The organism is Gardnerella sp. DNF01195 (assembly GCF_049244175.1).
Classification (GTDB): domain Bacteria; phylum Actinomycetota; class Actinomycetes; order Actinomycetales; family Bifidobacteriaceae; genus Bifidobacterium; species Bifidobacterium leopoldii.
Genome location: NZ_CP058383.1, coordinates 173,015 through 403,700, shown reverse-complemented (window position 1 = coordinate 403,700; position 230,686 = coordinate 173,015). Strand labels below are relative to the sequence as shown.

At 43.7% G+C, this 230,686-nt stretch carries 133 protein-coding genes, 5 tRNA genes, 3 rRNA genes, 1 other RNA gene, 1 pseudogene and 1 riboswitch (2 of these 144 cut by a window edge); of the genes and pseudogenes, 23 read left to right on the top strand and 120 right to left on the bottom strand.

Annotated features, from left to right (window positions below; genetic code table 11):
• Nucleotides 1-7,726, bottom strand: the 5' portion of a protein-coding gene (locus HXT43_RS01395) for an InlB B-repeat-containing protein (protein WP_421781026.1). It extends 1,727 nt beyond the left edge of the window; the window shows 7,726 of its 9,453 coding nt (coding positions 1-7,726); it begins with the start codon at nt 7,724-7,726; the stop codon falls past the left edge of the window.
• Between the two features lie 324 nt (nt 7,727-8,050).
• Here HXT43_RS01395 and ssrA point away from each other — a divergent pair.
• Nucleotides 8,051-8,447, top strand: a transfer-messenger RNA (tmRNA) gene (ssrA, locus tag HXT43_RS01390).
• A gap of 68 nt (nt 8,448-8,515) precedes the next feature.
• Here the strand turns inward: ssrA and miaA are convergent.
• Nucleotides 8,516-9,529: a tRNA (adenosine(37)-N6)-dimethylallyltransferase MiaA gene (gene miaA, locus HXT43_RS01385; RefSeq protein ID WP_032842568.1), complete on the bottom strand. Its 1,014-nt coding sequence runs from the start codon at nt 9,527-9,529 to the stop codon at nt 8,516-8,518.
• A 142-nt stretch (nt 9,530-9,671) separates the two neighbouring features.
• Here miaA and HXT43_RS01380 point away from each other — a divergent pair, with 142 nt between their 5' ends.
• Together HXT43_RS01380 and HXT43_RS01375 are read left to right on the top strand one after the other, a co-directional pair.
• Nucleotides 9,672-10,481: a GTP pyrophosphokinase gene (locus HXT43_RS01380; RefSeq protein ID WP_004107417.1), complete on the top strand. Its 810-nt coding sequence runs from the start codon at nt 9,672-9,674 to the stop codon at nt 10,479-10,481.
• A gap of 162 nt (nt 10,482-10,643) precedes the next feature.
• Nucleotides 10,644-11,390, top strand: a complete 747-nt coding sequence (locus HXT43_RS01375; protein ID WP_415707091.1) for a Bax inhibitor-1/YccA family protein — start codon at nt 10,644-10,646, stop codon at nt 11,388-11,390.
• An 815-nt stretch (nt 11,391-12,205) separates the two neighbouring features.
• Here HXT43_RS01375 and tuf read toward each other — a convergent pair.
• From tuf to HXT43_RS01260, 23 genes are all read right to left on the bottom strand, one after another.
• Nucleotides 12,206-13,405, bottom strand: a complete 1,200-nt coding sequence (gene tuf / locus HXT43_RS01370) for an elongation factor Tu (protein WP_004118785.1) — start codon at nt 13,403-13,405, stop codon at nt 12,206-12,208.
• Nucleotides 13,406-13,573: 168 nt separating this feature from the next.
• A complete protein-coding gene (fusA, locus tag HXT43_RS01365; protein WP_004107409.1) occupies nt 13,574-15,703 on the bottom strand; it encodes an elongation factor G in 2,130 nt (709 codons plus the stop codon).
• Nucleotides 15,704-15,745: 42 nt separating this feature from the next.
• Nucleotides 15,746-16,216: a 30S ribosomal protein S7 gene (gene rpsG, locus HXT43_RS01360; RefSeq protein WP_004107405.1), complete on the bottom strand. Its 471-nt coding sequence runs from the start codon at nt 16,214-16,216 to the stop codon at nt 15,746-15,748.
• 3 nt (nt 16,217-16,219) lie between these two features.
• Nucleotides 16,220-16,591: a 30S ribosomal protein S12 gene (gene rpsL, locus HXT43_RS01355; RefSeq protein ID WP_003813881.1), complete on the bottom strand. Its 372-nt coding sequence runs from the start codon at nt 16,589-16,591 to the stop codon at nt 16,220-16,222.
• Between the two features lie 267 nt (nt 16,592-16,858).
• A complete protein-coding gene (locus tag HXT43_RS01350) occupies nt 16,859-18,109 on the bottom strand; it encodes a cell division protein FtsQ/DivIB (protein WP_004118781.1) in 1,251 nt (416 codons plus the stop codon).
• A 52-nt stretch (nt 18,110-18,161) separates the two neighbouring features.
• Nucleotides 18,162-19,724, bottom strand: a complete 1,563-nt coding sequence (gene murC / locus HXT43_RS01345) for a UDP-N-acetylmuramate--L-alanine ligase (protein WP_415707090.1) — start codon at nt 19,722-19,724, stop codon at nt 18,162-18,164.
• Complete coding sequence (locus tag HXT43_RS01340) at nt 19,724-20,923, bottom strand: UDP-N-acetylglucosamine--N-acetylmuramyl-(pentapeptide) pyrophosphoryl-undecaprenol N-acetylglucosamine transferase (protein ID WP_415707089.1); 1,200 nt, start codon at nt 20,921-20,923, stop codon at nt 19,724-19,726. The genes murC and HXT43_RS01340 overlap by 1 nt, the downstream gene beginning before the upstream one ends.
• 51 nt (nt 20,924-20,974) lie before the next feature.
• Nucleotides 20,975-22,186, bottom strand: a complete 1,212-nt coding sequence (locus HXT43_RS01335; RefSeq protein WP_415707181.1) for a peptidoglycan glycosyltransferase FtsW — start codon at nt 22,184-22,186, stop codon at nt 20,975-20,977.
• A gap of 526 nt (nt 22,187-22,712) precedes the next feature.
• Complete coding sequence (gene murD, locus HXT43_RS01330; RefSeq protein WP_174143294.1) at nt 22,713-24,314, bottom strand: UDP-N-acetylmuramoyl-L-alanine--D-glutamate ligase; 1,602 nt, start codon at nt 24,312-24,314, stop codon at nt 22,713-22,715.
• Between the two features lie 24 nt (nt 24,315-24,338).
• Nucleotides 24,339-25,442 carry a phospho-N-acetylmuramoyl-pentapeptide-transferase gene (gene mraY / locus HXT43_RS01325; protein ID WP_004107386.1) on the bottom strand — a complete coding sequence of 368 codons (1,104 nt, stop codon included), beginning with the start codon at nt 25,440-25,442 and terminating at the stop codon, nt 24,339-24,341.
• A 78-nt stretch (nt 25,443-25,520) separates the two neighbouring features.
• The gene (locus HXT43_RS01320; RefSeq protein WP_004118760.1) at nt 25,521-27,110 is read right to left on the bottom strand and encodes a UDP-N-acetylmuramoyl-tripeptide--D-alanyl-D-alanine ligase; all 1,590 of its coding nucleotides are present in this window, start codon (nt 27,108-27,110) and stop codon (nt 25,521-25,523) included.
• A 99-nt stretch (nt 27,111-27,209) separates the two neighbouring features.
• A complete protein-coding gene (locus HXT43_RS01315) occupies nt 27,210-28,223 on the bottom strand; it encodes a UDP-N-acetylmuramyl peptide synthase (RefSeq protein WP_117008687.1) in 1,014 nt (337 codons plus the stop codon).
• 42 nt (nt 28,224-28,265) lie between these two features.
• A complete protein-coding gene (locus HXT43_RS01310) occupies nt 28,266-30,107 on the bottom strand; it encodes a peptidoglycan D,D-transpeptidase FtsI family protein (protein ID WP_174143293.1) in 1,842 nt (613 codons plus the stop codon).
• Entirely contained in the window at nt 30,107-30,694 is a 588-nt protein-coding gene (locus HXT43_RS01305) for a hypothetical protein (protein WP_004107375.1), read from the bottom strand. Before HXT43_RS01305 ends, HXT43_RS01310 begins: the two co-directional genes overlap by 1 nt.
• Nucleotide 30,695: 1 nt before the next feature.
• The gene (gene rsmH, locus HXT43_RS01300; RefSeq protein WP_174191650.1) at nt 30,696-31,721 is read right to left on the bottom strand and encodes a 16S rRNA (cytosine(1402)-N(4))-methyltransferase RsmH; all 1,026 of its coding nucleotides are present in this window, start codon (nt 31,719-31,721) and stop codon (nt 30,696-30,698) included.
• 11 nt (nt 31,722-31,732) lie between these two features.
• The gene (gene mraZ / locus HXT43_RS01295) at nt 31,733-32,545 is read right to left on the bottom strand and encodes a division/cell wall cluster transcriptional repressor MraZ (protein WP_415707088.1); all 813 of its coding nucleotides are present in this window, start codon (nt 32,543-32,545) and stop codon (nt 31,733-31,735) included.
• A gap of 1,100 nt (nt 32,546-33,645) precedes the next feature.
• A complete protein-coding gene (gene glnA, locus HXT43_RS01290) occupies nt 33,646-34,983 on the bottom strand; it encodes a type I glutamate--ammonia ligase (RefSeq protein WP_004107357.1) in 1,338 nt (445 codons plus the stop codon).
• A gap of 199 nt (nt 34,984-35,182) precedes the next feature.
• Complete coding sequence (locus HXT43_RS01285) at nt 35,183-35,887, bottom strand: hypothetical protein (protein WP_004107354.1); 705 nt, start codon at nt 35,885-35,887, stop codon at nt 35,183-35,185.
• Between the two features lie 81 nt (nt 35,888-35,968).
• Nucleotides 35,969-39,535: a DNA polymerase III subunit alpha gene (gene dnaE, locus HXT43_RS01280; protein ID WP_415707087.1), complete on the bottom strand. Its 3,567-nt coding sequence runs from the start codon at nt 39,533-39,535 to the stop codon at nt 35,969-35,971.
• Nucleotides 39,536-39,581: 46 nt separating this feature from the next.
• On the bottom strand, nt 39,582-40,520 hold the full coding sequence (locus tag HXT43_RS01275; RefSeq protein ID WP_116442807.1) for an RluA family pseudouridine synthase: 939 nt from the start codon (nt 40,518-40,520) through the stop codon (nt 39,582-39,584).
• On the bottom strand, nt 40,513-41,007 hold the full coding sequence (locus tag HXT43_RS01270; RefSeq protein ID WP_004107349.1) for a signal peptidase II: 495 nt from the start codon (nt 41,005-41,007) through the stop codon (nt 40,513-40,515). Before HXT43_RS01270 ends, HXT43_RS01275 begins: the two co-directional genes overlap by 8 nt.
• A gap of 96 nt (nt 41,008-41,103) precedes the next feature.
• On the bottom strand, nt 41,104-42,432 hold the full coding sequence (locus HXT43_RS01265) for a DivIVA domain-containing protein (RefSeq protein ID WP_004107347.1): 1,329 nt from the start codon (nt 42,430-42,432) through the stop codon (nt 41,104-41,106).
• 152 nt (nt 42,433-42,584) lie between these two features.
• Nucleotides 42,585-42,794 carry a YggT family protein gene (locus tag HXT43_RS01260; RefSeq protein WP_254596667.1) on the bottom strand — a complete coding sequence of 70 codons (210 nt, stop codon included), beginning with the start codon at nt 42,792-42,794 and terminating at the stop codon, nt 42,585-42,587.
• Between the two features lie 242 nt (nt 42,795-43,036).
• On the opposite strand from HXT43_RS01260, the gene galE reads away from it, so the two are divergent.
• Nucleotides 43,037-44,047 carry a UDP-glucose 4-epimerase GalE gene (gene galE / locus HXT43_RS01255; RefSeq protein WP_004107342.1) on the top strand — a complete coding sequence of 337 codons (1,011 nt, stop codon included), beginning with the start codon at nt 43,037-43,039 and terminating at the stop codon, nt 44,045-44,047.
• A gap of 49 nt (nt 44,048-44,096) precedes the next feature.
• Here galE and HXT43_RS01250 read toward each other — a convergent pair.
• From HXT43_RS01250 to nrdD, 6 genes are all read right to left on the bottom strand, one after another.
• A tRNA-Phe gene (locus HXT43_RS01250) sits at nt 44,097-44,169 on the bottom strand.
• Nucleotides 44,170-44,212: 43 nt separating this feature from the next.
• A tRNA-Asp gene (locus tag HXT43_RS01245) sits at nt 44,213-44,286 on the bottom strand.
• Nucleotides 44,287-44,388: 102 nt separating this feature from the next.
• Nucleotides 44,389-46,440 (bottom strand): ABC transporter ATP-binding protein, encoded by a 2,052-nt coding sequence (locus HXT43_RS01240; RefSeq protein ID WP_004118732.1) that lies wholly within the window; start codon nt 46,438-46,440, stop codon nt 44,389-44,391.
• Nucleotides 46,441-46,442: 2 nt separating this feature from the next.
• Entirely contained in the window at nt 46,443-48,293 is a 1,851-nt protein-coding gene (locus HXT43_RS01235; RefSeq protein ID WP_101892127.1) for an ABC transporter ATP-binding protein, read from the bottom strand.
• 859 nt (nt 48,294-49,152) lie between these two features.
• Nucleotides 49,153-49,860, bottom strand: coding sequence for an anaerobic ribonucleoside-triphosphate reductase activating protein (gene nrdG, locus HXT43_RS01230; RefSeq protein WP_082851874.1), 708 nt, complete (start codon nt 49,858-49,860; stop codon nt 49,153-49,155).
• Nucleotides 49,861-50,080: 220 nt separating this feature from the next.
• Nucleotides 50,081-52,498 carry an anaerobic ribonucleoside-triphosphate reductase gene (gene nrdD / locus HXT43_RS01225; protein ID WP_004118729.1) on the bottom strand — a complete coding sequence of 806 codons (2,418 nt, stop codon included), beginning with the start codon at nt 52,496-52,498 and terminating at the stop codon, nt 50,081-50,083.
• A 269-nt stretch (nt 52,499-52,767) separates the two neighbouring features.
• Here nrdD and HXT43_RS01220 point away from each other — a divergent pair, with 269 nt between their 5' ends.
• Nucleotides 52,768-53,190: a DUF3052 domain-containing protein gene (locus HXT43_RS01220; protein ID WP_004107331.1), complete on the top strand. Its 423-nt coding sequence runs from the start codon at nt 52,768-52,770 to the stop codon at nt 53,188-53,190.
• Nucleotides 53,191-53,619: 429 nt separating this feature from the next.
• Here the strand turns inward: HXT43_RS01220 and HXT43_RS01215 are convergent, their stop codons facing one another.
• From HXT43_RS01215 to HXT43_RS01160, 12 genes are all read right to left on the bottom strand, one after another.
• A complete protein-coding gene (locus tag HXT43_RS01215) occupies nt 53,620-55,548 on the bottom strand; it encodes a DEAD/DEAH box helicase (RefSeq protein WP_112928787.1) in 1,929 nt (642 codons plus the stop codon).
• Nucleotides 55,549-55,841: 293 nt separating this feature from the next.
• Nucleotides 55,842-57,518 carry an energy-dependent translational throttle protein EttA gene (ettA, locus tag HXT43_RS01210; protein WP_004118724.1) on the bottom strand — a complete coding sequence of 559 codons (1,677 nt, stop codon included), beginning with the start codon at nt 57,516-57,518 and terminating at the stop codon, nt 55,842-55,844.
• A 153-nt stretch (nt 57,519-57,671) separates the two neighbouring features.
• Nucleotides 57,672-58,175, bottom strand: coding sequence for a DUF3180 domain-containing protein (locus HXT43_RS01205; RefSeq protein ID WP_032835493.1), 504 nt, complete (start codon nt 58,173-58,175; stop codon nt 57,672-57,674).
• Nucleotides 58,175-59,410 carry a dihydroneopterin aldolase gene (locus tag HXT43_RS01200; protein ID WP_174143292.1) on the bottom strand — a complete coding sequence of 412 codons (1,236 nt, stop codon included), beginning with the start codon at nt 59,408-59,410 and terminating at the stop codon, nt 58,175-58,177. The genes HXT43_RS01205 and HXT43_RS01200 overlap by 1 nt, the downstream gene beginning before the upstream one ends.
• Before the next feature lie 274 nt (nt 59,411-59,684).
• Nucleotides 59,685-61,994: an ATP-dependent zinc metalloprotease FtsH gene (ftsH, locus tag HXT43_RS01195; protein ID WP_101886118.1), complete on the bottom strand. Its 2,310-nt coding sequence runs from the start codon at nt 61,992-61,994 to the stop codon at nt 59,685-59,687.
• A gap of 61 nt (nt 61,995-62,055) precedes the next feature.
• Nucleotides 62,056-62,610, bottom strand: a complete 555-nt coding sequence (hpt, locus tag HXT43_RS01190; RefSeq protein ID WP_004118717.1) for a hypoxanthine phosphoribosyltransferase — start codon at nt 62,608-62,610, stop codon at nt 62,056-62,058.
• Nucleotides 62,585-63,703: a tRNA lysidine(34) synthetase TilS gene (tilS, locus tag HXT43_RS01185; RefSeq protein WP_004118715.1), complete on the bottom strand. Its 1,119-nt coding sequence runs from the start codon at nt 63,701-63,703 to the stop codon at nt 62,585-62,587. Before tilS ends, hpt begins: the two co-directional genes overlap by 26 nt.
• 46 nt (nt 63,704-63,749) lie before the next feature.
• Nucleotides 63,750-65,540, bottom strand: coding sequence for a D-alanyl-D-alanine carboxypeptidase (locus tag HXT43_RS01180; protein ID WP_116442810.1), 1,791 nt, complete (start codon nt 65,538-65,540; stop codon nt 63,750-63,752).
• A 74-nt stretch (nt 65,541-65,614) separates the two neighbouring features.
• Nucleotides 65,615-67,267: a hypothetical protein gene (locus HXT43_RS01175; protein ID WP_415707086.1), complete on the bottom strand. Its 1,653-nt coding sequence runs from the start codon at nt 67,265-67,267 to the stop codon at nt 65,615-65,617.
• Nucleotides 67,268-67,281: 14 nt separating this feature from the next.
• The gene (locus HXT43_RS01170; RefSeq protein WP_101892126.1) at nt 67,282-68,196 is read right to left on the bottom strand and encodes an ABC transporter ATP-binding protein; all 915 of its coding nucleotides are present in this window, start codon (nt 68,194-68,196) and stop codon (nt 67,282-67,284) included.
• 508 nt (nt 68,197-68,704) lie between these two features.
• Nucleotides 68,705-69,931, bottom strand: coding sequence for a glycosyltransferase family 2 protein (locus tag HXT43_RS01165; protein WP_032835541.1), 1,227 nt, complete (start codon nt 69,929-69,931; stop codon nt 68,705-68,707).
• On the bottom strand, nt 69,928-71,517 hold the full coding sequence (locus HXT43_RS01160; RefSeq protein ID WP_116442811.1) for an AI-2E family transporter: 1,590 nt from the start codon (nt 71,515-71,517) through the stop codon (nt 69,928-69,930). Before HXT43_RS01160 ends, HXT43_RS01165 begins: the two co-directional genes overlap by 4 nt.
• Before the next feature lie 191 nt (nt 71,518-71,708).
• Between HXT43_RS01160 and glnA (HXT43_RS01155) the strand changes: the two genes are divergently transcribed.
• Complete coding sequence (gene glnA, locus HXT43_RS01155) at nt 71,709-73,145, top strand: type I glutamate--ammonia ligase (RefSeq protein ID WP_004107300.1); 1,437 nt, start codon at nt 71,709-71,711, stop codon at nt 73,143-73,145.
• Between the two features lie 325 nt (nt 73,146-73,470).
• On the opposite strand, the gene HXT43_RS01150 is transcribed toward glnA (HXT43_RS01155), so the two are convergent.
• The 14 genes from HXT43_RS01150 to HXT43_RS01085 form a co-directional block, all read right to left on the bottom strand.
• Nucleotides 73,471-74,112, bottom strand: coding sequence for an ABC transporter ATP-binding protein (locus tag HXT43_RS01150; protein WP_004107298.1), 642 nt, complete (start codon nt 74,110-74,112; stop codon nt 73,471-73,473).
• A 105-nt stretch (nt 74,113-74,217) separates the two neighbouring features.
• Nucleotides 74,218-75,540, bottom strand: coding sequence for an ABC transporter permease (locus HXT43_RS01145; protein ID WP_064340204.1), 1,323 nt, complete (start codon nt 75,538-75,540; stop codon nt 74,218-74,220).
• 74 nt (nt 75,541-75,614) lie between these two features.
• Nucleotides 75,615-76,985 carry an ABC transporter permease gene (locus tag HXT43_RS01140; RefSeq protein ID WP_004118695.1) on the bottom strand — a complete coding sequence of 457 codons (1,371 nt, stop codon included), beginning with the start codon at nt 76,983-76,985 and terminating at the stop codon, nt 75,615-75,617.
• 230 nt (nt 76,986-77,215) lie between these two features.
• Entirely contained in the window at nt 77,216-78,610 is a 1,395-nt protein-coding gene (locus HXT43_RS01135; protein WP_116442812.1) for a zinc ribbon domain-containing protein, read from the bottom strand.
• Nucleotides 78,611-78,685: 75 nt separating this feature from the next.
• Nucleotides 78,686-79,927 carry a zinc ribbon domain-containing protein gene (locus tag HXT43_RS01130; protein ID WP_116442813.1) on the bottom strand — a complete coding sequence of 414 codons (1,242 nt, stop codon included), beginning with the start codon at nt 79,925-79,927 and terminating at the stop codon, nt 78,686-78,688.
• Nucleotides 79,928-80,191: 264 nt separating this feature from the next.
• Nucleotides 80,192-80,845: a peptide deformylase gene (locus HXT43_RS01125; protein ID WP_004107289.1), complete on the bottom strand. Its 654-nt coding sequence runs from the start codon at nt 80,843-80,845 to the stop codon at nt 80,192-80,194.
• Between the two features lie 176 nt (nt 80,846-81,021).
• Nucleotides 81,022-82,449 (bottom strand): phosphoglucosamine mutase, encoded by a 1,428-nt coding sequence (gene glmM / locus HXT43_RS01120; RefSeq protein WP_112928885.1) that lies wholly within the window; start codon nt 82,447-82,449, stop codon nt 81,022-81,024.
• 585 nt (nt 82,450-83,034) lie between these two features.
• Nucleotides 83,035-85,650 carry an aminopeptidase N gene (gene pepN / locus HXT43_RS01115; protein ID WP_421781020.1) on the bottom strand — a complete coding sequence of 872 codons (2,616 nt, stop codon included), beginning with the start codon at nt 85,648-85,650 and terminating at the stop codon, nt 83,035-83,037.
• 106 nt (nt 85,651-85,756) lie between these two features.
• The gene (locus HXT43_RS01110) at nt 85,757-87,784 is read right to left on the bottom strand and encodes a ribonuclease J (protein ID WP_004118687.1); all 2,028 of its coding nucleotides are present in this window, start codon (nt 87,782-87,784) and stop codon (nt 85,757-85,759) included.
• A gap of 206 nt (nt 87,785-87,990) precedes the next feature.
• A complete protein-coding gene (locus HXT43_RS01105) occupies nt 87,991-89,385 on the bottom strand; it encodes an MFS transporter (RefSeq protein WP_174143291.1) in 1,395 nt (464 codons plus the stop codon).
• 60 nt (nt 89,386-89,445) lie between these two features.
• Entirely contained in the window at nt 89,446-90,132 is a 687-nt protein-coding gene (locus HXT43_RS01100; protein WP_004107272.1) for a GNAT family N-acetyltransferase, read from the bottom strand.
• Nucleotides 90,133-90,313: 181 nt separating this feature from the next.
• Entirely contained in the window at nt 90,314-94,543 is a 4,230-nt protein-coding gene (locus tag HXT43_RS01095; protein WP_116442817.1) for an ATP-dependent DNA helicase, read from the bottom strand.
• A 2-nt stretch (nt 94,544-94,545) separates the two neighbouring features.
• On the bottom strand, nt 94,546-99,192 hold the full coding sequence (locus tag HXT43_RS01090; RefSeq protein WP_415707085.1) for a PD-(D/E)XK nuclease family protein: 4,647 nt from the start codon (nt 99,190-99,192) through the stop codon (nt 94,546-94,548).
• Nucleotides 99,193-99,235: 43 nt separating this feature from the next.
• Nucleotides 99,236-100,051 carry a hypothetical protein gene (locus tag HXT43_RS01085; RefSeq protein WP_415707084.1) on the bottom strand — a complete coding sequence of 272 codons (816 nt, stop codon included), beginning with the start codon at nt 100,049-100,051 and terminating at the stop codon, nt 99,236-99,238.
• A gap of 195 nt (nt 100,052-100,246) precedes the next feature.
• A riboswitch (TPP riboswitch) is annotated at nt 100,247-100,358 on the top strand.
• Here HXT43_RS01085 and thiM point away from each other — a divergent pair.
• Nucleotides 100,348-101,925, top strand: a complete 1,578-nt coding sequence (thiM, locus tag HXT43_RS01080; RefSeq protein WP_004107252.1) for a hydroxyethylthiazole kinase — start codon at nt 100,348-100,350, stop codon at nt 101,923-101,925. It overlaps the preceding riboswitch by 11 nt.
• Before the next feature lie 156 nt (nt 101,926-102,081).
• Here thiM and thiD read toward each other — a convergent pair whose 3' ends face one another.
• The 3 genes from thiD to rpoB form a co-directional block, all read right to left on the bottom strand.
• Nucleotides 102,082-103,002 (bottom strand): bifunctional hydroxymethylpyrimidine kinase/phosphomethylpyrimidine kinase, encoded by a 921-nt coding sequence (gene thiD, locus HXT43_RS01075; RefSeq protein ID WP_064340227.1) that lies wholly within the window; start codon nt 103,000-103,002, stop codon nt 102,082-102,084.
• A gap of 681 nt (nt 103,003-103,683) precedes the next feature.
• Nucleotides 103,684-107,703, bottom strand: a complete 4,020-nt coding sequence (locus HXT43_RS01070) for a DNA-directed RNA polymerase subunit beta' (RefSeq protein WP_004118670.1) — start codon at nt 107,701-107,703, stop codon at nt 103,684-103,686.
• Nucleotides 107,704-107,772: 69 nt separating this feature from the next.
• Nucleotides 107,773-111,321, bottom strand: a complete 3,549-nt coding sequence (gene rpoB / locus HXT43_RS01065) for a DNA-directed RNA polymerase subunit beta (protein ID WP_032835542.1) — start codon at nt 111,319-111,321, stop codon at nt 107,773-107,775.
• A 311-nt stretch (nt 111,322-111,632) separates the two neighbouring features.
• Here rpoB and HXT43_RS01060 point away from each other — a divergent pair, with 311 nt between their 5' ends.
• The 3 genes from HXT43_RS01060 to HXT43_RS01050 all read left to right on the top strand — a co-directional run bounded on the left by HXT43_RS01060 (nt 111,633) and on the right by HXT43_RS01050 (nt 114,305).
• Nucleotides 111,633-112,334 carry a tRNA (cytidine(34)-2'-O)-methyltransferase gene (locus HXT43_RS01060; RefSeq protein WP_415696124.1) on the top strand — a complete coding sequence of 234 codons (702 nt, stop codon included), beginning with the start codon at nt 111,633-111,635 and terminating at the stop codon, nt 112,332-112,334.
• 33 nt (nt 112,335-112,367) lie between these two features.
• Nucleotides 112,368-113,363 (top strand): A/G-specific adenine glycosylase, encoded by a 996-nt coding sequence (locus HXT43_RS01055; RefSeq protein WP_415696123.1) that lies wholly within the window; start codon nt 112,368-112,370, stop codon nt 113,361-113,363.
• A 129-nt stretch (nt 113,364-113,492) separates the two neighbouring features.
• The gene (locus tag HXT43_RS01050) at nt 113,493-114,305 is read left to right on the top strand and encodes a hypothetical protein (RefSeq protein WP_064340229.1); all 813 of its coding nucleotides are present in this window, start codon (nt 113,493-113,495) and stop codon (nt 114,303-114,305) included.
• A gap of 118 nt (nt 114,306-114,423) precedes the next feature.
• Here HXT43_RS01050 and HXT43_RS01045 read toward each other — a convergent pair whose 3' ends face one another.
• The 4 genes from HXT43_RS01045 to HXT43_RS01030 all read right to left on the bottom strand — a co-directional run bounded on the left by HXT43_RS01045 (nt 114,424) and on the right by HXT43_RS01030 (nt 118,476).
• Complete coding sequence (locus HXT43_RS01045) at nt 114,424-115,788, bottom strand: PFL family protein (protein WP_032842559.1); 1,365 nt, start codon at nt 115,786-115,788, stop codon at nt 114,424-114,426.
• Between the two features lie 38 nt (nt 115,789-115,826).
• Nucleotides 115,827-116,165, bottom strand: coding sequence for an ACT domain-containing protein (locus HXT43_RS01040; RefSeq protein WP_004107532.1), 339 nt, complete (start codon nt 116,163-116,165; stop codon nt 115,827-115,829).
• A gap of 103 nt (nt 116,166-116,268) precedes the next feature.
• Nucleotides 116,269-117,282, bottom strand: a complete 1,014-nt coding sequence (locus HXT43_RS01035; protein ID WP_004107531.1) for a ribose-phosphate diphosphokinase — start codon at nt 117,280-117,282, stop codon at nt 116,269-116,271.
• Nucleotides 117,283-117,396: 114 nt separating this feature from the next.
• Entirely contained in the window at nt 117,397-118,476 is a 1,080-nt protein-coding gene (locus HXT43_RS01030; protein WP_410299557.1) for a DMT family transporter, read from the bottom strand.
• Between the two features lie 204 nt (nt 118,477-118,680).
• On the opposite strand from HXT43_RS01030, the gene rfbB reads away from it, so the two are divergent.
• A complete protein-coding gene (gene rfbB, locus HXT43_RS01025; protein ID WP_116442823.1) occupies nt 118,681-119,772 on the top strand; it encodes a dTDP-glucose 4,6-dehydratase in 1,092 nt (363 codons plus the stop codon).
• A gap of 98 nt (nt 119,773-119,870) precedes the next feature.
• Here the strand turns inward: rfbB and HXT43_RS01020 are convergent.
• Together HXT43_RS01020 and glf are read right to left on the bottom strand one after the other, a co-directional pair.
• Nucleotides 119,871-119,955 (bottom strand) — tRNA-Ser (locus HXT43_RS01020).
• Between the two features lie 360 nt (nt 119,956-120,315).
• Entirely contained in the window at nt 120,316-121,551 is a 1,236-nt protein-coding gene (glf, locus tag HXT43_RS01015) for a UDP-galactopyranose mutase (RefSeq protein WP_421781015.1), read from the bottom strand.
• Between the two features lie 115 nt (nt 121,552-121,666).
• On the opposite strand from glf, the gene HXT43_RS01010 reads away from it, so the two are divergent.
• Nucleotides 121,667-123,811, top strand: a complete 2,145-nt coding sequence (locus HXT43_RS01010) for a glycosyltransferase (protein WP_415707083.1) — start codon at nt 121,667-121,669, stop codon at nt 123,809-123,811.
• A 50-nt stretch (nt 123,812-123,861) separates the two neighbouring features.
• Here HXT43_RS01010 and HXT43_RS01005 read toward each other — a convergent pair whose 3' ends face one another.
• Both HXT43_RS01005 and HXT43_RS01000 read right to left on the bottom strand, forming a co-directional pair.
• Complete coding sequence (locus HXT43_RS01005; protein WP_064340232.1) at nt 123,862-125,169, bottom strand: ABC transporter ATP-binding protein; 1,308 nt, start codon at nt 125,167-125,169, stop codon at nt 123,862-123,864.
• Nucleotides 125,170-125,223: 54 nt separating this feature from the next.
• Complete coding sequence (locus HXT43_RS01000) at nt 125,224-126,060, bottom strand: ABC transporter permease (RefSeq protein WP_004107518.1); 837 nt, start codon at nt 126,058-126,060, stop codon at nt 125,224-125,226.
• A 104-nt stretch (nt 126,061-126,164) separates the two neighbouring features.
• On the opposite strand from HXT43_RS01000, the gene HXT43_RS00995 reads away from it, so the two are divergent.
• The 3 genes from HXT43_RS00995 to HXT43_RS00985 all read left to right on the top strand — a co-directional run bounded on the left by HXT43_RS00995 (nt 126,165) and on the right by HXT43_RS00985 (nt 131,245).
• Entirely contained in the window at nt 126,165-128,480 is a 2,316-nt protein-coding gene (locus HXT43_RS00995; RefSeq protein ID WP_032842560.1) for a glycosyltransferase family 2 protein, read from the top strand.
• 63 nt (nt 128,481-128,543) lie between these two features.
• Nucleotides 128,544-129,524, top strand: a complete 981-nt coding sequence (locus HXT43_RS00990; protein ID WP_032842561.1) for a glycosyltransferase — start codon at nt 128,544-128,546, stop codon at nt 129,522-129,524.
• Nucleotides 129,525-129,820: 296 nt separating this feature from the next.
• The gene (locus HXT43_RS00985) at nt 129,821-131,245 is read left to right on the top strand and encodes a glycosyltransferase family 39 protein (RefSeq protein WP_410295790.1); all 1,425 of its coding nucleotides are present in this window, start codon (nt 129,821-129,823) and stop codon (nt 131,243-131,245) included.
• On the opposite strand, the gene HXT43_RS00980 is transcribed toward HXT43_RS00985, so the two are convergent.
• Nucleotides 131,180-132,145, bottom strand: a complete 966-nt coding sequence (locus HXT43_RS00980) for a DMT family transporter (protein WP_032842562.1) — start codon at nt 132,143-132,145, stop codon at nt 131,180-131,182. The genes HXT43_RS00985 and HXT43_RS00980 overlap by 66 nt on opposite strands.
• Before the next feature lie 98 nt (nt 132,146-132,243).
• The gene (locus tag HXT43_RS00975) at nt 132,244-134,040 is read right to left on the bottom strand and encodes a phosphotransferase (RefSeq protein WP_004107503.1); all 1,797 of its coding nucleotides are present in this window, start codon (nt 134,038-134,040) and stop codon (nt 132,244-132,246) included.
• A gap of 316 nt (nt 134,041-134,356) precedes the next feature.
• Between HXT43_RS00975 and HXT43_RS00970 the strand changes: the two genes are divergently transcribed.
• Nucleotides 134,357-135,487, top strand: coding sequence for a LicD family protein (locus HXT43_RS00970; RefSeq protein WP_410295789.1), 1,131 nt, complete (start codon nt 134,357-134,359; stop codon nt 135,485-135,487).
• Nucleotides 135,488-135,764: 277 nt separating this feature from the next.
• The gene (locus tag HXT43_RS00965) at nt 135,765-137,948 is read left to right on the top strand and encodes a hypothetical protein (protein WP_421781012.1); all 2,184 of its coding nucleotides are present in this window, start codon (nt 135,765-135,767) and stop codon (nt 137,946-137,948) included.
• Between the two features lie 325 nt (nt 137,949-138,273).
• On the opposite strand, the gene HXT43_RS00960 is transcribed toward HXT43_RS00965, so the two are convergent.
• The 4 genes from HXT43_RS00960 to HXT43_RS00945 all read right to left on the bottom strand — a co-directional run bounded on the left by HXT43_RS00960 (nt 138,274) and on the right by HXT43_RS00945 (nt 141,724).
• Nucleotides 138,274-140,118, bottom strand: a complete 1,845-nt coding sequence (locus HXT43_RS00960) for a GH25 family lysozyme (RefSeq protein WP_421781010.1) — start codon at nt 140,116-140,118, stop codon at nt 138,274-138,276.
• Nucleotides 140,119-140,254: 136 nt separating this feature from the next.
• Nucleotides 140,255-140,328 (bottom strand) — tRNA-Gly (locus HXT43_RS00955).
• 120 nt (nt 140,329-140,448) lie between these two features.
• Complete coding sequence (locus HXT43_RS00950; protein WP_174191618.1) at nt 140,449-140,931, bottom strand: 4'-phosphopantetheinyl transferase superfamily protein; 483 nt, start codon at nt 140,929-140,931, stop codon at nt 140,449-140,451.
• Nucleotides 140,932-141,151: 220 nt separating this feature from the next.
• The gene (locus HXT43_RS00945; RefSeq protein ID WP_254597015.1) at nt 141,152-141,724 is read right to left on the bottom strand and encodes a DUF4190 domain-containing protein; all 573 of its coding nucleotides are present in this window, start codon (nt 141,722-141,724) and stop codon (nt 141,152-141,154) included.
• Between the two features lie 715 nt (nt 141,725-142,439).
• Between HXT43_RS00945 and HXT43_RS00940 the strand changes: the two genes are divergently transcribed.
• A complete protein-coding gene (locus tag HXT43_RS00940; RefSeq protein WP_415707079.1) occupies nt 142,440-151,832 on the top strand; it encodes a Rib/alpha-like domain-containing protein in 9,393 nt (3,130 codons plus the stop codon).
• Nucleotides 151,833-152,154: 322 nt separating this feature from the next.
• Here HXT43_RS00940 and HXT43_RS00935 read toward each other — a convergent pair whose 3' ends face one another.
• The 3 genes from HXT43_RS00935 to HXT43_RS00925 all read right to left on the bottom strand — a co-directional run bounded on the left by HXT43_RS00935 (nt 152,155) and on the right by HXT43_RS00925 (nt 165,403).
• Nucleotides 152,155-161,727 (bottom strand): fatty acid synthase subunit beta domain-containing protein, encoded by a 9,573-nt coding sequence (locus HXT43_RS00935; protein ID WP_421781007.1) that lies wholly within the window; start codon nt 161,725-161,727, stop codon nt 152,155-152,157.
• A gap of 128 nt (nt 161,728-161,855) precedes the next feature.
• Nucleotides 161,856-163,502, bottom strand: a complete 1,647-nt coding sequence (locus HXT43_RS00930; protein ID WP_112928804.1) for an acyl-CoA carboxylase subunit beta — start codon at nt 163,500-163,502, stop codon at nt 161,856-161,858.
• The gene (locus HXT43_RS00925) at nt 163,499-165,403 is read right to left on the bottom strand and encodes a biotin carboxylase N-terminal domain-containing protein (protein ID WP_410297525.1); all 1,905 of its coding nucleotides are present in this window, start codon (nt 165,401-165,403) and stop codon (nt 163,499-163,501) included. Before HXT43_RS00925 ends, HXT43_RS00930 begins: the two co-directional genes overlap by 4 nt.
• A gap of 205 nt (nt 165,404-165,608) precedes the next feature.
• On the opposite strand from HXT43_RS00925, the gene HXT43_RS00920 reads away from it, so the two are divergent.
• Nucleotides 165,609-166,259: a biotin transporter BioY gene (locus tag HXT43_RS00920; protein ID WP_004106293.1), complete on the top strand. Its 651-nt coding sequence runs from the start codon at nt 165,609-165,611 to the stop codon at nt 166,257-166,259.
• 408 nt (nt 166,260-166,667) lie between these two features.
• Here HXT43_RS00920 and HXT43_RS00915 read toward each other — a convergent pair whose 3' ends face one another.
• Entirely contained in the window at nt 166,668-167,570 is a 903-nt protein-coding gene (locus HXT43_RS00915) for a biotin--[acetyl-CoA-carboxylase] ligase (protein ID WP_004106289.1), read from the bottom strand.
• 102 nt (nt 167,571-167,672) lie between these two features.
• On the opposite strand from HXT43_RS00915, the gene HXT43_RS00910 reads away from it, so the two are divergent.
• Nucleotides 167,673-169,703, top strand: a complete 2,031-nt coding sequence (locus HXT43_RS00910; RefSeq protein ID WP_421781005.1) for a DUF6020 family protein — start codon at nt 167,673-167,675, stop codon at nt 169,701-169,703.
• A 15-nt stretch (nt 169,704-169,718) separates the two neighbouring features.
• A complete protein-coding gene (locus tag HXT43_RS00905) occupies nt 169,719-171,065 on the top strand; it encodes a PucR family transcriptional regulator (RefSeq protein ID WP_064340528.1) in 1,347 nt (448 codons plus the stop codon).
• Nucleotides 171,066-171,186: 121 nt separating this feature from the next.
• On the opposite strand, the gene HXT43_RS00900 is transcribed toward HXT43_RS00905, so the two are convergent.
• The 19 genes and pseudogenes from HXT43_RS00900 to HXT43_RS00810 all read right to left on the bottom strand — a co-directional run bounded on the left by HXT43_RS00900 (nt 171,187) and on the right by HXT43_RS00810 (nt 196,087).
• Nucleotides 171,187-171,648, bottom strand: a complete 462-nt coding sequence (locus tag HXT43_RS00900; RefSeq protein ID WP_064340610.1) for a hypothetical protein — start codon at nt 171,646-171,648, stop codon at nt 171,187-171,189.
• Between the two features lie 403 nt (nt 171,649-172,051).
• A complete protein-coding gene (locus HXT43_RS00895; protein ID WP_410297524.1) occupies nt 172,052-173,680 on the bottom strand; it encodes a hypothetical protein in 1,629 nt (542 codons plus the stop codon).
• A 452-nt stretch (nt 173,681-174,132) separates the two neighbouring features.
• A complete protein-coding gene (locus HXT43_RS00890) occupies nt 174,133-174,993 on the bottom strand; it encodes a hypothetical protein (RefSeq protein WP_004118590.1) in 861 nt (286 codons plus the stop codon).
• Nucleotides 174,994-175,602: 609 nt separating this feature from the next.
• Nucleotides 175,603-176,298: a 50S ribosomal protein L1 gene (rplA, locus tag HXT43_RS00885; RefSeq protein ID WP_004106273.1), complete on the bottom strand. Its 696-nt coding sequence runs from the start codon at nt 176,296-176,298 to the stop codon at nt 175,603-175,605.
• Nucleotides 176,299-176,312: 14 nt separating this feature from the next.
• Nucleotides 176,313-176,744: a 50S ribosomal protein L11 gene (gene rplK / locus HXT43_RS00880; protein ID WP_004118588.1), complete on the bottom strand. Its 432-nt coding sequence runs from the start codon at nt 176,742-176,744 to the stop codon at nt 176,313-176,315.
• 663 nt (nt 176,745-177,407) lie between these two features.
• A pseudogene (locus HXT43_RS00875) lies at nt 177,408-177,755 on the bottom strand (ORF6N domain-containing protein); the annotation flags it as partial.
• A 344-nt stretch (nt 177,756-178,099) separates the two neighbouring features.
• Complete coding sequence (locus tag HXT43_RS00870) at nt 178,100-179,467, bottom strand: ATP-binding protein (RefSeq protein WP_410299542.1); 1,368 nt, start codon at nt 179,465-179,467, stop codon at nt 178,100-178,102.
• A gap of 186 nt (nt 179,468-179,653) precedes the next feature.
• Nucleotides 179,654-180,652 (bottom strand): class C sortase, encoded by a 999-nt coding sequence (locus tag HXT43_RS00865; protein WP_415707077.1) that lies wholly within the window; start codon nt 180,650-180,652, stop codon nt 179,654-179,656.
• A gap of 750 nt (nt 180,653-181,402) precedes the next feature.
• On the bottom strand, nt 181,403-183,334 hold the full coding sequence (locus tag HXT43_RS00860) for a SpaH/EbpB family LPXTG-anchored major pilin (protein ID WP_174143542.1): 1,932 nt from the start codon (nt 183,332-183,334) through the stop codon (nt 181,403-181,405).
• Between the two features lie 242 nt (nt 183,335-183,576).
• A complete protein-coding gene (locus HXT43_RS00855; protein WP_174143541.1) occupies nt 183,577-185,919 on the bottom strand; it encodes a hypothetical protein in 2,343 nt (780 codons plus the stop codon).
• Between the two features lie 326 nt (nt 185,920-186,245).
• On the bottom strand, nt 186,246-187,133 hold the full coding sequence (gene nusG / locus HXT43_RS00850) for a transcription termination/antitermination protein NusG (protein WP_112928809.1): 888 nt from the start codon (nt 187,131-187,133) through the stop codon (nt 186,246-186,248).
• A gap of 41 nt (nt 187,134-187,174) precedes the next feature.
• On the bottom strand, nt 187,175-187,402 hold the full coding sequence (secE, locus tag HXT43_RS00845; RefSeq protein ID WP_004106254.1) for a preprotein translocase subunit SecE: 228 nt from the start codon (nt 187,400-187,402) through the stop codon (nt 187,175-187,177).
• Nucleotides 187,403-187,438: 36 nt separating this feature from the next.
• Nucleotides 187,439-187,514 (bottom strand) — tRNA-Trp (locus HXT43_RS00840).
• Nucleotides 187,515-187,671: 157 nt separating this feature from the next.
• On the bottom strand, nt 187,672-188,910 hold the full coding sequence (locus HXT43_RS00835) for a pyridoxal phosphate-dependent aminotransferase (protein ID WP_112928810.1): 1,239 nt from the start codon (nt 188,908-188,910) through the stop codon (nt 187,672-187,674).
• Between the two features lie 102 nt (nt 188,911-189,012).
• Entirely contained in the window at nt 189,013-190,158 is a 1,146-nt protein-coding gene (gene proB / locus HXT43_RS00830) for a glutamate 5-kinase (protein ID WP_004106251.1), read from the bottom strand.
• Between the two features lie 25 nt (nt 190,159-190,183).
• The gene (obgE, locus tag HXT43_RS00825) at nt 190,184-191,866 is read right to left on the bottom strand and encodes a GTPase ObgE (protein ID WP_004118573.1); all 1,683 of its coding nucleotides are present in this window, start codon (nt 191,864-191,866) and stop codon (nt 190,184-190,186) included.
• Nucleotides 191,867-192,013: 147 nt separating this feature from the next.
• Entirely contained in the window at nt 192,014-192,265 is a 252-nt protein-coding gene (rpmA, locus tag HXT43_RS00820) for a 50S ribosomal protein L27 (protein ID WP_004106248.1), read from the bottom strand.
• Nucleotides 192,266-192,298: 33 nt separating this feature from the next.
• Nucleotides 192,299-192,607: a 50S ribosomal protein L21 gene (gene rplU, locus HXT43_RS00815; RefSeq protein WP_004111933.1), complete on the bottom strand. Its 309-nt coding sequence runs from the start codon at nt 192,605-192,607 to the stop codon at nt 192,299-192,301.
• Between the two features lie 174 nt (nt 192,608-192,781).
• Nucleotides 192,782-196,087, bottom strand: coding sequence for an Rne/Rng family ribonuclease (locus tag HXT43_RS00810; RefSeq protein WP_174143540.1), 3,306 nt, complete (start codon nt 196,085-196,087; stop codon nt 192,782-192,784).
• A gap of 394 nt (nt 196,088-196,481) precedes the next feature.
• On the opposite strand from HXT43_RS00810, the gene HXT43_RS00805 reads away from it, so the two are divergent.
• The gene (locus HXT43_RS00805; protein ID WP_004106240.1) at nt 196,482-197,423 is read left to right on the top strand and encodes an AEC family transporter; all 942 of its coding nucleotides are present in this window, start codon (nt 196,482-196,484) and stop codon (nt 197,421-197,423) included.
• A 221-nt stretch (nt 197,424-197,644) separates the two neighbouring features.
• On the opposite strand, the gene HXT43_RS00800 is transcribed toward HXT43_RS00805, so the two are convergent.
• From HXT43_RS00800 to HXT43_RS00735, 14 genes are all read right to left on the bottom strand, one after another.
• Complete coding sequence (locus HXT43_RS00800) at nt 197,645-199,084, bottom strand: Maf family nucleotide pyrophosphatase (RefSeq protein WP_116442847.1); 1,440 nt, start codon at nt 199,082-199,084, stop codon at nt 197,645-197,647.
• Nucleotides 199,085-199,117: 33 nt separating this feature from the next.
• A complete protein-coding gene (thrB, locus tag HXT43_RS00795) occupies nt 199,118-200,194 on the bottom strand; it encodes a homoserine kinase (protein WP_116442848.1) in 1,077 nt (358 codons plus the stop codon).
• An 18-nt stretch (nt 200,195-200,212) separates the two neighbouring features.
• Nucleotides 200,213-201,586 (bottom strand): homoserine dehydrogenase, encoded by a 1,374-nt coding sequence (locus HXT43_RS00790; RefSeq protein WP_415707076.1) that lies wholly within the window; start codon nt 201,584-201,586, stop codon nt 200,213-200,215.
• Between the two features lie 61 nt (nt 201,587-201,647).
• Nucleotides 201,648-202,640, bottom strand: coding sequence for a CPBP family intramembrane glutamic endopeptidase (locus HXT43_RS00785; RefSeq protein ID WP_004118563.1), 993 nt, complete (start codon nt 202,638-202,640; stop codon nt 201,648-201,650).
• A 92-nt stretch (nt 202,641-202,732) separates the two neighbouring features.
• The gene (locus tag HXT43_RS00780) at nt 202,733-203,875 is read right to left on the bottom strand and encodes a D-alanine--D-alanine ligase family protein (protein ID WP_064340517.1); all 1,143 of its coding nucleotides are present in this window, start codon (nt 203,873-203,875) and stop codon (nt 202,733-202,735) included.
• 72 nt (nt 203,876-203,947) lie between these two features.
• Complete coding sequence (locus tag HXT43_RS00775; RefSeq protein WP_004106227.1) at nt 203,948-204,943, bottom strand: NAD(P)H-dependent glycerol-3-phosphate dehydrogenase; 996 nt, start codon at nt 204,941-204,943, stop codon at nt 203,948-203,950.
• 122 nt (nt 204,944-205,065) lie between these two features.
• Nucleotides 205,066-205,950 (bottom strand): lysophospholipid acyltransferase family protein, encoded by an 885-nt coding sequence (locus HXT43_RS00770; protein ID WP_064340516.1) that lies wholly within the window; start codon nt 205,948-205,950, stop codon nt 205,066-205,068.
• Between the two features lie 20 nt (nt 205,951-205,970).
• The gene (locus HXT43_RS00765; RefSeq protein ID WP_064340515.1) at nt 205,971-206,834 is read right to left on the bottom strand and encodes an anchored repeat-type ABC transporter permease subunit; all 864 of its coding nucleotides are present in this window, start codon (nt 206,832-206,834) and stop codon (nt 205,971-205,973) included.
• Complete coding sequence (locus HXT43_RS00760) at nt 206,834-207,622, bottom strand: anchored repeat-type ABC transporter ATP-binding subunit (RefSeq protein WP_174163559.1); 789 nt, start codon at nt 207,620-207,622, stop codon at nt 206,834-206,836. The genes HXT43_RS00765 and HXT43_RS00760 overlap by 1 nt, the downstream gene beginning before the upstream one ends.
• 20 nt (nt 207,623-207,642) lie before the next feature.
• Nucleotides 207,643-209,358 carry an anchored repeat ABC transporter, substrate-binding protein gene (locus HXT43_RS00755; protein WP_421780997.1) on the bottom strand — a complete coding sequence of 572 codons (1,716 nt, stop codon included), beginning with the start codon at nt 209,356-209,358 and terminating at the stop codon, nt 207,643-207,645.
• A gap of 51 nt (nt 209,359-209,409) precedes the next feature.
• On the bottom strand, nt 209,410-211,605 hold the full coding sequence (locus HXT43_RS00750; protein WP_410299598.1) for a choice-of-anchor M domain-containing protein: 2,196 nt from the start codon (nt 211,603-211,605) through the stop codon (nt 209,410-209,412).
• A gap of 13 nt (nt 211,606-211,618) precedes the next feature.
• Nucleotides 211,619-212,821, bottom strand: coding sequence for a choice-of-anchor M domain-containing protein (locus HXT43_RS00745; protein WP_117009056.1), 1,203 nt, complete (start codon nt 212,819-212,821; stop codon nt 211,619-211,621).
• A 34-nt stretch (nt 212,822-212,855) separates the two neighbouring features.
• Nucleotides 212,856-215,174: a choice-of-anchor M domain-containing protein gene (locus HXT43_RS00740; RefSeq protein ID WP_117009050.1), complete on the bottom strand. Its 2,319-nt coding sequence runs from the start codon at nt 215,172-215,174 to the stop codon at nt 212,856-212,858.
• 226 nt (nt 215,175-215,400) lie between these two features.
• Complete coding sequence (locus tag HXT43_RS00735; protein ID WP_004118531.1) at nt 215,401-215,955, bottom strand: cysteine hydrolase family protein; 555 nt, start codon at nt 215,953-215,955, stop codon at nt 215,401-215,403.
• 346 nt (nt 215,956-216,301) lie between these two features.
• On the opposite strand from HXT43_RS00735, the gene HXT43_RS00730 reads away from it, so the two are divergent.
• On the top strand, nt 216,302-216,862 hold the full coding sequence (locus HXT43_RS00730) for a hypothetical protein (RefSeq protein WP_117009052.1): 561 nt from the start codon (nt 216,302-216,304) through the stop codon (nt 216,860-216,862).
• Nucleotides 216,863-216,975: 113 nt separating this feature from the next.
• Here HXT43_RS00730 and HXT43_RS00725 read toward each other — a convergent pair whose 3' ends face one another.
• The 9 genes from HXT43_RS00725 to HXT43_RS00685 all read right to left on the bottom strand — a co-directional run.
• Entirely contained in the window at nt 216,976-218,226 is a 1,251-nt protein-coding gene (locus tag HXT43_RS00725) for a DUF6591 domain-containing protein (RefSeq protein WP_415707075.1), read from the bottom strand.
• Between the two features lie 435 nt (nt 218,227-218,661).
• Nucleotides 218,662-218,778: ribosomal RNA gene (rrf, locus tag HXT43_RS00720) — 5S ribosomal RNA — on the bottom strand.
• A 179-nt stretch (nt 218,779-218,957) separates the two neighbouring features.
• Nucleotides 218,958-222,018: ribosomal RNA gene (locus HXT43_RS00715) — 23S ribosomal RNA — on the bottom strand.
• A 375-nt stretch (nt 222,019-222,393) separates the two neighbouring features.
• Nucleotides 222,394-223,920, bottom strand: a 16S ribosomal RNA gene (locus HXT43_RS00710).
• Together the 16S, 23S and 5S rRNA genes form the textbook arrangement of a ribosomal RNA operon.
• Before the next feature lie 192 nt (nt 223,921-224,112).
• Nucleotides 224,113-224,259, bottom strand: coding sequence for a hypothetical protein (locus HXT43_RS00705; protein WP_162720529.1), 147 nt, complete (start codon nt 224,257-224,259; stop codon nt 224,113-224,115).
• Nucleotides 224,260-224,403: 144 nt separating this feature from the next.
• Nucleotides 224,404-225,219, bottom strand: a complete 816-nt coding sequence (locus tag HXT43_RS00700; RefSeq protein WP_076003085.1) for an HD domain-containing protein — start codon at nt 225,217-225,219, stop codon at nt 224,404-224,406.
• A 23-nt stretch (nt 225,220-225,242) separates the two neighbouring features.
• Nucleotides 225,243-227,876: a KUP/HAK/KT family potassium transporter gene (locus tag HXT43_RS00695; RefSeq protein WP_116442894.1), complete on the bottom strand. Its 2,634-nt coding sequence runs from the start codon at nt 227,874-227,876 to the stop codon at nt 225,243-225,245.
• Nucleotides 227,877-228,040: 164 nt separating this feature from the next.
• A complete protein-coding gene (locus HXT43_RS00690) occupies nt 228,041-229,021 on the bottom strand; it encodes a TatD family hydrolase (RefSeq protein ID WP_116442891.1) in 981 nt (326 codons plus the stop codon).
• Between the two features lie 54 nt (nt 229,022-229,075).
• Nucleotides 229,076-230,686 carry the 3' portion of an ABC transporter ATP-binding protein gene (locus HXT43_RS00685; RefSeq protein ID WP_116442890.1) on the bottom strand. Its footprint extends 186 nt past the window's final position, so 1,611 of the gene's 1,797 nt are visible here — the last part of the coding sequence; its start codon lies off the right edge, out of view — the gene reads right to left on this strand; the stop codon is at nt 229,076-229,078.

Genomic DNA, 230,686 nt, shown 5'->3' with positions numbered 1-230,686 from the left:
CATCAACCTTAGCATTCTCATCTACAGATACACTCACTTTAGGGTCAGCACTATGTACGAGCTTATTGACGTTTGGAATCTTATCTCCAACGCCAACAACTGTTTCTGGAATCTTCACACCATCAGCGCCATTTTGTTCAGCAACGAAAATGCGCGGCCTGCTGATATCCCAATTGTCGTGTAAGAGTATGTTTGACTTACGGCTCTTTGCATCATACATTTGCCACTTTGTAAAACCGGAAAGTTCTGCAGCAGTATCGTTTGCAACTTTTTGAGCAAACTTAATGTTATCTTCTTTATCTTTTCCGTGACGAATATACAGAAGTTTTGGCTTATACGAACCGTCAGCCCACGTTCTACCAAATCCTGGAAGGAATATGGTTGCAACGTAGCCATCTGGAATATCGTCTTGTTGAGAAGCGTCAATTACGTTTGGCACAAGCTTATAACGTGCTATAAAAGTGGTGTTCCCACTAAACTTCATACCAGCAATTTCAGCACTAGAATATAGCTTAATTTTTGGTGGATTCGACACAGTAGTAGGTGTTGGAGCCGCAGTAGCAACAAGTGTCACAACAGGGACTACTGATGCAGCAGTATTTGTACCATTCGTAATATTTGGCGTGTTGGTCGAATTTGCTACAGGTGCAGTAGCTGCCTGCATCTCCCAGCCTTGGAACTCGTAATGGTATCCTTTTGCATCGTAATCCTTGCCAATAACCTGCGGTGCACGAACGCCACTAGCAGATTGCTTATACGCGTAGTACAACTCGCGCGAACCTTCAGCAAATTCACCCTTGCCATTTGGTGACTTATTATCACTCTGAGCATTTATAAAGTTGACTGAAACATACTTAGTCTTATCAAAAACTAGTTTGCGTTCAGCATTAGCACCAGTTTGCAAACTCGACTGTTGACTATCATTCTTCGGCAAGCTTTCTGGATACATAAGCTGATAAAGCACTTTTAAGCGTCCTACAAGTCTATAAGCCTTGTAATCCACTGCATCCTTATACTTAACTGTAACTTTCAAAGGAACAGTGTACAAAGCAGGCTTCTTAAGCATTTTTTGTTTAAACTTATTTTGTTCAGCTTCAGTTGGTAAATCGTATTCGACTTTTATGTCTTCTATGCCATTATTCACAGCAGCATCTGCTTTGAGTTGAGGCATATTAGTTATAAAATCGGTTAACTTTGGAAGCGTGTTAGGATCATCTTGCACAGCAACCAAGTAATCAGTCTGCACTGTTGGCTCTGTCCAAGGAGTTTGATCTGCCACAAACTCTTGGAATGGTTCATTGACTTTCCAGCCATCTTTCCAATCACCGGTCACGTCAGCAACATCTTTAACTTCAGTAACTTTCTTACCGTCATTAAGCATACTGCTTCGTTTCCAAGTGCCAGTAGCTCCAGTGAGACTGCCTTTCAGCATCTCAAGAACATTCACTTGCTTTCCATTAATGATCTTCGTAATTTGGGAAATGTCAGTGCCCTTCTTTACGTAGAACACTTTAGGGCCGCTTGTACCGTCTTTCCACAATCGACCTGGAGCAGGCTTAAAGATTGCGACTACAGCATCCTTAGGAACTTCACCACCGTCAGACGAACTCGAGAAGTAGTCGATTCGCTTGTAAACAGCGTGGTAAGTTTCTCCAGAATCAACGTTCACCGTAATAACTTTATAACGGCTTTCTGAATCGATAACATATGTCTGCTTTGGATTCGGATTCTCAGCAGTCGGTTCTACAACCTTAGTTGCCCAACCCTTAAACACGTAGTGGTAATGCTGGTCACTGTGATCCTTACCGAATGCTTGCGGCACGCGGATTCTAACATCCTTACCCTTATAAACGTACGCAGTAAGCGTAGTTTCTTCGCCAGCATGAGGATTAGCATTACCGCCATCGCGACCAATAATAGTGCCTTCATCGTTCTTGCCAGTAAAGGTAATCGGAACGTAGTCGTTAGCATTCTTGCTACCGTAGTCAGTAGCCTTAAACTTCTCCCACTCGCTTCCGTACACCAAATCCGGCAGCGTGCGGTACAGCACTTCAGTTTCAGCAATGTTGCCATCAAGATGCACTTGCACTTTAATCTTGTGCAAGCCTGGAGTGTTGTCAAACTTTTCGTCTTTACCGAATGAGAACGTAGCATCACTTGGATACTCATCAGCATTCGTTATAAGAGCTTTAGCTGCAGTTGGATCAGCCGGATTCAAAGTATCTATTGGCTTCAAAACCTTAGTATCAATTGCAACAGGAGCTTTTATCTTGAAGTTAGCAGTGTAAATTACCTCAGGATTGTTCTGCTCTTCGGAGCGAATCGGCAAGCGATTTACACCATCGGAATACTGAAGCGTATGCGAGCCAACTTCAGACGAACCGACTTTCGAAGTCCAGCCTGCAAACTCAAATCCAGGCTTTGCTTTCACTGTTGGAAGTGGCATTTGATAAGCTTTTGTGCCCTTAATTGCGTCGTACACAAGAGCAGAGCCGTCAGCTACATCCTTGTTCTGCCAGTCAACAACGCTGCCCATAGAGTCTTGACCATCAGCCACTTTAAACACGTAACGCGTGTAGTGATCTGGGCGAGCTTGATAATCGTCCTTACGCTTAAGCACGCGTACGTCATCATATCTAAATGTGATAGTACGAATATCGTCAGCTTTTTGCTTGCCGTAAGGATCAGTAACGTATTCAATACGCTGCTGCGTATTTTCTGGCTTAAAGCCTTCAATAGGCTTGTAGAATACTACGTCATACTTTCTATTTACAGAGCTAACTTCGCTTTCTGGAAGAAGCTCCTTTTCTTTACCGTCCTTACCAATAGTTACATAGCGAACTTTGTACTTGCGCATATTATAAGTTTGGTAAATAAACTCGCCAGTATTCTCAGATTCAGTACTCGAAGCTTCAAAGCTCGTGAAATGCTTATCTGGGAAGTGCGTTTCGTCACTATAGACTGCTTCCGCATTGTAGCGCAAATGCTCGCGCAAGCCGGAAACCGTTTGCTCGGCGGTATGGTCTACCATCGCAGCTTTGGCTTCTTTCGTAGCAGCATCCTTATAGTCAGAAATCGTGTATCCAGGCTTTAAGAATATATGCTTAAAAGTGCCCTTGTAGCGAGTATCCTTCACCCACACTGCGTTAAGCGTTATATCTTCTACTACTTTGTTGCCAAAGGCGTACGGCAAAGTTTTGCCATTCTTGTTGATTTCCCAACCGTAGAAGTCGTAGCCTTTGCGAGTTGGAGTGCCTATTTCATCCTTTTCGTCAATAACATGGTAGCGAGCGAACTCCTTTTTCTTAACTACGTTTGTGCCAGCTACCTCATTACCGTTTCCATCGGTATTTGGCATATTGTAGTTAAACGTTACCGTGTGCTTAATATTAGTTGGCTTACCCCACGCAGCATAAAGCTTAATGCCATTAACTGGCATTGTAACATCTTTAGCTTTACTTTTATCTTTGCTTTCACCTTTAGCATCTTCACTCTCGCCATTTATAAGCTGACTACCAGCTTGATCAACAGCCCAGCCTTTAAACACGTAGTCTTTTGGCAAATTGTTAGGACGAGTGATGGAGTAAGTTTTGCCGTTAAGTGTGAATGTGTACTTGCCATCGAACTGAGTTGCGGTGTTATCACCACCCTCTTTAGTTACAGAATCATCGTAAGACGTATCTTTTCCGTATAAATCTTTGTCTTCGCCCGTCAAATCTTTTTTGCCGCGCTTAGTCAAGCTATACTCGTACGGCAATCTCTCTGTAGCAGCGCCATCCTTTGCGTTGCTTATAGCCTTGCCGTCCGCATTATAAAACTGCACGTCGTACGACTGGCGGTCATACTTAAACTCAAGTGGTTTGTTATCATTAAATTCATTTTCATCACCAGAATAATTTTCTTGTTCATCTACTGGAACGCCCCTATACTTTCGAAATGCTAAATGATACTTTTTAGCAAAAGCTTTCTGCTCATCCTCACTTAAATCATCCCAATCCCCATGAGCATGAGATTCGTTATACCACACTTCCAGATTATCTTTAAAGTCGTCTGAATCTAACGCATCACCAACTTTTGTCTTATCATAACCATCAGCAGGATTAAAACCAGCAATAGATGGAGCTGGATAATCATAGCCAGTGTTGGGAGTATCATCTTTGCTATAAGAATCGGTAGAAAGCTCATAATCGTCATCGCTTGCTGTACCACCCTTTTTAGCGGATGCAATACTTTGCTTCCTAATAATCACCTGTATAGGCTGACTTTGATCACTGCTATCAGCAGTAAGCAGACGCTGATTATCTTTTAACTCGTATGTAGTTTGAGGAGTCTTCTCAGGGTCATCGCTAATTCTAGGTGCTACTTTGTCTTTTTGATCTTTTTTAAAAACAGCACGGAATTCAGGGTCAGCAAATTCTTCTTTAGTAAAACGATACGGAGGAGTGTCACGATACTTTATATCCCCCGCAAATCCAAGCTGCCACCCTAAAGAGCCTTTTCCCTCTTCACTAAAATATAATTCATTTACATCAGGCCAAATATCAGTAAGCTTTTGACCGTAACGAACTTTTACGCGGTAGCCTTTATGGTTAATTGCATTGTCATTATCATCTTTGTCTTTTTTATCATACTTATCCGAGCAACCGCCACCGCCAGCATAGCAATAAATAGTTGTTTTGCCGTTTTCATCTTTTCTTTTTATAGCAACATTGTCACCGCTATTGACGCCAGCAGGCTTAGCAAAAATAAGCTCATAAGTATTGCGGTCGTAAACTAAGTTAAGAGTGTTGTTTAAGTCGTTTGCGCAAAGCTTCGCTTTACTGCGTTTGCCTAAATCTGGGCGACCCTGCACAAAATCATGTTCCTCAGTGTTAAGCTTTTTAGTAAGCTCCTTATTCACGTGGAAGTAGCGCGTGAATAAGTCCTTACCCTTGTTGTTAACATCACCAGGATGCTCAGTATCATACCCGTCTAAGCTTGTTACAGGCGTATCGTTCATCCAGTTGAACTTTGAAATTAAGCCATCTTTATGATTATTCGCATCTGTACCTTGCAGCTCTTCTTTTGTTAAGCCAAGCTCCGGGCTCGTTACATAATCAGTTTCGCTTTTGCCATTAAGCTCATCAGTATCTTTAGCAACACCAGCATCATCCATCTTATCGAGCACAACGTCGCTATCAGTTTGCACATTCGTGCGCTCAACAAGACCAACAAAGTCGTAGTTTACAAGCGAATCCGGATGCTCTTTGTCAACTAAATCCGCTTTCTGTACCCATACGTTCACACGGTAGCTGGTAGTATTGTTAGCTTCCCAAACTGCGCGGAATCGCACATTGTGATCCGGCATCTTGTAGTTAGTAGAATTTCCTTTAATTAGTGGACTACCAGAAGTATTTGATTGATTAGTATCCCCTGGTTTTACTACCTGCCACCCAAGGAACTTATGACCACGATATGTAGGTTCTGGAACCGCAGGCACTTCCTGATCATAATACACTTTTTGAGCAGTAACATCCGTGCCGCCAGCAGAATCGTAAGTAACTTCATACGCCTTACGATAGTAACGAAGGTTCAAAACTAGCTTGTCTTTTTCATCTTCAGAATCAGAAAGTGGCGAGCTAATAAGATTATGCTCCGGCTCGTAGCCTGGAATATACAGAGCTACAGCACTCACATCTGAACCAACAGTGCCAGTAACTTCAGTGACGTGGATACGTTCTTTTTTGCCATCTTTGTAAGTTACTTCAATAGTCTTGCCAACGCCAAGATTTGGAGCATCGTGAAACTCATCCTTATTATCGAGATCCTGCACCAAGTGACGCACATAGTACTTAGCTGTTTTAGGAGCGTAGTTGATATTCAACTCGCCGTAATACTGAATGCCGTCTTCTACTGCCGGTTGCGCAGATGATGAAGATTGCGAAGTTGTTTGAGATGACGAGGCTTGCTGGGCTTGAGCGCCGTTGTTAGCTCCAACAGCAGGCCTTTTCTTTACAGCATACTCAGTAATCAGCTTCTTACTCAAACGCAAGTAGCGCTTAGCATCCGCATCCGTACCGTCGTCAATAACAAACTTGCCTTCGTCGTTTTTAATGTAGTACTGATAATCCCCGGAATGGTATACAGATGGACGGTATCCAGCAGCCTGCGGAAGCTCAATGTATTCGTACTTACCATCTTTGTCAAGCTTATCGAAGTCTTCTTGGTCAATTGTAAGCTCATAAGGCTGTACAAGCTGCTTATTCGCAGCACCGCCAATCGTATAGCGAATTTGCAAATTGTACGTAGCTTTTGACTTAGTGTCGGTTTGTACCTGTTCGTTGGCTTGCTCTGTACTCTTCGCCTCTGGATTATCCGTATTCGGCTTAATTACCTGGCTGTCTGGATCAGTTGCTGCGTTATTAGTTGTTGTGCCAGCGTTCGGTGTGCCAGCGTTCTGTGTGCCAGAGGTCGGTGCAGGAGAAGGTGAAGGCGTTGGCTGATTGCTCGAAGTAGGCGTTGAGTGAGTTGTATCATTGTTCGGCGTAGAAGCAGATTGATTCTGGGAAGCAGAGTTTTGTGCAGTAGTTGAAGGCGTAGCGCTTTTATCTTTGCCTGTGGCACCTGTAGTTGCACCTTCTGCACTGCTTTGCGAACCTTGTGCATTGGTTCGTGCAATTGTATCTGTACCTGGGGTCGCTGCAGTTCCAGCACCAGCGTTAGCTTCTGTACCTGTTGAAGTTACAGGAGTAGACGATGCAGTTGTATTACCTGCAGGAGCCGCATCTGCAGCAGCTGGCTCTACGTTTGCAGGCTGCTGATTTTCAGCTGGATCAACGTCACCAGCATTTGCTTCCGGTTGCTTTGTTTCTGCTGGCTTCGCAGTTGGCGTTGATTCTGGCTTTACTTCTGCTGGCTTTGTAGCTGCAGTATTTGTAGTAGCCGGCTTATTATCAACATTCTGAACCGGTTTCGCAGTATCTGGCTTCGTCGTATCTGGATTAGTAGTATTTTGATGAGCTTGCCTATTAGCAGTCGCACTTTTTACAACAGAATTAGACACTGGCGCACTCACCGTAGCAGATTCAGCAGCACTTACTGTATTTTCAGTAACATTTGACTTTGAGCCTAAAGTTGCATTTTTAATCTCAGAAGTATTTGTATGCGTAGCAGACTGAACGTCATGAAGAGCTTTATCAGAATTTACAGACTTCACAGCACCTACAGAAGGCATAATAGGCATGGGAGAAGAAATTGCAACTGGGGTATTTTTCACACTAGTCAGCGGCTCAGAAGGAGACGCAGCCAATGCAGATGGAGATGCATTCGTTTCCAGCACAGATGCACCAGAAGTAGTTTCACTAGGTTTCTTATCTTCTTGCTCTTTGCGAGATCCCTCAGCCTCGCGCAACTGTTGCATTTGTGCATCATGACGCGCAAGCTCTACAAACTTTTGAGTTTGAGCACTCTTATTGAGCACGCCAGCACCCCAACGCTGCATGTTCAATTCGTCTACATCAGGCTTACCTTTGCCCATTTTTTGCGTCATATTAGACGCATCGATAATATCTTTTTGAGTAGGCTGAAGCGCGGAAGCTACAACAGATGGCAGCATCATTGCCAAAGTTGAAGCAACAGCAACTCCAGCAACTCCCTTACGCAAAGCACGAGAACGCTTCACCGCATGAGCCTTACGAAGTGTTCTTCTTGGTACCACATCACCGTGTAAATCTTTACGCTCTGCCATTATTTCTCCTCACTCCAACCAATTTCAAGTAGACCACGCATACTTATAAATCTTCATATGTATCATACATGAATACAATATATGGACATAAAATAAACATTTGTTATAATCTTTTATTCATTACAAATCAACTACAACTCATATTTACGCTTGGCAAATAAAATCACCTAACTAATAGTATACTAATCAATACCCCCCCCCCAAAAAAAAATCATCCGAACGACTATGCCGTGAGGAATAAGTGCTCAAGCAGTTCGTCGCGTTAAAATATGATACAATGTAGAAATGTGTGCTCTAGAGCAACAATTGTTTGAAAAATCAAAAGGGGTCGATCGGTTTCGACGGCGATCTGTTCGCCGCGGGGAAGCGTGCCGAGAATGCGGAAGTCCACTCGTAAACGTCCTTTCGCAAAAGAATAAGTGCTAAATCTAATCGCACTGAGTTCGCTCTCGCTGCCTGAGCTTCGCGCCAGGATTAACCAGTGAGCAGCTGCTCCGTTCACCCACTCACGTCTTCGGAGTGGTGCTGAACGTCATAAGAAGACTTGCTTGAATTGCCGAGCTGCAGGGCAATTCAGGGACTTTGACTGTAGATATGCTCGCCATGAATTGTCTGCGATAACATGGGGGCAGAAAAACTGCCGCACGGCCAGCAGACTACGCACGTAGAAGACCGAGGGTACGGTCACCGGACCGGGGTTCAATTCCCCGCGACTCCACAAACGCAACAACGCCACTGCTCAAACAGTGGCGTTTTTTGTAGCAAAACCCAATGTTTCCAATGCTTAAATTAAACGTTAAAAGCATCTCCGAGATGGTGCTGAGTAGCGTGCTCAGTAGCGTCAGAACTATTGCAATCAAACTCCCCCGCATCCGCAGCATCAACAATCGCGAGCGCAGCTTCCGCAAGATCCGGTCGCAACGCGTCCAACCAGTAAATGCGTGCATCCCTACCAAACCAACCCATTTGTTTGCGTGCAAGTCGTCGAGTTTTTTGCGCAATATCCGCAAAAGCCTCATCCTCACTCCAAACGCCATCCAAATAATCCATAATCTGCTGGTAGCCAAGAGCACGAGCTGCAGTCACACCCAATCGCCCTCGAATTGCGCGCACCTCATCCACAAAACCCTGCTCACGCATAATTTGCGTACGTAAATCCACGCGCTTATCTAAATCTTCACGACGCAAATCTAAGCCAATTTGCACGCAATCAATCACATACTTATACTTCGGAAGCGTTGCGGAATAAGGCTTTCCTGTAAGCTCAATCACTTCAAGCGCGCGAATTGTACGTCGCGGATTGCGCGCATCCATATGAGCCGCAGCAACCGGATCCTTCTGCTTCAACTCATCAAACAGCGCACTCGCTCCCTCTTTGCGCTCGCGCTCCTCCAAAGCTGCACGAATAGACTCATCCGTGCCTGGGAATGTAATATCATCCACAGCAGCACGAGCATACAATCCCGATCCTCCAACTAAAATCGGCCTCACACCACGCGATTGCAACTCACTAATACACTGCCTTGCCAAAGTTTGAAAGCGCGCAACCGTCATCGTTTCTTCAGGATCAATAATGTCAAGCAAATGGTGTGGTACTTCCGCCTGCTCCTGCGCACTCGCCTTAGCCGTGCCAATATCCATGTAACGATACATTTGATACGCGTCTGCGTTGATGATTTCCGCACGAATCCCACGCTCAGCTAATTTTTGCGCAAGCGCAATACCAAGACTAGTTTTGCCTGAAGCTGTAGGACCAACTATTGAAATTACTTTAGGAATATTATCCTGCTTATTTTCAGACAAAATACACTCCCCGTCAAAATACTTTCCTAGATTTTGCTTGCGCGCAATCACCTAAGATATTTATATCACGCTTTGCAAAGAATATTACATTTACATACGCACTCCCAGACGTTTAGCAGTTTTTATAGTATTATTAAAAGACGTGATACTTGATCGTCATAACCGCGTAAACGCAGCAGAACTCTATGCGCGTCTTCATAGCAACGAAGCAGCTAATGAAAGCAACAATTTAAGTAGCAATGTAAGCAATACAAAAAATCAACAAAATTGCTCCCAATGCGACAAAACTAATTCGCTTATGCTTCCTGAAGACCAAATCGACGAATTTGTAAACATGATGCAAATTTACGAAGGAGCAATGTACGAAATAAGTACAAAGCTCGAGATTCTAGATAGCGAATTTCAGGTGCGATTCTCTCACGACCCAATTCACCACATGGAACGCCGTCTTAAATCAGTGCACTCAATTTTTGAGAAGCTGCAAAGGCGTCATCTAGATATTTCCACACGCTCTATACGTGATAATCTTTTCGACGTAGCTGGAATTCGCGTAATTTGCAACTACTGCGACGATGTGTATTCTGTAGCACAATATCTTTCTAAACAAACAGACATTCAAGTATTGCAAGTTAAGGATTATATTAAGAATCCAAAACCTAATGGATACCGCAGTTTGCACGTAATTTATGCAGTTCCTGTGTTCTTGTCTTCTGGAGCACACTACACGCCAGTTGAAGTGCAATTCCGAACTATTGCGATGGATTATTGGGCCAGCTTGGAGCACGCTTTAAGATACAAAGCCGGTTTGCCAGATGCAAAGTTGGCTGAGCACTCTCAAACCTTGCTCGATTGCGCACATAGCTTGCAAAATATTGAAACACAAATGCAAGGTATTCACCGCGATATTAATGGTGCTCCTCAAGTTGAAGAGGCACCTAATAGTAAGGCATAATATCAATGCGAAGCGCAAGATTACGCAATACTAAAATCAGCTTATTGTACGAACGTATAAATTATGCTGTATTTTTTTAGCATTTTCCCAGATGCTTTAATTATAATTATGTGAGAACGTTGTCTTGACAGCGTTTTATTTCATAGCTGTTAAGGAGAAATAATGACAAACTTTACTCAAGATTATTACGGAAGCAGTGCTCCTGAGGTTATTGACACTCAGGCAACATATGCTTTTGAAGAAGCAAAAAGAGTTTCAGTAGGACGCACTTATGGCGAAATGACGCTTGGATTGATTGTTACAACTCTTGTGGCACTGTTCACTCAGAGCGGTAATTTCTGGCTTAGATTTATGTTTGCAACCCGCGGATGGGGTTGGATGATGCTGGCAATTGCTCAGGTTGTGATAGCAGTTGTTCTTGGAACGCGTTTAATGAAGATGAGTGAGACAACAGTACGAGTTTTGTTCTATGCTTATGCTGCTTTAACAGGATTCACTTTAAGCTCAGTCTTTCAAGTATTTAGCCTTGGATCTGTGGCATTAGTGTTTGCTTTAACTGCAGGATTCTTCCTGTGCTTGACAATGCTTGCACTTACTACAAAAAAGGATTTGCTTAAAGCTGGTCCAATTCTAATAGTTGCATTACTTGTATTCGTTGTTGCGCAAATTATTATTTCATTTATTGGGCAAGATACTGGAACAATGCGTCTTATGGCTGGAATTGGCATCGTTATTTTTGCAGGTTTAACAGCTTACGATGCTCAGCAAACTCGCGCATTACTTGCACAATATGAAAATCAGCCTGAAATGGTTAAGAAAGTATCTATTTTCTGCGCATTCCAACTGTTCTTGGACTTCATTAATATGTTCATCTACTTGCTAGAGTTGCTCGGAGATAATAGAGATTAGTAGTTCTGATTTTCTAAACACAAAACCCTGCTGAATTCGTTCGGCAGGGTTTTTATTTATGTGTTCTGTGTTCCAAACATGGGCGCGACGACATGCTTGAGCGCAGCATTGCGCGCACGAAAGCAACTCGGAGCGCCGAGCTTGCTCAGAGTTGAAAGCACAGTGTGCTTTCAACGCAAGCGAGGTCTGTCTTCGTCAATAAAGATGAAGACAGGGCAGGTTAGTGTGGTAGTTCATTTTTTTTGGGGGGGGGTTGTGTTTTGTGAGCGCGACGACATGCTTGAGCGCAGCATTGCGCGCGCGAAAGCAACTCGGAGCGCCGAGCTTGCTCAGGGTTGAAAGCACAGTGTGCTTTCAACGCAAGCGAGGTCTGTCTTCGTCAATAAAGATGAAGACAGGGCAGGTTAGTGTGGTAGTTCATTTTTTTTGGGGGGGGGTTGTGTTTTGTGAGCGCGATGACATGCTTGAGCGCAGCATTGCGCGCACGAAAGCAACTCGGAGCGCCGAGCTTGCTCAGGGTTGAAAGCACAGTGTGCTTTCAACGCAAGCGAGGTCTGCCTTCGTCTCGATTGACGAAGGCAAGGCAGGTTCGTGTGGTTGGATTTTAGAAACTGGGTTGTGTTTTGTGTGCGCTGACGACATGCTTGAGCATTAACCACAACCGTGCTTCGCATGCCAAATCGCGCTTTGAAGGAGCTTGAAATCCCAATGATTTCAAGCTCCTTCAAAGCGCGCACGAACATAATAAAGACCCCGCGAGGAAACTCGTGGGGTCTTTATTAAGCCTTAGCTAATATTTTCAGTTAGAGAAAATACTAGGCAAGAATCTTGGTCACACGACCGGAACCAACGGTACGGCCACCTTCACGAACTGCGAAGGTCAAGCCCTCTTCCATTGCGATAGCCTGGATCAACTCAACAGTGAAGGTTGCGTGATCGCCTGGCTGAACCATCTCAACGCCGTCTGGCAAGGTGATAACACCGGTGACGTCGGTGGTGCGGAAGTAGAACTGTGGACGGTAGTTGGAGAAGAACGGCGAGTGACGACCACCTTCATCCTTGGTCAAGACGTAAACTTCGCCTTCGAACTTGGTGTGTGGGGTCACAGAACCTGGAGCAGCCACAACCTGACCACGCTCAACGTCGGTACGGTTGATACCACGGAGAAGAAGACCAGTGTTATCGCCAGCCTCGGCCTCATCCATCTGCTTGTGGAAGGTCTCGATGGAGGTAACGGTGGTGGTCTGAGTTGGACGCAAACCAACAATCTCAACTGGGGTGTTGATTGGGAGCTTACCACGCTCAACACGACCGGTGACAACGGTACCACGACCGGAGATGGTGAACACATCTTCGATTGGCATCAAGAATGGCTTGTCAAGATCGTGAGTTGGGGTTGGGATGTACTCATCAACAGCCTTCATGAGCTCCTTGACGGTCTCTACCCACTTCTCGTGATCTGGAGCGTCATCGTGCAAAGCACCGTAAGCAGAGGTGCGGATGACTGGGCAGTCGCGATCGAAGCCGTTTTCTTCGAGGAGGTCACGAACCTCTTCTTCGACGAGGTCGATAAGTTCTGGATCATCAACCATATCGCACTTGTTCAAAGCAACGAGGATCTTCGGGACACCGACCTGCTTAGCGAGCAAAACGTGCTCACGGGTCTGAGCCATAGGACCATCGGTAGCAGCAACCACGAGGATTGCGCCATCCATCTGAGCAGCACCGGTGATCATGTTCTTCACGTAATCAGCGTGGCCTGGAGCGTCCACGTGAGCGTAGTGACGCTCAGCGGTCTGATACTCGATGTGTGCGATGTTAATGGTAATGCCGCGTTCCTTCTCTTCTGGAGCGGCATCAATCTGATCGAAGTCATACTGAGGGTTCAGATCTGGATACTCGCCATGCAGCACCTTAGAAATAGCCGCGGTCAAGGTAGTCTTACCGTGATCAACGTGACCAATGGTACCAATGTTAACATGCGGCTTAGTACGCTCGTACTTTTCCTTTGCCATGTGTTTGTCCTCCTGGACGTCTCGTAGTTTGCCTCACACATTTGTGAGAGGTCTTTCGCTACATATTACTGGGTTTCTGGGTTAGGTGCCACTTCGGTGCCAGAACCCAGTCAACGTAGGAAATTCTAGCGTTGACCGGGGACAGAAAACACCGAAGTAGCGTGCGCTTTATTCGCCGCGCTGAGCCTTAATAATCTCGTCCGAAACGGCCTTCGGGACCTCCGCGTAAGAGTCCATCTGCATGGTGAACATTGCGCGGCCCTGAGTCTTAGAACGAAGATCGCCAATGTAGCCGAACATTTCGCTCAGCGGCACCTTGGCATCGATAACTTTCACGCCAGTAGCATCAGTCATAGACTGGATGTTACCGCGACGAGAGTTCAAATCGCCCATGACATCGCCCATGTACTCTTCTGGAGTACGGACTTCGACAGCCATAATTGGTTCGAGAATTACCGGATTAGCCTTAGGAGCAGCTTCCTTGAAGCACATGGAACCTGCAATCTTGAAGGCCATTTCCGAAGAATCGACATCGTGAGTCTGACCGTCGGTGACGGTTGCCTTTACACCCACAACTGGGAAGCCAGCCAAAACGCCGGATTCCATAGCTTCCTGCACGCCTGCATCGATTGAAGGAATGAATTCCTTGGTGATGTGGCCGCCGGTAACTTCGTTGACAAACTGATAGGTTTCGCCAGATTCTGTGTCGAGAGGCTCGAAGTTCATCAAAACCTTTGCGAACTGACCAGAACCACCGGTCTGCTTCTTGTGAGTGTATTCCTGGTTCATAACAGCCTTACGAATCGTCTCACGGTAAGCAACTTGTGGCTTACCAACGTTCGCTTCGACCTTGAACTCACGACGCATACGATCAACGATAATGTCAAGCTGAAGCTCGCCCATACCGGAAATCAAAGTCTGACCAGATTCCTCATCGGTCTTAACCTGGAATGTAGGATCCTCGTCAGAAAGCTTAGCCAAAGCCAAGCTCATCTTTTCCTGATCAGCCTTCGTCTTTGGCTCCACAGCAACCTCGATAACAGGATCTGGGAATGTCATGGATTCCAAAGAAATTGGGTTCTTTTCGTCGCACAAAGTATCACCAGTGCTGACGTTCTTCAAACCAACGAAGGTGTAGATGTTACCAGCTTCAGCTGAATCTACAGGATTTTCCTTATCAGCATGCATCTGGAAGATCTTACCAACGCGTTCCTTCTTGGACTTCGTGGAATCGTACACGGAATCGCCTGGCTTTACTTCGCCAGAGTAAACGCGCACAAACACGAGCTTGCCATAGAATGGATGGGTTGAAATCTTGAATACCAATGCTGCAAATGGATCTGTATTAACTGGCTTACGGTCAATTTCAACAGATTCGTCACCTGGCTTGAAGCCCTTAATAGATGGAACATCTTCTGGGCTTGGGAGGAAGTCGACAACAGCATCCAGCATTGGCTGAACACCCTTATCCTTGAATGCAGAACCGCAAGTTACTGGGAATGCCTTACGCTCAATGGTAAGCTTACGGATACCAGCGCGCATTTCTTCTTCAGTAAGTTCGCCAGTTTCAAGATACTTCTCAACCAGCTCATCGTCAGCTTCAGCAACCTGATCCATAAGCTCAGCACGATACTGTTCTGCACGTTCCTGCAAATCTTCAGGAATGTCAACGGTGTCATAGTGAGCACCCATATCGTCCTTAACGTCATTCCAGACGTAAGCCTTCATACGAATCAAGTCAACAACGCCAACGAAGTCGTTTTCAGCACCGATTGGAAGCTGAATAACGAGTGGAGTTGCACCGAGCTTCTCCTTGATGGTCTTGACGGAATAGTAGAAATCAGCACCAAGCTTATCCATCTTATTGATGAAGCAGATACGTGGAACGCTATACTTATCAGCCTGACGCCACACGGTTTCGGACTGAGGTTCCACACCTTCCTTACCATCGAAGACTGCTACAGCACCATCGAGCACGCGAAGGGAACGTTCCACCTCAGCGGTGAAGTCCACGTGGCCTGGGGTATCGATGATGTTGATCTGATAGCGATCATCAACGTCATGAGTCTGACGCTTCCAGAAGCAGGTAGTTGCAGCAGACTGAATAGTAATACCGCGCTCCTGCTCCTGAGCCATGAAGTCCATGGTAGAAGCACCATCATGAGTTTCACCGATCTTGTAGTTCTTACCAGTGTAGTAAAGAATACGTTCGGTGGTAGTAGTCTTACCAGCATCAATGTGCGCCATGATGCCGATATTACGAACCATATTCAGGTCGTTAAGCACATCTTGTGCCATATTCTTATCCTTAGCTCTTTAAGATACCGATTATCTTGTGGATTACCAGCGATAGTGGGCAAAAGCCTTGTTTGCTTCTGCCATCTTGTGGGTATCCTCGCGGCGCTTCACGGAAGCACCCAAGCCATTGGAGGCATCGAGAATTTCGTTGGCCAAACGCTCAGCCATAGTCTTTTCACGACGAACACGTGAGAAGTCAGTAAGCCAGCGGAGGGAAAGAGTGTTTGCACGAGCAGGCTTAACTTCGACTGGAACCTGGTAAGTTGCGCCACCAACGCGGCGAGAACGAACCTCAAGATTTGGACGAATGTTATCAAGAGCGCGCTTCAATACAGAAACTGGCTCCTGCTCGGTCTTTGCCTTCACCTGCTCAAGAGCGGTGTAGACGATGTTTTCTGCGATGGACTTCTTACCATCGAGAAGGATTTTGTTAATCAACTGAGCCACGACGGTCGAGCCGTAGATTGGATCAGGAAGCAGTTGATGCTTTTTTGCAGGTCCTTTACGTGACATGTTTTACTTCGCCTTCTTTGCTCCATACAGGGAACGACCCTGCTTGCGGTCCTTGACACCCTGGGTATCTAATGCGCCACGCACGATGTGGTAACGCACACCTGGGAGATCCTTCACACGGCCACCACGCACGAGCACGATGGAGTGCTCCTGCAAGTTGTGACCTTCGCCTGGAATATAGGCGGTTACTTCAATACCAGAGCTGAGGCGCACACGAGCAACCTTACGAAGCGCGGAATTTGGCTTCTTAGGAGTGGTGGTGTACACACGGGTGCACACGCCACGACGCAGCGGGCTACCCTTCAAGGCCAAAGTCTTTGACTTTTTCGGCTTGGCCTGACGTCCTTTACGGACAAGTTGTTCAATCGTAGGCAACTTAAGTTCTCCGATTCATTGTTATCTTCTATTTGGTGAAAACCGCCACACTGCAGCACACCATAACCAAAGAATCGGTTAAAGAGTAAAAGCCACAGTCCACCGGCCCGATGGCCCTCGCGCCTCCAGCCACACATTACTGCGCACTATCTTTGGCACTTGGGATATCCCAACACGCACGCCTATAACATAAGGCACGCCGTTGGCACACACGAATTACTATTATACACCTAATCTTGACAATGCAACTAATAAAGTTTTAAAACCCTATTTAAGAATTGGACGCACAGGAGCAGACACATCTAAGCTGCGTTTGTTTCCAATTTTACTAGGATCATCAATAATCTTGGCAACAATAGCTTTCTTTAACTCAATCTGAGACGAATTGCCCCATATAATAGTTTTTTTAACATCCCCTAATTCTGTTTCGACAGAATCTTGAGTTTTTGCACTAACTCTCGTAACTCTAGCTCGCAAAGATTCCGAAAGTGAACTAACAATTTTTACAGCTTCAAGTACCGCTCTATTATTCAAACTTCTTTGCACATTTGAAACTTCAATAACAGGTATTCCTTGTGTTGTAACTTGAGCTACGGCATTTAACACGCGACCTTTAGCGTCAACAGCAGTTAATTTATTGCTATCTCGAGTTTTGAGCATTGCTGCAGGACGTTGCGCATGTACAGAAACATGCAAACCATTAGGAAAATTCTTAGAAACTTTTGCTTCAGTTACGCCAGGAATATCGTTAAGTTGGTTAATTACTTCTTGAGAAGAAACTAAAAATAGTGATTTACCAACCTGAGTTGACGCAATTGAAGCAATTTTTTGCTCACTCACCCACTCGTTAGATCCAGAAATACTTATATCGCTAGACTTAAGAAGAAAAACTGGCGAGAAGAATAAAAACCAAACAATCGCCGAAACAGAGGCAATCACTGCAAGAATTGCAAGAATTCGTTTAACAGTAAATTGCAAATAAGCAGATTTACGTTCTTTCAAACGCTCTCGAAAATTAATTATTCTAGGACGAGTAATCATTCCAAGAGAACCAGAAGTTTGACTTAAAGTTTTTCTTACAAAATCAAGCTTCGGCAAAAGTCTAGCGTCAACAAACTTACCTTGATGATTTTTTTCATTAACATCAGCTACTCGTATTTGCGATGTGTTTTGGCTGATTATATGCCTTTGGAAACGCTGGTCTTTGCGCAACGACGAAGCAGATCTAGGTTTAGAAATATGAATTTTTTCATCACGCGTTTTTTTGATACTAGATTTTTTTATATTAGATCTTCCGATATTAGATTTCGCACCACGCGCTATGCCACGCAATACACCACTACGCAATTCATTATTAAGCAATTCAGCACTACGAGACGCACTACTACGAGACGCACTACTGCTGGATTTATTACTACGAGACTCTTCAGTACGCGCAATATTAAGACTTGAAACGGTACGACGATGCGAATTATTTGCATCAGCATCGTACGATTTGCTTGACCTCACGCGACCCATAATTGCCTCTCGTAATAATTTATTTATATTTTAATCGCTTAATTTCAAAGCACTACAATGCTTCTAGCATAACAGACGTCATAGCAGTAATACTTCCTGCACCAACTGTAAGCAGCACATCACCAGATTTTGCACGCAAAGCCAGTTTCAACGCAGCTGCGCGCATATCGTCAACCGCTTCAATTTTTACATCAAGATTCTGTGATTTTGCAGCTTTAACAATAGTTTCAGCATTAATATTTGGAAAATCTTCCTGCTTTTCGCGAGCTGGGAAAATTCCTGTAACAATTACATCGTCTGCAAGAGCCAAAGATTTTGCAAACTCATTAGCAAAAGCCTGCGTTCTGGAGAACAAATGAGGCTGAAACAGCACGCGAAGAGTAGAAGAAGTGTACTTTCTTCGAGCAGCGCGCAATAATGCAGCTATTTCAGTTGGATGGTGAGCATAATCGTCCACAACTGTTACACCATCAACACATCCACGAATATCAAAACGACGAGACGCACCTCGGAAGCTTTCTGCACCACGAGCCGCATCTTCTGGATTCATACCGAGCAATACTGCAGCAACAATAGCTGCAGAAGCATTAAGAGCATTATGCAAACCTGGTATTAACAAGCTAACTTGCACCTTATTCAAACATTTAGCATGTTCATCCAAAATTTTTTCTGGCAATACAAGCGTAAACATTTCTCGACCACTTACAGCTTGCTCATTTTCATGCTCAATACTTGCGAACATAGCTAATTTTTGTACGCGCGAGCTAACTTTTAGGCTCCAAGTATCCAAATTACCGTAAACAATTGTTTTGTTTAAAATATTATCCGGCATAGCTTCAAGTACTTTTCTAGCACCTTCGTCTTCTGCACAAATTATTACGTTATTAACAGCATGACTTACGTGCTCAACAAATGCTTCTCTGTATCGTTCACTAGAGCCGTAATGATCCAAGTGATCTGCTTCAGCATTTGTTACGATTGCAATACTTGGACTGTATTTTTCAAAACTTCCGTCAGATTCGTCAGCTTCAGCAACCATAACAATTCCATTACCAGCATGACCGCCGTCTAAAACTGTTCCGTCTGCGGCTTGAATAGATCCGCCGATTGCGTAGCTTGGATCAGCCAAATCGCCTACTGCAGCCACAGTTAATATATGAGAAAGAAGTGAGCTAGTAGTTGTTTTACCATGCGCTCCAGCAACAGTCACACCAGTTTTTGCAGATAATAATAACGCAAGAATATCGCTGCGATGAACAAGTTTTATGCCGCGCTCATGTGCTGCCATAATCTCCGGATTGCTCGGTTTAATAGCACTTGAATACACGAGTACATCTGCATGCTCAACATGTGAAACACTTTGTCCAATTTCTACTTCAATACCTAATTCTTCCAAGCGTTGAGTGTGATCATTTGCTTCGCGATCACAACCGCTTACGCTTACGCCCTCTTCATGCAACATTTCTGCCAGAACACTCATTCCAGCTCCGCCAATGCCAATAAAATGCACTCGCCCTAATTTTGAAATTGTTTGCGAATCATCAAACGCTGATTTTACCGGGTTTAAATCAATGTTGTTATGAGATGAAGTTGTATTGTTATTAAAATTGGTCATTACTTTCTGCCTTCTTTTGCGATTTCAAGAATACGCTTCGCCATAACGTCTGCAGCATCACGAATACCATAATTCCAAGATTTAGTGCGCATAGCTTGTAATTGCTTTTTGTTTTGCAATAAAGCTAATCCTTCATCTATAAACCACTTTGCATTGAAATCAGCATCATTTACCATTAACGCTCCCCCTGCATTTACTACAGGCTCAGCATTGAAACGCTGCTCGCCGTTGCCAATAGGCAATGGCACGTATACAGCAGGTAAGCCAAGTGCAGAAATTTCTGCAACCGTTCCAGCTCCTGCACGACATATAACTAAATCTGCACAAGCAAAAGCCCAATCAATACGCTCTAAATATTCTGCAATATGATAATCACCACAACCAGCATGTTCTGGTTTAATATCATTTATTTGCGATTCGCCTACTTGCTTTGCAACTATATCTCGCACTTCTTCCGCTTTTGCGCGACCAGTTAAGTGAATTACTTGCGCATGTTTTAAAATATCTCCTGCCGCTGCAGCAACAGCTTGATTTATGCTTTTTGCACCCAAAGATCCGCCGGTAACAAGAATAATTGGACGTTTAGGGTCAACGCCAAGTTTTTGCGCACCTTCAACGCGAGCGGAATCATAATCTTTTTCTAATCTTTCACACAATTTAGAAATAGCAGGTCTAAGAGGTAAACCAACTCTTTCAACTTTGACACCTTTTCGTGTGCGCAAATCAGTATTCCCATAAACTGTTCCAACAGCATCAGCCCAACTTGCACCCAAGCGATTTGCCATTCCAGATTTAGCATTCTGCTCGTGAATCACAATAGGAATATGCTGCGCATGAGCTTGAGAATATACTGGAGCAGAAGCATAGCCACCGAAGCCCACTACTATATCTGCTTTTCTAGCGGCTAGTATATTTCGCACTTTGCGTTTTTCGCGCATCCATCGAATTGGAAACTTAATTGCATCCAAATTTGGCTTACGTGGGAACGGCACTTTTTCTATAGTGTCAAGTTCGTATCCTGCATTCGGCACAAGACTTTTTTCCAAACCAACTTCTGTGCCAATTACACTAATTAACGCTTCAGGATTGAGCTTTTTAATCGCGTTTGCAACAGAAAGCAAAGGATTGACATGACCTGCAGTACCCCCGCCTGCAAGAACAATATGCACTTCATGCTCAATAGCATTATCAAACTTCATTTCACTACCCTTGTTATAACTTTCATATTATAAAAAAGTTGTAAATACTTACTACTTCGATATAGTAAGTTGCGGATTGGAACGCATAAGACCATCAGCTACGCCAATTGCAACCAAACACATAACAAGCGAAGATCCACCTGCGGACACAAACGGCATAGGCACTCCCATAACCGGAAGTATTTGCACAACAACAAGAATATTAACTAATCCTTGGCCTACAATCCACGTTGCAATACACATTAATACGATTGAAATAAATTGCGATTTCGCTTTTAATGCTGAAGATAGTATGCACCAACCAATAATTACGTATAGCAAAATTACTGCTGCTGCAACCAAAAAGCCCATCTCTTCGCCAATAATAGCGAAAATAAAATCATTGTGAGCGTAAGGCAAATAATTCCATTTTTCACGAGAGTTTCCGATGCCAACGCCTAATAGTCCACCAGAAGCCATTGCATATTGAGCGTGAATTGCTTGGAAGCAAACGCCTTTAGCTGCTTTTGCGTCGCATCCATGCAAAGTAGCAAGAATACGTCGCATACGATTTTGGCTTGTCAAAACAAGCATAGCGACCATAGCAATAGCAATAAAAATACTTCCTATCAGCCAGCGCGTAGGGAATCCACCAAGATAAAAAGCTATAAGTGCAATAAGAATAATAATTAAAGCAGTACCAAGATCCTTACCTGCAATAACAAGCAACAACGATACGCCGAGTCCTGCTGTTACAGGAATATATGCGCGCATTTGCACACGCTCATATGCTTGTTTTGCAGCAATCAAAGCTATTGGAAGCCAAATACATAATGCAAGTTTTGTAATTTCTGCAGGCTGCAAAGTAATAGGGCCGAAAGCAATCCAACCAGCATTACCATTAACTTCACGTCGTAAACCTGGAACAAATGTTAAGAACTGTGCAATAACAGAAATAATGTAAATGACAGCAACGTATCGTCTATAAACTGTAACTGGAAGTCGAGAAGCGAAAATATAGCCAATTAAACCTAAAACGCAATACATTGTTTGGTTTACGCCTTGACCCCAAGGTGCAATTCCGTAGGTAATCATAGTTACTGAAGAACTAGAAAACACCATGAATAAGCCAAAAATCGACAGTATAACCACTGATACTCGCATGCCGTATAAGCACCACAGTGGGTTAGTTAAACTGCGCAAGCCAACATATTTCTTTAATTCTGAATCTTGAGTTTTGCGCTCTAACGAGTTTTTTGAGTAGTCTTTCTTCGAGGAAAATATTCCAGATACAGTATGCGCTAATTTTGCGTATTTAATTGACTTTGTCGGCTTTGCTGTATTTGCTGGTTTCGCTATCTTTGTTAGCTTTGCAGGTTTCGCAGGATTTACAGTATTTACAGGATTTGCTTGCTCTGCAGGCTTTACAAAATTAGCCCGTTTAGTTTGTTTCGCTTGTTTCGCAACTTTCGACTTCTTTACATCTTTTACAAATTTTACAGATTTATTTAAAGAAGAACCTACAGATCTGCCAACTTTAGTAACAGAATTACTTACGGACTTACTTACAGACTTTCCTACAGACTTTCCTACAGATTTGCCTAATTCCTTACCCGCTTTGCTTGCATACGCTCCTACTTTGCTTATGGACTCGCCTACTTTACTTGCTGAAGTCCTAATAGATTTTTTAAAAGATTCAAATTTTTGTTTTTGGGAAGAATGAGAAGAATCTGAATCTGCTTCAATATGATCTTCCATAATAACTTCTGAGACTTTGCGCGCTAATGAACGCAAAAACTTTTTAGGCTTATTACTGTTGAACACCATGATTATGCACCCATCGTTGAGATTCTTTAGCAAAACGATTGCCGCGATCGGCGTACGAAACAAATTGATCCATAGAGGCACAAGCAGGAGCAAGCAGAACAACATCACCAGGCTTAGCATAACGCCCAGCAGCTTCTACAGTTTGACGCATAACAGCCTCACCGAATGAAGAATCAGGATTTACAAGCGAAGTATTCTCAATATTCTCACAAACTAAGTCATCAACGCAATCATATGATTTAGCGCAAGAACCATCCTGTGAAACAATAGTTACTGGAATGTGAGGAGCTGAACTGTGAAGAGCTTCAACAATTGGACGTTGATCTATTCCAATAACAACAACTGCTTTAATCACATGAAGTTGGTTTGCAATTAAATCTTCAAAATGACCACCTTTAGCTAAACCGCCAGCAATCCAAACAACCGAATTATTAGCAAAACTAGCTAAAGATGCACAAGCAGCATGAGCATTAGTTGCTTTAGAATCATCTACAAATCTAATACAATGCGAAGGATTTTCATCTTCAGACATCAAAGTCGCAACTGTTTGAATGCGATGACCTCCAGGAGCAAATTCGCGTAAAGCACGAACTGAAGAATCTACGTCACCAGTTAAACCTAAAGATAAAGCTAACGCAGTAAGAGCATCAGCTAATAAATGCGGATACACACTGCCATCAGGCTCGCACAGATGTTTTAGCTCACGCAATTCGACAATAGGTTTTAGAGTGCCTTTAGTTCCTCCAGCAACACCGCTGTTATCGACAATCCAACCGTCTTTTACGCCAATTTCACCATCTTTAGGCTCTCCTAACGTAAAACCAATCTTTTTACAACCATCAGCAACTTGTGCACAATCTGCCAATTTGCTTACACGCTCATCTTGAGCATTGTAAACCAAAGCTTTTTGCACATTATTAAATACTTTTGACTTGTCACGAGCGTACGCTTCCATGCCACCATGCCAATCTAAATGATCAGCAGCAATATTAGTAATAGCAGCACAATCAAGAGCTAAAGAATCAGTGAAATGCAATTGGAAAGAGCTTAATTCAACGCATAAAGCATCATGCTCACATTCCAAAGCAGCATGTGACACAGACTTTCCAATATTTCCCACGGCTGGAGCATTTAATCCGCAAGCGGTTAGCATTGCAGAAGTCATTTCTGTAGTAGAAGTCTTACCATTTGTGCCAGTAATGCCAATCCAATAAGCAGGTTTATTCGTGCGCTTAGAAGGTACGCGCAAGCGCCACGCTAATTCAACTTCGCTCATTACTGGAATATTGCGCGATGCAGCTTCTTGCAAAAATGGCGTGCGAGGGTTAAATACTGGAGATGTAACAACAGCATCGATTTTAGACCAGTCTATTGCTGAAAAATCATGTATATCGGCATCAGGCTTATTTTCGTCTGCAGTCACAGTCTCAGATCCAACAGCGCGCAAAACCTCAGCTGCGCCACGACCCGAAACTCCAAGACCTGCAACTAATACACGCTTAAAAGCAAATGCTTTATCGCTTGTGCACGACTTACAAGTAGATTCAGACGAAACAGATACTTCATTGCCATCGACAATATTCATATTGAAGCCTTCCAATTTTTGAAATTAAATAAGCAAGCCAGAATGCCCTGCCCAATCGGCGTAGAACATCATAAGTGCAGAAAGCACAAACATAAGCTCAATCATCCAGAATCGCACAACAACCTTAGTTTCCGTCCAGCCGAGCAATTCAAAATGATGATGAATAGGAGCCATTTTGAACACGCGCTTATGCGTAGCTTTAAAGAATCCAACTTGAATAACGTCACTTGCAGCTTCCATTACAAATAATCCACCCAAAATCACAGCCAAAAACTCTGTGTGAGTTGCAATAGAAAGAGCTGCAAATAATCCGCCTAAAGCCAACGAACCAGTATCTCCCATAAATACTTGAGCAGGATTCGAATTAAACCACAAGAATCCAAAGCAAGCAACAGCAGCGCAAACAGCAATAATAGTTAAATCGAGAGGGTCAGAAACAGCGTAAGAGAATCCAAAATGACCGCCTCCACGCACATGGTAGCTTTCCCAAAAAGCAATCAAAGCGTAACCAGCAAAAGCAATCATAGAAGATCCAGAAGCTAAACCATCAAGTCCGTCAGTCAAGTTTACAGCGTTAGACCAAGCAGCAATAAGGAAATTAACCCAAACAATAAATACTACGATTCCTACACCTTTACCGAGTATAGAAAAATCAAAAAATGGTTTTTCAATAAAACTCATTCCAGGTTGAGCGCTAGCAATACCAGATTGAGTTGGCAATAGCAATGACAAAAGCGCGTAAATACTTGCAAAAATAATTTGACCAGTAAACTTCGCATGTACAGAAAGACCAAGATTCTGCTTTTTACGAACCTTAGCAAAATCATCAATAAAGCCAAGCAAACCCATTGAAAGCATTGCAAACAGCACCAAAACAGCAGACCATGAAGGCGAGCGACCAACAGAAACATATCTATAAAGAGCAGAAGCAGCCCAACCTGCTACTACAGCAAAATTAATAACAACACCGCCCATAGTTGGCGTGCCGCGCTTTACTAAATGAGATTGTGGTCCATCTTGGCGAATGTACTGACCGTAGTGCAAACGATGCACTAAACGAATAAGCAAAGGTGTGCCAACAATCGTAACTACGAGCGACACCACAATTCCTACAATAAGCGCAATCACCGCTTAACCTCCGTTTACTGTTCTGTTTGCTATAATACTTAATTTATTAATTTCACACTTATATTGAGCATCGAGCAGTTAAATATTTGCCCAATGTTCAGCAAGCACGCTCAAGCCTGAAGCATGAGAGCCTTTCAATAACACAACACTACTCGGATGCTCGGCCACAATTTTCCAAACAATATCATCAGCCTCATCCGCACTGTGTACAAAATAGACTGCCTCATGAGAAGAAGGTAGTTTATTATTCCAAGAAGAACGCGCACCTTGAGCAATACAGTGAGCTAATTTATCTAAGTCAGAGTCCGTTTTCGAACCAACAGCAACAACCGCATCGACACTCGAATTTGCCACATATTCTCCAATATTTGTGTGCAATTCATCTTCGTTGCTGCCAAGCTCCAACATAGAACCAAGAACCGCTATACGGAAAGGTTTCGAAGATGCACTACAAGAATCATTTTCATAAGCGCACAAACCATCGATTCCTGCTTTCATAGAATCAGGATTTGCATTAAAGGAATCATCAATAAGTGTAAATTTCTCGTCATTCTTAGAAACTGTACTCAATTGCATGCGATGCGGGCTAATATGCGAAACTTTAGACAGCACAGAAGCAATATCATCTAAAGTCATTCCCAAATATCTGGCAACATTTGCTGCTGCAAGCGCATTCATAACATTATGCTCGCCTTGTATAGCAAGATGCACTTCAATATTATTCACTAAATCAGAAGAATTAATGCGTTCAGTGATAGTAAAAACTGCTTTACCAAAAGAATCTAACTTTATATTGCTAGCTGAAAGTTGGTAGTCATCTTTACTAGCTGATTCCAGCAATCCATTTTTAGCATTTCTACCAAACCAGCGCACATGCTTATTTTCTACAAGACAAGACATTGCAGAAACTCGCTTATCGTCGGAATTTAATACTGCTATGCCATGTGGCAAAAGCCCACGCACAATCTCACTTTTTGCTTGCGCAATTCGCTCAACTGAGCCAAATTCACCTAAATGAGCAACACCAACTTTAAGCACTATTGCGAGATCCGGAGGAGCAATATGAGTTAAATTGGCAATTTCGCCAACATGGTTAGCACCCATTTCTGCTATTAGAAACCGAGTATTACTGCCAACTTGCAAAGCAGTAAGAGGCAAACCAATATTATTATTAAAAGATCCAACAGGAGCAACTGTTTCGCCTAGCGTGCTCAACAAAGCCTTCAACATATCTTTCGTTGTTGTTTTGCCAACGGAACCAGTGATACCAATAATAGTGAAAGGTTTGTTAAGATTGCGGCGAAGTTCCAAATTATGTTTAGCTAGCAAACCCAGCGCTTCTACAGAATTATTAACAACTATTTGATTGAGATTAGTGCCTTCGACAACATGTTCAACAATAGCTACAACAGCTCCAGATTTTTCAGCATTCTTTACATAATCATGACCGTCAACATGTTCACCAACTATAGCTACGAACACAGAACCTTTACGGATTTGACGAGAATCACTAAAAACGGAATTTGCAACTAAATCTGTGTCACAACTATTAAACTCGTGCATTTCCCCATGAACAGCGTTAGCAATTTCGCTTATATTCATAGGCATCATATCAGCATAATCTAAACTCTTAGCATTGCTAGCACACGAAGTTTCAACACAACTCATAACATCCTCCAAATTAGCCACATAATTAAAAGCTCTTAAACAAAACTCACGCAATTAATTTATTTGAAAACTCGAATGAAATCAGCGCTTCAGCACAATTCAGTGCAATTCATGCGAAACTCGCAGCGCACTTTTAATAGTCCCACGACGAACACCAGCAGCTAACACCATTGCAATAGATAATGAAAGATGCCGCTGTACATCATTGCCACCAATTTGATCCGCTAATTCAGCTAATTCGTCAGACTCAGCCGATCTGGTAACACAATAAGCGTGCTCTCTTCCAGAAAAACCATAACGTTGACGCAACGCATAAAAACTCATGCCGGTTGCATATGCCGGGTAAAGCGGTGAAGAAGATATCTTTGCGCTAATTTTCACATTTGAGGCTGCATCTTTAAATTCAGTCTCATCTTCAGATTCAGAATTAGATTTAGAATCAGATTCTGCTCCAGAATTGCTTTCATTCTGAGTTTGCTCAACGCCAAGAACATCAATACTAACGGATTGTAACGCGTTCTTAGCTAAAGTTGCAGAATTAAGTGCAATAACAACAGCTGCAGCACCATCTTCTGCACACACAGATAAAGCATGCTGTACATCTGCAATATTTAAAGGATATTGCAAAGACAATTCGCGCTGCAATGAAGTAGATCCAGCATCACTGATAACACCAACAGGATTGCCTAACATATGCAAAAAATCAGCTAATCGCAAAACGTTAGCATGAATCTCATCGTCATCGTCACCAGCAATCGCAAATGTTGCAAGGCACGAAGAAGGATCTGCATTAATATCACAAGCAAGCTTGCCCAAAGCAACTGGATTAGCAGAAGAAACAAGCAAAGGTAGACCTAAATCTGCAGCCTCACCACGAAATTCCGGCGAAACTAATGCAGCATATGCGCCAGCATCACGCGCAGCCTCAAGCTGACGACGATCAATATGACCAATTGGCACAAATAATCCACCAGGACGTACATTACGCACATCATGAGCAATAGAAGTAACAGTTACCTCAGATGCAAACGCTGGAACAACTTCAAAACCATAGTTTTTTGCAGCAAAACCTAAAGTAACTCTTACTCTTGAATATTCATCAACCACATTCATTGCACACCCTACTTAGTATTAAACAACATTGTAATGCGCTCATTACCAATTTACCGCAACAGGGTTCGTGCGTGCAGCAGGAGTTGGAACATCGTACTTTTGCATAAGGAATTCGCCGATTGTCTTGAACAATGGGCCTGCAGTCATACCACCGTAAACGCCTTGCGGATCTTTTAGCACAACGGTTACGATGAATCGAGGATTATCCGCCGGAATAGCACCAGACCAGTCGCTAATTGTGGAGCTAAGACGGCCATCAGGTCCCGCAACTTCTGCAGTACCACTCTTTGCAGCAACACGGTAACCATCAACACCTGCGAAACGGTGATAATGCTCACCTGAGTTTTCAAGAGCGTTCATCATTTGAGCTGCAACATTCTCATCAATAACTCGCGTTCCTTGAGCACGCCCAGCTTTAGTCACATGGCCATTAGAATCAATAACAGACTTAATCAAAGTTTGACGCAACTTCACGCCTTTATTCGCAATAGTTGCCATAGCATTAGTAAGCTGCAAAGCGTTCACAGCATAACCCTGGCCGAAGAGAACAGTATCCTTCTTACGACCATCCCAAGATTGCATGCTAGGAAGCAAGCCGCGAGATTCACCCTGCAAATTCAATCCGGTATACTGACCAAGACCAAACTTATAAAGATATTCGTAGCGCTTATCTAACGGATACCTTTCGCCAGCCATAACCATACCAACGTTTGAAGATTCAGCAAGAATACCAGCCAAAGTCCAATGTTCAACACCATGATCAACAGCATCGTGATATGTTTGACCATTCTTATTAATGCTGTAAGGAACCGCAAACTGATCGCTAAGCTTGTGAGCGCCGGTTTGCAACATACCAGACATTGCAAAAGCCTTACCAATAGAACCTGGTTCAAACGTTTGGCTTACTGCGCGAGACACGTTTACTTTGGATTGTGTACTACCAGCTTTAATATCGTCAGTATCTTCCAAAGCTAGAATTTCGCCAGTTCGAACATCCTGAACTACTGCAACACCCCATGCTGCACGATATTGTTTCTTTCCGTCAAGAAGAACCTTCTTAACATACCAATCAACATCGCTATCAATCGTAAGCTTAATATCGCTGCCGTTTACAGCAGGTTTAGATTCTGTTACAGTTCCTGGAATCTTCTCATTTCCAACATTATTACCTTGGTAACGCTGGTAGCCGTCTACACCGTTTAAGGTGGAGTCATGAGTTAGCTCAAGTCCAGAAACGCCAACTTCTCCCTTGCGATTCTTTAAGTCTTTACGATTAACTTCATCCGCATTTGAAACTGCACCAATTACAGAACCAAGAATTGGGCCGCTAGAATACACTCGCTCACTACTATTTTCTGCATAAATGCATCCGGAAAGATTAAGATTGTCAATAGCGCGCTTAACTGCAGGAGTTACGTTACGCTTCAACAAAACGTAGCGACCAACGCCAGCTAATTTTCCGCCAAGCTCTACAGAACTCATGTGAAGAATCGGAGCGAGCAAACGAGCAACCGCCACAGCGCCCGTGCCCTCTACCGGTTTACCATTTAGCATATGGCAATTATCTTCAGTCTGCTTAGTGCATGGAGTAGGCTTAAAAGCCTGAGCGTTAAGAGGGTCTCCAATAATATTGAATCGCTCAACGCTTTGTGCAAGAACAGCACCATTTGCATCCAAAATTTTGCCACGACGAGCAAGAATTGGGCGCACTCTGCTGCGTTCTGCTTGAGCTGCCTGTGCAGTAGAGCGTGCGTTAATTAGCTGAATATAGCTAAGCTTTGCAATGGCACAAATGCCTATGAAAGCGAAAACTATAGCAATAACAGCGCATTTACGAACAAAGTTTTGTTCTCTGGCGAAACGTTGTTTAAAAATGTGGCGCATCAATGTTTCTCCTGTTTTGCTTTCTGTTGATATTGACGATTTTGTTGTTCTTGTTTTTGAGTTTTATTTGAGTTATTAGTTTGTTTTTCGTGCTTAGTTTTCTCAGAATGACCATGTTTTCGTTTTGCTGCATAATCACTCAAGTCAATAGAAATAGAACCTTGTTGCGGAACCATTCCCATTCGTTGCGCTCTTGCAGGAAGTTCAGATTCCAAAGTATCTAATTTCGCTTGACGAGCTTCCACATCCTGATGCAAACGAGAAATACGCATCTGTACTGCAGTTTGGTCGAAGGAAATCTCTGCCATTTGCGTACGCAAAAGAAGCGAAGTCAACAACGTAACAACCATAAAAATCACAATAATCATGCAATTTACAAGAGGTACTTTGCGCGTATTGCTCCATGTCATAACCTTGCGGAATCGTTCAAGCACAGCAGAAGATTTACGTTGAGATGGGTTAAACGCCGAAGGAGCAGAATTATGTACGTATTCTTTACGAGTCGAATTATCTTTAGTACGACCAGCTGGAGCTGAAGCAGAAGACGCAGAAGAGCGCAAAACACGATTTTGCATGTTCAATACCATGTCAGCGACCTCCTTTTATAGCTTTACGACCAGCCGCCTCATCTTCAAGCCTTGGAATCCAACGCTCAGGAATAGGTCGGCATAATTCGACAGCGCGTAAACGAACTGAAGAAGATCTAGTGTTATGAACAATTTCTTCTTTAGAAGCCTTCATAGCTCCGCGAGTAAGAGCTTTAAAGAACGGCTGAGCATCGTCAGGAATAACAGGCATGTTTGCAGGAACATCGACGGTTAATCCTTGATTCATAAAACGTTTTACAGCTGTATCTTCCAATGAATGATAAGATTCAACAACTAAGCGACCATACTCACGAAGATGCAAAGCAATTTTAGGAAGAGTACGGTTCAATTTATCTAATTCACCGTTCACTTCAATACGCAAAGCTTGGAACACTCGTTTTGCTGGATTTCCAGTAGCGCGATGAGCTTTCGGAATTACAGAGTCAACTAAGCTAACCAACTGACCCGAAGTAGCAATAGGCTCCGTAGCGCGAACTTCAACAATACGACGAGCAATAAGAGACGCAAAACGTTCTTCACCATACTCGCGGAAAATTCTAGTTAATCCTCGAGAATCATAAGTAGCTAAAATCGTTGCGGCAGTAGTTGCTTGCGTTGTATCCATACGCATGTCAAGTGCCGTATCGTGAGAATAAGAAAAACCGCGATCAGTTTCGTCAATTTGCAAACTTGAAAGACCCAAATCCATAAAAGCAGCATCAATACCGTCAATGCGGTTTTCTCGTAGTACTTCATCAATCTCATCGAATGCCGCATGTGCAGGAATAAAACGATTCTCAAGGCCTTCACTACGCATTCTTTGCGTTGCTAACGAAAGTGCTTCAGCATCACGATCAATACCAATAAGTGTTGCAAAAGGCGCAGCTTTAAGAAAAGCAGTTGCATGACCAGCAAGACCTAAAGTGCAATCTACTACTATTGCGCCTTTATGTTGCAAAGAAGGAGTAACTAAATCAACACAATCTTGCAATAATACCGGTGCGTGAATAGCTGTAATGTCTTTCATAACATCAGTCATCACATCACCGCCGGAAGTACATCGTCAGCAATATCCGCATAACCTTGCTCACGATCGGCAAGATACTCTTCCCAAGCAGATTTATTCCAAATCTCTGCACGCGTACCAACACCAATAACAACAATTTGATCGCCCAAATTGGCGTAATCTCTTAACATTGGCGGCACAACAATGCGTCCCTGCTTATCTGGCTCTTCATCAACAGCGCCAGAAAGGAACACGCGAAGATAATCGCGAGCTGACTTGTTGCTCATAGATGTGCGCTGAATTTGCGTTGTCATACGCTGGAACTCAACCATAGGCAGCACGTAAACACAATGCTCTTGACCGCGAGCCATAACAAAACCAGTTCCGAGCTGAGAACGGAATTTTGCAGGAAGAGCAACACGACCTTTATCGTCAATTTTTGGAGTATAAGTGCCTAACAAAATAGGTGTTGCTGGATGAGTTGACACAGCTTCTTGATATTGAGAAGTATAAAAAGGTGCAACTGGCATAGCTGCAGCTTGTGCAGACGAATCAGCAGCGCCGGACGGAGTGGAGGTGAAAACCGGTGCTGGCATATATTGCTGCATTGCTGGCATAACAGTTGGAGGCATACCATAATAACCCTGAATTGACTGCTTAGATTGTATAGGTTGAACAGGCTGAACGTATTGTTGCTGAGGCACTTGTGAATCTTGCATTTGCAGTGGCATCTGCGATTGCTGAGAAACATTTGGATCAGCAGCTGATTGAGCCTGATTTATGGAATGCGCAGAGGAAGAATTGGCGTTATTGCGCGGTTGCTTATTAGCAGCACGACGTGCCATACTCCACCTCCTTAACTCAACATGTACTATGCCATTTACACGTTGCTCACCATTTTACCCCATTCCTCCCCAAAAATCCCCACTTTTTTACAAAATTTTTGATTTTTTTGAAGCAAATCACCAATAAAAACAAAAGACACGCATGCAGCGCTCAAGCAGGTCGTTACGAACGCAGTCGACCATCTGCACCAGTAACAAAAAACGACCAAAACTTTACAGCGGTGTAAAGAAACGGTCGCCTACGCGCGAAAAAACGGCAGAAACTGTACAGCGGTGTAAAGAAAAAGCCGTTTGCGCGCCAGAAAACGACAGAAACTGTACAGCGGTGTAAAGAAACGGTCGGCTACGAGCGAAAATCCGACAGAAACTTTACAATCGCGCTGCTAGCGAATCGATACACGCGTTAAATATTTTTGCAGTCAATAGAAAATGTCGAAAACATCTTGCGATTATGTATTTTCGACAGTTTTGGCTTGCGTTTTGTTTATTTCACCAAACGATTTGGTATTTTCGACATTTTAGTAAGCTGCAAAAATCGTAAAAACGCTTGGAACGCAGCGCGACGTCTGCAGCAGTGTCCCAAAACAAGCTACAAACGCCGGAGAAAAAACTCCAGCAAATGTTCATGAAGCTTTGCAGTAATGCTTCTGCGAACGGTAAGTATTTATTGTCTATAGAACACTAGCATTCGTGCTGCTGCACACACCACACCATACGCACCTACCACATCACAAAACAACGGTGAGTGGATTTACGAGTGGGAGATAGGAATTGCTTGTCGAGCAATATAAAAGCGGAACGATAGTAATAATCTTGTTGATAAATACTATTTCTGCAGAAAAAGTAATTAAAAAACTAAACTTAACTATGCAACCGCTAAGTCCAAATAAGGTATAAGAGCGGAGCGCTGCGAGATAAGTAATTCCTATATCACACAGACACTCCAGAAACCCGCCAGCCAAACGCCAGGCAACGCTCGCGCGGGTAACGCACTCGCTGCTGAGCTTGCACGGAAAGTCCACTGGACTTTCCGTTTGAGCAAGCTCACGCTCCGAGTTGCTTTCGCGCGCTAAATCGCAGCGCTCAAGCAGGTCGTCACGCTACAAACGCGGCAAATACTTCTCAAGTTCAAAAGGCGTAACCTGGCGACGGTACTCTTCCCACTCTTGATGCTTATTGCGCAAGAAGTACTCAAAAGCGTGTTCACCTAATACGCTTGCAACGAAGTCCGAGCGCTCCATAATCTTTAGTGCTTCATCCAAGGATTCTGGCAATGGCTGAATACCCATTGCTTGACGCTCAGCATCAGTAAGCTCCCACACATCGTCGCTAGTTGGATCGCACAAAGTCATTTGCTTTTCAATACCATCCAAACCAGCAGCAAGAAGCACAGAGTAAGCAAGATACGGATTCGCTACAGGATCTAGCGCGCGGAATTCCATTCGGCAAGAATTACCTTTACCAGGCTTGTATTGCGGAACACGCAGAAGTGCAGAACGGTTGCTATGACCCCAGCAAACATAGCTAGGAGCTTCCGCACCACCCCACAAACGCTTGTAAGAGTTCACATACTGATCAGTTACAGCGCAAATTTCTGAAGCATGATGCAAAATACCAGCCGCAAATTGACGCGCAATAAGAGACATATTAAATTCTTGACCAGCCTCATAAAAAGCGTTCGTATCACCTTCGAACAAACTCAAATGCGTATGCATACCAGAACCAGGCTGATCAGTTAAAGGTTTTGGCATAAAGCTTGCGTACATTCCGCGCTCAAGAGAAATTTCCTTAACTACAGTGCGGAAAGTCATAATATTATCCGCGGTAGTAAGAGCATCTGCATAACGCAAGTCAATTTCGTTTTGACCAGGACCACCCTCGTGATGCGAGTATTCTACAGAAATACCCATTTGCTCAAGCATACTGACTGCGCTACGACGGAAATCCATAGCCGAACTTCTAGGAACATGGTCAAAATATCCACCCTCATCAATCGGCACAGGAGCTTTGGACCAATCATCCTGAGCTTCAAACAAATAAAACTCAATCTCCGGATGCACGTAAAAAGTAAATCCTTTTTCTTTCGCTTTTGCGAGCGCAGTCTTTAAAACGTGACGAGGGTCTCCCAGCGAAGGCTCTCCGTCTGGAGTTAGCACATCGCAGAACATGCGCGCTGTGCCTTCCGGACCTCCATGCCATGGAAGAATTTGGAACGTCGACGGATCCGGCTTCACAATCATATCGTCTTCTAGGACGCGAGTCATGCCTTCTATTGCTGAGCCGTCGAACCCTATTCCCTCTTCAAAAGCTGCTTCTAATTCAGCAGGGGCAATAGCAACGGATTTAAGCGTGCCTAAGACGTCCGTAAACCAGAGTCGAATAAAACGCACGTCTCGCTCTTCAACAGTACGTAGAGCAAACTCTTGTTGTCGATCCATAATAAGCCCCTTGGGTATCATCCGGTTGTATGCATAGTCACGCACATATGCATATTCACATGCAATTGTAGTGTATTATTTCGTATTGCGCTTCATATGTTGAGCTTATATGCAATGAATTTACGTAATTGTAATGAAATTTCTACTTTCTAACGCAACTTCTTCAATTTAATATGACAATTAATTGCTCAAATTATTTTTACTTTCTTTTGCCATATTTTTGAAATAGCTCGTACGCATTTGCATCGCTTAAATCGTCACTATTGAACATTTCTATATTTTGTTTTGAAAGAGTTTGAACTGTTTCCATGCCAATAGCTAAATCTTCTACTGCACGCGACCACACAGCTAACGCCATAGGCGCAACTATTTCTTGCGGTTCGCAATTATATTCGTAAACTTTTGCAGTTAATTTATCAGCTCTATTTGTAATGAGCATAACATCCATTCCACGGAAGAAATCAACAAATTTTTGCACTGCTTCTTCCGGCTCATTGCCGTCCAAATTTTTTAATACCGCAACAGCACCTTGCTCTTCATCGAAGCATCGTGCTGAAACACTAGCCATTTTGCAAAAAGCAGCCAACAACTGCGCAGGCTGCACATACGTAATCATTAACGCAACTTTTGCCTTATTTCCAAGCAGGCCTTGCAAATCTTCTTCAAAATTAGCTTCTTCAATATTGCGCATAGCTTGATCAAGAAAATCATTTTCTTGATTATCGTCGCTTTTTTGGTTATTTTCTAAATTTTCGCTATTTAAATTTTCTTGCGACTCTTCTTTAAATTCACGTTCAAATCCCGCGAGCGCATTATCTAATTCCGCATCAGTAAAAGAAGTGCGCACAGAATCGTCATTATTGCGTTCGTCGTCATTGTTGCGTTCGTCACCATTGTTTAACATATTCGTTATTTCCTCCCCTTTCAATGAACTTCTTAAAACATACCTAGTTTTATATTTTATCAAATTAGTAGTGCATATTTTCTACGCACTAGGCAAACAACTAGATCCAAAAACAATTTTCATTTCAGCAAACAAAGAAGTATCTCGCTTTACACGGAAACGATCCCCAAACGTAAGAACTTGCGCCTTGCCAGTATCATCGACAAGAGCCAAGCGCACTTCACAGCAGCCTGGGTGTCGGCTCAAAATGTCACTTAATTGCGCAACATGACCTTTATCTAGAACTTTACGCGGAATAACAACTGTTAAAGGTCTTTCATCCACTGATTCAAGAGTTGGTATTTCAAACTCTGTAGCACGCATTGAAACAGTTTCATCACGCACTTCAACTTGTCCACGAATACGCACAACTTGATCAATTGCAAGTTCTTGCGCTGAAGCTTCGTACACTTTGCCAAAGAACATGCATTGTATTGAACTTTCCATGTCTTCAACTGTGACAATCGCCCAAGCGTTACCTTTTCGAGACACTCGCCTATCTACGCTTGTAACTAGGCCTGCAATAGTTACTTGCTGACCGTCACTCATAGTTCTCGCTCTGTCGATCAGTTGAGCGATTGACATCTCACGTAAATCTGCCAAAACTGCAGACAATCCGCTTAGTGGATGATCAGAAACGTACAATCCAAGCATTTCTCGCTCAAAATTAAGCTTTGTCTTTTTATCCCACTCTTCAACATCCGGTACAGTAATTTGCATATCTCCCATACCGTTGTCGTCATCCGAGTCAGAAGACGAATCAAGATCAGCAAATAAATCAAACTGACCCTCTGCCTGCTTACGCTTAAGCGCAATCACAGAATCAATTGCAGGATCACAAATTTGAAACAGCGCACGACGATTTAAATCAATAGAATCAAAAGCTCCAGCTTTAATAAGTGATTCTACTAAACGCCGATTAAGTGCACTAATAGGAACACGTTGTACGAAATCCATAAAGTTTACGAAACGTCCGCGCTCACCTTCGCGCTCAGTAATAATATCGTTTACTGCTTTGTCTCCAACGTTACGAATAGCACCCAAACCAAAGCGCACAACATCTCCAACCGCGGAATACTCAAGAACAGACTCGTTTACATCAGGTTGCAAAACTTGAATACCCATGCGCCTTGCCTCGCCCAAGTACAGTGCAGTTTTGTCTTTATTCGTACGTTCGTTTTGAAGCAAAGCTGCCATAAATTCCACAGGATAATGCGTTTTTAGGTATGCAGTCCAGTAAGAAATCAAGCCATAAGCTGCAGAATGAGCTTTATTAAACGCGTAACCAGAGAACGGAACCAAAACATCCCACACAGCTTGTGCAGCTTCTTCAGAATATCCGTGAGCTTTCATACCTTCAAAGAACGGCACTTGCTCTTTTGCCAGCACTTCCGGCTTTTTCTTGCCCATTGCTCGACGTAACACATCTGCTTTACCAAGACTGTAGCCTGCTAAAATACGCGCTGCAGACTGCACCTGCTCCTGGTAAACAATCAAACCGTAAGTTTCGTCCAAAACTTCCTTTAACGGCTCAGCAACTTCTGGATGAATAGGGATAATATCTTGCAAACCATTCTTGCGCTTAGCGTAATTCGTATGCGAATCCATATCCATAGGACCAGGCCTGTAAAGTGCAATCAAAGCCGAAATATCGTTGAAATTATCCGGTTTCAAAGTACGTAGAAGCGCACGCATACCGTCGGAATCAAGCTGAAAAACGCCTAAAGTGTCACCCCTAGAAAGCAGTTGATAAGTAGCTTTATCGTCTAACGGAATCTTAGTATAATCAATCGGATCCTTCCCATTATTTTCAATATTTCGCAAAGTATCGCGAATAACCGTTAAGTTAGAAAGCCCCAAAAAGTCCATTTTTACAAGACCGAGCGTTTCACAAGTGTGATACTCAAAAGTTGTAGTAATAGTACCGTCAGTGCGCTCTAAAAGCGGCGAAGTGTTTGTAATTGGCTCCGAACCCATGATTGTTGCACAAGCGTGCACACCAGTTTGACGAATCAAACCTTCAATGCCCTTAGCTTCTTCCGTAATACGATGCGTATCTGGATCCGTGTCGTACATTTCGCGAAACTCGCGCGCTTCAGCATATCGCTTTGATTTTTCGTCGAAAATATCGTGCAAGCTCATATCTTTGCCGTTTTTAGCAGGAGGAAGAACTTTCGTAATTTTTTCGCCCACTGAAAACTCGTAGCCCATAATACGCGCAGAATCTTTAAGAGCTTGCTTCGTTTTAATAGTTCCGTAAATAACGCACTGAGCAACTTTATCTCTACCGTATTTTTCGCCCACGTATTCAAGAACTTTAGCTCGACCATCCGGGTCAAAATCAACGTCAATATCAGGCAAGGATACTCGCTCTGGGTTTAAGAAGCGTTCGAAAATCAGACCATGCTTCATAGGATCAAGCTCTGTGATGCCCATTGCGTACGCAACCATAGCACCTGCAGCAGAACCACGACCAGGACCTACCATTACACCATGCGCTTTAGCCCAATTAATATAATCTGCAACAACTAAAAAGTATCCACAGAATTGCATTTGGCAAATCACACCGCACTCGTAATCGGCCTGCTTTAAAACTTCCATTGGGATGTTGTTATTGTAACGACGCTCCAAACCTTCCTCAACTTTTTTAAGGAATAGCGAAGTCTCATCCCAACCTTCCGGACAGTCAAATTGCGGCATAAAAGCACCATCTTCACCGTCGTCGAACATAACATTGCATCGACGAGCAATCTCAAGCGTGTTATCGCAAGCTTCTGGAAATTCTTTAAAAAGCTCACGCATTTGCTCAGCGGACTTCAAATAGTATCCTGAACCGTCAAACTTAAAACGGTCAGGATCGTCAAGCCTAGAACCAGAATTAATGCATAACATAGCATCTTGCGCTTCACGATCTTCTTCATGAACGTAATGCAAATCGTTCGTTGCAAGAAGAGGTGCATTAAGTTTTTTTGCAATTTCAAGCAAGTCTTTAGTTACGCGCGTTTCAATAGAAAGCCCGTGATTCATAAGCTCAATAAAGAAATTGTCACGCCCGAAAATATCTTGAAACTCGCCAGCTGCTCGTAAAGCCTCTTTGAACTGACCTAAACGAAGACGCGTTTGAATAATTCCAGAAGGGCATCCTGAAGACGCAATTACACCTTTTGAGTAAGTTGAAAGCACGTCTTTATCCATACGCGGGTAGCGCATTACACGGCCTTCAAGATTTGCAACAGACGAAGCTTTAAGAAGATTTGTTAAGCCGGTATCGTTTTCCGCCCACAAAGTCATATGCGTAATTAAACCACCGCCAGAAACGTCATCTGCACGCTGATCTTCCGTGCCCCAATGCACGCGACTTTTGTCTTGTCTTGCTGTTTCCGGAGTAACATACGCTTCTATGCCAATAATTGGCTTAATTCCAGCTTTTACAGCCGTACTCCACATTTCGTACGCGCCGTGCATGTTGCCATGATCCGTAATTGCAACAGCCGGCATGCCTAATTCTTTAGCGCGCGCTACTAAATCAGGTATTTTTGACGCACCATCTAGAAGTGAATAATGCGTGTGATTGTGTAAATGCACAAAATTGGTTTCCGGCTGAGTCATAAAAGATATTCTATAAGCGAAAGTTGACTGAAAAAACGCAAAAACGTTACTTTAATAATGCTCGCATAGCTTCTAACGCGTGTTGCAAATCAAGAGGATAATGCGACTTAACAGTCACTGATTTACCCGTGCGCGGATGCGTAAAAGTAAGTTCCATAGAATGCAACCATTGACGTTGCAACCCAAGTTTTTGAGCCAAAACTGGGTTCGCTCCATACATTGAATCCCCAACCAAAGGATGACCTATAGACGAAAAATGAACGCGTATTTGATGCGTACGACCAGTTTCCAAATTAACACTTGCTAACGTTGCTTGACCAAAACGCTCAAGCACATCCCAGTGCGTAACAGCAGGCTTGCCGTCCGAAGTAATAGTAAAACGAAAATCGGATACTTTTGCGCGACCTATAGGAGCATCAATAGTTGCCTTATCTTGCGCTAAATCTCCTTGAACAAGCGCATGATATGTTTTTTTAACGATATGCTTTGCAAACTGATTTTTCATTGCTTCATAGGCAAAATCTGTTTTGCAAATTATCATTAATCCGCTTGTTCCAACGTCTAATCTGCTTACGATTCCTTTGCGCGATTCGTCGCACAGCGTTGTTTTTATATCTATTCCAGCAGCTTCTAGGCATTCTGGAACTGTCGGTCCGCTCCATCCTTTTGCTGCGTGAGACGCCACTCCAACAGGCTTATCTATTACAACAACATCGTCGTCGTTGTAAATGATTGGAATATTATATACAGAAGATTTATTATTTCGCTCTTCTTTTCGTTCTGCACTTTCTTTTTGATCGACAACAATCGTATCTCCATCTTGTAAAATGGAGGATTTTTGTGATTTTCTACCTAAGATTTTCGCTTGGTTACGCTCAATAAGAGATATCGCATTTGCACGCGAAACTCCCATTAGCTTTGATAAGCAAACGTCAAATCTGCAGCCGGAAAATTGGCTTGTAACTTTAAAGCAAATATCACTCATCGGCATGCTCTAAAAGAGGAATCCCAATCAAAATAAGGCATACAACTGCGATTCCTGCAAACATAAGCTCAATATCCGCAACGTTGCCAACAGACCAACCGTAGTTTATAAAATCTACGACTTTGCCATTCAAAAAACCTTGAGCATATTGCGCTCTATCAATGAGGTTTCCAAAAGCTCCAGCAAACGCTAGAGCAAACGCAATAGTCCAATACAAAGATTTTGTGTGCTTAATAGCCGCTATCATGGCACCACAAGCAGCACAAGCTAATACGCTAATAACCCATGTAAAAGAAGAACCTAAGCCAAATGATGCTCCAGGATTTCGTACAAGAGTTAAAGAAAGCAAGTGCGGCACAAGCTCAATGTTTTTCCCGTCACTAAGCGTCGACAAAGCCCAGAGTTTTGTTATGCGATCTAGCACAACACCAATAAAAACAATCAGTGCAAAAACGGCTACGCGAGTACGTAGCCGTTTCACACGCACATCTCTATGCGTCAATATTTATCCGATCTTTAGTAATTCAAATAGTATCGGTGCAGTGCGCAACATTTTAAAATATCAGTTACGCACTGCTAAAAACTACTCTTGCTTACCAGATTCCTCACCCTGCTTCTGACCTAATCCAGCATAGGTATTTTCATCAGAAACTTGAGCAACCAATTGACCAAGGAAATCAGTCAAGCGAGTACGATATTCAGTTTCAAACTGCTTGAGGCTCTGAATATTCCCTTCAATAACTTGAGTTTGCTTCTCAAGATTCTCACGTACCTGACGAGCATATGCATCAGCAGCTGTACGAGTTGTAGAATCATAGTCTGCAGCACGATGCTGTACTTCAGCCTCATACTGGTCAGCTTGATCATGCGTCTGCTTAGAGTAATCATCAGCAGCTTGACGAACCTTACCAGAGTAAGCATCAGCTTCATTGTGAGCACGAGCAGCATAAGAATCAGCATCGCTGCGAGTACGAGTAGAGTAATCGTCAGCATCAGCATGAGTCTGTTTGCTGTACTCTTCAGCTTCAGAACGAGTACGTGCAGAATATTCATCCGCCTTAGCAACAGTTTCATTATAACGAGCTTGGCTTTCTTCAACAATTTGCTGAGCCTTAGCCTTGCCCTTATCTACATATTGATCATGCAATTGCATAGCAAGAGTCAACATTGCAGTTGCACGTTCTGGTTCAGAACCTTGTGCTTCTGCACCAGCACCAGCAATCTTTTGCAAGCTACCTGTTTCAGTATTTGGCTCCATCTTAGCAACCTGCTTTCGAAGCTGCTCTTCACGCTGACGGGACTCTTCCAATTGCTTGGAAAGTTCCTCAATCTTAGTGTTTTCTTGCTGAGTGACAACAAGCTGCTGACGAACAGTTTCAAGCTCGCGACCCAAGTTTTCGCTGCTTGCACGGAAGTCGTCACGCTCGCGAGTAACAGTTTCAAGCTCTTTTTGAACCTGCTTAGCATTGTCTGCTTGAGCAGTTTGAGCAGTCAACTGATCTACCTGTGCACCCAAACCATCTAACTGTTCCTTCAACTGCTGGTTTTGAGCAGTCAAAGCACGATTACTTTCTTCAGCTTCACGCAACTTAGTTGCAGTAGCTTCAAGTTGAGAAGCAGCTTCATTTGATTCACCCTGCTTCTTAGAAGCATTACGCAATGCCTCATTTTCTTTAGTTAAGGATTCTACCTTAGAAGTTAACTCAGCAATCTTCGTATTCAAACCCGCAACATCACGGCCAAGAGATTGCGTGGAAGCCCCTAGGCCCTGCACTGCCTGCTGACCGAGTGCTTCTATTGTTTCTGTAACCTGATCGAGAAACTCGTCGACCTCGTCAACGTCATAACCTCCCTTAAAACGTACAATTTGGAAGGTATGCTCTCGAATGTCCTTAGGCGTCAACAGAGTCATATGCTTTACACCTCGCTTTTTGGGCACAGCCCTTTGATATATATCTATTCGATGCTATCACGTCCGCAGAAAATTAGTGCGGTTAATACAAAAATTTATGTAACAAAACGCCGCTTTTATAAAAATTACGCGTTGAAAAAACATAAACTCATCTATAACCAAATTTGAAGAACGTACAAAGCAAAATATAAAAGCATATAACTTACGTCAATACTAATTTTTCCACAACGAGTTGGCGGAATAAACTTGCGCAATACGCGTAATGGCGGTTCTGTTGTGAAATAAATAATCCGTATTAGAAAATTAAAAACACCTCTAGGACGCATACGAGGAACAAGCACAAATAACCAATCTGCAACCATTCGAATAATCATTATTATCAAATAAGCGCGTATAATCACACGCAATACAGATAACGCAACAAATATCATTCGAACATCACCTTACAAAATAATACAACTGACACATTCAAGTTAAGCATACGCTGCAGAATCAAAATGCAAGAATAACAGATGCTATGCAACAGATGCATATCATTAAACTTCAGTTTTACGAGATATAATCTCACTGATTGTATTGATATTATTCAAAAGGAAGGTCGACAATGACTGTTCTCGTTACAGGTGGATGCGGATACATTGGAGCACACGTAGTTCACGCCTTACATGAAACAAATCAAAATGTCGTCGTCGTTGACGATTTAAGCTACGGAAAGCCTACAAGAATTGAAGGCGCACGTCTTTATGGTATGGATATCTCTTCTCCTGATGCAGGAAAACGACTTGCGCAAATCATGAAGGACGAGAATGTTGATGCTGTAATTCACTTTGCTGCTAGAAAGCAAGTTGGAGAGTCCGTAGAAAAGCCACTTTGGTATTATCAACAGAATATTAACGGCATGCTTAATGTGCTTGAAGGCATGAAAGATAGCGGAGTTAAGAAGCTCGTATTTTCTTCTTCTGCAGCAACTTATGGCGTACCTCCTGTTGAAGTTGTACCAGAAGATGTTGTGCCAATGTTGCCAATTAACCCTTATGGTCAAACCAAGCTTTTTGGCGAGTGGATGGCACGTGCTTGCGAGCACACATACGGAATTCGCTTCTGCGCACTGCGTTACTTCAACGTAGCTGGATGCGGGCCGGTGGAATTGGAAGATCCTGCGATTTTGAACTTAATTCCTATGCTTCTTGACAGACTACAGCGAGGAAAAGCACCTGCTATTTTTGGCGACGACTACCCTACTGCTGATGGTACTTGCATTCGCGACTATATTCACGTCTCTGATTTAGCAGACGCGCATATTGCGGCACTCACGTATTTGGATCGCGACGAGCGCAAGTACGACGCTTTTAACGTAGGAACTGGTAAGGGTACGTCTGTGCGCGAAATTGTTGACGAAGTGCGCAGAGTGACCGGTTTGCCATTTAAAGAAACTGTTCTTGATCGCAGAGCTGGAGATCCTCCACAGCTTATTGGCAGCACGAAGCGAATTAACGAAGAAATGGGATGGCATGCTCGCTACGACGTTAAGGATATCGTAGAATCTGCTTGGGCAGCTTGGCAGGCAAATCCTGAGCATCATATTGATGTTGATTCGTGGAAGCAGCTTGACTAGCGAATAAAACAAAACGCGCGGCACAAATCATGTCGCGCGTTTTTTGTTGTGGCTCCGAGCGGGATCGATCCGCTGACCTAGCGATTTTCAGTCGCTCGCTCTACCAACTGAGCTACAGAGCCATGATGAATAAAAAACCCGGCGAACCGGGTATTCTACTAATCGCGACCCCGGCCGGACTTGAACCGGTGACCTCCGCCGTGACAGGGCGGCGCTCTAACCAACTGAGCTACGGGGCCGTGGCTTTGTTCTCTCGAACAGCCGAGTCACTATCTTACAGAATCCTTAGCAAAATGCAAGTGCCGCGCGTGTTCGGCGTGTTGCAGCACAAAATCAAGCTATTATTCAAGCTCAACAGCTCCAGTGCAAAGCTGATAATACTCCCCACGTTTTGCCAATAATTCCTCATGTGAACCGCGTTCAATAATGCGACCGTGATCCAGCACCATAATCACATCAGAATTGCGCACTGTAGACAGCCTGTGAGCGATTACAAATACAGTGCGCCCTTCCATCAAAGAATCCATTCCATGTTGAACTAATTCTTCAGTATGCGTGTCAATCGATGAAGTTGCTTCATCGAGAATTAACACAGGCGGATTTTCTACTGCAGCACGAGCAATAGAAATAAGCTGTTTCTGGCCTTGAGAAAGCCCTTCACCGCCATTGTTAAGCTGCGTATTGTATCCGTCAGGAAGATGAGAAATAAACGCGTCAGCATGAGCCAATTTTGCAGCTTGAATACAATCTTCGTCGCTAGCATCAAGATTTCCATAACGAATATTGTCCATTATTGTGCCTGTAAATAAATTCACATCTTGCAAAACAGTGCCAATAGCGTGGCGCAAATCCGTTTTGCAAATATCGCGCACGTCAATGCCATCATACAAAATTTGTCCATCATCAATGTCGTAAAAACGCGTAAGAAGGTTAGCAATAGTAGTTTTTCCAGCACCTGTAGCTCCAACAAGAGCAACTTTTTGACCAGGTTTTGCAAACCACGTAATATCGTGCAAAACTGGATGATTTTCTTTGTAACCAAACACAACATCCGTAAAACGCACGTCGCCTCGAAGCAAAGTATAGCGACCATCTTTAGAAGTGCGAGCATCTCGCTTTGCATGGCACACAATCTCTTGAGCCATTTCGCTTAAGTTTTGAGCGCGCTTTTTAGCTTTAGTGCCATTATCTTGCTTTGATCTTTTCCAAGCCCAATAAATATTGCTTCCTTCAGATTGTTCGTCTACTTCTTCAAGCACATCAAATGCTGATTTTTCTTCAAGATCTTCATCAGACTGAGGTACACGCACTTTAACTAATTGCACACTGCCAGAATCAAGTTCTGGCTTTTCATCAAGTAACTCAAAAATACGAGAAGCTCCTGCAAGAGCCATCATAAGTGCGTTAGCTTGCATTGTAATTTCGCCAATAGGGTTAATAAATGCGCGCGAAAGTGCCAGCAAAGATATAAGCGTACCCAATGTAAGAGTACTAGATCCAGATAATCCCAGCGTTGGCAGACCCACTGAAGCAGCCCACGCACCAAGTAAAGCAATTAATACATAAAGCAAATAGCTTGCATTACTAATAACAGGCATTACGTTATTTGCATAAGAATTCGCACTTGCAGAAATTTTTTGCACTTTTTCTATGCAATTATCTAATTTTTCAATAGAATCTGCTTCATGATTGAAAATTTTAATTACTTTGCTTCCAGTTGCAGATTCTTCAACAAACTCATTTAACTCGCCTAATGCATGCTGGAATTGTTCAAATAAACTGCCAGATTTCTTTAGCATAAAACGCACTAAATAAAGCAATATTGCAGTGAATATAGCTACAAAAACTGCAACCGGAAGCGATAAGCACATAATAGATATAAACGCTGCCAAAATTGACATTAGTGCAGAAAAAGAGTCAGGAAAAGCCCACGAAATTGCTTCACGAAGAACCTCAGTATCGTTTGTGTAACGGCTCATAATATCGCCGTAACCTTGAGAATCTAAGTAACGCAATGAAAGCTTCTGCTGATGCTTAAACATAGAATCTCGCAAATCACGCATAACACTTTCAGATATATTCGCAACAAGCCTGCTCCAAAGCCAAGAACAAAACACGCCAACAACATAAACACTTGCCATCAGAATAATCATGCGAACAAGAGGCGTCCAATCCTGATTATGCTTACCGACAAGCGGAAGAATATACGAGTCGACAAGAGATTGCAAAAACATTGCGCTTGCAGCTTGCACGATTGCGCTAACTATTATTGATGCAATAATTACGCAAATTTTAACTCGATACACAAGCACATAAGAGGCAAGTCTGCTAAGAGTTTTCCAACTAATAGCTGAATCATTTTTAGAAGAGTGAGCCGTTTTATTCTTAGCCATTGTTATTTAGCTCCTTCTTCTTTAGTTGCGCTAGTTATGCGACTTTTTTCTTGAGAAACCGCCATATTTCTGTAAATTTCACAAGATTTAAATAATTCATCATGCGAACCGTTAGCAACAACACGACCATCTTTAAGAACAACAATAATATCCGCATGTTCGATTGAAGATATGCGCTGAGCAACGATAATTTGCGTAGAATCAGGCATAAACTTTTTCAAGCCATCGCGAATTTTACTATCCGTTTTCATATCAACCGCACTCATCGAGTCGTCGAGGATTAAAATTTTCGGCTTCCTCAAAAGTGCGCGCGCAATGCACAAACGCTGTCGCTGACCACCGGAAACATTCTTACCACCCTGGTCAATATGCGTATTGTAGCCGTCTGGTAAATCTTTAATAAACTCATCAGCACAAGCAATTTCGCAAGCTTGACGCAAATCATTATCGCTTGCTTCCGCCCTACCCCAGCGAAGATTTTCTGCAATTGTGCCACTAAACAAAATATTTTTTTGTAGAACAACACCAACTTCTTCACGCAAACTAGAAGAATCATAATCGCGAATATCTTTTCCGCCTACAAAAAGAGTGCCAGAAGTTACGTCATAAAGTCTTGCAATTAATTGCACTAAACTTGATTTTCCAGATCCCGTTGCACCAACAACGCCAACAGTTGCTCCAGAAGGAATAGATATATTTATATCATGTAAAATTTCCTGTTCTGCTGGAGTGGATTCATCTGTATTATCTGATTGAGGATAGCGTAACGAAACATTTTCAAAACGCACAGAAGCGTCAGAAAGCTTTGTAAGTGGATGCTTGGAAACAACTTCAGTATTTCGAGATTGCAAAACATGTGAAATACGATGCATCGAAGCTCGAGCTGTTAACGACATTACAAAAACTGCAACTAAATTCGCTAAAGCAAACAAAATTTGCAAAGCATACACTACTAATGCAGCAAGATTTCCCGTTGTTAAACCAAAAGCAGGATTATTTCCTGAAGCCACAATTTCGTGCGAAGCCAACCACGCAATAAGCAGCATGCCAGAATAAAAACATAAGTTAAACAAAGGAATACTGCAATTTAACACATACTCAGCTTTAATAAAATAATCATAGATTTTATGCGAAATACGCGTAAAACGACTTATTTCATAATCAGAACGCACATAAGACTTTACGACGCGAATATTATGCAAATTCTCGCCAACTCTATTATTCATCTCGTCAATCATTCGATAAATTCGAGAAAATGCTGGAGCAACTATACTCGCACCAAAAGCGCCAATTGCACCAACAATAGGCACGAATGAAAGAAAAACCCACGAGATAGCAGGGCTAATTGAAAAAGTAAACCACCAAGCAGTGATGATAATCATAACGCTGCGAACACCAGAGCGAATAATCATTTGGTAAGCAAATTGCACATTTGACACATCGCTAGTCATACGCGTAACAACAGTGCCGCTAGAAAACTTATCTAAATCAGAAAAACTTAAACCTTGCAAGCGTGAAAACATGTTGTGGCGCAAATTTTTACCAAAACCAGCACTAGAATGCGCGCAGCAAATACCAGAAATAATGCCTGTAATCATTGCAATTGCAGCAAAAATGAGCAATTGCAAACCATAATATTGCACAGCTTCTTGAGAACGTGACATAATGCCAAAATCAATAAGATTTGACATTACTGTAGGGATCTCAATTTGCATAGCAGCTTCAACGAGAATAGTAACAACTGTTAAAACGCCAAGAAAACGGTACTTTTTTAAAGATAACAGAATCGTACGCAATGCGCGAGGAGGATTATTGCTAATTTTTCGTGAATTGTTCTTCGGCTTTTCTGCCATTGCATCCCTTCCCCTACATAACGTCATGTGTAGGTTTAATAATATCACTTCTTCAAATACATATTTGAATTATTGCGCATGGCGCATTTCCGTATTGAGTTACTTCATTACCAAATGCATAAATAGATGAATCTTTGACATAGTAGTATACAGACAAATCACATACGAAAAAGTGCTTCTACACATTCAAATTATAAACAACGATTGATTTCATCTTATAAAAAATTATATAATAAAAAAATGTATATTCGCATGTATAAAGAGGTACTGTCATGAATATAAAAAAGCTATTAATAGAATACTTACTTGCTCAGTAGCATTATCCATGTCTTTTTTACTATCATTGCAAGTTCAAGCCAACACCCAAGAAGAAACTTATGAGTAACACAAAGATAGTTGGCGCTGTAGCACAGCAGAAAGGCATTCGTGTCGACTTGCAGTGAGAATTTCCACATTAATATCAACAATTATGTGAGGAACAATATGAACAGCAAACACATAGTTCTACTGCCAATAACGCTGCTTTGTTATATTTCGTCAGCTATTTATTTCTTTAAACAATTGAAGGACTTAAAAGACGATAACACTTGTATTAATACTGTTAGTCTCACCATTCAAGCATTCGTCCTATTAATATTACTAATCTATCTTTTATATTTATGCAAAGAAAAAACATACCCAACTGTATATCGTTTAGTTACAGTATTTATGAGCATAGTTAGCATAATTCTTTTGACAGTTTGCAATACAGATGTTACTAGGTTAATTATATTTAGCTTAACATGTGTATATGTATGCATTCTTATAATCGTCCACAAACATTGTTAAATATATCGTATGAGTGGCGCATTCAATAGGATTACGAAGCATCACCTTCGCCTTGCGCGCGGTCTTTTCCGTAAATTGACGGAATAAAACGCTCCTGATCGTGAAGCTTTTCCCAGATTACAGGAGGATTTTGCGGATTTTCCAACGACTTTGGCACGTCAATAATTCGCTGATTACTAGAGCCGCGGAATTGCAGCAGCGAATCGTGCAAATCTTTCATATAACGGCCGTCAACAAGAATATCAATGTAACGTAGCAACTCAAGCTTATCAGGCGTCTCCCCTTTGCGCATAAGCTCTTCCCAAGTGTATCCAGTCCAACTCCAAATGTCTTTCGTATGACCAAATTCGCTTCTAATACGCTTGCAAAGAGGCAATAAAATGCCAGTATTAAGCAGCGGCTCGCCGCCAAGAAGCGTTAAACCTTGCACATAAGGCTGCGCCAAATCTTCCATGATTTGATCTTCAAGCTTTTGAGTATAAGGATGACCTGCGCGAAAATCCCAAATCGACTCGTTATAGCACTCAACGCAATGGAACGGGCAGCCGGAAACGTAAAGCGAACAACGAATCCCCTCGCCGTCAGTCATCAAAAAACGCTTGTAATCGGCGATCATCCCCTGGCTCATGCGCTCACTAGACCACTGTCCTGCGCGAGGGTTATTGGAAAGAGAGGTAGGAATCCACGGTCCACGATTCACGTCTGCAGGCGCAAAATCGTGCAAACTCATGCGAGCCATATCCAACCCCCTTCCAAACCGAATAAGCAACTAAAAAATAAACGACCAAATTTGCGAAAATAAAATAAATCCAGCCGTTAGAAAGTGCAATCACAAAACGCAATACATTTCTAACGGCCAGATTATCACCAAACAACAAACACAAGAAAAGCTATTTATTTAGCTAAATTATCTAGTCATACTTATTTTACTAAGTTTCAACATAGTAAATTAGCTAAGTTTATTTTGTTTCCTCATACCATTCACGAGACTCACCGTTGTTAAGAGTCACATGGCCAGTTTCGCCAGACATGTGCTTTACGCGGTGAGCGATTTCTTCGTGACGTCCGTGAACCATTGGGCGCTGAACAGGATTGCCCAAGTAGCCGCAAGTACGCTTAGTCACATTGCACTTATCTGGGTCGCTGTTGCCGCACTCCGGGCAACGGAAGCCTTCTTTAGTCGGCTCAAAATCGCCCTGGAATCCACAAACGAAGCAGTGATCGATTGGCGTATTCGTACCCAAGTAACCGATGCCAATCTTGTAAGCGTAATCCCAAACAGCTTCCAAAGCCTTAGGATTCGCCTGCAAGCATGGGAACTCGCAGTAGTTAATAAAGCCGCCGGAAGCAAGATACGGGAAGTCAACCTCGTAGCGAAGCTTCTCCATAGGAGTTGGCTGCAACCAAACCGGGTAATGGAAGGAATTAGTGTAGAAGTCGTGATCGGTAACGCCTTCAATGCGGCCGAACTTCTGACGATCCATACGGTTAAAGCGGTCAGTCAAAGACTCAGCAGGAGTTGAGTAAACAGAATAATGGTAGCCTTCAGCCTTTGACCACTGCTGGCAAAGCTTATTCATGCGGCGAACCAAAGAAAGCGCAAACTCCTTGCCTTCCTCATTCCAGCTGTGATCTTGCATCCAATCCTTGCCGAAGAACACTGCAGTAGTTTCGTACAAGCCAATGTAACCAAGCGAAACTGTAGCGCGCTCGTTACGGAACAGCTGATCCACACTTTCGTTAGCTTCCAAACGACCAAAAGCACCGTAACGGAATAGCGTTGGAGCGTTTACAGGAGTTGCTTGCTTGCAACGCATAATACGGAATCGCAAAGCCTGGTGAGCTACTTCCATACGCTCGTCGAAAAGCTTCCAGAAGCGAGTCACATCGCCGTGAGATTCAAGAGCAATACGTGGCATGTTAACAGTTACAACGCCAAGATTCATACGGCCATCTTCAACATCTTTGCCGGTCTTTGGATCAATCCAACCCTGAAGGAATGAACGGCAACCCATAGGAGCCTTGAAGGAGCCAGTAATCTTAATAATATTCTCGTAGAACACAACATCCGGATACATGCGCTTAGTAGAGCACTCAAGCGCAAGCTGCTTCAAATCGTAGTTCGGGTCGCCAGCGTCCGCGTTAACACCGTGCTTAATAGTAAACACAAGCTTAGGGAAGATTGCAGTATGACGATCTTTGCCGAGACCACGAATACGGTTAAGCAAAATAGCGCGCTGAATTTCGCGGGCAAACCAAGAAGTACCCAAGCCAAAGCCAACAGTTACGAACGGAGTCTGACCGTTAGAAACACGGTTGGAATTAATTTGATATTCCATCGTTTGCATAGCGTCGTAAATAGCTTTACGCGTCATAATCTTTGCATAAACTTCACGAAGCTGATCAAGCTCACTCAAGTTTTCGTCAAAAGGAGTATCAGCAGGAAGTGGATCTCTGTCCAAGCAATGAAGATTCTTAGGCTCCTGAGCTTTTAGGCCGTCAATCATATCTTTTGCAACTTGAATTGGCGTGGAATCAGGAATCATAGCGTGCGCCATAGCAAGATTTTTGTCGTAATCGCACTTAGCATAAGGCTCAAGCATCTCGTCAGCGCGATTAACAGTCTGACCACCGTATTGCGCTCCAGCAATATCCTTAATAATTTGCGTAACCTGAGTTGCAGCAGTACCAATAGACTTTGGGCTATCCATCATTGCGTTACCAAGAGCAAAGCCCTTAGCAAGCATATCGCCAAAATCAGGAAGCGAGCAGTTGCTCATGCAAGTAAATGGCGAATAATCAGCGTCGTGGAAGTGAATATCACCTTTCATATGAGCGTTAGAAACTGCGTGAGGAAGCATAGAGAACGCAGAAGCCTTGGAAACAGCGCCTGCAAGAAGATCGCGCTGAGTTGCATAAACATTGGAATCCTTATTTGCGTTTTCGCGAACAAGAGACTCATCACGATTTACAAGGCGGTTAACAGCCTCGTTGATATCGGTAGCTTTAGCGCGGTCGATATCTCGGTTCAGTCGGTAGCTCGTGTAGCAGCGAGCAACCTCGTAAAGATGATTCTCAATAAGACTGTGCTCAACCAAAGTCTGAATATCTTCGATTTTTGCTGGACCATTGTAACGATCCTGAATCTCAGCTTCAATATGATCTGAAATATCGCGAATCATCTGCTCTTCTTGCGGACCGACTTCCTTGCCTAAGTCCTTAAAAGCAGCCTTAATTGCCATAATGATATTCAGCGGATCAAAATCAACTACGCGACCATCGCGCTTTTCGACCTGCACACGAGAAACTGGAGCTTCAACTACATCATCCGTACAATTTTCTGCGCTTGTGACAGCAGTTTCTTCCAAAACCTGCATCGGTACAGACCTTTCTTAAACACTGTTCCTTCTAGCAAATTTTCTCGTTGCAAACATGGGAACTATTTCTAACGACTCGCTCTACTATAACCCAACTCATGCACAATATCTAGGGCAAGACGCAAAGATAACCACCTATATATAGTGATTTGTGTCATAATCGCGATTTTTGAGGCGTGTCCTGGTGTGTCGTAATTGATAAACAATAAATTACTTAATACACGCCGTCAAATGTGCGCACTTCGTGACGCTTTGATATATTGAATCACGTGGAACAGATAGCTTTTCAGCATGCACAGGAATTCGGATTCCAACCAGGAGACATTGTGCAACAATGGCTCTGGGATGACGATGTTGACGAAACAATTTGCGAAAGCATCGAGAAACTTACCGGCGAAGAGTTGGTAGATGAGGATTACGACGCTGCTGTTGATGGTGTGATTATTTGGTGGCGCGACGGCGACGATGAAGATGAGCTCGCAGACACCATTATGGATGCCACAAATATGCTTGACGATGACGCGCCTATGTGGGTTCTTACTCCAAAACCAGGTCGCGAAGGTTCCCCAAGTTCTAGCACAGTTCAATCTGCAGCAAAAACAGCTGGCATGAACGCAGCCACTCCGTTAACCGTAAGCGCTGACTGGAACGGCGTGCAACTGCGCGCATTTGGTAAAGGTCAATCTAAGTAGTATTTGCTAGTTGACGTAACTAGCTTAACCGACTATTGACTTGCGTAACTGCCTGGTTAACTGCCTATTTGCTTAATTGCTAGCTTAGCTTCTTGTTAAGTCACTTATCACTTGCTTATTGCTTGTTAACTTGCTACTTATTTTTGTAGTATTGCTACTGTTTTTGTCAAAAACACCAAATCAGCCGATACTTTCGACAAAAAACAGGACAATTTTGTAAAAAAAACACATAATCATTTGCGAAATCGACAAAACGCACAAGAATAGCACAAATAAAAGCGCGAGGAGAGAAATATGCAAGCCCCGCGCCACAACAGACAAGAAAACTAAAGCTGAAACAAATACCGGAAAAACACAGCATTTGTTTCTAAAGCTCACGATTGTTATGCAAAGCGAACAAACTTACGACCGTTACGCAATACCGCCAAACTAACGACCGAAGTGATGAACACGACTACCACGCTCGCCACGTTTACCGCGCCAACTGCGTTCGTTGCGTTCACTACGTTCACCGTGCTCATTACGACTGCTGCGACCGTTACGCTCGTCACGCTCACTCTCACGCCCGCGCCCACTGCGTTGCCCACGTCCACGACCGCGACCGCGACCCTTACGCTTCTGCTGCTCCGGCTCCGGCATACTCCAGCCTTCTTGAAGCTCAGCAGCTTCACCCACAATCTCATCTAAAACTAGCGAAGCAGGATTCACATCCTCAGCTTTCGCATGAATTCCAGCCTTGCGAAGCATCATATGGGCAGCGCGCTTTTGATTAGGAAGCACAAGCGTTACAACATCGCCTTCTTCACCAGCTCGAGCAGTGCGACCCGAACGATGCAAGAAAGACTTAGGATCCTCAGGAGGCTCAGTTTGCACAACTAATGCAACGTCGCTAATGTCAATACCTCGCGCAGCAACGTCCGTAGCAACCAACACACGTACCAAGCCTTCAGCAAACACAGCCAAATGACGATCTCGCTGATTCTGCGACAAATTACCTTGCAAATCGACTGCAGGAATACCTTGCTGCACAAATTTTTTCGCCATATTCTTCGCTTGATATTTCGTGCGCGTAAAGAATATAGAACGTTTCTTTCCGGAAGCAAGCTTTCGCAAAACTTCGTACTTATCCCCTGCTGACACAGCAAAAATATGATGCGTCATAGTATCAACTTGGCAATCAGCATCATCCACAGCATGGACGACAGCATTTGGAAGGAAACGCTCAACTAATGTAGAAACTTGCCTATCAAGCGTTGCAGAAAACAGCATGCGTTGACCATCTGGCGCAACTTGCTCAAGAAGTCTAGTAACAGCAGGAAGGAATCCCATATCCGCCATTTCGTCTGCTTCGTCGAGCACGCTAACCATTACTTTTTCAAGCGTAAGCGCTCCCTGACGCAGCAAATCTTCCAAACGACCAGGGCAAGCAAGCACAATCTGCGCGCCCTGCTTAAGCTGCGATACTTGGCGTTGGTATCTCACGCCTCCATACACTGTCACAGTGCGCATGCCATAAGCTGCAGCAAGCGGCGCTATTACGTCATCAATTTGATGCACAAGTTCACGAGTTGGAGCAAGAATTATTGCTCTAGGAGCAGGAATATCGCTAGACTCGCGTGACTTACGGTTTTTATCAGAATGAATTAAATCAACAAAATTCTCAGCTAAACGTGCAACAAGTGGAATAGAAAATGCTAATGTTTTACCGCTTCCTGTGCGACCTCGCCCTAGGATATTCGCGCCTTGTAAAGAATCGGGAAGCGTTGCTTGTTGAATTGGGAATGCAGTGGTTTTCCCATCCGCACGCAACACCTCTACTAAAGGCTCTGGAACGCCAAGTTGCGCAAAAGTTACATCGTCACGGTAATTTTCACGAGATTCAATGGCAGAGTCTGGAATAATTGTTGCGTTATGAGAATCTTGCTTTTGCTTTTTCGAAGTAGGGTGCAAAGATATTGCAGAATTTTGTTTTGTATTATGAGATTTTGCACTATTATGCTTAGCAACATTATTTTTATCAATATTATGCTTAGCAAAATCTTGTTCAGCATCCGCAATAGCTACTTCTTCATAACGCAAGGCTTTTTCGCGCGTCTTTTGACGAGCTTTTTCTGCTTTGCGATTGCGCTCCCTGCGTGAATTGAACTCGTGATTAGAACCATAATTTTTATGGCTCCCCTGATACTCAAAAGGATTGCGTTTTTCAGCTGATTTCCTAGTATTTTTGGCGCTTTTAGGCTTTTTTGTTTTATAACTATTTTTATTATTCGTATTGTTTATACTATTCGTATTTTTATCATTCTTGGTATTCTTCGCGCCTCGCTTTTGAGCGAACGCAGCATGATGAGTATGCGGCACAATAGCCTTTCGTAAAATATGTGTGTTCAAAACTTAAATTTCAAAACGTGAACTAATCGAGCCTAGCACACGCCTGGCACAATAACGGCAAATGTTGTCAAAAAGCGCCAAGACGCTCGCACCATAAGTGCTCGCTTCTGAGCTTGCATGGAAAGTCCAGTGGACTTTCCATGCAAGCTCACGCTCCGAGTTGCTTTCGCGCACTACGCTCCAAGCGCGAAAGCAGGTCGTCGCGCAAACGCCGTAAAAATCACCGGCAAATGTTTCTGCCAATAAATGAAAACAAAACTCAACTAGCGAGTGAGCTTACGGTGCAAGCGATGCGGACGAGCAGCTTCCTCACCCAAGCGCGCAATCTTATTTTCTTCGTAAGCTTGGAAGTTACCTTCGAACCAGTACCATTTTGCAGGATTCTCGTCGTCGCCTTCCCAAGCAAGAATATGCGTTGCAACTCTGTCGAGGAACCAACGATCGTGTGAAACCACAACAGCGCAGCCTGGGAAATCAAGTAAAGCGTTTTCCAAGCTTTCCAAAGTCTCAACATCCAAATCGTTAGTAGGCTCATCGAGGAGCAGCAAGTTTCCACCCTGCTTAAGAGTCAAAGCCAAGTTCAAACGGTTACGTTCACCGCCAGAAAGCACTCCCGTAAGTTTCTGCTGATCCGAACCTTTAAATCCAAAGCTTGCAACATATGCGCGAGTAGGAATTTCAACGCCTGCAACCTCAATAAAATCGAGTCCGCCTGAAACAGCTTCCCACAAGTTCTTATTAGGATCCAATCCTGCACGATTCTGATCCACGTAAGAAATCTTCACAGTGTCTCCAACAATCAGCTCGCCACCAGAAAGAGGCTCCAAGCCCACAATCGTCTTGAACAGCGTAGATTTACCAACGCCGTTTGGACCAATCACGCCAACAATACCGTTACGAGGCAAAGTAAACGACAAGTCGTCGATTAGCACACGGTCGCCAAAAGCCTTGTGAATATGCTTTGCTTCCAAAACTTGCGAGCCCAAACGTGGACCTGCTGGAATTTGAATTTCAGAGAAATCAAGCTTCTTGGAATTACGTGCCTCTTGCTCCATTTGGTCGTAACGTTCCAAACGAGCCTTGTTCTTAGCCTGACGCGCCTTCGGCGAGCTGCGCACCCAATCAAGCTCATTTTTCAAACGCTTAGCAAGCTTAGCATCCTTGGCACCCTGGATTTCCATACGCTTTGCTTTAGTTTCCAAATACGTTGAGTAATTGCCCTTATATGGATAAAGCTGACCACGGTCAACTTCGCAAATCCACTCTGCAACATTATCCATAAAGTAGCGATCGTGCGTAACAGCAATGACAGCACCCTCGTACTTGTGCAAGAACTGTTCAAGCCACAAAATAGATTCCGCATCCAAATGGTTAGTAGGCTCGTCCAAAAGTAGCAAATCTGGAGCTTCAAGAAGAAGCTTACACAATGCCACTCGACGCCTTTCACCACCAGAGCACACAGAAACAGGAGAATCCGGGTCTGGGCATTGCAAAGCGTCCATAGCTTGCTCAAGCTGCGAATCCAAATCCCAACCGTTTGCAGCGTCAATTTCAGTCTGAAGCTTACCCATTTCTTCCATTAACGCATCAAAATCAGCGTCTGGATTAGCCATTTCTTCGCCGATTTGGTTAAAACGCGCCACTTTTTGCGCAATCTCACCAAAAGCCATCTTAATGTTTTCGCCAACCGTCTTAGTGTCATCAAGAGGTGGTTCCTGCTGCAAAATACCTACCGTATAGCCAGGAGTCAAAGAAGCTTCACCGTTGGTCACATTTTCCAAACCGGCCATAATTTTCAGCAGCGTCGACTTACCCATGCCGTTCGGACCCACAACACCAATTTTTGCGCCCGGAAGGAAGCTTAAAGTAACATCGTCGAGAATTACACGATCTCCATACGATTTACGCGCCTTAATCATCTGATAGATAAATTCAGCCAAAGTAATATACCATCCTTACAAACGTTGAAATTCCAGCGTTTGTTGCAACTTGCGTCAAAAGCGTTTAATACTTTTACCTACTTAATTCAAGCAAGATGCAACTTACATAAAACTACGCAAACTAATAGCTAGTAAATACGAGCCTAGCAAATACTAGCATGTTGCTGGCGTACGATTTGACTTATTGACAGACTCAGAATCATCTTCAGGCGGAATCTGGCAGAGCCACTCGCCTAAAATGCCAACAACCATGTCAATAAAGCACACCAAGCCAGCAATAGAGCATTCACGCACAACAGAGTTATACAGAATTATCTCACTGTGTGGCAAACTCATTAACAATTGCCCAACATACCAGCCAGACAAAATAGCACCTGCCATTCCCAATGCCTTCGACAGCATAAGAGCCGCAACAGCAAATTGAGAACTTACATGCTTCTTATTCTTATCTTTGTTGTTGGCAACACTTTGATGAGTTTGCAATGCCATAACAAAAGTTATTAAGCCAGCAATCACCATAATTGCAACAACAACCCACGGAGCTCCTGCTAACGACATAGCACTAGACTCTGTTGACGACACTAGAAATGCGCCCAGCACAAAGCCAAACAGTAACCCTAGTACCAGATACCACCAAGGTGTGCGATACGCTTTCATTAACAACCATCCCCTATAAGCCATTGCTCTGAGTATACCCCAACAGTTTGAGCATCAAAAGCAAACGCTAATGAGTACGAAACTGAGTTATCGTCCAAAGCAGCATCCGACTCTATCTGCATCCACGGCATAAGTTCAGGCGCCTTAGGGTCAACCGTCACCATTTCCGCTAGTTGTTGTGGCAATTTTTCTGCATCAACAGTTCTTGTGTCAGCAGCAGAAGCACCATATGAACGCGTACCCAACACTCGCACAGTCACTTTATCTTTATACAAAGTAGCAACAGCGCGAAGCAAGCGAAGCAGCTCATACTCGTCACCACCCGAAGACAGAATAAATACAGCCGCGTAATAATCAGCATCAAGCATATTGGCAACATATAATGCCGATACACCGTCAACGCGAGATTCTCTATCCTGCTCGAGCATTGCAACTATTCTCAGCATAGCAGAACGCGTGTCTTGTTTCGCGACACCCTTCATAGAAATCACTGCAGTTGTTTGTAACGGAGTTGGACATATGCGGAACAAAGGAGACTTAGTTTCTCTTTTAACAAGCTCATTGCCATAATTGACACTTTTAGATTCATCGCCACAAGAGCACTGTGAATCTCCATTATTTTCATAATCATCTGCGAAAGAATTTGCAATATCAACAGCAGCTTTAGCAGCTGCAACAGCGTCTTCATCTTCTTTGCGTTGCTTTTCTTTTCTATCTTCCTCAATAAGAGAACGGTAGTAATCTGCTATTTCGCCTTCCTCAAGATCGTCAACCGGTACGCTTCCACTGCGAACAGCAACATGCGCAAGAGACTCAGGAACTACACGCCGTTCCGAATAATTTAACTCTTCTCTAGAAACGCTATTCAAAGTAACACAAACATCGTCAACAGTGCTTTTCATGCCGTAATATTCGCTTCTTAAAGCAGCATGAACAGTAATATCAGCCTCACTAATTTGCCAAGTGTGCATAGCAGAATTTAAAACAGATTTAGCAATAAGTTCTAAAGCTATAGCAGGATGCTCCTCAATCTCGCTATCTTTTTCGCAACGTTTAAGCATAAAAGCAAGACGCTCAGCAATTTGAGGAATATCTATTGCGTTAGTCTCATCTCCGTCTAATGCATTACTCAAATTAACTTTTAAAACAGCATCTATGTAAATAGAAGAATATAATCCAATGACTATTGAGTCACCGCTTGGGCGAATACCCTTCAAACTTATGGTCGTATTCATAATTTCATCTTCTACTCTCTAATAAAAACAATTTAAAATTTCAATTATTCGTTTATTTATCTTTTATTACTCTTACCTATAATACGCAAAACTAATATTTTGATATATTGTACTCGATATAAATCAACATGCGTAATTTTTTGCATATAGCACTAATTTTTATTATTAAATTCTTAGAAAAATAAAAATAAACGCTGACAGCAATAAATTATATTGTTATCAGCGTTTATTAATAACTTTATTTTATCTGCTTTTTAGCACTGCATTTACACTATTAAGCACCAAATTGAGTACCGTCATTTTGATTAGTAGGCGGATTAACAGGTGGTTTAACAGTTCCAATAACAGTTCGAGGAGCAGGTGCAGGAGTTTGAATAGACGTATCAACAGGCATCTGATCAGACTGCTGGTTTTGTGAAGTTGCATTATTGGAAGATTCAGAAAGTTCAGAAGCTTCAGTCTGCTCATTCTTACCTTCAACGTTGCGCTTCAAACTTTCTGGAATTTCAACAGGGGGAAGATCAGAATCTGGTCTTCTATCGTCCGAAAGCCAAAGAGTACGCTCAGGAGCCTTACGAATCTTACTGAAGATTTCCTTAAGTTCCTTCTCGTTAAGAGTTTCCTTAGCGAGCAACTGACGAACCAGCTCATCCAATACGTCACGATTATTGTTAATAATCTCCCACGCTTCAGTATGAGCAGTTTCGATAAGCTTATGAACTTCTTCATCGATTACTTCAGCAGTACGATTCGAGAACTTGCGAGGTTGCAAAGAATCGAGTGAACCAGAAGAATCTTCGTCAGTATCCATCCACTTAACAGCTCCAAGCTTTGCTGAGAAACCATATTCAACAACCATCTTACGAGCAATGGCAGTAGCTTTCTCAATGTCGTTAGAAGCACCAGTTGTTGGATCGTGGAACACAACTTCCTCGGCTGTGCGTCCACCCATAGCATATGCCATTTGATCCAGCAATTCGTTGCGAGACTGCGAGTAACGGTCGCTTGTTGGCATCACAGCAGTGTATCCAAGTGCGTGACCTCGCGGCAAAATCGTTACTTTAGTAACAGGATCCGTGTGGTGCAGCGCAGCAGCAACAAGAGCATGACCGCCCTCATGGTAAGCAGTGTTACGCAATTCATCCAAAGCCATGCCCTTAGACTTACGTCGAGGTCCTGCTTGAACACGATCAATTGCCTCATCAATAGCGCGATTATCGATATATTGAGCACCAGATCGAGCGCAAAGCAACGCAGCTTCGTTAAGCACGTTAGCTAAGTCTGCACCAGTAAAACCAGGAGTGCGCACAGCAACCATATGAAGATCAACATCCGGCACAAAAGGCTTACCCTTAGCGTGAACCTTCAAAATTGCCTCGCGACCTTCCAAATCAGGAGCCTCAACAGCCACCTGACGGTCAAAACGACCAGGACGAAGAAGTGCGGAATCAAGCACATCTGGACGGTTTGTTGCAGCAATAATAATCAAATTAGTATCGTTGTCGAAACCATCCATCTCAACAAGCAACTGATTAAGTGTCTGCTCGCGCTCATCATGACCGCCAGTCATGCCACTTCCGCGGCGACGACCAACAGCATCAATCTCATCGATAAAGATGATTGCAGGAGCATTCTTCTTAGCTTCGTCAAAAAGTTCACGAACACGAGACGCGCCCAAGCCTACGAACATTTCCACGAAGTCAGAGCCAGCCATTGCATAGAACGGCACACCAGCTTCGCCTGCAATAGCACGAGCCAACAAAGTCTTACCAGTTCCTGGAGGACCATAAAGCAGCACACCGCGCGGAATACGAGCACCCAAAGCCTTGTAGCGCGAAGGGTCCTTCAAGAAGTCTTTAATTTCTTCAACTTCTTCAACAGCAGCTTGTTCGCCAGCAACGTCAGCAAACTTAGTTTTAGGAGTCTGACCTTCGAGTAGCTTGCCACGGCCACGTCCGCCGCCCATGCCAAGCATACTTCCGCCGGCACCGCCTATTCTGCTAAACATGAACCAAATCATGCCAAGGAAGAACAATATTGGAACAAGCGAAGTAATCAAATACGAAATAATGCTAGATGACTGTAAGCTAGCAGTCCAGCCGTTAGAAGGCTTCGCCTTTTCGACTTCTTGTACAATTGACCTACCTTGTGCATACGCGTAGTAGAATTGCACATCCTTGCCAAAGTCACGATTTTGCTTACTTCGTTTATCGAACTTCTTAAACGGACTATCAAGCGTAAGCTTAACTAACTGTTTATTGTCAATAATTTCCACATAACTTGCTTTATGAGATCGCACTAACTCAATACCATCCTGAGTATCGATAGTTTGCGATCCGTTATGAACAAACATTTGGAATCCGACAACTGAAAGCAACACAAGAAGCACAATCCACGTCCATGGCGACTGCCAGAAGGAACGACGATTGTTATGGTTGTTCTCGTTATTTTTATTATTCTTGCCCTGCTGACCGTTGTTTCGCTGATTCCTAGGGTTGCGTGGATTTAAAAACGGATTATTTCCGTTATTTCCACGCCCAGGACCGCCCATTGGGCCTTGCGGTGTCATAGGAGAAGCGCCCATGTAATAAGGCTCCTTTCAAACTCCTCAATTTATATAAAAATTCTGAATAGAATCTATAAAATCAAGCACCATACACTGATGGCTTTAATACCGCAATACTATTGAGGTTGCGGTAGCGTTCGTCGTAGTCCATTCCGAAACCAACGACAAATGCATCAGGAATTTCAAAGCCCGAGTAGTCGATTTGTACGTCTACTTCGCGACGTGCAGGCTTACTGAGCAATGCAAAAACTTTTACACTGGCAGCACCACGACCTTTTAGCTCATCTACAAGCCAAGCTAGCGTGCGACCGGAATCAACAATGTCTTCTACAATAAGCACATCTCGACCACGCACATCAGTACTTAAATCTTCGCGAACAGTGATTTGTCCGCTAGTTTGAGTGCCACTGCCGTAACTAGACAAGCTCATAAAGTCCATTGCTGCATTAACGCTTAACTCTTGCGAAAATACAGCAAGAGTATTTACAGCACCTTTTAGAACTGCAACAAGCAAAACATTACGGTTTTTGTAATCTTCACTTACTTGTTTAGCAACTTCACGAATACGCTTCATAAGGTCTTCGTGGCTAATTAATTCATAGTCGATGTCATCTCGTATATCTGCAATTTGCATGTTCACTATCTTTGCATAAGCGAATGACGATATTGCGCGAGAGTCGAGTTGCTTCATAATAATTTGGCAATGAAAAAGGCTTCTGACCATGCCATTTTGTACATAGTTCGTCCACTGCAGATATGTGACTTGACGAGAAACGCAGACCAAGCTCACTTAACGCACGCACTATAATTCGTCTGCGAATTGATGGATGATATTGCGCTAATTTATCAGCTTTTAACCTAACAGTTTTCGCATTTTTATCAAATTCCATCACTTGTGAACTAGCTTCGTCAACTTGAGAATTAATATAGTCAAGATCGTCTCTAGCTATTTCAGCTCCGCGAGAAAGCAAAGTAACCATATTCGCATTAAAAAATCGCGAAATATAAGGCATTAACGTGTGTCTAACTCGAGATCTCAATGGATAATTTTCTGAAAGTTCCTCATTTTGCGAAATATCGTCACCATTTGTAGGATCATCCCACCATGAAATACCTAAATCCTCGCAAATACCAGTAGTATCTTCTCTAGTAAGCTTAATAAGAGGCCTTGCAAAAAGCACGTTTTGACGCAATGTCACTGCTTTCATGCCAGCAACTGCTTCTAAACCTGCAGAATCTTTTAGCCCCATCATTACAGTTTCTGCTTGATCATTTGCAGTGTGAGCTAAAAGCACGGCTGCAGCTTGCTGCTTTTTAGCAACCTCAATAATTGCTTGATACCTAGCATTTCTTGCAGCAGACTCTTCGCCTTCTCCAGAATCTTCGACGTTCACAGATTGAATATACACGTACTTTTCGTCTATTCCAGATTGCAAACAATGCTTAGCCGCAATATTAGCAATTTCAGTTGAGTGCGGCTGCAAATGGTGATCTACTATTACAACACCGCAACGAATACCTCTACTTGCGCACACAATCACGCTCAATGCTGTAAGTGCAAGAGAATCTCTACCTCCAGAGCACGCAATAAGAACCAGAGGAGCATCAACATCTGTTGCGTGGTTGCCATGTTCGGAAAAACGCGCGTCTTGAGCACACAACGAAAGTTCATCAAAACAATGCTTGATTGCGCCAATTCCTGCGCGTATGCGAGAAGAATACACCATAGCTTCTAGTGTAGCGCGCTGATAACGCTAAATTGCAACTCATAAATCATAGTTTTGGCAATTCTGCCATAAACTTATTAATCGCTACGAATGCTCCCCAAATATCAGCTGGCTGGTTCGCAACAACAGCGAAAGTTAGCACTCCACCACTTTTCCTAGATACATTACCAACCATAGAAGTAACTTCACTTAAAGAACCAGTCTTTACGCGAAGCATGCCGGCAGAAGATTCATCCGCTAAACGCTTTCTTGCTGTTCCAACTAAACCAGGAAGAGACAATCCTTCAGCAGCTGCAGCACCTCCAGAATCGGCTTTAATATTAAGCACTTGTACTTGAGCTAGCGTTGTTGCGCGCAACCTTGATTTTGGAGACAAGCCTGAGCAATCAGACATATGCAAACCACGTATATCGATATTGAGCTTGCGTAATCCTTCTTTTACTGCCTGAACTGCACCCTCCGGAGAGTTGGATTTGTGAGTTGCAAGCGCAGTCAAACGACCAAACTCTTCCGCCAATGTATTGTCTGAAATACGAAGCGTATATGCCATTATTTCGTTTAAAGGTGCAGAAGAAACTTGTGCAATTAAACGCGAATTAGATGATATTAACGATTTAGTTTCGCTTACTGGTATTACAAAATTTTCAGATTGTGCAGATTTATTTTCATTTTCAGAATCTTTGTTATTTTCAGAAGAATCATCTGCAGACGAGTCTGAAGCGGAATTTTTTTCGTCAGAAGTGGTTTTATTAGAATAATTACTTATAACTATTCCTTGTTTGCTTAATAATTTAGCAAAAACACGACCAGCACTTAAAGCAGGATGAGGATCAGAAAGCGGAAAATCTGTCATAGCATCAGCGTCAACACCTTGCACTGAAAGGTCACGCTGACGAGCATCATCTATAGCCAAAGATGACGTTTGAGCATAAAAGCGTCGTTCAACATCTGTTTCATAAATCAAATCCGGAGCACGTTTTGCGCCAAACAATGAGTCATCAACAGCTAAAGAAACTGTGCGAATATTTTCAAGTTTCAAAGCGTTGGCTGTTCTTCTCGCTAATGTCGTTAAGCCTGCTCTGCCATTAACATGGTTCCAATCGTTTTCTCCAACGCCAAGAAGCATGTCACCATTGCCGCGAAGCACAAGCTTTCTAGCATTCGCACTAGAAGCTCGTTCTGGTTCACCGCCTGTTTTAGGCAACAAAAATACTTGAGTATCAAGAGTTGAACCCATGTCAAGAGTGCGAGAAGCCACGCTAGCAGTTAAAGTTTTAAGCGTTGATGCTGGCTCTCTTAAAGCATTTGGCTCATGTGAAGCAACTACTCGCCCATTAGCATCCATAATTACTGCTGAAGTGCTGCTACTCATAGAAGCATCGGAAACCAACTCGTCAATAAGTTTTTGAGCTTGCGAATGATTTATTTCTTTACCATAAGTCACGCCTTTAGCTAGTGAATTAACTCGCAAAAGTGATTTAGGAGAAGAAACAGTTACAGCATAATGTTGTTTTCGTAACGTCAAAGGACCGGGAAGAATATCGTATACGTCAAGCAAAAAATAAGTAAAAATAATTGCTGCACTAACTATAACTGCTATAAATGCAATAAGTAATCGCCAACGAGAAGGATATTGGCTTCTTAAAACCATAGCAGCGTATTTACTTTTCTTCTGTGTGCTACTTGGTTTAGATTCACTACTTGCTTTAGGCTCGATACTTGGTTTAGGTTTAATACTTGGTTTAGGTTTAATACTTTTGTTGGGTTCGCCGCTTTGCGTTGGCGTGCTCGCATTAGGAGTATTTAAGGCATCGTTTGAGCCTTTACTACTTTCCATGCGAGCACACCTTTAAATCGATTGCAAATACCGCGCTTAACTATACATTGCGCTTGCAACAAAGCGTGCATAAGTTACGCAGTAATCGACGCAAATCTGCGCAAGTTTTCTACAATGCGAATCATGCGCTTATCCATCACTTTGCCGCCAAGAATTACGCCAACAACCAACACAACAAATCCGTTTACTACGAACAGAATGCATGCAATCCACAAAAGATTCGTGTTAATAGCCAAAAACGTCATAGCTGCAGCAATAGACGGAATCATGCATACTGCAGAAAGAAGCGAAAAACCTATTGGAGCAAAAGATCTAGCGCCTGCAGAACCTTGCGGCCTAGAAAATGGCTTTTCGATTGACGCTACAGGGTACATTGCTATGCACGAAGAAATTAAGCCAATGCCTATGGTCGCAAAAGCTACTCCAATTGGAGAAAGAGTTTGGAACATAACTGCATTCATATTTTGCTTAACATTTGCTACAAAGAAAAGGAAAGCGTAAACCCCTATTCCAAGAATTGCAAAGTACACAGCGCAAATCACGGACCAAACTATTGCGTGCGCTAAACGATCGTGCAAACCTTTTACTCCAATAATCGCGTGCATAGTAAAAGCTGTGCCATCGTATGCAATATTGTTTCCAACAACCATGCCCATAAGCAAAGCAGCATACATAAGCCAGCTAGAAACGCCTATGTCCTGTGCTATAGAACCAAATCCTTTAGCATTAAAACTAGTTCCTCCTGCAACTATCAGAATAAAAAGCGGCGTAAGAAGCAAAAATAGTTGACGCATATCTCTTCTCATAACGCTAATAATTCGCGCAATAATCGCACCAACTGTGTTGTCTGGAACTGCTGCAAAGAAGCCGATTCCCTTAGTTTTAACAACTGTTTTTTGCTCACCGCGAAGTAGCTTTGGCTCTAATTTTGCGCAAAATACAGAGATTGCAAAGCAAGCAGCAATCGTTAGTACGCAAATAAAGAAGCGAATAACAAGCGCAAGCCAATTGCCATTAATGGCGTCAAGAGGCAAAGCCATAGCAGCACTTAATGGAGTAAAAGCGGACGCAGAGCAAAAACCTAAGCCAAACACAATTCCTCTTGGACTTTTGTTACCAATATTCATAGTGGAAACAAAAATCATATACGCTACGAAAATAGCAAAGTAAAAAATGTTTCTTGAACGCTTGTTTATTAAAATAGTATCCAAAAGCTCAATAAGCATTTTGCTTAAAGACACGATTGTTGCAACGTAAAGCGGAGCTGCAATTACGCTTACTAAAACCGGCACAATCCCAAAGTTTCTGTACGCTAAAGACCACAAAGCAAGCGCGATTGTGCAGCTTATAGAAAGCGCTCCAAAAAGGGAGCCAAGAAGCATACCAGCTTGCTGCTTTACGTAGGGAATGCCGTAAAGCGCAAAACTACGCGACTTTAGTGTTGTGTCACTGCCGAACATAAATAGGTTTATAAACAGCGTAAAAATTGACACAATCGACGCAACCATTATTGGAGCGAACTGAAATTCCTGCCAATTTTTAGTATCTGCAAGCATTCCTGGATTAAGATACTTTCCTGCTTGCCAGCCCGCAAAACCAAGAGCGCATATAATCGCAAGTCCAAAAACAATGACTATACCAAAGCCGATTTTTTGCCAAATCGACTTTCGCATAACGGAAAAAGTAAGCACCCAGCGAAGGCGAACCATGGTAAAAATCATAGACATTACGGCCATCCTTATTAGGCATTGAGATTAGCAGACTCGGTAGAAGCGACAGCAGCGTTATCAGACTTGCCGCCGTTAAGCCAGTCGATTCGCGCAGCTGCGTGACGTCCACCAACAAGCTCCATAAAGCGATCTTCAAGATCTTTGCCCTGAGCCACTTCTGCAAGAGTGCCAGAAGCTGCAACATGACCTTCGTTAATAATCGCCACGTGCGAGCACATTTTTTCAACCAATTCCATAACGTGCGAAGAAATAATAACCGTACCGCCAGTAGAAACATACTCGGCGAGAATATCCTTCAAATTTGCGCTAGAAACAGGGTCCACTGCCTCAAAAGGCTCATCGAGCACAAGTACGCGAGGGCTATGGATCATAGCTGTTGCAAGGCAAATCTTCTTAGTCATACCAGTTGAATAGTCAGAAACCATGGTGTTTGCAGCTTCTGTTAAGTCGAAAGCAGAAAGCAAGTCGTTCGCGCGCTTTACGGATTCCGCGCGACTCATATCGCGAAGCATGCCAGCGTAAGTTAAAAGCTGCAAACCAGTAATTGTCTTAAAAATCTCATCTGCTTGAGGCATTAAACCGATTGCGCGCTTAGCACTATTTACATCGCTCCAAACGTCATTGCCAAAGATCGAAGCTGAGCCAGCATCCGGCATAAGCAAGCCCGTAAGCATTTTAATCGTAGTGGTTTTGCCGGCACCGTTCGGACCTACCAATCCGTAGAAAGAGCCTGCTGGAATGCTCAACGAAAGATTATCTACAGCAACTTTCTTGCCAAAAGTCTTAACAAATCCGCGAATAGAAACCGCTGGAACATCTGCATTGCTATCGCTAGCATCACTCGAATAAGTGTTTGCGCCAAAAACCGGAACGCTGCTAGCAAAAGCATTTCCGGACGGATATTCAGACGGAATAGAATCTACCATAAGAACCTCGCAGTATACAGATAAACGCACGCATCGCGCCACAATGCTACGCAAGCAAGCGTTTACATAGAGGTTTCTATTATCTCATACTCGCAATCTTTGCGCAATCACAACGCCATCAGCCGCCGCACTCACCACCCCAAATCCTCCTACCATCACACCAGATCACTGTTCCGTACGCTACCTTCACTGTACTAATATTCGTGTGGTAGAGATTTGAGATTTTTCGCACTGAGCGCGGCGAACGTCAGAGCCGTAGGCTGCTGATTCGTCAAGCGAAGAAGAAAAATCGAAAAATCTCTGCGATAAGATGAGGTTATTAATGGTTAGCACGCAGAGTTTGGGGGATTTCTCTACGAGCGCTAAAAGAGGACTGATGGAGCAACATTCTTTAAAGAAAGGCGAACACAATAAACGCCTTTAACAGTCAAAGCGACTGAAGGACGGGACGCGCGAGGAGAAAAATCCCCCAAAACTCGCTCCACACTATAGAATTTCATTCTTTCACTCAGCGACCGGTATGCTGAATCGGCTTCCACTCGCTCTTTGAGAAAATAGCTTGGAACGCAATAGGCACGTACGAAAGCATAAAAATCGGGAAGCTAAGAGCGTACGCAAACAGCTCCTTATTCGTGGCCCCAAGCTTATCGTGTTCAACCAAAATAGTGAGTGACACAAATATCATCATACCTAAAACGCTTGTAACAGTAGTGGTAATGAAATTAATCATTGAAGAGATTTGACTCATCCATGTTACAAATCCAAATGCAGCAAAAATAAAACCAAGTATTATTCTTGCAACAGCTAAAACCATAAACGGGAAAAGCATAAGCGTAAAATCAACCGACGAAAAATCTCTTTCGCGAATACCATGTCGAATAAGAGCTGCTCCATAGTAACGAAATACCTGCAAGAATCCCTTGCTCCAACGAAGGCGCTGCCTCCAGCTCTGCCTAAACGACACAGGCTGTTCGTCATATAATACTGCAGAACCGCAATATCCAACTTTGTCTCCGTGAAGAATAGCGTCCATAGTAAATTCAAGATCCTCAGTAAGAAGATGGAATTTCCATCCGCTATTTCTGTGCATAATCTCACGCGAGAACATGAATCCAGTTCCACCAGCATGGCAACTTGAACCGAATAGCATTCGCGAGTTGTTAGTAAATCGCGATTCTCGAATAAACCAAAGTGCAGAGCCGGAAGAAACCCAATTATCTGAAAGATTCACGGAATTACGGTAGCTAGTTAAAATTTGATATCCTGCGTGGAAACCTTTATTCATTTCCTCAAAATAATGCGGATCAAGTTTATTGTCTGCATCGAAAACAAAGTACGCGTCATAAACTTTATCCGCACCAATTTTCATAATATGATCGAGGAGATAGCTGAGCGCATAACCTTTACCAATATGCTCTTTATCAAAACGTTCAATTACGTTGCATCCGCAATTGCGACCAACTTGCGCAGTAGAATCAGTGCAATTATCTGCAACAAGCCAAATATCAATAAAATCTTGTCTATATGTTTGAGTTTGAATGCAATGAATAAGATTACCTATAACAGCTTCCTCATTGCGCGCAGAAATAAGCACAGCATAATGCTTATCCATTGGCGCTTCAGGAAAAACAATAGGCTTAGCGAATAAAGATGCAACGGCACAAACACCTTGATACACAACACCGCTTATGCCAATAAGTATTACTAGTACATCAAATATTGATAGAAGAATCATCGCTTCCATCCGCTCCGTGGATTATTTTTTACGTTACTTTTACTATTTTTTGTATTGTTTGTATTGTTTACTATTTTAGACTCGCCTACTTGCAATTTTGCTTTAGGAGAATCCTTATTTTCAGAATCTACTTTACGCTTTGCAATATCTTTATTTACGGCATCTAATATTTCGCGCGAAATTGGCATTGTTGCCAATACATCAGTTTGATCAGAATCGTTAGAGGAAACTTTGCTACTATTCGCATCGTCAGAATCTGACACATAAGCTTGCTTATACCAATATAAAATATCCTCGTTCAGAGAAATGCGAGAGCTTGTGCCTTTCATTACACGATGAACACTTTCACTCATTGGATTCATGAACTTACGGCCAATCGCCTCAACGCAACGAACAATAATAGAAGTGTGATCAGGGTGAGGATCGTTCATAAGCGGAGAAGAAACTAAACTATATTGCTTCGTGCATACTCTAAAAATTGCTTGCAAACTTGCAGTCACAGGCAAAGCCAAAAATGCTCCAAGAGCACCAAATACAGCGCCCATTACAAGAACTGAAATAAAAGCTACTGCAGGATTCAGATCCATAGTCTTTTCGGAAATCTTCGGCGAAATAACCATGTTCTCAATTTGCTGATAAATCGTAATAAAAATTAATGTTGCAACAGCCGCACCAAAACCATTGGAACCCCACGCAACCAAGATAGGCAAAGCTCCACCCAAATAGCCACCAATTGTAGGCACAAACTGCGAAACAATTCCGCAGAATAAGGATAGCGGAAGCCAATACGGTATATTCATCACAATAAGGAAAATTGCGGTACCCACTGCGTTAATCGCTGCCAAAATAATTCGCGAAAATAAGAAGCTCGAAATCTGCTCTTGAACAACTGACCAAATAAATAGGAAACGACGCTGAGCTTGCGGATTCATCCAACGGCACATGCTACGACGCATAGCCGGACCTGCTGCAGAAATGTAATACGTAACCATAATAATGGTAAGCAAATCAAGCAGAACAGTCATCAATCCCCATGTTGTGTTAAGTGCTTGGCCAGCAAAATCAACAACCCAAGATGTTTGCACATGCTTCAAAATTTCCATGCCAAGCTGCTCAATATTAGGCATTTTAAAACCGGTATAGTGAAGCACAAAATTTGCAAATTGATTGTATAAATCAGGCAAGCCCATAACCATTGAAACAACCTGCTGAGCAAATAAATTACCAAACAAAGCAAGTAGCAAGCTAATTACAACAAGCAAGCCCGTTAGCGTAAAGCCAGAAGCAACTCCTCGCCTCCAACCATGCTTAATTAACCGAACAACAAGCGGTTCCATTGCGAGCGCAATAAAAATAGAAATCACAACATCGAAAACAATGAATGAAATGCTATTCCAAGCGAACCATAGGAAGATGGACACAAAAGTAACAATTGCAACGTAAATAAGTGCACGACCTAGCCAATCTGGCGGCCTTCTATCATCGCCTTTGGCTGGGAAAAGTGAAGCTAAATCTAGCTTATTTTCACTTTCCTTAATATGCTCATGCATCTTATATTCATGCATTTCTTGCTCTTGGTAATTCATAGGTACTATTGTAACTGCGCGAACTGATGAATGCGAATTAGCGGCATGTAGTATTACATTATTCGCATCTACGCAACTACACGTAACATTATGTAACACAAACGTAACGAGATATTCGAGTCGCTGAAATCCAAAATGGCATTCATAGTCATAAACTCATTACTGGGTTTTTTAAGAAAGGAATGGTGGCCATGACCACTTTGCAAACTAAAGAAGATGCCGCAGCCCTCATTGAAAAGGAAGGCATTGAATACGTATCCGTACGATTTACTGATTTAATTGGCGTTCAGCAGCACTTTACTGTTCCTGCTGACGAGTTCTTGCACAGTGCTTTCACTGATGGAATGGCGTTCGATGGTTCTTCAATGCAAGGCTTCCAGGCTATTAACGAATCAGATATGAAGCTTATTCCAGATGTTGACACTGCTTATATTGACCCATTCCGTAAGCATAAGACTCTGAATGTTGCTTTCTCTATTGTTGACCCTGTAACAGATGAGCCATATTCTAGGGATCCTCGTCAGGTCGCTATTAAAGCAGAGTCCTATTTGAAGTCAACTGGCATTGCTGACACTGCAAGCTTTGCCCCTGAAGCTGAGTTCTTCATCTTTGATAAGGTGCGTTTTGCTAACGACATGCAACGCTCCTTCTATGAGGTTGATTCTAACGAAGCTCCTTGGAATTCTGGCATCGACACTGAGGATGACGGCAGCAACAATATTGGTTTCAAGAATCGCGTAAAGCACGGCTACTTCCCTGTGCCACCAGTAGATCACAATCAGGATTTGCGCGATGACATGGTTTGCAATTTGCAAAAGGTCGGCTTGATTCTTGAGCGTTCTCACCACGAAGTCGGCGGTGCAGGTCAGCAGGAAATCAACTACCGTTACAATACGCTTGTTCATGCTGGCGACGATTTGATGAAGTACAAGTATGTGGTTCATGAAACTGCTGCTTTAGCTGGTAAGGCTGCAACATTTATGCCAAAGCCAATTGCTGGAGATAACGGCACCGGCATGCACTGCCATCAGTCGCTTTGGAAGGATGGCAAGCCATTGTTCTATGCGGAAACTGGCTACGCTCAACTTTCTGATATTGCACGTTGGTACATTGGCGGCTTGATTAAGCACGCTTCTTCTGTGCTTGCATTTACGAATCCTTCGCTTAACTCTTACCATCGCTTGGTTCCAGGATACGAAGCTCCAGTCAACTTGGTTTACTCTGCTCGTAACCGTTCTGCAGCTATTCGTATTCCTCTTGCTGGTACGGAACCTGCTGCTAAGCGAATTGAGTTCCGTGCACCGGATCCTTCATGCAACCCATTCTTAGCATTCTCCGCTCAGCTTATGGCAGGTTTGGATGGTGTTGTTAACCATATTGAGCCTCCTGCCCCTGTTGATAAAGATTTGTACGAGCTTCCTCCAGAGGAGCATGACGGCATTAAGCAAGTTCCTTCTTCACTTGGTGAGGCTTTGCAAGCTTTGGAAGAGGATCACGACTTCCTTATGCAAGGCGACGTATTTACTAGCGACTTGATTGAAACTTGGCTGAATTTGAAGCATGAGGAAATGGATATGGCGCGCTTGGCTCCAACTCCACTCGAGTATGAGCTTTACTTCCACATCTGATTTGTAGTTAAGTTCTTCTAGCCAATAAGCCGGCTCTACGATTTCGCAGAGTCGGCTTATTGTTTTGCGCGACGACCTGCCTGAGCGCTGCGATTTAACGCGCGAAGGCAACTCGGAGCGGAAACTCGCTTAAGTTGGAAGTCCAGTGGACTTCCAACTTAAGCGAGTTTCGTAAGCGAGCGCAATCTGCGCCATTAACGAAAAAACGGAAACATGCGTTACGCGCGCAGCACGACGACTGCACGCGTGTCCGAATAACAGGATTAAGAGACCATAACGCAGCGCGCCAACTGCACGAGTGTCCGAAACTCGCCGGTTCGTGCGCTCAAGCAGATTGTCGCGTTAGCTGTTTATTTTTTAGCACGTATTTTACATCAGCTTGAGATGCGACCTTCGAATCATGAGTAACAACAATCACACATTTGCCATGCTCTCTAGCAGCTTTTTTTAATATTGCAATAACTTCTTTAGTTGTTGCAGGGTCAAGACTTCCAGTAGGCTCATCAGCTAAAATTACCGGCGCAGAAGATACTAAAGCTCGTCCAATTGCAACACGCTGCTGTTGGCCACCAGAAAGTTTAGTGACGTTACGATTTGCTTCTTCTTCAGTTAACCCAAGATCTATTAGCACTTGAACATCAGCATGTGAATTTACTAATCGCAAATTTTCTAATGGCGTCAAATAGTCAATAAGATTAAAATTCTGGAAAACAAGTGAAATATGTTTTTTGCGATGCTCAACATATCCTGTTTTTGCAATATCCTCACCATTGAACAATACTTCACCTTTATAAGGAGTATCTAATCCAGCTAAAAGTGAGAGCATAGTAGACTTTCCTGCTCCAGAAGCTCCCATGATACTGTACATTTTGCCAATTTCGAAATCTGCATTCACGTCATTTAGTACCGCAATATTTGCAGGTCCGTAAGTGTACTTCACATTTTTTAATTGCAATAAAGCCGACATAATAAGCTCCTTATTTTTACATAATTTAAATATGATTTATACGATTTGTTCCATTTATGCGATTGCGCTTTTAGTAGAAAATTCGCATACGCAACTACATTTCTGCTAACTCATGGCACTCAGTATTTTCCGAGGCTTCTTTATTAATATTGGCAGCACTGCAACAAGTAATGCGACTATTGAAATAAGCAAACCAATAACAAAAGCAGCAAGAGTTTGCAGCAATGGCAATACTGGCATACCATCCGCAATAAATGACGAATCAGCACTATGCAAAATCGCAGAACCAATAACGCCAGAAAAAGCAGCACCGAAGCCTAACGAAATGACGAATGACACAATGTTGAGTATCGCTATTTCAACAAGCAATTGACTAACTATTATTGCTCTAGATAATCCGATAGACATAAGTACGCCAATCTCGTGCATACGTCCTCTAACCCAGAACACTAATACAAGTCCAAGCACTAAAATACCAACAAAACTTAGTGCCACAAAAATCATTCGCACAAGTTGTTGCACAGAGTTAACCGAGCTTATTACATCAGACAATTGCGAAGCATTCTGCTCTACATCTGCCCACTTGCCAGCAATACTTTTAGCCTCCCGTATTGCACTAGCTAATAAATCAGAACGCTCAACAACACAACGCAAAACACTTCGATTAGAAGAACCCGCCAAAGACAACGCAGAACTTAAGTCAGTAAATATGCGGTTTTCTGACGTATCCGAAGGAAGCGCTCCTTTAGTTTGCAATTTGCCGGCAAAAATGCCAACAACGCGAACTTTTACATTAAACCCTTGCTTAAGAATTATAGTAGAACCAATCTTAAGATTATTCTTCTTAGCAAAATCACGATGCACTATTGCTCTACCAGAAGAACGATTAGTAATATGCTCACCCTGTTCTAAACGGTACAATCCTTCTTGAAAACCTTGAGATAATCGAGAATCTGTTGTGCCAGTAATTCCGGCAGCATGAGCCAAAACATCATCGTCTAGTCTTGGACCCTGCGCAGGAAGCACAAGTTGCTTTCCAACAGGCACAGCTAAAACATCGCGCTCTTCCACTACAGTTTTTACGCTCGAAATCGCAGCAAATTTACGAATTTGACTAGAGTCAATTCCTTCATTTGCGCCCAAATCTTGAGGAATTGAGGAACTAGATGTAGCAGTAGCAGAATTAGAATTTGCATTACTTTGCTCTGGAAGAGTTTCACCTCGAGTTTTTGCTCGTACAGTAAAACCTAAGCCAATACTGGATTGAATACGATCCCTAGCACCCTCAACAGAAGCACTGATACCAGCTTGTGAAACTAGCGCACTTAAAACAAGAGTCATAATCAGCACAATTATTGCGTTACGTCGAGGTTTGCGCAATATTGCAAGTTTCGCTCGAGCACATAAAGAAATTACTTCACCATTCATAATGTTACTCACTAACTTTTCAAATAACTTTCATACGACGAATTATGAAAACTATGCCGCCAAACAGCATGGTTCTACTTTTGCAATCCGAGGAGCTCACGAGGAGATTTGCATATAATTGGCAAATAAGACAACACAACTGCAATAACGATTACTGCACCAACAATTGTAGAAACTCCGACAAAACACTGAGCGTCTACTTGTACGCTAAGTGTTTCCAAAGTTTTTGTTGCCAAAGTTGATTCAAGATTTCCACCAGCTTGACCCATATTACTCAATTCACGGGCGGCTGATGATTGCACAGAGCCAAGAGCAACATTAGCCATCAACGGAGCTATAACTTTTGCAAAAAGGTAACCCACAATCAACGAAGGTATTGAAATAAGCACAATCTCAGCAAGATATTGACCAACTATAGATAATTTGCCAGTGCCAATTGCAACAAACACACCAATTTCATTACGTCGCTCATTCATCCACAGCAAAAGCACTAATGCCAAAGCAATAATAGCGAATGATACAACAGCAATTGTTGTAACAGTCATTATTGAGCGCACTCCCTTTGCTGCTTTCAACAAACCAGAAACGAACTGATCGTCACGAGTTAGTTGATAGTTTTGTAAATCAATAGGCAATTTCGCAGCTTGAGACATAATATTATCCGCATCCTCGCCGCGCTTTATTCTAAAACTTGCATCCTGATATATTTCTTTTCCAGGCTTATATTTATATAATTCGCGAGTAGTTTGCAAATCCGTATACACGGTATTAGCTGTCAATTCCGCCCTAGTTGCGACTTGACGCTTATTTGCTCCGGCATAAATTCCAACAATACGAGTTTTTACTGTTGCTGTTGATTGTTGAATATTGTCAGCATCGTAAGGATTAGCGCGAAGTGTAAGAGTATCTCCTACATGTAATCCGTTAGCTTTAGCGAGATCTTCATGAATTAGTGATGCATGAACGTTGTTAGCAATAAGATGCTTGCCTTTAGACATAGTTATTGCTTTTGTTTTAAAAGTATTTAAACCAGTAGAGTCATTCGTTCCTTCAATATTAACGGCATTCCCAAACTGCTGTTCACGCTTATTGTCATACTCTTGTACGCCTGGAATTCTTGCCGCTTTAGCATTAACTAAATCCGCTGTTACATTTTGTCGAACAACGTAGGAAGCAATTCCATTTAACTTTGCAATTGCCTGTACATCTTTAGGTTTTACAGTTCCAGCTCCTCTAGGAGTTCCAGGGTTTATTTGAGGGTTATTTGCGAGCACAAAACTAGACTCTGCTTGCGCTTCAACTTTTTCTCCTTCTCTACCTGCAGCATTTGAAACTGCAGAAGTAGAAAATAACAATGTCGAAATAAGAAATACAATAATGAAAACTATTGCTGTTTTTATTCGTTTCCTCAGAATGTAGCGTATTGCACGAGAGATAAACGTCATCGACTACCTTTCTTCATTGAAAATTGCTTGTATATCAACCTTTAAATATACGGATTACCAGTATAACATATCCATACTGAAAAATGCGTTTAGTGTCATACTTTACAATGCGCAAATCTACCAGTGCGCAAATCTACGTTATAAAAAAGTTTCCCTCTGCAAAACAAATTGTAGAGGGAAACTTTTATTCGTATTTAATGCGCCTTTAAATTTTGCACATTTCGTTAGGTTTAGTCTTGATTAAAATCTATTACTAGCTTATTATCTTTAATACTAAACTTTCCATAAACATAACCACTATTTCTAGTGTGCGAGTCTCTCCAATCGCTATCATCATCATCGTCCTTATAGCGATAAGTAATGTCTACACCAACCTCATCGCTCTGAAAAGTTCCTGACGACATGTTAACTTGATCCAACATAGGAGTGCTATTAACACTACGCTTAATATTGTCATATTTATAGCTGGTATAGTAACTAAAGCTTGCAAATCTACAACTCTCTGGAACATCAGTTTCAGTTGACGCTACACATTTATCGACATGCTTTTGAATAGCCTTAGTAAGCTCATCCTTTAATGTTTCTGTAGCTTCTAACTCTAAACTTGCAGATTCCGAACTATCTTTTTCGCTAATTGACGCGTCAGCAGAATTTGTGGTCCACAGTTGCGAACTTTTTGCAGATTCAATATGGTAAGCACCAGGATACACTGGAAGTCTATATTCTGTAGCTGATGTATATACTGAATAACCGTATTCTGAACTGTAGCTTTCACCGTCATATTTCGGCGATTTTTTGAGAGTAGACAAATTTATTTCAGAATCATTAACTTTTATTTTATCAACTTCATTTGGCACAGTTATGGTAATGTGACCAAATGGTGGATATTGAACTTTATAAGAGTCAAAGAATAGCCACTGTTTGCCAGCTGGTACAAGGCTTATTACCGCCGAAGCATCACTATCGCCAATTTTGTAAGAAAGCTTAAATGAATTGTATGGGCCACTATCAACACTCATGTAAGACATATGATTCTTGGAAGCTCTGCCTATTGCGCTTGTAAGTAAGGCACGATAATTTTCTGGAACTTTAGAAGAAGACCAATCTGTCATATTGTTAGCTTCATCAAAATTGCCTTCTTGCAAAGACTTCACATAACGTTGAATTGTTGCTTGTGGAGAATACACATTCTGTTGAATAACTGTATAACCTATACCAAGAACCACAATAACAATGCCAATTACAATAAGCATAATTTTTGTGCTGTGTTTCATAGGCGTGCTTCTCACAACATTACCTGCTACGAAATTAGGATTAAAAGAATCAGGAGCATAATATTCTGTAGGCTGATTTTGCGAATAATCCTGCTGATTATAGTACTGTTGATTTGAATAATCCTGCTGTCCATAAGTATTTTGACTGCTATAAACAGGTTGAGGATAAGCTTGCGTATTCTGCTGAATGAACTGCGTTTGTTGTACATCGTTCATTTGATTTTGCTGATATTGAGCACTTTGCATTGGCTGATAATTTGAATTAGCTTGCTGCGGCACAAGACTAGCTCCACAAGATGAGCATACTATAGCTCCATAAGCATTTTGACTGTTGCAATATGGACAATTCATATATTTCTCTCCGTATATTTTTACAAAATAAGCCTAGCAGACAAGACTGCTAGGCTTATGACTTATTAGATATATTTACCTAAATAAATTAGCTAGGTCTTGTGCTTTATTCATAAGGTTATTCGAAGGAACCAAGGAATTAACCATAGCAGTATTGATTGCAGCAACGATAAATATTGCAACAATTCCAATCAAGATAAAGATAACCCACATCCACTCACGATCAAGCTTACCCTTGTAGTGTGCAGTTGCCATAAACGATACAGGAATGAGCATCAATAATACCAAGTAAAGTGTGTGCAAAGACATAGATGGAACTTGCAAAACAGCACTAGGATTATTCATTAACAATGAGATGTCTGAATTGCTGTAGATTATAGATGCAACTAAAGAATCACTGCCTTCTACTTTTCCTTTAAAGTAATTCATAACAGGAATAGATGGAGCAATGAAAGTCAAAATCACTGAAACAATTTGCAAGCCTAAAAGCGGTACGAGTTTCTGAGCAAAAAGAACGTGAAGCTGAGCTGGCGAAACCTCTTCACCAAACATCTTCATGCCAAGCAAAGCTACACCGTATACAGCGTATACGGTAATCATTCCAATAACAAACTTATAGAAGAATAGTGTAAAAGGCACACCAGGAGTTTGCTGTCCAGCGAACTTAGATACAAGTTCCAAAGCAGTGCTATTAGAAGCATTGTAGAAAGAAAGCGAAGAGAAATATGCTTGGAAACCAAACAGCAAACCAGAAATCACAGAAATTAAAACTGCGTAAATATTAGATACGCGATACCTCTGGGAAGGATTCTTAAGAGCAGTTACTAACCAACGGAAGAAGTTCATCATCTGTTCAGCATTAAGCTGGTTTGAAATTTGGCTATAGTGCGAAACGCCTGGAGTATTTGGGCGATTCTGCATACCCGGCATTCCTGGCTGAGCTGGCATACCCTGCTGGGCATATGGATAGCCTGGACGTTGCATATTTGGCATACCCTGCTGAGGCATTCCTGGCTGAGCTGGCACACCCTGCTGAGGCATACTAGGACGCGCAAACTGAGGAGCATGCTGCGCAATAGGCTGAGCAGGCGCCGGCTGAGCTGGTGTAGGCTGAACATGCACTTGCTGAACAGGCACTGGCTGAGCTGGAGCATGTTGAACAGGTACTGACTGAACAGGTGCCGGCTGAACAGGTGTTGGCTGAACAGGTGCCGGCTGAGCAGGCGCCGGCTGAACAGCCTCAAACTTGTTACCACAGCCCTTGCAGAATTTTGCAGTATCAATATTCTGGGTACCGCATTGAGCGCAAACTTTCACTCGTCTCTCCTTTGTTAATGGAACAGATCCCATAAATTTGCTAACCGAAAAATGTTTAACAAACCACTTGCGCTCAATTCTATTACTAAAAGCACACAAAACAAACCAGACGTAACAAAAAAGTGCTTGTTTGAAACAAAAAATTCTATAAACACGACATAAATCAGTAAAAAATACGACGCAAAAATAGAAAAACAGAAAAATATAGTCAGTATCTATTAATCAAAAACAAAATCAAATTAATAAATAAATTGACAATAAAACCTAGATAGCAAATCCCAAAGTGCGAGCCGCCGCCACTGGAACTGCTTCATCTGCCCAATAATCCTCAAGGTTCTCATCAGTGGAAAGTGAACGCATTTCTGCACGATCAATATAAAGTTCACCACGAAGATGATCTGTTTCGTGCTGGAAAATACGCGCAGGCCAACCATGCAAACGCTCGGAATGTTGTTTGCCGTCCTCATCCTGCCAAGTAGCCTGAATATCAAGCCAACGTTGACGTACAGCCTGATAGCCGGAAACGCTTAAGCAACCTTCATAAAAACTACGAGTTTGCGTACCAATAGGCTCATAATGAGGGTTAATAATAGCTCTAAACGGAAGCTCTGCGATGTCACGAGGATCGTCCTCATCATCACGAACATGATCTTCAATAACAGCAATAGCAAGACCAAGACCAATTTGAGGAGCAGCTAAACCAACTCCCGGAGCTTCCAACATTGTGCTATGCATTAACGAAATTAGCTTAGTAAGAGTTGCACGTGTAAGCTGACCATCATACGCAACAGTACGCTGGCGAAGAACAGGCTCACCTGCCTGCACAATCGGCAAAATGCCGTCTTCTGTAGCGGAATCAAGCAAGCGCTCAACAGCGCGACTGAGCTTAGTATCAACACTTGCGTGATGCGTAAACATAGGACTCCTTTTCACCGTTTTAAATAACGCGCATAATAACGCGAAAATATACAAAATTTACATGCCGCGAGCAGAATTTGAAAGCAGCACTAAAGATATAAGTGTATCAAAATTATTTGCGCACTGCTAGAGCCGACTGAGATGTAAGCAAACAGAGAACGCAAAAGTAAACAAACTTATAACTTCAGATTATCAACCACAACTTGAGCAAGACGAGCGCAAACCTCATCCGCCTGAGTTTGAGTTGCAGCCTCGCACATAACGCGCACAAGAGGCTCGGTGCCGCTAGGACGCAAAAGCACGCGACCTGTATCTCCAAGAAGTTTCGATTCTTTCTCAACAGCTGCAAGCACAGCTGCGTTAGTTTTCGAAGCCATTTTATCTACATTTGGCACATTTACAAGAGCTTGCGGAAGCTGTGGGAAGTCTGCAGCCATTTGCGAAAGTTTCTTGCCTGAACGCACAACTTCACGGCACAAAGTCAAAGCAGTAAGCGTACCGTCGCCGGTGGTTGCAAATTCGCGATTAATAACGTGACCAGACTGCTCGCCGCCGAGCGAATAATCGTGCTTGAGCATTTCTTCAAGAACGTAGCGATCGCCAACGTTTGTTTGCACTGTTGCAATACCCATATCTTTAAGAGCAAGTTTTAAGCCAAGATTGCTCATAACTGTAACTACAAGAGTGTCATGATTAAGCTTGCCTTCAGCCTTTTTAGCGCGAGCAAGAATACCCATAATTTGATCGCCATTAACCATATTGCCGTTTTCATCGACAGCCAAGCAGCGGTCCGCGTCGCCATCAAACGCAACACCTAAATCAGCCTTAGAAGCTTTAACCATAGCTTGTAACTGCTCAGGATGAGTCGAGCCCGCATGATCGTTAATGTTGTAGCCGTCAGGAGATGCGTTAATAACTACAACTTCTGCACCAGCGCGGCGCAAAGCCTCAGGAGCAACAACAGAAGTAGCACCATTCGCGCAATCTGCTACAACACGCAAACCTGCAAGCGGCTTTGGGCGCGTAGTAGAAGCGTTACTTAAAGGCGCAACAGCAGAAACTAAATGATCAATATACAAGTTAGTAGCTGTAGTAGTATCATGGCTGACTCGACCTACACCAGCACCAGTTGGACGCTCCCAATCTTGACCAAGCACAGCCTCAATCTCATCTTCCTTGCTATCTGGAAGCTTAAAGCCTCCGCGCGCAAAGAATTTAATGCCGTTATCTGGCATAGGATTATGCGACGCAGAAATAACAGCACCCATTTCAACGTTAAGCACGGAAGTGAGGAAAGCAACACCAGGAGTTGGAATAATTCCAGCATCGATAACATCAAAACCGCCAGCACTCATGCCAGCAGCGAGAGCAGAAGCTAGAAAATCGCCAGAAACGCGAGTATCTCTACCAATAAGTGCGCGGCGACGAGCGTGAGCGGAGCGAGAAGAGGTATCTGATGACGCTTCTTCTTCTGCAGCAGACGCAACCGCGCTTTTATCTCCCAAAACGCGCACTGCAGCGTCACCTAAATCTAACGCAAGTTGCGCTGTTAAATCGCGATTTGCTAATCCACGCACACCGTCTGTACCAAACATTCTTGGCATAATAAAGCCTCTTTCGCAAAAATCACTTCTCTTGCGCGCAAGCAAACAACATCGCATACTAGCGCGTCACACACTATTCGCAATTCTACTCACTGTTTCGCATAACGCGCTAGCGCAGCAAAGAAGCTTTGCAGTAATACTTCTGCGAACATCGATTACTTGTTGATTAGTGAACTTTAACATTCATGCTCTGCAGATATTGAATACTTATCCCCTAGTGGACACTAGCATTCGCGCTGCTGCACAAACTGCACCAGACTCTCCTACCACACCACAAAACACTAGCGTTTTTATCAGTAGTGAGGGGTGGGTGTTGCTTGGTCGAGCAATATAAAAGCGGAGCGATAGTAATAATCGTGATGATGAATAACTATTTCCGCAGAAAAAGTAAGCAAAAAACTAAACTTAACTACCTATCCACTAGTCCAAATGAGGTATAGGAGCGTAGCGCTGCGAGACAAGTAACCCCACCCCTCACAGCCACTCCAGAAAACTGCCAGCCAAGCACCACATTAAACAAAAAAACTCGCGCCACATTAAACAAGAACTTACTTGCTCAATGCAGCGCGAAAGCAGGACATCGCACTAGCGCAAAGAAGCGTTGTAATGCTGCACTTTAAGCGTGCGACGCGAAGAATCAAGGCTACCAAGCACCATGCGGCGCAAAGCTTGATCCGCATCAGCATGAGCCTCAAGCCACTTTTCACCGTGCTTAACCAGCTCCTCAACCAGCGCATACACAGGATACAAGCCCTCAATCAGAGCCTCAGCCATATGGAATGTGCGGTTCTTCCAAATCCACTCAACTTCAGCAAAGTAGCGCTCAACATAAGGCTTAACCAAATCGCCTTTAGCTGTGCTTGCAAAGCCGGCAACCACAGCGCCCATTTGCATATTCGTCAAATCGAGATTGCGCAAAGCCTGTTCAAAAGCCCAATCCTTAGCTTCTGCAGTTGAGCGAGCTGCACGAGCCTGGTAAGCGTATTCGCGATTCTCAGTCGTGTCGCGCTTTTGAAGTTCCGCGTCAATTCCAGCTTCGTCCAAAGCATTCACGCCTGCGAGCGCAATCAAAATGCTCCAGCGCAAGTCGTTGTCGATTTCCAAGCCTTCCAAACTCACGGAACCGTCAAGTAATCCGTTAGCTACGCGCAAGAACTCAGCATCTCCAACTTCGCCGTATCCAAGATAAGCCTTAACGAGCTGGAATTGCTCGTCGGAACCTGCAGAAGCTGCCAAAGCCAACTGCCACAATTCGTGAGCAACATGCTTTGCGACTTCTGCTTGACGCTCTGGGACAACGTAGTGGCTTGCAGTTACTTTCACTTGACCAAGAGCATAGCGGAAAGTAGTTGATTCGCGCTCAGTTGCCAAAGCTTTAAGGCTGAGTTCCACGAAGCGTTCTGCTGGGAATTCTGCGTCGCGAGTCATGTCCCACAACGCGAGCCAAATAAGTGAGCGAGTCAAAGAATCCTTGAAACGATACAAGTTTTCGGCAGCAAATTCAAGCGACTTTTCGTCAAAACGTAGCTTCGTGTAAGTCAAGTCGTCGTCGTTTACAAGGATAAGTGCTGGCATTTTTTCGCCGCGCGCCTCAACAACTTCCGTCACTTCGCCGTCTACGTCAAGTTCGATTCGCTTTGTGCGCTTAATTTCGCCAGTTGCTTCGTCTACATTGTAGAATCCAACAGCCAAACGGTGTGCGCGAAGAACAGGATGCTCAGCTGGCGCGCTCTGACGCAAACGCAAGGAAGCAATAGTGCCGTCACCTGCTTCTTCGACTTCGGTAGAAATCGTGTTAATTCCAGCCTTTTCAAGCCATTGAGCACTCCAAGCTTTAAGATCGCGGCCGCTTGTAAGCTCTAACTCGTGCAACAAATCGGCCAAAGTTGCGTTGCTGTATGCATGCTTGCTCAAATAGTTATGGATTCCTTCAAAGAACTTTTCGCGACCAACATACGCTACGAGTTGCTTCAATACGGAAGCACCCTTTGCATAAGTGATGCCGTCGAAGTTGACGGAAGTGTCATTCAAATCGTTGATTGGAGCCACGATTGGGTGCGTTGTTGGAAGCTGATCTTGATTAAGTGCCCAGCTTTTTTCGCCGGAATTGAAAGTGCTCCAAGCGTCATGCCATTCGGTTGCTTCAGCAGTTGCAAGAGTAGAAGTGAATTCTGCGAAGGATTCGTTAAGCCACAAATCATTCCACCACTTCATGGTCACGTAGTCGCCGAACCACATGTGTGCAAGCTCATGCAAAACTGTTACAACGCGGCGCTCAGCATAAGCGTCCGTGACTTTGGATTCAAACACGTATTGATCGCGAATCGTAACCATACCAATGTTTTCCATAGCTCCAGCGTTATATTCTGGCACGTAAATCTGATCGTACTTTGCGTACGGATACGGCACTCCCCAAGTCTTAGCGTAGAAAGCAAAACCTTTCTTCGTAATATCGAACAAGTAGTCAACGTCTTTTGCAAAAGCGTCTTTAAGTGCCTGACGGCAGTACATTGCCATTGGCACTACGCGACCGTCTTCGTTGTCGTAAGTTGTGTGCCATTGCGCGTAAGGTCCTGCGCAAATAGCAGTTAAATAAGAGCTCATCTTTGGAGTTGACTCGAATACCCAGTGCTTCATGCCTTCTACAGCACCATTTTCCAAAGTGCCTGCTTCAGTTTCGCGGCCCTCTAACGCTGTTTCGCTTTTAATTGGCATGTTTGAAGTAACGATCCAGCTTTCTGGAGCATCAACCGTAAAATCAAAAACAGCTTTCAAATCTGGCTGATCAAATACAGCATAAACACGGCGAGCATCCGGCACTTCGAACTGAGTATATAAATACACGTTTCCGTCAGAAGGATCGACACTTCTGTGCAAACCCTCGCCCGTGTTGGAATACTGGCAGTTTGCTACAACTTCTACGGTATTATGCTCAAGCAAATTTGCAAGCTCAATTCGGCTGTCTGCAAAAACTTTAGAAACGTCAAGATCGGTACCGTTTAACACCACGGATTCTACGCTGTTTGCAATTAAATCGAGGAAGCTTGCGCTACCAGCCTTAGCATCGAACTCAATCTTTGTGCGCGAAGTAAAATCGCGTCCGCCTTTTCCTAAATCGAGCGCAACATCGTAGTGAATTGGCATTTGGATAGCGTCGAAACGCTCTTGAGCTTCTACGCGAGTAAGATTTGCTCCTGGCATATTTTGTACCTTTCTTATTTTTTCTTATTTTTAATTATATTTACGATTATTTTCAGCTATTTACGAATAATCGCGAATATTTTTCTTTATTTTTGATTATTTTTCATTATTCTTGACTATTTTTTGCAATATCCGCAACTACCGGAACGAGCATAGGCTTCCTGCGTAAAGCGCGAGCCACCCAACTGCCCAATGTGCGTCGCATAATTTGCTGCAATTTATAAGTATCGTGCTCGCCGCGCATCATAGCATCTTGCAACTGTTCAACAATTTGATGACGAACCTTCTCAAAATCAGCCTCGTCTTCAGCAACAGCATTCAAGAAAATCTTTGGACCAGAAACCACGTCAGCGTGCTCTGTATCAACTACAACAAAGCTCGAAACGAAACCTTCCGTGCCCAAAATTCTGCGCTTTTCAAGCTCTTCATCTGTAAGCTCACCGACAGAATCACCATCAACATACACGTAACCGCATGGCACAGAACCAACAACTGCAGCATTGCCATGATACAAATCCACAACATCGCCGTCTTCAGCAAGCACAACGTTATTTGGATCAACGCCAGTTTTTACTGCAATCAATCCGTTTGCAACCAAGTGACGATGCTCACCATGAATTGGCATGGCGCACTTTGGCTTCACAATGTTGTACAAGTACAGCAACTCGCCTTCATTGCAATGACCAGACACGTGGATAGCAGCATTATCTTTGTTAATTACGCGCGCACCCAACTGCACAAGCTTATTAATAACTTTGTAAACCTCATGCTCGTTGCCTGGAATAAGCGAACTTGCAAGAATAACAGTATCGAATTCGTTAACAGTAATATCTCGGTGACTGCCATCTGCAATACGCCCAAGCGCAGCCATAGGCTCACCTTGTGAACCAGTGCACATGTATACGAGCTTGTCATCCTGAATATCCTTCGCCTGTTTTAAGTCAACAACAGTATTTTCAGGAATATGCAAGTAGCCTAAATCCGCAGCAATTGACATATTGCGAACCATCGAGCGACCAACGAACACAACTTTGCGCCCAAACTTATGCGCAGCGTCAACCACTTGTTGCACGCGATGAACGTGACTTGAGAAGCTAGCAACAATAATTTTGCGCGTAGCTTCAGCAAAAGCGCGATCCAAAGCCGGACCAATCGAAGTTTCAGGCTTCACAAATCCTGGTACTTCAGCATTAGTGGAATCAGCCATAAGCAAATCTATGCCTTGCTCACCTAAACGCCCGAACTCAACTAAATCAGTAATGCGATGGTCAAGAGGAAGCTGGTCAAGTTTAATATCTCCAGTATCAATAAGCGTTCCGGCCGGAGTTTTTACGCACACAGCGAGCGCATCTGGAATAGAATGCGTAACAGTAATAAATTCAAGGTTAAACGGACCGACTTTCATCTTATCGCGACCTTCTACGCGAATAAGCTCCGGATCAATATGATGCTCTTTGCACTTAGCTTCCACAAAAGCAAGAGTTAGCTTTGAACCAATTAACGGAATGTCGGGACGCATTTTAAGAAGGTAAGGCACACCACCGATATGATCTTCGTGACCATGCGTTAAAACCAATGCCTCAACTTTGTCTAAGCGATCTTGAATGTAGTGAAAATCTGGGAGAATCAAATCAACGCCTGGCTGCTCTTCTTCTGGGAATAGCACACCACAATCGATAAGCAGAATATGACCGTTATATTCAATTACGTTCATATTGCGGCCGATTTCACCCAAACCACCAAGCGGTACGATTCGCATTGAGCCTTTACGATACTTTGGCGGCGCAATAAGCGCACCTTCTCTTTGATCGTTAACTACAGGAGGAAGAACATTTCCTGTTCTACGAGTTGATGACTTTGCGTTTTCTGTTTTAGTTTCTTTGTTGAATTTAGCTTTTTTAGTTGATTTAGTTTTAGCAGATTTTACATCTTTAGTAGATACTGATTTAGTTGAAGTATCAGAAGACATTTTTTTATTCACTTTTTTCACCGACTGTCGAATTTGCTTAGACGACGCAGAAGATTCTTGGTTATTAAGAGAACGCATATTATCAGCGTCAGATTGCAACGCATCGCGTACTACTTCAGCAAGAATTTCCTCAGTACGTTCATCATATTCTATTTTCATATTCATCTCACTACATCTTGCGATATTGCGCACTTCTTTCTAGTGTACCGTTAGGACTCAACTCAGCTTTTGTAACTGAAACGGCAGAAACTTTACAGCGGCGTAAAGAAACTGCCGTTCCCTAGCCAAAAAGCGGCAGAAACTTTACACAGCTGTAAAATTTCGGTCGGATTAAAGCGAAAAAACGGCAGAAACTTTACACGCGTGCGCAGTTAATGTCGCTTTTTAAGCACCATTACAATAAACCAGCCGAACGTTGCGATAGGTATAGCTGCCATTGTTGAAATCCACGGAACCATCATTCCGGCATGCGAATTCCACGAGTCGATTGCAGCTCCAGCAGCCATCGAACCTAAAGAACAGCCGACAGCAGACGCAGTTGGTAGCCATGAAAGACCTTCCGTAAGCGATTCTTCAGGGACAGTTGCTTTAACGATAAGATTTCCAGTAGCAAAAATTGGCGAAACGCATAAGCCGGAAAGCACTTCAAAAACGCTCATAAGCATAAGTCTGTCAATATTAAGACTCATAAGCACAAATCCAACAGTTAAACCAGTCAAAAATACAATCAAATGCGACCAATTAGAACCGCGGAATTTATGCGATCCAAAAATAATCGCTCCCACAAGCGAACCGCATGCAAACAATGCCAGCTGCATACCAATAAAATGATCAAGTCCTTGAGCTTTCATTGCAGCTGTTACAGACACGTCAAATGCACTAAAACTCATATTAAACACAACAAACATGAGCACTAGCGGGATAATACCGCGGTAAAGCAGCACGTTTTTGCCACGCTTTTTTGAGTGATGATTGTGCAATTGCTTAAGACTAAATTTGTCTGCAAATGAACGTTTCGCTTCTTGCTTTTGAGATTCCGCATAATCTTTAGAAATTTCATCTTCTTTTTGAGAAGCGATTAATACATCAACGTCTTCAGCTGCAGCAGTTGGAACTTCCACTACTTTAAGCACAGCAGGTTGAGTATTTTTTAGAGAAAAGAACCAAGCTCCGCCCAATCCACTTGCAAATACTGGCACGAATAATTGCGAAACAGGATGCACAGAAGTTGCTAACCACGCAGCTAAAATAGGTCCTAATATAAACACAATTTCATCGATACCAGATTCCAACGCATAAGCAACGTTTAATAAAGAATCGTCATCTTCTGCACGCAATGTATAAGCCCAACGAGTACGCACCAACGCGCCAAAAGCAAACTGAGTTACGCCCATCACAATTGCTAGCACAAAAAGCAAAACAAGAGGAACCTTAAATAACGCTGCACATGCAAAAGAAATCATAGCGATTACTTGTGCACTTAGCGCAATAACTCCAACTTTACGCTGACCAAAACGGTCGAAAAGTTTAGCATACACAGGAGTTACCGCAGCCTGTGCAAGCACATACGACGCAGACATTGCTCCAGCAATAGTCCAGTTGTTATACAAATGGTTTAATGCAAGAACAATCCCCAACGCAATCATAGACATCGGCAAACGCGCAATCGCGCCTGCTACACAAAACGCTTTAGCTCCATTAAATGAAAATAATCTAGAATATTGAGAAAATACCGATGCTTTCTTAGTTGCCGTTTGCGACGACATATATTTCTTTGCTCCTTTTGTCAAGCAAGTCACGCACGTTATACATTTGCATATTTTTTATTAGCACGTTTTAGAACGAGCATTCGCTTGCTTTGAACGAACTCTCGGCTCACCTGAGTAAATATACAAGTCATCCACCAAAGATTTCACGTTCTTAGCTTCATAAGGATGATCCGAACGCATAAAAGAAGCATCTCTTCTAAGCCCGTGATAATCATAAAAGCTTACGTCACACGCTGAATCAGTATGCAAATAGTAACGATTTACGCCATTATTTCTTAGCATATGCATTGTTCGCTTCCACAAGCCTCCACCGACACCATGCCCACGAGCATCCGGAGATACAAGGAAAAGCTCCAATTCCGCTTGAGTTAAATTATTAATATGAGATTTCGCTTCAAGTTTAGTTTCCAACGCGCGCATGCCATACGCTTCTTCTAAAGCGAGAGCATAGTTTTTGTCACAATTTTCTTTCATTGCGGCTTCTTGCTCGCGAAGCATTCTCCCTACTTCTGGAAATAAAACAGGTGCGCCAAAAACTCGCGCCAAAAGCAGACCCATAAACTTACCGTCTACTTCAGCAATAGTACCATGCGTTGAAGGTTCCAAGTAATGCAACACACATCTTCGAGAAAGACTTAACGAAGCATCTTTCCCAACTTCTTGCGCAATACCCCAAGTACGTTCATATTCTTTAACCATTGCATCAATATCGCTGAGTTTTACAGAACGAAATTCAACAGTCATGATTCTTCCTTACTTCATACTCAAATCGATGTTGTGCGTATGCCCGCCCACACACACTGCACGAGGAATCTGCACGTTTTCGAAGTGATGCACGATGCGTTTCAATCGCGGCGCAAAATACGTTACAGCAAACAAAAATTGCAGCAAATAAATTGCGACAAAATGATTGCAATAGCAACATTTATGCGTCATCATCATCGAGGGAGATTAACGTGTCAGAGTGTAACTCGGCAAGGATCTCATCTTTCGTTTTTTGCTCGGCATGAATTTCCCGTTCACATTCATCCGATATGTTCACATAATAAAGGGTGGCATCGATAGCATCAAGCGGAACCTTAGTCATAAGAGACAAAAGCAGACGATACCAGTCAAGCTGACCAAGTTTAAGCGCAATATCTTGTGGCTTGGTTGGTTTTCTACCGGTTTTCCAATCGACTATCGTGTACAATTTGCTTGAATCTTCTGGATTTAAACCACCTGCGAATATTGCGTCGATTTTGCCATTAATAATTTGATCGCCTAATTCTGGAACATGAGCTACAATCGGCTGCTCTGCTGCTATAGGACGGCGATGCGCCCATTTTGATGTTATTAAACGCTGCTTCCATATCAACAATTTGCGCTCAGAAGATTTTGCATTTTGCGAAATCTTCTCGCAAGCTCCAGCAACGTTCTCATCAACGTTCTCGCCAACGTTCTCGCCAACGTTCTCATCAACGTTCTCATCAACGTCATACTGAATAGAATTTTTATTCACACAACCAGTTTTTATAAACTGTTCAGCCCAGGCATGAAAACGAGTTCCCAAATCAGAAGCAGGCGAAGAAACACTAGGAATAGGGCGAATAATTGCCATCCATTCCTTTCGCAAACGTTTAGCATCCGCATCATCAAAATCTTCATTCGCGCGCGAATAATCATTACGAAACATAGCGCGCCTTTGCACAGCAGTCACATTGACATTTTCAACATTAGAAAGCTGCTCTGCTCTGTTTTTTAACTCTTGAATGTTGCAATACCAATCAATTTTCGGCATTAAATCCGCATCTTGTAGCAAAGCTTGAGCTTTGTAAAGCAAAGAATTATCTTTTGAAATACCAGAAACTTGATTACTAATTTTTGAATTTACAACGTCTTGCGCAGATTTTTGCAATACACTACGTATAGCTTCACTAGATGCACTCGGCCAAGATAATTGCTTCTTATTATCTTCAGTTGGAATAGAGCTTTCCTCGCTAAATAATTGCGCAAGTTGCGAAGCTGACTCCCCTACAACATAACCTACTTGATTTGAAGAATCTGAAACCTTAGCTGTGAACTGAACCGGAGATTCTTCAGATCCGCGCATTGAATCATACATTTCCTGCCAAAAAACAGAAGGTTTTTTAACTCTAGAAGTTGAAATATTTGAAGATTCATCTACAGAAGAAGCTGCACTATTTGCAAAATTTTCTTTATTCTCAACAACGCTCATAGCATTAGACTGGCTGCAAGTGAGCAATGCTGCGAATTTAGCACGCGTCAAAGCAACATACATAAGGTGACGCTCGTCAATGTGCAAAGCGCGCCCACGCTCCTCGACTTGCGAAAGAGGCAATGTGCCAGTTTTCATCACAGCGTCATACACTTTTCTAGCTTCTGAAGGAATCGCTTCTACTGGAGCCTGCTCATGCTCATGGAACTTTTCTGCCAAATCAAACATTTCTCTAGCTCTTGAACCATAAACTTCTGCGTCGATATCGTCTACAGTTAACATATTTTTCAAAGATTTTTGAGGTTCCATGCTAGTTTCAAGATCAACATCGTGAGGGAATCTTGGCAATATATTTGCATCCACTCTCATAGAAACAGGCACTTTTGCAGCAACTTCGAGCGTTGCGTATGCCCTTTCCCTGTACACGCCACTTTGTTGCGTTGCTATTACGCGCAAATTATCGCCTTGATTACTTGGGAACACGCCTTCATTAAGCCCAACTATCGCTACAGCAGGCCATTCCAAACCTTTCGATTGGTGAATAGTCATTAATACGACATCCGCAGGTTCATCCACTGAAGAAGGTTGATCGTTAATTTTGTCTATATTGAAAATCCAAGACATAAACCCATGCAAAGTAGGAGTTGTAAAATCGCTCATTTCTTGCAAATACGCGTCTGCTAGTAGACAAATAGAATCGACAGTAGAGTGCATATCGTCAAGAAGCGTTGCATTAGAGGAAGTATCATTCATAAGCGCACGAGATAGCGCAACGTCAATATCAACGTTAAGCGTTTCTACAGCAACGCGCATAATATCTTGCAAAGAGCCAGATTGAGCACGTTGTATTGCATGAATCATTTGCCCTATTCTTAACACTGCTACATAAGCTTTAGAGCTTAAATTATTTTTTAGCTCAGAAAGCAAATTATTGTCGTTTTTGTCGTTATTTTTTGCTTCTTCGCTTAGTTGCGTTTCGTATGCTTCAAGCAAAACATCCGCCACAAAAACTCCACCATGAATACTATTGGTTTGCGAAGCTTGAGATTGCTGTTCTCGAACAACTTGAGACCACTTAGAGCGAGGAGTTTCAGCGTCTACTAAACCTGCTTGCACTAAAGCACGAAAAACATATTCGATATTCTTTGATGTTGCAATATTAGCTATAGCAGCCAAATCGTCAGTATTAAGCGCAAAACGAGGAGTTGCAAGCAATCTCATCAAAGCTTGAGTATTTGTGTGATCTGCAACAACAGAAAGAAGAGCTAAAACATCTCGAATTTCTGGTTTTTCAAGCAATGCAGAATACCCAACAGTAAGAGTGCGCAAACCTGCTTTTTGTAATGCTTCTTCATATAACGGAATATTATTTTTGCTACGGAAAAGAACTGCAACTCTAGCAGATGCAGAATTAGTATCGTCGTTTTCAGATAGCGCATTATGTTTTACATATTTTACAAAACGCACAACGGCTTCTACTTCTTGATATTGCGTAGGCATATTTAACACACCAAAAGTACCTTTTGGCGCATTGTCTAAGTATTGCAAGTTTTTCACTTCTACTTCTGTAGCAAGTGAACTACTATGACGAAGCGGAGGCACTCGCAAAGGTTTCGTAATAGAATTTGCAGCTTTTAATATAAGCTGCGAATTGCGTCGCGTTCTTGTAAGAGAAAACTCACTTGACTGGTCGATATTTAGTGCTTGCTCAAGCTTTCTGAAAGCTCCGGAACTAGCTCCTCTAAACGAGTAAATAGCTTGGAAGGGATCACCTACTGCAGCAATATGCGTTTGTTGAGTAGTCAAAAAGTCTTGATTTTCACTAGTTTTCGCAACAACGCTAGCTTCTTCAACACCGCTAGTTTTTTTATGAAACAGCGTTGCAATCAGCATTGCTTGAGTGGTAGAAGTATCTTGATATTCGTCAAGCAAAACTTGGCTGTATTGGCGGCGATACTGCTCTGCAATAGAAGGAAAATGCGTCACCAAACGGTATGCAGCAATAGTAAAGTCGCTAAATTGCGCCATATTTGCGCGCTGCTTTGCTGCGTCAAAAGCCAAAACTAATTCAAGTAATGCATTGCGCTTCTTAGCAGCTTCAAGCAAGTTATTACAAGATTCATAACACTTATTTTTTAATGTAATATTCAGGTATTCTACGTATTCTTTTCCGTAATTTTCGCACTTTTCGAAATATTTTTCATCCGAATCGTTTTTTCCGCGACGCAATTTAATAGAGCTAGGCTTTTTTGCAATTATTTCAGTAGTTTCAGCACAATCAATTGCTTTTTGCAAATGTTCAATCCAAGAGTTATTCCACTTTTGAATTTCTAGAACAGCTTTAGACGTGCTATCTATAGACTCTCCCCTGCTATTTATGCCAATCATCGAACATGAAATATCTGCTGCGAGCGCAAGCACGTCGTCAATAAGCGCATCAAAACTATACCAAGACAGTATTTCCGCATGATTAGTAACATAATCGTTTACTAGCGGTTTTATTAATTCGCGCGCACCTGCATCGCTTAAAGGTTGCGTATTTTGATCAAATCCAACGAGCAAACCATATTGGCGCACAATTGACTGGAAAAAAGCATCGTATGTCATTACTTCTGGCTTCAAAAAGCCACTTGAAGATGCAGAATTTCCGTTATTAATGAGCTTATTTATTTCGCTACTATGCTGACTTACAGCTTGAGCAACTCTTGCAAGCAGCTCAGAAGCTGCTTTATTAGTAAAAGTCAACCCCAAAATACTTTCAGGAGCAACTCCGCGCTCAATAAGGTCGATAACGCGACGAGTCATCGTATACGTTTTGCCACTTCCAGCTCCTGCAACAATAATCATGTTCTTATTTGTTGGCGCTTGAATTGCTGCAGCTTGTTCCACGCTATCGGTGTTCTTGCGAGTAAATTGCTTATTTGTTTTATCAATCATAACTACAGCACCTCATATACAGTATCTATGCAACCTGCGCATGCTGGGCATACTTGTTTTCCATTGCAATACTTCAAGTGTTCAGAAGTTGGGTGCGCAATAATCTTATGCGAACGAGCTGCCGCAGCAGCATAGCAAACGCGCGAAATCATAGTAAGAGACCATTTTGCGCTTTGATTTAATGATGTAAACGACTGCCAAGCGTTTTCGCTTACATTTTCTGGACAATTCTTCGCAATATCGTCAAGCTGCGAATAATCTAACAATCTTGCCATATTTTTGAATCCAACTCGTAACTCAAGCGGATTATTATTTAAAGTATTTTTTACGCAAAGCGGCGGCTGATACACGTTTTCAGCAACGTTATGATCTTGAGCAGGATAATCGTTCTTAGCAACGTGAAATAGAACACTTCGTGAAATAATTGGCGCATTCGACGCATCAATAAGCGGATTCTCATCAGAAAAAAGTAAAGCAAGCTGATAGCAAACTAATTGCAAATCGTTAAAAACTCCGCTTGCTGTTAAAGGTTTTCCTGTTTTGTAGTCCAGTAAACGAATATGCTCAGAACCATCTGAATTGATGCGCTTTTCCATGCGATCAATTCGACCGTGAATATGTACTTGCATATCTTCACTTGCGCCATCCGGCCACCCTCCAACTAAAGCACCCATCAATTCGTAGCAGTCATGCTTAGTAACGGTTTGCAAATTTGCATTCTTAAAAGTATTGTTCAATACGCGAGTAATATCATTAAATCCAAAATGCGCGCTTGTTTGCAATTCGCAATACGCTTGTTGCAATCTGCCTATGCTGCTTTCTAAAGATTTTTCGCTTTTTGTAAGAGATTCTAATATGCCGTTTTCTGACTTTTTTGAGTTAAGCGCATATGTTGATTGATCGTAAGAAGTGACAAAATATTGCGCAATTGCATGTAACGCACGTTTAATATTCTTCTCACGCGCAAGAGCCGAATAATGCTCCTTACTATCTCGAATATCTGCAAGTTCAGGCGCAATACTTAAGTAATACTTTTCCATAAGATTTGCGATTGCGTTACTGCGGCGCACAAGCGGAGAGTAAGGCGAATAGTCGGCTGAATTATTCGTCGCTTCAGCCGCATTATTCGTCGCTTCAGTTTCATCGACTTCAGTTTCCGGCATATCGTAATGCTGATTTTCGCTTGCCCACCTTGCAGTTTCATGAATTAGCGTGCCAAAATACGTTGCCGCGCTGCCGGGTTGAGGGCCTAAAAGCTGACGATTTACCAATCCACACACAGGGCATGCCCACAAACTGTCTACAGCTGAAGGAGACAAGCTTATAACAGAGTTAGTTTTTTTAGCAGAGCTAGCTTTTTCATTGTATTTTTCATTATTTTTTTCATTATCTTTTCCAACAGAAGATTTCTCATCAACATAGTCATCGACATCGCTCATAAAATCCCACTCAAAAGGATCAGCGCAAAATACTCCATTTTCTTTAAGTAATTGCAACGTTTGAGCAGCGTCAATAATCGCATTTCTAGACTTACTATTCTCACTATCGGAACTACTTGCACTATCTGCACTACCTGCATTACCTACACTATTTCCAAACTCTTCTTTCATAGAAGAAGCACGCAAAATTTGCGAACGAGCAGCACACACTAGTCCACGAACATCCATATCTAAACCGGCAAAAGGTGTAGTAAATTCCGTAAAAGGCGTGCGCGAATTTTCATTATTGTAGTATCTTTCAGGCAAATAATAATAAAGAAAGTCGCTTGGCACAGCACTATCGCTATATTGCGCGCTTATATACAAACGCTCTGTTGCGCGCGTAATAGCTAACAAAAAACTGCGCTGTTCCGAGGCAAAAACTGCAGATTTATCATTATTTGAAAGAAGTGACGCATTCACAGTCAATTTAGAAGCAGAAATCTTAGAATGCAAAATAATATTCGCTAAACTTTCTGCGCCAAACATAGTGCTACGAGAAGCAAGATTTGGCCACACACGTTGTTGCAAAGTAGGCATCCACACAAGATTCCAATGTTTTCCAACAGAACCAGCAGGAGTAGTAAGCGTTACAGCATCTGGAACAGGCGCTACTTTAGCAAGAGAATCAGCTTCAATTTCCATGCCACGAACTTGAGCTATAAAATCTGCAATACCTACAATATTTTCTTGTCTAAAAGTATCGTCAAACGTATTCATTGACGAGATATCAGAAGAAGCATATGAAGAAACATAATCAAAAAGACGCATTGCAGCATCCAAGCGATCGTTAGCTCGATAACCTTCCGAATTATGCTGTAAAGACATACGCTGCCAACGCTCAGCAACATGACAAATATTCCAAGCCTCACCAAGAGCGTATTGAGCACTACTCAAATCAGGATTATTGTGCATACGAGAAGCGAGAATTTGCACGTTTTTCCACAGTTTTACAAAAGATGCAACGTGCGGATTCCGAGGTGCCATATTCTGCAATATTTGCAACACTGTAGAATCTTTACGAACATTAGAATCATCATCTATAAAACGTGCAACATCTGCTACACAAAGCAAATAGCATGCATCAAGAGACAATGGCATAAGCTCATTTGAACTGCCATCAATACGACTATTATCAACCAAAATTTGAGATTCAAAGTACGCTTTGCTTTGCGCATTATGAAGCGAATTTTGCAACAAATCCCAGTTATGAACAAGATTTCGCAAAGGCGCATTAGATTCAAAGCTCTTGTTATTTTCACAATTTTTCTCAATTAAAACAGCCGAAAGAGAAGAAAGAGAACGCATAAGCGAATCTACAGAATATAACTTCGCAGGTATTTCAACGTCTAAATCACCGTAAAATCCAGAATCGCTCTTAGTAATCGAGGAAAGTGGACTATCCATAATATTCTGAACTCGCAAACGCACCCACGAAGCCAAATTTTGCAAACTTCTACCATGTTTTACTTGCTCAACAATTCCAGAAAAACCGTGCTGCGCAAATTGAGCAAGTTCAATAAGCGCAAATAAACCTTGCACAAACGGCTCATCTTTTAATGGGCGAGTTACTAACGAGTATCGCACAGGAACTCCAGAAGCGCGAAGCTGCTCGCCAAAAAGACGAACAGTGGAATTGTCGTGCGCAATTAACGCCATATCGCTCCACTTGCGCTTATTATTTACGTGAGATTGCTTCATTTGCCAAATAACAGCATCTAATTCCTCGCGCTGTGAACGATATAACGCTGTAAAAACAGTGTCATCTGAGTTTAGATGAGAATTTTGTGGGGTTTCTATAGGCTCAATCGGTAAGGACCCTACAAATTTTGGCATTTTCCAAGGGCGATTTGGGAGCGCAACATCTGTTTTATATTGCGAAGTAAGCGAAAGAGAAACGCGCGAAGCGAGTAATTCACGCATCGAAGGTGCTTGGGTATAATTTGCAAAAGTTGGATCTGCAGAATAATTTTTAGAAGAATCAGCAGAATCGTCGGAAGAATTTTCGCAAGAATCAGCAAAACCCGTATATTCTAAAGTTTGTTCAGCAGCATTCAACTCATCCAAAGCTGCAGAAATTGCATAATCCGGGTACGCTCCTCTAAACGATTGCACAGATTCATCCGGATTCGCAAGCAAAACTAAACGCGTGCCAATCTTCGACAAAGTCTCAATAAAACTCAAACCAGCCAAAGTAATATCTTGATAATCATCGACTACAAGAAGAGCCGGAATTTCAGAAGAGTTTACTAAACCATGCTCGCCTAATTCGCGCGCAGATTTTGCGCCCTCAACCAACAGTTGCGAAGCGTCAAGTCGGAAAGAAGATTTATAAGTGTCGGCAATTATTTTTCGATATTCAGCTCGCAAAGCAAACGCCAAACGCCATTGAGTTAATCTACGTTTAATAAGCACAGACGTTTGTAAAATATCACTATTATTGGCGTAAGATTGCTCGTCACTAAGAGCGCAAAGAACTGAATTTTCGCTTTCAAAATCGCTAATACCAAGCTCATCTAAACGAGCGAGCATATCGCGCAATTGATGCATAAAAGCGTTGTTAATATCGAAACTATCTGCCAAAAATTCTGGAGACGAAGAAGCTGCTTGAGCAGCCTGAGTTGTTGAAGGCGCGGAAGGTGCGGAAGTGGCGGAAGTGTTAGAAGTGGCGGAAGTATTAGAAACTGCGCAAGTTAATGGAATAACCCATTGAGACGTTTCAAAATAATCCTTAAAAAGCGCGCATATATTGCAATCACCATTATCTCCACGCATAACATGCTCAATGTGTGCGCGCAAAACTTTACGAAGCAAAGAATCCTGCTCAGCACCATTTAGCAGCTTAGGCGAAGGCTCATTCTTTAACTTACAGCAAGCAGAAATGATATTAAAAGCTAAAGAAGCCAAAGTGCCAACTGGACGAGACTGCTTACTCACACCAATTTGACGAATAATAATATTGTCAATTTTTGAAGCAAGAACACGATTTTGCACAGCCATCGCAGTAACATTATGCGACCAACACTTATAGCCGGAAATTGCTGCGCGCACAGCAAACTGCGTTTTACCAGTATTCGGCGCACCATACACAAGCAACGCATTAGTCACATTGCCAGAAGAATTGCGTAACGTACCGTCAAATAATGCTTGCAATACAGTATCCTCACTCATACGCTTAATTCTAGCAATTAGGCAATAGTGGCGCGCAACAATACTATTCTTTTAATATTGCACGAGCGCGAGCATCCTTAAGCGCAAGAAATACACTGCCGACACCAATAAAAATAAGAGTAAACACAATTAACAAATACGCAACACCAACGCCCAAAGTAGTGGCATTAAAAGTTTGCGGTGCAAAGCCGAACCAGCCGGCAGGAGCGCCATAATTGAGGAAATTATAAGGCGCGCGCATTGCATGAACACCCCAACGAACACCAGCAAACTCGCTAAGCATAGCCGCATAAGCAACATAAGCAAGAGGCGGAACAGTAGAAACATACAAATGTGCGCGAGTAGAGCGGAAACGATAATCAAAAAGCACAAAATCAGCGATTGCAAGAAGCGGCGCAACTGCGTGAACACAAAGGCTGCTGCATCCGTTATTCATGTAAGCGCCAACGAAACCAAGCTTATTGGTAGGTGCTAAGAAACACAGGTACAAAGTGAATGTGACAGCAATTGAGATAGTCATCATGAATTTGAAAATGTACCAAGCGTTGGATTTTGAGTCGAACCATGCGCAAGATGCTGCAGAATCTTGCTGTGAGGCGGAATCTTGCTGTGAGGCGGAACATGCAGAATTACGAGCACGCATAAACGCAGCTGTATCAAGCAAAAGCGATCCAGCAAGAGCTACGCAAATCATAAGGTTAGAAAGATTCGTAAAATAAGTGAAGGTCATCAAGCCTTCCCACGAAGCAGTCATACCATAAACAGATGCGATGATTGCAATCGCGCGTATTGCTGTGCGTGTCGCGTATTCGCGCGCTGTGAGCGGAGTCTTTTGTTCTAGCATGGAATCGTTTGCCATGTTATCTCGCTTTCGTAACTTCTATAATCTACTTTTTATTTACTATATTTATGTTTACACAGTTGAAAGCAAAAATATGTAGAAGAAGTTGCAAAAATGCGGCGCGATTTTTGTAGATTCCTGCAAGTGCTGCGAAACAAGCAAAATGAGACACTAACGCAAAAGAGCGTAAGTCATGAACAAAAGATATAGTCGAAGGATGGTTCGGAGTGCGCAATTGCAACAAATTGTGAAGTCAAGCGCTGAGATTACATCCGTAAAACCTGATCTAGATAGTGCTAGCGAAGGGAAACATTATGACAACATGCAACACTGAAAAAACAAATACCTGCAACGAAGCAAACGAATACTGCACAAGCTCAACAACGCAAGTCGACACATGCTTCTCTGTACGCGCACGCCGACGCATGTTCCTTAACGACGTGCGTCAATGCATCGAACGCGTGCGCACGCAGCAGCCACTTACCCATTGCATCACGAACGTAATCGTGCAAGACATTACAGCCAACGCACTGCTCGCTGCAGGAGCATCGCCAATTATGGTAACCGATCCAGAAGAAGCGCATGCACTTGCGCAAATTGCCACAGGCGTGCTCATAAACGTTGGCACATTCCATCAGCCAGAAACTTCCGAATACATGCGCGCAGCTGTTGAAGGATGCGAAAAAGCTGATACTCCGTGGGTGCTTGACCCGGTTGGAATCGGCGTTCCAGCACTTGCACCTCGCGCGCGCTTTGTACACGAAATTATTAAGCACCACCCTACTGTAATTCGTGCAAACGCTTCCGAAATAATGGCACTTGCAGGCAAAGAAAGCAACGGAAAAGGCGTAGATTCTCACGATAACGTAAACGACGCGCTTCAAGCTGCTCGCGAATTAGCTAAAAAATACGGATCCGTAGTGGCAATTTCCGGAGAAAAAGACGCGATTTACGCTCACGGATGTTTAGCTCGCGTAACAGGTGGCCACAAAGCTATGACTAAGGTAGTTGGAACAGGTTGCGCTTTGGGAGCGTTAGTTGCAGCATACGTTGGCGCAAACCCGGAACGTCCGCTCGCAGCAACTGTTGCAGCGCACGTGCACGCAGCAGCGGCTGGAACTTGGGCAGCTCGCCAAACCACAGCTCCAGGCACTTTCCGCACACTGTGGATGGATGCGCTTTCAACTCTTAGCGTAAACGACATGTTTAGTTTGACAAATATTGAGTTTACGGTGGAGCCTGTTGATTGGACACTGTATTTGGTAACGGATCCGCGCATGGGAAATCGCCCGGAAGAAGAAGTTGCAGTAGAGTCAGTTGAAGGCGGAGTTACAGTTGTGCAATTGCGCGATAAGTATTCCAATGACGCTGAAATTTCGGCCAAGGCGAAGAAGTTGCGTCACGCGCTTATTGATTCCGGACACGGCGATGTACCTGTGTTTATTGACGATCATGTTGATTGCGCGGCTCATCTTGGTTTCAACTTGCACGTTGGGCAAAAGGATACGCCATTTGTTGAGGCGCGAAAGGCGATGCCGGCCGAGTGGATGGTTGGGCTTTCTTGCGCTCGACCGGATTTGATGGAGAAAGCTTACCGCGAGTGCAAAGAAAACGACGTTCCGCTGCCGGATGTGATTGGCATTGGTGCAGCTTTTGAAACGCATACGAAAGCGCACGACGTGCCTCCACTGGGAGTTGAAGGCGTAAACGAAGTTGCGAAAGTTGCGCACTCTATGGGCGTAAAAACGTTGGCAATTGGCGGAATTCACGAGAACACAGTGTTCCCTATTCGCGGTCTTGAGCTTGACGGAGTTTGCACAGTGTCGGCGCTTATGTGCGCTGAGGATGCTGGGAAAGTTGCGCGCGAGCTTAAAAGCGTGATTACTGAGTAAAACTGGCACGCGTGCGCGACGACCTGCTTTCGCGCTTAGAGCGTAGCGCGCGAAAGCAACTCGGAGCGGAAACTCGCTTAAGCGCGAGCGTTGGCTGGTTTTGGGAACAAATGCCGGAAAATTCCCGGCATTTGTTTACGAACAGAGCTTCGATGTTCACACAGTTTGCTGAAGGATGCGCACGGAATGGTTTACCGGTCCATGCCCGCGCTCGCCGCCGCGCCCAACATGCAATTCACTCCCAGCCGCAATCGCCTCACGAAGCCACGCCGTTGACCATTCAAGCGCGCGAAGTACAGTATCGTGATCACTCAAATTCTTTCCCTCGCGCAAAGCAAGCCCAATTTTCGTAGCAAGCGCAGAAGAAAGCGAGCAACCAGTTCCGTGAGTTGTGCTTGTTTCAACTCGTTCGCTTGGTACGTGACTTGCGTAGCCATCCGGGAAAACCGCAGTATTTCCAACGTCTTCGCCAGTTAAGTGCCCACCTTTTACGATTACAACAACGCTGTTTTTTGCAGCCAACTTGCGCGCCTGGTTGCAAGCTTCCTCAAAATTTTCCGCAACACTTGACTCGCACAAAGCCGCCAATTCCGGCACGTTTGGCGTCACTACATCAACGCAGCTTATAAAGTTTCGCATCGCATTTTCAGCACTTGCCTCAAGCAAGCGTTTCCCGGAAGTTGATATCATAACTGGGTCTAGAACGCTTACAGGAACCGGATTATCACGCATCCAGTCTCGCATTGCTTCAATGTATTCTGTGCATCCGAGCATGCCGATTTTTAGTGCATCAACTGTAACGTCGTCGTACACGCATGAAAGTTGTGTGCGGAAAAAGCTTACTGGTGGCGTGAATACTTCGCGCACCTCGCATGTGTTTTGCGCAACAAGATTAGTTGGTATACACATGCCGTAACCGCCTGCCGCCATGATTGATTTAAGATCTGCCTGTATTCCGGCTCCACCTGTCGGATCTGTGCCAGCTACGCTTAGCACGCGTGGAATGATTGGATTTGATTGCTGCGAAAGCGATTGCGTATGTTGCAAGTCGTTCTGCTTACTTGATACTAGCGTCATATTTTTTATTATATTGCGTCGCGCTCGTTTGTGTTCAAGTAGGTCGTTACTAGCGCAGTGATATGTACCCCCTTTTCTGCATCAGTGTCCGAAGGTAGGCAAAATCACACTCATGCAGCGCGACGACCTGCCTGAGCGCTGCGATTTAGCGCGCGAAAGCAACTCGGAGCGCCGAGCTTGCTCAGAGTTGAAAGCACAGTGTGCTTTCAACGCAAGCGAGGTCTGCCTTCGTCTCGATTGACGAAGGCAGGGCAGAGTTGCGTGGTTGCGCTTTAGAAACTAAGTTGTGACTGGCGTGCGCTGACGACCTGCTTGAGCGCTGCAATTTAGCGCGCGAAAGCAACTCGGAGCGCCGAGCTTGCTCAGAGTTGAAAGCACAGTGTGCTTTCAACGCAAGCGAGGTCTACCTTCGTCTCGATTGACGAAGGCAGGGCAGAGTTGCGTGGTTGCGCTTTAGAAACTAAGTTGTGACTGGCGTGCGCTGACGACCTGCCTGAGCGCTGCCATTTAGCGCGAAGGCAACTCGGAGCGGAAACTCGCTTAAGTTGGAAGTCCAGTGGGCTTCCAACGCGAGTTTCGTAAGCGAGCGCGTAATCCACGCGAGCGCCAACTGTGCCAGCAACAAAAAAGAGCTTCAAGCCCGAAAGCTTGAAGCCCCATTTTTATATTAGATTAGCGCAATCACTCAGCTTCGTCGCCATAATCGCTCTGACCACCCTGATCGTCAAGGAAGTCATCTGGATTAAAGTCGTCGCCGAGCTTCATATCACCAAAATCAATGTTGGAGAAGTCAACATCGCCCATATCGCTCTCACCGAAGTTCGAAGGCGTGCTATCTGCACCGCCCAAACCAAAGTTCGGATAAATAGAGTCGCGAACCTGAGGATCCGGCTCCACACTAGCATTGCGGTAACGTGCCAAACCGGTACCAGCTGGGATGAGCTTACCGATAATCACATTCTCCTTCAAGCCCTTAAGGTCATCTTCCTTCTGGCTCAAGGCGGCCTCAGTAAGCACACGCGTAGTCTCCTGGAACGATGCTGCAGAAAGCCAAGAATCCGTAGCCAAAGAAGCCTTGGTAATACCCATAAGCTCTGGTCGACCAGCAGCAGGCTTTCCGCCGTTCTTTACAGCAGCCAAGTTTGCCTCGCGGAACTTTGCTTGATCCACAAGTTCACCTGGAAGAAGATCCGTATCGCCAGAATCGATCACCGTAATGCGGCGAAGCATCTGGTGCACAATAACTTCAATGTGCTTATCGTGAATATCAACACCCTGAGAACGGTACACGTTGTGCACTTCTTCCACGATGTTCACCTGAGCCGCACGCGGACCAAGAATACGCAGAATCTTCTTAGGATCCACAGAACCTTCAATCAGCTGCGTACCAACCTCAACATGGTCGCCATCTTTTACAAGCATTGGCGCACGACGAGTCACTGGGTAAACGATTGGATCAATCGTAGTGTCGTCTGGAGTCAAAGTCACCTGACGGCCGTGATCAGTATCCTCGACCTTCACAACGCCTGGGAACTCAGCGATTGGAGCCTCACCCTTAGGAGTACGAGCCTCGAAAAGCTCCGTAACACGAGGAAGACCCTGAGTAATATCAGAAGCCGAAGCGACGCCACCAGAGTGGAAGGAACGAAGCGTAAGCTGCGTACCAGGTTCACCAATGGACTGTGCTGCAACAATACCAACAGCCTCACCAACATCCACGAGTCGGCTTGTAGCCAAGGACCAGCCGTAGCACTTTGCGCAAACGCCGCGCTTGGATTCGCAAGTAAGCACAGAACGCGCCTTAACTTCCTCAACGCCGTGAGCAACCAAATCACGCAAAACGTCCATAGAAAGCGCGTCGCCACACTTTGCCAAAACTGTCGTACCGTCAGCAGGATCAATTACGTCTGCAGCAAGCAAGCGCGAGTATGGACCACCGTCAGCAGCCTTAACAAGCGTCAAATTGCCGTTTTCGTCGCGATCAGCAATCTTCATCATAAGACCGCGCTTAGTGCCGCAATCTTCTTCACGCACGATTACTTCCTGCGAAACATCCACAAGACGACGAGTCAAGTAGCCAGATTCTGCCGTACGAAGTGCGGTATCTGCCAAGCCCTTACGAGCGCCGTGCTGCGAGATGAAGTACTCCAACACGGAAAGACCATCGCGGTAGTTTGACTTAACAGGTCGAGGAATAATCTCGCCCTTAGGGTTTGCCACGAGACCTCGCATACCAGCAATCTGGCGAATCTGCATCCAGTTACCACGTGCGCCTGACTGAACCATGATGTTCACGTTGTTGTCATCGTGGAAGTTTTCACGCATTGCGTCTGCAACCTTGTCGGTGCATTCAGTCCACAAGTTGATCAACTCTTGACGACGCTCTTCGTCTGTAAGAAGACCCATATCGTATTGAGAGTTGATTTTTGCAGCCTGATCCTCGTAATCTTGCGCAATTTGCTCGCGATTTGGAGGAAGCACAATGTCAGAGAATGCCATCGTTACGCCAGACCAAGGAGCGCGAGTAAAGCCGAGATCCTTCAAAGCGTCGAGTGTTGCTGCAACTTGAGCTGTAGAATAGCGGGTTGCAATATCGTCGACGATCTTAGAAAGTACGCCCTTTGGCACCTGCTCGTTTACGAACGGATAGTCGACTGGCAAAGTTCCGTTGAACAAAATGCGTCCGCAAGAAGTTGCAAACAGTACAGTCCCGTCCTTAAAACGCTCTTCGCGCACAACGTCTGGGCTGCCTGGCTCAGGGTCAACAACCTTAAGCTCAGCAGGCTCCCAATTCTTTGGCAATACGAAGTCTGCAGGAACTCGAATCAGCACCTTAGCTTGCATATCAATCTCATGCTTGTCGAGAGCCATTTCAGCTTCAGCAAGCGAGGAGAAGATTCGGCCTTGACCTTTTGCTCCGTCAATTACGGTAGACAAGTAGTAAAGACCCAGAATCATATCCTGAGAAGGCATAGTCACGGTGTGACCGTCTGCTGGCTTCAAGATATTGTCGGAAGCCATCATCAAAGTGCGCGCTTCCGCTTGAGCTTCTGCAGAAAGCGGAAGATGCACTGCCATCTGGTCACCATCGAAGTCTGCGTTGAATGCTGCACAGGCAAGTGGCGGCAGGTGGATTGCTTTACCTTCAACCAAAATCGGCTCGAATGCTTGAATACCCAAGCGGTGAAGTGTAGGTGCGCGGTTAAGAAGCACAGGATGTTCGGAAATAACTTCTTCCAAAACGCCCCAAACTTCGGAGTCGCCACGGTCAACCAAACGCTTTGCGCTCTTCATATTCTGAGCGAAGCCCTGATCCACCAAACGCTTAATAACGAACGGCTTAAAAAGCTCCAATGCCATTGGCTTTGGCAAACCGCACTGATGCATGCGAAGGCTTGGACCAACGACGATTACGGAACGACCAGAGTAATCAACACGCTTACCAAGCAAGTTCTGGCGGAATCGGCCTTGCTTACCTTTAAGCATGTCGGAAAGCGACTTTAATGGTCGGTTGGATGCGCCGGTTACTGGGCGTCCGCGGCGACCGTTGTCGAAGAGTGAGTCGACTGCTTCCTGAAGCATGCGCTTTTCGTTATTAAGCATAATCTCAGGAGCACCAAGCTCAATAAGTCGCTTCAAACGGTTGTTACGGTTGATTACACGACGGTACAAATCGTTCAAATCGGAAGTTGCAAAACGACCACCATCAAGCTGAACCATTGGTCGCAAGTCTGGTGGGATTACTGGAATTACGTCCAAAACCATAGCTTCTGGCTTGTTTCCAGTAGTCAAGAACGCGTTTACAACCTTCAGTCGTTTCAAAGCGCGAGCCTTGCGCTGACCGGTTCCGTTGTCAATTTCTGCGCGAAGTTCTTCGGCAGCAGACTTCAAATCGAAATCTTGCAAACGCTTCTTAATAGCTTCAGCACCCATGCAGCCTTCGAAGTAATCGCCATAGCGATCTTCCATCTCGCGCCACAAGTCAACGTCGCCTTCCATATCGCCGGCACGCAAGCCCTTGAAACGATCAAATACGGCGTTCAAACGCTGAATTTGCTCGTCATAGCGAGTACGAATAGCAGACATTTCGCGTTCTGCACTAGCACGCAACTTAGATCTTGCAGCACCTTTGCCTTCGCCAGATTCTTCCAGCTCATGCAAGTCTTCTTCAACTTTCTTAGCGCGCGCTTCAATTTCGTTATCACGACGCTTGCGAAGGTTGCCGATTTCTGTATCGAATTCGTCTTGCAAATCTGGAAGATCTTGGTGACGCTGCTCTTCGTCGACTTTCGTAACCATGTAGGCTGCGAAGTAGATTACTTTTTCAAGATCCTTAGGTGCAATGTCGAGCAAGTAGCCCAAACGGCTTGGCACACCCTTGAAGAACCAAATGTGCGTTACCGGAGCTGCAAGCTCAATATGACCCATGCGTTCGCGGCGAACGCGACTGCGGGTAACTTCTACGCCGCATCGTTCGCACACGATTCCCTTAAAGCGCACGCGCTTATACTTGCCGCATGCGCACTCCCAATCGCGAGTTGGACCGAAGATCTGCTCACCGAACAGACCATCCTTCTCTGGCTTTAGGGTACGGTAATTAATGGTTTCTGGCTTCTTTACTTCGCCGTGGCTCCAGCTACGGATATCTTCGGCGGTTGCCAGTCCAATCCTCAGTTTGTCAAATGCGTTGACGTCCAGCACTCTTATCGTCCTGTCTCATGAAATTGTTTTTAACGTTTCTTAATTTCTTAAAGTGTGTTCGTTACCGAATCACTGGTATTCAGGTTCAACAGCAATCTGATCTTCCTTGGCGGACGAATCTGGTCGAGCGCCAATATTGAAGCCAAGATCGTCGGAAGATGAAACTGGGTCGTCCTCTTCATCCTTCATGTCGATTGCGACGCCTTCAGCGTTCAACACCTCAACATTAAGCGAAAGCGACTGCATTTCCTTAAGCAACACCTTGAATGATTCAGGAATGCCAGCTGGTGGCAGGTTATCGCCCTTGACGATAGCACCGTACACGCGCACACGACCGTCGACGTCATCAGACTTCGTAGTCATCATTTCGTGCAATGTGTAAGCAGCACCGTAAGCCTCGAGCGCCCACACTTCCATTTCGCCGAAGCGCTGACCGCCGAACTGAGCCTTACCACCCAACGGCTGCTGGGTAATCATGGAGTAAGGACCAGTGGAACGTGCGTGAATCTTATCATCAACCAAGTGATGCAGCTTCAAAATGTACATGTAGCCCACAGAAATTGGCTTCGGGAATGGCTCACCAGTACGACCGTCGAATAAGGTTGCCTTACCGTCAGAGCCAACAAGCTTGTCACCATCGCGATTTGCGAGTGTTGTAGAAAGCAAGCCCTTCAAAGTTTCTGGTCGCACGCCGTCGAATACTGGCGTTGCAACTGGAGTGCATGGATCGCCATGCTCAGCACCTTGCGGCACGTACTTCTTCCAAGCTGCTTCCAAGTCTGGATCCAAGTTAATATCCCAGCCAGCGTGAGCAATCCAACCCAAGTGAAGCTCGAGCACCTGACCCAAGTTCATTCGAGAAGGCACACCCAACGGGTTAAGCATGATGTCAACTGGAGTACCATCAGCCAAGAATGGCATATCTTCTTCTGGCAAAATGCGGGAAATAACACCCTTGTTGCCGTGACGACCGGAAAGCTTATCGCCTTGCGTAATCTTACGATGCTGAGCAATGTAAACGCGAATCATTTGGTTCACGCCGTTTGGAAGCTCGTCACCGTCGTCTTCAGCGTCTTCACGAGTGATTTCCTTAACTGCAATCACAGTACCAGTCTCGCCGTGTGGCACGCGCAAAGAAGTATCGCGCACTTCGCGGCTCTTTTCGCCGAAGATTGCGCGGAGCAAACGCTCTTCTGGAGTAAGCTCGGTTTCGCCCTTAGGAGTTACCTTACCAACCAAAATATCGCCAGCTTCGACTTCAGCGCCAATACGAATAATGCCGCGCTCGTCGAGATTTGCAATCGCATCTTCGCCAACGTTTGGCAAGTCACGAGTAATCTCTTCGGAACCAAGCTTGGTTTCGCGAGCGTCGATTTCGTATTCTTCAATGTGAATAGAAGAAAGCGTATCGTCTTGCACAAGACGCTGGGAAATAATCACAGCATCCTCGTAGTTGTAACCGTTCCAAGGCATGAATGCAACGAGCAAATTCTTACCCAATGCAAGTTCGCCCTTTTCGGTTGCAGGACCGTCTGCCAAAACTGTACCAGTTTCAACGCGCTCGCCATCTTTAATAAGCGGCACTTGGTTGTAGCAAGTAGTCTGGTTAGAACGCTGGAACTTTGAAAGCTTATAGCTGGACTGAGTTCCATCGTCGTTCATAACGCGAATAATATCTGCAGAAACGTAAGTTACTACGCCCGGCTTTTCAGCCAAGATTACGTCGCCAGAATCAACTGCTGCACGCCATTCAGAACCGGTACCAACAAGTGGTCGCTCCGACTTAATAAGCGGCACAGCCTGACGCTGCATGTTCGTACCCATCAATGCGCGGTGGCCTTCATCGTGCTCCAAGAATGGAATCAAGGAAGCGCCGAGAGAAACCATCTGACGTGGGGAAACGTCCATGTAATCTACAGTGCTTACAGGCACATCGACTGCTTCTTCTTCGTCCACGCGAGCAAGTGCTTGAGTGCCGACGAAGTTGCCGTTTTCGTCGAGTTCCTGGTTTGCTTGAGCAATAACGTGCTCAGCTTCACGATCTGCAGTCATGTATTCGACTTCGTTAGTTACGTGACCATTCACAACCTTGCGGTATGGGGTTTCGATGAAGCCGAATGGATTGATGCGTCCGAAGGTTGCCAAAGAACCGATAAGACCGATGTTTGGACCTTCTGGGGATTCGATTGGGCACATACGTCCGAAGTGGGATGGGTGCACGTCTCGAACTTCCATAGAAGCGCGATCGCGAGAAAGACCACCAGGACCAAGTGCGGAAAGACGACGCTTGTTCGTAACGCCTGCCAAAGGATTGTTTTGATCCATAAACTGGCTGAGCTGGGAAGTTCCGAAGAATTCCTTAATAGTTGCGTTTACTGGACGAATGTTAATCAAGGACTGAGGAGTAATTGCCTCTGCATCCTGAGTTGTCATACGTTCGCGCACAACACGCTCCATGCGGCTTAAGCCGGTACGAAGCTGATTCTGCACAAGCTCGCCAACCTGACGAATACGACGGTTGCCAAAATGATCGATATCGTCAACGTCAACGCGCAACTGTACGTCTTGACCGTCGCGCTTACCTGGGAAGGTTTTTTCGCCAGAATGCAACGTTACCAAGTACTTAATAGTTGCGATAATATCTTCGCGATTCAAGCTGCGATCGCTGTAATCTGCTTCAATACCGAGCTTGCGGTTGATCTTATAGCGACCAACGCGAGCCAAATCGTAACGCTTTGTGTTGAAGTAGAAGGAATCGAGAAGATTGCGACCAGCTTCTGGAGTTGCAGTATCTGCAGGGCGAATCTTACGATACAAATCGGTAAGTGCATCGTCTTGCGTTTCGATAGGCTCTTTTGCGAGCGCATCCAAAACAAGTGGATAGCCTTGGAAAGCATCTGCAATTTCGTCTTTCGTCATGCCAATAGCCATAAGGAATACGATTGCAGACTGCTTACGCTTGCGGTCAACGCGAACGCCTAAAACGTCACGCTTGTCGATCTCAAACTCCAACCATGCACCACGGCTTGGGATAATCTTCGCACCGAAAACATCCTTGTCGGAAGTGCGATCTTGTGTACGATCGAAGTACACGCCTGGGGAGCGCACAAGTTGCGAAACGATTACTCGCTCGGTGCCACCAATAATGAATGTGCCGTGAGGAGTTTGCAATGGGAAATCACCCATGAAAACAGTCTGGCTCTTAATTTCGCCAGTTTCGCCGTTTTCAAACTCAGCATTCACATAAAGTGGAGCAGAATAGGTGTAATCCTTTTCCTTGCACTCGAGCACAGTGTGACGTGGCTCTTCAAAGTATGGATCAGAGAATGTGAGGCTCATCGTCTCAGCAAAGTTCTCAATTGGGGAAATCTCCTGGAAGACTTCGTCGAGACCAGAGACATGAGGCACGGTGTGAGTTCCGTTTGCTTCATCTTCTGCAACGCGCTTCTTCCAGCGTTCAGAGCCGATCAACCAATCAAAGCTGTCGGTTTGCACGCCGAGGAGGTATGGCACATCAATAGGCTCACAAATGGAGCCAAAATTCACACGATCTGACGCTTTATGCAACTTAATATCATGTTCGTCAGCACGTGCGATGACTTTCGTGGTGCTCGTCATAGCTTGTTCAGCAGCCAATGGACGTTCCTTTATCACTCGCTAGTTAACTATTTAATCTTTGAAAAACTAAAGAAAATCGCGGCAAACGAAACTGCCAAATAAGCAAGTTGCGATGCGCGGGCGCCTTCTTCGGTTCCATGAGCATGCCCGCTATATGACACACCTTACACAGTCTGTCTACTTTACCAAAAACTCCGGACTTTTCCCCACTAATAACGAACGCTCGCAATAGTAATGTGCAAGTTGCGAGTAAACTAAATACGTTACGATTACGAAGTTACGTAAAGATACTTAAAAAGCTAAGGAATAGCATGAATAACAGCGAGAATACGCAAGAAGCAGCAGCCGAAACCAAAAAGCAAACCGAAGCACAAACCGAAGCACACAAAGCAGCAGCAAGCCGCGTAGAGCAAATGTACGAGTACGGCTACCGCAAATCAAATTATGGCCCAGACGAGCTTGTAACCGACGCTCACGGAAATCCGATTAGCGTTATGGACGCAATGCTCAGCGCCGACGATGCCGCGCGCGCAGAAACGCACACCCCTCACCTTTGCTTTTACTCCCCTCGTATTCCAGGAAATACAGGTTCCGCAATTCGACTTTGCGCTGTAACTGGCACTATCTTGCACTTGGTTGAGCCGCTTGGTTTTAATTTGCACGATACTAAATTACGTCGCGCAGGCTTGGATTATCACGATATGGCTCACGTTGTTTTGCACCCGAATTTTGAGAATTTAGTTGAGTCAATGCCAAATTCGCGAATTATTGCGTTTACTGCAAATGCTACGAAACTTTACACTGAAATTGAATATAAGTCGAACGATATTCTGCTTTTTGGACCAGAGCCAGGAGATATTCCTGATCCAATGGATGTTATGGCTGGTCCACATGTGGCAGAGCAGGTGCGTCTTCCTATGCGCCCGTCACTTCGTAGTTTGAATCTTACAAATTGTGCTTCTATTGCAGTGTATGAAGCGTGGAGGCAACTCGGTTTTACAGGCGGAAGGTAATCACGAAAGTATACGACGTTTACATAATCAAGCATGCAGCAAGATTCACAATCTCTCACCGAAGAACATCTCACCGAAGAAACTTCTCAGCCATTGCGCGAATTGGCAACACTTACGCGCGATAATGTTGCATTTTTTTGGCATAGTTGTGCACGCGATTTGCCTTGGAGGTTTGGGCACACTACCCCTTGGGGTGTGCTTGTGTGTGAAGTAATGAGCCAGCAAACGCAAATGAGCCGCGTTGTACCCTATTGGCTCACTTGGATGCAAACTTGGCCAGATGCACAATCACTAGCTCACGCTACGAGTGCTGAAATTATTACAGCTTGGGGTCGCCTCGGCTACCCTCGACGCGCGTTACGTTTACAATCTTGTGCTCAAGTTGTAGCAACAACATATCGCAATAAGCTGCCATGCACCTATGAAGAACTTATTGCCTTGCCAGGTGTAGGCGATTACACAGCAAGTGCAATACTCAGCTTTGCTTATGGCAAGCACATTGCGGTGATTGATACAAATATTCGCCGCGTACTTATGCGCGCTTTTACTGGAACTGAATCGCATGGTGGCAGCACAACGCAATCTGACCGCGAGCTTGCTGCAGCAGTATTGCCGGAAGATAATCATGTTACTACTGCCACTGCTAACGCTACTAACACCACCAACACTACTTGCACTTCATCCATTTGGAATCAGGCAATTATGGAAATTGGTGCTACCATTTGCACAGCACGATCTCCGCAATGCACTACATGCCCTTTGCAAACATGGTGCCGTTTCAAAGCTGCTGGATTTCCAGGTCTTGGCCACCATACCCGCCCACAGCAACATTTTGCCGGCACTAATCGGCAAGTGCGCGGCATTATTTTGCAGGCATTGCGTGAAGCACATAAAAAACAGCAGGTATTGCAACGTTGCGAGATCAACAATTTATGGTCGAATCAAACGCAACTTGACAAATGCATTGCTTCGCTCGATCATGACAGTCTTATCACTATATTGCCGGATGGCACTTTAGCACTACCTTAAGTAACTAACTAATTACGCTGCTTTTGTAACTCTTTAATTAACAACTTAATTACTTTGTATGTTAGTCTACCTTGTGTAGTGAGTACAGTTCATCTCATCGACTTATGTATTACAATGGTAAATATGTCAATGCCAACTACGTCACCACGTAAACCGCATCGCAATGCGAGTGCAACATCATTTCGCAACCCGATGCGCAAACCCGTGCGTAAGCCCGTACGCAACATGAGTGCAGCAAAACGAAAAATGTATCGTCGCCGCAGAATTGTTGTTGGTATTGCTTTGTTGCTTTTGATTATGCTGGTCATATTTTGCGTTATTAGCTTGAGTAAGGGTATTGCTGCTATTGGTAAAGCGATTGCTGGCCATGAAGTTACTATTGTTCGTCAACCAGTGCCAGACCCTCGTCCTGTTGGCTTAACACCTCATTGCACTGCTAAAGATATTCGTCTTGAGCTTTCTACTAAGTCACAAACTGTTCCCATGGGCGGTAGCGTTGAATTGACAGAACGATTTGTGTACGAAGGAAACTCTTCTTGCCTTATTGACGCATCGGATATGAATGCTGTTTTAACGATTAATAGTAGTGAAGAAGTTACGCAAGGTAAGCAAACAACTAAAGATAATAAAAAGAAAAATAATCAAGACAGCAAAAATAGCAAAGACAGCAAAGACTTTAAAGACTCCAGTAAGAGCGTTGACTACTTATCCCATGCAGTATGGCGTTCAGACGTATGCGATATGCCTTTGAAACCTCTTCTTATGGCAAAAGGCGACCATTTTGAGAAGAAAATTACTTGGAACACTAATTCCACTTCCGGCAAAGGCTGCACCGCTGATGAGGATTTGCCAAAAGTGAATCGCGGAACTTACGTTTTACGCATTGAGCACAAACGAGTACAAGGTTTGCATAGCGAACCTGTGCTAATTAACGTGCAATAATCGCTAGCATACCGTACAAAATGCGCTCGTACTAAAAGCTAGTAACAACTTGCGCATCAAAATTAAAGCCAGACGCGACGCTTGTGCCCGCAAAGCACGAAAGCAAGTCGAAACGTAGCTAATTCTTGAAGCTGTGTACTGGAGCAGGAATACGTCCGCCGCGAGTTACGAAAGCTTCGCAGCTTGTTTGGTTTACTGGCATAATCGGCGCATATCCCATTAATCCGCCGAAGTTCGCCATTTCGCCTACACCTTTTCCAATTACTGGAATAATTCGCACAGCGGTAGTTTTTTGATTAATCATGCCGATTGCAGATTCATCCGCAATCATGCCAGAAATCGTTGCAGCGGAAGTATTTCCAGGAATCGCAATCATGTCAAGACCGACTGAGCAAACGCATGTCATTGCTTCAAGCTTTTCAATAGTCAAGCAGCCAGACTTCGCAGCAGCAATCATATTTGCATCTTCCGAAACGGGTATAAACGCTCCAGAAAGACCGCCAACATAGCTACTTGCCATAATGCCGCCCTTCTTAACTTGATCGTTCAGCATAGCGAGCGCAGCAGTTGTGCCAGGAGCACCAACCTGGTCCAAACCGATTTTCTCAAGCACTTCGCCAACAGAATCGCCAACTGCAGGAGTTGGAGCAAGCGACAAGTCTATAATTCCAAACGGCACACCAAGCCTACGAGAAGCCTCTTGCGCAACCAACTGACCTACACGAGTAATCTTAAACGCAGTGCGCTTAATAGTTTCGCATAGAAAAGCAAAGTCTTTTCCTCTAGCAGCATCGAGTGCACTCGAAACAACGCCAGGACCAGACACGCCAACATTGATCACAGCATCGCCTTCAGTTACACCATGGAAGCCGCCTGCCATGAACGGATTGTCGTCCGGAGCATTGCAAAAAGCCACGAATTTAACACAACCGTAAGAATCGTTTCCAGCTGTAGCTTCAGCGATCTTTTTAATCGTGCGTCCGAGCAGCTCTACGCAATCCATGTCTATACCAGTTCGCGTCGAGCCGACGTTCACAGACGAGCACACAATTTCCGTCTCACTTAAGGCTTGTGGAAGCGACTCAATAAGCATGCGGTCTGCTGCAGTCATCGACTTTGCAGGAAGCGCCGAATACCCACCAATTAAATCAACTCCAACAGTGTGTGCTGCTCTGTCTAATGCGTGCGCAATTTGCACAAAATCTTCAGGCTTTTTACAAGATGACGCTCCAACAAGCGAAATTGGAGTTACGGTAATTCGCTTGTTTACAATTGGAATTCCGTAGTCGCGCGAAATATCGTTGCCGGTTTTTACTAAATCTTTCGCAAGACGTGTGATTTTTGCTTCAACTTTACAACAAACGTCCTGCAAGTTTTCGCAAGCGCAATCTAGCAGGTTGATTCCCATGGTGATTGTGCGAACGTCGAGCTGTTCTTGCTCAATCATCGAATTAGTTTCGCTTACTTCCATCAGGTTGAGCATTGTGTACTTCCTTACATTTACTTAGATTGCTGCGGATTTTAGATTCTGTGCATTGCAGTGAAAATATTGCTACGCTGGCAGCGAATACGCACGCCAATTTCGTCTCCTAGCGTTTCTAATCCTGCAGCAAAGTCGCCAAATTCGCAATCAACAGTAGACACGTCAACAATCATCATCATGTTGAAGAATCCGTCGACAATTGTTTGAGAAATATTCAAAATATTTACATTATGCTCGGCAGCATGCGAAGTAACTTTTGCAATAATACCAACGGTATCGCAGCCGACAACGGTAATAATCGCTCTGGAAGCATCAGATTGCAACGCTTCTTGCGATTCATTATTTTCTGCAACTGCTGTTGTGTTATTGGCGACCATATTTGCCTCCTGCCGTTTTGAACCCGTACGTTAATGCATAAAGCTTATGCAGTTACACGAATTATGCGGTTATTTGTTTTATATATTGTACGTTTTATGCGCTTTATGCGTAAATATTATGCTGTTTCATATCTTCCGGAAGTGCGTTGCGAAGCGACACAAGCGATCCAGAGCGGAACACGGAACGAATGCCAGCAGCAAGAAGCGGCGCAATTGAAAGAACCGTCATATTATCAAGACGCTTCTCTTCGGGCACAGGAACTGTATCCGTCACAATGATCTCGCGAACCCCAGCAGCTTTTAAGCGCTCAACAGCAGGTCCAGAAAGCAAAGCATGCGTTGCAACCAAAGTAACAGATTTTGCTCCAGCCTCACGCAAAGTGCGTACAGCTTCGCAAATAGTGCCAGCAGTATCAATCATGTCGTCAACAACAATGCAATCGCGTCCTTTAATCTCACCGATAATGCCATGAGCTTCAGCATGATTTGGACGAGTAATATCGCGCGTTTTATGAATAAAAGCAAGAGGTAAATCTCCGAGTTTTGCAGCCCATTGCTCAGAGACTTTAATTCGCCCCGCATCAGGAGAAACAATAGTTGCGTTGTCGAGCTTCATAGAATTACGCACATAATCAATAAGCACAGGCATCGCAGTCAAATGGTCAACAGGACCATCAAAGAAACCTTGCTCCTGAGTTGCGTGCATGTCGACAGTCAAAATGCGCGTGGCGCCAGCAGCGCGGAATAAGTCAAACATGAGGCGAGCAGTAATAGGCTCACGTCCCTGATGCTTTTTATCCTGACGCGAATATCCAAAGAACGGTGCAACCACGTTAATACTGCGAGCAGATGCGCGTCGCAAAGAATCGACCATAAGCAGCTGTTCCATAATCCAATTGTTAATAGGATTCGTATGTGCCTGAAGCACAAACACATCTGAGCCACGAACAGGCTGAGTAAAGCGCACATACATTTCGCCATTCGCAAAATCGTAGGCAGTAGTCTCAAGCACATCAATACCAAGATACTGTGCAGTCTCATTAGCAAGCTCTGGGTATGCACGACCCGTAACTAACATCATCTGCTTTTTTGGATTGCCTTCAAGAATTATTGACATAATTGCCTTCCCGTTTGCAAACTGGTGTACGCGACATAGTCACCTCCCATTTTAGCAGCCTGTACGCCTCGTACGACACAACAAGCGTTTTATTTTAATGCGTTACTTTAAAAATTACTGAGCGCTACGTTTGCAAAGCAAAATCATCATTACGAAAATAAGCCCGAATCCCACAAAATCTGCCCATGAAAAAACGGCTCCAGTAAACATAACAGCAGTAATTGCAGCAGTAACAGGCTCGCTAGCTCCAAGCAAGGTGCCACGAACTGAACCTACTCGCATAATGCCCTCTAAGAAGAGCCAATATGCTCCAAAAGTTCCAGCAATAACAGTAAAAGTAAAAAGCAGCATAGCGCGCAAATCTAATGCAGGCATTGTTTCCCACGGTCGCACAAACGGGAGCATAATAAAACCAGCAATAATAAACGTAATGCCATTAACAGTCAGATTTCCCCATTTTGCAATCAATTTCACAGGCATAATAGCAAGCGCCGCTGTAGACGCAGCATCTGCAAGACCCCAAAGCAAACCCATAACAGGCAAAGATAGTGAAGAAAGATTACCGCCTGTAGCCATTAAAGCGGTTCCTGCAAAAGCTAGCACAACTCCAATAGTTTCGCGCATAGTTGGCACGCGGCGAGAGCGAAAACACACATAAACCAAAACAAACAGTAAGTTAAGGCTTTGAAGCACAGTAGCAGTGCCAGAATTAGTCCAATCAATAGTCCATAAATACGAAACTTGCGTAAGAAGAACACACACAATTCCCGTAATAGCCATTGAAATCCAAGTACGACCAGTTTTCACAGCACCACTTAACTGCTTAGGAGTGCACACTGCAGCAGTAATGACAAATAACATGCCAGCAGCAATTTGACGAACGCAAGCGATTTGCAAAGGAGATACGTGATACGTCGACATGAGGATTTTCGAAACTGTTGCGTTTGCACCCCAAAATGCTCCACCTAAAAGAGTTAAAAATATTCCTACAAGAATAGCGTTTGTAGAATGATTTAACGCTGGATTAGGTTTATTTGGAGTACCTTCGATTGCTTTTGCTGCAGCTTTTGATGTGTCAAAAGTCTTTGAACCTGTTGATTGCAATTTCGAAGATTGTTGCTTTTTTGTTGAAGAGGAATCAATATTTGATGAATCCAAATCATGCGCACTGCTACGCCAAGAAAACTTAACCATTATTAGATTCACCTCGCATCCCCAAACAAGCAAACATGCAGTAATTATTGCACATCTACTCAACTAATTTGCTGGTAAACAACACTTTAGAGAAACATACTCTATTTGCACACACGAAAGAAATGTATAGTATTAAAAAATTACAATTCAAAATGCGCATATTAAACAATAAAATCAACGCACTAGCCATATGAAGGCGGTAACATGCACAACTACGCATCAAGCAGTAATACTTTTCAACCACACCACATCTTAGTTACTGGCGGCGCAGGCTTTATTGGATCTAATTTTGTGCATTACATAGCTAAACATCATACAACGGTTGCTGTTACGGTACTTGATTTGCTTACCTACGCTGGGAATATGGCAAATCTTTACGACTTACCTCAAGATTTTGCAAACAACCGATACGCTTTTATTCGCGGAGATATTCGAGACGAAAATATAGTTGATCAGCTATTAGATCCGCATAATCCAATTAAAACGGCAGAGGGAACAACACTTCCTGCTATCGACGCAATTGTAAATTTTGCTGCAGAATCACACAACGATAATGCAATCGAGTTTTCTGACCCATTTATAAGCACAAATATTTTAGGAACGCATACGATCATTAAATTTGCACACAAATATAATATTCGTTTCCATCAAGTAAGTACCGATGAAGTTTACGGGGATTTTCCTATTGACAGCGTGCTTAAATTTGACGAGTCAAGTCCATATTGTCCGTCTAGTCCATATTCTGCAAGCAAAGCTGCAGGCGATCTGTTGGTAAAAGCATGGTGTAGGACTTACGGTTTGCGCGCAACTATTTCGAATAGCAGCAATAATTACGGGCCACGACAGCATATTGAAAAGTTTATTCCTCGCCAAATTACAAATATTATGTGCAATATGCCAGCAAAATTGTACGGCGTAGGAGATTCGATACGCGATTGGATCCACGTTGAAGATAATTGCGACGCAATATGGCATGTTCTAACGCGTGGAACAATCGGTGAAACATATAATATCGGTGCCAACTGTGAAGTTAACAACATAAATATTTTGCGGATTTTGATGCAGTTAATGGGCGTGCCGGAAACAAATATAGCGTATGTAAATCCCAGAATAGGCGAGGATAGGCGTTACGCACTAGATACTACGAAAATTCGAACGCAATTAAAATGGGAGCCTAAGTACAACAATCTGAAGCAAGGCTTGCAAGAAACAATATCGTGGTACGACTCTCACGCTGATTTATGGAAGCCTATTAAAGCGCAAGTCGAGCAGCATTATGCTGAATTAGGGCACTGAATTTGAGTGACGAATTTGAGTGACGAAATTGGGGTAAGCATCAATCGGGTTTTCGGCATAAAAAAGGGCTTCTAGCGATTGGCTAGAAACCCTAGGCGCGGAGAATACGAGATTCGAACTCGTGAGGCTGTTACACCAACACGCTTTCCAAGCGTGCGCCATAGACCACTAGGCGAATTCTCCAAATGTTAACTTAACAACCAAATCGCTTGATAAGCAAACAACTTAAATAGAATACCACGAATTTGAGATATTGCAAATTAATACGCGCGTTGACACGCCGATACGGCAGAAACTTTACACGAGAGTAAAGAAAAGGTTGCTTGCGCGGCGAAATAGCGGCAGAAACTTTACGTTCATGTAAAGAAAAGGTCGGCTACGCGCGAAAAAACGGCATAAACTTTACAACGCTGCAAAGTTTCGGTCGGCTACGCAGCAAAAAACGGCAGAAACTTTACACGAGAGTAAAGAAAAGGTCGTTTGCGAGGTAATCACGCACTATCTACTAAAGCAGAACGATTAAGCAGCGCAGTAAACAGAAGCCTACTTAAGCAGCGGCGCTACTTGAGATTCATAAGCACGCAAAGCCATGTCAATCACATTGTGCATGTCGTAATAGCTGTAAGTGCCCAAGCGACCGCCGAAAACTGTGCGAGGCTCAGCCGCAGCAAGCTCCGCATAGCGCGCATACAATGCTTTATCTGCATCAGTATTCACAGGATAGTAAGGCTCATCGTCGCGAGTTGCAGCGCGAGAATACTCCTGCCACACTACAGTTTCCCCAGCTTTCACGCTCTTTCCAGGCACAAAATCAGCCTCGCCACTAGCCTCTCCGCCAACTTCTTCACGCTCTGGATTAAAGTTCTTAAACTCAATCGCGCGCGTAAATGGCACATCAGCATCCGAATAGTTCATAACTGGGCAGCCAAAATGGTCGCTCTCCTCGTAACGCACTTCCTTAAAGTCCACAGTGCGCCACTTCAACTCGCCGAGCGCATAGTCAAAATACCTATCAACCGGACCGGTATAAACAACCGGCACTCCAGCCTCCGCCAACGCGCGCTTGTTAAACGGCTGCGACTCGTCGAAAAAGTCTACGCCAAGCGAAACGTGAATACGCGGATCGTCAATCATGCGCTGCATCCAAGCTGTGTAGCCGTCCGTTGGCAAGCCTTCCCAAGTGTCTTTAAAATAGCGATTATTGTAGTTAAATCGCACAGGCAAGCGTTTAATAATTCCAGCAGGAAGCTCAGAAGGATCCGTTTGCCACTGCTTTGCTGTGTAGTTTTTAATAAACGCTTCATAAAGCGGACGCCCAATTAAGCTAATGCCCTTATCGTTCAAATTTTGCGGATCTTTGCCAGCAAACTCCCCCGCTTGGCTTGCAATCAAAGCCTTCGCTTCTTCTGGCGTGTAGTGCGCATGGAAGAATTGGTTAATCGTACCCAAGTTGATTGGCAACGGGTAAACTTCGCCGTCGTGAGTTGCGTACACGCGATGCACGTAGTTAGTAAACGACGTAAAACGGTTCACATAATCCCACACGCGTTTGTTGCTTGTGTGGAAAAGATGCGCACCATACTTATGAATTTCGATTCCCGTTCGCTCGTCAAAATACGAGTAAGCATTGCCGCCAATATGATTACGAACGTCAATAATTTCAACGCGAGCGCCAGTATGCTCCACTGCTTGTTGAGCTACAGTTAAGCCGAACAATCCTGCTCCAACAACTACTAAATCTGGGTAAGTTGTATTTTGGGAGATTGCTGCTTGCGTCATATCATTTACCTTTCGTACTTTTAGTTGGGCTTATTATTCAAACTATGCTCCAACTCAATTCATTCATGCACAATACATTCTAAGAATAGGCTTAAGCGTATATATAATATCTAATATGACTAAGGCAAAGAGTGCAAAAACCCAAGAAATACAAGAAGCGCAAAATACTAGCAGCGCAAATAGCAACAATAGAAGTTGGGAAGTTGTAAATCGTGTTGTTTACCCTGTAAAAGACGCTGAAATTACTATGCCACTTTACGTAATTCCTTGGCATCGCTCGTATTTGCAGCGCACTGTGCTCGATCCTCGTATGAATATGCGCGCAATCGATATAAATAATCTCAATCTTACTGATTTTAAAAAGCTTCTTGCAGACACTAGCAGTCATTTGCCAAATGTTGAAACTCAAGGGGTTTGCACTGTTCTTTCGCGCAACTCACTTTGCATTGCATCTGGAAAACATGTGTCTCTTTGCACTTTCTTTAACGCTTTTCCTGCAAGCTATTGGCAGCATTGGACGAGCGTAAAAACTGTTAAGTTCACTGCCAGTGTTGAAGGCACTGGCTACTTGCAACTTATGCGATCGACTGGCCGCGGGCTTACGTATCCTGTGCAAAAGTTTGAGTTTGATTCTAATAAACAGCAACCAAACCAGCCAGCACAAGTTACGCAAGATACACAAATTATTAGCTACGAAATACCGATGACCGGTCTTGCAGACGGTGGATATTTTTGGTTTGAAGCTAAAGCAAGCGATTCTAGCAGTCTAACTGTTAGCAATGCCGAATGGAGTGTTCCTTTTGTAAATAAAGTGCAATTTAGCAACACAAAGCATCAGGAAGATTCAGCTAAGCAATCAAATAGCACTTTTTCTATTGCTATTACTACGTTTAATCGCCCTTCATACTGCCACAATCAGTTGAAGGCAATAGCAGAGAACAAAGCACTTCGTGCGCGACTTGACACAATTTATTGCACAGATCAAGGCGCCGATTTAGTTAAAAATCAGCCTGGATTTAATGAAACAAGCGCAAATCTTGGCAACCAGCTCACCTATATTCAGCAGGCTAATTTAGGCGGTTCCGGCGGATTCTCGCGCGGCATGTTTGAAACGCTTAAAGCAGGAAAAAGCAGTTACACAATGCTTCTCGACGACGACGCAATTAGTGAAACAGAGTGTATTCTTCGCGCGCTTCAGTTTGCTGATTACACAATTAAGCCAGCCATTATTGGCGGCGGAATGCTTCACTTGGACAATCGTACCGTCCTTTACACTCAAGGTGAGCGTTTCACGCGCAACAATGTGTGGATGAAGCCTTCACAGAATCTTGATTACAATCATGATTTTGCAGCGATTACTTTGCAAGATTGCCCAGAACGTCACCAGCGAATAGACACTGATTACAACGGTTGGTGGATGAGCCTTATTCCAACTGCGATTATGAAAGAAATCGGTCTTTCGCTACCTGTGTTTATTAAGTTTGACGATACTGAATATTCGATTAGAGCACTTGAGCACGGATACCACACGATTTGCCTGCCAGGAGTGGCAGTTTGGCATCAAGCTTGGCACGATAAGGATCCTTCACGCACTTGGGAAGAGTACTTCTTCCAGCGCAATCGTTGGATTTGTGGATTACTTCATTGCACTCATCCAAGCTTACGTTTCGCGATTGAAATGCTTCGAAGCGACTTGGCTTCCGGCTTAAAACTTGCGTATTCTGCAATGCATTTGCATCATATGGGATTACAGGATATCTTGCGCGGACCGCAATATATTGTTGATTCAATGCCACAAAAGCTTGGCGAGGTTCGTAAAGCGCGCCAAGCGTTTAGCGACACGCAGCCGGTAAACGATAAGGCACTCATTAGTGAGGTTTTGCGCGAACACGTAAGCCCGTTTACTGCACATGACGCTAAGGCTTTGCGTAAAACACAAAAGCACGCAACGATTAAGGCTTTGTTTGCGCACGAAAAGCACGCAAAGAATCCTCGCCCAGAAGTTGCAATCCCAGCTCAAGACGTTTCTTGGCCTTCGTTTGTGGGAGTTAATACCGCAATTGTTACGGCTCCAGATGGCACTACTCTGAATCTTTTCCAACGAGATAGCAAGTTATTCCGTAAAATGTTGCGTGCGGACGCACTTTTGTCGTTAAAAATGTTGCGTAAGTGGAAGAAGCTGTCTAGAGAGTATCGCAGCTACGATATGGCGAACGTTGAAAGTTGGGATAAGATTTTCAACTCAACCAACAACAAGTAAGTAACGGAAGAAACAGCTACAAAACGCCGGAGAAATTACCGGCAAATGTTTCACGAAACTTGCTTAATCGTCATAGCACGATCGCTTAGCAAAGCATAGTCGCGATTACGGCTATCTCTAATCACAAACGTGCAGGCGTTCGCATCCACTGCCACAGCTAGCAAATCTGTATAATCATCCTCAGTTGGGCTAGGTGTGCGTAAAGAAGTAAACAGCGTAAACTCGCCATTGTTAAACAAATTTAGCGGCATTTCAAAATACACTGTTTGATGCCCACGCTTTTGCATTTTCAGCACTTTAGAACCAGTATCGTAAGTGATTCCACCACGTCGAACGTCATGCAAAGCGATCGCCAAATAGAAGTCACCCGGCTCGTCATACTGATACTCAACAGCAAAACGGAAAGTATCGCTACTTTTGTAAATCTTGTCTTCCAAAGCATACGTCCTAAGCAACGGGCACTTTGCATTCAAACCTTGAGCATACTGACCCTTGCCCAGCTTTTCGCCAAGCTTATTTTGCTTTTCGCGTTCAGCTTTGATATTTGCCAAAGTATATTGATCTGCCACGGACTCAGTATTGCCAATCGCAGCAACTTCACCATCACTGATCATCATCGCACGCGTGCAATAGCGTTTAACAGCATTCATATCATGCGTAACAAGAATAACTGTTTTAGTAGGATCTTTTCGAATTTCAGTAAAGAAAGAATCGCACTTGCGTTGGAAAGCTTCGTCACCAACAGCCAAAACTTCATCAAGAACTAAAATATCTCCTTGCGCTTTAATTGCCACAGAAAAAGCCAAGCGAACTTGCATACCAGAAGAATAATTCTTTAACTTTTGATCCATAAAATCTTCAAGTTCAGCAAATTCCACAATATCGTCGTACATTGCGTCGATTTCTGCGCGAGTGAAGCCAAGTAAAGCTCCGTTAAGATACACGTTTTCGCGGCCGGTAAGTTCCGGATTAAATCCAACACCAAGCTCAATAAACGGCACAAGCTTGCCTTTTACTTTTACACTTCCAGTATTCGGGTAATAGATTTGCGAAATGATTTTTAGTAGCGTTGATTTTCCACCACCGTTTCGACCGACGATTCCGAAGAATTCACCGCGATGCACTTGAAAGCTTATGTCTTTAAGAACGTTCTGAATTTTATAGCCTTTAATACCTTTTGTAAGATTTATAAACGCTTGCTTTAGACCAGTTGCTTGCTCTGTTGGTAGTTTAAAATACTTGCCTACATGATTGACTGATAGAACAATATCGTCGTCGCTTGCTTCCGCTTCTCGCGCTACATCCACTTCAGCTTCTCGCGTTGCCGTCACTTCCGCTTCTTCCTGTAATGTATTCATAAATTCCACTTCCCCGTCATAACTGTCGTAAAATTTTCGCAATTTTCAACATCGTCACATAACTTCTACGAAAAGACGACTGTTTCTTCTAAATAGATAAACTCCCAGCCACACTATGAGCACAGTAAGTAAAAGTGGCACACAAGACATCCAAGAGAATCCAAATTCACTCCACACAGTTGGTTGCGTGTCTGGAGCCAACATATTGTGACGCATATCTTGAATGCATTGTGCTATAGGATTAAGCAGCTCAAGCTTTGCCAGTGCCGCAAAAATACCGCCTTTATTAATCACATAGCTAAGCGGATAAATAATTGGCATGCCGTAAAACAGTAGCTGTTGAACCACTTCCCAAATATGCAAAATATCGCGGAAAAACACGTACATAGTAGACATTATTAACGCCATACCAATTGCAATCGCGTAAATCTGCACCAAACTTATTGGCAACAGAACCACCCTCCAAGTAAAATGCACTCCTCCAATAATTGCAAAAATAAGCACAACTACTAAGTTGATTAAGAAGCTTATTAAAGAACCAACTGTTGCCGAAACCACCACAATGTAGTTTGGAAAATGAATTTTGCGCAACAAATCGCCACGATCTACAAGCGAGCGCAAACCAATCGAAGTTGATTCTTGCACGAACTGCCAAGCACTAATACCCAGTAATAAAACCACAGGGTAAGTCGGTGTGCCATCTGTCATTCGCAAAAACTTGCCAAAAATAAGATACATCACACAAAACATCATCAACGGCTTCAACGCCGACCATGCTACGCCTAAGAAGGAGCCTTGATAGCGCAGCTTAAAATCGGTTTTTACTAAACCACGAAGTACGATATTTGCATAAGCGTACTTGTTTCGACAACGAGTTATGAGATTTTTCACGTTCCCTATAATATCAGTTATATTGTAATTGAATGTGCTTAATCAAATATGATACGAATACACGCAAGTGCTACACATAAGACATTTATGCTAACATCGTACGTATGCCGAAAGTATCGATTATCGTTCCAATTTATAATGTTGAAGCCTTTTTACCAGAATGTTTAGAGTCTATCCAAAATCAAACTTTTACTGATTGGGAATGTTTAATGTTTTCAGATGGGAGCAAAGACGGTTCCATCGATATTATGAAATCTTTTGCTGAAAAAGATAGTCGCTTTGTTGTTATTGAAAAAGAAAACGAGGGCTATGGAGCCACTTGCAATCGCGGTTTGGAGCGTGCTCAAGGCGAGTGGATTAGCATTGTTGAGCCGGATGATTTCATCGATCCGCACATGTATGAGCGTCTTTTAAGCAATACAGATCTTACGAATGAAAAGATCGATATTATTAAAGGCGGATACTGGCTTTTTTACGATGGAAAAGATGGATATAAGGATGCAGTAGACACGCCAAACTTGTGCTATTTTATGCCTAAACACAGGTCTATTTTTAGCTTGAATGAATTTGCTGAGCCTTTCTACCATCATCCTTCTATTTGGTCCGCTATTTACCGCAAAGATTTTCTTAACGGAGATAACAAAAATAATGAAACCATACGTTTTAAGCCGATTCCTGGAGCAGGTTGGACTGATAATCCTTTCTTTGCGCAAACTATGGTTTTAGCAAATAAAATCTGCTGGAATCCTGGAAAGTACTACTATTATCGTCAAACTAATCCTGGTGCTTCTAGTTTATTGAAGGATTTTCATCTTCCGTTTGACCGTTTGCGTGATATGCGCGAGTTTCTCAGTAAGCAGAATATTTCACGCGAAGTTTTACAAGCTTTTTATTCACGCGAATTTGATTACGTTAATTCGTTAATTACTGAGTTTGGTTTTGACGATAAGAATCCGGAAATACGCAAGCTTATTCGCGAAGTTTTTAGTTCTATGGATTCAAAAGAAGTTTTCCTTATGGCTTCACGTTTAAGGCCAGAGTTTATGGATTACTACATGGATTTCTTAGGATCCTCGTACGAAGTTAAAGCACACAAAGCAGAATCTAATCCTGAGCTTTCTCTTGTTATTTTTACGCATAATGCTCATTCTTGGATTGTTGATTCTCTTAAAGCTTGCACTTCTATAAGCAATATTTCTTGCGAATTTATTATTGTAGACTCTCATTCTTTGGACAGCACTCTTAATATTGCTAACAGATTTACAGATAAAGATAAACGCTTTACAATTCTGCAAAATGACAATTTATATACTGTAAAAGATATGCTCTCTAAAGCGGTTGATTACGCTCATGGAGAATACACTATTTTTATGCCTTCAAGCTATATAATCAACGAAAACGTGCTTAGAGCCGCTTTAGATAATATGCTTAAATGCTCTAACAATAAAAATAAGATCATTGATCTTGAGTTCTTTAACAATAAGAGTTTGCATAGCGATTATCTAATTGATTGTTCCATTAAAAATGATATTAAACATAATATTGATCTTTCTGAAGAAAGCTTTATTAGACCTGTAAATAATGATGACACACTGCAAGATACTTATTACGGATCTTACGCTCCTAAAGATATTGCAGAGCTTCTAATAAACAGTTGCTACAACTATGGCTGGCAGAAAGTATGGAGAACTGAATTTCTGAAATCTGCTCACATTGAAGCTGGAGTTAACGATACTCCTGCAACTCTTATGACTTTTAGCACTCGCGCAGCATTAGCAGCTCAAAATATTATATATTGCGATTTGGCTAAATCATACGAAAATGCTTATGGCAGGTTCAGCATTGGAGCTGGAGAAGGATTCGAAAATCTTAATACTAAAACAATTCCAGAAAACTTCTGGCTTTCAATAGAGCATCATACTTCATTCAACGAAGCACCACTTGAAGTTGATTCGGTGTTAGAGGTTGGAAAATGGCTTGAAAGCAAAGGGCTTCTGGAAACATACAATCAGGGATACGCAAATGCTCTTGTGGAAAGCTTCGTTCACGATTGCCATACGCGAGTAACTGCTGAATCGTTAGCAAGCATCGTTCAAGATAAGTTAAAAGAAGTATTAGAGGCTCTAAATTACGAAAGAAGTTCACACAACTTACCAACGTATTTTTACGATGAAAAAGCTTATAACGAATTCCAAAAGTTGCAGCTTAACGCCACTTCTCGCACTTTGTGGCTAAAAGAGCGCATGCTTGATTTTGAGCGCAAAAGCGAATTATGCGAGCAGGAAATTAGTAATATTCGCACTTCTGCACGCTATGTTATTGGCGAAAAAATCGTAAAAACAGCGAAGAAAATAGCCTTCCCGTCTATTATTGCAAAATTGCAGAAAAAGATACGCCTCATGAGAAGAGATAATAAATAATTTAGATTCTCGTAATATACTATACTGTTTGTTGTAGGTAAATCTGTTGGAGATCGTTAGATTATGAATACTTCGTTAAACAATGAGCGTAAAAGTGTTCCAATTTTATACATTGTTGTACCTTGTTTTAACGAGGAAGAAGGCATTTCTAAAACCGCCGAAGTCCTCCAAGCGAAGATGAATTATCTTATGAATCAAAAACTCATTCACTCTTACAGCAAGGTGATTTTTGTAGATGACGGTTCTAAAGATTCAACATGGAATTTAATTGCTTCTTTTAATCGCAAGAACCCTTCACTTTTTGGCGGAGTAAAGCTTGCGCATAACCGCGGTCACCAAAATGCGCTCTACGCAGGGCTTATGTACGCTCGCAAGCAAGGTTGCGACGCTGCTATTTCTATGGATTCTGATTTACAAGATGACGTAAATGCAGTAGACGAAATGCTTAAGAAGTTTGTTGAAGAACATTGTGAGGTTGTTTACGGAGTTCGTTCTTCACGCAAAAAAGACACTTGGTTTAAGCGCAATACAGCTTTGGCTTTTTACAAGGTTTTTGCTTCAATGGGTGCGGAAGTTGTGCCAAATCATGCGGATTATCGCCTAATGAGCGCAATTGCTTTGGATGCTCTTTCCGAATACAGTGAAGTCAACTTATTCTTGCGCGGAATTGTGCCAATGCTTGGATTTAAAACTGGCAAAGTTTATTACGAGCGTGGAGTAAGAACTGCTGGAGTTTCAAAATACCCTTTGCGGAAAATGATTTCTTTCGCTTTAGAGGGTATTACTTCATTCTCCGTTAAGCCGCTTAAATTAGTCACGTATATGGGATTGCTTTCTATTGTTATTGGTTTTGCAATGTTCATATACGTAATTGTGTCTTTATTTACCAATCACACTGCTGTTGGTTGGTCATCGCTTATGTGCTCAATATGGTTTATTGGCGGATTCCTTATGATTTCTATGGGCATACTGGGAAGCTATATTGGCAAAATTTATTTGGAATCTAAGCATCGTCCACGCTACTATATTGAGAAATCTTTGTAAATACAGTCTTTGTAAATATATTTTTATAAATACAATTTCGTGAAGGCACTTTATAAAAGCAATTTTTAAAGAGAGGTTCAAAAAGTATGATTGAGCGTTTTCAGCATGTAAGCGTAATGCTCGGGCGCTTTTTTAGCAATGCTATTGTATGGTGTTCAGCTGTATTTTTCAGCGCGTTAGCATTACTGAGTTTAATTCTTTCTGCTCATCTTTTCCCCGGAGAATACAGACTTGAGTTTTTATGGTTTCAGTCGCCATTTGTACTCATTTTAAGTGCTTTATTATTCTTTATTTTCGTGTTTTTAAAGAAACGGCATGTTTTTGATAAAATCCGTATTCGATATTTTGCTGCAGCAGTTTTTGCTTATGTACTTGTATTGGGATTTTTGTGGATAAAAGTTACTCGTGCTTGGCCTGAATGGGATCCTGCTTATATGTTTAGCGCGGCGCAATATTATGCGGATCCTAATCGAAAACCTATAAATTGTGCTACTGATACGTCAGAATTATCGTGGATTATTTGCCCGGGCGGTTACTTCACTAGATTCCCATTCCAATTCCCTCTTCTTTCTCTTATGCGATTTTTGGTAATCGTCTTTGGCTCTAACGCGTACCTTGCTTTTGAAGTATTGAACGTGTTATGCGCTGCTGTTACTGGAATTCTTATTGCATACTACGTAAATTTGTTGTTCCGTAATAAGAATGTAACTATTCTTTCTTTGCTTTTGTATGCAGCTTTTTTGCCTATGATTTTTTACGCGACTTTTGCGTATGGCAATACTGTTTGCTTACCGTTTGTTTTTGGCGCGCTCATTTTTCATGCTAAAAATATTAAAAGTGGAAGTTGGCTTAATGCGGTTCAGTCGCTGATTTGCATGTTCTTTGCTATATTGCTTAAGTCAACTATGGCTTATTGCTTGATTGGCATGATTGTCGTGTGGATTGTGTCGGCTTTGCGCTCTAAAAAGTGGGAACACGCTGTTTGCGTATTGCTTGCCATTGTGTTCTTTGCTTTAAGTAATGTTGCTGTGGCAAGTTCAGCTAATTCTTTCGGGCATAATGCAAAAGATGGTTTACCTTCTACTGTTTGGCTTGCAATGGCAACAGATCCGTCTCGTAACATAGGTCCAAATAATCCTGGATGGTATAACGGATATCCTACGAGCTTTGACGTTAAAACGTATAACAAAGATAACATTAAAAAGGAATCTACAGCATTATTACGTGATAATCTTAAGCATTTCGCAAATAATCCTGGCGATGCTTTTAGTTTTGTCACTAAAAAATTTGCTGGAGAATGGCTTGAGCCAACTTATGAATCTTTGCTTGCAAGTAGCTGGAAGTGGAATGGTCCAAATAGACCAGTTTTGCTTGATCGCAAAATGAATCCTGTTTTAAGATCGCTTTATTCTGGAAAGCTTAATATTATTACATTTACTTTCTTAGACGCTCTTCAATTTATGCTTGTTGCTTTTACCGCACTATTCTTATGCGTAGCTCTACGAAAGAAGAAGCTGATTTCTTGCGAATATTTTACTCCGCTTGTTATTGTCTTAGGAATGGCTGTTTTGTATCTTGTTTGGGAAGCACAGTCGCAATATATTTTGCCAGCATACTTGCTTATGATTCCATTTGCTGCTCGAGGTTTTGATATGCTACTTTCGCGCTACGAAAATCGTGCTGCAAATAATAGTAATGCAGCAAACCCAAGCAATAATTGATGGCATTGTTTGGTAAATTATGGAAGATGCAATCATTCCCCATGCAGCGTATGTGACGTTTGCTGCCATTGCGCGAGAGGCTCCTACTTGTGCAATTCCGCGATAATAGCTTAAATACGAGCTTGTGCCTAGTAAACCTATTGCAATTATCATTGATATAGTTGCTAAAAGCTTAGAGGACGCAAATATGCTACTCGCTGAAATATTGGCTGTGAAGCATAGCATTAACGCGATTATCGTGTAAGAAATAGCAGATACTGTTTCTCGAATGTGTAAGATTATTTCGTCGTCTACGCTTTGCTTTCTAGCGGCCCAAGCGCATACTACAGCTTCGCTTCCCCAGCCGATTACGCTTAAAAATGCTCCAGCTAACCCTAATAGTGTGTTTGTAATGTTTGCAGAGCTTAGTGTATTTTGCGCATCAGAGCATGAATAATATCCAAGTACTCCTACTGCTATAAGAGCTAAAGTAAAAGCTGCGTATTTTTTTACACTTAAACGTTCTTTTAGCACGATTGCGGAAAGAACTGCTCCAAAAGCAGGGTATAGTGAGGAAATCGCTGCAGCATATCCAGCTCCTATATTGCTTGCTGCTAAAACATATCCGCTCATGCCAATAGGCCCGCCAAGTAAGGATCCGATGATAATAGGCGTGAGAATTTTTGGCTTTTTTAGTATTTCAAAAGTTTTATTCCACTTTTTTCTAACACTTATATAAGTCCATATGAGTATTGCGCATACAATATCGTGAAGTAATGCGCCAATAATTCCTGTGAAGATTACTAGAGCAGTGTTACTTTCGTATGATGCGTTATTTGTAAATACGAATGATGCAGTTAAAAGAGCTAGAAGAGCTGTATCAACTCCCCATAAAAGTCCACTTAGAAACGAATATTTCATAAATACCTACTTGCTTGTTAGAAGATGTTTGTGATTTGTTTCTGCTTGTTTATATGCTGCTTATTTAGCTTTCACTTGTTTGTTATTAGTTTGTCGATTTATTTATTATTTTCATAAGCTTTTAAAGCTTCGTTAATATATCGTTTCGCATAGCTGTAATACGTGTACATGCAAGTTCCTATATTTTCGCCTTCTGCTTGTTTAACAAGTGACCACAAATGCCAGCACCATCCTGCAAATCCTATATAAGCCAATAAATGACGCTTTTCTTGCGTAGATGGAGTATGCGCTAAATAAATAGGCATTGCTTCGCTTATTTCGGTGTTATTGAATTCGTCTGAAACACATAAAGTACCAAAATCTTGAGCGTAATCAGACATTCCAGCATATTCCCAATCGATAAGATGATAGCGATTGTTTTGATCTATTAGAATATTTGCGCCTAGTATGTCATTATGGCAAAGGCAAGTATGCGAGCCGTCTTGAGTAATTACAAAGTTATGAAGCTCGTCAGCTAAAACACTTAGGTCGATGATTTTTGGCGGTATTTCTACATTTCTATCATTAAGTTCTTTCATATAGCGCTGAGATTCTGCGTAAAAATCAAAGTTGCGATGCACGCTTTCGTTACTTTCATGCAAAGAACGAACTAATTTCAAGCTTTCCTGTAATTGGTTAGGATCGTGCATATTTGCAATATGGCAATCTGGCAAAAATCGTGAAATCTTCCAACCTTCTTTAGCGTCTGCTGTAATAAAAGTGCCATCTAAACCAAGTTTTTGAGCCAATTGCAAAGCTTCAGCTTCAGCTTGTCTGTTAATAAGCACGTCTGTTCCAATGCCAGGATGCCTATAAACGTATTCGCTATTGTCAACCGAAAAATGGCAAGATAAATTAGTAAGACCTTTTTTAAGCGGATAAACGTTATGAATATCGGATTTTTTGCAGTTAAGTGTTTGAGTGATATGGTCAAAAATTGCGCTATCAATATTTTCTAGGAAAAGTGGATCAAATTCGCGTAGCTCATCAATAGAATCAAATTCGTGAATAATTGGCGTATCGTACTTGCGTATTTGCATGTCGAGTTCGTCAATGTGTTCAATAAAAATATCTTCCCAAAGTTTTCCTGCAGTTTGTGGCAAATCGTATTCTTCACGAAGAATTTGCATAAATCGTTTAGAAAATGCTTCGTCAAAATATACGTGACCAATCATGTACCAAGCGTTACTTCCGCCAATCGTGACTTTTGTAATGCGATCATGCGCTCCGCAAGTCATGCACCATTCTTTAGTGTATCCTTGCTGGAATTGCGCGGAATAATAAGCTTTCCAAACGTATTTTTCAAATGGATTTTCGTCGAAATAATTGTCGGATGAGCAAATATAAGTGTTCGATAACTGGTTTGCTACTGCCATAATTGAACTGTTGTTATTGCGCGTGCTGTACTCGCTATTGGGCACGATTTTTACGTTAAAAGCGTCTTCTAAGTAGAAAAATTGCTCTTGCTTGTAGCCAACAACAATTGTTATATCGTTAATCCCAGCTTCGTTAAGTTGCTTGATTTGGCGTTCAATAAGAACCTCTCCTCGAACTTTGATTAGTCCTTTAGGTATCTCGTATGAAATAGGAGAAAATCTTGAAGAAAAGCCTGCTGCCATAATAATAGCGTTGCGTACTTTATATGGTTCAAGAGATTTCATGCCTTCTTCAGTGATGCGCAATTCATTTGTTGTTTCAATAAGATTTTTATTTTCTGCGCTTTTTATTGCTGAATTAACAGTTCCGAGTGAAATTCCTGATTGCGAGGCTATGTCTCGCTGGCTTAATTGCGCACTTCTGTTTTTGTTATTTAATAGCGTTGTAAGAAGCTTAAATTCGTTGTGATTGATAGCCATGCGAGCCTCGCTTGTGTTGGTATTTTGTTCATTATACAACAAGCGTTCAAAAATAGCTATTAAATTTTTATTTTGAACAACGCACAGTTAAAGCGACCAAAACTGCACAAGCATGTAAAGAAAAAGCCGTTTTACAACCAAAATCCGACCGAAACTGCGCAAGCATGTAAAGTTTATGTCGCTTTTTAGCGAAAATCCGACCAAAACTTTACAGACGCGTAAAGAATAGGTCGCTTGCAAGCAACAAAACGTATATAATGAGTAACCATATGACTTTTGCTAGTAAAAGTGAGAGAAAGCAACAGAAGGTGTAAGTATGGCGTCTGTATTTCGTAAGCTAATGCGCAAATTTATTGAGCATTGTCCTTCATCAAAACGTTCAATAAAAGATCTTAGAGCGCAAGTTAGCGATTTACAGAACAGCATAGATCGCATGCAATGCGTGTTAGACGAGCAATTGCCACGCATTCTTGAAAACCAACGCAATATGCACGTTGACATACTTACGAATCGAGAGCACGCTTCTCTCTTAGCTTGGGCAAACTATCGCAATGACAACGAAAGCGATTTTGATGCTCGCAAGCGTTTTTACTATAGTCTTCCTCAGGCAACTGGTTCAGTGCGACTTATTCAACGCGGTTGCGCTTCGCTTTTAAATGAATTTGCAACGTTTGCTAAAGAATATAATTTGCAATATTGGGCTGATTTTGGTACTTTGCTTGGCACTATTCGCCATCGCGGATTTATTCCTTGGGATGACGATACAGATTTAGGAATGATGCGAAGCGATGTAGATAGGCTTCTTGAATTGCTTAAAAAAGATGAAAAGTTGTCTAAACGCTATCGCGCAGTGCTTATATTTGACCCTTACGTTTTCTGCAGGCAGCTTAGATTGCGATACAAAAATTCTGAAGACCCCAGCTTCATTGATATTTTCTTCTACGATTACATGCCTAAATACGATGAGCATACTAAGAAAAGGTTTATTGAAATTCGTGAAGAATTAAAAAAAGATTTGAAATCTAAACCTTTTTATAATAAATGGCACGCAAACGGATACTTGGAAGATGGCGAAGAGTTTAGTGGCGAAATAGAAAATACTTTCACCAAATATCAAAATATTGCAAAAAGTGAAAATATTATTGCAGATGACGTTACTAGCAACGAGTGCAATATTATTTACGGGCTTGATAACGTCGATTCTGAATTAATATACACATCGCAATATGAGGATATGTTCCCACTTAGGCAAGAAGAATTTGAAAAATTCGCAATTTTAGTACCTAATAAAGCAGAAAAAATTCTCTTCAATTATTATGGGAATATTTATCAGCTTCCTTCAGATATGGTTTCGCACTTGCAGCATGTAAGCCGTGAGTTACTTAATAACAAACATACTATTGAAGCAATTGAACAAGATATTGAAACTAACCCTTATATGCACTGATCATGCTTAAACTCTGGAATGTAACAAGTATACGCATTACATTCATTGGCATTGATCGTAAAATACATAAAGCGGTAAGCCTTCGCGCTACTTGCCATGCGTTTGCAATATACTTGCTTTAAAAGTAACAGATTTTAGAACCGATACGCACAATAATGTGGGGTAAATAGTGGCAGCAATAGCGACAAAAAGCGAAATGCATGAAAACAGCACAAACGAAAAAAGTACGCTCATAATGCAGAGTTTTCTACTAAAAATAATGACATCTATACAAAATATGCAAAACTTTTTAAAAACCCACGCATTATTGCGCAAAATATTACCCTTTATAACAATATTTGTAATTACTGGACTTGTTACTATTTTCTTCTTCAGTAATCTATATCTTTCCTATAGTTCTAAAAATTATGCAGAAAAACAACTTGCTCTAGTTAACGCATCAATACCAGACTCCAGCAGCTATAATGCGCAAACAGGCAAAAAAGAAACTAAAGATCAAGCTCATGTAGTTGGAAATACAATAAATATTCCAACTTCTGGATCAGATGTAATATTAAGCGACATCAACTCCGCTACTAAAGCTATAAAAATTGAGTTAGTGCAAACAAAACCAGTAACACTAGTTACAGGAACTGTTGAGATCGAAGACTTCGGCATAGCTCCAAACGCGTACACTCTAGCAGACTCTTTCCAAATGTCTACAGGAAAACACAACACTAGAACACTTCGATTTGAAAGCCACGGAGACGCTTATAAAATTCGCTTACACTTCAACCAAACAGGAGCTCCTTTTACACTCAAAGCTGTAACAGTAAATCCGCCTTTTGCGCTGCACATAAACTTTGGAATGTGGGCAATACTTTTCGTTGCAAGCTCACTTATATTCTTGGTATACAAGAAAAAGTGGTATTTGCTTAACTACGACCGCCACAATCTTGCACAAAATATAGTTTTTTGGGCAGTATGCGCAATGCTTATGGGATTCTCGCTCTACCTGTGCTTTGTTGTATATCACGGCCACGGCATACGAGTGCCATTCCCGTCTGACCTATACGATCGCGTCAACGGAAATCCGTACACTGAGCAGCTTAAAGCTTGGAAATCAAACTCTTTGGCTCTGCTGCAGCAGCCACCTAAAGAATTAGTAGAATCCGCAAACCCGTTTAGTTGGGGCCAACGCATGGACTTGGGTTCTAAAGGAGTATCCATACCTTGGGATGTGGTATTCCACAACAATCATTACTACTGCTACTTTGGCATAGTACCATTCCTGCTCACTTACTTGCCTTTTAATCTGCTCTTCCCACATGCAGTTCCTTCCGCAATATTAGTTGTTACAATATTTGCGGTTGCGATTATTCCGTCTATGTTCGCGCTTCTTAGAGAAGTTGTTGAATTCTTTGCAATACGTGCCAATTACTGCCTGTTTTTGCTTTCTGCAGCAGCCTTCCCATTTGGATGCTTAATCTTCTACTTGCAATCTTCAGCATCCCTTTACTATATGCCTCTGCTTAGCGCAATACTGTTCGGGATCTTATTCGTATACGCTTCTCTTAAAGCTGTGCGACTTCACGCAACTCATCCGCGCGCTGGATACACGCTTTTTGCGCTCGCTGGCATAAGTCTTGCTTTACAGTGTGGATCAAGGCCAAACGCGTGCATTCCAGTTGTTGCTTTTATAGCACCGCTGTTTATTGCGCTATTATTTGACGCGAAACGAAGTATTGCAAATCGCGTTGCTGCGGCTTCAAGCTTCCTTGTTCCTGCAATCGTAGGTGTAGCTGGAATATTAGCTTATAACTACTTGCGTTTTAAGTCTTTCTTTAATTTTGGCAATGAAGAGCAACTTACTAATTTCGATTTGCGATTTAATAGTAAATCTTTTGACCCTACTAAGATTCGCGATATTTTCCTTAATTATTTCTTAAAACCTTTTAATATTTCGGAAAATTTCCCATATATCTCTATACCTTGGGCAAATAATCAAGGTTATGGAAATTCTTTCTACACGCATATGATTTTCGGTCTTATGATGATTCCACTCTTCTGGTGGATGTTTACATTAAGACGTAAGTTTATGCAAAAAATTGAGTATATTATGACAGTTGTTGGATTAGTAGCATCCTTCTTGCTGCTGTATCTTAACTACTGTTTAGGCGGCAATTTGTACCGCTACTATTGCGATTCGATTATTATATTCATTTTGATTGCAATAATGAGTATGCTTCACAGAGTTAAGCCTTATAGCAAAGATATTGATATTACTTGTGAAAAAGATTGTGCAATTGCTGAGCAATCGTCTTTGCGTTTGTATATTCCAGCTGTGCTTTGTGCAGCGGTAACTATTGTAATAGTTGGTTTATTAGTATTCAGTAATCATACTGAGCCGTCTGCAGATATACAAAACGTAAACCCTGATTTATTCCTTAAGTGGAGTGATTTATTTACGATTGGTCGCTGATTTGCGCGACGACCTGCCGTAGCGCTTAAAGCGTAGCGCGCGAAGGCAACTCGGAGCGTGAGCTTGCGTTGAAAGCACACCGTGCTTTCAACGCAAGCTCAGCAGCGAGTACACGCAAAGTGTACGAGCGCTATAAGAGCAAACACAAATTTTCCAGCCTCGTCAAAACAAAAGAACAAGAACGTCAGTCAAAACTCATAGACGATACTAAAGAATATCGAAAATAAAACTCGCGCAACATGAAACAAAATGTAAAATAAACTATATAAAAATGGCCAGCATGCTGTTGAGCACACCGGCCACTTTATTAGATTAGTAAACTTAATTACTTAGCTTGCAATGTAGCCTTTTGGCAAGTTTGACGCCAAATACCATTACCGTCATAATGCTCATCTTCAACAGGAGCACCGAGCTTTTCGAAGCCGCCGCGAGCGTAGTAATCTTTACGAAGATTGAACATAAGAACAAACTTCTTATCCTTACCATGCGTCCAAACGTCACCATTCTGGCAACGCTGACGCCACCAGCCGCCGCCCATGTTTTCCTCTTCGGCAACAGGAGCGCCAAGCCAAGCAGCACCACGATGCCCTTGGTAAGAGTCGCGTAACTCGAACTGAATCACGTACTTAATGTCTTTGCCGTGCGTCCAAACGTCACCGTTCTTGCATTGCTGACGCCACCAGCCAGCACCCATATTCTCCTCATCGGCAACAGGAGCACCAAGACGACCATAGCCGCCGTGCTTGTAGTAAGAGTCGCGCAATTCGTACTGAATCACGTACTTCTTATCTCGACCCTGTGTAAACACGTCGCCATGCTGGCAACGCTGACGCCACCAGCCGCCTCCCAAGTTTTCTTCGTCTGCAACAGGAGCACCAAGACGACCATAGCCGCCGTGCTTGTAGTAAGAGTCGCGCAATTCGTACTGAATCACGTACTTCTTATCTCGACCCTGTGTAAACACGTCGCCATGCTGGCAACGCTGACGCCACCAGCCGCCTCCCAAGTTTTCTTCGTCTGCAACAGGAGCACCAAGACGACCATAGCCGCCGTGCTTGTAGTAAGAGTCGCGCAATTCGTACTGAAGAATAAAGCTTTTATCTCCGTTGGTCCAAAGATCGCGGCGATTTGCTTTCTTACTTACTTTCCAGCCGTCTCCAACTTCTTGCGAAGAATTCGTGCTGGTGTTAGTAATCGTGTTACCAAACTCAGAAACACCATTGATTTCGCTGCCATCAGCCATGCCAAATGCGTTCAAATCAACGCGACCATCAATTCCGTCAACGCTGCCGTCGGAAGTGTACTGCCATCCGCGCAATGCTGTAGAAATAGGGAAGCCTACACGAGAACCGTAGCTAGCAACCCAGCTTGTACGCTCGTGAATATACTGAGAATTTAATGGTCCTCTCAAATAATTTGTATAAGAGTAAACGCCGAGCTTATGGTAACCTGCAGAAACTAACTGATTCCACCAGGAAGCAACAATATCCTGGTAAACATATGGGGATGTTGGTGGTTTATGACCACTCCAGTTCCACTTTTCCAAATCGTAATAAACAGGATACGTTAAATCTTGAGGACTTACTCCAGCACCCTGTAAAAGATTTACAATGTCGGCACCTTCAGCAGCACCATCTTCAGCTTTTTCAGCATAAGAATACATATAGATGCCGAATGGAATACCAAGACGCTTGCATTCGCTAATATTGCGCAAAGCTTGCTTGTCATAGCCATTATCCCAGCCATAGCTAATACGAATAATCGCACCATCTACTCCAGAAGCTTTTACAGCATCCCAATCAATTTCTTTTTGATGCTCAGAAACGTCAATAACCGCCTTAGCGTTATTGACAAACACATCATCATTTCCATCGATAAAAGCCGTAGTGCCATCAGCATCGCTCCAATGCGCACCATACTCATTATCAATAAACGAGCTTTGATACACAGTGCCAGAATGTGATTGAATAATAGGCTTAACAACACCTTTGATATGCACATTAGCACGCACATTAGTATTCACATGTTCAATCGATGAAGATTTTTGCGGCGCAACGACATTCATAGTGAAAGCAGTAGCAGCCGACACTAATCCAGCTAATACACGTACGATAATCTGTCCCACGAGTCCTCCAGACATGTTTTTTACGTGTTTCTCCGCTACTACCATAGCAATAGCACCCTAATAACAAGCATAAATTCAATAGAAATGTGAAAATAATATGCAAAAATGTGCGATTTTTACAAAAACTGAAATAAATAAACCATTAAAAAGAAAATTGCAAAACGTAAAGTAAAAATAAAAATGGAGCGGACGACGGGAATCGGACCCGCGTAATCAGTTTGGAAGACTGAGACTCTACCATTGAGCTACGTCCGCAATTACGCACCATACTTGCACGAAATATTCACGCACAAATATCGACTCGTTCAAGTATACAGATGCTTGTGACATCGACACAAGTGCACAAAACATATTTTTCTTATATTGTATCTTTTCTTATAAGACTTCAAGCATTACAACAGCTGATGCGAAAGCTGAATTATCGTCTAATAATCCGTCATGACTAAGCGAAATATGCCAACGAATATTATCTATATGCTCGCTACTATCTACGCACTCGTTGTGCGCACTGAAAAGCGATTTTACAAGTTGCGAATGCACATCTGCGCTGAGAATAACGCGCGGGCAACCATGGGAATCGTTAAGAATCTCAATACTCGCCCATGGCATGTTATCCAGAGTATATGGATAAGGGTTATTTATTGTGCATAACGCCTCGGACCACGCTTTAACCACAGCTTCTTTGCCAGCCCAACGTGCTGCAATATGTAAAGCTTTCTCATCATTCTTCACTTGCGCACGAAGATCACATTGTCGAAGCTCTCGCACAGAAAACAGCGCACGCCAACCATTGCCATCCTGCATCTGCTGAGCAAACTGCGCAACGTTTACCAAGTCGTGCCCTATTCCTGCAATCATACACACCTACTTTTAGCATGCATACCTACTTTTAGAATGCGCACATGTTTTACACGCACCTACTTTTATGCGCACCTACTTTTAAATTGCATACTATTATTACTATATAAGCATATTTCGTTAGGTAAAAAGTAAAGGCGGATGCACAACACCCGCCTTTACAAGTAAATTTTTAATTATTACTAAAGAACTTATTATTACAAAATTACTTTATGCGAATTTAATAATTATAAGAACGAGAATAGCTGCTCTGCAAATCATTCACACCGTTAACAAAGGCATCAATCTTGCTGACCACAGTAATTTGAATATAAGCAGCAATAATAATAGTTATAATTCCAAGAACCAATCCTGCAACAGCCATACCGTGACCACGCTTGGCACCTGGAACACCAGCCTTGGTGTTACGCATTGCAAGAACAGCAAAAATAACAGACAGAATACCCAAAACCCACCAAATAATAGTGAATACAGGTACCCAAGCAAATATGGTACCAATAATTCCAAGAACTAATGATGCAACAGCCAAGCCTGAAACAGGAGCCTGCTGAATATACATTGGTTGCTGACCATATGGCTGCTGAGGCTGCTGAGGCTGCTGAGCATAAGGCTGCTGAGCGTATGGCTGCTGTTGAGCAGGCTGAGCATACGGTTGCTGAGGTTGCTGAGCATAAGACTGCTGAGGCTGCTGAGCGTATGGCTGCTGTTGGACTGGCTGAGTGTAAGTCTGTTGGACTGGCTGAGCTTGAGGAACCGGCTGAGCTTGCGGAACCTGCTGGTTATTTTCGTCCATTTTCCCTCCATCTGCAAAAGCAATACAAGTAATACAATTCCATGTAGCTCATAAAGCTTTCCAAATAATTTCGATTGTCAAACGATAAGACAAACAATGCGATTATACAACATATGTAAGCCATGCAACACATACAACATTAATTAATTAATTAAGCGTCAACACATAACATATTTTGACATTTTTATGCTCTACGCAAAAATACTATATAAAATCTTGTATAAAATATATTTAAATCAACAATCACTTACGTGATTCTTTACTGCAGTAGCAAACGCCGAAAAAATCACCGGCAAATGTTTTCCAAAACTACAAAAACGACAGCAAACGCCAGAAAATTACGCACGCTACGACCTGCTTAAGCATGTGCGTGAGAAACGCTACGAGTGCGATTAATTCATATGCGAATAAATTACTATAAAACGATAAAATTTTAGATAATTTTAAATAATCCGTCGTTATGACAATATTTTATACATAGAGCACCCCCCCCCCCGGCAGAAAATTTTAAAGTTGTTATATATCTAACAATAAAAAAATTATATAAACTTTAATAAAATACTGTATAATATTATGAATTATGTGTATGCGCATAAATATTTATGCCAGTATTCGTTATGAAAAAATAACGAATAAGTATAGAAAAAATGGACATAAGTTTAGAATAAAACGCACTCATAGAAGTAAAAGTTAAAACCAAAACAAGGGGAATACTATGGCAAATAACACTCGCAAAAAGCTCTCTAGCAAAAAAGCTACGAGCGCATTTGCAAACACATGCGCATATTACGCAGCAAAAACGAACGCAACTTCCGCGTCTGCTACCATGCGCAAGGTGTCATTGAGCACACTTGCCACAGTTCTTACTGCCGCCACTTGCTTAGGCGGTCAGCCAATCCTCGTATCCTCTAATATTCTTCTTCCTCCAACTACGGCAGCTTTTGCGCAAGAAGTGCGTAGCGCAGACACTACTACTCCTTGGTTGCACACGCCAAATATTCTTGAGTTCCAGAGGTATCGCTTTGCTAACAGCAATGGAAACACTGGTTCAACAGCCGATTTAGGCGAATACGATAACACCACTAAGAAATCGGATATGTACGCACATCTTGAAAAGAACGGAAGCGACCAATACCTAGTCTTCGATGTGTTCTTTAACAACGATGGTAAATCTATGGTCACCCATTCTACACAACACCAATATATGTGGCAGATTCCTTATGCAATTGCAGATTTAAAAGGTGACGGTTCTTACAAAGGTGACACATTAAGCGATGTTTCCTTTGATTTCTATAAACGCAATCAAACTAATCCACAGATGACAAACGCTGTTCTTTCACGCGACATCAGATTGTTCGAAAAAGATAATAATAAATCATTTGTCACTGGTTTCTTAGGAAAGGATAATGATCACAATGGTTCTATCTATTTGTATACCTTAGGTATACGTATGGGAGCTAGCAACAGACAAGATTTGAATGCTACTTTCCACAACAATGCAGGCGACGGCGTCATTAGCAATGCTACAACACTGAAAGGTGTTTACAGTAAGTACAGTTATGGCATTGGTTTAAGAACCACAAACGTCAACTACGCAGTACACATGCATTGCAAAGTAAAATTACGTCAAGGAGTCACTCTTGAGGACATTCAAGATGCTTATACATTAGCAAATACGAGTAGTTATGGAACTACTACTAACTCCGCATATACATTTATTTCTGGTCGCGAGCGCTGGAGTGAACCAAATCTTAAGCGCACAAAAAGCGATAAAATCCCTCCAAAGCTGTATTTGAACGGCAAGGAGATTGGCGATTCAAACAACAGCATAACCGTATATCAGGGAGATATTCCTACAATCACTTTCGGCACATCAGATGACAGCGGAAAGGTTAATAGCTTCTCAGTTAACGGTCTTCCTAACGGTAAGGGCGATGTCACTGAAAACAGTAATGGCATGGAAGCAACTGAAGCTAAGCATCACAACCATGTTGTTAATAGAGTTAAGTTTGAATATAAGAACGGCAACACGCCAGCAAATACTGACTACACGGTTACTGTCTCTGCAACCGACGCTTCTGGAAACAAAGTAGAAAAGAAAGTTACAGTACATCTTAAAAATCTGAACCAGAAGTATCCTTCGCCAACCGCTACCCCAATTACTGTTGATTGGGGGCATACGCTTACCGAAGATGATTTAAAACCTCACGTTACTGGCATTAAGGGCGGCGGTAAGCTTGTTTTTAACGACTTCCCACAAACCAACATTCCAAAAGAATACTTTAATGGAAAAGATACTCTCCAAAACAATGCATCTGCAAAAGTTGTATACTCTGATAATTCGTATCATGTTGTTACAATTCCTGTAAACATTAGGAAACCACTCGCTTTGCAACATAAGAGCGAGCTGAAAGATCACGAAGTTAAAGTAAATGTTGGCGACACTCTTACTAAAACAGGAAACAAGGTTGACGCTAAGAAATATCTTGGCTTAACAGATAACGAAGTTAAAAATAAGAAAATCAAGAGCGCAGAGTGGGTTAATGGCGAACCTTCCACAGATGTTGCCGGAAAGAGAACTTACACTGCTAAAGTCACGTTTAATGACGACAGTACTGCGGAAGAAAAGGTTACTTTTACAGTTAAGCCTAAGAAACCTACAATTGAGACTGATTTGACTGGTGTTGCAGGCGTAAAGGGCAAGGAAGTTGTAGTTGATGCTGGTCCTGGCACAGCTGGAAGCACTGTAACGCTTAAAGATAGCAAGGGCAATCAAATTGGAACTGGAAAAGTTGGCAACGATGGCAAAGTTACGATTACAGTTGCTAACGGCATTCCTGAAGGAAATGTTACTGCAGTAACTACTACTGCAGATTCCGTAAGCTCTGAAGAAAGCGACGCTAAAAACGCTAGTAAAGACAATACTGCTCCAACACTTACTGGTCCTAATAGCGTTACAGTAAAAGTTGGCGAAGATCTTAAGATTAATCTTATTGCAAAAGATGATGTAAAGATTGAGTCTATTGACACAGCAACAGCAACTACAGCATTTTCTGGAACTGATTTCAATAAAATTATTGCTAACATGTCTCGTGCAAAAACTGCCTACACGAAGAATACTAATACAGAAAAAGAGTTTACGTACAGCTTCTCCGGCTTTAAGCCTGAAGAAGTTGGCACTTATACTCTTACGTTCTCCGCAACTGATGCTGCTGGTAACAAAGTAGAAAAAACTGTGGCTGTAAAAGTGGAGAAAAAAGAAGACATTAAGTCAAAGAATATTACTGTTGACTTAGGTCACCAGCTAGACGACAAAGATGCAAAGAAAGCTATTGCCAATAGTCGCAAGCTTCCAAAAGGGACTACGTTTGCTTGGGCAAAGAATGGCAAACCGGACACTTCCACTGTTGGCAAAGAAAAGTCTGGAACAGTTATTGTAACTATTCCTACTAACGACCCAAAGAATCCGCGCGTTGAAACTGTTGACGTTAAAGTAACTGTTAAGGATAGCGAAAGTCCTAAAGTTGCGATTCAGCAAAAGGGCAAAGGTGGCACATATAACACCATTAACGGCACATACCCTGATGGGCCAAAACACGCACAAGTATTCACTATCACTACGTACCGCGGCGATAAGAACGATATTAAGATTACTTCAACAGACAACAGCGGCAACGTTACAACTTTGACGTTGAAGCCATCTGTTCCAGGCGAAACAACTGGCACAACTACCGGAGATGGCACAACTGCAAAACCTAAGACTTTGACTCTTAACAATATAACGCCAATTAACACTAAGCCTGACACGTATACGCGTACCTTAATGGCGGTGGATCCTTCGGGCAATACTACTGAAGTTACGGTGAAGTTTATTGTTAAAACACAGTCCGAGAAATATGGTGACGTTAAAAACAATCCTGTAACGTACAACATGAGCGACGGCACAAAGCATCCGGATCCTAAGAGCGGAGTCGATCCAAAGTCACTAGAAAAACTACCTAGCGACGCTACCTACTCTTGGATTAAGGAGCCTGATTGGAATAAGCCTGGCGAACAAACAGAAGCTAAAGTTCGCATAACTTTTGCAGACGGCTCAACTAAAGACGTTACTACAACTGTTACCGTTAAGGACAATATTGCGCCTGTTATTAACACACCTAGCACCAATAAGGCAAAGAGAGCAGATACCGATAAAACACCTGAATACTACCAGTTCAAGGTGCATAAGGGCAAGCAGTTCAGCATTGATATCAACGCTTATGACAACAGCGGAAAGATTAAGAGTGCGGAATTTGGTTCGGCTTTGCCTAAGGAAATAACTGGCAGCAAGATTAGTATCACTGATAAAGATAAGAATTCTGCGGAAAAGCCTGCAAAAATTACTATTACAGGTACTGCTAATCGCGCTAATAATACGAATCCTGATGCAAACAAGTGGTCTCGTGATCTTGTTGTTAAAGACGAAGCTGGCAATACGTCCAAGATAAAGGTTCAGATTTCCGTATACACGGATGCTGAAGAGCACAATGCCACTGCCAAGCAAGTCGATAATCCTAAGGATAACAACGCAATTACCAACGCGATTACCATAACAAAATATGACAATCCAAATACGCCAATCAAAAAAGACGGCATAACATTTGATGTTGGCAATATTCCTACTAAGAATGGAAATTACACTATTCCTGTAACAATTCATTACCCAGATAAGTCAACAGAAAAAGTGGAAGTTCCTGTAAAAATTCAGAAAGATTCAAACGATTTTGAGCCTGAAGGCAAAACAATTGAAGTGTCTTGGCACTCTAGTGCGGAAGAATTGAAGAAAAAGGTTACATCCTTTGGTGACAACAACGGTCTTAAGTGGAAAAGTACAACAAAACCCGACGATAAAAATAAGCCAACGGTAACTATCGTAAACAACAGTTCCGTTCCAAGCACCGATAAACCTGGCGAGAGCCAAGTACAAGTTAAGGTTACGTATTCGGATGGATCTAGTGACGTTGCAACAGTAACTGTTAAGGTGCTGAATCCACAAAGCGAAACTTATACGCCAGAAGGTCAAACAATTAACATTGACTACAATAAGACGCCGAATACAGGTATATTCAGCAAGATTACTGGTATTGGCACTGGTAAGGGTATTAAATTAAAGAAGAACGGCGAAACAACCGACCTTACAAGGCTTCCAGAAGGTGCAAGTATTGCTATTGACGACAAGGCTAAGACTGTTCCAGATGGCACTCAGTCTGGCACGTTTGATATTCCTGTAACAATTACGTATAAAGATGGTTCTAAGGATCATGCAACGGTAAAGGTTACTGTAGGAAAGCCTCAGAGCGAAACTCACACGCCAAAGGTTGACAGCGGAATCACTAAAAAGTATGGAGAAAGTGGTCCTTCTGACACTGACATCATTGCTAAAGTCACTGTTCCAAACCAACCAACTGGTACAACAATTACAGTTGATAAAAGTCAAACACCTATCAACACTAAGACTCCTGGAACCGTAAACATTAAGGTTACTGTTAAGTATCCTGACGGTTCTGAGGATCATGTGGAAGTTCCTGTAACAGTTGAACAACCAGATAACGTGACTCATAAGGCTTCTGCAACTCCTATAGAGTTGAAGCGCAATAAAGACAATACAAATAAGCCAAGTGAAGATGAAATCAAGAACCACGTCAGTACTGGTGTCGATAAAACTAAGAAGCAGCCAACTATTACTGTAGCTAAGGATAAGATTCCAAACACAGACAAGACTGGTACAACTAATGTTCCTGTAACTATTAAGTATGAAGACGGCACTACCACAACCGTACAGGTTCCTGTTATTGTAACAAATACAAACGCAGACGAATATACTCCGAACGTTGACCCTGTGGAAGAGCCGTATGGCAGTAACGAAGAGACAATTAAGAAAGCGATTACTAATGCAGTAAACGTTACAGATTGGCCAGAAAAATCCGATAATAAGCCAAAATATGAAATTGTTACAGGCGAGACAATCCCAAGCGGCACAAAGCCTGGCACTTATCACGTTAAGGTTAAGGTCACGTACCCAGATAAAACAACTGATGAAGTTACTGTTGATGTGACTATTAAGAATAAGCAGTCGGATACTTTCGAGCCAACAGCAAAGCCTGTTGTTAAGCCGTTTGGCAAGCAGGTTACATCTGATGATGTAACTAAGAATGTAACTGTTCCTCATTGGCCAGAAGCAGACAAGGATAAGTTAACGATTGAGTTGAACGATTCTAACAAAAAGCTTCCAGATGGTAAGACTCCTGGAAACTACCCTGTTGAAGTTAAAGTCACATACCCAGATGGCACGACTGACACTGTTGATGTTCCAGTAACTATTAGCAATAAGCAGTCTGAGCTTTACCCACCTAAGGCAGATAATCTTGAAAAAGAGAATGGTCAAAAGCCTTCGGATAAAGAAATTATCGACAAAGTAAGCGTTCCTACTTGGCCAGCAGGCGAAAAAAATAAGCTAACTTACTCTATTGCTGATGGCGATAAGGATAAGATTCCTGCTGGAGATAAGGCTGGCAAGTTTGAAGTGCCTGTAACAATTACGTATCCGGATGGATCAAAAACCGTGATCAACGTGCCTGTAATTATTAAGGCTCCAACTGCTACACCGCAAGTTGTGACTGTGCCAAAGGATGCGGAACCTAAGCCAGAAGACATGATTTCCAATAAGGATAAGTTCCCTGATGGAACCACCTTCGAGTGGAATAAAGACAGCAAGCCAGACACCAAGACAGCTGGAAACAAGCAAGGCACTGTTGTTGTAACAGTTCCAGATCAGCCTTCTCAAGAAGTGCCAGTGACTGTAAACGTTGTTGACCCAACTGCATCTGAAGTCAACGTGCTACAAAAAGGCAAGTTGCCAGAAGCTGAAGATGTTATTAAGGATTCTAGCAATAATAGTAAATTCCCTGATGGCACTCAGTTCGAGTGGAGTAAGGAAGATACACCGGACACTAACAATACTGGCAAAAAGAACAGCAAGATTATTGTTACCCTCCCAGGTCAATCCCCTGTAGAGGTGCCTGTAACGGTTAATGTTTTGCCAACGCCAGAAGCGAATATTGTGAACATTCCACAAAATGGAACAGATTTCCCAATCGCAAGTGATGTTATTAAGGATTCTACCGATAAGAATAAGTTCCCTAAGGGCACTAAGTTCGAGTGGAAAACTAAGCCAGATACTAAACAGTCTGGCAACAACAAGAAAGGCACAATAACCGTCACTGTTCCAGGTGTAAATGGAAAGCCTGGAACTTCTGCTGATGTAGAAGTTACTGTGAACGTAACTCCTGAGCCTAAGGCAAAGGACACCTCCGTTATTCAGAACAGCGATCCTGATCCTAAGAACAGCATTGAGAACAAGGATAAGTTCCCAGACGGAACTACCTTTACTTGGGGTACAGGCAAAGACGGAAAGTCTGGCAAGCCAGACACATCTACAACTGGCGAAAAAACAGTAAACGTTGTGGTAACTGTTCCAGGACAAAAGCCTCAAGAAGTGCCTGTAACAATTACTGTTACAGCATCTCCTGAAGGAAAAGACGTAACCGTGCTGCAAAAGACTGACGGCAAGGATACCACTCCTCAGCCAAAGGATGTTATTAATAATCTACCTAAGGATGCTAATATTTCTTGGAAGAAGAAGCCTGATACGTCAAAGACTGGCAACCAGCCAGGAATTGTGACTGTTAAGGTGGATGGCGAGCCAGATGTTGACATTCCAGTCAACGTGCTCGTTGTGCCAAATCCAAAAGGCAAGACGGTAAACGTGCAAAAAGACTCCGCTTTGCCGGATCCAAAAGACATGATTGCCAATAATGGTGACTTCCCTGAGAAAACCACATTTACTTGGGCAACTAGCGGTAAGCCATCAACGTCTAGTACTGGTGAGCAAACTGGAACTGTTGTTGTAAATATTCCGGATATTACAACTCCTGTGAATGTAACAGTAAAAGTAAACGTTGTGGATAAAGACAAGCCATTTATCAACGATGACAAAGCCGAGAACACACCAGATAAGCCTGATAAGACCACTATTACTGGTAAAACTCAGCCAGGAAACACAGTAACTGTCAAAGACAATGACGGTAATACTGTTGGTACTGGAGATGCCAACAAAGACGGAAACTTCACTATCGAAATCGATAAGAAGGATCCTGGTACAAAACTCGAGCTTGTTCCAAGCAAGGGTAATAACGAAGGCACTCCAGTAGAAGTAAAAGTTACTGCTAAGCCACAAAAGCCAAAGATTACGGTACCAACCGACGATCACAAGAACGGCGGAAACGTAACTGTAACACCGCCACACGGCGATGAAAACGTTGTCAAGATTGTGATTAACGACAAGCCAAATCCGCTTAACGGTCCAGAAAAGCCAGAACAGACAATTATTGTCAAGAAGGGTGATGACGGCACGTGGAAGATTGACGGAGACACTCCAGAAGGTGTAACTGTTGATCCGCAAACTGGCGTTGTTACGATTCCGGCAAAAGACTTGGAAGACGGTAGCACTATTACTGCAGTAGCTAAGAACAAGACGGATAAACCATCTGATCCTGCTACTGCTGTAACCGGCTTTAAGACTCCGCAGATTACCAAGCAAACGCTAAAAGACAATCCATATGATTCTACTAAACAAATCATCACTGGAAAGACGCTTCCAGGCGCGAAGGTAATTGTTACCGACGAAAAGGGCAAGGAAATAGGAAGTGGCGTTGCAGATAAAGATGGCAACTTCACTATTACTATCCCGAAGCAAAAGCCTGGTGCTATCGTCACCCTCACGCCAACCAATGGTAAGGGTGATGATGCAAAGACGGGCGATAGTGTAAATATTACTATCGGCGGAAATATTACTAAGCCAAAGATTGACACTCCAACCAATGGTGGCGCTAGCGTAACGCCGGATCTCACGGATACTCGTGTCAACAAGGTTGTAATTACCTACACGCCAGAAGGCAGTGAAACAACCGCAACGATTACCGTTGTTGCTGAAGGCGATAAGCATGAGTGGAAGATTGACGGCTCTGCACCTAACGGCGTGACTGTTGATCCGCAAACTGGCGTTGTTACGATTCCAGCAAACAAGATTAAGCACGGTAGCACTATTACTGCGCAATCAGAAGACAGTAGCGATAAGACTGGCAAGAGCAAGTCAGAAGTGGTAACTGCTAAAGTTGGCGAAAAGGAGAAGCCTGCACCAACTCCAACGCCTATCCCAACAGACAGGCCACTTGTGGTAACACCACAAGATGGTGCCGAGCAGGGCTCTGCAACTGTTACACCACCATCTGACGCTGATTCTATGGAGATTACATACACTCCTGAAGGAACTGGAGCGGCTGGTGAAATACCTGGAATCTCTATTCCTGGTTCCCCGTTGGTTCCAACACCAACACCAACACCTACCCCAACACCTACCCCAACACCTACCCCAACTCCAGCGCCTGATACCACTCCTTCTACACTCGTAACAATCAGAGTGAAGAAAGGAACGGACGGCAAGTGGACGTTTGACGGAAAAGCTCCAGAAGGCGTAACAGTTGATCCAACTACTGGTAAAGTAACGATTCCAGCGAATAAGATAAAAGACAATACCCAAATCACTGCGAAATCGAAGAAGGGTGAAACTACTTCTCCAGAAGTAACAGGCATAGCTGGAGCGAACCCAACAGGAAACCCAACGCCGTCTCCTTTGCCGTCTCCTTCACCGCTTCCTGATAAGCTTCCTGACGTTCTTCCTGAGCAACTTCCAGAAGAACCTACTGAGCAAAATCAAAGCGACAAGAAGGAACAAGAGCAAGATTCTAAGGACAATAAGCAGCAAACCCAAACTGCTAAAACTCAAGAATCTAATGAGAATAAGTCTGATTCAGACTCTGTAAAGCAAAATGCAAGCAACGCGAAGAACGTAGCAAATAACGCTCCGGCACGGCACTCATCCGGTAAGGTTACTACTTCAAATCTGAGTAACACTGGAGCCGCTATTGCTGCTGCAGGAGCTGTTGCAGCATTTGCAGTAGCAATAGGTGGAGCGATTGCTGTTATTGCTCGCAAAAGGAAGCGCAAGTAAGGCGTACATGCTGGGAAATAGTCAGCATAAACCACAAAACTAAATAAACCAAATAACTAAATAACTAAATGCTCTGTGGAAGAGAAAATTCGCAAATTGCGATAACTACTCAACCACAGAGCATTTTAATATACAGGTTTTTGCCCACTATTTCGCGTTGACATACTGTAGTGCTCAAAGCGCAGCGCGCGAAGTGCACAACGGACGTAAAGTTTCTGCCGGATTTCGCCTAAAAAACGACCTTTATTTTACACGCCTGTAAAATTTAGGTCGGATTTAAGCTAAAATCCGACCTTTTCTTTACATTTGCAACTACTTAGGCTCAGCAGTAGTATCCATTAGCGTTAAGGCGAGCTTCAGGATTAAGCAACATCGCCTTTTCTGCTTCGTGACCGTCGTAGCGAGTGCCATCCGGAAGGCGCGTGCCATCCTTCAGCAAGTGACGATTCTCAACAGGCTCGAACAAAGCAGATCGACCCATCATGCCTTCCTCAAATCGCCTCTGACCTGCAGCCAAACGCGCATTTGCCTTGGTACGCCAATTCTTAAGCGCATCAACACCTGCGCTAGCAGCCACAGCAGCCTCAAAAGCACCAGGGTGAACCAATGCCACAAATCCGCTAACATGACCGAAGCCGAGCGAAGTTGCGAGAGCAGCCTTCACTGCACAAGAACCTGCACCATCGCCAATCCGCATCGGCTCACGCAACCAAACCATGTGGTCGTCGCGCGCAAGCTTAGGATCCACGCAGTCAAGTGATGCGTTTCCAGGAATTACGCCACTTCTAAACAGTTGCGTCAAACCGTTGATTTGGAAGATGCACGCGCCACCCTTTGCGTGCCCGGTCAGCGTCTTTTGGCTGATTACGAACAGTGGATTTCCGTCCGTGCGTCCGATTGCGTGCGCAAGAGTATTGTGCAGCTCGGATTCGTTCGGATCGTTTGCATTCGTAGACGTATCGTGCTTAGAAACCACAGCAATATCGTCCGGAGTAACGCCGAGAGCTGCCAAATCACGCACGAGCTTAGACTTAGCTCCACCCATGCCCGCAGCCAAAGCACCCAAGCCCGGAGCAGGAATAGAAGTGTGAATGCCGTCAGCGTAGGAGTGAATGAAACCAACCACACCAGCAACAGGCAAGCCAAGCTTCAAAGCAATATCGCCACGCGTAACCAAAATCGTACCGCCACCTTGAGCTTCAAGGAAGCCGCCGCGTCTGCGATCGTTTGCGCGAGAGAAGAATCGTGGATCGATGCCCTTCGCATACATTTCTTCGCTATTGGCAGTTGCGTTCATATTGCCGAAGCCAACTACGGATTCCACGCCGATATCGTCAATTGCGCCAGTTACTACGAAGTCAGCTTTGCCGAGAGCAATCTTGTCGACGCCTTCTTCGAGCGAAACAGCTGCAGTTGCGCATGCAGACACCGGCTGAACCATATTTCCGTAGCCGCCGATATAGGTTTGCATTACGTGAGCTGCAACAACGTTTGGAAGCGCCTCTTGCAGTACGTCCGTAGGAATTTCGTGGTTAAGGAAGCGATCCAAGTACAGTTTTCGCATTGAGCTCATGCCACCGAAACCGGTTCCTTGCGTGGAAGCAACCATTGACGGATGCACAGATTGCAAAATCTCCGAAGGTGTGAAACCAGCAGAAATGTAAGCGTCTACAGTTGTGACAATATTCCACAACGCAATCGTGTCAACACTTCCAACCATTGAAGCAGGAATTCCCCACTTCAGCGGATCGAAGCCCTTAGGGAATTGTCCACCGACGGTTCTGGTCATTGCAGCCCTACGCGGTACGCGAATCATAGAACCTGCCTTGCGCGTAACAGTCCATTCGCCAGATTCTGCATCGCGAGCAATCTCAGTGTGCGATTCGTCAAGTGCCACATATTCGCGCGCAATTGTTTCTGTTGGAACGCTGAAGCTCACGTCGTGATCGAGGAAGATTTCTGCTTCTTCTTCGTTCGCTCCATCCTTGTAGTCGCCGCCCATGCCGGTTTCGAATGGTCGAATACCCGAGCGCGCAACTACTTCATCGCGATATTTCTCTGCAATATCTTCTTCTGGAACAAGCGTGCCGTCCGCATCGTACCAGCCTGGCTTTGGTGAATCCTGCCAAGTAAGCAAGCACATATTCCAAGCCAATTCCAGCACTGCTCCTGCAGAAAGCTCCACGGATCCATCTTCGCGAATTCCAAGTTCTGCTTCGAAACGAGTACGTCCGGAACCCCACGGTCCAAGCTCGCCGACTGAGACGATCACAATTTCGTCTTCTGGACGCGCTGTTACGTTCTTCCAATCAGCCAAGTTGACTCGCGGCTGAGTTGGCACGTAAGGAGTTGGAAGTGCTTTGTTGGTTGATTTAGCAGTTGATTTAGCAGAAGATTCTGCAGCTTCTTCTACAGCTTCCGCCGCTTCTTCCGCAGCTTCAGCACGCTTCTGATCTTCCAGCGCTTCTGCACGAAGAGCATTCAAATCAAGAGGCTCCTTGCCTAATCCACCCGTAAAATCAACATCCAAAGGCGCAATTGCAGCCTGTTCGCGCGCTTCCTTCGTGCACAAATCAAGCAAACGATCTGCCATTTCTTGCGTCGAGTAGGTAGTTAAGCCATGACGTTCAACTACAGCCACAAGCGGATCATTTCCACCCATCAAGCCGGTTCCACGCACCCATCCAATCTTAGGATGCGCAAAAGTCACGCGATCCGACCACACACTTTCTGCATGCGCACGGTTCACAATCGCATCGAAAGCACTCTTGACTTCGCCATAAGCACCATCGCCGCCAAACATACCGCGGTTTGGAGAGCCAGGTAACACAACGTGCATACGATGTTGCACATCAGTATCTGCTCCAATTTGCGCAAATCCAGCGATTGCACGCTCCACTCCCCACAGCATTAAGCGCGATTGCGATTCAAAAAGCGAACCAGAATCAGCCAAAGTTCCGTGAACTGGAGGCGCTGCGAATGGGAAGAACATATTCGGCTCGTACGCAGGCTTCAAAATAGTAGTAGTTGCGCCGCTAACTTTCTTCGAAACTGTGCCAACCCACTTTACAAGCGCGTCAACATCGCGGTAGCTAGACAAGTTTGCTGGAACAAGCCACAACTTTGCGCCCATTTGAGCGTTTTCGCGATACGCTTTCTTCGCCCAAGACTTAACGCTCGGCTTGAAACTGTGCGAAGTTGCGATAACCGTAGCTCCACCCTTAAGCAAGCCCGTTACTACGCGAGCAGCAATCGAATTAGGAGCAACACCTGTAACTACTGCAACTTCTCCTGCAAAACGAGTCGCTTGAGCAGTATCAGCGTTGTTTTGCGCAAGTTTAGTGCGAGAATCGTGAGCAATATCATTAAATATTGTTGCAAGATTGTTTAATTCGCGAGATTTAGAAAGACTTGCAAACCACTCAGCTTCCGAAGCTACTGCTTCCCCTGCACCAAGGAAACTACCAAAATCATTTAAGATTTCAGAAACTTCATTTACCTGAATATCAACATTCTTTCCAGCATACTTGTAGTACAAGCGAGCAACGTCTTCACGAGCAGAGGCCCAGCGGTCGTCGAAAAGAATTGCTTTACGCTCATCAAATCGAGGAGCAACTTGCTTTGGCCAATCCGCACCAAGCTCAGTTTCAACAGCAGACACAACAGCAGCATTTTCGTCACTTTCAGTTTCTGCTTTAGGAGCCTCAACACCAAGCTTTGCTAGCACAAACTTAGCAGTTGCAGCAAGTACGCCATCTGCGCCAACAACCTGCTGAGCGAAAGCGTCAAGAGCTGCAGAATCAACAACAGCACCGCCTGCGCCGCCAGCAGCACCAGGCTGAGAAACGCTAACGCCGTGAGCTTGAGCAACTTGCGCAATTGCTGCATCGATTAAAGCGTCAGCTGCAGCAGTATTCTTTGCAGGATCAGTTGAAAGTTGCGCAAGATTTTCACCGCGCACGCTAGCACCTTCACGCGTTTGCAAAACCAAAGCCGCAAGAACGTGCGCACGCCAGCCTTCGCCAAGCTGCCAGACTTCAGAGATTCGCTTGTCAATTTGCGCTGGTTTCACACCGGCTGCACCGAAAAGCGCACGCAAACGTTCGCGCACAATATCGGAAAGCACAGCACCAAAAGCCTTATAGCGCGGAGCAACCGAATCAACTAACTTTTTAAGCGCACTCATTGGAGCTTCTGCAGCACCATCCACGCTTGCAACGCCAAGCTCGGAACTAATATCCATAAGAAGCTGGTTTCTGCGCGAAGATACGCCGTTTGTAAGCGTATCAGTTGTATCAGTGTCGCCGATTTGGTCAAGACGGATTTTTGCACTATACGCAATAAGCATTGAGATTGCGTCGGATGCTTTGAATGGCAAGTCTGCTACAGGTCCGCTTGCTGCTGCATTAGCTGCAGGAGCAGAAGCCGCAGGAGCAGCAGAGACAACATTTGCTGCAGGAGCAGCAGGAGCAGCAGTCGCATCAGCAGTGCTACTTGCTTCTTGACTATCTTCCTCAGTAAACACTTCAGGCACAAGCGAATCAGTGTCAGTCATATAAACGCGACCTTCGTCACGACCAACGTTGTAAACAGTCACTTTTTCGCCACTAAACTCCGGCAAAGCAAGAGTTTTAGCACCAAGATTTGCCAAAGTTGGCGCGTTTCCTAAACCAACTTCAACGTACTCTTCAACACCAAGACCACCGCGAGCGCGATCGGCAAACATAAGAGACTGCGTTTCAATCCAGCGAACTGGAGAAGCAAATTGCCATGAAAGAAGCTCCGTAAGAAGCAATCTACCAAGCTTCTGCTCATCCTCTGCATAAGATTTCCATGTAGTTTCATCTTCCAAAGCTGCTTCAATGCGCTCAGATGGCACAACATCCAAAATCTTTTGCGCAAATTCTCGTGTAAGCTCAAACGGGCAAGCCACGAGGTTTGGAATGTAACGGTCTACAAGCACAGAGTAATCAATATGCTTCGGCAGCAACGAATCGAGCTTGTCGCGGAATTCCGGCACACCCTTTCGAAGAATTCGAGAGTGGAACGGTACGTCAATTCCTGGAACAAACATGAATGGAGGCTTGCCGCCATACTCCTTAGCGCGCTTAGAAGCGTCTGCCGCCAATGCCTTCAAGCCTTTAATAGTTCCAGCAATTGCGTACTGCTGACCTGCCAAGTTGTAGTTTACAATTTGCAAGAATTCGCCAGTAGCCTTGGAAATGCCATCAACGTAAGCGTTCACACCTTCGTCTGACACTCCAAACTGGTTTGGTCGAAGCGCACCCATGCGGTAGTTCGAGCGACCTTGCGCATCGCGCTCAATCAAGTGATGCATTGTAGATCCGCGGTGGAACACCAATTCAAGCACAGTTTCGAGTGGAATAATTTGCGCGAAGGAGCTCAAAGCATTGTATTCGCCAAGCGAATGTCCTGCAAAGTAAGCAGGCCAAATATCGCATCCTGCTTCACGCAAACGCGCGGTTTGCGCAAAGGCAACTGTTGCGAGCGCAACTTGCGTAAATTGTGTTAAATTAAGCAATCCTTCAGGATGGTGATAAGTTACGCCGTGAGCAGTAAGCTCCTTTGGATTATCGCGCACGACTGCGAGGATTGAGAATCCAAGCTTTTCGCGAGTAAGCTTGTCTGCTCGCTCCCAAGTATCGCGCACTGCAGGCGACTTTGCGCGCTCATCCAGCGACATTCCTTGCTTTTGGATACCCTGACCTGGGTATACGAATGCTGCACGTGGAGCGCGAGTAAGTGCGCTTGCTTTAGACACGATTTGCCCATCAACTCTGCATGTAACTTCCAAAGCAAGTCCGCCGCGACGAACTTTTCCAACGCGTTCAACTGTGATTTCTACTTCGTCATCAAGCTGAACCATGCCGTACATGTTGTAGGACCAACCAATGAGCTCGTAGCGAGCACCTTTTTCATCAACCGCTTGAGCCACATGCTGAGCTGTTGCAGAAAGCCACATACCGTGTACCAAAGGAGCAGAAAGCCCGGAAATTGCAGCACCTCGTTTAGAAGTGTGAATTGGGTTGAAATCTCCAGAAGTACGCGCGAAAGCGGTCATATCGTGAGGAGCGCGAACGACTACTCTGCGCAAAGCTCTGCGAGGAGTGTCTTCAATTTCATATCCGTGCAATCCTGCAGCTTCGCCATATTGCGCAGCTGGAGCAGGAAGCGCGTTGCTGAAGCTTCGTCCACGAATAGCAAAACGCTCAGTTTCATGAGCCAAACGAGTTCCATCTGCAGCAGTATGCACTACGTGAATAGTTACCACGCGTCCGGAAGCAGATTCTGCATACGGCTCAGCCCAGCCGAGCAAATTAATTCGCTTGTCGACATACTTTTTAAAGTCTTCAGCATCGACGTCAAGCTCTACTAAATGATCTAAGTGAACAGCGTTAAGCAGACCCTCAATAATCGGGTATCCATCAACCATTACGGAACCCAAAGCCGAGTAAATAGTCGGCCAAGCAGGACCTACTAACGCGTCTGGCACAATGCGAGAAGCAAGCAATCCATCTGGAAGTCTTCCAGCAGTAGCAGACTCGTGATCAATTCCAAGATTTCTTGAGAAAGTATAGGAAGAATGAACCAATCCAAACGGGAAATCTCTATAACCTTCTGCGAGCAAATCTTCCGGCAATTTTGCCAAACTGCCATCTTCTTTTACTGTTTCAACCTTAGGCATAGCGTCAAGCACATCGCCAGTAATCGCTGTATTTCCAATACCTGCGGTTGCTGCAAGCATTTCGTACACGTGCTTTGGCAAGCGCTCGCGGTCAACTACTGGTATGCTTCCAGCTTGACTTGCGTCAACAGTTAGCGGAATTACAATATCTCGTACTGCATGCTTGCGTTTTGGCGAGTTTGCAGCGTTTTTTGTGGAGTGTTTTGCTTCCTGATTTTCTTGATTATCCCAGAATGTATCTAGCTTAATATCTAAATCAAGCGAAATTACGTCATTATTACTAGAAGTTACTGTAATTACGTAATTTTCGTCTCCTAAAGACGTTCCGTAAGCAGGGTTTGCAGTTACATGACCAACCCAAGAAATATTCGGGCATGCACGCACGTAAGCTTCAACGTTTTTAGCATCAGCAATCTGACTAAAAGCAGATTTTGAAGACTTGCTCGCCGCATTTTCCTTATTTTCTGCTTCTACTCCAGTTTCCGCTCCAGATTCTGCACGATTGAGCACAGCTGCTTCAAAACGTCCCAGAATATCGGCAATCGGCTCATCTATAGTCGTAATTCCAGCCACGGAAATCGGTCCTGGAATTACGCGCACAGCATCTGCCGAGTAACGCGAATCTTCCGACTGCCAAAGCTGATCTTGACCCCACCAACGCAACAAATCGTTGTCAATAACTGGCACGAATGGCATTGGCTTAGGGTATTCGCGCACCAAAGTTGGGAACCAAGCGGCATCCATTGGCACAACGTTCATCTCGCGAGCTTGAGGCAACGCATCAATCAGCGTATATAAAACAGCTTGAGGGTGCTTAGAAACTTCTTCAATAGAAGGCAGAATAGAAGTAAATTCGCCTGAATCTTGATTAATTAAACGCGCTTCAATACGCTGTAACAAATGCATGTAGCGATCTGCGTAAGTCGGATCCACCCAAGGGTATGCCAAATCTAGGAAACGTTGAGCAAATTGCAAGTAAGTCATGCTTTCTACGTCACCAAAATATGGCTTTGCAGTAGAGTTAAGCACTTCGATTACTTCATCGCGACGTGATTCAAGCTCTTCAGGATGTTTCATCATATGAACGAGCAATCTACCGCAGCGAGCAGAAGCGTTTTCTAACTCGTAAATATCTGCGTGCAAATGGCTTAAACCACTCGTCACACCGCCAATCACTTTGCCAGAAGGCACCCAACGCTCACCCATTGGCGCGAACGGATCCTCATCAAAACCTTCAATGCTAGAAGATTTTGGCATCGCAATACCCGGAGTTTCCACAAGCATACGCTTTACTTCAGGGCTTGTATGCGCTTCTTTTGCTGTCATTGCAGCTGTGCCAATCATTACAGCATCAACTGGCATATTTGGCAAACCGTATTCACTCGCCCATTCACCAGAAATGTAGTCTGCAGCACGCTCAGGAGTACCAATACCACCACCTGCAACAAGCACCAAATTTTCGCACTCACGCACTTGCGCGTAAGTTGTCATAAGCAAATCATCAAGAGATTCCCACGAATGGTGACCGCCTGCAGCACCGCCCTCAACCTGCACAATAATCGTTGCTGGAGCAACAGCTTTAGCAATTCGCACAACTTGACGAATTTGATCAACTGTTCCAGGCTTAAATGTTACGTAAGGGAATCCATCAGCTTGCAAAGATGCTACTAATTCCTTGGCTTCGTCAAGTTCTGGAATGCCTGCAGAAATAACTACACCATCAATAGGAGCTCCCGACTGCCTCTTTTTTGGCACGATTCGCTTCGAACCAAATTGCAAATTCCACAGGTAGCGATCCATAAACATGGCGTTAAATTCAATAGTTGCGCCTTCACGAAGCTGATTTTCAAGCGACTTCATATGACGATCAAAAACTTCTGCAGTTACTTGACCGCCGCCAGCAAGCTCAGCCCAGTAGCCTGCATTTGCTGCTGCAGCAACGATTTCCGGCTCTACTGTCGTTGGTGTCATTCCTGCAAGAAGCACAGGAGCTTTGCCTGTAAGCTTGCTAAATTTGGTAAGTACTTTGCGTCCTGCAGGCGTGTTGATTACTCGAGGCGCAAAATCAGCCCAGCAGCCCGTACGCTCTGGCTCAGAAGCAGAGTCAGCTGTCGAAAGCTCTGCACGCGAGCGCAAGGTAGCAGCCTCTACTATTCCAGCGCCGGTTCCTTGCACAAGTACTCCAGTAAGCTTTCCGAGAACTTCGCTAGGACCCATGTCTAAAATCCAAAGCGAGCGCGCGTCGTTTTGCTCCAAAACTTCGCCAATTTGCGTAGCCCAATCAACAGGAGTTACAAGCACTGCATCAGCCAATTCGCGAGCAACTGTAGTGTTCAAACCAGCCTCATTTGCCCACTCTACTACCTGCTCAACTGCAGATTGAAGCATTGGCGAATGGAATGGAACTGTAACATCCAAATATTCAGCAACTGGCGCAAATACAGCTCCACCGCGAACTTTCATTTCGCGCAATTTTTTCGAACGCTTTGTTTCTTTTTGCGCTTCGTTTGCAACAGCTTCCATATCTTCCGGGTATCCTGCAATAACCACGTGATTGTAAGCGTTTTTAACAGCAATTGACACTTCACCGCGCGTGCGCTCTACGCGGGAAATTAACGCTTCTGCCTGCTTTTTAGTAACTCCTTTAAGTGACAGCATTGGCGTATGCTCGCCGTCACCAGTAATTTCAAGCATTCGAGATTCACGATCTCCTGCAGCTCCAATTAAGTAGGCAATTGCGAGTAACTCTTCGATTTGAGCACGAGCCTTCTGCCAAGACTTTGCTTTTATGCGAGCTTTTACCATTTCTGCTGCGATTACGCCTTGAGAATGACCCAAAACTGCGCACGGCTTGTTTACTTCAAAGTTGTATCCAAGATTTGTTAAGTCGCGCACTGCACCGAACTGTGCAAGCGTAATTCCAGGCACACTAAGAAGCGCGTTTGCAGCGTTCATATGCTTATTTTCTAGCGCGTCAAACACGTTTATGTCGCCGCCTGCATTTGCTAAAAGCTCAGAATAAATTGGCGATAGCAAAGCTTTTGCGCCTGCTTCATACTCGTGAAGTTCTGCGTTTAATTCTTCGTCTGAACTAAGCTCGCGCAAAGCTTCAACCCACGGAGTTGACTGACCTGCAAACACGAGTGCGTGCGGATTATTAGCGAGTTGGTCAAAAAAGTATGTTGTCATGATGTTTCCTTCTCGTCGATTTGGATAAGTTTTATAAATTCTGTAAGTTTTGTAAGGTTTATAAGTTCTGTAAGTTCTATAGTTTTTAGTTATAAGTTTGATAATCCCTATTGTTTTTATAAATATGCTTACATTGGCTGATTTCCGTGATGCTTTCCAGTTCTGGAAACCCGCTTTTTACTGCGCAAAAGTTTCAATGAGCCAGCAATCATATCGCGAGTCTGCTCCGGGTCAATCATTGCGTCAATCTGCCCAGTTTCCAACGAAAGATTTGCGTTAACAGTAGTCGCCTCATACTCGTCAACCAGCTGCTTTCTAAGAGCTGCAACATCTTGTCCACGCTCTTTAGCTTTTTGCAAATCTTTACGATGAATAATATTCACAGCACCTTGCGCACCCAAAACCGCAATCTGGCTGGTTGGCCACGCGTAATTTACGTCCGCACCCATCGACTTGGAACCCATAACGATATAAGCTCCACCGAAAGCTTTGCGCAAAATCACCGTAACCAGTGGAACTTGCGCGTTCGCGTACGCATAAATCACTTTCGCACCTCGGCGAATAATTCCTGCGTGCTCTTGATCTGAACCAGGCTTATAACCAGGAGTATCTACTAGAGTCACCACAGGCAAATTAAACGCATCACACAATCGCACAAATCGCGCGACTTTTTCGGAAGAATTTACATCCAAAATACCAGCGTTCACCTTCGGCTGATTTGCTACGATTCCAACAGGATGACCCTCAATGCAAGCAAAACCAACCACTGCAGAAGCAGCATACAATTCCTGCACTTGCACGAACTCACCGTAGTCAACTATTCTGCGAATCACGTCGAGCACATCGTAAGGCTGACGGTCGTTATCTGGCACAATATTCGCCAACTCGCGCGCAGTTTCGCGATCCGCGCGCGTTGCAGCGTAGGCAAAAGTTGGAGGCTCTACCTCACAGCTAGATGGCAAATAAGCCAAAACTGTGCGCGCGTAGTCAATTGCGTCAGCTTCATCCTCTCCCAAATAGTGAGCGACACCGGAAGTTGCGTTATGCACAAGACCGCCGCCCAAATCGTCCATGCTAATAGCCTCGCCGGTTGCAGCTTTAACAACATCCGGACCGGTTACAAACATGTTTGAGTGCTCGCGAGTCATAATAATCAAATCTGTTAACGCAGGGCAATAAACTGCACCACCAGCGCAAGGACCCAGAATAATTGAGATTTGCGGAATTAAGCCGCTTGCTTCACAAGTTTTTTTGAAGATACGCCCGTATTGCATAAGCGCGCTCACACCTTCTTGAATGCGAGCGCCGCCGGAATCAATTACGGCAACAACTGGCACGCGAAGTTCAACAGCCATATCTAAAAGATGGCAGATTTTCTCGCCTTCAGCTTTGCCTAAAGTTCCGCCGCGCACGGAAAAGTCTTGCGCATAAACTGCAACTTTTCTGCCATAAACTTCGCCAAATCCGGTGATAACAGCGCATCCTGCAACGTCGTTATTAATGTCACCACCGTTAAAACGTCCGATTTCCACGAACGATCCAGTGTCAAAAAGCAAGTCAAGACGCTCTCTTGCAGTTGACTTTCCTTTTGCGTGCTGACGTTCTAAAGCTTTTTGTTCTGCGTCACGAGCAAGTTGTGCTGCGTGCTGAACTGCAGCTTTTCCGCGACGAGGCTGCAAGTTTGTATCGTCAGCAGAGCTATTAACAGAAGAGTTATTAACTGTTTTCGCTGAAGTTTCAGAGATTTCAGACTTTTCTTTTACTAAAGCGCTCATTTCTGCTCTCCTTCCAGCTTTTCATCGCTTTTTTTGGAAGATTTTTCTGCGCCTTTATCTGCGCTTTTGTCTCCAGCAAGATCAATCGTCACAAGCTTTGCGCCCGATTCCACGCCGTCACCAGGCCCCACAAAAATTCCAGTAACAGTACCAGCTGCAGGAGCGTAAACATAATTTTCCATTTTCATAGACTCAAGCACCACAAGCAAATCACCCTTAGCAACCTGCTGTCCTTCAGCCACATTCACGCGCGTAATAACAGCTTGCATAGGCGCTGCGATTACGCCAGGAATCTGCTTTTGTTCTTCAGATTTGTGAGTACTTCCGCGAAGCGAACGTCCGCGCAAAGGCTGCGAAGCTCTAGAAACGCTACGAACTCGCGCCGAGCCAGTCAAATTATCAACAATATCTTGCGGAATCGTAAGCTTTACGCGCTTATTATCAACCTCAATAATGAAGGATTCCATTGCAGGCTGCTTATTTTCGGATTCATCCGCAGACTTTCCAGAAACAAGCGAAGCCGGCTGACCGCCCAAGGAAGCTGCAGGAACTCGGTTCAAATACTTGCGTTCCATCCACTTAGTAGACACGTCAAAACTGTGATTTTCCGCAGTAAACTCAGGGTCGTTAAAAATCTGCTCAAAAAGTTTTGCTGGAGTTGGCACGCCCTCAATACAAAGTTCCTTCAAAGCGCGACGCACGCGAGCGACAGCAGTTTCGCGACTTTGCGCAGTAATAATAAGCTTGCCCATCATCGAATCGAATTTTGGCGAAATATTATCGCCAACTTCAACACCAAAATCGACGCGAATACCAGGACCGGAAGGCCACTTTATTTTCGTCAAAGTGCCGGAACTTGGAGTCAAATTCGTAGCAGGATCTTCCGAAGTAATGCGAAGCTCGAAGCTGTGTCCGCGAGGTTCTGGATCCTTAATCAACTCGCCGCCGTCAGCAATATTGAGCTGTTCTCGCACTAAATCAAGTCCACTAACTTCCTCACTAACCGTGTGCTCAACTTGCAATCGCGGATTAACTTCCAAGAAGTAGACTTTATGCTGAGAAGTCACCATATATTCGCACGTGCCAAGACCAACGTAGTCAACAGCTTCAAATAGGTTACGAGAATATCGGTAAAGCTGATCTTTTTCATCGTCAGTCAAGAACGGTGCAGGAGCTTCCTCAACCAGCTTTTGGTTTCGGCGCTGCACCGAGCAATCGCGCGTGGAATATACGGTGAAATTTCCGTGAGCGTCGCGGCCGCACTGCGTTTCAACGTGGCGAGCCTTGTCGATAAAACGCTCAATAAAATATTCATCTAAGTCGCCGCCCTGAAGAGCGTCGTGATTCATGTAAAAGCCTCGCAACTCGTCATCGTTACGAACGACTGTAATGCCGCGTCCGCCACCGCCATCCGTGCGCTTCATCATCACAGGATATCCGTGCGTTTGCGCAAAAGTTAAAAGTTCTCGAATATCTTTTACCGGCTCCGAAATGCCTGGAACTGGCGGCACTTTCGCGCGAACTGCCACGCGACGAGCCGTAATCTTATCACCCAAGTCAATAAGCGCTTCTGGGCGAGGACCAATCCAAATAACCCCAGCATCGTTAACTTTTTTCGCAAAAGACGCAACTTCCGAAAGGAATCCGTAACCCGGGTGCACGGCATCCGTGCCGCTTCTTTTAATAATGTCAAGAATCGCGTCTTCGTTTAAATAAGTATCGCGATACGTGTCTCCGGAAAGTGCGTATGCTTCGTCTGCCATTTCTACAAACTGCGCATTGCGATCAGTAGGTGCGTAAATAGCAACGGTAGAAATGCCCATTTCGTGAGCCGTGCGAATAACTCGCAAGGCAATTTCACCGCGGTTTGCGATGAGAATTTTTTTGATATTCGTAACCATACGTTACAAGATATTAGAAAAGTTGCGTTTACGGATGAGTCGACATACACAAAAGCTAGAGCAAAATTTTGTACACTTCTCCAATGCACATGATTTTTTAGGCACGTAATGTGATTAGCGAAACGGAAAACAACCGGAAAAACCGTTTAATTGACAACCTATTAGCCGCAAACGGCAAACCGGAAATAACCAAAAGAAGGTTTTCATGACTAACATAAATCAAAATAATGCAGCAACAGCAGCAGCAAATTCAAACGTTGCAAATAAGTTGAAAGTAGCTGCAGCATGGCTTGCAAAGCCAGCGCTTCTCACTGTGCTTTTGGCTCTTTCTACCATGGCAGGCGCAATTTATCTTCCTATTACTCCTGTGCCTATTACGTTGCAAACTCTTGTTTTGTGCATTATTGGTTTAACTTTGAGCTGGCGCGAAGGCGTAGCTTCTGTAGTTATGTACCTTGCTGTTGGCGCAGCAGGTTTGCCTGTGTTTGCTGGCTTTAAGGGCGGCTGGGCTGTTTTTGTTGGCCCTACTGCAGGATTCTTAGCCGGTTTCATATTTGGCGTTGCTGCAACTGCAGCTTTGAAGCGCGTATTCGACGTAGCTCTTGACGCAATGATGCCAGAAAACTCCTTCAAGAAGACTTTCGCACGCTTCTGCACTTACTCTGTAGCTTCTATAATCGGCACGATCGTGATTTACGCATTCGGCATTTTCGGTCAAAGCTACCTAACTGGCATGCCACTTTCAACTGCCGCCGCAACCTTGATTATCTTCATGATTGGCGATTTGATTAAGGCTTTTGTTGCGAGCGCGGCTTGCTCCGGCTTGTACAACGCACTTAACAAAAAGCGCGCGTAACGGAAACGTTATATTGCAGAAAAACGGCATTTCCTTTACACGACTGTAAAAGGAATGCCGTTTTGTATAAGATTGCCGCGCACTTGCTCTTTAACTGAGATAACTAGCAAACAGCTGACGCTTGCGCTTTAAGCGCTCGCTGTTGAACTTGCACGGAAAGTCCACTGGACTTTCCGTCTGAGCAAGCTCGGCGCTCCGAATTGCTTTCGCGCGCTAAATCGCAGCGCTCAAGCAGGTCGTCAGCGCACACTAGTCACAACCTAGTTTCTAAAGCACAACTACACTAACCTGCCCTGCCTGCGTCTTTATTGACGCAGGCAGACCTCGCTTGCGTTGAAAGCACACCGTGCTTTCAACCCTGAGCAAGCTCGGCGCTCCGAATTGCTTTCGCGCGCTAAATCGCAGCACTCAAGCAGGTCGTCGCGCTTCATACGCAACTGCGTGCACATCGCCGCTTTTTACCACAATTTCCTCGCCAGATGCCTCACGAATTGTAAGCGACGCATCTTCTCCAAGCCGCACAGCAGTTCCTGTCACTACGCTTCCGTCAACTGGATGCACGTTAACTTCGCGTCCAAGAGTCCAACACACACCATTTACTTCTTGAAGCAAATCTGCAACGTTACTTGGATAATCACGCATAAAATCGCCAAGTCTAGAACGCAATCCAGTAACTATTTTTGCAGCAATCGTATCACGCAATTCTTTAGATTCCGGCAAATCAGTCATATGCATTTGCAACGAAGTTGCCATCTTAATTGGCAGCACTTCTTGCGGCACGCACAAATTCAATCCGATTCCAAAAATTACTCCAACAACATTGTCTTTGCTTGGATCGGCTACAATTTCTGTTAAGATTCCGCCTTCTTTACAATCGTGCAAAAACACGTCGTTAGGCCATTTAAGTTTTATCGCGCAAGCATCACCGTGTATCGGCGAACTTCCGCACTCTTTAAACGTTTCTAGAAGTGCGTCACGAGCTGCAAGCCCTGCAATAATAGGCAGCCACCCGTTGTGACTCGCGTCCATAACAATTGACTTAGGCAGCAAAGTTACGAATGAAACTAAAAAGCTTTCTCCCGGTCGGCTTACCCACGCGCGCCCTAATCGTCCTCTTCCTGCTGTTTGCTCGTCTGCCACAATCGCAACTATTGCTGGCTTTCCGTCATCTCGCGCGATTATTTCGCCTTTTTGTATCATTTCTCGCGCAATATTTTGCGTAGAATCTGTAATTGCGAAATATTTTACCAAATCTGCTACTTCTGATGTCTGCGGCATCAATGCCACACTTTGCGAAGAAAAAATAGTCATATGTATAATTTACATCAGATTATATTTTTGCGCGCGTCATTGCATGTTTTGCGCGCAATAGCAAACAAAGTAGCTAAGCATCAATTAAGCAGGTGTTAACACATGGAGCGCATACGTCGCAAAAAGCAGTACAAGAAGCCGCGCACATTGCGTGCTGTTGTAGCACGTTTTTTAGATTACACTCTTGCTGCTTTGTTATGCTTTATACTTGCTTTTTGCACTAGCCTGGGGCCAATTTTCCGCAGTCAAGATATTAAAGTTCATTTAGGATCAATCGCTGATTTTTCGTTGGTTAATGCTTTTATTTTCGTTGCTGCCTTCATAATATACGCATTAATACTGACTGTGCTTATTTACTACGGTAAAAATAAAAAGTTTTTGCCTAAATATCAACGTTTTATGAAATTAATAAAGTCAATTGCGTTAAGAAAAAATAGTGAAAATAAAAAACAGTCAAAATTACAAAAATTTATTACTAAACACACTATTTTCCGCAATATTTCGCATTTTCTTTTAAAATCTGCAAAACTATTTTTTAATTGCGCTAAATGGTTCATTAACCACTCCACTCGCAACAGAAGAAACCTACTTCTTACTTTTTTCGTGGGCTGGATTTGGGTTCCAGCTACGTTACTTGCCGCATACGGTGCAGATATATGCTCGCAAATTCGTGAGTACAGTTGGACTTGGAATAAAATTACAGGCTTAGACCAGCCTTATATCGGCTTCTTTAGCTTTGTCCCAATGGATATTTACCCAACTGCGCACTACTTGTGGCCAACTCATCCAACTTATTTAACAGATCAGCACAACATTGTTCTAACTGTTATTTATGGCGCAACAACAGCAGTCTCCAGATACTTTACCGACTCAAACGACGCTGGAATTGCACTTCTTGCCTTTGCACAATTTGCATTTGCAGCATGGTGCGTTTCTGCAACAGCACACCACTTCTTAAACAAACCTTGGCTTAACGCAGAATCTAGCTCAACAAATTGCAGCACAACAACTTTTGCAAGATTCGTTATTCTGCTTATGTTTTTACTTAATCCGCTCGTGTTGTGCTCAACTATTGCGCTTACAAAATCTCCGCTTTTTGCGTTCGCTTTTGTTTGGTGGTTTGGCATAAATTACGAGTTAACTAATTGCTATCATGCGAAGGACACTAAAAATACACCTAGCACAAAACCGAATGCGCAAAAGCCTAGACTTCACACTGTTTTGGAATTAATTGTTTCAGTGTGTGTAATGCTTATTGCTGCAAAATACGCTTGGTATATTCTGGTTGTTCAATTCATGCTTTTAATTATTTTTGAGCGCAAACGCTGGCGTTTGTGGGTTTGCGGAATTTTGCTTCCAATCGTTGTGATTCACGGCTCGTTAATTATGCTTATTTCGAGCGGTGCTATTATTAGCGGCGATCCTATTGAGAGTCGCGGCATTCAGTTACAACAAATTGCACGTATAGCTAAGCTCGATCCGCATAGCATACCACGTAGTGCAAAGCGCATTATTGCACCAATTTTTAATCTGGATCAAACTGCAGAAGCATACAAACCTTATGACGCAGACCCTGTGAAATCTTCCGGATTGCAATCTAAAAAAGTGAGTTATCGTTGGCGATACGTTACTAAAGACAATATTCGTAAATTAGATTTCGCTTGGTGGCAAATGATTACGCATAGTCCATTTGTGGCAACTGACGCTTTTCTTGCAAAGACTTACGGATACTTTGATATTTTTGACCGCCCGTATGTTGGGCCAGAATACTACATAGACACTGACAGCATACACAAATCTGATTGGATTAAATATTGGAATCCTAAGTGGCGAACTAAATTTGCAGAAGACATTAGCACGTTTAGTGATATTCCTGTTTTAAGTTGGCCAATTCACGGAAATACTTTCGTTATTTTTACACTACTTATTGGAGTTGCAGAAATTATTCTTCGCCGTTGGCGCACATTGTTATGGCATATTCCACTTGCCTTGCTGGTTGGAGTTATGATTCTTGCTCCAGCTAATAATTTTGAGCGACACATGCTACCGTTAGCTTTTGTTTTCTGCTTTGTAGCACTTACTTTTTGGCGAGATACTTTTACTCAATCGCGCTATAATAGTAGAGAATGTTAGGATCAAAGGCATAAGATGGACGAGAAGAATACACCTCAGTTTGCACAAGATAGCAGCGCTGCTTCTTCTATTATGTCCGAAGAAAATTATGAAGATAAACTTGCAGGAAACAGCTTACTTAGTAGCGATTTTCTTTCGATACTAGCAAGCGTACAAGCAGCAGAAAAGCACGCGGAGGATTCTAATATTGCCAATTCTCTTGAAAATCAACAGTTAAACAAAACGCAAGTAAACGCTGTATCAAATGATCAAGAGAGCTCTTCTAAAGCAGAGCAAGAAAACGAAGAAAAGCACAAGCACCACTTATGGCATCGTCTTTCATCAAATCAAAGTCGTTCGAGTCATTCAAGTCAATCTTCTGAAAATACTAAAGGTAATAATTCACCGAGTTTTACTCCACTACCCAGCGCGCAAAAATCAACTAGCTCGGAACCGCTTAGAATTTTCGACAATCGTGATGGCCAAGTTTTTGACGCGGCGATGCGCTTGCAATTACACTCGATTATTGCCACGTGCTTAATGAATGGTATTGCAGATGCTCGTATTGACGCTTTCATGCATTTACTTCAATGGTCAGATTCGCCAAAAGTTATTGTTATTGCAGGAACTTTCGGCACTGCAATTAAGCCAGATGACGGACCAAATCGCAAGCCAGCACCAGATATTCCACCTGATAACACTGACACTTTGCGCCGAAATATTTGGCCACAGCTTGGTAGTTGCAATGCGTATGATGCAATAGTTGAGCGCACACAAAGTAGTGCTTTGCAGCGCATTACGGGAGCTTGGCAAAAAACGCAAGCACTGATATCAGCATCTACAAAAAATTCTTCTACTTTTGCAGCACCTTCTCATATTATTCTGCTTGCTGTACGCGAAAATCCTAGCGATCAGGCTTTAGAGAAGCTGTGCAAAGTTTTTGAGAATTCTCATAAGACGATTTGTGTTAGCAGCATGGTTGAGGGCGTTGAGCAGATTTCTTCCGCTCTTACTGCTACTCTTGCCGCGATTGCTGTTGCTCCAGCAGTAAAGCATTTGCCGCAAATCATTCACACGGATGATTTGCTTCCGGAGCGAGCACTTATTGGCGATGCCACAGCTTTTGATACTCTTTACAACAAGGTGTATCAAAGTTTGGCTCCTTACAGTCATGACGATCCGACTTTGGAAACTATTGACATGTTCTTGCGCTTTGGTGGAGCTCTTGACCAAACAGCACACGAACTTAATGTGCATCCAAATACTGTTCGTTACCGTTTACGTAAAGTTGCGCAAACTACAGGATGGGATGCTACGGATCCGCGCGCCGCTTATGTGCTGCAAACAGCTATAACAATTGGTAGAATTCGCGATTCACATTAAGTCTAACTTTACAAACAAAAAACGTGCGACGCAAAACCAAAGGTTTTACATCACACGCTAAATGCAAGAATAAAGCAAGCACAAACAATAATAATATATTATTTATACTTACAGCACTAATTTAGTGACGAATCTTGCGAAGAGCAGTACCCATACCAGCAAGAGCAGAAGCAACGACAGCAATCACAGCTACCGCGGCACCGGTCTTAGGAAGCTTAGCCTTAGCTGGAGCAGCTGGAGCTGGAGCAGCCGGGGCTGGCTTCTTATCATTCTCATGGAAATTGCTGGTAAGAGCTCTGTTGTACAAAGTCTTTGTAGCAGGCTCGCAAACTACAGTGCCCAAAGCGTTCTTGTAGCAGTGATTCATATCAGGAACCTGGGTAGGGTCATTGTAACCCTCAGGATTAGCAGGAGCCTGATGAGTCTCTGGATACAAATTCTCACCGTTCAATGGATCTGGAGTACCGTACTCAAGAACATGAGTATCGATTTCATCATCAGCCATTGCTGGAGCAGCAAAAGCACAACCTGCAAGCAAAGTAGCAGCTGCAGCGAAAGCTGCAATGGTCTTCTTCTTTAACATATTAGACCTTCAATCTCTTTTATCTGATCCCCGCGCAAAAGTTAGGGCTAACACGCAGAAGCCAGATACCAATATTAAAACTGGAATAAACCAACCCGGAATAAACCAACCCGGAATATACCAACTCGGAATATACCAATCTAAATTACAATAACACAGGGTACACCAATTTTTCACAAATAGAAAGTATTTTAAAGAAAAAACACTAAATAAAGGCGTTTTGTTGTAATAAACAAACTATTAGCAGTATAAGAGAATGTTTAGAACTCAATGCAGAACAAACTATGGATAATCAGCAAACAGACATAATACTAAACTCAATATTAAAAAGTGGGCGCACCGTATTCACATACAGCACGCTCACAAATAGTTAAGCAATCATGCACTTCTGTGCATTAAAAGCTTAGTGGCGAATCTTGCGAAGAGCAGCACCCACACCAGCAAGCACAGAAGCAACAACAGCAACCAAAGCTACAGCAGCACCAGTCTTAGCCAATGGAGCAGCAACATTTGCAGCATTCTTCGTTGCATTCTTCGTTGTCTTATTGTCATTAGTATTACCAGCAGCATTTCCAGCGCCGTTGCCAGTACCAGCGCCATTACCGCTAGGCTGACTTGGAACAGGAGTCAAAGGATTAATAGGCTTTGGAGTAAGCTTCTTGCTCTTTTCAGCTTCAGCAAGCAAAGCGCGAGCACCCTCAACAGTCTTAGCCTTACGAATCAGCTTAGCAACGAAAGTGAAACCTTCCTTCTCAGCTTGCTTGGCAATCTTCTCAATCTCAGCCTTAACAATCTTCTGGAAAGCAGCCTTAGCTTGAGCAAGAAGCTTTACAGTATCAGCATCAAGCTTGCCATCCTTAGCAGTCTTCTTAGCAGCTTCTGCATTAGCGTTCATTTCCTCGTACAAAGCCTTAGCTTGCTCATAAGTCAAGCCCTTGAACAAATCAGCACCATTATACTCAGGCACATTATTAACTGCAGGAGCTACGCCATTGTTAATCTGTCTCTTTGCTCTTTCAGCATTTTTCAATAAATTAGTAAGAGCTTCTAGAGTACTATACTGAGACTTTTCAATCTGTGCCGCAATGAAAGTAAAGCCCTCATCATTAGCTTTCTTAACTAAAGCAGCCTTACCATCACGGTAAGTCTTCTCGGCTTCATCACGCTTTGGCATCATTGTTGAATCAAAGAAAGCATTCTTCGCAGCATCAAAACCCATGAGTTTGTAATTTTGACGCACAGTAGCAGCAAGTTCATGCAATCCAATAACATCAAGATGCTTAGCACGATACTCAATAATCTTAGAATTCACGTAATCAACAGTCTTGACCTGAGCAGGTGATTTGAATTCTGAGTACGCATTAAGCCTTACGAAACCAACCAACTCGTCAGTCTCACTTTTAAGAAGACCAGCATTCTTCACACGAGTCTCAAGCTTAGTAGCCCAACCTTTAGGCTGCTTATTAACAGAAGTTATCGTAGTTCTTTCTGTATCAAACAGTTGTTTCTGCTTAGGGCTAATGACCTTCTTATTCTTATTTAACAGTGCTTTAAATGCATCGAAATCACCAAGACCAGCCATAGTCTTAACAACATCATCAGTTACATCGCTCTTATAAGTAAGAGTGACTGGAACAGTATTCTCACCAGCTTTAATTTCCGTAGGATATGTAATAGTACCAACAGTACCAGTATCAACTACAGAATCACCCTGAGCAGGAGTAAGATTATTCTGCACCTGAGCTAACAAGCCAGCACCAATCTGAGCAACAGTATGGGTAATATCATCCTTAGTAGCACCGTACTTATCACCCTTCTTGTAAAGAGTAATAGCAGTAGTCTTATGATCCTTGTTATCTACCTTGAAGCTGAAAACAACATTATCAAGCGTAGTAACTTGATCGCCCTGCACAGCAGAAGGATTAGAACCACCATTAACAGGCGACTTTGCCATGGCTGGCGCAGCAAACACCAAACCAGAAACCAGCGTAGCACCTGCAGCAAATGCAGCAATCGCTTTCTTATTCAACATAATAAACCTCAATTTTTCTCACATAAATTGCGCGACTTCATTTGTTCACGCAAATGTAAAATCAATAAACAAAATTTAGTAAATATTCAAAATGAGTTTCAATATTTTGGGAATTAATTCAATATTTTAAGCAATAACCTTCAAAACTTTGGGTTATAGGCCAAAACTTTAATCAAACCCAAAATACGCACACGTACGGCAAAAGGCTTGGGAAACAAATGCCCCTAGTAGCACAATTACCCAAGCCTCTTACACTAATCAGCATCGCTTCCCTAACAAGCAACACTGATTCAACACTCAACAGCTAACTTACAAACACTATCCACGCTCGCACTGTGAAGAAAGAGATTTGGCAAAACAGTGAAAACGCATAATAAAATCTGTAAGTCGCCTGTGGCATAAAACTTAAACAGCTTCATGCCACAAGTTGAGTGAAAAATTATTCACTAAATTTAGTGACGAATCTTGCGAAGAGCAGCACCCATACCAGCAAGCACAGAAGCAGCAACAGCAGCCAAAGCTACAGCAGCGCCGGTCTTAGCCAATGGAGCAGCGGCAGCTGGGGTCTTAGCTGCAGCAGTCTTAGCCTCAGCCTTAGCAGCAGCCTTCTTAGCTGGAGCCTTCTTACCTGGGAAGTTTGGTTCCTTCTTCATAGCATTCAAGATATCCTTGGCACCAGTGTCGCAGCTCTGATCCTTAGCGTGATCGCGTGCGGAATCCAACAAGGCAGCAGCGCGAGTACGGTTGTTATCAGCAACCTTGAGCAAAGCTTCTACCTGAGCCTGAAGCTGCTGGACTTCGTGAGCCTCAACGTAATCACCCTTAGCAAGGGCATCCTTCATATCCTCAGCAAGCTCAGCCTTGAGATCCTTAACAGTAGCTTCAACATGACCGTAGTGCAAAACAGCCTTCTCAAGCTTACGACGAATATCCTTCAAGTAAGCGCAGGTGTCACCCATACCCTTGATGAGGTCATCCCAGCCGTGAGCCTGTGTAGCTTCAAGCTTTTGGAGAAGAGCATCATAAAGGTGAACATTGGTCTGCGCACGCTTCAAAACCTCTACGAACTGACCCTTGTAGTTATGCTGAAGCAAATCAGAGTTGATTGGATCATGGCTTTCTGGATCAGCTGCAGGAGTACCAGGAACACCATTATCAGACTGCTGACCAGTTGGATCAGTAGTGTGGCTGCTCATACCTGGAACCTTAATCCAGTCATCCAAGCCTGCTGCCATTGCTGGAGCAGAAAAAGCGAAACCGGAGAGGAGGGTGGCGCCAGCAGCGAATGCGGCAATAGCCTTCTTATTCAACATAATATTTTCCTTTCTTCTTCTCCTTCACGCCAAGCGCGCGAAGAAAAATTAACATTCACAACTTAAGTTTTGTGAATAACTACCAGCGCAGAGCATCCGGCTGGAAGCTGTTATTAACATACCCCCCCCCCGTTCGAAAAAGTCAAGAGCAGACACACAACTCATTAACAAAAAATATTCATATTTTTATGAAAATATTTCAGTCAAACTATTTTTAAAAGTAAAAAATACAGTATTACACATTACTTTTCGTAAAAATGTCAATTTCAAGGTTTTTAAAGATTTTTCCCAGAAAACTCTCAGGAAACTCTTGAATACTCCCCCAACCAGCCGCAAAACCGTTGCAAAACCGCCATTCCCCCGCGACACGCCGCGCACGACTACGCGCCCTCAACTTCTCCAGTCACCTATTCATTACTAACGCAGTTTGCGTACTGCACCAGTAACGCAAAATCTCAATTATTCGTTGCTAACGCAGAAACGCAGTAACGCAAGTAACAAAAAACGCTGAAAACATGACTCAAAAGAGCACATTTTCAGCGTTTATAAGTTTTAAACTTAATCTACTACTTACAGCCATGCTTTCGCATAAGCTACGCAAGCAATAAATCAGGCAGCAATGCTGGCGATATCAACTGGAACACCAGGAGCCATCGTGGAGGTCACAGTTACCTTAGTAATGTAACGACCCTTGATGGTGCTTGGCTTCAAGCGACGGATTTCGTCTGCGACAGCCTTGAAGTTCTCTTCAAGAGCCTTAGCATCGAAGGAGAGCTTGCCGAAGAGGAAGGACAGGTTGCCCTGGCGATCCACGCGGAACTCAATCTTACCGCCCTTAATGTCGGCAACAGCCTTGGCTACATCCATAGTCACGGTGCCAGTCTTTGGGTTTGGCATCAAGCTACGAGGACCGAGAACACGACCCAAGCGGCCAACCTTACCCATCATGTCTGGGGTTGCAACGACTGCATCGAAGTCAAGGAAGCCACCGGCAACCTTTTCGATAAGCTCGTCATCACCAACAATGTCAGCGCCAGCTTCCTGAGCCTCAGTAGCCTTTGGGCCACGAGCGAACACCAAAACCTTAGCGGTTTTACCGGTGCCGTTTGGCAAGTTCACAACGCCACGAACCAACTGATCAGCCTTGCGAGGATCCACGTTAAGGCGCATAACAGCCTCAACAGACTCATCGAAAGCGTGCTTTGGCATGCTCTGCAACAAAGCGATAGCTTCAGCTGGGGTGTACAGGTTATTGCGGTCGATCTTCTCAGCCGCTTCACGATACTTCTTAGAACGCTTAGCCATTTCTACACTCCCTTTCAGTCGGTAACGGTAATACCCATCGAGCGAGCAGTACCCGCGATGATCTTCATACCGGCCTCGACGTCACGTGCGGAGAGGTCAGGCATCTTAATTTCGGCGATTTCGCGCACCTGAGCCTTGGTCACAGAACCAACCTTGTGAGTCAATGGATTCTCGGTGCCCTTCTGGATTCCAGCAGCCTTAAGCAACAAAGCAGCGGCTGGTGGGGTCTTCAAAATGAAGGTGAAGGAACGATCTTCGTAAACGGTGATCTCTACTGGGACGATCTGACCCATCTTGTCCTTCGTCTGGTCGTTATACGCCTTGCAGAAGTCCATGATGTTCACGCCGTGGGAGCCTAATGCTGGGCCCAGTGGTGGAGCTGGATTTGCCTTACCAGCCTGAATCTCGAGCTTAATAAGCGCGGAGACTTTCTTTTTCGGAGCCATAATATGGTTCTTCTTTCTTTTACAAGCGGTTCAAACGGTTGTTGCAAACGCTAATATAGTCGCTTCTTACAGAAGTAAAGCACTTACGAAACGTTGCTATAAAGCCGTTTTGCAGCTTCCTCCCGCATCTTGTATTGCTGTGCTGTGCTAGCGGATTCCTCCTCCAGTCACAAGCCTTCCTATTATGCCACATCTTCGCGACACGCTGCATTACGAAATCTGCAACTATTTTTGCATAGCTATTTTTGCGCAACTATCTTTGCGCAGCTATCTCACTAGACAATTCGTTAAGTATAGCGTTTCTAGTCCACGCACTCACAGTCATTTTTCTGCGCTTCACATCGGCTTCGATTAAATGCCAAACGGTATCACTTAACCTAACAGTACGCGGCTTCAACGGCTGAGTTTCATCTTCCCAAGCTCTTCCAGCAAACTCTGTAATAGTGGCACCAGGAAAATTATCTTCTGCCTCCTCAGCCTACTTATCAACAATATCGTCCGTAATAACGAACCCATTTTCCGCAGTATACGTATTCTTACTCATCTCGCATCCCTTATCTCTTGTAAAAATCCCTTTGTAAGACGATTCGCATGAATTATAAGTATTGCGTTGTTTTCAAGCTCAGTCAGAAAAGGATACCATATCATTCTTTATTTTTATGCTCTTAACACAGTCATGAGCATATAGACACCTTGCTCAGTAAAAGCATATGGCAAATATCGAGAGCCGCCCCAACTTGAGGTGAAATTTTTGCACCTCAAGTTTTTGAACTCGTCAGCAGTTAGCCGAAACATAAAATCTTCGCCATCAAACTTTTCAATATTATTCTTAATCTGTCTATTGAAATTTTTCGTTTCATACCCATATATTTCAGCAAGCTCAAAATCAAGCATGACTTTTTGATTACGAATGTTGTAGATTTTCTCTTTTATTGTTTCAGCGTCTATTATCATTCCAACAGACGCGTTTTTAGAGTCAGCGATAATTAGATTTTTATTCCCCTCTACCATAAGATCACTCCTAAAAAATGTGCGTAAAACCTAGCGCTGTACAACAAAAACTACATTTCTAACATAAAACCCATGAATCGCAAGCAATCAGGGTTATTCCCAAAAATCAATCACAAGCCATAAAACATCTAACAACTAACAAAACTAGCATGCATCAGTGCATAAATATAATTCTATAAGATTCCACAAATAAAAAGCAACAAAAATCGGTTTTAATACAAACGCACAGCACATTTATGTAGTGCGCTTGTACCTGATTTACGGCATGTCATGCCAAATCAGCCAAACGGCTAAGCCGTGAGGAATAAGTGCACTACATAGCAGCGCGAAGGCAGGTCGGAACGCTACACCAATCCACACATATAAAGTGGTAATATTACGAGATTCAAATCTTTTCTAACGCTAAGCTGTTTAGGAGCAAATACATAACTTGTTCCAATTCTTTTTGAAAACTTCGCCTTAAATTTATCAAGAGAAACTGTTTTGAACACATTTCCAGATTTAACTTCAATCGCAGATATACGCATTTTGCCAGCAGAATCCTGAAAAGCTTTAGAAATCAAAAAATCTATTTCCATTGTATTTTCCGAATTTTCTTTGTCTCTATTTGAATAGAAAAATAGGCGATGTCCAGATGCTATTAGCTGTTGCGCAACAACGTTTTCAACTAGCATTCCTTCATTAATTGAAATTTTTCCAAATAAAATTTCTTTATGCAGATCATTAGACGCAATACTACTATCTGAAAGTATCATAGAAGTCAACAAACCAGTATCAGCCATATAACATTTTACTAACGCATCATCTGCATTAAGATTCAATCCCACATTTGGATCTGTAGATTTATAGCAATTATTTGTAATACTCGCATCCGAAAGCCAAAAAAACGCATCCTTATAGTCACGCATACGAGCATTCTTGCCTAAGGAAGTAATCCTATATCTTTTTTCATGCCTGGAAAGCTGTGCTGGTATTCCATCAAACACAGCCATAACTTTCATTTCATAACCTTTTGCAAACTTTGCAGCATCCTGCCTATAGAGCGAAAGAATACGACGCTTAACCCTATCTACTCGAGCAAAATCTCTCGAATCAACATATTCATTTACAGACTGCGGCATGCCGCCAATCAGCATGTATTCTCTAAAAAGTCGCATCGCTTTTTTATGTAAAGCATCCGGCAAAGGATTTAACTCATCAAATGAATTTTTAATAACTTTCGATAGATTTTCTTCTCCAAAAGCCCACAAAAATTCTTCAAAATCAAGAGGATACATGCGTTCTTCTTGTTCTTCAGATGGAATCAATATTGTTTCAACATTATGTTTAATAGACAATAACGAGCCAGTCTCTATATAGTCGTATCTGCCATCTGCAACTAGTTGTTTTACAAATTCTCTAGCCTGTGGGAAAAATTGCACTTCGTCAAAAACCATTACCGATTCACGGTTATAAAGTTTCACACCATACAATGCAGATAGGTACGTAAAGAAAGTGCTTAAATCTGAACGATAATCTTCAAATAGCCGAAGCGCATCTTTTGATGCTTGCGAAAAATCAATAAGAATATAAGACTTGTATTCGTTTCTTGCAAACTCTTCAACTATAGTACTTTTCCCAACTCTTCGAGCACCTGTTACTAAAAGCGCTGTTGAACCGCGATCAGCATTCTTCCAATCGAGCATTTTTTGATAGAATTTTCGCCTTAACATATAACACCACTCTTAATTACCACAAAACCGTTGAAAATACTATTGTTTTATAGTATATATTTCACGAAAATCAATGTCAATTTATGCTAAATTTTCACGAAATCAGGGGTAAATATATGCCGAATTTTCACGAAAATCAAGGTGTTATTTCTCTAAATCTTCGCAACACGCTGCATTACAGCAATTCTAAGCAGTTATATGTTTGGCATGAGCAAGTGAAGCAGCACGGCGGCGGCGCTTGCGAACCGCGGCAATAATCATCGTCGTAAGAATCACCGCGCAACCAATAAGCGCGAGCACGAACATCGTCATCCAAAGCGGCCACTGCAACTTGTCCCCAGGAGCGGAAACTGGATCCGGCAGCACGCGATAGCCCGTAACCAGCAACCTCTGCGTATTCACACCATACGGCGTACACGTAAGCAGCGTCGCTAAATCTCGCCCATTCTCGCGTTGAAGCAACCTAATATCATGCGGATCGACTACGCTAATGCGGAACACCTTGTAACGTAAGGTTTCGCCTTGTATGTCAAAATAGAAATAGTCGCCCTTCTTCAACTCCACTAAATCATCAAACATGGTCGCATTCGGCAAACCCGTATGCGCCGTCACAACAGCGTGACGCGTTTTGCCACCAACCGGCAAATCCGTGCCATACAAATGCCCGGCGCCATACGCCAAAACCTCCTGCGAACTACCGTGATAAATCGGCAGTTTAACGCCAATCTTCGGGATTTTCACAATACCCATAATCCCCATTGGCTCATCCAGCTGCTTCGCATATTCCTTATACTCCGGCGTCTTCATATAATCTGTCGTGCCATCGTAAGGATCAGCCGTAATAATCGACTTGTGGCGCGCATTATAACGACGAGCCGCGTTCAAAATCTTCTCGCGAGCGCTCGCAGTCTGCTTACGACTCAAACGATCATACGCGGTAGAAATCTCCTTCGACACCTTGTTATTCCACAACGTTGACGCAATCGGGTACGTGAAGCACAAAATTGCTGCAAGCGCGAGGGCAATTGGCTCAAGCGTTCGGCGGAGCTTGGATTTTGGCTTTTTGGTGGGTTTTGATGCGGGTTTTGATGCGGTTGATGAGTCTTGAGTTGATTCGGTTGCAGGTTTTGCTTTAGACTGATTGAAGAAAGCATATACTTTTGTAACAACTTTGTTTAATTTCATGCTTCCTCCTTGTGAAGTTTATATGCGTAAATACTTGCTTGATGTGGCGCGAGTTTTGGGGGCTGGTGTTTGGCTGGTGGATTTCTGAAGTGGATGTGAGTGGTGGGTGTTACTTGTCTCGCAGCGCTCCGCTCTTATACCTTACTTGGACTTAATGGTTGCGTAGTTAAGTTTAGTTTTTTACTTACTTTCTCTGCAAAAATAGTATTCGTCAATAAGATTATTACTATCGTTCCGCTTTTATATTGCTCGACCAAGCAACACCCACCCCTCACTCGTAAATTCACACATCGTTGTTTTGTGGTGTGGTAGGAGTGCTTGGCGTGGTGTATGCGGCAGCAATGACGTTAATGTCCTTTGGACAACAAGCAATCAACGTCTGCAGAGCAATAATGCTAAAGTTCACTAAGCAATAAATAATCGACGTTTGCAAAACATTACTGCAAAGATTCAGGAGGTTTGGGGGAAATACGACCTTTATTTTACGCGACTGTAAAATTTCTGCCGGATTCGAGCGCGTAGCCGACCGTTTCTGTACATGCACGTAAAGTTTATGCCGCTTGTTAGCGCGCAACCGACCGTTCCTTTACACGTGTGTAAAATTTCTGCCGCTTGTTGGCGAGAACACGACTTTTTCTTTACGAGGCTGCAAGAGAACAATCATAAGAGCAAGTGAGTCTAGGATTTAGTTCAGTAAACCCTAGACTCACACTTTGCTATTAGACTACAAGACCAGCTTTAGAAAGCGGATCAAGCGTTCTGCTGCTGTTCTTCTTCCTTGCGATTGCGCACGTACATAATCACGCTCGCAACAATAAGAACTATGCCCACAACAGCGAAAATCAGCACGCCGTAAGCACCAGTTGCAGGAAGATTGAACCAGAAGCTCTTGCCGTTGTCGCCGCCCTTAAGTGGGAGGTCCTCAAACGGCTCAGCCGTAGTCTTATCTTTCTCAACAGTCACAGCATGAACTACAGGAGAAATCGCATAACCCTTAGGAGCTTTAACCTCAACAAGATAAACAGGAACACCAGCGCGAGTCTTGTATGCCTTCGCGAAGTTACCTTTAGTATCTGTTGTAGCAGTCTGCACATCAGTAGTAGCAGCGCCAACTGGTTGGGAAGCACCAGCTGCAGCAGCATCATTAATAGTTGACGCAGCCTTGCAAGCATCAATCGAGCCAAGTTCCTTATTTTCCTTCAGACCTTGAGCGCAAGCATCAGCCTTAGCCTTATCAGCAAAAATCCTGAACTCAGCATTTTCAAGCGGCTTCTCTTCATTACCTTCCTTATAGAACTTATGCACCTGAAGGAAACCAAAGTCAATAGTCGCCTGAGAATTCTTAGTATCTGGAATGATTGGTGGCAAGTCACCCTCATTCTTCTCATGAGCCTGGAAGAAGCCGGACTTGTTTACAACCTCATCCTGCGATTTATCCTTCTCAGCAACACTATCAGTGCCAGTCGGAGCTTTAGTGTTCTTGTAAGCATCACTAAGCTCAAACTCAAGATCAACCGTAACCTTAGGTGCTTCTTGACCTTCAGTAACGTTATTCAAGGCAGTAGCAATCTTACCTAAGCCATCATTATTAAACGTTACAAGAATACGCTTATGGCCAGCAGCAAGATCCGCACCACCAGCATCAGAAGACGAGTTTACAACACTAACGGTGTACATATCTTTATTTTGATTGTCTTTTTTATCAAGACTAGTTTCGCCAATCTTTACATGCTTCACAACACTTGCATCAATAGTCTTGAAGGCAGCGGTTGGAGCATCATCGAAGACCTTATAACCCTGAAGATTAGCAGCCGTCAACTTACCATTTTTAGGCTTAGCTTTGTTCACTTCCGCAGTAATCGTGAAAGGCACTTTATCCTTAACGCTAGCGAACTTAGTCTTATCGTAAACCTTCTGAATAGTAGCCGATAGATCCTTGTTCTTCGGCTTCACAACAGGATTATAGTTATACGAAACAGTCGTCTTTGCATCCTTGCCCTCGCTAGTAGTGTACTCCGGCAAAGGAAGCGTCATATAGAAGGATTGCAAATCCGAAACACCATAGCCCTTAGGCGCGTTAGTTTCCTCAACCTTATACAAACCAAGATCAAGATTATTCTTGCCATCACCAAACTTGGCTATACCTTTATCGTTAGTGGTCTGCGGAGTAATAGTGTTAGTAGCATCAAGCTTGACTTCTGCATCATCACCACTGTCTTTAATAGTGTGATCATTCAACTTAGTAACAAGCTTTGCAATCTTCTGCCAAGACTCAAATTTGCTAAGATCTAAAGTAACGTCTTCTTTAGTTTTCTTACCACCTTTATCTGTTTTCTCTTCCTTAACAGAAATGACCTTAGTCAATTTGAAAGTAGCATCTTTAAGCGGCTTAAAACCAGTTTTGCATTGAGGATCTGTTTGTGTCTGAGAAGTAGTAGAGTTATCATCCTTCGTCTTCTTCACGCACTTAAGGATGGTTATAGTACCTTTTGTCGGAGCATCCTTCTCCCACGGAGCCTTAGGATTCTCAGTAGCATGGGTTTCATTATGCACAGGATGGTTAGGATCCGGTTTCGCACCCCACGCAACGCCAGCCACGGTTACAGCGCCGGCGACGCACAGCGTGCCAGCCATAGCAAGCGACGCAATCGCCGCCACGAATTTATTAGTGAACTTTTTCATGTTCACCCCTTTCATTGCTTTTTACAGCAAGTAGAAAATTGATTTGCATTTATCATGCTCATACGAGTAAAGTTTTAAAATTTTTGGCATTTACCTTGTGTTATCACGCTCCCGAATCCCGAAAGACTGCACAATAAAACAATACGCAATAAAACAATGCGCGAAACAGGAAGGCTTTATGCGCAAATGCGTACGCAATCGCCTTATGCGAAGCACGGCGAGTAAATGCATATACAACTGCTTCATACGTAATTGCATAAGCCTCGCCACCTTCCCAAAATTAATTTGCGACCGCGCTCACTTTGACTTACCACGAAGCCAGCCGCCAGCAGATTCACCAATAGCGCTGCAAGAATACCGAGCTGCAAATTCCAACTCTGCCCGCCCGTATGCGGCAAAGTAAACTTGCTCACCGAATGAAGATTGAACGTAAAAGCAGCAAAATCCTTATGTTCTTTAAGAGACTTATCACCAGCTAATGCCTCATCAATGTCCGTAGGCGTTTGCTTGCCAGATTGAGCATTGAACGCTTTAGGTTTCAGCGCGTACACAACGCACTGGTAATTGCCAACCTCAGTCGGTTTTATGCTCACTTCCATATCAGTTCGCGCAGCCACTTTTTTACTTGGATCAGCAGACTCGCAAGTCTTATCGCCTTCTTTATTAGAGTGGCACGTATTTTGATTATCATCCGCAGGCACACTCAACCCAAGCTCGGCAAGATTACTGCTCCAAGTTTTGTATTCAAGATCTTCCGCAGATTGCGGAGATCCAGAAGGCTGAGTTGGTTGCGACTGTTCAGAGGGTTGCTCAAATCGCGAGCCAGCATTCTTCTTCTCGCCCTTCGAGCAGAGCACGCGCAACGTAATCTTATTCTTGCTATCCGCCGCAGAAGTAGCATCAACAAACGGCTTAAGACTCATACCGAGTATCGCAGAAATCTTGTTATTGTCGCTAGTCAACGCTGTTGTAGAATCCTTAAACGGATACACTTTCAGCGTAAGATCGTTATCGCCAATTGTTGGCTTTGGCGGCTTACTCGACTTCACTTCAATCGTAACCGACTTATAATCCCAGTCAATGCCTTGCTTAATATCATCAGTCTTCCACGTATTACTATCAACAATGTTTCCCTCAAACAGAGACTTCTTACCTGCATCAGTTTTGGCATTTTTCTTGAACTGATATACCAGATTAGAGGGATGCTTGCCACTTGCTTTGTCTATTAAATTAGCATCCTTAAAAGCGAACACTCTGCACTCAAAAGTTCCAGCACTCGTAGGCGTGCCGCTAATCCAGCTTTGAGATTCCTCAGTATACTTATCATCTTCATACAAAGCAGAATCAGCTGCACCAGTAGAAGGTCGATTCTCACCTTCCTTATGCTCGAACTGAGTCTGCATATCTGCAGAAGGATTATCCTTTTTATCTTTGAGGCTTAAACCATTAACACTGTCTACCGTATAACTGGCATTATCACCACTACCAGTTTTACAAATCATACGGTGATAAATAAAACCAAGCTTTTTAGTTGACTTAGAATCAATAAAAAGATTATTAATAGAATCGTAAACGTCTGTATTATCAGTACTGCCAGTAGTGTCTCCGCTAGAACCTTGACTATTAGTCTTTGGTTTTATAGTAATTTTATTATCACTTACAGGAGTCTTATCCGTCTTATTCACAAAATCGTATAAGCTCAGCGTTAAATCACCGTCGTTCGGCACGTCAGATACATCAACTTTTACACTTATTGTAGCGTATATTTTTTCGCTTTTATTTTTGTAATATGCAAAAACTTTAAATTTATAACTACCATAGTCCCATTTACCATTTGGACGCAAAGTTATAGAACCATCAAAGCTTTTTTTATCTTTACTAGTATCCTTAACTTTGATAGTTTTACCCTTTTCTTCTTTTTCAAAATTCGCCCAACTTGGTACAGGAGCTTTACCATACTTTTCTAATTCAAACCACACGCCGTTCGGCATAGAGGCTGGTTGTTTCTTACTTTTTAATTCGAATTTTGGCTTAATAGTTATAGCGTTACCACGCTGTATTGGAACAGGATTATTATTATCGACAACACTCTTATCATTATAGTAGCTAACAACATAGCATTTTTTAAAAGGCTTATTACCACACTCTTTCGGAAGATCAGTAGTTTTTCTCGCACCTCTGTCCATTTCGCTAGAAGTTTCCGTAGAAGCGCTTTCCTTTGGAACATCTTTAACTTTTTTATTTACAGCAGAATCAGACTTAGCTTTATCGGCAGACACATCTGCATTCTGCCGATTTTCAACAGGATTCGATTCTTTATTATTCTTATCAGATTCAGTATTATTATATTCACTCTGCTTAGTCTGCTGCTTATTCTCACCCTCAGTCTTAGCAGAACCAGACTGCGCACCAACAGTCTCCCCAGTGCTAACTTTCTCGCCAGCACCACCAGCACTTAGAGCAGAAGTTGGAGCAATCACAAAAGTAGCAAGCAACATTGCAATCGCCACGAAAAAAGCAAATAACGAACGACGAATTGAGCGCACTAGTCGAAGGAAACGGCTAAATATATGCGAATTAAACATATACACCTACCTTCTAATCTGCAAAGCTTACGAATCATAATGCCATTATTACGATGACACTTAAAAAAAAACAACTCAATTACTCTGCTTAAACACTCAGCACTATACCCCCCCCCCACGCCTATTTGCAAGCCAAACTAAATATTTGGAAATATTTATTATTTACATTGATAAAAGCACTGTAATTGCAAGAAAATTTAGGATTATTTCCCCATTTTACGGCGTGTTGCAGTAAATAATAAAAACCGGGGCGCGAATTAACACACCCCGGTTTGTAAAAGTTATAAAATTTATAAAATCTAGCTACAAAAGCTTAGGCTTTCATCTCAAACAATCGGCTCCACTTGGTTGAATCCAAGCTCCACAGGAGTTTCACGTCCAAAGATGGAAACCAACACTGTAAGCTTCTGAGTTGTAGGCTCCACGTCCGAAACCACAGCTGCCATCGTTGAGAATGGACCGTCAGTCACAGTCACCTGATCGCCAACCTTGTAAGCAACCTCAACCTTACGCTTGCGCGCTGCAGCCGGCTTATCGCCAGCATTCTTCAAAGCTTCGGAAGCAATCATCGGAGCCATCATTGACACAACTTCCTTGCGGCTCAATGGTGCAGGCTCTCTAGAAGGACCAACAAAACCAGTCACGCCCTCAGTCTCGCGCACAATGCGACGAGCGTTCTCATCCGGCCACATGCGAATCAACACATATCCTGGCACACGCACACGGGTAATAACCTTCTTACCCTTTTCTGTATGCTTCTCGACTTCTTCCATAGGAACTTCAATCTGGAAAATCTTATCTTCCAAACCAAAGTTCTGCACGCGGGATTCAACGTTAGTTTTCACGCGCTTTTCGTAACCAGAATACGTGTGAAGAACGTACCACTTGCCTTCCAAAGTGCGAAGTTTCTTAGAAAATTCTGCTACAGCGATTGCGCCGGCATCAGTTGGGTCGGCTTCGTTCACATCATCAGCATCAGTAGTTTCGCCAGCATCGCCAGTTTCGTTAGAAGCATCAGCAACACTGTCAGCAGCAGCGCCATCAGCTACATCAGCTTCAACATCAGCAGATTCCTCATCCACATCAGCTTCAACAGACTCGCTAGAAGCAACAGCTTCATTATTCACAGCTGATTCGTTTGCTTCGTCAGCATCATGAGAAGCAAAAGCCTCATCAGCTTCACTTGCTTCTTCGAGATTGAATTCATCAGTCATCTTGCATACACCTTCAAAATTTCAACTCAGCCAATTTCAACTCAGCCGAACAGCCACATTACGGACTTACCCAAACCGAAGTCCATGCAGGTGACGAAAGCCATCAAAAATACAACAAATATGAAAACTGCAGACGACCAAGCAAACAACTCTTTGCCATGAGGTGCAATAACCTTGCGTGTCTCGTCAATAGTTTGCTTAACGAACATGCCAATACGCACGAACAAGTTATGCTTTACTGCTTTCTTAGTACTGCGTGCCTGCGCCATGCTTGAATCCTTCGTGTAAAAACTTGAACAAAAAACTGGCAGGGACGGCGGGACTCGAACCCACAACCTACGGTTTTGGAGACCGTTGCGCTACCAATTGCGCCACATCCCTAAGGTGAACTTGCTCATCATACCCCAAAAGGGACGAAATAGCAAACCGCCAGATAGACATACTATCTCATGGGCATGATTTCGTTATATCATCGCACAAAAGCGAGTGTCGCATTTTGCAATGGTAAGCAAGTTCTTATTTTGCAATAAATACTTGCTTAAGCTTCAACCCACTTCTTCATGCGACGCATGCCCTCAGCAAGCTGGTCGTCAGCAAGAGCGCAAGAGAATCGCAAATAGCCAGGAGCACCAAAAGCCTCTCCTGGAACCGCAGCAACATGCGCTTCGTCAAGCAACATTTCAGCAAATCGAGAAGAAGTATGCGGCACTTCGCAATGCTCGCCAAGCGGACGCTCAAGCAGCGCCTCAACGTTAGCAAACGCGTAAAAAGCGCCATGAGGAAGAGGGCAAGTAACGCCGTCAATATTGTTCAACGCTTCCACAATCGCTTTGCGTCGAGCGTCAAAAGCCTCACGCATAGTGGCAACCACGTCCAGCGAACCGCCGACTGCAGCAATTGCTGCACGCTGTGAAATATTAGAAACATTAGAAGTCATATGGCTTTGAAGCTTAATTGCAGCTTTAGCAACATCTTCCGGAGCCACCATCCATCCAACACGCCAACCAGGCATAGCATAAGTTTTAGCAACACCATTCAAAATCAGCAGCTGCTCGCGAATTTCCGGCACCTCGACGCCAATATACGAAGTCGAAATGCCGTCGTAATGCAAGTGCTCGTAAATCTCATCAGAAATAACCCAAATATGGTGTTTTACAGCCCACTCGCCGATTGCGCGAATAGTTTGCGCGCTCCAAATAGCGCCTGTAGGATTCGAAGGCGAAGTTACGATAATTGCGCGCGTGCGTGAAGTGCGAGCGGACTCAATTGCCTCAATATCTGGCTCAAAACCGCAATCTGCACCTGCCAAAACTGGCACAGGCACGCCGCCTGCAAGCTTCACAGCCTCCGGATAACTCGTCCAATATGGAGCTGGAATAATAACTTCGTCGCCATCATTTAAGAGAATTTGGCAAGCCTCATACACAGCTTGCTTTCCGCCGTTTGTAACTACGACTTGTTTTGGGGAAACTTCGTAGCCGGAATCTCGCTGCACTTTGCTCGCAATCGCCTCCCTAAGCTCCGGTAAACCTGCCGTAGCAGTATAACGATAGTTGCGCGGGTCTTTACACGCTTGTGTTGCAGCATCAACAATATAAGAGGGAGTAGGAAAATCTGGCTCGCCTGCGCCAAAGCTTACAACGTCAATGCCGTCAGCTTTCATAGCTTTTGCCTTGCCGTCTACTGCCAAAGTTGCACTCGGAGCGACCCGGTTAATACGCTCGCTTAATACGCGCCAATTTTCTGAGGATGAAGTTTCTGCAATATTCTCTGCCATGATTTACAGTGTAACCTTAAGCCGCGAAACGAGCGAAATAAGCGAAACTGTCGAAAACACAAAACCATCTGGTGAAATCGACAAAACACAAGCCGCTAGCAATCACACAAGCACGAGATTGTCGCGGTGCACAACCGGATGCGCATACTGACGGCCGAGTGATTCTTCAAGCTCATCGCTCGTACGCCCCATAATCTCCGGAATTTCCTCCGCGTCAAAAGCAACCAAACCCTTAGCCAAATGGTTACCCTGCTCATCGTCAATCCACACAGGATCCGTCGCCGAAAACTCGCCACGCACGCCAACAATACCAGCCGCAAGCAAGCTCGCGCGACCTCCGCGAACCGCCTTCGCAGCACCATTATCAACCACCAAAACTCCGTGCGGATGCGAAGCAAAACCAATCCAAAGTCGCCTTGAAGAATCGCGCGTATGCACCGGCGCAAACACAGTACCAACAGCATCTCCAGCCAGTGCCGGACCGGCATTTCCAGCGCAAGTTAGCACAGTTGGAATTCCCGAAACTGCAGCAACATGCGCAGCTTCCATCTTCGTCACCATACCACCGGTACCTACGCCCGAAACACTTGCGCCAACTTTCACTTCTTCAATCGCGCGCGTCACATCTGGCACAAAACTCACACGCTTAGCACCCGGTTCACTAGGCGGCGCAGTATAGAGAGAATCCACATCCGTAAGCAACACAAGAGCTTCCGCTCGCACAATATTTGCTACAAGAGCTGCAAGACGGTCGTTGTCACCAAATCGAATTTCGTTGCTAGAAAGTGCATCATTTTCGTTTACTATTGGGATTACGCCAAGCTCAAGCAAACGTAGCATTGTGCGTTGCGCATTTCGGTAGCGCGACGGCGAAATAGTAACGTCCGCCGTAAGAAGCATTTGCCCGACTCTGAAACCAAATTGCGAAAATGCAGCTTCGTATTGAGCCATAAGCAATCCTTGGCCAACTGAAGCCGTTGCCTGCTGAGTTGGCACATCTTTAGGACGCTCATTAAAGCCGAGCAAACCAAATCCAGCTGCAATTGCGCCAGAAGACACAAGCACAATGCGAGCGCCTTGCATTTGCGCGTGACTTATTGCAGTCACAAGAGCGCGCAACTTTTGCACATCCAGCTGACCGGACGCGCTCGTAAGTGAGCTTGAGCCAACTTTTACGACGATTGTGCGCGCCTCACGAATTGAACACCGAACCCCATCTTCGGTAAGCTCAATTTCTGGATTATTCATAAGATTCCCCTTGACCTTGATTTTTCTAGTTTTTCTGCTCTTCTCCACGACCAAACAAGCTATTTTCATCATGGCGATCGTCATCCACAGAAGGATCTGCCCAGTGACCCGACTTTCGCTCAGCCATCATCGCGTCTCGAACTGCGCTCTTTGCATCCATCATGCTGTGATAATCTCGTCTACGCTCAGCATTCGTGCGCCTTGCTCCGCGAGGATCGTTCGCTTCGATTCGCAAATCCTTACCACGCGCACCCAAGTTAGCGCCGTCCAATCCTTCTGCACCAGCAGCGATACTTGGATCCCAGTCGAAACAAACCATATGATTCCCAGTGCCAATACGAATTTCGTCTCCTGGACGCGCGCCCTTCTTGCGCAATTCATCCTCAACACCAAGCTTTGCTAAGCGATCCGCCAAATAACCAACGGCTTCGTCGTTGTCAAAATTCGTTTGTACAACCCAGCGCTCAGGTTTTGCGCCAGTAACAGTGAACCAAAAATCACCATTCCTATCTTCTTCGCGCTTAATTTCAAAGTCTGCGCTATTTCCACGTCCATCATCGCGGCGACGACGCAAAGCTGAAGTCTGCTGCTCAAGCGGCTGGATGACAACACGCTCTTCTTCTCGTGCTGCTTCCTCGGCAGCGAGCTTCTCGCGCATCTTTTCAACCAATCGTCCAAGCGCAAAACCAAGCTCTTTCAAGCCCTCGTGAGACGCGGTAGAAATTTCAAATACAGTCAATCCCATTTTCTCAAATTCACCGCGTACAAAATCAGCCAATTCTTTAGCTTCAGGCACATCGACTTTATTTAGCACAATAATGCGCGGACGCTCTGGAATTGGAATCGCACCCAACGGAAGCTCAAGTTTATCAGCGTATTGCGCAAGCTCATGCTCAAGAGCGTGGTAATCGCTAATTGGATCGCGATTTGGCTCCAGCGTTGCGCAATCAATTACATGCGCAATAATCTCTGTGCGCTCAATATGACGCAAAAACTCAAGACCTAAGCCTTTTCCTTCGGAAGCTCCTGGAATTAAGCCTGGAACGTCTGCAATTGTGTAGCGATAGTTGCCGAAGCTTACAACGCCTAGGTTTGGCACCAAAGTAGTAAACGGGTAATCAGCAATTTTCGGCTTAGCTGCACTAATTGAGGCAACTAAGCTTGATTTTCCTGCAGAAGGGAATCCAACTAAAGCTACGTCTGCGATAGACTTGAGTTCCAAAATTACGTCGCGTTCTTCGCCAGGCTCGCCTAAAAGTGCGAATCCTGGGGCACGACGAGTTTTGTTTGCGAGTGCTGCGTTGCCAAGACCGCCGGCACCCCCCTGCGCCACAACGAATTTGTCTCCAACATGTTGCAAATCCGCCAAAACTTCGCCAGGTCGCTTTTGAGAGCCTGCGGCACCGCGTGCTGTAAAAACAACAGTTCCAACAGGCACTGGAAGCACTAAGTCTGCACCTTTTGAACCGTCTTTAGTGTCACCTAAGCCCATCGTACCGTTTTCTGCAGTGCGGTGAGGCATGAAGCGGTAGTCAAGTAAGCTGTTTGCGTTGCGATCAGCTACAAAAATAACGGAACCGCCGTCACCGCCATTACCGCCATTTGGGCCTGCTAATGGTTTGTACTTTTCGCGACGAACTCCGGCAGATCCGTTTCCACCATCTCCGCCTTTTACATGCACTGTTACGCGGTCTACAAAATCACTCATACTGCTACCTTACTCGAAGCTAAACACCTAAATTCTCGGGAACATGCGAGAACAAAAAAGCCGCACCGAACTGGGTGCGGCTTAAACGTTTTATCGCCGAGTTATTATCGTCGACTTATTGTTGAAGCGCTTTGGCTTAGCTAAAATTCAGGCGGTAACAACGTCAACAACCTTGCGGTCGCGACGGATACCGAACTTCACATTGCCGTCCACCAAAGCGTACAGCGTGTGATCCTTGCCCAAAGCAACATTCTGACCTGCGTGGAACTTAGTGCCGCGCTGACGAACGATAATGTTGCCAGCCACTACAGCTTCACCGCCAAACTTCTTAACACCAAGATATTGCGCTTGTGAGTCGCGACCGTTGCGCGAGCTAGACGCACCCTTCTTATGTGCCATCTCACTGTCCTTTCAGGTTTATAACACCGTCAATCAGGCGATGGCCGTGATCTTGACGAGAGTCAACTTCTGACGATGACCCTTGCGACGAGCCACACCAGTCTTGTTCTTATACTTCATAATGCTAATCTTTGGACCTTTGGCTTCGTCATTCAAGACTTCTGCCTTCACCGTGATCTTAGCAAGATCCTTGGCGCTTAAGGTCACCTTAGCACCGTCAACAACGAGCGCGACCGGGAATTCCACGGTATCGCCCTTCTTTGCATCGAGACGGTTCACGAGAATGGCGTCGCCAACCTCGACCTTCTCTTGATGGCCACCGGCCTTCACAATCGCGTACATAATTCGTTCCTTAGCTCAATTGAAAGCTTACTTTTGCCTTGCGCACAGCAAAACGCGCGCGGCAAGACACCGACTATCAAAAATACACCTACCCATGTACTAACGTCAAGTCGCTAGATTCATGAGTCAATGCAGACAATATTCAATATTGTACTCAAGGCATATACTTAGTCACTATTCAGAGGCGCAATCATCATTTTCTGTAGTTTCTTGCGTAGTTTCCTGCGTAGCATCTTGCGTAGGTTGCTCCGAAGTATAACCAACAATCTCTTGCGTAGTATCCTCTAAATTATTTTCAATTAATTCTTCAGAAGTTTTATCAGCTTCACTAGTTTCCGCAACTTCACTAGTTTCAGCAGTTTCGCCAGCATCCGCAGTTTCGCCAGCATCCGCAGTTTCGCCAGCATCCGCAGTTTCGCCAGTTTCATCCGCCTTAGAAGATACAGACTCTTTGTCAGAATTCAAAAAATTGCTATACTGCGTTTCTTCTTCAGATTTATGAGCTGCGTCAGTAATTACAGATGCGGCAGCTATACGCGCTAACTTAGCTCTCACTTCCGCGCTAGAACCCTGCTGCTTAACAGGAGCAGGCTGTTCCGTTGCGCTTCCATGACCATACTTGTTTGTTTTAACAAAAGGATCTCCGCCCTTAAGCGCGTAAGGATCCGCATATTCCGAAGAAACAGTAGGCTCATCGTGCAAAATAAATCCACGTCCCTTGCACGTTGGACACTCTTCAGAGAACGCTTCAACTAAGCCTTGGCCAACGCGTTTACGCGTCATTTGCACAAGACCAAGAGACGTAACTTCAGCAACCTGATGCTTCGTGCGATCCCTAGCCAAACATTCCAAAAGCCTACGCAAAACCAAATCGCGGTTCGCTGGCATAACCATATCCACATAATCAATCATGACCATGCCACCAATATCGCGCAAACGAAGCTGGCGCGCAATCTCTTCAGAAGCCTCCAAATTACAACGAGTAACCGTTTCTTCCAAAGACTTACCACGCCCAATAAATCGTCCAGTATTCACATCGATCGTAGTCATTGCTTCCGTACGATCAATCACAATAGAGCCGCCAGCTGGCAAATAAACCTGACGCTCCATGCCCTTACGAAGCTGACTATCAATCTGCCACTTATCGAAAACGTCTTTGCCTTCATGCTCAGCAGGATCCCAATATTCAACCTTGCTGCGCAAATCTGGAGCCATCATCTCAAGATATTCATCAATTCGCTGACGCACTCCCTCGCCTTCCACAATAAGCTTTTGGAAGTCATCGTTGAAAATATCGCGCACAACACGAATTGCCACATCAGGCTCACCCTGTAACAGCTTAGGACGCTTTCCATGCAAGTATTCTTCGCGCTTAGCTTCAATGCGCTCCCACTGCTTAACGAGCGAATCTAAATCTTTTTCAATCGACTCCTCGCTTGCGCCGTCAGCAGCAGTACGAATAATAACGCCCATATCTTTTGGCGCAATCTTCGACACAATAGCGCGCAAACGCGAGCGCTCTCGATCTGAAAGCTTGCGGCTTACACCTGTCATACCGCCAGATGGCACAAGCACTAAGAAACGCCCTGCAAGAGTTACTTGCGAAGTCAATCGAGCACCCTTATGTCCAATTGGATCCTTAGTAACCTGCACAAGTACAGGATCGCCAGACTTAAACGCAAGCTCAATTCTACGAGGTTGACCTTCAAGACGAGCCATATCCCAATTAACTTCGCCTGCATAAAGCACGCCATTCCTGGCCTGACCAATATCTACGAATGCAGCTTCCATGCTTGGAAGCACGTTTTGAATGCGCCCAAGATAAATATTTCCAACAGTAGCAACTTCTTGAATATCAGAAACATAATGTTCTACAAGAATATTGTCTTCAATAACGGAAATTTGCGTATGACGATCGCGCTCACGAACAACCATTAATCGTTCAACATTTTCGCGACGAGCAAGGAAATCTTGCTCCATAAGAAGGTTTTGACGGCTACGCTCACGCCTATTATCTCTACGGCGTTGGCGCTTTGCTTCAAGTCGCGTAGAGCCTTCAATATCCGTAATTTCGTCTATATACTGCTGCTTGCGCGAGCGGCGAGAAGTCAAGTCGTCTTCGTTTGCATTAGTGTAGTCGGATGACTCTTCCTGAGAAGGTGCGGAATTCGTGTCATCGGAGGATTTAGAACGGCGGCGACGACGGCGACGCGTATAAAGAGTTTCTTCCTCATCTTGCTCACGAAGTTCTTCTGGATCTGGAATTAAATCGCGATCTTCTTGAGAGACTTCATCTAGACTTGTGCGTTTTGTGCGAGAATTCACGTCATCGTCAAGATCATTTGAAATATCAATGTCTAAATCGCGATTTCCGTTGCGGCTTTCATTTCGATCAGTGCGAGAGCTACGACGGCGACGACGGCGACGCGTAATCATTATTTCATCGTCATCGTTGCCATTATTCGCATTATAATCGTCGTTTGTACCTCTGTTATCGCCTTCGTCACTGCTATTACGGCTATCTCTGTTATCTCTGCTATTGCTACCGCCTCTGCTGTCTACTGCACCGTTTTCATTTCGAGCGTCATCATCATTAGAGATGTTATTCGACATATTGCGACGATTAGAACGCCTATTCGAAGTATTTTCTGCAGATAAAATATCGCTAACATCAAGAGTTTCATCGATGCGCGTATCAATGGGAGCATAAACAATATTGTCGTATGCAAGATCCTCTTCAATTTGCTCAACTTCAGCTGCAGCACGTCGCTCAACAGCATTCAATCTGCGAGAACGGCGAGAACGCTGGCTTTTGCGAGTTTTTTCATCGCGATCATCTTGCGAATCCTGAAAATTCTTAGCGTACTCAGAATCTTGAGAATACATAGAATGACTTGTTTCACGCGATGTTTCACGACTATTCCCTCTGCCACTATCACGCTTTATTTCGCTTGAATTCTCGCGTCTTTCAGAACGAGACTTGCGTTCGCTACTATCACGACTATCACGAGAATCACGGCTATTGCGTCCACCGCGCCTTCCGCGAGAAATATCACGTAAATCATCGCGCAAATCATCATTCAAGCCATCACGCGAGTTGTCACGCAAGTCATTACGCGAACTGCTGCTTTCCTCGCTACGATCGTTCACTACCTTAGGAAGAACTGGCTCCTGGAATAGGAGCGAAGTTATTGGGCGCGATTTAACAACATGCGGCTCAGAATTCTTCGCACTAGAATCCTCAACTTTTAGTTCCATTGCTTCTCCAGCCGCACCGGCACCACGAGTAACTCGTCGACCGCGACGGCGACGCGTAACGCCAGAGCTTTGCTGCAAAGTATCACCGGCAGCCATATTACTTTCCGCAAAATCTGTAGATTGCATTATTCCGGACATTTCCGCAGAAGTAGCGGTTTTAGACACAGTTCTACTATTTTCAGCTTCAGATTCATTGAAGCGTTCTCTTATTATTCTGGGCACTATGCTCCTCACGAGACGCTGCATCGCCTCGCATCCCTGGCTTTAAGTTAAGCACGCACGTGCGCGAGCCACCCCAAAGCTCTCTACAAAGTCTAGCTGCGCGACAGCGGACGCCAGCCTCGGAAAACGCTCACGAGGGGATCGACGCCATCGATTGCCTGGCGGCTTGCAGTGCCACCGCTCTCTAGTATGCCATATTGCCGAGTCAAATATATGACTCGTTGAATATTAAAATTTGCATCGCTGTTTTTAAGCCAATTAGCAGTTACTAAAAATTCCAATAATTTCAAACTTATCCATAGCGCACATAAAAGTTGCGTATCTCTCCTATAGTTACAGCATAGGTTCGCACGCATGCAATTTGCGTGCGATTAACGAATTTTGGAGGCAAGAAATGGGCTTAATCAGCGCAATGCAAGGCTTTTGCGTAATTGGCATTGTTATTGCTGCAGGCTACGTTACTGCTCGCATGCGCGTTGGCGGTTCACAGGCTCAAATGGTCCTAAATCGCGTAAGTTTTTTCGTTTCCAGCCCTTGCTTAATGTTTGCAATACTTTCTAAAGAGCCTATTTTTGAGATTTTTCACTCTTCGATTTTTGTTGCATTCTTTTCTGCGATGATTGTTGGAGTTGCGTTCGTTCTGCTTAATCGCTTTTGCTTCCATCTTCCTGCAGCTGACTGCACTATAGGTGCTCTCAATTCTCTTTATTTAAATTCCAACAATATTGGCTTGCCGGTTGCGACTTATATTTTGGGAAATCCTGCGCTTGTTGCTCCGATTTTAGTTATGCAACAGGCTGTATTTACTCCTGTTGGTTTGACTGTTCTCGACATTACAACTACTGGAAAATGTTCTCTCAAGCGCATTGCACAGCAGCCTTTAAAACAACCACTTTTAATTGGTTCGCTTGGGGGAATTATTATTTCTGCAATTTCCGCAAAAGTTGGCTACTTCCCTGTTCCTAATTTTCTTTACGATCCAATTAAGATGATTGGCGATTCTGCAGTTCCAATGATTTTAATGGCTTTTGGAATGTCGCTTTACGGCAGCAAGCCTTTGCAAAAAGATTCTAATCGAGCTGCTATTGCCACGGTTGCTGTGTTAAAAAATCTTATTATGCCTGCAATTGCGTTTTTGCTAGCTTATTTTGTGATGGGTTTCCGCGGGGCGACTTTGTATGCGTGCGTTGTGTTAGCTGCTCTTCCAACTGGTCAAAACGTTTACAATTATGCTGCGCGCTACAACGTCGGCTTAAGTTTTGCGCGCGACGGCATACTGTTTTCTACTGTCACTAGCCCAATTTGCATAGCCGTAATTGCCGCAATTTTGGGATGATTTCGTGCGCAGTTTATGCCGCCTACGCGCGCAATGCTGCGCTCAGGCAGGTCGGAGCGCACACAAAACACAACCCAGTTTCTAAAACCCAACCACACAAACCTGCCCTGCCTTCGTCAATCGAGACGAAGGCAGACCTCGCTTGCGTTGAAAGCACACCGCGCTTTCAACCCTAAGCAAGCTCGGCGCTCCGAGTTGCTTTCGCGCACGCTGTGCTGCGCTCAAGCATGTCGGAGCGCTAACTCATCAAGGCGCGCACGGAAAGACGGCCAATCCGTGCGCATTGCCGTAAGCAACTTCAGCTTAGGCACGTCGTCAATTGGCACCCACTTAATTTCCATACTCTCGTCGTCGTGCGCGCAAGGATCCACACTATGCCCCGGCTTTTCAAACGCAAAAACCGTTGTATAACACCAGTTTCCGTGATCCTCGCGGTAAGCTCCAACAACTTCAATATCTCCCGAAGTAATATTTGCTTCCTCGAAAGACTCACGCAATGCGCCCTCAATCGCGCTTTCTCCATCGGAAATTGCGCCACCAGGGATGCCCCAAGTGCCACCTTCAGCGCTCCAAAGCGCGCGATGTTGCATCACAACGTGCGTCACGCGACCAGTTTCGGCATCTCGCCTAGCAAGCAGAACTCCAGCAGCACCGTTATGACCCCAATGCCTGCGACCACAATCGCAATGCACCCAGCCATCTCCCGGCTGATGCACATTTTCTTTAGGCACTTCCGTGGAAGTCGGATCATTCTTTTCGCCAGTTTCTTCCAAGCTTTCCTTATTCCACAAATCCGGCCAAGCATATCCAAGCTCTGAAACCATTTGTCTCAGCAGCGGCAAGCTGATTCCAAGAACACCGTGAGGATCTCCATTAATGCTTTCAATAAAAGCTCCGCCAAAACCTTCTAGTGTAAAGGATCCTGCAACTTCTAGAGGTTCACCAGTTGCTACATACGCGCGAATTTCCGCGTCACTCATTTGCGCAAAAGTTACGCTTGCATGACTTGTTTTGCAAATAGTTTTGCCGGTTTTTGCGTCGATTAAGCAGTGGCCAGTCCACAATTGTCCTGTTTTTCCGCTCATCTGCTTGATTCTCTCAAATGCCACTTCAGGAGTATGCGGCTTTCCGTAGCACTCACCATCGAGTAAGAACATGGAATCGCAGCCAACAATCAGCACACCGCTACAATCATGAGAAGATTTATTTCTATATGCAAAATCGTGAATATCGAAAGTTTTTGTAGGAACAGTAACGCCTGAAAAATCGCGAGTTTGCGCCGTATCTACGTTATGCGTTACGTCTGATTGCGAATCGCTTGCTAAAGCATTACCAGCAGATTTCGCAGTTTCTGCAAGTTCAGAAGATTCAGTTTCAGCTTCCAGCGGATACCCCACAACTAAATCGCCACTAGCCGAAGCAGCCGTATCCGCCACACGTTTCCACGCATGGTACACAGCTTGAGCTTTTGCGCGAGCCAAAATAGAAACTCGCTGCTCAGCACTCAACTGCTCAACGCTTGCACCTCGATCACTAGCGGCATCACGCAAAGCCGCCGGCTCATCCACTTCGCTTACGTGAATTACCGGAATCACGCCAGCCGCCGCCAAAACCGCTCTACGCGAAGGAGACTGCGAGGCTAAAATCAACGAAACTGTCATACCTTACCCTTCCCTTTTACAACTTCACACAACTTATTCGCGAGTTATTGCAACGCCAGTAGAATCAACAGGCACGTGCAAAACGCGCCAGCCCGTACGCGAAAGCCACGGCTCGGCAATTGCGTCGATTTTTTGAGCTGCACTCTTGTTATACTCGGCATCTCCTGCATAAAATACAGCAACGCACGATCCTGCTCCCGAAATCGCTGCAGCAAAACCATGCTCGCGCAACGTTTCCACTAGCTTCCACGAATCTTTCATAAGATTTGCACGATACGTTTGATGAAGAGCATCTTGAGTTGCTGCAAAAAGTAGCGCATTTCGCGAAATATCAGATTTTACTGTGCATAATTTATTTTCAGAATCGCTATTTAACTCACCAAAAGCAACCGGAAGCATTGCAGCTCGCGACACGTTAAATATTGCGTCACCATACGGCACTTTTGCCGGAAGCGCGCGCCTAGCAAGCTCTGTAGAAAGCTCGAAATCAGGAACGAATACCGACACAGAAATATCTTGCGAAACTTTGTATCGCACAGTATGAAAACCGGTAGAAAGCGGAGCTTCGCAATCTCCAGCCACGCGCACAGAACCTTTGCCTTCCCCAGCATCAAGCTTCCAGCTCATCGTCAAACCGCCAAAAACTGCAGGAGCAACATTGTCTGGATGACCTTCAATTGCGGCCGCGATTTCGAAAATTGCTTCACGATTAAGCTCACCTTCGTGCGCAAAAGCCCAAGCAGCAGCAACAGCAGCAACAATCGCTTCTGCAGAAGAGCCCATACCGCGCGCTTGCGGAATCCGATTATGCGCTTCTAACGTAAATCGCAAGTTTGGCAGACCAAATATTTTGCAAGCTTTGCGAAAAGTCGCTACAACTAGATGCGTTTCATCTTTTGGAAGCGTATCCTCGCCTTCGCCGTGAATAATTACGCGCACGTTTCCAGCATAATCGAGCGAATCAAGCGAATTTTTAGAACGATTATCATCCAGAGTAAAAACTAAAGAATCCGCATAATCAAGCGCAATACCGGCTGCATCAAACCCAGAACCAAGATTTGCGCTAGTTGCTGGCACGCGCACGGAAACACTGTTACATACTGGCTTCATACGATCACCTGCAGCTTTTCACTTTATAACGCGCAAAACTAGCGGCTTTTCGCACACAACGTCCAACTTCTGCAAATCCTCGCAAATAGCTTGAACCTCAGCTTCCGAACATTCGCTCACAAGCACGCGCACACTGCCAGGTCCACCAAGACCGCACTGTGGACAATCCGAATCACCTTCAGTCTGCGCATACTGCGCTTCACAAGCCGAAGCCAAACGCTCAGCTGCAACGCCATGATCTGCAAAAACATCCATAACTTCGCTGCACAAAGCCAAAGAAGTATCTTCCATATTGCAACGAATCACAAAATCTGCTCTGGTCTGCTCGCTAGAAGCCGGCACATACTTGTTGTACATTGGCACGCCAAAACCTGCGCATCCACGCACAAGATTTCGAGCAGCACTAACAACATCTCCAACAACAGCACTTGCAGTTGGAGCGCCGCCGGCACCGCGTCCGTAGAACATCAAATCATCTGCAGCCTGCGCCTTCACAAATACAGCATTAAAACTGCCATGAACCGATGCCAAAGGATGCTCCGCGCCAACAAGCGCCGGATACACACTAACGCTTACGCCGCCATCTGAGTTTGATTCGCCGTCGCAATGCCTTTCAACTGCTGCAAGTAGCTTAATTACACGCTTTTCCGCGCTCGCTGCAGCAATATCTTCAGAGTCAATCGCGCTAATTCCTTCAACAGAAACATCGTCAATACTTACCGGCATTTGGAATGCGAGAGTTGCAAGAATCGCAGCTTTATTTGCAGCATCGAAACCTTCAACATCTCCGGTTGGATCAGCCTCAGCATAACCCTTTTCTTGAGCTGCGCGTAAAGCCGAGTCAAAATCAAGTCCGCGCACAGTCATTTCGTCAAGAATATAGTTGGTAGTTCCGTTTACAATCCCGAAAATTTGCGTAATTTCGTCGCCAATAAGTGACTCTCGAAGCGGTCGAACAATAGGAATCGCTCCTGCTACAGCCGCCTCAAAGTACAAGTCAACTCCGTGACTTTCTGCACACTCGTATAATTCCGGACCAAACTTTGCAAGCAACGCTTTATTTGCAGTAACAACAGATTTTCCATGGCATAGCGCACTTTTTACAAAAGTATGAGCCGGCTCAAGTCCGCCAATAAGCTCGATTACAATATCAACGTCTTCGCGGGTGCACAAAGAGGCAGTGTCTGTAGTTAGCAAATCACGCTTAATCCAAGGAGCGTCAACTTCTTCCGGATGCAAGCACGCAACTCCTGCAAGCTCAATATTTGCGCCAATTCTAGCCGCAAGTTCATCACTCTGCTCAACTATAAGTCGCGCTGTTTGCGAACCGACTGTTCCGGCACCAAGCAATCCAACGCGAATAGTTTTATTGGCTAATTTTTTGCTTAACATATAACTCGCCTCCTTAAGCCATGAATTTTGAATTTTTGTTTTTCGTTACGAAAAATAGCAGTTACGAAAAAAGCATCATCACATTAAGAATCACAGAAATAATCAAAAACGCAATTACACCTACGGTTCCATAAAGTGATTTCAAATTATTTTCCTTAGGCAATTCCAAAGGCGCATCAAAGAAAACTAAATATCGACGACTACGAGCAAGTAACACTATTCCAACTACAAGCACTGCAAACACAAATATGCTATATAATCCAGCTAGCACAAATCCAGAAGGCAAATCCATTAACTCTTTATTTGATAATTTGTCAATTTCTATAACATTCCCGTTTGCATCTGTCATCTGTTTTAGTAACCATAAAGCAACAACGCTTCCTTGGAAGTTCACAATCATGTGAAGAAATATGCTGTAACGCAATTTAGAAGTTCGCACGTACATGTACCCGAGAATAAGCCCAAGCCCGAAAGCGTAGAAAAATTGGAATATATTCATGTGGAATAATGCAAAAGCTAAAGCAGAGAACACAATTGCTTTCTTTTCGCCATACACACGCAATCGAGAAAGTATTTGCTTTCTAAAAAACCATTCTTCCATAATAGGAGCAAGAATCACTACGAACACAAACGTTTCCCACATATTTCCAGACACAATAGTCTCTGAAATACGATTTTCTGCTTTACCGTCTGTAATAATTGAAGCTAATGTTGTACCAATTAAGTTTCCTCCATACATAACTGGCACACTAACTGCGTAGAATCCCAAAAATTGACGCAAAGACATAGAAAATTCACGCGACGCAAGAGTTGGTACTGCTCGCATAATCAGCATTGCAATAGGAAGCGCTATTAAATATTGCGCAATGTCAGACACTAATATTGTTGCAATAGATTTTTCTAAAAATTCTTTAGGCAAAAAATACGGAAAGCACATACCTAATGCATATGCAGCAGCAATCCACACAACCATGAACATGCATAATGACATTCCAATAGTTCCCTGCCGCTTTCGCGCCAACAAATATGTGTCGTCATGTTGTATCTCTTGCATACTCATTCCTTTTGTTATTCTTTACGCTTTATCGTGATTTTTCGCTTTTTATTGAATTCGTATTAAGTTTGCGCTACTTGCGTTATTCACACTTACTTAAGCACACCCTCAATAAGCTTCGTAATTAAATCGCCATAGCTTATTCCGGTTGCTTCCCAAGCTTTTGGATACATGGAGATTGGCGTAAACCCAGGCATTGTATTGATTTCGTTGATCATCACATGACCTTCAGGAGTCACGAACGAATCAACACGGCTTAATCCTCTACCGTCTGCTGCTTTGAATGCTGCGAGCGCTGTTTTACGCACGAGCTCCAAAGTTTCCGCAGGAAGATCTGCTGGAACTTCCACGTGCGAAGCCGCGGAATCCATGTATTTGCTATCAAAATCGTAGAACTGATCTTCGCCAGCCCGACGCTTGTCTAACACAATTTCACCTGGCAAACTTACTTTCGGCTCCTCGCCATCGCGAGCTGCAAGAACCGCACACTCGATCTCGCGCGCGTTAATTCCTTGCTCTACTAGCACTCGCCAATCGTGCTTCGAAGCTTCAAAAACGGCTTGTGCTAAAGCCTCAGCATCATGCGATTCCACTTTTGTTACGCCAAAACTAGATCCTGCACGGCTTGGTTTTACAAAAAGCGGATACTCGAGTTTTGCTGCCTCAACTTGCGCAAGCATTTCGTTTGCGTACGCAGCAAAGCGATTCGTCGAGTCACTTGCAAATTTTCTAGCATCCAACGCAATCCCCGGAGCGACATCAATTCCGGCAGCCTTAAACAGCTGCTTTGCGTAGTATTTATCCATGCATGCAGCCGAAGCCAACACTCCGCAACCGACGTACGGCACTTGCATCATTTCTAGCAAACCTTGCAAAGTGCCATCTTCACCGTTTGGTCCGTGAAGAACTGGGAAAACAGCGTCGATATGACCTAAACTTTCAAGCGTGTCGTCCGCTTTTCGCACCAAGAATCCGTCTGCACCCTTTGCAGGGTCAAGCACAACATCACGCGTTCCAGCGGTTTTTGTGATTACTGGCAACTCGCCTTCTTCCATGCGGAAGTTACGAGGATCTTCACCACCAACAATCCATTCGCCTTGTTTTGTGATTGCGATCCGCACAATGTCAAAACGATTTTCGTCTACAGCACTGAGCACTCCAGCAGCAGATATGCAAGAAATCGAATGTTCGTCTGCCTTACCGCCATACAAGAACACTACACGCTTTTTCGTCATTTTTTTCCTTTATATATTTTTGAATTATTCTAGTTATTTTGGATTAGTTTTGATTATTTTTGCAAACGCTACTTACTCTTCGCAAACATCGTCGTCGAAAAGCATTGCGAGCATTTCTTGGCAGGAAATTCCTTCTTCAAGCACGCGAGCCATTGCACTTGCAAGCGGAGTTGCAACACCCAAACGCTTGCCCATTGCAACTACTGCACTTGTGGTTGGCACGCCTTCTGCAACACCATTGCTTACGGCAGTTGCTTCTTCAACGCTCATGCCTTTTCCAAGATTTGCACCGAAAGTATAGTTGCGGCTTAGAGGAGATCCACAAGTTGCAACTAAATCACCAAAGCCAGCAAGACCTGCAAAAGTGCGCGAATCTGCGCCTTCTGCTACGCCCAATGCCGTCAATTCTGCCAAACCGCGCGTTTCAATCATAGCCGCCGTGTTTTCGCCATATCCTGCGCCTCGAGCCATACCAACTGCGAGCGCAACCACGTTTTTAAGCGAGCCACACATTTCTACGCCGATTACGTCTGTTGACACAAATGCTTTAAAGTAGCTGTTTGAGCATGCTTTTGCAACTACTTCTGCCTGAGATTTTTCTGCGCAAGCAACTACTGCTGCAGCCGGGTGGCGAGATGCAACTTCCTTGCTCAAGTTTGGTCCGGAAAGTGCAGCAAAACGGTTACGCGGTAAGTTCAAAGCTTCGCACACAACTTCATCCATACGTTTGCCGGTTGTGCGCTCAATGCCTTTCATAAGCGAAACAACGATCGCATTTTGTGGAATCAAACCCACAAAACCTTCCAACGCAACGCGAGCAAACTGTGCCGCAATCGCCACGACTACAATATCCGCATTCGCAACAGCCTCTGCTCGATCCCCAGTTGCAGTCATGTTTTCTGGAAGTTTTTCTACGCTAGGCAGACGCACGCCATTATGATGATGATCGCGAATTCCTTCAACAATTTCCGGCTCTATTGCCCACATTGTCACTTGATTTCCTGCATCCGCAAGTACTTGTCCAAACGCAGTTCCCCAAGCACCAGCACCCAACACCGTAACGTTCATGTTTTACGTCCTGCCTTTCGGTTGTGAGTTTTATAAGCTACTGTATAGCTATTTATTTGTAATCACACTATTACACAATTCTACACATGCCGCTTTACGGGATTTTTAAAAGATACTTTATTTTATTCTTCCGTAACGCGTTTCATCTGCCTGTAATCGAAGTATCCTGCAGGAGATTTTTCTCCACGAATTTCTTCCATAATCTGCGTCATACGCACACGCACGCGACGAGCCAACTCTTCAGCAGATTCAAGAGGAGGTAGCTCTCCCCAATTTTCACTCCCCTTTAGCAAGTCAGCATAATCGAGTTGGGTATCGTAGCACATTACAACATTTTTCTTTGGCCACGGCCACCAGTGGTTAATGCTTGCTGCGCCCCATGTAACCGCGCAAAATAGCGGAATCTGATGTCCGAGTCTGCGCGATGCTTCGAGAGCAATTATACCAATTCCGGGCTTCATGCTCATAGGCCATTTTTTAGGATCGCGCGTAACTGTTCCTTCAGGCCATACACTTAAAGGTCTGCCATTGGTGAGGATTTTAATAGATTCTTCTTCTATTTCTCGCGCTTTTCCGCTTCTGCGAGGAACCGGCTGCATGCCTACAAGCTGGAACCATTTGCCTAAGATTGGCCAGTGAGCGAGTTCCGCTTTTGCCATGTAGCGCGGACGACGACCTTGGTGAAATAGTGCAGTCATAGGTATGAAAACGTCAAACATCGTCACGTGTGTGCAAGCTGTAATAAACACGCCTTCTTCTGGCACGTTTTCCAATCCCCACGCCTTTACTTTGCAGCGTGAACGCAATACGCGCGACGTTCCTTCGAGCAGTCTTTCGGCGGCTTTAGGATTTTGCGCGTCAATTTCTACCTGATTTGGCTTGCGTTTTCCTGTCGGATAGTAATACGTTGGGTCAACTAAATTGTGTTTACTTGCTAAAAGCTTTACTTGCTCATCACTGAGTGGTTTTACTGCACTTCTTGGCGAAGGTTTTCCTTTTGATACCATGCTTTCTATTGTGCAGCATGCTATAAACCTACGCTACGACCTACTTTTGCAATCAACCCATGTTTAGGAGAGCACGCCCAAGCGAGCACAAAGAGAGCGGTTGCTACGAGCACAATTGTTCCGCCCGTTGCTGTATCAAAGCTCCACGAAATATACATTCCAACAATCGAAGAAACGCAACCAATAACAGGAGCTAAAACCATCATCCTAGATAGCCGATCAGTAAGCAGTCGCGCAGTTGCAGCAGGAGTCACAAGCAGAGCAAGCACAAGCACGTTTCCAATAATTTGCACGGAAACAACTACAGCGATAGCCACTAACACGTACAACATTCCATCTAGCCATGCAACCGGCAATCCCATTGCGCGCGAAGTTTCTCGATCCATCGATACGCAAACAAGCTCTTTGTGGAACATGCATAATATAGCCAAAATAATCAAACCAGTAATAGCAACAACAGCAATATCTGAATCAGGAATACCTGTAATCGAGCCAAACAAGAAGGATTCTAAGGATCCAGCGTAGCCAGATGCTTTAGAAATAATCACAATTCCAAGAGCAAAAGCAGATACGAAAAATACGCCAATAAATGAGTCTTCGCGAAGCCTACGGTTTTGGCTAAAAATAGATACGATTAGCGCGGTTGCAACTCCTGCGAGTGCTCCTCCAAATAGCAGATTTCCTTGCAATACGAAGGCTATAGCAAGTCCTGGGAATACTGAGTGAGCTACAGCATCTCCAATAAACGCCATTCCTCTAAGCACTACATAGCATCCAACTACACCACAAATTACGCTAGAAAGGCACGCTACAATAAGTGCTTTTAGCAAAAACCAAAGGTCCGGATTTGTTAAATCTTGTATAAATTCTATTGGAGATAACATTACTCTTTTACCACACTTTCCTTACCAATTACGCGCTCAACTGCTTTAATAAGCGGATTTTGCGGAGCTACGTGGAAGGTTTGTACCCACTGTTCTGTTTGCAAATGTTGCGGATCGTCGTCGCCCACAATAGTGCCATCAAATAGCATTATTCTCGAGCATGAGTTAATTGAGCCAATAATATCGTGTGAGCTCATGAGAATTGCTTCACCAGAAGCAGACAATTTCAAGAACAAATCGGTAAGCAGCTCCTGAGTAGGCATATCGAGTCCAGTAAACGGTTCGTCTAACAGAAGCAAACGCGGCTCTCCAGCTAATGCTCTAGCAACAAGCACGCGTTGCCGCTGACCTCCAGAAAGTTCTCCAATCGTACGATCTTGGAAATCAGCCATTCCTGTGCGTTCAAGCGAGTTTAATGCGATCTCGTAATCTTCTTTTTTAGCGCGGCGAACGTAACCAATATGACGAATCCTACCCATCATCACTACATCTAAAACAGAAAGTGGGAAATCCCACGCAATATCGTGACGTTGAGGCACATACCCAACGTAAGATACGCGAGAATTAAGTTTTGCACCTTCCATATGAGGAGCACGCACTTCGAGTTTTCCAGTATGTGGAATCAAACCCATAATTGCACGAAATAGCGTTGTTTTACCGGCACCGTTTGCGCCAAGTAATCCCACAAATTCGCCACTATTAATGGTAAAAGAAACGTCTTTTACCACAGCGCGATTCCCGTACGAAATATTCAAATTGTGTGCGCAAATTACTGCATTTTCTTCCATATTTACTACCTTTAACACTTTCACTTCAAACATTTCGCTAAAGAATCCGCGTTAGCTCGCATCATATCCGCGTAAGTTCGCACATTTGCGTCGAAAGCGTCACCATAAATTGGGCAAACTTTCACATGCGCTTCAGACGCAAGCTCTTTAAGCACAGACGAGCGAGAAATTAAATTCGGCTCTAAAAACACTGCAGGGATTTCCAAGTCGCGCAAAATTTGCGAAAGTCTGCGCCTATCTTGCACGCTTGGCTCGCTTGAAGGGTTGATTGTTACAAATCCCGCAATATTTACGCCATAAGCTTTACCTAAGTATGCAAAAGCGTCATGCGTTGTAACCAAGTTGCGACGCTCTTTTGGAATTGACGCCACTTTTTGCCTCATATACGCGTCTACATCTAATAGCTTGTTAATGTATCGGTCCGCATTTGCGCGATATTTGCGAGCATTTTTAGGATCGACTTCACACAAGCGGTCAGCTATTGTGCGCACATAAGCAATTCCGTTTTTCACTGACTGCCATAAATGCGGATCAATATCTCCGTGAACATGTTTTCCAAGAACAGCTTGTGGAAGTTGATAGATTTTCTGCCGTGCAAATCCAAGGAATCTATAGCCTTGTTCAGCTGGAATTTCTTTTAAAGCATTAGTCGGCACTTCTACTACTACATCTCGCGGCTCATAATACACGCGCTTTGGTGCAACCGACCGCTTTTCTTGCAAAGTGTCAACTCTGTACAAAAATCCGCGTTTAGCTAAATCGTAAGCCAAATCTGCATGGCCTTGATTCAAAACTACACTAGCTCCACGCTTTTTCGCTAATTTCTGCGCGTTAATGCCAACAGCAAAACGCATAGTTGCGTTTCCTAAACTTGCAACCCTCTCGTTTTGAGCATTGAGCATATCTGCGTGAAAACCGAGAGTATATTCTCCTGGCTTACTAAAAGCCCAACTTAAATGCGTGTGCGCGTCCGCAGGCAAATCCACATGATCTTCATCGTTAATTCCGTTTGCTGAATTAACGTAAGTTTCTACACTTCCAAAAGTGCCAGTAAGGTAAGCGAAAAGCGAACCAGGACCAATTACTTTAGTTGCAGTTAAGCGGATCCTGTCCGAACGCTTCATGTTGTATGCTTTTGGCTTTATTACAGTAGCGCGTCCTTCTTTCGTTACAGTGGAAGGCGCGTTTGATTGCGAAGATTGAGAAACCTGAGAAGACTGCGACTTATCAGATTTCTCTTGAGATTTTTGTTGCTCTTTAGTATCTTCAGCTTCCTCAACCGTCTGCGAAGTTTGGCGTTCTGTAGCAAGACCAAGCCAAATAGTGTCCAACGACACATCTTCGACCATTGGAATAATATCCGCCGCATGTTTCACGCTTTCTTCAGCAAGTTGCACATTCGGCACGCCTTTTCGCAAATTCGCATCTAAAGCAGTAATAACACCATGCTCCTCAAGCATCATGTAATTACTAAAAGCCACGTCAGCATACACAACATCTCTGATTGAACGCAATCGCGGCTCGTAAGAGTGCGGATCTGCATTATCAGGTACGATTGAACTCACATTTGCAGCATCCCCTGCTACATTCGCCACCATATCACGCAAAACGCCTGTAGTTGTAACTACATTAATGCGACCATCGCGATGTCCTGCACGATTCCCATTAGCACTACCACAAGCAGAAAGCGGCAAAATAAGCGCGACGACTGCAATTGCACCAATCGAAGAAAACAAAGTTTGCTTTACTCTTCTGGGCCTATGAATCACCCTTACACACTCCTACTACTAATAGCGCAACAGCCAGTTGAAGTTAATAAGTCCGCGATTGTAGAGATACCAAATTCCTGCACCCAAAACGCCAAGCACAGCAATAATTCCACCAGCAAGAAGCGAATAAGCAAGTAAAGGATTTCGCTTAAATAATCCTGTTACACCTTTTGCTTCAGACTTCACAACATCGTCATTATCGTTCAACTTCTGTCGGTACAAACTTTTAGCAAGCCTCTTGTTACTAATTTTTGAAACAAGACCTTTATGCTTTTTAGCTTTTCTTGGCAATTGTTTTCCAGAGTGTGAATTATTTGATCCAAAACCACGACCACCAACAAAAGAATTTCCGCCACCGACAAAACCGATTCCACGGCTGCCATGATTGCCGCCAGAATGAGGCAAATTAGCAGGTTTTGCTGGATTATGAGGTGCAGAAGGTCCACCTTTTTTGCTTTTGGTGTCCTTTTCTTCATTGTTTTCAACACCGCCAGCAGAGCCCATTGGTGTTTCTTGTGGATCTACACCAACAGCAACGTGAATATTGCGAGTTACTGTAGAATTTCCGTCAGAAGCTTGGAATTGCAATGTGTAATATCCAGGTTTGTCGAAATCCCAATTCGCATGAGCATGCGTATTTGCAGGTATTGTATAATCTGCTGCTCCTTGAGTGGAGAAAATCTCTTGATCTCCGCCGCCCAAACCTCCAAACATCCAAACGCGTACGTTTCCAGGACCTTCAACTCCTGTTAGGCTCAATTGAGTTGGCTTATGAGGATTCATAGACTGATTATTCCAACCCATCCATGGCACACCATCAATTTGTGTTTGCGGTATACGATACACGCCGTTAGTTTTACCAGCATCACCAACTGCGAATACAACTGTATCCGGGTCTCTAAAGACGTGGCTTCCTGTCACATCTTCTTGCACAGCCATATCAACTTTATTTGAATCGCCAGTATATACAGCAATATCAACATGACCGTGGTCTATAACGAGTTTGTCACCCTTGATGTCTTTGAACTTTGTCGAAGTAGATTGCTGACTTTGAGAATCTTGCTTTCCGCTTTTCGCGTTATGTTCCCCATGAATAAGACCACCGTTATTACTTCCAAAAAGTCCTCTATTACTTCCAAGAAGTCCTTGTTGTTGCATTTTTGCTCCAGGCCATGGAGTCACATACACAGTGTTGTTGTTACCGTTAATGAAGAAAGATCCGTTACTTTGTTGCACATTAATACTGTGATCCTCACTTTGAGAATCGTCATTATCATCTGAATCTTCTTCGTCATCTTCACCATCTTCATCACCATCAAAAGATGCGCCATCATAATCAGCAAAATCCCCAGCTGTTACATCATGATTAGTGACGTGGAATGTATAGACTTGCTCAGAACTTTGCTCCTCGTCACCAACGGTAGTAGTAGCCTTCATTTTTAACTTGTACACACCAGGACGGTTAAAAGACCAATACATGTGAGAATGCTTGCCACCAGTCTCAGTGATGTCAACATCTTTCGGCCATCCGTCAACAGAACCAAGCATTTTCTCATAATCGTCACCGCTGCGAGTATACATAAAAACTTCGCCGTTGTGGGGTGCTTCGATACCAGTTAATGACAGTTTGACTGTTGGGTTAACTTTTGTAGAACCAGCTCCCTCATATAACGGTCTAGTATCTAAACCAGGCCATAATGCACCAGTATTTCCAGCTCCAGATTGATCAAAGAACCAGACTACACCTTCGCGAGTTGTTGCGTAGATTTCTTTTATTACCGAATTGTTCTCATCTTTGGAAAGCTGCATGATGTTTTTAGAACCGACTTCAAAAATAAGTCGATTCGTATCGTAACGAGTGCCATCATGATCTTCACTTTCAAACGCATCTCCCAAGGTGCCTAATACTATGCGCCTGCTTGTAGCATCAAAGAAAGTTGCAAAAACGTCAGTATGACCTTTATATGCATGGCACATTACAGCTTTACTATCAGCCGCAGGTTGTGAAGCAGTTTTATCTAAGCGAGCAGCCGTACACGCTTTAAAATTAGCTTGCTTTATTGCGTCAAAATCTTTAGAAGATTTCTTTCCGCTTACAACAGTTGCGTCACTGCCATTGTCAGCAAAAGCTGCGGGAGTTCCCATCATCATGCCACACAAGCACACGCCCACCAACAAAGCGCGAGATAGTTTCTTTATACTATTACGAACCATTTTCGTCACACCATTATTTCCACTGAGTACCATCAGATTGCATATTGTCTGATTGAGAATATTGAGAATTATTAATTGGTGACATCACTGTCGTTTCTTGATCACGCACTAGATTTGACAAAGTACTGTCGCCATTTGCATTATTCACAAAATTTGCATTATTTGCATACTGTTGATTAGCTTGTGCAGAAACTTGCTTAGCAAGCGCAAGATTTCGTGCTTTCTTACTTTTAACTACAGCTATTAGCACAAAAATCACAATAATTACGGCAATAATAGCAACAAAAATACCTACGATTTGAAGAACTAGAGCTGTATCGTCACTTTTCTCAGATACTTTGTGAGAATGCTTATGCTGGTTGCGAAGGAGTTTGTGATGATTGTTAGTTTCATCTTTTGTGGCTTCATCGTTGTCTTCTTCATCTTGATCCTCTTCGTCGCCTTCGCTGCCACTTGCTCCAGCAGCAGCGCCCGCACCTAAAGCAGCATTAGGATCGGTATTATCTCCAACTGCAAAATTAAGAACACGCGTATCGCTTACAGCGCGTCCGTTTTTAAGCTTTCCTGAAAAAGTAAGCTTCACATGATAAATTCCAGGCTTAGAAAACACCCAATTCACGTGAGTATGAGCGTTAGTTTCAATCCAGCTGTTTTGCGGATAACCTTTAGTACTATCCCAAAGCTGCTGTGGATTGTTATTGCCATTTTCTAAGTAAACATGCAATTTGCCTGGACCACTTACTCCTTCAAGCGAAAGGTTTGCACCACGATCGAGCTCGTTAAGCACGCCACCTTCCTGCGTATTCCAACCAAGCCACGGCACATCAGGATTCTGAGTTTGTGGAATAACATACAGCTTCGTTCCAGGCTTTTCGCCAATAAAACTGTAGGCAGCGTCATCAGGCATAGGAATTATTGAATTGCCACCTAATTTAAATACCACATTTTCTGGGTCTCGCCACACTGGTTCATCACCAGTATCATCGCGAATCTTCAATTTCCATTTGCCGTCGATTAGCGTTGGTCCAAAATCAGCATGACCTGCTTGAATCATAACTGGCTGATTGCCTTCAGTGGCATAAGCAGTTTCTTGCATTGGATTTGGTGCACATAAAGATGCAACCAAAGTTACTAAAGAAAATATGAGCGCAAGCAACGCAGTAGAATATGCATGCTTTCGTTTTACTTGCAATGTTTCATTTTGTTTGTAATTCATCATTTAAACTTTCTAGTAATAATACGAATACTATTTACAACAATTTCAATCTAGGACGTACCAAAGCACCGCATGCACCAGTTATTGTGCATAAGCCGACGCTCGCACCTGAAGCTGCAACCGCAACCCACTTAGTCGAGGAACTATCACCTTTTGTATCATCTGAATCATCTTCATACGCTTCATCAGATTCTTCGTTGTATTGCCTTGCACCTTGCAAAGCATGGTGTTCAGTATTCTTAACAAAATCAGGGTTATTGACAGAACTATTTTTGGACTTATTGCCAGAATTATTATCTGTTCTCACGAAATTACGAATAGTCTGTCCACTTTTCTTAGAGCTCTTGTTCTTAGTATGAGTTCCGCCAGAAGTTCGTCGCGATGAATTATGTAACGATGTTCCGCTTGAATTTTCTGTTCTTGTAAAAGAACTAGAACCAGAACTAGCACCACTTTGCGTATTATTTTTAGAATTATTCTTACGATTAGTGCGGTTAGTCTTATTGCGATTCTTCTTTGTGCGCTTGAATTTTCTGTTGGATTTCTTAAAGAAATTAGATTCGAATTGGAATCCACCATTAGAGCTAGATCCGAATAGTCCAGAATTTGCAGCACCGCCGAATACGCCTTTCAAAAAGTTCTTTCCACCAGCGAAATGCTTAGTCTTATTTTTGCGCTTATTATGACGCTTCTCATGGTGCTTTTTCCCGTGAGGGTTCTCATCATCTTCAGAATCAGAACCACTTTGATCATCATCGCCATCATGGTTATGAGAGTGAGGAACACCTTTCATCTCAATAACATAATCGCAAAACTCATCAAACATTTTATTACGGTAAAGTTCACCGTTCTTTAAAACTAAGGAAGGACGAATCGTTGCACCTTGCATTGACGCATCAAGTTTTAGCTCCAACTTGCTGCTTGCAGCACCCGGAATGCGCTTAAATTCGCTTTCTCCTTCCTTTTTCATCAACCAAACATAATCTTTGACAATGGAAGTTACTGGACTTGTCGGATCGTCAATTGGCGCACCGGTAACACCGTCGGTTGCAACATGAGGGTTAAGCAATACTGTTTTCGCGTGTAAAGTATCCCCTGGTTTGAAACGCTTATAAGGAGCAATTGCTTTTACTACAGGATGTCCGTCGGCACCGTGATCTTCAACGGCGATGGTTGCAGACGCAGTATCTTTGCCAACTTGCGTTTCACCTTCAGTTGCGTGAGCATACACTTTCATCTTGTTCATTGCAGGCTCAGCCGGAAGCTGCAATCTCTCAGCAAAAAGAGTGGTTCCATACGCGTCAGGACCTTCGTCAGCACGCACATATCTCCACTCAATACGAGCACCCTTTGGTTTGTTAACTACTTTTAAGTCTAAACCACCATAACCTTCGTATGAATGATAATGCGGATGAGGCCCGGAATCACGAATATTGCCGATGCGCATATCGCCGCCATCGTCTTTATCTGTGTCTTTATGATCTTTGGAAGCTTCGTGCGCTTCTTCATCATCGTCAGGATTAATAAAATCACCGCGACGGTGCAAATCAAGCGTTTCCGTAATGCCAGAAGCAGGTACTTCGCCTGAATATGTATCTTCTACTTCAAAAGTGTATTCTGCAGGTTCGGTTGTGATCTGCTTCTTAGTGTTCTTATTTGTAATAGTTGCTGCTACTTTTAGCTTGTAAACGCCAGGCTGCGTAAATCCCCAGTTTGCATGCACGTGGCCAGCAGTATGTTGGTGAATTACGCCAGGTAGCATAAATCGACTGCCATCAGTATCAGGTTCGTCGTCTAAATCATTCTCTTCAAATGATAATTTCTTCGAATTTTTTCCAATGCCATCGGTAGTCCAAAGCAGAATGCGCCCGTTCATTGGTCCAGTAACTTGCTGAATTGCAATATCTGCTGTTGCATCATCTGCGTGAGATGCGCCAACTAAAGATGCAGCATAACCTGTGTCCCAACCCGGGAAAAGAGGGTTCCCTTTTTGATTTCCGGAACTATCGAGATAGTAGTATTCAGTAGCGAGAGCAGGAAGTTGCGATTTTGTAGTGTACGTGCTTTTAGCTACGCGCAAAGTAGTGTTTTCAGGCTTTAAGAAAGTAGCAGCGTCTTTTTCGACGGCCATAATGAATTTACCATTGTATTGAATTGGGTAAAACACGTCTGTATGGCCGTGACTTAGCACTTCCTTTTTTGTAGGATCGTATTTTTCAGCAGGATTACCATTTTCTAATGCAACTGCCGGTAAAGCTGCACTAAATCCTGATGCGAGCACGGCAATGGCAAGTATTGCAACACTTGCCATTGCAAAAGCACGTTTCACAATATTCCTAATGACCTGAGTCATAATTACTATTTCGCTCTCTACACTTCATCTTCTTATCGTTATATGCGCTCTTCTTTTCGCAAATAATTATGGAAGATTTTTAACAACGTCTATTAATAATAATAATGATTCTCATTAATAGCAAGTCGACACTCCGAATAAACAAAAACGCTGGCAGCTTAAAGCAACCAGCGTCGATTATTTAATAATTATTCAATATCTATCTAATATTTTTTAAAAGCAACTTTTAGCCTTCCACAATATCAGCATTAAGGCAAGTCTTAAAATGACGCAAAGCCCATTCGTGACCTGCAGGATCAAAGCTTGCAACGGCATCCTTGTGAACCACAATCTTGAATCCAAGATTATACGCATCGACAGCAGTGTGAAGCACGCAAATATCCGTGCAAACTCCCACCAAATGCAGCTCCTCAATATGGCGTTCGCGAAGCTTAATCAGCAAATCCGTGCCATTAAACGAAGAGTAGCGAGTTTTATGAATGTAATACACGTTGCTTTTATCTTTATTTGCTTCGTAAAAATCACCAAGTGTGCCATATAACTTCTGGCCGTGAGTTCCTGCGATATTGTGAGGTGGGAAAAGCTTAGTTTCAGGATGATACGGATCGTTCAAATGGTGCGTATCAATCGCAAAAACCACGAACTCACCAGCGTCAAGAAATTCCTGCGAAATCTCAGTAATACGCTTCTCGAGCTTTTGCGCAGGCTCGCCCACAGTAAGAGAGCCATCGCTTGCCACAAAATCATTCGTATAATCAATGTTAATAAGGGCTTTATTCATACCCACTCCTTGTATGAAATTTACAGAATAATCGCAAATAGCATTACTGCTAACAGCATTATTGCAAATAGCTCTACTGCAATAGCATAATCGCTTTAGTTACAATATTCCGCATTCTTAATTGCTTGATTTTATTTCAATTGATAGCCCAATTATCAACTCAATTGCTGGCCCAATTGCAATCGGCGCAATACCTTAATATTCAAAGAATACTCAAAGCTCACTTGCTTCTGCACCGACTATCATCATTTAATCACTACCTTGCGGCAAATTTTAAATCTTACTGATAAAATATTGGAACAAAAAACAAATTAACAGTACTAAGTAGTTTTATAGGTAGGAAAATATGAAAAAAATAAAAATTCACCAGATTGTTAATCTTATTTTTAGCGGCATTGCTTTAATTGGATTGCTTCTGCCATATTCTTCATCGTACGGAGAATACAGGAATTTTTTGACATCAAATCCAGACATCTTGTTCGCAAAAGAAATAGGTTTTAAAAATATTGACGCTGTCGATTTATCGATGTTAGAAAATCTTAGGTTATATTTCTGTCTTGCTAATAATTCTCATGGAAATGACTGGCTCAAGAATGAAGCAATAATAAATGTTGTTCTCATAATTGCACTGATCGCATCTATACTTCTTATACTATTGTTTACACTTTTAAATAAGCCTGTTGCAAATATTGTATTTGCACTCATCTTGGCAGCTGCATCACTTCTTATGAATTATGACGCAGTAAGCCGTCATGCACTTCCTTCAGATAATTATACTTTTGGCTTTACATATTACCTTTATACGCCGTTGGCAGTGGCTGTAATAGTTTGCTCAATAGTTGGAATTGTCATAAAAAAGAAAGAAAAGAAAGCTGCAAGACTTTCAAATTTTGCACATGCAAAATAAGAGTAAACAAAATTGTAAATTGTAAGCAGTTTACAAAATAATTGTAGGGGTCAATATTTTAGAACATTGACCCCTACTATTATCGCTACATTTGCAAACAAATATAGTTAATACTATTGGGACACAGCTATAAGTTTCTTAGAAACTCTCGCTTGAACATCAACATAATAATTAAGCTCATCAGAGTTCAAATCTTTGCTATGCCAATTGTTGAACTTTTTTACTGCATCATTATATTTATCTAAATACGCAGAGTACTCATTAAGAATAGTCTTATCAGTTGGATTTTTCTTATACTTTTTCATGAACGCAACATATTCGTCCATAACTGTTTCATAGCTATCCATTGCCGCTTTGAAATCACTACGCAATCCATTAACAAGCTTCGTGTTAGTTTTAGGTTTTGGTTCAGCTTTTGGAGTAGCTTGCTTTGGAGCAGCCTTTGCGGCATCTTTCTTCGCATCAGACTTATTGTCATCATCACTGTCTTTAGACTCGTTATCTGGAGCACTGATACTAATGCTCATAATATTATTGCCTTCGTATCCTAATGACAAATCCCAACCTGAATTATTTTTCGCATTGTACAAATCATCTTTCTTGCTGTAGTCAACTGTAAAACCTTTATCAGAGCAAGCTTTCACATATTTCTCATAATCTTCCATACTGGTGTTGCCAATATAAACTTTAAAGCTATCCTCATTTTCGTATGAGAACTTTCCGAATATAGATTTTGGTACAGGCAATTGATTAGCTGCTTTACTCGATGGCCAAGTAATTGGAGACATTTCCATCGGCGCATTCAGCGCGATACTTAGCTGATTATTGCTTTCATAACGAAGCAATTTTAATTTATAGCCTTCACTGTTATAAGAAGAATATTCTGTAGAATCAGTTTTTGAATCTACAGTAAATCCTTTATCCTTGCAAGCTTTAATATAATCATTAAACTGTTTGGCAGAAATATTGTTTATATCAACATTCATTTCTTCAGAAGAGTTTTCAATGATTTTACCCATGTTAGATGGAGGATTTGGCAATTCTGAGCCTAAAACCATCTCATTCCAATTAATAACAACGCCGTTATCTAATTTTTTAATATTCAAGAATCCGCATATTGCAACAACAATTATTATTATGCTGAGTAAATAAAACCAAAATCTTTTATAAATTGGCTTTTTCTTTTTGGCATGCATGCTGCCATAACCTGTAGCTGCTGGAACAGTGAGATTCTGTTGCGGCGGCGGAACAGGAATATTTTGCTCAAAAGTCGAAGCTGCTGTTGATTGTTCGACCTTTAATTTTGATCCGCAGTATGGGCAGAAGTCATTCCAAGACTCCATTCCGCAACTTGCACATTTCATACATCATCTCCTAACAATATTGATACGCATATATCATGAAAATGCATCTCATGCTTTGCTATAAATAATATCAAATAAATTGTTGGACTTTTAAGTATTAAATGTTGTATGAGTTTTGGAGGGTTTAACGTCAACATCTGCTCCAATTATGATGTGAGTCTCTCGCGTTTGGAGGGTTAACCCTCGCTCTACGCTCCATTTGCGAGACGACACTCGCACTATACGTGCTCGCTACGAAACTCGCGTTGGAAGTCCAGTGGACTTCCAACTTAAGCGAGTTTCCGCTCCGAATTGCCTTCGCGCGCTAAATCGCAGCGCTCAGACAGGTCGTCGCGCCCCCGTTTGAAGGATTACAGATAACAGTATACGAAAACGAAAAAACAGTATGCGAATATGAAAAAAGCGGGGAGTAAAAAACTCCCCGCTAGAAAAATAATGCGGCAGCGTGCTAGTCTCCCACACCCTATCGAGTGCAGTACCCTCGCCGTGTCAGGCCTTAGCTTCCGGGTTCGGAATGGGACCGGGCGTCTCACCTGAGCCATGACCACCGCAAAACTAGATTATACACTCAAAACCATTGAGTGGCAACACGTGGCGGTTAGGGAACCGGACATGAACGCGCGTAAAAACTCTTTTATCAACTGATCGTTAAGCAAAACATTCAGTACTCATTAACGCTAGAAGAATAATACTCATAAGGAACTCACCCTCCCCACTAGTAAAAGTGAGGAAGAATGTCACCATCGCCCGTTAGTACTAGTCAGCTCCACCCCTTACAGGGCTTCCACATCTAGCCTATCAACCACGTGTTCTACATGGGGGCTCACACACTAAAGTGCAAGGAATGCTTATCTTGGAGCAGGCTTCCCGCTTAGATGCTTTCAGCGGTTATCCCTTCCGAACGTAGCTAACCGGCAGCGCCACTGGCGTGACGACCGGCATACCAGAGGTTCGTCCACCCAGGTCCTCTCGTACTATGGGCAGGTCTCCTCAACATTCCAACGAGCGCAGAGGATAGAGACCAAACTGTCTCACGACGTTCTGAACCCAGCTCGCGTGCCGCTTTAATCGGCGAACAGCCGAACCCTTGGGACCTGCTCCAGCCCCAGGATGCGACGAGCCGACATCGAGGTGCCAAACCATCCCGTCGATATGGACTCTTGGGAATGATCAGCCTGTTATCCCCGGGGTACCTTTTATCCGTTGAGCGATGCCACGTCCGTACGCCGGCACCGGATCACTATCTCCGACTTTCGTCCCTGCTCGACCCGTCAGTCTCACAGTCAAGCCCGCTTGTGCGATTACACTCAACACCCGATTGCCAACCGGGCTGAGCGGACCATTGAGCGCCTCCGTTACTCTTTAGGAGGCAACCGCCCCAGTTAAACTACCCGCCAGGCACTGTCCCTGACACGGATAACGCGTCGAGGTTAGACGCCAGATATGGAAAGAGCGGTATTTCACCTGTCGACTCCACGCAAGCTAGCGCCCACGCTTCACAGCCTCCCGCCTATGCTACACGATCCACACCTAACGACAATACCAAGGTATAGTAAAGGTCCCGGGGTCTTTTCGTCCTTCTGCGCTTAACGAGCATCTTTACTCGTACTGCAATTTCGCCGGGCTCCTGGCCGAGACAGTGGGGAAGTCGTTACGCCATTCGTGCAGGTCGGAACTTACCCGACAAGGAATTTCGCTACCTTAGGATGGTTATAGTTACCACCGCCGTTTACCGGGGCTTAAATTCACCGCTTCACCGAAGCTAACGGATCCTCTTAACCTTCCGGCACCGGGCAGGCGTCAGAGCGTATACAGCGGCTTACGCCTTCGCACGCTCCTGTGTTTTTGGTAAACAGTCGCTACCCCCTAGCTTGTGCCACCCCCAACAGCTCAACAATGTAAAACCATATCACCATCAGGGGTCTCCCTTATGCCGAAGGCACGGGAGTAATTTGCCGAGTTCCTTGGCCAGGATTCGCCCGATCGCTTCGGTATACTCTACCAGACCACCAGTGTCGGTTTAGGGTACGAGCGGAATCACACCTCACGTTGAAGCTTTTCTTGGCAAGCAGGATCACCGGAATCAGCCTTACAGCCTACCCATCACGCCTCAGCTTAACATCCCCCGGATTTACCTAGGAGACAGCCCACACGCTTAGCCACGGAAAACCACCTCCGCAGCCGGCTACCTACCCGCGTCACTCCCACGCTAACCTACTACCGATACAGTCCCAACACAAACCCATCAACAACCCCGAAAGGCAATCAACAAGAAAATGAAGGTTAGTACTCTCAGATTCAGTTCGAACGGTGTAACACCGGTACGGGAATATCAACCCGTTCATCCATTCGACTACGCCTGTCGGCCTCGCCTTAGGACTCGACTCACCCGGGGACGACGAACGTGGCCCCGGAACCCTTAGTCATTCAGCGGACGGGATTCACACCCGTCTCTCGCTACTCATGTCTGCATTCTCACTCCTGTAAAGTCCACGACAAGTTCACACTGCCGCTTCACCCCATACAGGACGCTCTCCTACCCCGCATGAAACAAATCATGCAGCCGCGTCTTCGGTGGCGTGCTTAAGCCCCGCTACATTGTCGGCGCGGAACCACTAGACCAGTGAGCTGTTACGCACTCTTTCAAGGATGGCTGCTTCTGAGCCAACCTCCTGGCTGTCTATGCGACTCCACATCCTTTCCCACTTAGCACGCGCTTCGGGACCTTAGACGACGATCAGGGCTGTTTCCCTTTTGACGACGGAGCTTATCCCCCGCCGACTCACTGCCGTGATAAACCTAACAGGTATTCGGAGTTTGGCTGCTATTGGTACCCGGTATGGGCCCGCAAGCATCCAGTAGCTCTACCCCCTGTAAGCAATAACACGACGCTGCACCTAAATGCATTTCGGAGAGAACCAGCTATCACGGAATTTGATTGGCCTTTCACCCCTAACCCCAAGTCATCCCCCCAGTTTTCAACCTAGGTGGGTTCGGTCCTCCACACGGTCTTACCCGCGCTTCAACCTGCTCAGGGCTAGATCATCCCGCTTCGGGTCCAGGACATGCGACTCAAACGCCTTTTAAAACTCGCTTTCGCTACGGCTCCCCCACCCGGGTTAGCCTCGCCACATACCACTGACTCGCAGACTCATTTTTCGATAGGCACGCCGTCACCCCACAAAGAAGGCTCCGACGGATTGTAAGCGCACGGTTTCAGGAACTATTTCACTCCCCTCCCGGGGTGCTTTTCACCTTTCCCTCACGGTACTAGTACACTATCGGTCAGACAGGAATACTTAGGCTTACCCAACGGTCTGGGCAGATTCACGCGGGATTCCACGAGTCCCGCGCTACTTGGGAATAAACATAAAGAGACATCGCACGACAAGCTACGGGGCCATCACCCTCTACGGCTGGGAATTCAATCCCATTCACCTAGCACGACATTTTATCACTCTCCTCAACCCCGTCAGAGGCTGAACAGTCCATCCCACGACCCCGAATGCGCAACACCTGACGGCTATCACACGCACCCGGTTTAGCCTGATCCGCTTTCGCTCGCCACTACTCACGGAGTATCCTTTCCTGCAGGTACTGAGATGTTTCACTTCCCTGCGTACCCCCCACAAAAACTGTGGTGACCACTCATAACAGTGGCCGGGTCTCCCCATTCGGAAATCCTCGGATCAAAGCCCACTCGGCAGCTCCCCGAGGCATATCGCAGCCCGTCACGTCCTTCATCGGTCCTGTCTACCAAGGCATCCACCATACGCCCTTACCAGTGACAAACACTAAAGTAAGAACCCATCAGCAAAATTCTCTAGACAAAAAATCATCACACTAAACGATCACAAAACGATCAAGCGACTCCAACAAAAGGAGCCGGTTGAAATTGATAAAAGCAAAAAAATCGAAACCAAAAAAGTCTCGCATTTTACTCGCGTCCACTATCCAGTTCTCAAACCACCACAACACCACAAAACCAGCATCAACACTCAAAAAGCATCAACCTGAAATCCTGTGAGTCAAGGACCGCAACCCCAAAACAAGGGGGGTGGCAATCCGGGAACCCAAAAGCATGCCCAACAAACTCATATAAAACGTTAACCACTGTTTTCCACACCAGTAACCACACTCAACCGAGCGTGCACAAAAACTCCGTAGAAAGGAGGTGATCCAGCCGCACCTTCCGGTACGGCTACCTTGTTACGACTTAGTCCCAATCACGAGCCTCACCTTAGACGGCTCCATCCCAAAAGGGTTAGGCCACCGGCTTCGGGTGCTGCCCACTTTCATGACTTGACGGGCGGTGTGTACAAGGCCCGGGAACGCATTCACCGCGACGTTGCTGATTCGCGATTACTAGCGACTCCGCCTTCACGTAGTCGAGTTGCAGACTACGATCCGAACTGAGACCGGTTTTAAGGGATCCGCTCCATGTCACCATGTCGCATCCCGTTGTACCGGCCATTGTAGCATGCGTGAAGCCCTGGACGTAAGGGGCATGATGATCTGACGTCATCCCCACCTTCCTCCGAGTTAACCCCGGCGGTCCCCCGTGAGTTCCCGGCATAACCCGCTGGCAACACAGGGCGAGGGTTGCGCTCGTTGCGGGACTTAACCCAACATCTCACGACACGAGCTGACGACGACCATGCACCACCTGTGAACCTGCCCCGAAGGGAAACCACATCTCTGCAGTCGACAGGCACATGTCAAGCCCAGGTAAGGTTCTTCGCGTTGCATCGAATTAATCCGCATGCTCCGCCGCTTGTGCGGGCCCCCGTCAATTTCTTTGAGTTTTAGCCTTGCGGCCGTACTCCCCAGGCGGGACGCTTAACGCGTTAGCTCCGACACGGAACCCGTGGAATGGGCCCCACATCCAGCGTCCACCGTTTACGGCGTGGACTACCAGGGTATCTAATCCTGTTCGCTCCCCACGCTTTCGCTTCTCAGCGTCAGTAACAGCCCAGAGACCTGCCTTCGCCATTGGTGTTCTTCCCGATATCTACACATTCCACCGTTACACCGGGAATTCCAGTCTCCCCTACTGCACTCTAGCCCGCCCGTACCCGGCGCAGACCCACCGTTAAGCGATGGGCTTTCACACCAGACGCGACGAACCGCCTACAAGCTCTTTACGCCCAATAATTCCGGATAACGCTTGCGCCCTACGTATTACCGCGGCTGCTGGCACGTAGTTAGCCGGCGCTTATTCGAAAGGTACACTCACCCGAAGGCTTGCTCCCAATCAAAAGCGGTTTACAACCCGAAGGCCTTCATCCCGCACGCGGCGTCGCTGCGTCAGGGTTTCCCCCATTGCGCAATATTCCCCACTGCTGCCTCCCGTAGGAGTCTGGGCCGTATCTCAGTCCCAATGTGGCCGTCCGCCCTCTCAGGCCGGCTACCCGTCGAAGCCTAGGTGGGCCATTACCCCGCCTACAAGCTGATAGGACGCGACCCCATCCCATGCCACTAAACACTTTCCCAACAAGACATGCGTCAAGTTGGAGCATCCAGCATTACCACCCGTTTCCAAGAGCTATTCTGGAGCATGGGGCAGGTTGGTCACGCATTACTCACCCGTTCGCCACTCTCACCAGTCAGCAAGCTGACTAGATCCCGTTCGACTTGCATGTGTTAAGCACGCCGCCAGCGTTCATCCTGAGCCAGAATCGAACCCTCCACGAAAAACTTCAATGAAGAGCCAACAAAAGGCTCCAATATTAAAAAGAAAAAGACGAGACATTCTTTAAGGAAAGAACATCCCAACAAAAAACCTCACCACCATTTAACCATCTCTCAGGCACCCTGCAATCTGCAAGGCAGGCAATGAACTGGCAATAATTAACTAATAAGTAGTACAGACACGCTCTTGAGTTCTCAAACCACCACCACACCAGCCGGCCCATCAACCTCAACCGAGGAGAACCAGCCGCGCTGAGCAGCAAGAGATAAACTTACACCAACCCACGCTAAAACGCAAACCCACCAAAAACAAACACCCCAAAACCATTGAAAACAAGCCAAAACACCGGCGTGTCGAAAACCACGCAAAAAACACCAAAAAACATGCTATCTGATATTGAATCTATAAAAAACTTTTTAAAAAATAATAGATTTCTTAAAAAATACACAAAAATAGGATAAAAATACGCAAAAAATCAATAGCGCTCACGCATCAACACGCATATTAAAGATTTCTGCCAGGCCTGCAATATCTGGCTCACCATATTTCGTAACTAATTGCATCCACCGATTAGCATTGTCTTCACCAAATCGCGCAGCCTTGCGACGATAAGAATCAACTGTCAAAAAACGAGGAGGTATCGATTTGCTGTTATATTTATCCGCAACCATAACAATTTCTTGCTCAACTGTTTGCGGAATATAGTCTTCAGCAGGAAGAGGCAAATTTTGCGCAACAACTTGCTCTCGAGTTAAGCCAACTCCAGTATGATTGCGCGCAAATTGCGCAGCATCCTCACTAAAACCATTATCAATTAAATATTTATATCCGCGCAAACCATGCAAAATATAATTCGGTCCATCAAAGCGTAATATGCCACCAGCGTTGCTACTGCCATCACTTTCAAGCACAAAATACGTGCCAATATCGTGCAACAATCCACCTATTAAAGCTGCGTATTCATCAATATACTGTTTTGGAGCTAAGCCATCACTAACCGCAGGTAATATTGCATAACTATCTCCGACAAGCTCCTGAAGGCAATTTTTTGCTATTTCAGCACGCTTACGCAAAGTTCCACTCATTTGAGCAACACGATTTTCAGCGGACAAAAGCATATTGCAATGATGAGCAATTTGCCAAGCAATTGTTGAGATTACAACACAATGACCGTGAATAAGCTCATAAGCAGCAGAAGATGGTGCAGTTGCACTATGCAATTTCTCTACTTCACCAAAATCAGGTAGATTAGCGAGTTTTATCGAGTTGCAATTAAGTATGCTTTCTGCACCATTTTCCATTTTAAGGCTCTTCCTTAAGATTCTTACTTAAGATTATTTTTTGCACTCTTTTCAGTTGCTGCACTCTTTTCAGATTTCACACTATTCGTATCATTGGCACGAGCAGCATCCTCCACAGCCTGCACAACAGCATGCGTTACATTCGCTGCATCGATATTTGCCCCATCTTTATTAGGCTTCTCCACGCTAACTTTTTTTGTCTCTTTAATTGGAACTGGGCTAATTTTCCCAGTATTGGCAAGTTTTTCGTTAGCAAACATCACATTAGCAGCAGCAATATCTCGTGCGTTCATAACAGCAGTCTGCTCAGCATCAGTAGGTCTGATATCTTTCACAACGTGAATATTAGTTTCAAGCGCTGAGGCACCTTGCAAAGATTGAACTGCTCGCTGAGAACAGTCTTCACGCTTCAAACGCGGAGGTCTGCGAGTAGAAACAAACAACGGCTGCACTTCAACAACCGGATTGTAAGGAGCCAAACCAAACCATTTAACAGGCGTACCAGCAACATGTCTAATTGCATATTTCATCTTTAAAGATAACGCTCCACGCACAGAAATATTAGATTCCGGCATCAACGCTTTGTGCAACAGAACATAGCGAATTGGTCCAATATCTGGATCTGCATCAACCTTTGGATACACGGATTTTTGCTGAGGAAGTTCGCCCGTGTGCGATAAGTCATGCATAATTTGGTGAAGATACGCTGGTATAGAAGGCGACACTTTAAATCCGAGTTTAATTTTTACGCGGAATAAGTAGTCCGTACCGAAATTCTCTACACAATACTCACGAGTAAACGGAGCGTCATCTGTTTCTACAGAAACAGCCCACCAAGCTCTAGCACGCTTTGGATGGTCGGCAAAAATAGAGAAGAAGATTCCAGTATCGAGACGCTTCATTTCACGATCGGAAGTCAAATACACAATATTGTCAGCGAAATACGGAATACGGAAATCTCCGTGCAACTTATCTAGCACAGGTAGGAAATCTTTCGGTTTCATGTGCAAACGTTGCGAACGCTCAATTTTAGTTCCATCTTTCCAAGTGACCATAATGATCAAAATTGAAACACCGAGCAGCATAGTAAACCAGCCACCGTGCATGAATTTCGCCATGGAAGCCACAAAGAACATCATCTCAATCATGAGGAATACGATTGCAAATATGAAGGCACCAAATCGCTTCTTTTGATACCACATGTGCACTGTGAGCAAAATAGTCGTAGCAAGCATAGTTAGAGTTAAAGCTAAACCGTATGCGCCAGAGATATGTTCAGAATCGCGGAATACTGCAAGAACCGTAATAGTGGCAACACACAGCACAACATTCACAACTGGAATATACAGCTGTCCACGAGTTCTAGCAGGATATCGCACTTGCAAATGTGGCATCCAATTTAGGCTTGTTGCCTCAGAAACCATTGTGTATGCGCCTGTAATCAACGCTTGAGAAGCAATAATGCCAGCAGTAACCGAAAGAATAACGGCAACATATCGCACATTTGGTTCAAGCATTTGGAAGAACGGGTTCAAACCTTCTATTGACCATAATGCTTTATCGTTTTGATTTTTCAACATCCAAGCGCCTTGCCCAAAGTAATTCAGCAGCAAAGCAACTTTAATAAACGGCCAGGTTGCGTACACATTGCCTCTACCAACATGACCCATATCAGAATATAACGCTTCAGCACCGGTAGTAGAAAGGAAGATCACACCCATAACCGCTAATCCCTGCACATTATGCGTGCTAAACAGGAATTTTATGCCATGAATCGGGTTAAGTGCTTCAAAAATAGTCCAATCTTGGCCAATGTTCATGACACCAACCAGCGCAAGGAAAGCAAACCAAAGCATCACAACAATGCCAAATACTTTGCCAATTCGCTCAGTTCCGCGTTGCTGTACAGAGAAAAGTATGACGATTATAATAACCGTAATCATCATCGACAAATTCTCATTTTCTAAGAATATTGGCTTAAACACTGCAATAGTGCGCAAACCTTCAACTGCTGAAGAGATGGAAACTGCAGGAGTCAGCACAGAATCTGCCAAAAACGCGGCTCCACCAATCATTGCCGGTATTGCAAGCCACGCGCCTTTTTTACGTAGAAGCGAATATAAAGCAAAAATGCCGCCTTCGCCTTTGTTGTCTGTTCTCATTGCAACAAATACGTATTTTACGGTTGTAATTAATGTGATTGACCAGAACAGTAGCGAAAGCATTCCGTAGATAGTCGCGCGATTTATGTTTTGTAAGCCGCCTTGACCTGCTAAAAATGTTTGCGCAGTATAAAGCGGAGAAGTACCAATATCGCCATAAACAACGCCAAGAGCAACAATTGCCATTCCCAATGTAAAACGATCGGAACTGGTTTGCAATTTTGCCCACCATCTACCTAACGGACCTCGTACTGCACTAGCAACAAGCTTTTCCGCTTCTTTTACTTCTTGCGCTTGCTGCTGAGCTATTACTTTGCGCTCTTCGCGTGTTGTCGTTTTTTTTGACACCTGAGGAGCCTTAGTAAACGAGGCAGCTCGCAATATAGCATCCTTAGTACCTTTTAAGGATTTAGTGCTTTTCTCGGAATCTTTCGCGCCGTTGCGAGGATCCTTTGTACTATCGTTTGACGGTACAGCAGTGCGTGACTTAGTCATGCTTAATTGTTCCTCCATATATGAGGCTTCTTCTTGATGCCAACAAGAAGTCGCATAAACCTCACACCTCACAGTTTTATTTCCGTACTTGGATATTGTATACAACAATAGTGCATCGCGCAAAAAATATTAAAAAATCCTTGAAAATTAAGGATTTTATATTCCTAAAATTCGTAAATTTTTCGCGTATTTTCGCGTGTAACTTTCGCTGCTTGCAATAACGATATATTTAGAACTTCAGAAAGTGTTTCTAGCGTATAAGGAACCATATAAGGCGCGTTTGGCCGTCCACGATACGGCATTGGCGTTAAATAAGGCGCATCCGTTTCAACAGTTATATGGTCTTTGCCAATAATTCGCGCAGATTCGCGTAATTCATCATTGCCTTTGTAACTTATAGTTCCAGAAAAACTTGCGTACCAACCGTGCTCTTTCAATATTTCGGCTAAATCCACAGCACCAGCATAACTGTGAAATACTGTTCGCTCAGGAGCGCCATCTTTCAGTAAGACTTTCACTACGTCTTCATGCGCATCACGATCGTGAATTTGTAAAGGTAAATTCAGCTCTTTTGCGAGCGCAATATGGTCGCGGAAAGCCTCTATTTGTGCTTCTCGCGCAGTCTCTCCCGTACGAAAGTAGTCTAAACCGGTTTCACCTATTGCCACTACTTCTTTTGGATGAGCAATTACTAGCGAGCGCAAATGTTGCATAGCTTCGTCAAATGGAATATCGTGATACGGCTTGTAAACTATCGGTAGTCCGTCAGGTCCTTGAACGCCTTTGTGACCATGTAATACTGCTTCGTTTGGATGTATTGCTATTGCTGCACGAACTGAATTTTCATGCGTTTGAGCAAACTTAATCGTCGGCTCCCAATCTGGATATTCACATCCGACTTCTAGCATGTGTGAAACGCCTGATGATTTTGCTTGAGCAACTAAATCGTCTGCAGTAGGTTCCGCTATTAAATCGCGACCTTTTTCTGCTAATTCTTGATTCAAATTATGTGCAAAATCCACAACGCTAAGCATGTGCGTGTGATCGTCTGCAATTGTTATGCCTTCTTGTAGCAGATTTTCCCATACTGCAGATTGCGCTGCTAAAGCCGGCGCCCAATTATGTTCGCGATGATGTTTACTCATATTTTTAAGTCTACTCGCAAACTCAACTGTCAATTTTTATTGAATGATAAGTATTTATAAAACTGCTTTGCGAATTGCATCATATTGCGATTTTACAAGACGATAATACGCTCCTCTTGCCTCCATAAGCTCGTTATGAGTGCCTTTTTCAACAATTTCTCCATGATCGATTACACAAATCAAATCCGCATTCTCAATCGTCGAAAGCCTATGCGCTATTACAAAAGATGTGCGATTTTTAAGTAATTGAGCTAATCCTGCCTGTAATGCTTCTTCTGTACGAGTATCAATATTACTTGTTGCCTCATCTAGAATAAGAATTCGCGGATTCGCAAGCAATACTCGCGCAAACGATATAAGCTGACGCTGACCTGCAGAAAGAGTGGCTCCGCGCTCTTCAATTTCAGTATCGTATCCGTTCGGTAATCCTTCAATAAATTCGTGAGCATGAACTGCGCGCGCTGCATTCTCAATTTCTTCATCAGTGGCATCGAGCTTCCCATAACGGATGTTCTCGCGTACGGTTCCACTGAAAATAAAGCTATCTTGCAACATTACGCCCATTTGTTTTCTAAGAGATGCGAGCGTTACTGAACGTACATCGTACCCGTCTATAGTAATCGAGCCTTCTGAAACGTCGTAGAATCTAGAAAGAAGACTTACAAGAGTTGTTTTTCCTGCGCCAGTAGGCCCCACAAGAGCTACAGTAGTACCAGGATTAACATGCAAATCAACCAAGTTCAATATTGGCCTTCCATCTTCTTCGTAACGGAAAACAACGTCATTTACGTCTACTTTTCCTTCGATCTGAGGCAATTGAATAGCATCTGGCTTATCTACAATATTTGGCTTAATTCGTAAAGTTTCAAAAATTCGTTCCAAATAAACTGAGCACGTTACAAGTTGCGTGTAGAAGTTTCCAATATTTACTACTGGATCCCAGAAAGTAGTCGAATACCAAACAAATGCTATAAGCGTGCCCGTGCTCACGTTCATTGCACCTAAGTTTGCTATGCCAGCGTAATACAAAAGCGCTATTGCTGCAGTCTCAATAATTGAAGCACCAGGCCAAAGTAACATTTGCACTCTAACGTTTCGCATCCAAGCACTTCTTACTTCTGCTTGTTGCTCTTGAAAAGTAGTGTATGCCATAGCTTCTCGCGCAAAAGTTTGCGTTGTTTTTACTCCTGCGATTGATTCGTGCAAATACGCATTTAAATTACTTTGTTTATTTGATAACTTTTTAGACGCTTTTCTTTGCAAAATTTGTAAAGTTCGCGTCCAAATTATAAATATTGGGAATAGTGCCAAGCTCCACAAAGCCATTCGCCAATCTATAACAAACATTGTTATTAATGTAATAATAAGCACAAAAACGTCAGAAAATACGTTAATTAAACCGGATGAAAGCGTGTCAGAAAGCGTATTGATGTAGTTTACAATGCGAATCAGAATTTTCCCATGCGGACGCGAATCAAAATAATCAAAAGACAATGATTGCACATGCGTAAAAATATCGCGACGCATGTCTTTGATTATCATCTGGCCGATGCGTGTAATCGCTAAAGTTCTGTATGCTAAACCGAGTTCATACAATATAATGAGCACTGCAAATACTGCAATAATTGTATATAAATAATTGACGTTTTTCTGAGGCAATACAAC

Coding starts and splice junctions, on each gene's coding strand:
- nusG (WP_112928809.1), bottom strand. CDS start 187,133: ATGACTGATGAATTCAATCTCGAAGAAGCAAGTGAAGCTGATGAGGCT.
- HXT43_RS00790 (WP_415707076.1), bottom strand. CDS start 201,586: ATGTTAAGCAAAAAATTAGCCAATAAAACTATTCGCGTTGGATTGCTT.
- tuf (WP_004118785.1), bottom strand. CDS start 13,405: ATGGCAAAGGAAAAGTACGAGCGTACTAAGCCGCATGTTAACATTGGT.
- fusA (WP_004107409.1), bottom strand. CDS start 15,703: ATGGCACAAGATGTGCTTAACGACCTGAATATGGTTCGTAATATCGGC.
- glnA (WP_004107300.1), top strand. CDS start 71,709: ATGACCACTTTGCAAACTAAAGAAGATGCCGCAGCCCTCATTGAAAAG.
- HXT43_RS00855 (WP_174143541.1), bottom strand. CDS start 185,919: ATGTTTAATTCGCATATATTTAGCCGTTTCCTTCGACTAGTGCGCTCA.
- HXT43_RS00760 (WP_174163559.1), bottom strand. CDS start 207,622: ATGGAAGAAAATGCAGTAATTTGCGCACACAATTTGAATATTTCGTAC.
- HXT43_RS00725 (WP_415707075.1), bottom strand. CDS start 218,226: ATGAAATGTGCAAGTTGCGGAATGGAGTCTTGGAATGACTTCTGCCCA.
- HXT43_RS01010 (WP_415707083.1), top strand. CDS start 121,667: ATGACTAAGGCAAAGAGTGCAAAAACCCAAGAAATACAAGAAGCGCAA.
- HXT43_RS01100 (WP_004107272.1), bottom strand. CDS start 90,132: ATGACTGTTGAATTTCGTTCTGTAAAACTCAGCGATATTGATGCAATG.
- dnaE (WP_415707087.1), bottom strand. CDS start 39,535: ATGACTCAGCCGGAAACCAATTTTGTGCATTTACACAATCACACGCAT.
- HXT43_RS01205 (WP_032835493.1), bottom strand. CDS start 58,175: ATGAAAGCGTATCGCACACCTTGGTGGTATCTGGTACTAGGGTTACTG.
- HXT43_RS01060 (WP_415696124.1), top strand. CDS start 111,633: ATGAATAACAGCGAGAATACGCAAGAAGCAGCAGCCGAAACCAAAAAG.
- HXT43_RS00990 (WP_032842561.1), top strand. CDS start 128,544: ATGAATACTTCGTTAAACAATGAGCGTAAAAGTGTTCCAATTTTATAC.
- HXT43_RS01170 (WP_101892126.1), bottom strand. CDS start 68,196: ATGGTAGATTCTATTCCGTCTGAATATCCGTCCGGAAATGCTTTTGCT.
- HXT43_RS00835 (WP_112928810.1), bottom strand. CDS start 188,910: ATGGCAGAGAATATTGCAGAAACTTCATCCTCAGAAAATTGGCGCGTA.
- HXT43_RS01045 (WP_032842559.1), bottom strand. CDS start 115,788: ATGCTCAACCTGATGGAAGTAAGCGAAACTAATTCGATGATTGAGCAA.
- HXT43_RS01310 (WP_174143293.1), bottom strand. CDS start 30,107: ATGCGCCACATTTTTAAACAACGTTTCGCCAGAGAACAAAACTTTGTT.
- HXT43_RS00735 (WP_004118531.1), bottom strand. CDS start 215,955: ATGAATAAAGCCCTTATTAACATTGATTATACGAATGATTTTGTGGCA.
- HXT43_RS00935 (WP_421781007.1), bottom strand. CDS start 161,727: ATGACAACATACTTTTTTGACCAACTCGCTAATAATCCGCACGCACTC.
- murC (WP_415707090.1), bottom strand. CDS start 19,724: ATGACCAATTTTAATAACAATACAACTTCATCTCATAACAACATTGAT.
- HXT43_RS00945 (WP_254597015.1), bottom strand. CDS start 141,724: ATGGACGAAAATAACCAGCAGGTTCCGCAAGCTCAGCCGGTTCCTCAA.
- HXT43_RS01090 (WP_415707085.1), bottom strand. CDS start 99,192: ATGAGTGAGGATACTGTATTGCAAGCATTATTTGACGGTACGTTACGC.
- HXT43_RS00900 (WP_064340610.1), bottom strand. CDS start 171,648: ATGTTAAAGAAGAAGACCATTGCAGCTTTCGCTGCAGCTGCTACTTTG.
- rpoB (WP_032835542.1), bottom strand. CDS start 111,321: ATGACGAGCACCACGAAAGTCATCGCACGTGCTGACGAACATGATATT.
- HXT43_RS01305 (WP_004107375.1), bottom strand. CDS start 30,694: ATGGTATTGAACATGCAAAATCGTGTTTTGCGCTCTTCTGCGTCTTCT.
- HXT43_RS00870 (WP_410299542.1), bottom strand. CDS start 179,467: ATGTTAAGGCGAAAATTCTATCAAAAAATGCTCGATTGGAAGAATGCT.
- glf (WP_421781015.1), bottom strand. CDS start 121,551: ATGACGCAAGCAGCAATCTCCCAAAATACAACTTACCCAGATTTAGTA.
- HXT43_RS00905 (WP_064340528.1), top strand. CDS start 169,719: ATGGACGAGAAGAATACACCTCAGTTTGCACAAGATAGCAGCGCTGCT.
- rplU (WP_004111933.1), bottom strand. CDS start 192,607: ATGTACGCGATTGTGAAGGCCGGTGGCCATCAAGAGAAGGTCGAGGTT.
- rfbB (WP_116442823.1), top strand. CDS start 118,681: ATGCACAACTACGCATCAAGCAGTAATACTTTTCAACCACACCACATC.
- HXT43_RS00690 (WP_116442891.1), bottom strand. CDS start 229,021: ATGAGTAAACATCATCGCGAACATAATTGGGCGCCGGCTTTAGCAGCG.
- HXT43_RS01350 (WP_004118781.1), bottom strand. CDS start 18,109: ATGGGTCGCGTGAGGTCAAGCAAATCGTACGATGCTGATGCAAATAAT.
- ftsH (WP_101886118.1), bottom strand. CDS start 61,994: ATGGGCGCTTCTCCTATGACACCGCAAGGCCCAATGGGCGGTCCTGGG.
- HXT43_RS00995 (WP_032842560.1), top strand. CDS start 126,165: ATGCCGAAAGTATCGATTATCGTTCCAATTTATAATGTTGAAGCCTTT.
- thiM (WP_004107252.1), top strand. CDS start 100,348: ATGACAACATGCAACACTGAAAAAACAAATACCTGCAACGAAGCAAAC.
- HXT43_RS00750 (WP_410299598.1), bottom strand. CDS start 211,605: ATGGTTCGTAATAGTATAAAGAAACTATCTCGCGCTTTGTTGGTGGGC.
- HXT43_RS01340 (WP_415707089.1), bottom strand. CDS start 20,923: ATGAAGTTTGATAATGCTATTGAGCATGAAGTGCATATTGTTCTTGCA.
- HXT43_RS00730 (WP_117009052.1), top strand. CDS start 216,302: ATGAAAAAAATAAAAATTCACCAGATTGTTAATCTTATTTTTAGCGGC.
- HXT43_RS00805 (WP_004106240.1), top strand. CDS start 196,482: ATGGGCTTAATCAGCGCAATGCAAGGCTTTTGCGTAATTGGCATTGTT.
- thiD (WP_064340227.1), bottom strand. CDS start 103,002: ATGACGCTAGTATCAAGTAAGCAGAACGACTTGCAACATACGCAATCG.
- HXT43_RS00940 (WP_415707079.1), top strand. CDS start 142,440: ATGGCAAATAACACTCGCAAAAAGCTCTCTAGCAAAAAAGCTACGAGC.
- obgE (WP_004118573.1), bottom strand. CDS start 191,866: ATGAGTGATTTTGTAGACCGCGTAACAGTGCATGTAAAAGGCGGAGAT.
- HXT43_RS01095 (WP_116442817.1), bottom strand. CDS start 94,543: ATGATTGATAAAACAAATAAGCAATTTACTCGCAAGAACACCGATAGC.
- pepN (WP_421781020.1), bottom strand. CDS start 85,650: ATGCCAGGAGCAAATCTTACTCGCGTAGAAGCTCAAGAGCGTTTCGAC.
- HXT43_RS00745 (WP_117009056.1), bottom strand. CDS start 212,821: ATGAATTACAAACAAAATGAAACATTGCAAGTAAAACGAAAGCATGCA.
- HXT43_RS01085 (WP_415707084.1), bottom strand. CDS start 100,051: ATGGCAAACGATTCCATGCTAGAACAAAAGACTCCGCTCACAGCGCGC.
- HXT43_RS00975 (WP_004107503.1), bottom strand. CDS start 134,040: ATGGCTATCAATCACAACGAATTTAAGCTTCTTACAACGCTATTAAAT.
- HXT43_RS01160 (WP_116442811.1), bottom strand. CDS start 71,517: ATGAATTACCAAGAGCAAGAAATGCATGAATATAAGATGCATGAGCAT.
- HXT43_RS00780 (WP_064340517.1), bottom strand. CDS start 203,875: ATGACGAAAAAGCGTGTAGTGTTCTTGTATGGCGGTAAGGCAGACGAA.
- HXT43_RS00895 (WP_410297524.1), bottom strand. CDS start 173,680: ATGTTGAATAAGAAAGCGATTGCTGCATTTGCTGCAGGTGCTACGCTG.
- rplA (WP_004106273.1), bottom strand. CDS start 176,298: ATGGCTAAGCGTTCTAAGAAGTATCGTGAAGCGGCTGAGAAGATCGAC.
- HXT43_RS00700 (WP_076003085.1), bottom strand. CDS start 225,219: ATGGAAAATGGTGCAGAAAGCATACTTAATTGCAACTCGATAAAACTC.
- rpsG (WP_004107405.1), bottom strand. CDS start 16,216: ATGTCACGTAAAGGACCTGCAAAAAAGCATCAACTGCTTCCTGATCCA.
- HXT43_RS01040 (WP_004107532.1), bottom strand. CDS start 116,165: ATGGTCGCCAATAACACAACAGCAGTTGCAGAAAATAATGAATCGCAA.
- mraZ (WP_415707088.1), bottom strand. CDS start 32,545: ATGGCACGTCGTGCTGCTAATAAGCAACCGCGCAATAACGCCAATTCT.
- HXT43_RS00770 (WP_064340516.1), bottom strand. CDS start 205,950: ATGGTATCAAAAGGAAAACCTTCGCCAAGAAGTGCAGTAAAACCACTC.
- rpmA (WP_004106248.1), bottom strand. CDS start 192,265: ATGGCACATAAGAAGGGTGCGTCTAGCTCGCGCAACGGTCGCGACTCA.
- HXT43_RS01125 (WP_004107289.1), bottom strand. CDS start 80,845: ATGTTTACGCATCACGCAAGTGTTGATACTAAGCTCAGTCGCGCTGTT.
- nrdD (WP_004118729.1), bottom strand. CDS start 52,498: ATGCAGGTTTTGGAAGAAACTGCTGTCACAAGCGCAGAAAATTGTACG.
- glmM (WP_112928885.1), bottom strand. CDS start 82,449: ATGCCAAGAATGTTTGGTACAGACGGTGTGCGTGGATTAGCAAATCGC.
- HXT43_RS00950 (WP_174191618.1), bottom strand. CDS start 140,931: ATGATTGCAGGAATAGGGCACGACTTGGTAAACGTTGCGCAGTTTGCT.
- HXT43_RS01050 (WP_064340229.1), top strand. CDS start 113,493: ATGCCAACTACGTCACCACGTAAACCGCATCGCAATGCGAGTGCAACA.
- galE (WP_004107342.1), top strand. CDS start 43,037: ATGACTGTTCTCGTTACAGGTGGATGCGGATACATTGGAGCACACGTA.
- HXT43_RS01240 (WP_004118732.1), bottom strand. CDS start 46,440: ATGGCTAAGAATAAAACGGCTCACTCTTCTAAAAATGATTCAGCTATT.
- HXT43_RS00695 (WP_116442894.1), bottom strand. CDS start 227,876: ATGACTAAGTCACGCACTGCTGTACCGTCAAACGATAGTACAAAGGAT.
- HXT43_RS01200 (WP_174143292.1), bottom strand. CDS start 59,410: ATGAATACGACCATAAGTTTGAAGGGTATTCGCCCAAGCGGTGACTCA.
- HXT43_RS01145 (WP_064340204.1), bottom strand. CDS start 75,540: ATGAATGGTGAAGTAATTTCTTTATGTGCTCGAGCGAAACTTGCAATA.
- HXT43_RS01005 (WP_064340232.1), bottom strand. CDS start 125,169: ATGAATACATTACAGGAAGAAGCGGAAGTGACGGCAACGCGAGAAGCT.
- HXT43_RS00965 (WP_421781012.1), top strand. CDS start 135,765: ATGCAAAACTTTTTAAAAACCCACGCATTATTGCGCAAAATATTACCC.
- HXT43_RS00785 (WP_004118563.1), bottom strand. CDS start 202,640: ATGCAAGAGATACAACATGACGACACATATTTGTTGGCGCGAAAGCGG.
- HXT43_RS00920 (WP_004106293.1), top strand. CDS start 165,609: ATGACTAACATAAATCAAAATAATGCAGCAACAGCAGCAGCAAATTCA.
- HXT43_RS01375 (WP_415707091.1), top strand. CDS start 10,644: ATGACAAACTTTACTCAAGATTATTACGGAAGCAGTGCTCCTGAGGTT.
- HXT43_RS01035 (WP_004107531.1), bottom strand. CDS start 117,282: ATGTCAATAATTCTTGAAGGCAATCCAAAAAAGCAGATGATGTTAGTT.
- HXT43_RS01150 (WP_004107298.1), bottom strand. CDS start 74,112: ATGTCGGCTTTATTGCAATTAAAAAATGTGAAGTACACTTACGGACCT.
- HXT43_RS01105 (WP_174143291.1), bottom strand. CDS start 89,385: ATGTCGTCGCAAACGGCAACTAAGAAAGCATCGGTATTTTCTCAATAT.
- HXT43_RS01175 (WP_415707086.1), bottom strand. CDS start 67,267: ATGTCTATGATTTTTACCATGGTTCGCCTTCGCTGGGTGCTTACTTTT.
- HXT43_RS00865 (WP_415707077.1), bottom strand. CDS start 180,652: ATGAAATTAAACAAAGTTGTTACAAAAGTATATGCTTTCTTCAATCAG.
- HXT43_RS00925 (WP_410297525.1), bottom strand. CDS start 165,403: ATGGTTACGAATATCAAAAAAATTCTCATCGCAAACCGCGGTGAAATT.
- HXT43_RS01140 (WP_004118695.1), bottom strand. CDS start 76,985: ATGACGTTTATCTCTCGTGCAATACGCTACATTCTGAGGAAACGAATA.
- HXT43_RS01275 (WP_116442807.1), bottom strand. CDS start 40,520: ATGAGTGATATTTGCTTTAAAGTTACAAGCCAATTTTCCGGCTGCAGA.
- HXT43_RS00890 (WP_004118590.1), bottom strand. CDS start 174,993: ATGTTGAATAAGAAGGCTATTGCCGCATTCGCTGCTGGCGCCACCCTC.
- nrdG (WP_082851874.1), bottom strand. CDS start 49,860: ATGGCTCGCATGAGTTTGCACGATTTTGCGCCTGCAGACGTGAATCGT.
- HXT43_RS01165 (WP_032835541.1), bottom strand. CDS start 69,931: ATGATTCTTCTATCAATATTTGATGTACTAGTAATACTTATTGGCATA.
- HXT43_RS00915 (WP_004106289.1), bottom strand. CDS start 167,570: ATGACTATTTTTTCTTCGCAAAGTGTGGCATTGATGCCGCAGACATCA.
- murD (WP_174143294.1), bottom strand. CDS start 24,314: ATGAATATTGTCGATGGCAATGAAGTATCTGTTTCGTCTGAATCTACT.
- HXT43_RS00970 (WP_410295789.1), top strand. CDS start 134,357: ATGGCGTCTGTATTTCGTAAGCTAATGCGCAAATTTATTGAGCATTGT.
- HXT43_RS01235 (WP_101892127.1), bottom strand. CDS start 48,293: ATGGCAGAAAAGCCGAAGAACAATTCACGAAAAATTAGCAATAATCCT.
- HXT43_RS00860 (WP_174143542.1), bottom strand. CDS start 183,334: ATGAAAAAGTTCACTAATAAATTCGTGGCGGCGATTGCGTCGCTTGCT.
- HXT43_RS01315 (WP_117008687.1), bottom strand. CDS start 28,223: ATGAATGTGGTTGATGAATATTCAAGAGTAAGAGTTACTTTAGGTTTT.
- HXT43_RS01135 (WP_116442812.1), bottom strand. CDS start 78,610: ATGAATTGTCCATATTGCAACAGTCAAAATGCTTATGGAGCTATAGTA.
- HXT43_RS01285 (WP_004107354.1), bottom strand. CDS start 35,887: ATGTTAAACAATGGTGACGAACGCAACAATGACGACGAACGCAATAAT.
- HXT43_RS00765 (WP_064340515.1), bottom strand. CDS start 206,834: ATGTTATCTCCAATAGAATTTATACAAGATTTAACAAATCCGGACCTT.
- HXT43_RS01055 (WP_415696123.1), top strand. CDS start 112,368: ATGCAGCAAGATTCACAATCTCTCACCGAAGAACATCTCACCGAAGAA.
- tilS (WP_004118715.1), bottom strand. CDS start 63,703: ATGGTGTATTCTTCTCGCATACGCGCAGGAATTGGCGCAATCAAGCAT.
- glnA (WP_004107357.1), bottom strand. CDS start 34,983: ATGGATCGACAACAAGAGTTTGCTCTACGTACTGTTGAAGAGCGAGAC.
- HXT43_RS01265 (WP_004107347.1), bottom strand. CDS start 42,432: ATGACTCTGTTGACGCCTAAGGACATTCGAGAGCATACCTTCCAAATT.
- HXT43_RS01180 (WP_116442810.1), bottom strand. CDS start 65,540: ATGGAAAGTAGTAAAGGCTCAAACGATGCCTTAAATACTCCTAATGCG.
- HXT43_RS00740 (WP_117009050.1), bottom strand. CDS start 215,174: ATGACTCAGGTCATTAGGAATATTGTGAAACGTGCTTTTGCAATGGCA.
- HXT43_RS01030 (WP_410299557.1), bottom strand. CDS start 118,476: ATGGTTAAGTTTTCTTGGCGTAGCAGTGCGCATGATTTGGATTCATCA.
- hpt (WP_004118717.1), bottom strand. CDS start 62,610: ATGCAAATTGCAGATATACGAGATGACATCGACTATGAATTAATTAGC.
- HXT43_RS01110 (WP_004118687.1), bottom strand. CDS start 87,784: ATGAATATGAAAATAGAATATGATGAACGTACTGAGGAAATTCTTGCT.
- proB (WP_004106251.1), bottom strand. CDS start 190,158: ATGAATAATCCAGAAATTGAGCTTACCGAAGATGGGGTTCGGTGTTCA.
- HXT43_RS00800 (WP_116442847.1), bottom strand. CDS start 199,084: ATGACAGTTTCGTTGATTTTAGCCTCGCAGTCTCCTTCGCGTAGAGCG.
- rsmH (WP_174191650.1), bottom strand. CDS start 31,721: ATGAAAGACATTACAGCTATTCACGCACCGGTATTATTGCAAGATTGT.
- HXT43_RS01320 (WP_004118760.1), bottom strand. CDS start 27,110: ATGAGTTGTGTTGAAACTTCGTGTGCTAGCAATGCTAAGAGTTTAGAT.
- HXT43_RS00980 (WP_032842562.1), bottom strand. CDS start 132,145: ATGAAATATTCGTTTCTAAGTGGACTTTTATGGGGAGTTGATACAGCT.
- HXT43_RS00775 (WP_004106227.1), bottom strand. CDS start 204,943: ATGAACGTTACGGTGTTGGGTGCTGGTGCTTGGGGAACTGCGTTTGGA.
- rplK (WP_004118588.1), bottom strand. CDS start 176,744: ATGGCTCCGAAAAAGAAAGTCTCCGCGCTTATTAAGCTCGAGATTCAG.
- HXT43_RS01260 (WP_254596667.1), bottom strand. CDS start 42,794: ATGGTTGCAGATTGGTTATTTGTGCTTGTTCCTCGTATGCGTCCTAGA.
- thrB (WP_116442848.1), bottom strand. CDS start 200,194: ATGAAGCCAGTATGTAACAGTGTTTCCGTGCGCGTGCCAGCAACTAGC.
- HXT43_RS00910 (WP_421781005.1), top strand. CDS start 167,673: ATGGAGCGCATACGTCGCAAAAAGCAGTACAAGAAGCCGCGCACATTG.
- HXT43_RS00960 (WP_421781010.1), bottom strand. CDS start 140,118: ATGGTAGTAGCGGAGAAACACGTAAAAAACATGTCTGGAGGACTCGTG.
- secE (WP_004106254.1), bottom strand. CDS start 187,402: ATGGCGCAGGCACGCAGTACTAAGAAAGCAGTAAAGCATAACTTGTTC.
- HXT43_RS00930 (WP_112928804.1), bottom strand. CDS start 163,502: ATGAGCGCTTTAGTAAAAGAAAAGTCTGAAATCTCTGAAACTTCAGCG.